Here is a 230,686-nt window from a genome sequence, read left to right as displayed (position 1 = left end):
GTTCACCGCAGTTGCCGCTCGTGCGCGTCCGAACGCCTCCGGCCAAGCGGAAAATTCCGAGTCAATGCCAACCACAAACTCATCGACGTCTGGCTCCTCGCGCTCTGCACCGCCTGCGGGGAGACGGCAAAGCTCACCGTCCTGGAGCGGATGACCGTTCGCACCATCCCACCTGAGCTGCTGGACCGGCTGCACGACAACGACCCTGGGCTGACCGCCGAGTTGCTCCAGGATCCGGACGTGCAGCGCATAAACCGCATCGCCCTCGACTGGAGTGGCGCCTGGCACCTCGACACCGGCGGATCGGACCACCCGGACGGCGAGACGATCGACGTCTCGGTCCGCTTCGCGGCGCGGATCCCGGTCCGACCAGTACGACTGATCGCGGAAGGTTGCGGTCTTTCCCGGGGCGAGGTCGAGAGACTGATCGTCCAGGGGAAGCTCGTTTCGGCGGTCCGGTTGAGCGGCAAGCTCTCCGGCGACTTCACCTTCACCCTCAAGCACTGACCGCTTTTCCCTACGACCAGGGCCTGTCCGGCATCTTCCGCCGGGCAGGCCCTGGGCGTTCCACCCGCGCATCGCCGACGGGACTGTGCCCGCCGACCGGACTGTGCTCGCCAACGGGACTGTGCTCGCCGACCGGACTGTGCCCGTCAACCGGACTTGCCCCGTCAACCGGCCGGGCTTGCCCGCCGACCGGACTTGCCCGCCAACCGGCCGGGCTTGCCCGCCGACCAGGCTCTGCCCGATATGCCCGCCTCGGGTTGCCGGCAAGCGGTTGATCGACTCGGTTTCCTTGAAGTCGCGGTGTCAGACCGCCTGCGACACCCCGATTTCAAGGAAGCCGAGTCGATCATGGCCTGGCGGCCGGTGCCGGGTCGGTCGGGAGCGCGCGTGTCGGGTCGACGGACGGTTCGTCCGGCTCAGGTGCCTGGGTCCTGCTCGGAGCGGGCGTCGTCCGGCACCCGGGCGTCGTCGGTCTGCGCATCGTCGGTCTGCGCGTCGTCCGACGGTTTGGCGTCGTCGCCCAGCCGACGCTCGGCCTCCCGGACCTCCTCGTCGAGCCTGGGGTTCTCCTCGCCGGGACCGTGCGACATGGCGACCTCCATTCGGGCGCGACCGGGGACCTTCGACACCCGCGACCGGGGACCTCCGAGCACCCACGATCGGGGACCTCCAAGTACCCGGCCTGACGGCGGGGACACCGGTACACCGACGCCACTGCGCAGCAAACCGATCGAGAAGATTTACCGGCCTCCGCGACTCCGGCGACCACGCCCCTCAGGAAACAGGCGGCCGCCTCGATCGGGAAGGTCGCAACGTGACCGGGTGCTGCACCTGCGGCGAACGTCGCGCAGGTCATGTCGCAGAAGCGGTGAAGATGTCGTTGGCAGGCGACCGCAGCCGAGTCGGCTGGGTGCCGAGCACCGGGCCGCTGGCTACCGAGCACCGGGCCGCTGAGTGCCGAGCGCCGGGCCGCTGGGTGCCGAGCACCGGGCCGGCCGGCGAGCGCGCCGGGCTGGAGCCCAGGAGCGTTGCCGGCCCGGCCCGGAGCCGGATCAGCGCTGCTTCAGCTCGCGCCAGGAAGGGTGGGTGCCGCGCCAGGCGTCGGCGAGGATGGCCGCCGAGGCCCGGCTGGGGCACTGCTGCACCCGCTCACGACCCGACGCCCCACCGATCTGGGCGCGGACCTCCCAACCCTGCCCGTCAGTACGGATATACACGTCCCGGCGCCCGCGCGGGGTCGTGTCTCCGTTCCACCAATGCTCCTCGACCTTCATTCGCCGACCGTATAGCAATTTTTGCGTCGAGGGTACGGCGCAGGCGGGTGGATACCAGGGCGATAGCCATAATTCAGGCGTACTTCGACCGATCTGGTGACAGGGAGGAACCGCGAGGACGGATCCTCCCCGCCCTGAGTGGCGGATCAGGCAGATCTGAGATATCGCTGAGTACACCGGTCAGGGTGCTTGCCGACCCGTCCTGCCCTTGGAGACGGGGTTGGCGAGCGGCCCTCGCTTGTGATGTGAACATCACAGCGAGTAACCGAGGGCGGTGCTCACCCCTGCGCGGTGAGCAGGTAGTCGTCGGCTTCCGGGCTCCAGCGCAGGTCGACCACTCCCCCGGTGGCCGCGGCCTTGCAGAACTGGAGGAAGCTGCGGTAGCCGAGCTTCTTCTCGCTGAAGTCGGGGCGGGCACGGCGAAGCTGGTTCTTCAACCCGGACAGCGCCACCGGGTTGCCGCTGCTGCCCAGCTCGGCCACCACACCACGAAGCAGCCCGAACGCCACCTCCCGGTCGCCGTGCTCGGGCAGCGAAACCTCGGGGTCACCCTTCGCGGGGCCCTCCGCCAGCTCGATCACGGTCTGCTCGGCGAGGTGCCGCAGCAGCTCCCCGAAGGTGCGGAAGCCGTAGTCGGACTCACTGAACGTCGGGTCCTTACGCAGCAGGGTGCGCTTGAGCCGGGAGGCGGTGACGTCGCCGTTGGCGCTGCCCTGCAGCCCAGCAACGGTCTGGGCGACCAGCACGGCGAGTGCGTCGACGTCCCGCCCGGGCTCCTCGCCGGCGGGTCGGCGGTCCACCTCGGGCTCGGGCTCGCGCTCCCGTTCGAGCTCCTGCTCCGGCTCGGGCGGTCGCTGCTCCACCCCGGCCGGCCGGCTGGAACGGCCCCGCCTGCTGCGGGTCGGCGGGATGTCCACACCCTCCAGCCGGTCGTAGTAGAGGAACTCGTCGCAGGCCGGCGGGAGCAGTGCCGACGTGGAGCCCTCGACCCCGACACCGATGACCCGCTTGTTCAGCTCGCGGAGCTTGTGCACCAAGGGAGTGAAGTCGCTGTCGCCACTGCAGATCACGAACGTCGAGATGTAGTCGCGCTCGAAGGCCAGCTCGATCGCGTCGACGGCCATCTTGATGTCCGCGGCGTTCTTACGGGACGCGCCCATCCGTTGCGGGATCTCGATCAGCTCGACGTGCGACCGGGTGAGCATCCGGCGGTCCTCGTCGAAGTACGACCAGTCGGCGTACGCACGGCGGACCACGACGCGGCCTCGTTCGGCCAGCGCGTCGGCGATGGGGCGGAAGTCGAAGTCCGCGCCGCCACGGTTGTCGCGTGCGCCCAACGCGAGGTTTTCGTAGTCGAGGAAAAGGGCGATCCGGTCTTCTTGATCCACGAGGGTCAGCCTACGCCCGGCGTGAGCTGGGCGGGGCAGGCGACGCGCGACACCTCAACTCGACGATCGTCCATTTCTTGCGGCTTTATAGCCCGTTATTTTCATTGCTCGATAGACGTCTTGCAGTGCGATGTGTGGTGCTGCATCATGACGATCAATGTCGGGCGTCGGGGGAACGCCGGGCGGACCTCCACCACCACCCACCCAGGAGGGTCACCGATGTTTCGCAGCCTCATGCCGGCGCGGGGACGCCCCGGCCAGCCCGGCGGCACCGCTGTCGCGCTCGCGGCCGGCCTCGCCGTACTGGTCGCCGGGCCCACAGTGGCCACCGCCAGTCCATCCGCGTCCGCCGGCGCCCAGCCGGTCGTCACCCGGGCTGCCCTCGACCCGGCGTTGGTCGCCGGGCGCGGCGCGGACGTCGACTTCATCGAGCAGGAGGCGGAGAACGCCCGTACCACCGGCGAGGTCATCGGCCCCGACCGGACCGCCTACACGCTGCCCGCGGAGGCCTCCGGCCGCCGGGCGGTCCGGCTCACCCCCGGGGAGTACGTGGAGTTCGTCCTGCCCAGCGCGGCCAACGGGATCACCGTGCGGTACAGCATCCCGGACGCGCCGCAGGGCGGCGGGATCACCGCGCCGTTGCGGGTCGCGGTCAACGGCAAGCACGTGCGCACCATGACGCTCACGTCGCAGTACTCGTGGCTCTACAACCAGTACCCGTTCACCAACGACCCCCAGGCCGGGCTGCTGCACCCGGACTGGTGGATCACCGAGTGCCAGTGCGTGCCGTCGGCCACCACGCCGGCCCCGAGCATCAGCAGGCCGTTCCGACCCGGCCAGTTCTACGACGAGCAGCGGCTCCTACTCGGGCGCACCTACCGGGCCGGCGACAAGATCCGGCTCACCGCGCCGCCCGGCAGCGCCGCCGCCTGGACCGTCATCGACCTGCTCGACTCCGAACTGGTCGCACCGCCGCACGTCCGGCTGCTCGCGGCGAACGTGCTGGCCTTCGGAGCCGACCCCACCGGTCGGCGGGACTCCGCCGACGCACTGGACCGGGCCATCGCCTTCGCCAGGCGCACCCACCTCAAGGTCTACATCCCGCCGGGCACCTACCAGGTAAACCGGCACATCATCGTCGACGACGTGACCATCGAGGGCGCCGGCAACTGGCACACCATCATCAAGGGCCGCGAGGTCGCCCTGCCGACGCCCGCACCGGACGGCTCGGTGCACACCGGCGTCGGGTTCTACGGCCGCGACGCCGCCGACGGCGGCAGCCGCAACGTCCACCTCTCCGGCTTCGCGATCGAGGGAGACGTCCGGGAGCGCATCGACACCGACCAGGTCAACGCGATCGGCGGCGCGATGAGCGACTCGACCATCGACGGGCTCTACCTGCACCACACCAAGGTGGGCGTGTGGTTCGACGGGCCGATGCGCAACGTCCGGGTCACCAACAACATCATCGTCGACCAGATCGCCGACGCGCTCAACTTCCACACTGGTGTCACCGACTCCGTCGTGGCCCACAACTTCGTCCGCAACACCGGCGACGACGGTTTGGCGATGTGGTCGGAGAAGACGGCGAACGCGCGCAACACGTTCGACCACAACACCGTGCAGTCACCGACGCTGGCCAACGGCATCGCCATCTACGGCGGCACGGACACCACCGTCTCGCACAACCTCGTCGCCGACCCGGTCCGCGAGGGCAGCGCCATCCACGCCGGTTCCCGCTTCGGCGCGGAGCCGTTCACCGGGCACCTGAGGTTCACCAACAACACCACCGCCCGCGCCGGCACGTACGAGCTGAACTGGAACATCGGGCTGGGCGCGATCTGGATCTTCGCCCTGGACCGGAGCATCGACGCGGACGTCCAGGTGACCGGTGACGCGTACCTCGACAGCACGTACAACGCGATCATGCTGGTCAGCGACTGGCCGGTGAAGGACCTCTACTCGATCACCAACGTGCGGTTCCGGGACGTCCGGGTCGACGGCACCGGCACCTCGGTGGTCAGCGCCCGTGCGGCGGGATCCGCCTCGTTCGCCAACGTGGACGCCCGCAACGTGGGCGCTGTCGGCGTCAACAACTGCGGTTCGTTCCACTTCACCCCGGCCGGTTCGGAGTTCACACTGACCGACCTCGGCGGCAACGACGGAGGTTGGCTCGCCCCGTGGCTGCTGCCCAACACCATCACCTGCGACGACCGGCCACCCGTGTCGCCGCCACCGCCTCCGGCGCAGTGGTGAACGCGGTGGGCGGTCCGACTCGTCGGGCCGCCCACCGCACGCTCATCGCGTCCTGGCGTACGCCAGCGGCACGCTCGTCGGCTGCCCGTTCCAGCTGCCGAGCAGGGTGGGGCCGGTGGCGTCGCCGGCACCCGGCCGACGGACGACGATCAGTTCGGCGGAGTCGGTGACGATGGTGGTGGTGTCCTCGTCGACCACCTGACGCACCGCGCCGACCGGCGTCACGTCGGCATCCCCGGCGCCGCTGACGGCGATCGTCACGGTCGGCTCGCGCACCTCACGCCGACCGTCCGCCTCGAAGTACTGCTCCGCCTGGCCACCGCCGGCGAGGATCGCGTGGGCGAGCGCGGCGACGTAGACCGGGTCCGCGCAGCCGTCGTACACCCAGCGCGTGCCGAGCACCGAGTGCTCGGTGGTGCCGACCAGCCAGTCGTCCGCACCGTCGAGCGGCGCGGCGCGGTAGGTGAGCGGGACCTGGTGGACCGGCCCGTCAGCGGTGCCGACCAGCATCGTCTCGATGCCGACCTCGTCGGCCGGGTCGTCGAAGCGGTACGCGCCCCGACTCACCACATCGGCGCCGGTCAGGCCGCCGGAAACACCGGCCAGCTCGCCGGAGACGTCGGTCGGCCCGGCGAACCAGGGTTGGCTGGGCAGCCAGGCCGCCAGCAGGTCGAGCTTCGTGGGGCGCAGCGTGGCCCGGTGCAGCAGTGCCATGAGCGCAGCCTAGGTCAGAGGCCGGCGCAGGGGTTGCCGTCCACCGTGCAGGTCTCCGGTTCCCGGGCCTTCGGCCGGTTGTCGCGTACGTCGAAGCGGAACGTCTGCGACCCACCGGCGGGCACGGCCGCCCCGGTGAAGGTGACCGACCGCCCGTTCTGTCGCCAGTCCGCGCCGTCGACGTCGTCCACGGTGCTGCCGTCGGCGAGGCTGACCACCACCACCCAGCCGTCCACCGCGGTGGCGGCCGGGTTGCCGAGCACCACCTCGCCCGTGTAGCCGAACAGCCGGCTGGAGTCGGTGTCGTAGCTGGCCGTCAGCGGCGGTGGGGGCGGCGGCGCCGACGTGAGGGTCGGCGAGGGCTTCGCCGACGGGCTCCGGCTCGCGCGGGCGGTCGGCGACCCGGCCGTTCGCGAGGGGCGTACCGAGGTCGTCGGCCGAGGCGTGGCGGCGACCTCGACGGGTGTCGCGGACGGCGACGGCGACGGGGCCGAGGGCGGCGCGGCGCGCTGCTCCGATCCGGCCGGAAGCGCCACCCACGCCGCCACCCCTCCGACGGCCACCACCCCGACCAGTGCGGCGGCCACCTGCCGGCCACGGCGACGGGCACGGGCGGGCCCACTGGACGCGCCGACCAGCGGCAGTTCCGCCGTCATCCCGCCGTCGCCGCGGCGCAGATCGACCTGCTGGAAGGCGAGCCAGTCGAGGATCGCCGGCAGCCGTACGGTCAGCGCCTGCCGGAGTTGCTGCTCGCGTGGTTCGTGCTGCTCGGCGGACCACGCGCCGTGCGTGGTGACCTCCCGCATCTCCAGCCGACAGCCCTGTTTGGTGGCCGTGACCGCGCAGGTCAGCTCGCTGAGCCGGCCGGCCTCGTCACAGGCCAGCACGAGGAGTTCCGGCTCCCGCCGCTCGGTCACCTCGACTTCGACGTTGGCCTCGAAGCCGGGCAACCCGGCTGTGTGCAGCAGCAGCCGGTCCGGTACGCCCTCCACCGTCTCGGCGTCGGCGAACCACCGGCCGAGCAGCTGCCGATCGGTCAGTGCGAGCCAGACCCGGTCGGGTGGGTGGGACAGGTCGACCTGCGCACCGATCTCGATCACGGCGAGACTCTAACGGGTCTGTGGCCGTCCCGCCCCGGCCCGCCAGGGCCGGTTGCCGGCGTCCTGGTCATCCCCAGCGGGTCGAGCGCTCGAGCACTGCGGCGAGCGCCGCCCGCACCCCGGCGCTCACCTCGGTGACCACCTCGGCCGCCGGCAGGTCCCGGGCCAGCGGGTGCGCCTGCCCGGCCCACAGGTTGGCGACCGACGCGTCCCCGTCGCGGCGGGCGGCGGCGAGCAGCGGACGTGTCAGGTGCAGCACCTGGGGGTAGCCGGTCGGCGCCGCCGCGTCGTGTTGGCGCAGGAAGTCGTTGGCCAGGCCGCGGGCCCGCTTGCCGGTGAACGACCGGGTCAACGCCGTCGGCGCGGCACCGGCCACCGCCGCCCGGTGCATCGGCGAGCTGCCCGCCTCCGGGCAGCGCAGGAACGCCGTGCCGAGTTGCGCGGCGGCGGCACCGGCAGCCAGCACGGCGGCCACCGCGGGGCCGTCGACGATGCCGCCCGCCGCCACCAGCGGCAGGTCGCAACAAGCGGCAACCAGCCGGAGCAACGGCAGCAGCGCGTAGTCGTCGTCGTCCGGCAGGCCGCCACGATGCCCACCGGCCTCGGTGCCCTGCACCACCACCGCGTCCACCCCCAGGTCCGCGGCGGCCGTCGCGGCGTCCGGGCGGGTGACCGTGGCCCACACCTCGGTGCCCCGCTCGCGCAGGGCGGCCACCGCCGCCCGATCGGGCAGCCCGAACACGAAGGACACGACCGGCACCGGGTCCGCGAGCAGCGCGGCCAGCTTCTCCGGGTACGCGTCGTCGCCGCCCACCGGTGCGCCCAGGCTCACCCCGCGCTCGGCGGCCAGCGGGGCGAGCCGTTGCGCGTACGCCTGGATGGCGGCCTCGTCGACGCCGCCGGGGTCGGGCAGGAAGAGGTTGACGCCGAACGGCCGGTCGGTGCGCGCACGGACCTCGGCGATGTCGGCGACCAGCCGGCCGGTGTCGATCATCCCGGCGGCCAGGAACCCCAGCCCGCCGGCCGCGGAGACGGCTGCGGCGAGCGCCGGCGTGGACGGGCCGCCCGCCATCGGGGCGGCGACGATCGGGTGGCGCAACGTGGACAGCACGGACATGGACCCATCCTGCCGCACCGGCCCGTTCGCCTACGGGCGTGCCGTGTGCCTCCACCACAGCACACCGGCCAGTGCCAGCAAGCCCAGCAGTGTCCCGCCGCCGGCCGCCAGCAGCCAGGGCCGGCCGCCCAGGCCGATGGTGTCCTCGGCGATCGGACGGACAGCGGTGGGCGACACCGGGCCGGCGGACCCCGTCGGGTGACCGGCGGTGACCGGCCCGTCGGTGGCCGGGTAGCGCAGGATCGTCGGGCGGGTCCCCGGCGGCTGGTCGGCGGATTCGGAGACGGTGAGCAACGACCCGCCGTCGCGACTGTAGGTGATCGACTCGCCCTGGGGTTCGTCCGGCAACGGGGTGATCCGCGGGGTGCCGGAGGTCAACGCCTTGACCACGTCGCCGTCGGGCACGTCGTACTCGAAGGCGTCGGCGTAGCTGCGCAGCACCACCCGTCGCCCGTCCGGCGCGTTCGCCGCGCCGGTGACCACACCCCGCCCGATGAACGAGAACGGGTTGCTGGTGTCGGTCATCGGCAGGGACACCTGGCCGGCCGGGGCCAGCGGTGTCGTCGCGCCCGGCCGCAGCGCGATGCTCGGCGCGTACAGGAAGACCGTGCCGCTGCCGCCCTTGGTCACGATCAGGGGCTGGCCGTCCGAGTCGAGCAGCAACGCCTCGGCGTCGTGCGGGCGGTCCGGGTACGCCATCCGGTGCAGCACCGGCTTGTCCTTCCCAGGCGCGAGCCGCCACACCGCGACAGTGGTGCGGGAGCGGTCGTTGTCGCCGATGTCGGCGACCCAGACGGTGCCGTCCCGGCCGATGGCCAGGTCCTCGGTGTCGCGGGGCTGGGACGGGTAGGACACCGTCCGGACCACAGCGCAGCGCTGGTCGAGGAAGAAGATCCGGCGGCGGGCCTCGTCGTCGGCGCCGTCGTTGACCACCACGTACCCGTCGTCGGTGGCGACCATCCCGGAGATCTCCTTGAGCCGGTCGTCGCGGATCTGGCACACCGGCGCACCGGCCCCCGCCGCGCCCGCCGCCCCTGGCGTGAGCAGCACGGCAGGTGTCACCACGCCGGTGAGCAGGGCCGCCAGCACCGCCCCGATACGGGCACGTCGCCCCCACCTCAACCGCCCGCGTACCCGCATCGCCCACCCTCCTCGTCGCGGCCGTGACCCGGCCACCCGCCCATCCTGGCCGATCCCGGCCACCGGCGGCGGTCATCGGGGGTACGCGCCCGCACCGCTGGTGGATGTAGTGTCGCGCGGCCGCGGCCGCGCGCCGTCACGGGCCGCCCAGGGCCGGTCCCACCGGGTACGGCGTGGGACCGGCCGGGCGTCCGCTACCGGGTGGACCAGCGCTGCGCGCCGGTGCCGTTGCACGTCAAGAGCTGCGTGGTCGTGCCGTTGGCCGTCCCGGCGGAGGTCACGCTCACGCACTTGCCGGCGGAGGTGAGCACGATCGTCCCGTCCGTGCGGAAGGTGAAGCGCTGCGCGGCGGTGCCGTTGCACGTCCAGATCTGCACCCGGGTGCCGTCGGCGCTGGCTCCGCCGTTCACGTCCAGGCACCGGTCGCCGTAGACCCGCAGTTCCCCGGCGGCGGTACGGGTCCAGCGCTGGTTGGTGTTGCCGTGGCAGTCCCAGATGATGGTGGGGGCACCAGCGGTGGTGCTGGCGCCGGAGACGTCCAGGCAACGCCCGGAGGCGGGATTCACCAGGCCGACCGGGGTGCCCACCGGCGGCCCGCCCGCCGGGACCAGACTGTCGGGCACCGAGCGCAGCGCGTCGTACCAGCGGGCGGCCATCTTGTCGTACCCGCCGGCGTTGGGGTGGACGCCGTCCGCGAGGTCCGCGGTGGCGAGCGCGGCGTGCATGTCGACCAGGTGCACCTTGCTGCCCTTCTGCGCCACGATGCCGGGGATCGCCGCGTTGTACGCCTGTACCCGGGCCTCCCGGTTCGGGTCGGACTCCGGCGTGATGGTGGCGACGAAGATGTCCGCACCCGGGGCCGTCGACCTGATCTTGTCGATGAGACCGGAGAGGCGGGCCGGCGCGTTGGCCACGTCGTAGTTCTGGTTCACGTCGTTCGTGCCGATGTGCAGCAGCACGGTACGCGGGTCGGTGGCCCGCAACCAGGTGACGATGTTCGCGTCGAGCTGGTCGATGCGCCAGCCCGAGTGACCCTCGTGGTCGTGGTCGCCGAGGCTGGCCGGCCCGTTGAAACCCGAGCCGACGAAGTCGACCGTGTAACCGCCACCGGCCAGGCGCTGCCACAGGTTGATCCGGTACCCGCCTGGCACGTTGTACCCGTCGGTGATCGAGTCACCGAGTGGCATCACGCGTACGCCGCCGTTCGACTCGGCCTGGGCGGGTGCGACCTGGGCCAGTGCCAGCACGGCACCGAGGACGAGCCCGAAGCCGCCGGCAACGGCCCGTCGTGCGTTCCATCGCATGGGTGTTCCTCTCCTCGCGGGTGGTCGGGGATTGATGCTTGACGATCGACTGGGTGCCCGGGACCGGGAACGGCACGGGCGCGAGCCGAACGCCGCACTGGCTGCGCCGAACGGTCCCGGAGACCGGTCCCGGCTGGCTGACGAGGCGTCCGCACCCAGGCGTGCCAGCGGCAGCGGCGGGTAGGCAGCAGCCCGGCGGCATGTCGACACCCGCCGGTCAGGAGGCTCCGATGAGCACGTACCGGGATGATCAGGGCGACACGTTTCCGCCCCCGGAGGCGGATGCCCAAGAGCAGCGGCAGAACGCCGTCGACTACGGGCCGCCGGACCGGGTGTCGGGTGACGTCGACCCGGAAGCGTCCGAGGCGGATCTGGCCGAGCAGGGCGCCCTCCCGGCGGGGTCGCTCGAGGAGGCGACGTCGCTGCCGGCCGACGCCAACCCGGCCGACGCCCTCGAACAACGCCAGGAAATCCCCACCCGCGACGAGGGCCGTCGCACCTGACCACGCACGCCGCCGGCCCGGCCATTCACGCCGGGCCAGGGTCGCCAACGCGTGTGATGCCTGTGAGTCATGCATATGACCCACAGGCATCACGCTCGTGCGGACGTCGCCGCCCGGACGCTCGGCTCAGCCGGCCACGCCCGACCAGCCGGCCTCAACCGGCGACGACCTGCCAGAGCAGGAAGGCGTTGAGCGCGACCACCAGTACGGCCACCAGGGACGCTGCGGCGGTGGTGAGCGGGTGGTTGACCAGGTTGCCCATCAGGTCGCGTCGGCGGGTGAAGGCGACCACGGGGATCAGCGCGAACGGGATGCCGAAGCTGAGGATGACCTGGGACAGCACGAGCGCCCGGGTGGGGTCGAGGCCGATGGCGAGCACGGCCAGAGCGGGCAGCAGGGTGACGAGCCGGCGGAGCAGCAGTGGGACCCGCCGCCGCAGGAAGCCCTGCATGATCACCTCCCCGGCGTAGGTGCCGACGCTCGTCGAGGCGAGCCCGGACACCAGCAGGGCGACGGCGAACCCGAACGCCGCGGCGGTGCCGATGGTCTGGCCGAGCCCGGCGTGCACTCCCTCCAGGCTGTCCGCGCCACCCGGGCCGCCGCCACGGAAGCTCGCGGCGGCGATCAGCAGCATGGCGAGGTTGACGGCGCCGGCCGCGCTCAGGGCGAGCAGCACGTCGGTGCGTTGGCCACGGAACAGGATCCGGCGCTCGGAGTCGTCGGCGGCGGGGATGCGGTCGCGGGTCAGCGCGGAGTGCACGTAGATGACGTGCGGCATGACGGTGGCACCGAGGATGCCGGCGGCCAGCAGCACGCTGTCGGTGCCCTGGAGCCGAGGCACCAGGCCGGCCATCGCGGAGCCGGGGTCGGAGCCGGAGGCGAGCAGGTTCGCGGCGAAGGCCAGGACGATCACACCGAGCAGTACGGCGATGGTGATCTCGAAGGCGCGGTACCCGCGTGAGCGCAGCGCGAGCACGGCGAACGCGGCCGTGCCGATGATGAGCCCGCCGGGCAGTAGTGGGATGCCGAAGAGCAGGTACAGGGCGACCGCGCCGCCGATCACCTCGGCCAGGTCGGTGGCCATGGCGACCAACTCGGCCTGCACCCACATCACCCGGTTCACCGGCCGGGGCAGCCGCTCCCGGCACAGCTCGGGCAGGCTGCGCCCGGTGGCCAGACCCAGCTTCGCGGTGAGTGTCTGCACCAGCATCGCCATCAGGTTGGCCACGACCACGACCCAGACCAACAGGTAGCCGTATCGGGCGCCAGCGGCGGAGTTGGTGGCGAAGTTGCCCGGGTCGACGTACGCCACGGCGGCGACGAACGCGGGGCCGAGCAGGATCAGCCGCCCGCGTACCCGCCCACGTGCGCGGGCCACCTGTAGTGGAGTCGCCCTCGACGTCGTCAGTTCGTTGGTGACCATCGCACACCTCCCCGTCCACACGGATTGCTGCCGCTCCTTTCCCGTCGGGCTGACCCGTCGGTGCCAACCTCTGGCCTGCCGGTGCCACCGCCGTCGGCACGCGGGGACGCTCTCTGTGACGCGCCGTGCCGGAGCGGACACGCCGCGTCAGCCTTGACAGCGCCCCGACCGCCGATGAAGCTGTCTGCTAGTCCTACTGTCGTAGGACAACAGGAAGGATCATCGCGAGTGATCGAGTTCGTGCTGGACAGCCGGTCGAAGGTGAACACCTACATGCAGCTCGTGCAGCAGGTGAAACAGGCTCTGCGGGTCGGCCTGCTGACGCCGGGCGACCAGTTGCCGAAGGTTCGGGACGTCGCGCAATCCCTGGCGATCAACCCGAACACGGTGCTGAAGGCGTACCGGGAATTGGAGATCGAGGGCCTGGTCGGCGGCCGACCCGGGGTGGGCACGTTCGTCCAGCGCACCCTGGCCGGCGCCTCCCTGCCCAACCAGGCCGAGCTACGCGACGACCTGGTCGCCTGGCTGGACCGGGCGCAGGCCGCCGGCCTCACGGCCGAGGACGTCATCGCCCTGGTGGAGACCACCCTGCGCGCCACCCTCGCCGACGACGCCCCGAGCAAGGAGCACGCATGAGCGGAACGAGAGGACAGAGAATGGACATGGTCTTGGAGGCCGACCGGCTGGGCAAGCGGTACGGCAGCACCTGGGCGTTGCGGGACTGCTCGCTGCACCTGCCGGCCGGTCGGATCGCCGCGTTGGTCGGCCCGAACGGCGCGGGCAAGAGCACACTGCTGCACCTGGCCGTCGGCCTGCTCAGGCCCGACGCGGGCGCGGTCCGGGTCTTCGGCAGATCCCCGTACGGCGACACGGAGGGCCTGGCCGACATCGGGTTCGTCGCCCAGGACACCCCGCTGTACCGGGACTTCACCGCAGCCGAACTGGTCATCGCCGGCGGCAAGCTGAACAAGCGGTGGGACGCCGCGTTGGCCCGCCAGCGGCTGGCGCAGCTCGGCATTCCACCGGATCGACCGGTCGGCAAGCTCTCCGGCGGCCAACGGGCACAGGTGGCGCTCGCCCTCGCGCTGGCCAAGCAGCCCCGGCTGCTGCTGCTCGACGAGCCGGTGGCCAGCCTCGACCCCCTGGCCCGGCGGGAGTTCCTCCAGTCGTTGATGGGCAGCGTGGCGGACTCCGGCACCACCGTCCTGCTCTCGTCGCACCTGCTGGCCGACCTGGAACGGGTCTGCGACTACCTGATCGTGCTCAACTCGGCCCAGGTGCAGCTCACCGGCACGGTCGACGACCTGGTCGCCGGGCACCGGCACCTGGTCGGCCCTCGGCACGACGGCGGCGTCATCGGGGGCGTCGCCGCCGTGGTCCGGGCCAGCCACACCGACCGGCAGTCCACGCTGCTGGTCCGCACCGACGGCCCGGTCACCGATCCGGCCTGGACGGTCCGCGAGGTCAGCCTGGAGGACGTCGTGCTGGCCTACCTGGCCGACGGCACCACGCAGACCAGTCACAGCGAGTGGGGAGTGGCAGCATGATCTGGCTGACCTGGCGGCAACACCGCAAGCAGGCGCTCTACACCCTGCTGGCGCTCGCGGCGCTCGCCGCTCTGCTGGTGCCGATCGGCCTGGCGATGCGGCACACCTTCGCCGACCTCGGGCTGACGGACTGCGCACGTCAGCTCGCGGACACCAACGTGGCGGCGGCGACCCGGGAGGCCTGCGACGCAGGCTTCCGACGCTTCGGCAACCAGTACGGCAGCCTCAACCTGGTGGCCGTGCTGTTGATCACCCTGCCGGCGCTGGTCGGCCTGTTCTGGGGCGCGCCGCTGGTCGCCCGCGAGGTGGAGCACGGCACGCACCGGTTCGTCTGGACCCAGGGCGTCGGCCGGACCCGCTGGGCTCTGGTGAAGTTCGGGCTGGTGAGCGCGGCCGTCCTGATCCTCGCGGCGGTCTACGGGCTGGGCATGTCGTGGTGGGTCGACCCGCTCACCCAGGCCGCGTACGAGGGCCGGTTCGGCATGATCGTCTTCGACCTGCAGGGCATCGTCCCGATCGGGTACACGCTGTTCGCCGTGGCGCTGGGCGTCTTCGCCGGCACCGTCTGGAAGCGGATGCTGCCCGCCATGGGCATCACCCTCGCCGGGTTCATCGGCGTACGGGCAGCGGTGGAGCTTCTGGCCCGACGGCACTACCAGCCGGCCCGCACCCAGACCTTCCCGATCGAGGGAGAGGGGCCACCGGAGATCAGCCGGGGAGACTGGATCCTCGCCCAGGGCGTCCGGAACCCCGACGGCACGATGATCGCGGAGGGCGGCCGGATCCAGTGCCCGCCGGGCGGTAGGGGGCCGGAGGGTCGGGTCTGCGGGGCGGAACTGGGACTTGAGCCGGGCGCGTACAACTGGCAGTTGTACCAGCCGGCGGACCGGTTCTGGCTGTTCCAGGGCATCGAGACGGGCATCTTCGTCGCCCTCGCCCTGCTCCTGCTCTATCTCGCGGTACGCCGGATCCGCCGGATCGCGTAGCTGGCGACGGGTGCTCGTCGGGGAGCGGGGGCCTCGGCGAGCACTCGTCGGCGCAGTCGGATTCCAGCCCGTCGCCAACGCGACTCAACGTGCCGTTGCACTCACCCACAGTGCTCCGATGTGGACTCCGGGCCCGGGTCGGTCGGGCCGCAGAGATGGGAGCGCACGCGTGAAGTCCAGAATCCTCCGTCGGGTCGCCGCGTCAGCCGTGGCGCTCGCCTGCGCAACGGTGGGCGCGGTGACGTTGCCGGCCGCCCCGGCGACGGCCAGCCCCATCCGCAACGCGACAGCCTGGTCGGTGCTGCTGTGCAAGTTCAGCGACAAGCCGGCGGAGCCACAACCACCGTCGCACTTCGCCAACTTCCTCACTGCGGCCGGGGTCGGCACCGGTGGGGTGGCGGACTACCTCGCCGACCAGTCCGGCGGGCGGGTGTCACTGGCCGGCTCGGTGGTGCGGGGCTGGTACACGATGCCGTACACGTTGGCGCAGTTCCAGTCGATCGACCGGTGGACCCGGATCCAGCGCTGCGTGGACACGGCGGCGAGCGCGGGCTACGCGGTGCCTGCCGGCAACCGGATCGCGGTCATGCTCAACGACTGGGTGGATTCCGGCGCGGCCGGCGGCCGGGTGCTGCTCGACCCGGGCGCCTGGAATGTCGGCTTCGCCGCGCACGAGATGCTGCACGGCTACAACCTGGACCACTCGTTCTCCAACGACACGACCTACCAGAACGCGCCGTGGTCCCAACCGGGCGAGTACGACGACCCGTGGGACGAGATGAGCGCCATGAACATCTACGCGTTCACCACCGCGAACTACGGCACGAGCGCCGTCGGGCTGAACGGGCCGCACCGCGACGAGCTGGGCTGGCTGCCGAAGAACCGGATTTTCACCATGGCCGCCGACGGCGTCGGCTCACGCACGCTCACCCTGGCCCCGCTGGAGGTGCCCGCCGCGAGCGGCCCGCAGCTGATCCGCATCCCGTTCGACCCGGCCGACCTGTTCCACTACTACACCATCGAGTTCCGCCGGAAGACCGGCTGGAGCGCCGCCATCCCCGCCGACACGGTGCTGCTGCACGAGGTCCGCAACGGCACTCCCACCCTGCTGCGCACCGGGCCCGGGGGCGGGCCGGCCCAGTCGCTCAACGCCAACGGAGTGCAGATCGGCGTGAACCGGCTCTCCGGCAACGCCGCTTCGGTCACCGTGACCACCGACGTGGTCAACCGCTGCCTCCAGGGGTACGTCTGGCGTGAGGCCCGCGCCGGCGACCTCGTCTGTGTCACCGGCGCGACCCGCAGCCAGGTGTGGGCGGACAACGCCGCCGCGGCGAGCCGCTGGGTGAACGGCCCGTACGGCCCGCACACCTGCGTCGCCGGCTACGTGTGGCGCGAGGCGTACGCCGGGGACGACGTCTGCGTCACCGGGACGCAGCGCAGCCAGGCCGCCGCGGACAACGCCGCCGCTGTGTCCCGGCGCAACCCGGCGCGCCTGGTGTCCGGCCCGAACACCTGCGTCAGCGGGTACGTCTGGCGCGACGCCGACCAGTCCGACTACGTCTGCGTCAGCGGCACGACCCGCTCCCAGGTGCTGGCGGACAACGCGGTCGCCACGAGCCGCTGGGTCAGCGGACCGTACGGCCCGCACACCTGCGTAGCCGGCTACGTGTGGCGCGAGGCGTTCATCGGCGACGACGTCTGCGTCACCGGGACGCAGCGCAGCCAGGCCGCTGCCGACAACGCCGCCGGCCCCGGCCGGGTGCTACGGCCGGCAGGCTGACGGGCCGCGCCCCCGGTGGGTCGACCACCGGGGGCGCACTCGTCGAGCGGATCAGCCGGCCAGTCGCCGGTAGCGGGCGACCGAGAGCGGCAGGAAGACCGCGACCAGGACGACCGGCCAGAGCACCGCCAGCCACGGGTAGTGCTGGGCCGCCCAGGAGTCACCACCCCAACCGGGGTTGCCGAACAGCTCACGGGTCGCGCCGACGGTCGCCGACAGCGGGTTCCAGGCGGCCACCGCACCGAGCCACGCGGTCATGGTGGACGGTGCGACGAACGCGTTGGAGAGGAAGCCGAGCGGAAACTCCAGGGTCTGCACGGCCACCACGGCCGTCTGCCCGCGGGTGACCAACCCGAGGAAGATGCCGACCCAGATCAGGGCGAAGCGCAGCAGCAGGATCAGTCCCACCGCCGCCAGCGTGGCACCGGCCCCGCCGTGCGCCCGCCACCCGATCGCGAGACCGGTCAACAGCAGGACCGCGAGGGTGACCAGGGCGAACAGCATGTCCGCCACGGCCCGGCCCACCAGCGGGGCCAGCGGTGAGACGGGCATCGACCGGAGCCGGTCGGTCACCCCGCGCTCCAGGTCCTCGGCGACGGCGATCGTGGTGAGGCTGATGCCGAACACCATGGTCATCACGTACATGCCGGGCATCAGGAACTCCCGGTAGCTGCCGCCGCCGGGCACCTGCAACGCGCCACCGAACAGGTAGGCGAACATCAGCACGATCAGGATGTTGAAGCCGAGCGAGGCGATCAGCGGGCCAGGATCACGTCGCCAGCGGGCCAGGCCGCGCCAGATCAGGGTGCCGCTGTCGGTCAGGAGAGCTGGCCGGCCGGGCGTCAGGTCCACCGCCGGGGCCGGCATGCTCGTCGCGCTCATGCCGCCACCTCCTCGGCGGTCCGGGTCCGGTGCCCGGTGAGGTGCAGGAACACGTCGTCCAGGGTGGGACGGCGCAGCGCGACGTCCGCCACCGGGACGTTCACGGCGTCGAGCGCCCGCAACACGTCGACGAGCGCGCCGGCCCGGTGACCGACCCGGACGCTCACCATCCGCCGGTCCACGTCGACCGTCGGCTCGCGGTCGGCCACCCCGCGCACCTGGGCGACGGCGGTGGCGAGGTCGGTCGGGGCCGCGACGACCACCTCGATCCGATCGCCGCCGAGCTGGGTCTTGAGGTCGTCCGGAGTCCCCTCGGCGATCACCCGGCCGGTCTCGACCACCGAGATCCGGTCGGCGAGTTGGTCGGCCTCGTCCAGGTGCTGGGTGGTGAGCAGCACTGTGGTGCCGGTGCGCACCAACTCCCGGACCGACTCCCACACCTCGTTGCGGCCACGCGGGTCTAGCCCGGTGGTGGGTTCGTCGAGGAAGAGGACCGCGGGAGCCAGGATCATGCCGGCGGCCAGGTCGAGCCGACGGCGCATGCCCCCCGAGTACGTGCTGACCGGCTGCTCGGCTGCGTCGGCGAGACCGAAGCGTTCCAGCAGCTCGCCCGCCCGCTGCCGGGCCCGGCGGCGACCCAGGTGGAACAGCCGGCCGAAGAGCACCAGGTTCTGCCGGCCGCTCAGCGCCTCGTCGAGCGCGGGATGCTGCCCCACCAGCCCGATGCGGTAGCGGACCTGGTCGGGCTGGCGGGTCACGTCGTACCCGGCGACCTCGGCGCGGCCCCCGTCCAGCCGGAGCAGGGTGGACAGGATCCGTACCGAAGTGGTCTTGCCGGCCCCGTTCGGGCCGAGCAGGCCGCACACCGTGCCCTGCCGCACCCGCAGGTCGAAGCCGTCCAGTGCGTAGCGGTCCCGATATCGCTTACGCAGCGCTTCGGCCACTATCGCGTCGTCTCTCGTCGTCACAGCGCTCCCCTCCCACAGGCGTCCAACAGCTGTTACCGTACAACATACGGTAAGGAATACGGGAACGCCGCCTCGATTAGGTTCGACAGATGACGATCTCCTTGGACGGTCGGCGGTTCCGGGCCGTGGCGGACGTGGTGGCCGGCGAGGTGGGCACGCAGACCGTGTTCGCGTACCACGAACGGGCCGGCGAGGTGTGGGCCGAGTACGCCGGCGGGTCCATCCGACGCGGCCACCTGGTCGGCACCCGTACGGGCGACCGACTGGACTTCCGGTACGTCCAGCTCAACACCGACGGTCAGACGTCCTCGGGGCACTGCGTCTCGGAGGTGTCGGTGCTGCCCGACGGCCGGGTCCGGCTGCACGAGACCTGGTCGTGGGAGTCCCGGCCGGGCAGCGGCAGCAGCGTGGTGGAGGAGGTGCCGGCTCCCTGACGGTTCACCGATGGGGCAGTGCGGCTACGCGGGCTCGGTGCTCGCGGCCTGGCCGACGACACCGACGTTGAGCGGGTCGGCCAGGAGCTTGTCGAACGCCAACTCGGCGGCGCCGATCAGGACGGCGTCGCGGCCGAGGGCCGCCGCGCGCAGCCGCAGGTGCTCGCGGGAGGCCGGCAGCGGCATGGTGTCCAGTCGCTCGCGTACCACCTCGGCACCCGCGCTGAAGATGTCGCGGAGAGTTCCACCGAACACCACGGCGTCCGGGTTGACCACGTTGACCAGGTTGGCCACACCGAAGCCGAGCCAGTCGGCGACCTGCTCGACCGCCTCCCGGGCGGTCCGGTCGCCTTCCGCGGCCGCACGCAGCACCTCGGCCACCGCCCCACGGTCACCTGGGTCCAGGCCCGCGTGCCGCAGCAACGCGGCTTCGGAGATCTCGGTCTCCCAGCAGCCGCGTGAGCCGCAGCCGCAGGGCAGACCGTTCGGGTTGACGACCATGTGGCCGACCTTGCCGCTGTGGCCACGGTGGCCGGCGATCAGTCGACCGCCGACGATGATGCCGGCACTGATGCCCAGGTCGCCGTGCAGGTAGATGACGTCGTCGATGCCCACCGCCACGCCCCGTACGTGCTCGGCCAGGCCGGCGATGTCGGCCAGGTCACCGGCCACGAAACCCGGGCCGGGGCGGAACTCCGCCGCCAGCGCGGTGCCGAGCGTCTCGTCCACGCCGGCGATCCGGATCCTGCCGTCCGGGTCTCGGGTGGTGTCGGTGACCGCGACCGCGCCGCCGACCAGCAGCGCGTCGGGGGCCACGGAGCGTTCCATGTCACGGACCAGGTCGGCGAGAGGCCCGACGGCGTCGATCGCCGACATGCCACCGGGTCGAGGGATCTCTCGCAGATCGAGGATCTGCCCACCGAGACCGACCCGGGCGGCGCGCAGCCGGTCGGCGTCGATGCTCAGGGCGTGTGCGTAGACCCGGTCGGAGCGGGGGCTGACGACCAGAGAAGGCCGGCCGGCGCGGCGGGCGGTGGTGGGTGCCTCCTCGGTGACCAGTCCGCTGGCCACCAGGTCGGCAGCGAGGGCGCCGATGGTGCTGCGATTGAGGCCGAGCCGACCGGTCAGCTCGGCCCGGGACGTCGGCCCGTGCAGGTGGACGTGGCGCAGCACGGCGCCGAGGTTCTGTCGCCGGATCTCCTCCTGGCTGGCGCCGGGAACGGACGGCAGCGGGGAGTCGGTGTTGCGGCCGACGCCGGCTGGCCTGGACCGGACGGGTGACGCCACGGTCAGACCTCCTTCCGGGTCGGTGCCGGGTGGTGCGGGGCTGTCAGGACGACGATGGGTCCCGGAAGAGGAGATCCGGGACCCATCGGCGTTGCTGCCTACCGTGCGGTGATTACTTGGTGAGCGGCGCGAGCTTCGGGTCGTTGGCGTACGCCTCAGCCGCGTTCGCCTTGGTGACGGCGACCGGCGGGAGCAGGTACGTGTCGACGACCTTGCTGCCGTTGTTGTAGGACTTGGTGTCGTTCACCTGCGGGGCGTTACCGGCCTGGAGAGCCTTGACCATGTTGACGGTCTCCTTCACCAGGTTGCGGGTGTCCTTGTTGATCGTCATGTACTGCTCGCCAGCGACGATCGACTTGACCGACTCAACCTCGGAGTCCTGACCGGTGACGACCGGGGTCGGCTTGCCAGCACCCTTGACCGAGGTCAGGATGGCGCGGGCCAGCGTGTCGTTCGGGGAGAGGACGCCGTCCAGCTCCTTGTTGCCGTAGGTCGAGGTGAGCAGCTGGTCCATGCGGGCCTGCGCACCCTCGGCCTTCCAGCCCTGGATGGCGGTCTGCTTCACGTCGGTCTGCTTCGAGGCGACGACCACGTTGCCCTTGTCGATCTCCGGCTTGAGCACGTCCATCGCGCCGTTGAAGAAGACACCGGCGTTGTTGTCGTCCGGCGAGCCGGAGAACAGCTCGATGTTGTACGGGCCGTTCGGCTTCTTGGCCTTCATGCCGTCCAGCAGGGCCTGGCCCTGGAGCTGGCCGACCTTGAAGTTGTCGAACGCGACGTAGTAGTCGAGGTCCGGCGTGTTGGTGATGAGCCGGTCGTACGCGATGACCTTGGCACCGGCTGCGTGGGCCGCTGCCACCTGGGTCGACAGCTGCGCGGCGTCGGTCGCGCCGATGACGATGACCTTGGCGCCCTTGGTGGTCATGGCGGTGATCTGGGCCTGCTGGTCGGCGACCGTGGTCGACGCGCCGGCGTACTGCACGTCAGCCTGGAAACCGGCCTCCTTGAGGCCACTGGTGAACAGGTCACCGGCGAGGACCCAGTTCTCCGAGGTCTTGGCCGGAAGGGCGACACCGATCAGCGAGTTCGCCGCGAAGCCCTTGGCGGCCTCGCCGCCGGAGTCGCTGTCGCCGTCACGGCCGGAGCCGCAGCCGGCGAGGGCCAGCATGGCGGCGGCGCTGATGGCGACCACCGACGTACCAAAGAATCTACGCATGTGAGGACTTGCCTTTCTAGATGGTGAGGCGGGTGGAGAGGTCGGTGGCCGTCAGCCGGACACCGCTGCCTTGGCGGGCTCGCGCTCCGCGTCCGGCGGTGAGGCGGGTGGGGCGGAGTCGTCGCGACGGAACGGCCGCATCAGACTCCCGATGATGGAGAACCGCCCCTGGCTCTTGTTGTAGACGTCGATCGCGACTGCCAGCAGCAGGACCAGGCCCTTGATGATCTGGACGCGGTCGGTGCCGACGCCCATCAGCTGCAGGCCGTTGTTGAGCACGGCCATGACGAGACCACCGACGATCGAGCCGCTGATGGTGCCGATACCACCGGAGACGGCCGCGCCCCCGATGAAGACGGCCGCGATGGCGTCCAGCTCCCAGCCGTTGCCGTCCTGCGGTCCGGAGGCCGCCGAACGGGCCACGAAGATCATGCCGGCCAGCGCGGCCAGGACGGACATGTTCATCATGACGAAGAAGTTGACCCGCTTGAGCTTCACACCGGACAGCTCGGCCGCCCGGGAGTTGCCGCCCACCGCGTAGATGTGCCGGCCGCCGGCTGTGTTGCGGGTGTAGAAGGAGTACGCGATCACCAGGACCAGCAGGATGATGCCGGAGATCGGGAAGCTGGTGCCGACGCGACCGCTGGCGAAGCGCAGCGCGGCGAAGGCGATCGCCCCGACCATGATGGCCATCCGCAGGATCGAGATCCACATGGGAGCCGGGTCGGCGTCCATCGCCCGCCGGGTCTTGCGGGCCTGGATCTCGCGCCACACCACCGCCACCGCCGCGGCCAGACCCAGCAGCAGCGTGGCGTTGTTGTAGCCGGTGTTCGGACCGAACTCGGGCAGGAAGCCGGAGCCGATCTCCCGGAAGCCTTCCGGCACCGGGATCGTGTTGGCGTTACCGATGAACTGGTTACCACCACGGAACAGCAGCATGCCGGCCAGGGTGACGATGAACGCCGGCACCCCGATGTAGGCCACCCAGAAGCCCTGCCAGGCGCCGATGAGCGCGCCGATGCCGAGGCCGAACAGGATGGCGACGGGCCAGGGCAGCGACCAGTCGGCCATCGACTTGGCCACCAGGATGCCCGCGAAGGCCGCGACGGAGCCGACCGACAGGTCGATGTGCCCGGCGACGATCACCATGAGCATGCCGATGGCCAGAATCAGAATGTACGAGTTCTGCTGGAACAGCGCGATCAGGTTGTCCGACCGCAGGGTGAGGCCATCGGTCAGGATCTGGAACAGGACGACGATCGCCACCAGGGTGAAGATCATTCCGAACTGGCGAGCGTTGGAGGTCGTGCCTCCGAACAGGTTCTTCTGAAGGTCCTTCAATCGGCTCATCGTGTGGCCATCTTCTTCGTCGAGGTCATCTGCTTCATGAGGTTTTCCGGGGTGGCGTCCGCCCGGGCGATCTCGCCCGTGATGGCACCTTCGAACACGGTGTAGATGCGGTCGCACAGCCCGATCAGCTCAGGCAGCTCCGAGGAGATGACGATGACGCCCTTCCCCTGGTCGGCGAGCCGCTGGATGATGCCGTAGATCTCGTACTTGGCACCCACGTCGATGCCGCGTGTCGGCTCGTCGAGGATCAGCAGGTCCGGGTCGGTGAACATCCACTTCGCCAGCACGACCTTCTGCTGGTTGCCGCCGGAGAGCTTGGAGACGCTCTCGTCGACCGTCGGGGCCTTGGTCCGCAGCTCCTTGCGGTACGACTCGGCCGCCTGGTATTCCTCGACCTCGCTCAGGACACCCCGGTGCGAGATCTTGGACAGCTTGGCGGCCACCGTCGACGACTTGATGTCGTCGAGCAGGTTGAGGCCGATCGCCTTGCGGTCCTCGCTGACGTACGCGAGCCCGTTGTCGATCGCGTCCGCGACCGACTTCAGGACGATCTCCTTGCCGTCCTTGATGATCGTGCCCGACTCGAACACCCCGTAGGAGCGGCCGAAGACACTCATCGCCAGTTCGGTACGGCCCGCGCCCATCAGACCGGCGAAGCCGACAATCTCGCCGCGGCGCACCACGAAGCTCTCGTTCTTGCAGACCTGCCGGTCGGCGGAGATCGGGTGCCGGACGTTCCAGTTGCGAACCTCGAAGAAGACCTCGCCGATCTTCGGCGTGTGGTCCGGGAACCGACTGCTCAGCTCTCGGCCGACCATGCCCCGCACGATCCGGTCCTCGTCGACCCCGTCCGCCTTGACGTCCAGGGTCTCCACGGTCCGACCGTCGCGCAGGATGGTGATCTGGTCCGCGATCGCCTCGATCTCGTTGAGCTTGTGCGAAATCATGATCGAGGTGATGCCGCGGGAGCGGAACCCGCGCAGCAGGTCCAGCAGGTGCTTGGAGTCGGCCTCGTTCAACGCCGCGGTGGGCTCGTCCAGGATGAGCAGCTTCACGTCCTTGGCGAACGCCTTGGCGATCTCCACGAGCTGCTGCTTGCCGACCCCGATGTCCTTGATCAGGGTGTCCGGGTCCTCTTGCAGACCGACCCGGGCCATCAGGTCCAGCGCCATCCGGTTCGCGGCCTTCCAGTCGATCGCGCCCCGCTTGCGCGGTTCGTTGCCGAGGAAGATGTTCTCGGCGATCGACATTCCGGGAATGAGCGCGAGCTCCTGGTGGATGATCACGATGCCGGCGTTCTCACTGGCCCGGATGTCGGAGAACTTGCTCTCCGACCCCTGGTAGATGATCTGGCCGTCGTAGGTGCCGTGCGGGTAGACCCCGCTGAGCACCTTCATCAGGGTGGACTTGCCTGCGCCGTTCTCGCCGCAGATGGCATGGATCTCGCCGGCGCGAACCACCAGGTTGACGTCGGAGAGGGCCTTGACTCCAGGGAACTCCTTGGTGATGGAGCGCATCTCAAGGAGGATGGGCACGTCGCTCATCGCTCGTACCACCTCGCCAACGTCATCGGTTGCCTCCGGAAGGTTGAACCTTCACTTGGTTTTGTTGTTGACGGCAACGTATTGCGGCCGGAGGGTCATCCGCAAGGCGAGGGCCTGTTGAAAATGTAACAATCCGGCAATATAGACGTCACACTGTCTTCGCCCGTCACAGCCGCCCCCGCAGTCCCTCCCGGCACCCTCGCGCGGCGGTGGCAACGTTGTCAAATGACAGCGACGTGGCGGTTGACGCCAAGCACCCTTGACAAGCCCCGCCACCAGGGGTGATCCGCAGCAACCAGACAGACGACGACGCACCTGCGCACCCGCCACCATCGAAAAATCTTGATCGGACCGCGACGCCGACGTCCTCTCCGGGACGCCGCGGCAACCCTCGACCAGCGGTGTGACCCACGCCTCTATGGACGACCCGGATCGACGACGGTCACCTCGACACGCCCGCCACCAGGAGAGGGATCCGCGCCTTAACGCCCATTAAGGCCGATTCGCGGCCGTCGGCCGCGATCCACCCGGTCAGCTCGGGCGCAGCACCGCCTTGATCACGCCGTTCTCTCGGCGGTCGAAGCTGCGATAGAGCTCGGGAGCGTCGTCAAGGGTGCCGTGGTGGGTGACGATCATGCTGGGCCGCGCTCGGCCCGCAACGACCAGGTCCCGCAGAAGGACGGTGTAGCGGCGGTCGTGGGTGCGACCGAACCGGACCGCCACTCCCTTGCTGAACAGCGCTCCCCACGGCGCGACCAGGTTCTCGTGGCCGTCCGCGCCAGGGCCGGGGTGTGGGTCCCGGTCCGGGTACACACCGGCGACCGCGATCGCGCCAGCGGCATTGACCAGTCGGGCCGCGTCGGCGATGACCTGGTTCGGACGCTCCTGCTCGGGGTGCTCCCGGTCGCGGGCCTGAAACCCGACCGCGTCGATGACCTTGTCCACCCCGCCCAGCTTCTCCTCGCCGAGTGGCAGCCCGGTCCGGGCCCGGTCGGCGCGGATCTGCTCGACCGGGTCGCCCCGGCGAAAGTCGATCGGCACGGCGCCCATCTCGCCGGCCTTGTCGAGCCGGGCGGCGACACCGTCGACGCAGTACACGACCCGGGCACCCCGGAGCAGCGCCGAGTACGCGCTCAGCAGACCGATGGTGCCGGCGCCGAACACGGCCACCGTGTCACCTGGCTCGACCCCGGCGAGGGTGGCCGCGGCGTGCCACCCGGTGACGAACGCGTCGGCGAGCAGCACGAAGTCGTCCTCGTAGGCATCCCCCGGCTCCCCGGGCACGGGTACGCAGTTGGCGTCGGCCCACGGCACGCGCAGCAGGTCGGCCTGTGCGCCCCGGTACGGACCCATCCCGGCGTAGCCGTACGCCGCGCCCGGCCCCTCGGCCCGGGCCCGCAGGCAGGCTGCCGAGAGCCCTCGCGCGCACATCACGCACGTCCCGCAGAACAGGTGCGTGGGGATCACCACCCGCATGCCAGGCCGGACGGTCTGCACCGCGGTGCCGACCTCCTGCACCACACCCAACGGTTCGTGGCCCAGCACCAGGCCAGGCTCGGCGCTGGTCCGCCCGTCGTACATGTGCAGGTCGGTGCCGCAGAGGGCGGCGGAAGTGATCCGCACGACCACGTCGGTCTCCGCCTCCAACGTCGCGTCGGGCACCTCCCGCACGGCGACGGTCCGGACGTCCGTGTAGACGACGGCTCTCATCCCGGCACTCCTGTTCGGCAGCGGAAAGCCGGTCTTCCCCCGACTGCGCCCTTCATGCCCTCAAGCGGCAACCGGGTTGGCGGCGGTGCTATCTTAGGGGTCCTAAGTTATTTCCTAACCACCCAAAGGAACGGTATGCCACGGCAGGGCCTGACCAGCGCGCGCGTCTCGGCCGCCGCGGCCGAGCTGGCGGACTCGGTCGGCCTGTCCCGGTTGACCGTCGCTGCCGTCGCCCGGCGTTTCGGCGTCTCGGACGCCGCCCTGTACGTGCACGTCCGCAGCCGGGAGGCGTTGATCGAGCAGGTCGCGATCCGCGCGGCGGCCGGATTCGCCGACGCACTCGCGATCGCCGTGGCTGGTCGGGCGGGCAACCAGGCCCTCGTCGGGTTCGCCGACGCCTGGCGCGCGTTCGCCGTCACGCACCCGGGGCAGTACGCAGCGACCCAGATCCCGTTGCCGGTCGAGGTCGGCACGAGTTCGACGGGGCACCTGCGCCTCGTCGAGCTGAGCTACGCGATGCTGCGCGGTTACGGGCTCGACGAGCCCGCCCTGACCGACGCGTTGCGATTCGTCCGCAGCACCCTGCACGGCTTCGTGAGTCTCGAGACCGTGGACGGCTTCGGGCATCCCCGCGCCGTCGACGCGTCCTGGCACTCGATCCTCGACGCGGTGCACACCACACTGAGCAACTGGCCGACCGGAACGCGGGAGCAGCAGTGACCAGCCACGATCACCATGTCGAGTCGGCCGACGGGACCCGCCTGGTGGTCCGGCGCCTGGGTGCCGGCGACCCCGTCGTCCTCGTGCACGGCTCGGGCGGCGGGCTGCACTCCTGGGCCACCGTCGCGGACGACCTGGCCGACGACCACGAGGTGTGGATGCCGGCCCGGCGCGGCTACGGGCCCAGCGACGTCCCGCCCGGCCCCAAGTCCTTCGCGGAGGAGACCGCCGACCTGACCGCCGTCGTCGCGGCGGCCCGCCAGCCCTCCGGCAAGCCGGTCCATCTCGTCGGAGCGTCCTACGGAGCGACACTGGCGTTGCACACCGCATCGGCCGATTCGCGCGACGTACGCTCGCTGGCCGTCTTCGAGCCCCCGCTCTTCGCGGCCGGAGCGGAGATCGCACCCCTGCTCGACGAGTACCGTACCGCCTTCGAGCGCGACGACGCCGGGGCGATGGCAGCGGCGTTGAACGGCGTGACACGGGTTCCGGCTGAGGTCGTCGCCGCCTTCGCCGCCGCGGCCGGCGACCGGACGCCCGACCCGGTCGAGGCGCGGCGGTCGGCGATCGGTTGGCTGCACGATCTCGAGGCCCTCGCCGGGGACAGCACGGACATCGTCCGGTGGTCCTCGATCACCGTGCCGACTCTCGTGCTGTCCGGCGCTGACACGTGGGAGCCGATGCCCACGACGACGCACACCCTCGCGGCCACGATTCCGGCGGCACGCCACGTCGTCTGGCCGGGCCAGTCACACTTCGCGACCATGACGGCACCAGCCCTGGTCGCCGACACCCTGCGGCAGTTCTTCGCCGAGATCTCGGCGGCCTAGCCGAAACCCCGGGTGGCCGAGACGGCGACAGTTCCGCCGGTCAGCCCATCGAGTGCACCCGGTCCGGCTCGATGGTCAGGATGATCCTGACCTGGTCGCGGCCACCGAACCACGGGTACGGCCCGCCGAGGTAACGCTGCGCCAACTGGTCGATGTGTTCGGCGGCGCCCTCGGTGCTGGTACGGACCACCCGCCCGCGAACCTCGTGGTAGCGGCTCGGCTTCTGTGGGTCCGAGATCGCCACCGCCACCCGGGGGTCGCGCCGGACGTTGCGCGTCTTCTGGTGGGTCTCCACCGAGCTGGCGGGGCCAGCACGGTCCACACCGGACGTAGCATCGGCGAGGCACGATATTCAGGCGGACCACCCACCGACCGGATCGGGCACTCGACATGACGACCGAGCAGACCACGTCTCCCCCGCGTACCGGCGTCGGCATCACGGCCACCGGCCTGGGCCGCACCGTCCCAGGCGGCCGCCGCGTCCTGGACGACATCTCGCTGACCATCCAGCCCGGCGAGGTCGTCGCCGTCATCGGCGTCAGCGGCGCCGGCAAGACCACCCTGTTGGAGACGCTCGCCCGGGTACGGCTGCCGGCGACGGGCACCGTGGCACACGACGGGGCCGACGCGGTCCACGCGATCGGCTTCGTGCCCCAGGACGACATCATCCACCGCGAGCTGCCATTGGCCCGCACCCTGCGGTACGCGGCCCGGCTCCGCCTCCCACCCGGGACCGGGCCGACCGAGATCAGCGACCGGGTCGCCGAGGTGCTCGCCGAGCTGCGGCTCGCCGAGCGGGCCGAGGTGCCGGTGGGCCGGCTCAGCGGCGGTGAGCGCAAGCGCGCCAGCATCGCCGTCGAGCTGCTCGACCGGCCCGGGGTGTTCTTCCTGGACGAACCCACCTCCGGGCTGGATCCGGCGATCGCCGTGGAGTTGCTCCGGGTGCTGCGCACCCTCGCCGACGCGGGGACCACCGTCGTGCTCACCACCCACCAGATCACCGACGTGGACCACTGCGACCGGGTCGTGGTGCTGACCCGCCAGGGCCGCCTGGCGTTCGCCGGCACACCTTCCGTCGCCCGGGAGTTCTTCGGCCTGCGGTCCCTCGCGGAGGTGCATCTGCGCCTCGATGAGGAACCCGATCCGGCCGCCTGGCCCGACCGTTTCGCCGCTCAGCGCGACGCCGGCCCGCCGGTCCCCGCGACCGACCACGGTGACGTCTCCGCGCCAGCTCCCCGGCGGGTCGGCCGGTTGCGTCAGTGGGCCGTCCTCACCACACGCAATGCGGAGATCGTCGTCCGCAACCGGCTGACCCTGGCGATCCTGCTCGGCTCGCCGCTGATGGTGCTCGGCATGTTCGCGCTGCTGTTCCGCCCGGGCGCGTTCGATCCGACCCGGCCGAGCCCGACGGTGACCGTGATGATCCTGTTCTGGATCGCGTTCGGCGGCTTCTTCTTCGGGCTGACCTACGGGCTGCTGCAGATCTGCACCGAGTTGCCGATCCTGCGTCGCGAGCGGCTGGCGGGCGTCCGGCTGGTGCCGTACCTGATGGGGAAGATCGCGGTGCTGCTGCCGCTGCTTGCCGTGGTGGACCTGGCCCTGCTCGGGGTCTTGCGCGGCATCGACCGGCTGCCACCGGTCGACGGCCCGGATTTCGCCGCCCTGTACGCGACCCTGCTGTTCTCCTCGGCGGCGGCGCTCGCCCTCGGCCTGCTGTGCTCCGCGGCCGTCTCCGACGCGGCCCAGGCGACCCTCATGCTGCCGATGCTCTGCTTCCCGCAGGTGCTGTTCGTCGGCGCGATCCTGCCGGTGCCCACCATGGCGACCGGCGGTCAGTGGCTCAGCTACGCGATGTCGAACCGGTGGGCGTTCGAGGCCCTGGGGCACACCGCCGGGGTGGAGCAGCTCTGGCGGGACGGTGGTTCCCCGCTCGGCCCGCCGCTGCTCGCCACGTACGGTGACAGCTTCTCCCGGCCGGTGTGGGTGAACTGGCTGGTGCTCGGTGGCTTCGTGCTGCTCTTCCTGTGCGCCACCTGGGCGGTGCTGGCACGACGGGACTCCCGTGGCACGACCTGAGCTGCCGCGCACCTCCCCGACCGCGTTGCCGGGATACGTCGCCACGGGGCGGATCGACGAGCTGCGCGCCACCGAGTACCGCCACCTGGACACCGACGGGCAGGTGTATCTCGACTACGCCGGGGCCGGGGTGGCGGCACAGGCCCAGGTACGCGCACACCACGATCGGTTGCTCGCCGGCCTGTACAGCAATCCACACTCGGAGAACCCCGCCAGCGCGGCGGCAGGTTCGCTGGTGGACTCTGCCCGAGGGGCGGTGCTCGACTTCTTCCACGCCGACCCGGCCGAGTACGCGGTCGTCTTCACCCCGAACGCCAGCGGCGCCTGCCGGCTGGTCGGCGAGGCCTACGACTTCGGACGGGCCTCGCCGCTGGTGCTGACCTGGGACAACCACAACTCGGTCAACGGCATCCGGGAGTACGCCCGGGCAGCCGGCGGGGCCGTGCGCTACGTACCGCTGAGCGGGCCGGAGCTGCGGGTCGCGGAATCGGATCTGACCACGGTGCTCGACGCCGGCCCGCGCGGGCTGGCCGGACGGTGGGGTCGTACGGGCCGCCGAGGGTTGTTCGCCTACCCGGCGCAGAGCAACTTCTCCGGCGTGCAGCACCCGCTGAGCTGGGTGGAGTTGGCCCACCAGCACGGGTACGACGTGCTGCTCGACGCCGCCGCCTTCGCGCCGACGAACCGGTTGGACCTCAGCGTCGTCCGGCCGGACTTCGTGTGTCTGAGCTGGTACAAGCTCTTCGGCTACCCCACCGGGGTCGGCGCGCTGCTGGCCCGGCGCGACGCGCTGGCCCGGCTGCGCCGGCCGTGGTTCGCCGGCGGCACGATCCGCGCGGTCAGCGTGCAGGGCGACTGGCACCGGTCGATGGATGACGAGTCGGCGTTCGAGGACGGCACGCTCAACTTCCTGAGCATCCCGGACGTGGAGTTCGGGTTGCGCTGGCTCGACTCGATCGGCGTCGATCTCGTGCACACCCGCGTCGGCCTGCTCACCGAATGGTTGCTGGAGCGGCTGGTCACCCTGCGGCACGACACCGGCGGGCCGCTGGTCCAGGTGTACGGGCCGACGACGGGTGCGGCCCGCGGCGCGACGGTGACCTTCAACCTCTGCCATCCGGACGGCACGCTGGTCGACGAGCGGTTGGTCGCACGGGAGGCCGCGGCGGCCGGCTTTTCCCTGCGTACCGGCTGTTTCTGCAACCCGGGCGCGGGTGAGGGCGCGTTCGGGATCAGGCGGGAGTCGCTGCGGCGGCGGTTGTTGGCGCGGGTCGACACGATCGACCAGTATCTCGCCGCGTTGCGGCTGCCGACGGGCGGCGCGGTCCGCGTCTCGTTCGGACTGGCCTCCACCGCGACCGACGCGGAGCGCTTCGTCGCCTTCGTCCAGTCGACCTACCTGAATCGTGAAGCCGGCATCGAGGCTGCTCTGCCGCCCCGGCTGCGGTGTTGACCTGACCGACGGCGCGCTAGCTGACCTGGGCCACGGGCGCCGGGCGGTGCTTGATCTCCTCCATGAACGGGAACTGGGCGGTGAGCTCGGCGATCGTCATCCCGGCCTGCCAGGCCGCCGCCACCTTGGCGACCTGCAACAGGTCCATGACGTCGCCGCGCGCGAGGACCTCGCCCGAGACCTGCAGATCGATCATGAAGTATCGGGCCTGCGATCCCAGCTTCACGCAGACCACGCCCTGCCCGGAGTGCAGCTCGGCGCAGGTGAACCGGCTCCGCCCCTGCTCGGGGGCGGTGACCCGGCCGAGATCGAGCCCATGACGGGCAGCGGTTTCGATGAGCGCGGGGGCCAGGCCACCCCGCTCGACCAGATCCGGGTAGAGGCGCACACCCAGCGCCGTCGACGCGTCGCTCATGACTGACTCCCACTTCCTTGTGACAGAGACCAGCAGCGCGCAGGTTACGGGGAGGTTTCCCGCACGCCTCGCCATCCTGTCCCGGGTGGACGCCTCACGGCAATAGGAAGGGTCGATTCGACCGCTATCGAGTAGTACTCGGCCGCGGCGACCTGCTTCGATGCGGCGACTGCCGTCCACCGTGCAGACATCGGTCGACCTCGTGTTCGTGTCGCCCACCGGCACTCCACCGCTCACTGCACAGCATCGGGCGGTAACGGACGGTTGGCATATTGGAAACAGTCTTGACAGAAGGACATGATATCGACATGCTTCAGTCTAGAGAGCGCTCTCCGCCCTCTCCGGTACGCAGCCTCCGCCACCCCCTCGCTGAGGAGCCTCCCGTGTTCACAGCCCGCCCCAGCCTCCGCTTCCGCCCTCTCGTACTCATGGCGGTCGCCCTCGTCGCGACCGCCGCGGCACTCGTCGTCCCGCCGCATCCCGACCGGGCCGAAGCCGCCATCGGCTCGATCAGCTGGCAGGACGAGTTCAACTCCCCCGCCGGCACGCCTGTCGACCAGAACAAGTGGCGGTTCGACATCGGCGGCAGCGGTTGGGGCAACAACGAGCGGCAGTACTACACGAACAGCACCAGCAACGCCGTCCACGACGGCCAGGGCAACCTCGTCATCACGGCCCGCCGGGACAACCCCGCCAACTACCAGTGCCACTACGGGCGCTGTGAGTACACGTCGGCCCGGCTCCTGTCGGCGGCCACCTTCACCCAGACGTACGGTCGGTTCGAGGCGCGGATCAAGATCCCGCGCGGTCAGGGCATCTGGCCCGCGTTCTGGATGCTCGGCACCGGCGGCGGCTGGCCCGACGCTGGCGAGATCGACATCATGGAGAACATCGGCCGGGAGCCCAACACCGTGTACGGCACGGTGCACGGACCCGGCTACTCGGGCGGCGGCGGCATCACCGGCAGCCGCACCATCGGGGCACCGCTCGCCGACGACTTCCACACCTACCGGGTCGACTGGGAGCCGAACGTGATCACCTGGTACCTGGACGGGGTGCAGTACCACCGGGTCGACCCCGCCCGGCTCGGCGGCAACCGTTGGGTGTTCGACCACCCCTTCTTCATGATCCTCAACGTGGCGGTCGGCGGTAACTGGCCCGGCTACCCGGACGGCTCCACGCAGTTCCCCCAGCAGATGCTCGTCGACTACGTCCGGGTGTCCAGCTACACCTCCGACGGTGGCGGCAACCCGACTCCCGGCACCAGCCGGATCCGCGGCGCGCAGAGCGGCCGCTGCATCGACATCCCCAGCGCCAACCCCGTCGACGGCGCGAAGCTCCAGATCTGGGACTGCAACACCACAGCCGCGCAGGCCTGGACCTTCGCCTCGGACGGGACCATCCGCGCGATGGGCAAATGCATGGACCCGGCCTGGGCCGGCACCGCCAACGGCACCGAGGTCAACCTCGTCACGTGCAACGGCAATCCCGCGCAGCGCTTCACCCTCAACGCGGCCGGCGACCTGGTCAACCTCAACGCCAACAAGTGCGTGGACGTGCGGGAAGCCAACCCCAACAACGGCGGCAAGCTGCACCTCTGGGACTGCCTCGGCGCCGCCAACCAGAAGTGGTCTCGCATCTGACGACACCAGCACCGACGAGTGGGCCGTCCGAGCACAGCATCGGGCGGCCCACCGCCGTGTGGGCCCCAGCCCGGGCGACTCCGGATTCAGCCGATGACGCGGCAGGTTGCCTCCTGCCCGCTATGTTCGGATTAATCCAGATGTTCGGCCGCTCGGGAGTGAACTCATGTCGCACCATCTCGACACCCCGCTCGCCGCCCAGGGCGGCCAGCTCTACATCGACGACCTGTACGTCTTCAACGGCAACCGCGCCACGGTGTTCGTGATGGACGTGAACAGCTCGGTGACCAAGGCTGACATCAAGCGCGGCTTCCACGCCGAGGGCCGTTACGAGATCAAGATCCACGTCAACGGCGCCGAGATGGAGGATCTGACCTACCGGTTCGCCTTCGGCGAGCTCGACGGTGACAACAGGCAGACCTTCCAGCTGTACGAGCTGACCGGGGCGGACGCCCGCGACGACGCCGCGATGGGCACTCCCATCGCGGAGGGGCGCACCGGCGAGGTGACGACCGGCGGCAACGTCCGGATCTGGGCCGGGCGGATCGCCGACCCGTTCTTCATCGATCTCGACGAACTCGCCACCATCAACGGCGCGGTGAAGAACGGGTCGATGGTGGACCGCTCAGCGTGGCGCGTCGACCAGGCCAAGAACAGCTTCGCCGGCACCACCGTGGAGTCGATCGTCCTTGAGGTCTCCCATGACGAGCCGCTGCTGCGCGACGGCACCGAGATCGGCGTGTGGTGTCGCACGCTGCTGGCCACCGATGCCGGTGGCTGGCGCCAGATCAACCGTGCCGGCCACCCCATGATGTGGCCGATCTTCTGGCCGCACGACACCGACTTCTCGGATCCCGCCAACTTCCGCCACCCCAGTCGCGACCTCACCGAGGACGGCGAGGAGATCGCCAACGCCGTCGCGGGTGTCGTCGCGGCGAACGGCACCGCACCGGACCCGCAGGCGTACGGCTGGAGCGTCGCGCGACAGCTCTACCCCGACATGCTCTCGTACAAGGTCGGCACGGCCGCCAACTTCGGCTTCGCGATCCGCAACGGGCGCACCATGGCCGACAACGCGCCCGAGGTGATGTTCTCCCTGGTCCTCAACACCGGCACCACCTCCGGGCTCACTCCGGAGGTCACCAAGGCGGCCCGTGCCGCCTCCTTCCCCTATGTGGTCCCGGCCTGAACGGTGCCCGAAGGGCCGCTCACGCCCCGGAACCACCCACTCTGGCCGTGATCCACTCGCCTTCATGGAAGTCGGGCTATCCGGGACGTCCCGATACCCCGCCTTCATTGAAACCGAGTCGATCACACAGATAGCCGGACAGCCGTGGTCGGCGACCGACGGGCCGTGAAAGCCCACTGACCTCCTCGGCGATGCCGAGGAGGTCAGTGGACGAAAAGCGAGCTGTGTCAGCCCTCGATGTCACGGGGGTCACGACTGCGGGGGTAGGTGTTCTTCTCCCCGATCGTGCCGTCCTGCTTCTTGATCACGTGCTCGACGCCACGGTCGGCGGCCATCTCGCGGCCCTGGGCCTGCGCGTCGGCCTTCACGTCATGCGTGCTGCTGGCCCGCTCGTTGCCCTCCGGCTTGTTCTTCCACTGCCCGTCCTCGTGGTAGGTCTCGACGTCACCCTTGGCCATGGCCGGCTCCCTCCCTGCGTCTGAACTGTCTCCCGAATCAGTGCCCCCAGGCACGCCGGGGCAAACTGCCGTCCTCAGGAGACGGCCGCGGGGCAGTTGTTGCTCGTCCTCCTGACCGTGTATTCGCGGTCGTCGGTGGTGATGGTCGACGGCTCCCCGTCGAAGTGGGTCTCCACCTTGTCCCAGCCGCGTCGCTGCTCGTAGTGCAGGTGCGGTGCTCCGGAGTTGCCGGTGCTGCCCAGCCGCCCGATCTGCTCACCCTGGGCGACCTTCTGACCGACCTCGACCAGCGGTGGTTCGAGCATGTGCAGGTACTGCGTCTCCCACTTGCCGCCGTGGTCGATCTTCACCCAGTAACCGCCGCCACGCCCCCGTGGGCCGTCGGGGTTGTCCGGGGTACGGCCACCGAGCGACCCGTTGATGCCCGCCACCGTGACCGTGCCGGCGTAGGACGCGAGCACCGGCCGCCCCCACGCCTCGCCCTCGGTGGGGAACAGGTCGACGTCGTAGTCGTCGTGGCCGGGGTAGGTGCCCAGTTGCCACGTCTCGCCGCAGCTGACCGGCATCTGGAAGAGCGGACGCGGACCCGCCGGTCGCAGCATCGGCACCACGACCAGGGCGATGCCGAGAACGGCCGCCACCGCGACGAGCGCGAGGAGAACCCGGACGGTGCGGTTTCGAGGGCGGCGGTGGGTGCGGGCTCTGTCGGGGCTGCCGGTCGTCACCGGCCCGAGCATGGCAGACGCAGGCAACGCTCCCGCTCCGGGCCGCCCGGCCCAGGGAGACATTGCAGTCGCATCGTGAACCAGGTACGGTCAGATGCAATGCAGTCGTATTGCAAAGAGAGTGGGTCCCATGCACGTGATCGCGTTGTCCGAGGCGACCACCCGGATGCTCGACCTGGTCGGGGGCAAGGCCGCCGGTTTGGGCGAGTTGATCCGGCGCGGTGAACGGGTCCCCGAGGGCTTCTGCGTCACCACCGAGGCCCACCGACTCGGCGTCATCCCCACGGCCGAGGTCGTCGCCGCGTACGAGCGGCTCGGGGCGGGCCCGGTGGCGGTGCGCTCCAGCGCCACCGCGGAGGACCTGCCCGACGCCAGCTTCGCCGGGCAGCAGGACACCGTCCTCAACGTCACGGGCACCGCCGAGCTGATCGCGGCCATCGAGACCTGCTGGGATTCGCTGCACAGCGACCGGGCGACCGCCTACCGCGACGCTCACCAGATCGATCATCCGACGGTGCGGATGGCCGTCGTCGTGCAACGCATGATCACGCCCACGGTTGCGGGGGTGCTGTTCACCGCGAACCCGCTGACCGGGCGTCGCGACGAGATGGCGGTCGACGCCGCTGCCGGCCTCGGGACGACAGTGGTGGACGGCGCGGCGACCGTCGACCACTACATCCTCGACGGCGCAGCGATTGTCGACCACCACGTCGACGGCGTCCCACGCGGCGACACGGGATGCCTGACCTCCGCCCACCTGGCCGAACTGCGGGCCACGGGCGAGCGGTTGCAGGCCCACTTCGGCTCCCCGCAGGACGTGGAGTGGGCGGTCGACGCCGACGGCGTGCTGTGGCTCCTGCAGTCCCGGCCGATCACCAGCCTGTTCCCCCTCCCACCACGGACCGGGGAGCCCCTCCCCCGGGTCTACCTGGAGTTCGGTCATGTCCAGGGCATGCTGCAACCGGTCACCCCGATGGGCATGTCGACACTGCGGACGCAGATCGCCGCGATGCTCGCCGCGCTCGGCGTGCGGGTCGACATCGTCGACATCGGTGGCCGGCTCTACGGCGACCTGAGCGACCTGGCGCGAGACAGGTCGTCCCGCAGGCGACTGGTGAAGCTCCTGGCGGTCGACTTCGGGCCACGCGCCCAGGCGGTGATGCAGCACGTACTGGCGGACCCCCGATTCGCGCCGACCGGCAGCCGCGCGAGGCGCGGCGGGGCGCAGGGTGCCGCGTCGCTACGGACGGCCGGCCGCGCGGTGGTGGGGATCCTGCGGGCTCTGGCCCGCCCGGAGGCAGCGCGGATCCGGATGGTCGAGGCGATCGAGCAGATGAGGGTACGGTCGGCCGCCCCCGCCGACCTGCGGACCGCCGCCGACCGGCTGCGCTTCGTGCAGGGGCAGGACTCCGGCGACAGCGCCGACGCCATCATGTGGCCGATCGTCGCGGGGATGCTCGCCGCCGCGCTGCCGACCGCGCTGCTCAAGGGCGTCGCCGGCCCGGACGAGATCCACACCGTGCTGGGCGGCATGCCGCACAACGTCACCATCGAGATGGACCTGGCCCTGTGGCGGCTCGCCCAGGGCGCGGGCGACCACCGTCAACTCCTCCTCGACACCCCGCCGGCCGAGCTGGCCGCGCGCCATCTGCGCGGAACGCTGCCCGACATCGGCATGACCACCTTCCTCGACGTCTACGGTCACCGTGGCGTCGCCGAAGTCGACCTCGGCGTGCCGCGCTGGGCGGAGGACCCCACGCCGGTGTTCGCCGCGGTCGCCAACTACCTGCGGGTGACCGATCCGCGGCAGGGCCCCGACCAGCGCTTCCAGCGGACCGCCGCCGCGGCGGAGGCGTCGCTGGCGGAGCTGGTCACGCGAGTCCGCCGTCGGCGCCCGGTGCGGGGCCGCATCGCCGGCTTCCTGCTGCGCCGGGCGCGGTCGTTGGCCGGTCTGCGCGAGGCCGGCAAGTTCGCCGGGCTGTACCCGTTGCGCGAGACGCGCCGCCAACTGCTGCTCATCGGCGCCGACCTGCACGGCTCGGGATTGCTGGACCAGCCCGACGACATCATGTTCCTGACCCTCGACGAGGTGCACTCCGCCGTACACCAGGGTGTGGATCTGCGCGGGACCGTGACCGCCCGACGGGCGGTGCACCGCCGGGAGTTGCGGCGTCGGACGGTGCCGGTGGCGCTGCTCTCCGACGGCACGGATGTGGAGACCGTCCTGCCGGCGGTGCCCGCCGACGACGGGACGCTCGCCGGCGTGGGCGCGTCGGCGGGGCGGGTGACCGGCCCGGCCCGGGTCGTCCACGATCCGGGCACCGCCCACATCGAGCCCGGCGACGTCCTGGTGGCCGCGACCACGGACCCCGGCTGGACCCCGCTGTTCCTCACCGCCGCGGCGCTGGTCACCGAGACCGGCGCGGTCATGGCGCACGGTCCGACGGTGGCCCGCGAGTACGGCATTCCGGCCGTCATCTGCGTGCCGGACGCCACCCGGACGATCTCCACGGGACAGCTCGTCACCGTGGACGGTGGCGCCGGGACCATCACGGTCCACTGACCGTCGGCCCCCTACCGAGAAGGACGACCATGACCGACACGAAGGCACCGACCAGGGCGCGGGTGGGCCCGCTGCTGCGCCGGGCGGCCGAGGCCGAGGCCGCGACCTGGCGCAGCCTGTACGTCTGGGCCCGGCGCCGCCCCCTGCCCCTGGGGCCCGGCGACGAGCCGTTCGGCTACCTCGGCGTGGTCAAGCCGATCCTGGGCATCTTCATCGGCCTGTCGGTCGTGGAGATCCCCATCTTCGATGTCGTCGTCACCCACGTGGTGCCGTGGCGGCCAGCCCGCTGGATCGTGCTCGGCCTCGGCATCTGGGGTCTGCTCTGGATGATCGGGCTGTTCGCCAGCATGACGATCCATCCGCACATCGTGGGCGACCGGGGTCTACGGGTGCGGCTCAGCTCGGGCATCGACATCTTCATCCCGTGGACCGACGTCGAGGCCCTGCGCAAGCGCTACCGCTCGCTGCCGTCGAGCAGGTCGGTGCAGGTCGAGCAGGAAGGCGACCGTCGAGTGGTGTCCGTCTCCGTCGGCAACCAGACCAGCATCGACGTCCTGCTGCGCCGGCCGCTGACCTTCGATCTGGCGAAGACCGGGTCCACACCGGTGGACGAGCTGCGACTGTACGCCGACGACCCGGACGGCCTCCTGCGCAGCGCGCGCGGCGCACCCGCGAGCACCACCGTCAGCCGGTGACCGCCGCAGCGCCGGCGGGGTGTCCGGGTCACCCACTGTGAAACGATCGAGGCCATGCCCAAGAAGGTCGATCACCAGGAGCGACGCACCCTCATCGCGGACGCGCTGATGCGGGTCGCTGCGGATCAGGGCCTGGAGGCCGTCAGCCTCCGTCACGTGGCTGCCGAGGCCGGCGTGTCCGCCGGCATGGTCCAGCACTACTTCCGGACCAAGGACGAGATGATGGCGTTCGCGATGGCGGTTGTCCGCGAGCGCGGCCAGATCCGGGTCACCGAGGCACTGGCGCGCCTGGGCGAGAACCCCGCCCCCCGGCTGCTGCTGCGCACGATGATCGCCGCGCTGCTACCGCTCGACGATCGGACCCGTGACGACGGGCGGGTGGCGCTGGCATTCCTCGCGTACACCGCGGTACGACCGGCGTCCGCGACCGGCCTGCGCGCCGACACCATGCAGCTGACCAGCTTCATCGCCAGCGTCCTGCCCACCGGAGACGCTGCCCAGGCGGCCGGCCTGCTGGCCCTGATGGAGGGGCTGGGCCTCTATCTGCTGGGCGGGCAGTACACCGCCGAGCAGGCGCTGGACGCGCTGGACGCCCAGCTGGACCTGCTCTTCGGCTCGTCGACGGCCGCCTGAGCGGTCGCCGTCGTAGGGTGCCCTCAGCAGCGCGGTACGTTCGGGATGTACCCGTCGTAGCCGGTCAGCACGAAGGCGTCGGAGACGTAGCGGTTGGTGCCGATCCGGTTCCAGACGGAGGTCGTGCCGTACGGGCCGGTGACCGTGCTGCCGACGGCCTGGCAGTAGACGGAGACGGTGGCGCCGTCGGCGACCGAGCCGACGACCGGGTAGCTGGCGCCGGGGCCGGAGCGCACGTTGAGGCTGGACGCCTCGGTGGTCACCGTGCCGGAGCCGATGCCGGTGATCCCGTTCACCAACTGCATGTAGTAGGTCCAGTTCCAGTTCGGGCCCGGGTCGGTGTGGGTGGCGCCGGGCACCTCACGGTGGGCGATGATGTGCGCCCGGTCCCTGGGTATGCCGTACTTCGTGGCGAGGCTACGGGTGAGCGCAGCCGAGGCGCGGTACATCGCGTCGGTGAACCAGGCGGGGTTGTCGACGAACCCCTCATGCTCGATGCCGATCGACTCGGTGTTGTAGGTCCAGTTGCCGGCGTGCCAGGCGATGTCCTTCTCCCGCACCGACTGGGTGACGGCCCCGTCGGAGGAGCGGAAGGTGTAGTGCGCGCTGGCCTGGGCGGCCGGGTTCTGGAACCAGCCGACAGCGCTGGCATACGAGCCCTGCGTCATGTGGATGACGACGCGGTTCACCGGGTGGCTGCCCGGTCGACTGGCCACCGTGTAGTTGCTCGTGCTGGCCGGCGCCCACGCCGCCGGCCCGTAGTCGGTGCTGAGGGTGCCGATCCCGCCGAGCACCGCGGCCCGCTCCAGGCCACCCCGCCGGGGCGCGACCGGTCGCCCGGCCACCGCCTCACCGCGCCCGGTGAACCCGGCACGCAGCAGGTCGTAGACGGTGTCCGCGTAGAGCCGCGCGACCGACGGCTCGCTGGCGCCGCCGTACCGGGCGACCGGTCCGAACCAACCGTTCACGTCGTCGCGCGCCGAGGCGGTGAGGCCCGCCTGATCGGCGTACGAGCGCAGGACGGCGGCCGCTCCGAGCACGTTCGCTGTGGGTTCGGTGCGCAGCGCGGCCGGACTGAGCCGGGTGAGCGCGGCAGCCTCGTCCAGGGTGCGCACTCCGGGGTTGCTCGCCAGGTGCATCAGCCCGTGGCCGCCCGCCGCGCTCGGTGTGCTGGCGTGCATCTCCAGCCGTGACTCGGCGTAGCCCAGCGCCACCAGGAGGTCGCGCGGAACGTCGTACCGGGCGGCGGCGGTGTCGAACGCGACGGACAGCGGGGCGGCCGTCACTGGCGTGCCACCGGGGTCGGCAACGGCCGGTGACGCGACCGCGACGACTCCGGTCAGGGCGGTGGTCAGGGCGAGCAGGAACCGGCCTCGGTGGAAGCTTCGAAAGGACATGAGCTCTCCTTGCGGTGACTGAGGTTGGCGGCCGGCGAGCCGCCAACCTCGGCGGTCGAACTCGTCAGCACCAGCCGTTGATCGGGCCGTTCACACCGGTCGACAGGTAGGCGTCGGACACCCAACTGCCGTCGCTCAACCGGTTCCAGAGCGCCGTGGTGCCGTACCGCCCGGTGTGGGAGGTGCCGTTGGCGGAGCAGGAGATGGTGACGGTGGCGCCGTCGGCGACCGAGCCGAGCGAGCCGTAGCCGGTGCCCGGCCCGGCACGTCGGGTGAGCACCCCACCGCCGTTCGCGTCGACCACTCCCTGGTTGAAGCCGAGCGCGCCGTAGTTGTAGAGGCCCGCCCCGGCGCCGGCCCAGGCCGACCCGTGCCGCGCGCCGCCCTGGTACGCGGCGGCGCCGTTCGCGAGGACCCACTTGCCGATGTCGTGGCCGGCGATCGGCACGTACGCGCTGTTCTGCCGGAGCCCGAAGTGGACGTGCCGGCCGTAGGCGGCGCCGCCGCAGGTCACATCGGTGCCGGTGTTGCCCAGGACGGTGCCCTGGCCGACACCCGCGCCGTTGACGGAGATGCTGTTCCACAGGTGGTAGTAGTCGGTCGAGTAGCCCCGGTCGTGGATGACGCGGATCCACCCCTGACACATCGTGTACGCCGCCCCGGCCCGGGCCGCGCGGACCACCTGGTCACCACCGGCCAGGTCGACCGAGCTGTACGGCGACTCGGTTCCGCCCCAGCCGTGCGGGCCACTGGTGAGCGTCCACGTCTGGCCAACGCCGAACGGCAGGGCCATTCCGGTCCGGTAGTCGCCGCCCGCGTACATCGGGGCCGGTGTCGTGGTGAGCACGTTCCTCTCCTGGCCCGTCATGAGGGGCGACTCGGCGGCCAGTTCGCCGAAGGCGGCCTCGCCGTCGAAGGCGATCCGCCAGCCGGTGGACCCGGACCGGGCGAGGAAGATCGACCCGGTCGGGTGGGCGTCCTCCTGTCGGGGCGCGAGCGCGACGGCGGTGCCGAACGCCCACCGTCCGCTGGTACGGCTGACGGTGACCCGGGTTTCCGGTCGCGCGTCAGCCGTGGACAGCTGGGCGGAACCGAGCAGCTTGGCGGTCACCGCGGCGGTGAGCGTGGGGGTGACGGCCGCGGCGGCGGCGCTGGGCGCCGCACCGATCAGGCTCGTGACCATCAACAGGGCCGCGGCTGTGCCGCCGACCAGTCGTCGACCGTGTCTCATCGTGGCCTCACTCTCGGGTGGGTTTCGGGCCGTCGGTTTCCGCCACGGGTGCCTCCTTCCGGATGACAACCGAGAGACAACCGTCGATATTGACGCTGATTGTTGTGTAGCAAATCGTCGAAGTCAACGCACCCATCGAAGGTTTTCTACATCCCTGGATTCCTGCCCGCTCCGGCCGGCGTCGGGCTGGGCAGCGCACCGGGCCCGGCGACGGCGATTGCGCGATCCCGTCGGGCGTGGCACTGTGCGGAACGCCGATACCGGAGGGGGCGAGCGCAGATGTTGACTCTTCAACGCGTGTCGGTCGGCTACGGCGACGCGCCGACCGTCCTCCGGGACGTGTCGGTGACCCTCCGACCGGGTCGGGTGCTGGCGTTGACCGGTTCGTCGGGCGCCGGCAAGACCACCCTGCTCAACGCGATGGCCGGGCTGCTGCCCCCACGAGACGGCACGGTGACAGTCGACGGGCAGCCGCTGCGCGACCGTGATCACGCGGTCGAGCACCGAATCGTCCTCGTCCCGCAGGACAACGGTCTGGCCCCGATCCTGACCGCGGCCGAGAACCTTCAGGTGGCACTGGTCGCCGGCGGTATGGCAGCGTCGGAGGCCCGCCAACAGACCGCAGCGCTGTTGGATCGGCTGGGCCTCTCCGGCCAGGCCGACCAGTTGGTCGAGGAGCTGTCCGGCGGCCAGCAGCAGCGCACGGCCATCGCTCGCGGTCTGGCGCTGCGCGGCGGCGTGCTGCTGGCCGACGAGGTGACCAGCGAACTCGACGCGGGCAATCGGCAGCGGGTACTGGACCTGCTGCACGACGAGGCGCGCCGGGGCGCGGCCGTCGTGTTCGCCACCCATGACCCGGAGGTGGCCGCCGCCTGCGAAGCGGAGCTGCACCTCGTCGAGGGTCGGGCGGAGATCGTCCGCGATTGACGGACGTGCGGTAACCGGCAGGTCACAGTCCACCCGCGGGGGGCGGTGAGAATCGGACTCCGCCGATACCCTCACCGTCAATGCTGACCATCATCTGGGCAGCGCTCGCGGCCCGCCGGGCGCAGGCCACAGCCGTGCTCCTGCTCGCGTTGCTCGCCAGTGCGGCCGCCGCTGCCGCACCGACGTACGTCGCCGCGGCCGGGCAGGCCTTGGCGCGCCACGAACTGTCCACCGCGCAGCCGAACGAGCTTCGGGTGCGACTCGCCGATCCCGTCGAAAGTCCGGGGATGCCCGGCGATCCCACCAGGACGGCGTTCGTCGGCAAGGTCCGGCAGTTGACGCCGGCCGGGTTCGACGTCGTCCTGGGCGCCCAGAGCGGCGGTGTCGCCGCCGGCCGTGCCGGCAGGGTGACCTCGAACCTGACCTATCGGGCGGGGGTCTGCGAACGCGTCACCGTGAGCGGCGCCTGTCCCCGGGCCACCTCGAGGGGTCAGCTAGCCGAGGTCATGGTCAGCACGCACACCGCGGCGCGGCTCGGTGTCGCCGTCGGGGACCAGTTCACGTTCGGCGTCGTGCCGGTGCGGGTGGCTGGCGTCTACCAACCGCTGGACGTGCAGGACCCGTTCTGGCTTGGCGAGGAGCTCATCCGGCCCCCTGCGGCGGACTCTCCCAGCACCTCGATCCCGGGCAGCGCCGAGGACGCCATCTTCAGTTCCGACTCCTCACCCCTCGCCGACGATGATGTGATCCTGTCCCGGTCGACAGCCGATCTCTACGCCACCGAGCGGTTGTTGGACAGCCGATCCGTACCGGACCTGCAGGCGGCGCTCGCGGTGCTCAAGCGCGACGGGGGCCGTGCGGGTTACGGGGCCGGCACCAGCCTGCCCGGTCTGTTGGATCGCGTCACGCTGCAACGCGGGCAACTGGCCGACGGCGTGGTGCTGGGCGCGGGGCTGCTCGTCCTGCTCTGCTGGCTGGTCCTCTTCGTCGCGGTCGGTTCGGCTGCCGACCAGCGGCGACCGGAGCAGGGCCTGCTCCTGCTCCGTGGCGTGCAGCGCCGACGACTGTGGGCACTGGCGATCGGCGAGCACGCCGTGCCCGTCCTGGTCGCGATTCCCCTCGGCTGCCTGGCCGGTCTGGGCGCTGCCACACTGCTCGCCGCGCGCACCCTTCCGGCGCACGCCGACGTCACGGTGGACGGGACCACGATCGGATTCGCCACCATCGGCGCCGTCGGCGCGCTCGCCGCGGTGCTGCTGGCCCAGGCTCGGATGATGTCCGCGCCGGTCGTCGACCTGCTACGCCGGGTGCCGGCACGGGTACGGGGGTGGCGGGCGACCATCGGCGACATCGTCGCGGTGTCCATCGCCGTGGCCGCGGTGGTGCAGTTGCGCTCCGGCGGATCGCCCAGTGGCCTGGCACTGCTCGCGCCGGTCGCCGGAGCACTCGCCGCAGGTGTGCTGCTGGCGCGGCTCGCGATGATCGCCGGCGCCACGGTGGGTGCAGCGTTGCTCGCGCGCGGCCGGACAGCCGTCGGCCTCGCCCTGGTGCAGGTGGCCCGGCAACCACGCTTCCGGCCCCTGATCGCCCTGCTCACCGTGGTCGTCGCCATGCTCGCCTTCACCGTCGCGACGAGTGCTGTCGCTTCGGCCGCCTACCGCGACCGCGCGGTCGTCGAGGTCGGCGCCTCCCGGGTCGTCACGGTCGACGCGACGTCGCGTGCACACCTGTTGACAGCCGTGCGGACGGTTGATCCCGAGGGCAGATTCGCGATGGCCGCCGTGGTGTCGGGTTCGCCCGCCGCGGCCGGCACACAGCTGTTGGCCGTGGACTCCGACCGACTGGCGACGGTGGCCGCGCCGCATCCGTCCTACGGCGTGCCCCTGGCGGACATCGCCCGGGACATCCACCCGCCAGCACCGGGGACACCTGTGCAACTGCGGGGTCGACAGCTCATCATGGCGCTCTCCGCCGACTTTGACGCCGAGGTCTTCGACGCGTATCGAGTCCGCCTCGCGATCACGATCTCCGGAAGGAACGGCACCCGGGTGGTCCTTGCTCGCGAGAACATCCAGCCCGGCCGGAAGGATTACGACCTCCAGGTGCCCGAGTGCGCGCAGGAATGTCGACTCGTCAAGATCGAAGTCGACGCTCCCGTGGTGGCCCGGCCACTCAAGGTCCAGTTCGAGGAGCTGCGCACGGCCGACGCCGAAGGCCAGGGCGAGGCGGTGGTGCTGACCGGCGCACAGCTCGCCGATCTGCAACGGTGGCGGCTGCTCGATACGGATGATACGTCCATCAGCGCTGCGAGCGGAACGAAAGCCGCGTTGGTCCTCAATGTCAACGAAGGCCGGCGGGCGAGGCCGGCCGGCGTCGCTGTGCTCGATTCGCCGTTCCCGCTGCCCATCTACCTGACCCGGTCGAAGGGAACGACCGTAGGCCGCTTTCATCCGTACGACGGTGTCGACGGGACACCGACCAACGGGTCGGTTCGAGGACTGGTCGACCGCCTGCCACGGCTCGGTGAATCCGGGCTCATCGTCGACCTGGAGTACGCGGACCGACTCGCCGTCGCCAGTCAGAACGGCAACGAGGAGGTCTGGTTGGCGCGGTCGGCTCCCCCAGACGTCCTCGACCGGCTTCGCGCACAGGGTCTGGTCGTGCGGGACGAGAAGACGATCACCCACGTACGAGAGGATTTCGATCGGCAGGGAGCGGCTTTGGCGCTGCGCTTCAACATGTTCGCCGCGCTGGCCGGGGTGCTGATCGGGGCGGCCGGCATGGTGGCGACTGCCTCCGCCGAGCAGCGCACCCGGGTGGCCATGCTGGTGGCACTCCGCCGGCAGGGGTTGCCACCACGCGCCGTGCGTGGCGGTTACGGGTGGCCGGTCGTGTTCGCGGTGGGGTCGGGTGCGCTCGTCACCCTGGTGATCTGGCTTCTCACCCGGGGCGGGCAGCGTCTGTTCAGTGACGGCCGCTCACCGGTCCCGATACCCGACTGGCCGGACGTCGGCCGGCTGCTGTTGTTCGCGGTGCCGACGGTCATCCTGTTCGCCCTCACGGCGGTCGTGCTCGGTCGGATCGTCGCCGCCTCGGTGCGCCGCCGGAGCGGTCGATGACCGCCGCGCGGCAGGACGAGCCGGTGACCGCCGCACAGTCGGCCGGGGGCGTCACCGTCACCTGCCACCGGCTGATCCACATCTACCCCACCGCCACCGGTGACGTCGTCGCGCTCTCCGGCGTGGACCTGACCATCGCGGCCGGCGAGATGTTGGCGCTGGTGGGTCCGTCCGGCTCTGGCAAGTCCACGTTGGTGGCGATCCTCGGTGGGCTCATGCAACCATCGGCCGGGCGGGTCTACGTGGGCGACCACGAGCTGTCCCGACTCTCCTCCAAGGGCCTGGCCGCCCTGCGCGGGGCCACTGTCGGCACGGTGCTCCAGGGTGCCGAACGCAACCTGCTGCCGTACCTGTCGCTGTCGCGCAACATCTGGCTGGCGCAGCGACCCGCGGCGCGCCTCGCCGGACGCCGGCTCGACCCACCGGAGGCGATCCTGGACCTCGTCGGCCTCGGCGGCGCCGGCGCGCGGCGGGTGGGCGACCTGACTCCGGGGCAGCGTCAGCGGGCCGCCCTGGCGCAGGGGCTCGCCGCCGGGCCCGGCCTGCTCCTGGTCGACGAGCCGACCAGTCAGCTCGACGTGGCCGGTCGAGACGAGGTGCTCGCGGCGCTGGCCACCGTCAACGCGGAGCGGGGCACCACAGTGGTCGTGGTGACCCACGACGGCGAGGTGGGCGCCCAACTCGGCCGAGCGGTCACCATCCGGGACGGCCGGGTCGGCGCCGAGGGGCGTAACGGCCGGGACTTCGCCGTGGTGGCCGGTGACGGCACGATCCAGTTGCCGCCCGAGACGTCGGCGGCCTTCCCGGCCGGGACGTTGTTCGAGGTCGACCACAACGATGAGTCGATCACTCTGCGCGCCGTGGCCACCCCGTCGTCCCTCGGCGGAGACGACGGGATGGCCAGCGCCAGCGGCGAGCCTGACCACGCCGTCTGAACGGGCCAAGTTGGCTCAGTTCACCGTCGTAGCGGCCCGCGCCTTCAGCCGGCGCAGCTCGTCGGCGGACATCAGCCAGGTGGAGTTCGTCGTGCCCAGGCCGAGGAGCACCTGGTCGAACGCGTTGCCGTCGTTGTCGTCGGTGTAGCAGACACTCACCTCACCCCAGGGCGACGCGGCGACGGCAAAATGCTCCTGGCGACCGGTCGTGGTCTGGCTCAACGCCTGGGCGGCCAGCCGGCCGGTGGACGTGCCGTCGGGGTTGAGGCCGCGCGCCCAGACATCCGGGTTGGCGCCCGACACCGTCCAGCCCACCACGACGTTGTCCTGGTCGTCGATTCCGACCCCGGGAGCGACGGCGCCGGCCCCGGTGGAGACCTCGACCTCGCCGTGCCGGGCGGTGCCGGCCGCGGTGAACGAACGCGCCCAGACACCCCGACCGCCGGTGTGGTCGGATTCCCATCCGACCGTGAAGTCACCGGCGAAGTTCGCCGCGACCGAGGCGCGCTGCTGCTGCCCTCCGCTCTGCGCGTTGGCCGTCCGCCGCGACAGCACCACCGCACCGTTGGCGCGGGCCAGCCGGGTCAGACCGATGTTGTACGAGCCGTTCGCGTCGGCGTCCTCGTCCCACACCACCAGCGCCTCGCCGGACGCCGACACCGCCACGTCGGGGCGGTGGTGCGTGCCAGTGGTCTGCGAGGCCGTCACCTCGTACCCCTTGGTGGTGGCCGCGGTGAAGCCGGCGGCCTTGACGGTGGCGGAAGCGGTGCCCTGCACGTCCTCCCAGACCACGGTGAAACCGACAGCGGCGGTGGTCGGCGCGCCGTCCGGGTCGACGGCGACCTTCGGCCAGATCTGCTGCCCGGCGTCGCTGGCGTTGGCCTGCCCCGAACCGAGCACCGCGCCGGTGGGCGACACCACCCGGTACTGGATGTTGTAGACGCCGTTGCCGTCGCCGTCGGCGGCCCAGACCACCACGGCGTTGCCCCGGTCGTCGAGCCCGACGTCGGGGCTGATGTGCCGCCAGGCGGCCCCACTGGTGCCGCCGGTGGAGAGCTTCAGCTCGTAGCCCGGCGTGCCATCGCGAAACAGCCGCAGGTAGATCTCGCTGTGGGTGTCGTCCTCGGGGGCGGTGCTGTCCCGGTCGTCCTCCCACGCCACCGCGACCTGACCGTTGCGGTTCATCGCGATGGCGGGCAGGTCCTGGTCGCCGGTGGCCACGCTGTTCGCGGTGGCCCAGGTGACCGCCTCGGCGGTCATGGCGGTCGGGGCCGGTACCACGTTCGGCACCAGCAGGGACGCGGTGAGCAGTGCGGTGATTGCGGTCATGATGACTCTCCCTCAACCGGCCTGGAGGCCGGGCTGGCCGTCGAGGATGACGAACGAGCCCACCGTGGACGCCGCGGCGCCGTGCTCGGTCACGGTGTTCAGCGCGCGGAAGTCCGCGCGGACCTGGCTGCGACTGATCGTGGTACGCACGTAGCCGCGCCGGTCCGAGTGGAACCTCAGGTGCGGGTTGGTCGCCGCGTTCGGGATGGTGGTGCTGCCGGTGCCGTTGCCGGCGGAGGTGATCGAGGTGCAGACCAGCTCGGTGCCGATGGTGGCGGACGACGGGTTGGCGTAGTCGGCCTTGAGGTCGTTCGCCCACGACTTGTGCACGTCCCCGGTGAGCACCAGCGGGTTGCGCACCCCGCGCTGCTGCCAGCCGGTCTGGATCCGACTGCGCGAGGCCCGGTAGCCGTCCCACGCGTCCATGCTCGCCGCCCCGGCCGCGTCGAACTGGCGGGCGAAGAAGACCTGCTGGCCGAGGATGTCCCAGGTGCCGTAGCGCTGGGCCAACCCGTCGAGCAGCCACGCCTCCTGGGTCGCCCCGGTCAGCGACCGCGAGGCCAGGTCGGCGTCGGCGCAGACCTTCCAGCCGTCACCGCACGCCTGGTCGTCGCGGAACTGCCGGGTGTCGAGCATGTGGAAGGTCGCGAGCTGTCCCCATCGGACGCGCCGGTACAGCGGGATGCTGTTGCCGTTCGCGGCGGAGGCCGGCCGCAGTGGCATGTTCTCGTAGTAGGCCCGGTACGCGGCGGTGCGTCGGGCGGTCCACTGCGCGGCGGTCAGCGTCGGGCTGCTGTCGTTGCGGACCATGTTGGCGTAGTTGTTTTCCACCTCGTGGTCGTCCGGCACCACCAGCCAGGGTGCCGCCGCGTGCGCCGCCTGCAGGTCGGGGTCGGACTTGTAGAGCGCGTACCGGCGGCGGTAGTCGGCGAGCGACACGATCTCCGCGCCGACGTGCTGCCGCACGGCGGAGGTGTTGACGCCACCCTCGTAGATGTAGTCCCCCAGGTGCAGGATGAGCCCGGGGTTGTCCTCGGCCATCCGCCGGTAGGCGGTGTAGTAGCCGGCCTCGTAGTGGGCGCAGGAGGCGAAGGCCATCACCAGGTCACGGCCGAAGCTGCCCGGTGCCGGGGCGGTCCGGGTGCGCCCGACCGGGGAGATCTGACCCTGGGCCCGAAACCGGTAATAGTAGTCGGAGTCGGCGGCAAGCCCGCCCGCGATCGCGTGCACCGAGTGGGCGTCGGCGTAGCGGGCGACCACCGACCCGGAGGCGACCAGCGAGGTGAACCGGTCGGTGGCGGACACCTGCCACTCGACTGTCACGTCGGCGTTGGCCATGCCGCCCTGCCCGTCGGCGTTGAGCGGAGACGGTGCCAGCCGGGTCCAGAGGACCACGCTGTCGGGCGCCGGATCACCGGACGCCACACCGAGCTTGAAGGGGTACGGCACCGCGGCGTGGGCACCCTGGCGGGGTGTCACCGCGACACCGGCGGCTACGAGTCCACTGAGGACGAAGATGCGACGGCTCAGCCTTGTCATGGTCAACAGCTTCGGGAACTTCGATGAACGGCGATGGCTTAGGCGCGGAATCGCGCGTGACGGAATGCTGTCCGCACCAAGGCGGTCAGGTGTCCTGACCACCCGAGCGCGGGGCTCGTGCCGTCAGGTGAGTGGGGACGGCGACTCGGCGTCGGGGATCACCAGCTTCGGTGCCCCTGACCCGTCGGCCGGGACGCTCCACACGTCCGGGCGGCCGTCGCTCTGCCGCAGCGTGTAGGCCAGCGTGGCACGGTCGAGCCAGGCCGCCTGGTCGTCGACGCTGGTCGTCTCGGCCGTCGCGGTGATCCGCCCCGACGCCAGGTCCAGGACCGACAGTCGCCAACCCTTCGTGGGGTCGGCGTCGACCGCCTCCTTGAACGCGAGCCGGGTGCCGTCCGGTGACAGCGACGGGCACTCGACGTTTTCCTTCAGCGTCTCGACCGTACGGGCGGCGAAGTCACCCCGGACGAGATACCTCCTGCCCCCGGTCGACATGGTCGCGTAGAAGCTGTTGTCGTCGGCGGTGAAGGTGACGCCCCAGTAGTTGACGTCCGGGTGGCGGTAGCGGCGGCCGTCCTTCGTGACGGCGAACTCCTCCAGCGAGGCCACCGTGGCACCACTCACGGTGTCGAGGATCCCGGTGCGGGTGGAGAAACCGCTGGAGGTGTACGAGTCGCCGCCGACGAACGTCGTCCAGGAGACCATCCGGCCGGAGGCCGAGACCCGGGCCCGGTTCGGCAGGCCCGGCACGCTGATCGCCCGCGTCTGGCGCAGCGCCGCGTCGAGCACGACCATCTGGTACGACCAGGCGGTCTCCGGCTTCAGGCAGACCCCGGTGCCGGCGGCGGCGTACACCCGGAGGCATTCCAGGCCGGAGACCGTACGCGACCCGGCGGGGTCGGCCGTCGCGACGGTGGACACGTACCGGTCGGTGATCGCCAACAGGCGCGGGCCGGGTGTCAGGGTGACCGCCTGGTCGCCGGCGGCGGGAGGTGGCGGCATGGCCGGTTCCGCTGCCATGGCCACATAGCCGGCCGCCACGCTGCCCAGCAGCACGGCCGAGGCGACCACCACGCCGATCTTGGCTCGGGTCGACATCGCGGTCATCGGGGCACCTTCCGGGTGATCAGGCGGGACGGGGAGGCCAGCAGGAGGAGCGTGCCGACCAGGACCCCGGCGACGGCGACGGCCGCCGCGCGGATCGCGTTCTCCGGTCCCCACGCCTGCCAGGCGAGACCGAACAGGACGGAGGAGACGAGGTACGCCAGGGCCTGCCCGGTCTGCACGAGCGCGATCCCGGTGGTCCGCAGTCGCGCCGGCAGCACCGGGCCGGCGAGCGCGATGAGCACGCCGTCGGTGGCCGCGTAGAACGCGCCGTACAGCGCCAGCGTCAGCGCGATCAGGGGCCAACCGTCGACGGGACCGGCCAGCAGCAGGTACGTCGCGCCGAGGGCGGTGTAGCCACCGATCACCACGGGCAGACGGCCGATCCGGTCGGCGAGTACGCCGAGCGGGGCGGCGAGCAGCAGGTAAGCCAGGCTGGTCCCCACCGCGAGCAGCGGAAACCAGCGCAGACCGAGGTCCTCCCGGCGTTGCAGCAACAGGTAGACGAACCCGTCGCCGATGGTGGCCAACCCGAGCATCGCCGCGGCCAGCACCAGCCGGCGGGCGGGTCCGCCGCGCAACAGCCCGAACGCCTCGCGCACGGAGACCGTCGGGTCGCTCGGCTGCTGCGTCGGCTCGCCGGCCGGACGCTCGCGGACGAAGAGCACGAGCACGACCACGGCCAGGGCCGCGATGCAGAAGCTGGTGACGAAGACCGCGTCGTAGGACTGCCCGACGACCAGCAGGACCGCGAACGCGGCGAGCGGCCCGAGGAACGCCCCGACGCTGTCCATCGCCCGGTGCACCCCGAACGCCCGACCCAGCGCCTCGGGTGGGCTGGAGAGCGTGATCAGCGCGTCGCGCGGCGCGCTGCGTACGCCCTTGCCGAGCCGGTCGACGGCGATGACGGCGCCGATCGCCGGTATCGACCGGCCGGCGAGCAGCAGACCGAGCTTCGCGAGCGCCGAGAGCGTGTAACCGATGCCGGCGATCAGCTTGCGCCGCCGGAACCGGTCGGCGGCGAAGCCGCCCACGACCCGCAGCAGGGCGGTGGCGCCGGTGTGGACGCCGTCGAGCACGCCGAAGGCCACCGGGCTGAGTTGCAGGCCCAGCACCAGATAGAGGGGCAGGACGGCGGCCACCATCTCGGCCGAGACGTCGGTGATGAGGCTGACCGTGCCGAGTGCGACGACGTTGCCGCTGACCAATGCGAACCGTCGGCGCCGTGGCCCGGGTCCGGGTTCCTCGGCGGCCGGCCGGGAGACGGTCGACAGGTACACGAGCATCTCCTCGGGTCGACGACTGACGGTCAGCCATGGTGGCGACCGGGCCGGAAGGGCCGCAAGGGACGGTGGGCGTCAAGCAGACATGTGACGGATGAACAGGTGACAAACATCGAGAGGTTTCATCGTTCGAACGTACTGTTCATCTGGCGGCAGTGCGTCGGTTCATCGGCCTTTCTACATTCCTTGCGCTCTCCACCCGCAGAAAGGGAGTCCTGGATGGACATTCGATTCGCCCGCCCACCGCTGACGCTGGGAACGGTCGCGGTGCTCGTCGTCGCCAGCGCCGCCGTCGTCCTCACCAGCTCGGTCGCGGCGTCGGCGGCGAGCGTGACGTTCACGCCGGTCGCTGACACCTACGTTCAGAGCGACACAGCCTCCACCAGCTACGGCACGTCCACGCAGATCGTGGTCGACAACTCGCCGGTGCGGCGCTCGTTCCTGCGCTTCACGGTGAGCGGCGTCAGCGGCACGGTGACCGGCGCCAAGCTGCGACTACGCACGATCAGTGGCAACAGCGGCAGCGACGCCGGTGGCACGTTCCGCCGCATGTCCAACACGACGTGGTCCGAGACCGGCACCACCTGGAACAACCAGCCGGCCATCGACGGGGCCACGCTCGGCACGGTCGGCGCGGTCAGCGGCAACACCTGGTACGAGGTCGACGTCACGGCGGCGGTCACCGGCAACGGCACGTACAGCTTCGGTGCGACCTCCTCCAGCGGCGACGGCGCCTACTACGACACCCGCGAGAGCGGGGCAGACGCCCCGCAGCTGGTGGTCACCACCGGGACCACGCCACCCCCGTCCGGGGACCCGGTGTTCGTCGGCGCCGGCGACATCGCCGACTCGGGCTCCGGCGACAGCGCCACCGCGACGCTGCTCGACAACATCCCGGGGACGGTCTTCACCACCGGCGACAACGTCTACGACAGCGGCACCGCGTCGCAGTTCAGCAGCTACTACGAGCCCACCTGGGGTCGGCACAAGACGCGCACCCGCCCGTCGCCGGGCAACCACGACTACAACACGTCGGGAGCCACCGGCTACTACAACTACTTCGGTACGTCCGCCGGCCCGAGCGGCCGCGGCTACTACTCGTTCGACCTCGGCAACTGGCACATCGTGTCGCTCAACTCGAACATCAGCATGTCGGCCGGCTCGACGCAGGAACAGTGGCTGCGCGCGGACCTGGCGGCCAGCAGCAAGCCGTGCACGCTCGCGTACTGGCACCACCCGCTGTTCACGTCCAGCTCCAACCACGCGCCGTCGACGTCGACGCGTCCGCTGTACCAGGCGCTCTACGACTACAACGCCGACGTCGTGGTGTGGGGGCACAACCACGTGTACGAACGGTTCGCCCCGATGAACCCCTCCGGTGGCGCGGACGCCAGCCGGGGTATGCGCAGCTTCGTCGCCGGGATGGGCGGTGCGAGCCACTACGGCTTCGGCACCATCCAGCCCAACAGCGAGGCGCGCAACAGCTCGGCGTGGGGTGTCCTGAAGTTCACCCTGCACTCCGGCAGCTACGACTGGCAGTTCGTGCCGGTGGCCGGGCAGACCTACAACGACAGCGGCACCGGCAACTGCCACTGACCGCGTGATCCCGCTGCGTCGTCCGCGGCGCAGCGGGATCCTCTCGCGCGCGGCCGCAGTGCCGCTAGCGGCGCTGCGGCGCTACCGGCACTGCAGCGCTGCGGTGTCGCTTCCTGGCGGGCCCTGGGGTGTGTCCGGCTCAGTGTAAAGCTGCCCCAGATATGGGGCGGCGCCGACCGGATCACCACCCGAGAGCGCCACGGGCACTGGCAACGGCCGCGAGCACCATGAGCCCCGGTGCAGGCAGGGCCAGCCGGGATTCACCGCAGCCGTCTCCGCAGGGCGGTCATATTCACCGCAGCCGTCTCCGCAGGGCGCGGTCAGATTCACCGCAGCCGTCTCCGCAGGGCGCGGTCAGATTCACCGCAGCCGTCTCCGCAGGGCGCGGTCCATATCTGGGGCAGCTCTACAGGACCACCGACAGGTGGGGCCGACCCTGCGGGCGGTTCAGGCATCGGCGCGGGAAGCCCTCAACCAGCGCGCCGGGCGCCGGCTCGGGGCCGAGGCGGGGCCGGTGTGTCTAACGACCACGTGTTGACGCGTGGCCCCTGCCCGCGAGGCGGGCAGGGGCCACGGTCGTGCTGTCGCGACGTCAGCGGGCCGTGCCGGCCCGGCGCTTGTTGTAGACGTCGAAGGCGACGGCGACGAGCAGGACGAGACCCTTCACCACCGACTGGGTCGACTGGTCGATACCCATCAGCTGCATGCCGTTGCTCATCACCGCCATGATCAGGCCACCGACCATCGCGCCCACGACGGTGCCGACACCACCGGTGACCGCCGCGCCGCCGATGAAGGCCGCGGCGATCGCGTCCAGCTCGAACATGTTGCCGGCGGCGGGCTGCGCGCCGTTCGACCGCGACGAGTAGATGACGCCGGCCACCGCGGCCAGGAAGCCCATGTTGACGAACATCCAGAAGTTGACGGTCCGGACCTTCACGCCGGACAGCGCCGCCGCCGACAGGTTGCCACCGATCGCGTAGACCTGGCGGCCGAAGACCGTACGCCGGGTGAGCAGGCCGTAGACCAGCACGAGGACCGCGAGGATGATCAGCACGATCGGCAGGCCACGGGCGTGCGCCAGCTGCCAGGCGAAGTACATGAGGACCGCGCCGACCACGACGACACGGGCGACGAACAGCGGGAACGACTCGACGGGCTGCTGGTAGCGCACGCGGGCCACGCGGGTGCGGAAGCCGCTCACCGCGTAGCCGGCCACCGCGACGGCGCCGATCAGCAGCGTGAAGGCGTCAAAACCGTTTCCGCCGAGCAGGCCGTTGAGGAAGCCCGCCGCGACCTGCTGGTATTCCGACGGGAACGGCGACAGCGAGATGTTGTCGAGCACCCGCAGGGTGAGGCCCCGGAACAGCAGCATGCCGGCCAGGGTCACGATGAAGGCCGGGATGCCGGCGTACGCAACCCAGAAGCCGTGCCAGGCACCGACCGCGACACCGACGGCGAGCGCGGCGAGGACGCCGACCCACCAGGGATAGCCCTGCTGGATCACCAGGACGGCGGACACCGCTCCGGTCAGCGCGACGACCGATCCGACCGACAGGTCGATGTGCCCGCCGATGATCAGGATGACCATCCCGATCGCCAGCACCAGGATGTACGAGTACTGGAGAACGATGTTCGTGATGTTGCCCGGGCTCAGCAGCACCCCGTCGGTCAGGATCGCGAAGAGCCCGACGATGACGACCAGCGCGACGTAGATCCCGCTCTGCCGCAGGTTGTTCAACACCAGCGCACGCAGGTCGCTCGTCCCACTGTGCAGGGCGGCGGCGGGCGTGCTGTCCGGGGGCGTCGGGCGCTCCGTCGAAGGGGTCTTGATGCTGGTCATCCGACGAGCTCCTTGTCCTTGGTCATCAGCTCCATGAGGCTCTCCTGAGTCGCCTCGGCCACCGGCATCTCACCGGTGATCCGGCCGGCGGCGAGGGTGTAGATGCGGTCGCACATCCCGAGCAGCTCCGGCAGCTCGGAGGAGATGACGATCACCGCCTTACCGGCGGCCACCAACCGATTGATGATCGTGTAGATCTCGAACTTCGCGCCGACGTCGATCCCTCGAGTGGGTTCGTCGAGGATCAGCACATCCGGGTCGGTGAACAGCCACTTCGACAGCACGACCTTCTGCTGGTTACCGCCGGAGAGCTTCCCGACCACCGCCATGACGCTGGTGGTCCTGATGTTCATCTCCTTGCGGCTCGCCTCAGCGACCTTGATCTCCTCGTTGCCGTTCACCCAGCCCAGCCGGGACAACCGGTCCAACGCGGCGGCGGAGACGTTACGGCGGACGTCGTCGATGAGGTTGAGGCCGTACCGCTTGCGGTCCTCGGTGACGTACGCGATGCCGTTGTCGATCGCCTCGGCGACGGTGCGCGCGTGCACCTCGCGCCCGCGCACGAACAGCCGGCCGCTGATGTCACGCCCGTACGAGCGACCGAACACGCTCATCGCCAGCTCGGTCCGCCCGGCGCCCATCAGGCCCGCGATGCCGACGACCTCGCCGGCGCGGACGGACAGGCCGACGCCCTCGACGACCTTCCGGTCCTGGACCGGGTGCCGCACCGTCCAGTCCTCGATCCGGAGGACCTCCTCGCCGGGGGACGACTCGCGGTCGGGGTAGAAGCTGTCCAGGTCGCGCCCCACCATGCCCCGGATGATGCGCTGCTGAGTCACCTCGTCGGACTTCATGTCCAGGGTCTCCACGGCGCGCCCGTCCCGGATGACGGTGGTCGAGTCGGCGATGGCGGTGATCTCGTTGAGCTTGTGCGAGATCATGATGCAGGTGATGCCCTGCTCCTTGAGGGCCCGCAACAGATCGAGCAGGTGCGCCGAGTCGATGTCGTTGAGTGCGGCCGTCGGCTCGTCCAGGATGAGCAGGCGCACCTTCTTCGACAGCGCCTTGGCGATCTCGACCAGCTGCTGCTTGCCGACACCGAGCTGGATGACCGGGGTGACCGGGTTCTCGTGCAGCCCGACGGACGCCAGCAGCTTCGCCGCTTCGGCGTTGGCGAAGTTCCAGTCGATGAGCCCGCTGCGGCCGCGCCGCTCGTTGCCGAGGAAGATGTTCTCCGCGATCGACAGGTACGGCACCAGGGCGAGCTCCTGGTGGATGATGACGATGCCGTTGGCCTCGCTGTCGCGAATGCCCCGGAACTGCATCGGTTTGCCGTCGAAGAGGATCTCACCGTCGTACGAACCGGACGGGTGGACGCCGGACAGCACCTTCATCAGGGTTGACTTGCCGGCGCCGTTCTCCCCGCAGATGGCGTGGATCTCCCCGCGACGCACCGCGAGGGTGACGTCCTCCAGCGCGGTCACGCCGGGGAAGGTCTTGGTGATGCGGCGCATCTCCAGGATGGTGTCGTCCATGGTCACTGTCCTCTGTCAGGTCGGACGCGGTACACCACAGCGTCGGGCCCGGCGATGATCGCCGGGCCCGACGGGTGGCTTACTTCTTGGCCTGACCGGCGGCGACCTCTTCCGCCGTCCAGTAGCCGGAGTCGATCAGAGTCGCCTTGATGTCGTCCTTGTAGACGGTCGCGATCGGCAGCAGGTACGCCGGGACGACCTTGACACCGTTGTTGTACGTCTTGGTGTCATTGGCCTGCGGCTGCTTCTTCTGCAGGAACGCCTCGGCGGCGTTGACGGCCTGGTCGGCGAGCAGGCGGGTGTCCTTGAAGACCGTGGAGCTCTGCACGCCGTCGTTGATCAGCTTGATCGAGGCGATCTCCGCGTCCTGACCGGTCACCACCGGGAGCTTCTTCGCGCCGCTGCCGTAGCCGGCGTTCTGCAGGGCGGTGATGATGCCGCGGGAGATGCCGTCGTACGGCGACAGCACCCCGTCGACCTTCGAGCCGTCGTTGTAGCTGGAGGTGAGGAGGTTCTCCATCCGCTTCTGCGCGGTCTCCTGCTGCCACCGCAGGATGGCGACCTGCTCGGGGGTGGTCTGCTTGGACTTGACGACCAGCGTGCCGTCATCGATGAACGGCTTCAGGGTGTCCATCGCGCCGCCGAAGAAGTACTGGGTGTTGTTGTCATCCAGCGACCCGGCGAAGAGCTCGACGTTCAGCGGCCCCTTGGCCGTGCCCTTCGAGCCGTCCTTGTTCAGCAGGCCGAGGCCGACGAGCAGTGCGGTGCCCTGGGCGACGCCGACCTTGTAGTTGTCGAAGCTGACGTAGAAGTCGACGTCCTTGCTGCCGCGGATCAGCCGGTCGTAGGAGATGACCGGGATCTTCGCGGCAGCGGCGGCCTGCAGCTGGCTGCTGAGCGCGGTGCCGTCGATCGCCGCGAGGATCAGGACATCCGCGCCGCGGGTGATCATCTGGTCGACCTGCTGCGACTGGGTGGGAATGTCGTCGCCGGCGTACTGGAGGTCGACCTTGTAGCCCTTGGCCTCAAGCTTCGACTTCACGGCGTTGCCGTCGGCGATCCACCGCTCCGAGGTCTGGGTCGGCATCGACACGCCGATGGTCAGGTCGCTGGGCTTGTCAGCCCCGCTGCTGCCGTTACTGCCCGCACCCTCGCCACTGCACGCCGCCAGGCTCAGCGCCAGTGCCGCGCTGCCCAGAGCAACCAGGAATTTCCTGCCCACGGGCTTCTCCTCTCTGGACTCCCCGCGACTGCCGGGGCCAACTGTCATCTTTCGGGTAGTGTTAGCGCTCACAAAGTTCACGTCAACACCCGGGCCGAAATACCGGTGTCACGGTCTCGTAACGGAGCATCCAGGCGAGCGTAGTCATGCGATCGATCGGCGGGAAGTGGTTGACGCGACGACTCACCGTCACCGGCGCGACGCCGCACAGACCGGTGCCCGCCGACGACGGCTGTCGTCAGCGGGCACCGGCACTTCCGAGGGATCAGGCGGGTTGCCACGACCTGGTCGGTGGATGGACCCGACCTGCTACCGCCGCGTCCACCGCTGGTTGGCTGCCCCGGTGCAGGTCCAGAGAAGCACCGTGGTGCCGTTGGCCGTGCCGTTGTTGTTGACGTCCAGGCAGAGCCCGGACTGCGCGCCACTGATCGTCCCGTTGGCGTTGATCGTCCACCGTTGGTTGGCTCCGCCGTTGCAGTCCCAGATCTGCGCCTTGGCGCCGGCGGTGGCGTTGAGGGGTGCGTCCAGGCACTTGCCGAGAGCCTGCAGGGTCTGACCGTTGAGGGTCCAGTTCTGGTTGGCGGCGCCGTTGCAGTCCCAGATCACCGGCTGGGTGCCGTTGGTGGTGTTGCTCTGCGGGACGTCCAGGCAGCGGCCGGAGGCGGCACTCACGAACGCGCCCGACGTGGTCGGCGGCGGAGTGGTCGTCCCGCCACCGCTGACCCGGAACACCACGGTGCCGTGCGCGGGGACGCTGGCACTGATCGTCCCGCTGCTGGAGCTGGTGCCACCGGTCCACGCGTCCACCAGCGTGAACGACGAGCCGGACTTGCCGACGGCCGCGGCCGTGGTGGAGATCGTCGTCGTCGAGCCGCCCTGGTTGAAAAGGGCGACGGCGACGTCACCGTTGGCGAGGGGCTTGGCCAGCACCCGACGGGTGCCGTCGAAGGACACCTGCGTCCCCTGCAACCCGAGCGAGTCCTGGTTGATCGCGATGAGGTTGGCGTTCTTGAGGATGGTCTGCGTCGCGGCGTTCATGTTCCGCACGTCGTTCCCGGCGATCAGCGGGGACGCCATGATCGCCCACATCGCGAAGTGGCTGCGCATCTCCGTGTCGTTCATGCCGCCCCGCCCGACCTCCATCATGTCCGGGTCGTTGAACCCACCCGGCCTCGCGTAGGACGCCAGCGGGACGGTCACGTTGATGATGTTCTGGATGCCCATCGGGTAGCCGTTGCTCTGACCGGTGTCCCACGCGTTGGTGATGTCCTCGGTGGTGCGCCACATGTTCGCCACGTCGCCCCAGTTGCGCTGCGGGCCGGTCTTGGCGTGGATGCTGTTCGGGTTGATGCTGTAGACGATCGGTCGGCCGGTGGCGGCCAGCGCGTCACGCATCTTGGCGAAGGTGGCCACCTGGTCGTTGATGCTGCCCTCCGGCGAGCACCAGTCGTACTTGAGGAAGTCGACGCCCCAGGCGGCGAACTGGCGCGCGTCCTGCACCTCGTGGCCCCGGCTGCCGGTCGCGCCGGGGTAGGAGCCGAAGTACTGCGCGCAGGTCTTGTCGACCGGCACCTGGTACAGGCCGAACTTCAGGTTCCGGGCGTGCAGGTAGTCGCCGAGCGCCTTCATGCCGCTGGGGAACCGGCCGGGGTCGCCCTGGATGTTGCCGGAGCTGTCCCGGTTGGGGTTGAACCAGCAGTCGTCGACCACGACGTAGTTGTAGCCCAGGTCCCGCATACCGCTGCTGACGATCGCATCCGCCGTCTGCCGGATCAGCGCCTCGTTGATGTTGCAGCCGAACGAGTTCCACGAATTCCAACCCATGGGGGGAGTACGCGCCACCCCGTTGTCCAGTGCCTGCGCCGCGGGGGCGCGCAGGCCGACCAGAGCGCCGGCGAGCAGCACTCCGGCCGCCAGTACGCTCCCCCAGCGACGACCTCGGGTGATGCGGTTCATCGAGCCTCCTTGTCGGTGGCGCCCGCCCCTGACTACGATCTTGGGTCGCTGGGCCTATTGCTGGACGCCAATATTGTTAGCGTTAACAGAGACGCCCATCATGTTACGGCGACATTTCACGAGGTTCAATACCTTGCCCTTGATGCATTGCCAAGCGTCGATAGAGTCGCGCTACGACAATCCAACAGCGTCCATCGAGGGGCGAGCGTCAGCGACGCGGTGGGGCGACGCTCTCGCGGGAGACCAGGGTCGGGGCGACGGTCTGCCGTAGCGCCCCGCCGGTGCCCGACTCGATCTGGCTCAGCAGCATCTGCAGGCTCGCCCGCGCCACTGCGTCGAAGTCCGGGCGAACGGTGGTCAGCGGTGGAATGAAGTACGCCGCCTCCGGCACGTCGTCGAAGCCGACGACGCTGATGTCGTCCGGCACCCGCTTGCCGAACTCGTGCAACGCCCGCAGCACGCCCAGGGCGAGATGGTCGTTGGCGGTGAAGACCGCGGTGACCTCCGGCATCCGCGCCAACATCTGCCCACACCGGTAACCCGAGGCCGCGGACCAGTCCCCCGGCATCAGCGGCGGCGGAACCAGCCCGGCGGCCAGCAGAGCCTCCCGCCAGCCGTCGATCCGACCGACGCTGTCGAACCAGTCGGACGGGCCCGAGACGTGCCAGACGGTGCGGTGCCCCGCGTCGAGCAGATGTTGCGTCGCCGCCCGGGCACCCGCCACCTGGTCGACCGTCACCAGTGGCACCGGTCGGCTCGGGTCACCGTCGACCGTGACCAGCGGGACATCCTTCGGCAGGCGTTCCAGCGCCTCACCGGCCGACTCGACCGGCGCGATGACCACGATGCCGGCGACGCGGTGCGACAGGTGCCGCTCGACGGCCGCCGAGATGGATCGGTGGTCCAGGTTGCGGACGCTGCCGACACTGACCGCGAAGCCCTCTGCGGCGGCGGTCTGCTCCAACGCCGCCAGCAGTGACGCGGGACCGTAGAGCGTCGTGTTCTGTGCGACCACGCCGATGACCTGCGATCGACCGGTCACCAGCGCGCGTGCCGCGCCGTTCGGACGGTAGCCGAGTTCGGCGATCGCCGCGCGCACCCGGAGCCGGGTCTGCTCACGGACGTTGGGGTGCCCGTTGAGCACCCGCGACACCGTCTGATGGGAGACACCGGCGAGACGAGCAACGTCCGTCATCGCGGGACCGTGGACGGCCATTTCGCTCCCCCCGCTACGTCTCCGGCCCGCAGCCCGTCGACGTCGACTGGAGCGGCCCGGCCCGATCCCCCTCGCTCAGTCACCACGCCGGTGCTGAATCCCAGGTGACCAGCGCTGGATCGCCGACAGTCTACGCCAGCCACCGCCCCGAACACGGGACGGCGGTAGGGGTCCGCGCAACGCACCGAGGCCGTGCAACGCATCCCCCACCTGGAGTACGCGGCCAAGCGGCGTACTCCGTCGTTGCCAGACGCCACGCCGGCCCGCCCTACGCTCCCTGGACAGAGCGTGGAGCAGGCCGGCGACGGCATCACGCGATGGCGCGGGCTCGACGGGCCGGCGGGCACGTGCGTGCCCACGCCACCGGATCAGACCGATCCTGTTGTGACTGGTGTCACGGCGTTGTCAGGTCGAATCGGCGCACGGTGACAGCGCCACCGAGTGCCTGGGTCGCGTGGTTGAAGATGGCGAACCGGTAGCCCATGAAGAACTGCCAGTTGTTCGCCAGGGTGAGCGCGTTGCCGAACGAGGTGAAGTTGACCCCGTCCGTGCTGTACGAGAAACGGGCCTGCCGGCCGGAGCCGGGTCTGATGTCGGCGTTGGCCCGCAACCAGATCCGGCCACCCGAGACGGCGGTGCTCGCCACCTCGCTGCCGGTGCTGGTGGTGTTCCAGCTGCCGTCCATCGTCAGGCCGTTCTGCATGACCAGACGTGTCGATCCGTTGTCCCGTCGGACCCCGATCCAGGCCGACGAGTTGCGCAGCACCGCCAGGCCGGTACGGTCACCGTCTCGCATCGTGGAGTAGTCCAACTCGATCGTCGCGGTCGAGGTGGGGCCCTGGATGCGGTGGGTCAGCGTGTTGCGCGCCTTGTACAGGTCGCCGGTGACGGTGGCGGTCTGCAGGTTCAGCCCGTTGTTCACCGCCCACTTGCTGTTGTCCGGGTTGTGGTTCCACTCCCACTGCGGGCCGAGCGTGGTGCCGGCGAACGTGTCGGTGCCGGTGAGCGGTTTGACCGCGCGCGGTGGCGCGGGCAGGTTCGGCTTCGGGTACGAGGTGCCCCAGGTGCCGTTGACCGTCTGCAGCACCGGCCAGCCGTCGCCGGTCCAGGTGATCGGCGCCATCGCCGGCATCCGACCACCGGGGTACGCGTCGACGAAGGACATGTAGTACCAGTCGCCGTTCTGGGTCTGGACCAGCCCACCCTGGTGCGGCACGCCGCCACCGGAGATCGGGCCGTGCAGGTTGAGCAGCACCTGACGCTGCTCGTACGGGCCGAACGGGCCGTTGGTCGACTTCAGCACGTACTGACCGTTGGCCGGGCGGGTGAGCCAGATGTAGTAGGCGCCGTTGCGCTTGTAGAACCGGGCGCCTTCCAGCGTGCCGATGCTCGACGGCGTGGTGTAGACCTGCTGGGCCCGAACCTGTGACTTCCCGTCGGCGGACAACTGCGCCACGCTGATGGTGCCGTTGCCGTACGCCACGTACATGGTGTCGTTGTCGTCGATCAGCATGCCGGCGTCGTAGTAGCAGTTCGGGATGGTGGTGTGCTTGCTCCACGCACCGTCGACTGCGGACGCGGTGTAGATGTGGGTCTGCGCGAAGTCGATGCACCCGGCCCAGTAGTACGTCCGGTTGCTCGGTCGGTAGTTCAGCGTCGACGCCCAGATCCCGTCGACGTACGCGTTACCGCCGCTCATGTCGTACTTCGAGCCGAAGTCCAGCCGGGGTACGGAGTGACCGGCGAACTCCCAGTTCACCAGGTCGTACGAGCGCAGCACCGGCGCTCCCGGCGAGTAGTGCATGGTCGACGCCGACATGTAGTAGGCGTTGTCGACCCGGATGATGTCGACGTCGGCGAAGTCCTGCCAGACGACGGGGTTCGTGTACGACGTGCCGGGGTTGCCGGGGTTGCCCCCGCCGACCTGGACGAGCTGCCACTGCTGGTTGTTGCCACCCCAGTCGTCGTACTGCACGACGTTGCCACCGTCAGCGGTCGACGCGCCCTGGATCTCCATCGCCTTGTTGCTGTTGCGGTTGATCAGCCGCACGTAACCGCCGTCCGAGTCGGCCAGGCGGAACTGCTGGTTGGTGCCGTTGCCGTCGGCCCACTGCACGATCGACGCGCCGTTCGCGGTCGAGAAGTTGTAGACATCGAGCACCTTGCCCGAGTGCCGCGACTTGAGCCGGTAGTAGCCACCACCGGAGTCGACGAACTGCCACTGCTGCCAGGCACCGTCGTTGCGCGCCCACTGGGTGATGCGCGCACCGTCGTTCGTCGCCTGGTTGTACACGTCCAGCGCCTTGCCGCTGTTGCGGTTCACCAGGACGTACCACGCGTTGGTGTCGACCGTCGCCGCCGACGCGGCGGTCGGCGCGACAGCCGCCAGAGCCCCGCCGACCACCACCGCGACCGCGGCGGCGGCGAGGCGCGAGAGCCAACGACGCCCCCGCGCTGACGATGCTCTCCAGGGAACCCGACCGATGGCAACCATGATCCTCCTTTGACGTTGCGAACCGAACGGCCTGGGCCGGCATCCACGGCACCGGGCGGTGCGCCGAACTGACCCGATCGCTGAATGTGATCGCTAACATCACTCACCGTGTTTCGCGGCGCTGATTTCCGCTCGCGGGTGAGGGACATGATCGCGGCCGGGCCAGCCACAGACATCGACCGTCTTAGTTATAGACTGTGAGCGATAACACGCCCTTAGTCAAGACGTAACCCAGTCGGCTCGCTGTCGTGCTAGCGCGCACCTGAACGGGTGGCCCGCCCCTGCCCGAGGGATGCAGGCAGGGACGGGCCACCCGTCGCGGAACGCGGCTCAGCCGCCCGGCTCAGAAGCCGCGCGCCAACCGGTAGTAGGCCTGGTTCCAGCGGATCTCGTCGGCGAAGCGGCGCGGCTGGGTGTCGGCGTCGATGACGACCAGCTCCGTGCGGCTCATCTCGGCCAGGTCATGCAACTCCTCCACCCCCACCGCCTGCGACAGAACGGTGTGGTGCGGCGCGCCCGCGGTGATCCACGACTCCGCCGACACCGGCAGGTCCGGCCGCGGACGCCACACCGCGCGGGCCACCGGCAGCCGGCGCAGCGGCTGCGGCGGAGTGACCACGTCGATCTCGTTGGCCACGAGTCGGAAGCGCTCCCCCATGTCGGCCAGACCGAGCACCACCGCCGGACCGGGCGCGGCGTCGAAGACCAGCCGGACCGGGTCCTCCCGCCCGCCGATGCTCAGCGGGTGGATCTCCACGTTCGGCACGCCGGACGCGATGGTCGGGCAGACCTCCAGCATGTGGGCGCCGAGCACCAACTCCTCGCCCGGGGTGAGGTCGTAGGTGTAGTCCTCCATGAACGACGTGCCGCCATCCACGCCCACCGACATCGCCTTGAGCGTCCGGACCAGCACCGAGGTCTTCCAGTCGCCCTCGCCACCGAAGCCGTAACCGTCGGCCATCAGCCGCTGCACGGCGATGCCGGGCAGCTGACGCAACCCGCCGAGGTCCTCGAAGTTCGTGGTGAACGCCCGGAACCCGCCCTCGTCCAGGAAGGCACGCATGCCCAGCTCCAGGCGGGCCGCGTACCGCAGGGAGTCGTGCCGCTCCCCCCCGGAGAGCAGGTCCGCGACGACACGGTACGTGTCCTCGTACTCCTTGACGAGGTCGTCCACCTGCGCGTCGGTGACCTCGCCGACCACCTCGACCAGGTCGTTGACGCCGTAGGTGTTGACCGACACCCCGAACCGCAGCTCCGCCTCGACCTTGTCGCCCTCGGTCACCGCCACGTCGCGCATGTTGTCGCCGAAGCGGGCCAGGCGCAGCGACCGCATCGCCGACCAGCCGAGCGCGGCGCGGGCCCACGCCCCGACCCGGGCACTCACCCGAGGGTCGCTGACGTGCCCGGCCACCGTCTTGCGGGCCACACCGAGACGGGTCTGGATGTACCCGAACTCGCGGTCGCCGTGCGCGGCCTGGTTCAGGTTCATGAAGTCCATGTCGATGTCGTTCCACGGCAACAGGACGTTGGCCTGCGTGTGCAGGTGCAGCAGCGGAGTCTGCAGCGCGTCCAGACCCGCGATCCACATCTTCGCCGGTGAGAAGGTGTGCATCCACGCGATGACCCCGATGGCGCCCTGCGCCGCGGCGTCCCGGCAGACCTGCAGGATCTCACTGCTGTTGGTCAGGACGGGCTTCCAGACCACGCGGGCGGGAATCTGCGGCGAGTCGTCGAGCGCGGCCGCGATCTGGCGGGACTGCTCGGCGACCTGCCGGAGCGTCTCCTCGCCGTACATGCCTTGGCTGCCGGTGAGGAACCAGATCTCGGGTGCGGTGTGTGGTGCCATGGGGTTGCCTTCCGCGAGAGGAACTGTCACTTGTAACGGATGCCGATGAGGCGCTGGAGAAGGATGAACGCGAAGAGCAGGCCGCCGATCACGATCTTGGTCCACCAGGAGTTGAGACTCCCGTCGAAGGTGATGAGGGTCTGGATCACGCCCAGCACCAGGACGCCGAGCACCGTGCCGAACACGTAACCCGAGCCGCCGGTGAGCACCGTGCCTCCGATGACGACGGCGGCGATGACGTCCAGCTCCATCCCGACGGCGATCAACGGCGCGCCGGAGAGGGTGTAGAAGGACAGCAGGATCCCACCGATCGCGGAGCACAGACCGCTGATGGTGTAGACGGCGATCCTGGTCCGCCCCACCGGCAGACCCATCAGCAGGGCCGACTGGGGGTTGCCGCCGATGGCGTACACGTTGCGTCCCAGCCGGGTGTAGGCCAGCACGTACGCGGCGACGGCGACCACGACGAAGGCGATCAGCACGCTGATCGAGACGAAGTTGCCCCGGGGATCGCCGATCCGTTCCTGCGACATCCTGGTCCAGAACCCGTCGGTGATCGGGATGGACGAGCCGGAGATGAACGTGCACATCCCCCGGGCGAAGAACATCCCCGCGAGCGTGACGATGAACGGCTGGATGTCGAAGAAATGGATGGCGCAGCCCATCAGCAGGCCGAGCGTCGGCCCGATGAGCAGGGCGATGACGAGCACCAGCGCCGCCGGCAGGCCCTCCTGGAGCAGCCAGGCCGACACCATCGCCGTCATCGCCACGACGGACCCGACCGACAGGTCGATGCCGCCGGTGAGGATCACGAAGGTCATCCCGATCGCGACCACGAGCAGGAAGCCGTTGTCGATGAAGACGTTGAAGATGACCTGCACGTTGGAGAACGCCTGGTACTGGGACACCCCGATGCCGTACATCACCAGCAGGAGGACGAGCGTGGCCAGGACCGGTATCTGCCGCCTCGGCAGCCGGAACCGGGCACGACCAGCGGTGAGCGATCCAGTGGTCATGCCGGTACCTGCTCCTTCGGCTTGTCGGCGATGGTGTTGGGCTTCGGCGCGCTGCGCCTGCGGCGGGCGAACCGGGCCCGGAAGGCCGGCGCCTGGATGAGGCAGACGGCGATGACGACGACCGCTTTGAACAGCAGCGAGGTCTGCGGTGAGATGTCCATGGCGTACACCGTGGTGGTGAGCGTCTGGATGATCAGCGCGCCGATGATCGTGCCGCTGAGGAAGAACCGGCCACCGGCGAGGGACGTACCGCCGATGACGACGGCGAGGATGGCGTCCAGCTCCACCCAGAGGCCGACCGCGTTGCCGTCGGCACTGGAGACGTTGGCCGTCATCATGAAACCGGCGATCGCGGCGCAGGCGGCGCTGAGCACGTACGCGAGGAAGATGACCCGGCCGGAGCGGATGCCGGCCAACCGGCTCGCCTCGGCGTTGCCACCCACCGACTCGACGATCATCCCGAGTGCGGTGCGTCGGGTGAACGCGGCGACGAGCAGTGCCGCGGCGAGTGCGATGAAGATGGCCAGCGGCAGGGTGAACAGGTGGCCCAGCCCGATCGCCCGGAACGGCTCGGAGTTGATGGTGATGATCTGACCCTGGGTGATCAGCTGGGCGAGGCCCCGGCCGGCCACCATCAGGATCAGGGTGGCGATGATCGGTTGGATCCCGATCACGGCCACCAGCACCCCGTTCCAGGCGCCGAGCACGAGCGCGACGCCCAACGCCATCGCGAGGGCCGTCAGCACCACGACAAGGCTGTTCTGGTCGGACTGCTTGCTGATGTACATGCAGGCGATCGCGCCACTGATCGCACACACCGACCCCACTGACAGGTCGATGCCGCCGGTCGAGATGACCAGGGTCATCCCCAGCGCGACGAGGATCAGCGGTGCGCTCAGCCGCAGGATGTCGATCGGCGAGCCGTACAGGTGCCCGTCCTTGAGCTCGATCGACAGGAACCCGGGCCGGTAGATCGTGTTCGCCGCGAGCATGACGACCAGCACGGCGGCGGGCCAGAACAACCGGTGACCGGTCACCGCCCGGTAGCGGCCCATGGTGGCGTTCATCGGTCTGCCTCCTCCCGGTGGGACCCACTGGCGATCGTCTGCATGATGCGGTCCGCGTCCAGGGTGTCATCGTTGGCGAGCTGCGCGACCATCTGCCGGTCCCGCATCACGGCCACCTTGTGGCTGAGGCGCAGCACCTCCTCCAGCTCCGCGGAGATGAACAGCACCGCCATGCCGCCGTCGGACAACTGGGTCACGAGCTTCTGGATCTCGGTCTTCGCGCCGATGTCGATGCCCCGGGTCGGTTCGTCGAGGATCAACAGTCGCGGCTCGGTGATCAGCCACCGGGCCAGGAGCACCTTCTGCTGGTTGCCACCCGAGAGGTTGCGCACCGGCACCTCAGGGTCCGCGGGCCGGATGCTGAGTGCCTTGATGTACTTGTCGACCAGCTCGTCCTGGCGGCGACGCGGGATGGGTCGCAGCCAGCCACGGGCGGCCTGCATGGCGAGGATCATGTTCTCGCGGACCGACAGGTCGGCGACGATGCCCTCGGCGCGACGGTTCTCCGAACAGAAGCCGACGCCGTGGTCGATGGCCTGGGCGGGGGTACGCAGGCTGCTCGCCGTGCCGTCCACCGCCACCTGGCCGCCGTCGCTCCGGTCGGCCCCGAACAACAGCCGCGCGACCTCGGTACGCCCGGAGCCGAGAAGGCCGGCCAGGCCCACCACTTCGCCGGCGTGGATGGTGAGGCTGAACGGCTCCACCGCACCGGCACGGCCGAAGTCCGACACCGCCACCAGGGGGGTGCCCTCCTCCAGGGCGGCCAGGTCCCGTCGGGAGTGCTCCTCGATGCCCTCCAGGACGTCGAGTTCCTTGCCGATCATCTTCTCGACCAGGGAGAGCTGGGGCAGCTCGGCGGTCAGGTACTCGCCGACGAGCCCACCGTTGCGCAGCACCGTGATGCGGTCGGCGATCTCGTAGACCTGGTCGAGGAAGTGGGTCACGAAGAGGATCGCGATGCCCTCGTCGCGCAGTTGCCGCATGATGCGGAACAGCTGCGCCACCTCGCCGGCGTCCAGGCTCGACGTCGGCTCGTCCAGGATCAGCACCCGAGCCTTGATGTCGATCGCGCGGGCGATGGCGACCATCTGCTGGATAGCCAGGGAGTACGAGCCGAGCGGCGCGCTGACGTCGAGGTCGAGGTCGAGGCGGGCCAGCAGGGCCCGGGCCCGGCGGCGAACCTCACCCCAGTGCACGGCGCCGAGGCGCCGGGGCTCGCGGCCGATGAAGATGTTCTCCGCCACCGAGAGGTTGGTGCAGAGGTTCACCTCCTGGAAGACCGTGCTCACCCCGGCGGCGGTCGCCTGCATCGGCCCGCTGAAGGAGACCGTCTCGCCGTCGAGGGTGATCGTGCCCTCGTCGGTGTCGTAGACGCCGGTCAGCACCTTGATGAGGGTCGACTTGCCGGCGCCGTTCTCGCCCATCAGGGCGTGCACCTCGCCGGGAAAGAGCCGGAAGTTGACGTCGTGGAGTGCGCGCACCCCGGGGAAGGACTTGCTGATCCCGGTCATCGTCAGGACCGGACGGCTATCCGTCATCCCATCAGACCTCTTCTGGGTCGTCGACACGGAAGGGCCGCCACCGCCCCGTGCGCCCGCCCGGTCGTCCCTGGGGATCGTCCGGGCGGGCGTGCTGCGAAGGTGGTCGCGGGCCATGCCCGGTCCGTTGCGGGTAGGGGACGACGCGGCGGGGCCGCCACGCGAACGCGGCGACCCCCAGCGTCGATCAGTACTTGCGGTTGGGCAGTGCTTCCTTGGCCTGCTCGGACGTGAAGGTGGTTTCCTCGGTCTCGATCCGAGCAGGCACCTCGTCGCCCGCGTGCACCTTCTTCGCCAGGTCCATCAGCTGTGGGCCGAGCAGCGGGCTGCACTCCGCGATGAAGTTGAACTTCCCGTCGGCGAGAGCCTGCATGCCGTCCTTGACAGCGTCGACAGTGATGATGGTGATGTCCTTGCCCGGCACCTTGCCGGCGGCGGTGATCGCCTCGAGCGCGCCGAGGCCCATGTCGTCGTTGTGCGCGAACAGCACGTCGATCTTCGGGTTGGCCTTGAGGAACTGCTCCATGACCTGCTTGCCGCCGGCCCGGGTGAAGTCGCCCGTCTGGGAGGCGATGACCTTCAGGTTCGGGTTGGCGGCGATCGCCTCGGCGAAGCCCTTCTTGCGGTCGTTGGCCGGCGCCGCGCCGGTGGTGCCCTGCAACTCGACGATGTTCACCGGGCCCGAGGCGGTCTTCTTCTGCTCGACCAGCCACTCACCGGCGAGCCGGCCCTCCTTGACGAAGTCCGAGCCGAGGAAGGTCTTGTACAGGCTCTTGTCGGCCGAGTCGACCGAGCGGTCGGTCAGGATGACCGGGATGCCGGCGTCCTTGGCCTCCTTGAGCACGGTGTCCCATCCAGACTCCACCACCGGCGAGAAGGCGATCACGTCGACCTTCTGCTGGATGTAGTTGCGGATCGCCTTGATCTGGTTTTCCTGCTTCTGCTGCGCGTCGTCGAACTTCAGCTCGATCCCCGCCGCGGCGGCGGCGTCCTTGATCGAGGTGGTGTTCGCGGTACGCCACCCGCTCTCCGCACCGACCTGGGAGAAGCCCAGGGTGATCTTGCCGTCGTCCTTGGCGCCACCGCCGGTGTCGCTGTTGCCGCAGGCCGCCACGCCGCCGACGAGCAGCACGCTGGCGAGGACCGCGACAGCGCGCCACGGAGCGGACTGCGTTCGCATCTTTCCCATCGAATCTCCTTGGCTGGATGTGGTGGGTAACCGCGGCAGCCGCCGGAGGTGCGCAGGAGCGGCGTACGCGGGTGGTGCGTGCTGGTGCGTCGTGGTGCAGACCGACGGGTCCCGGGCAGCCGTTGGACGGTCAGGAACCCGTTGGTGCGACTGGTTGTTGACCGTAGACGTTCTGGTAACGGTCATAAAGAGCATCGATGTCCGCCTGCGCCATCGGAACCGGCTGACCGAGGGTGTGGGCCAGGTGCGCGGTACGGGCCACGTCCTCGCACATGACCGCTGCCTTGACCGCCGCTTTCGCGTCGCGGCCGATGGTGAAGACGCCGTGGTTACGCATCAGCACTGCGGGCGAGCGGTGACCGGCCAGCGTGGCGACGATGCCCTTGCCGATGTCGTCACCGCCGATCAGAGCGAACGGGCCGATCGGGATCTCCCCGCCGAACTCGTCGGCCTGGGCGGTGAGGTGGCACGGGATCGCCTCGCCGCAGGCGGCCCAGGCGGTGGCGTACGAGCTGTGCGTGTGCACGACCCCACCGACCTCGGGCATGGCCCGGTAGACGTAGGCGTGCGCAGCGGTGTCGCTGGACGGGGCGAAGTCGCCCTCGACGAGAGAGCCGTCGAGGTCACACACCACCATGTTGTCCGCGGTGAGATCGTCGTAGCTGACGCCGCTCGGCTTGATCACCAGGAGGTCCTGGCCGGGAACCCGCGCGGAGACGTTGCCGGACGTCCAGGCGACCAGACCGTAGCGGGTCAGCTCGGAGTGCAGGCGTGCGACGGTCTCGCGCAGCTCGCGGATCTGTCGGGTCACCTCGGTGCTCATGCGACCACCTCCAACGCGGCCTCGGGTGCGGCCGCAGCGGTTCCGGCTGCCGCGTTGCGGATCGCCCGCAGGCGGAGCATGACGTCGTTGCCGCCGCGACCGAAGTGGTCGTGCAGCGTCCGGTACTCGGCGTAGAGGGCGTCGTAGGCCCGCGCCCGCTCGGGATCCGGTCGGTACACGGCCTCGTGCACCCGACCCATCGCCTGCGACGCCTCGTGGACCGAGGGAAACTCACCGGCGGCCACGGCGGCGTGGATCGCCGATCCCAGCGCCGGCCCCTGCGTCGAGGCGATGATGTTCAGTGGCCGCTTGGTCACGTCGGCGTAGATCTGCATCAGCAGGGCGTTGTTGGTGAGGCCGCCGGCGATCACGAGGTCGTTCACCGCGACTCCCGCCTCGACGAACGCCTCGATGATCATCCGAGTGCCGTACGCGGTGGACTCCAGCAGCGCCCGGTAGATGTCCTGCGGCCGGGTGGCCAGGGTCATTCCGACGATCATCCCGCTGAGGTCGTGGTTGACCAGCAGTGAACGGTTGCCGTTCCACCAGTCCAGGGCGATCAGGCCGTGCGCGCCGACCGGCTGGCTCGCGGCCAGCTCGGTGAGGCGTTCGTGCGAGTCGACGCCGGCCGGAGCCGCGTGCTCGACGAACCAGCCGAAGATGTCCCCGACACCGCTCTGCCCGGCCTCGTAACCCCACGCGCCGGGGCTGATGCCGCCGTCCACGACACCGCACATCCCGGCCACCTCGGCGACCTGGGCGCCGTTGACCACGTGACAGGTCGAGGTGCCCATGATGGCGACGAGCCGGCCGGGCTCCACGGCCTGCGCGGACGCCGCGGTGACGTGCGCGTCGACGTTGCCGACGGCGACCGCGATCCCCTCCGGCAGGCCGGTCCAGGCGGCGGCCCGCGCGGTGAGCGAGCCGGCCCGGGCACCCAGGGGCAGCAACGGACCGTCCAGCTTGGTCACGAAGTCGCCGAACCCGGGATTCAGCGCGGTCAGGAAGTCCTCACTGGGGTACTGACCGTCCTGAAGGATGCCCTTGTAACCAGCCGTGCAGACGTTGCGGGTCTCGGTGCCGCAGAGCTGCCAGACGATCCAGTCGGCCGCCTCGATGAAGCGCTCGGCGCGGTGGTAGACCTCGGGGTCCTCCTCCAGCATCTGGAGGCCCTTGGCGTACTGCCACTCGGCGGAGATCTTGCCGCCGTACCGGCCGATCCACGGCTCGGCCCGCTCGTGGGCCAGCGCGTTGATCCGGTCGGCGTGCGTCTGCGCCGCGTGGTGCTTCCACAGCTTGACCCAGGCGTGCGGCCGGTCGCGCAGCTCGGGATCCTCGCAGAGCGGGATGCCGTCGGCGGTCGTCGGCAGCACCGTGCAGGCGGTGAAGTCGATGCCGATGCCGACGATCGCGGCCGGATCCACCCCTGCGGCGGACACCGCCGCCGGGACGGCGTACCGCAGCACGTCGCGGTAGTCCTCCGGGTTCTGCAGGGCCCAGTCCGGGGGAAGCGGTCGCCCTCCCGGAAGCGCCGTGCTGATCACTGCGTCGCCGTACTCGTGCACTGCGGTCCCCAACTCGGCACCATCACCGACACGGACCACCAGAGCGCGCCCGGACAGGGTGCCGTAGTCGACACCGACGACATAGCGGTCGCCTGCTCCGTCCACACGGTTCATGTTCACCTCCACCGTTAACGGAGATAGTGTTAACGCTCACATCCAGCCCCGTCAAGACATCTACCCGCAACAGCTCCGTAACGGAACGCCGAAGGCGGGCTGACTCGGGAGGGTCAATAACGGACCGGCGCAAAAGGCGCGAATCCAGTGCTGAGCGCTCGGCCCGGACTCCGGAACGGTTTGCCCCGTGGACCGACCGACGCCCGGACGCCTCTCGGCGGGCAGGACGACAAGGTCCCACCCTCCGCCACCACGAGACGGCCGTCCGACGGCGACCGCGTGCCGCTCGCCGATGATGTTGGCGATAACATCATCGAGGCATCACCATCTCTTGATCAGATCTATAGAACCGCGGCCGACGGTCGCGCAGGCTCATGGGTGAGCGCCCCGACGGGTGACCGGTGCATCTCGCGGTCGGACACCCGGCGGGTGTTATCGATAACATTCGACGTTTCGATGGTGCCTGCGTCGGCCTCGTGCCCGCGGGTCGGACGGACGGCTCACGGCCGGCCTCCCGCGCCAGCGCCGTGGCGCGACGCACGCCCAGCGCCGTGGCGCGACGCACGCCCAGCGCCGTGGCGCGACGCGGGCGGTGGGGTGGCCGCGTCGTGCGGCCTGGTAGATCCACTCGCGTTCCTTGAAATCGGGGGGTCCGAGGCGCGGCGACAGGCCGAATTCATGAAATCCGAGTCGATCAAGCCCTCGCGACGCCGCCCGGCCGGCCCGCACCACCATCGGCCCGCACCACCGCCGGACCGCACCACCGCCAGCCCAGCACCGCCCCGGCCCGCACCATCGCCAGCCGAGCACCGCCCCGGCCCGCACCATCGCCAGCCGAGCACCGCCCCGGCCCGCACCATCGCCAGCCGAGCACCGCCCCGGCCCGCACCACCGCCAGCCCAGCACCACCATCGGCCCGCACCACCGCCGGACCGCACCACCGCCAGCCCAGCACCACCATCGGCCCGCACCACCGCCGGACCGCACCACCGCCAGCCCAGCACCACCATCGGCCCGTCCCGCGCGACGTGGACAGCCGGCGGCTCGGCCCAGTGGGCCGAGCCGCCGGCTGTCCGTCGCGATGGCGGGGACATCGAACGCCGGTCGGGATCAGGTGGCTCGACTGCGGTTGTAGAGGGTCTTGGCCCAGAGGAAGGACAGCCCGCTGATGACGACGCACCAGATCACCGCGATGATCCCGTTGGCGCCGATCCCGGTGCCGAGGAGCAGGCCGCGGAGGGTTTCCATGACGGGCGTGAAGGGCTGGTAGTCGGCGAACCACCGAACCGCGGTGGGCATGGAGTCGGTGGGGACGAACCCGCTGCCGAGGAACGGCAGGAGGATCAGCGGCATGGGCAGGTTGCTGGCCGTCTCGACACTGTCGCTGACCAGGCCGAGGGCGACCGACAGCCAGGTGAGCGCAAAGGTGATCATGGAGAGGACGCCGATGGCGGCGAGCCACTCGACCGGGTTGGCCGTGGGCCGGAACCCGACGAGCAGCGCCACACCGGTGACGGCCGCGAGGCTGAGCAGGGTCTGGACCAGGCTGCCCAGGACGTGTCCGGTGAGGACCGACGGTCGGAAGATCGCCATCGTTCGGAACCGGGCGATGATGCCCTCGGTCATGTCCATCGCGACCGAGATGGCGGTGCCCTGCGCCGCACTGGCCACGGTGATCAGCAGGATGCCCGGCGTGACGTAGTTGGCGTACTGGGAACGGTCGCCGGTCGGGCCGAGGCCGGCACCGAGCGTGCCACCGAAGACGTAGACGAAGAGCAGCAGGACGATGACCGGGACCCCGACGAGCAGCAGGGTCATCGACGGGTAGCGCCGCATGTGCAGGAGGTTGCGCCGCAGCATCGTGCTCGAGTCACGGACGGCGAGGGAGAGGGTGCTCATCGCGCTGGAGCCCTTTCGTGGTCGGGGCGGCCGGCGCGGGTGTCCGGCTGGCCGGTGAGGGTGAGGAAGACGTCGTCGAGATCGGGGGTGTGCACGGAGAGCCCGGCCACGGAGATGGAGGCGCGATCGAGTTCGTCGAGCAGGGACCGCAGCGTTCCGACCCCGCCGTCACTCGGCACCTGGAGGGTGAGCGCGGCGTCGTCACGGGTGGCGGCGGCGAACGCGCGGGCCGCCGAGTCGAGCCCTTCCTGATCGGCGAACTGCAGGACGACGTGGCCTCCCGGGATGAGCCGCTTGAGTTCGCGCGGTGTGCCCTCGGCGATCAGCCGGCCGTGGTCGAGGAAGGCGACGCGGTCGGCGAGCTGGTCGGCCTCCTCCAGGTACTGCGTGGTGAGCAGGATGGTGACGCCCTCGGCGACGAGGTTGCGGATGATCTGCCACATGGCCCGGCGGCTGCGCGGGTCGAGGCCGGTGGTCGGCTCGTCGAGGAAGATGACGCGGGGCTCACCGACCAGGGTCATCGCGAGGTCGAGCCGTCGGCGCATGCCGCCGGAGTACGTCGACACCGGTTTGCCCGCCGCCTCCACCAGGTCGAACTGGTCGAGCAGGTCGGCGATCCGTCGCCGCCCGGCCGCCTTGTCCAGGTGACACAGGTCGGCCATCAGGCTCAGGTTCTCCCGCCCGGTGAGCAGGTTGTCGACGGCGGAGAACTGGCCGGTGACACCGATCAGTTCGCGTACGGCGTTGGGCTCTCGGGCCAGGTCGTGGCCGAAGACGCGGGCGTGGCCGCCGTCGGCGTTGATCAGCGTGGAGAGAATCTGCACGGTGGTGGTCTTGCCGGCGCCGTTGGGGCCGAGCAACGCGAAGATCGTTCCCTCGGTGATCATGAGGTCGATGCCGTCCAGCACGACCTTGTCACCGTAGGACTTCCGCAGGTCGGTGGCGACGATTGCGGGTTTCGTGGAGCTGGTCATGGTCTCCTCTTTGCGGTCTGGGTGGCTGCGGATCAGGCGCGGCGGATCATGATGTCGCCGTAGGCGGTGTTCGCCCGGACCTCGACCGTCTCGTCGGTCTGCGTCGGGCTGTCGGTGGTTTCCAGGGCGTTGTGTACGCGGCCGTGCTTGGAGCTGACGTCGAGCCAGGCGGCGGTCCCCCGACGGATGCCGACCTCGATGGCCCCGTACGAGGTGTTCAGGTCGATCGATCCACGGGCGACCTCGCCCAGCCGGAGGTTGCCGTAGGCGGTGCGTGCCGTCACCGAGGCGGTCGACGTGTCGAGGGTGATGTCGCCGTAGGCGGTGTTGACCCGGACGTCGCCGCCGCTGCGGCCGATCCAGCAGTCGCCGGAGGAGTTCTTGATCTCGGCGGTGCCGTCGACCGCACCGATGCGCACCTTGCCGGACGAGGCCTTCACCCGGGCGGAACCGGCGACGCGCTCCACGGCGACCTCACCGTGGCTGCTGTCGATGTCCAGCGGGCCGGTCTCGTCGAGCCGGATCCCACTTCCGGTCTTGATCCGGCACTCGCCGAGCCGGCCCTCGCAGCGGAATGCCGCCCACGACGATTCGGCGTGCACCCGCGACCCGGTCGGCAACTCGATCAGGACGTCGACCGACGGCCCGGGGCCGAAGCCGTAGCGGCGCCAACTCTTCGACACCCTGATCAGCAGTTTTCCGGCGGCGTACTCGACGGTGCACTGTTCGGCGGTGCTCACGTCGGCCCTGCTCGACGGGTCGCGGGGCCGCACTGTCACCACCGTGTCGGTGCGGTCGGTCGCGCTGATCCAGACATCCCCGACGGGCAGCTCGATCTGGACGGAGATGGGCTCTGGCGTTTCGAAAACAGGCATGGTGGTCTCCCGAAAGGTGGTCGGTGAATGTCGCCGCTGGTCAGCGGCGCGAAAACAAAGGGGGTACGGGGAGTCAGCGGGCCCAGCCGGTGAAGTGCTGCCCGGAGCGCGGCTCCACCCGGCGGGGTGGACGACGTTCGGTGTCGCCCGCCCCGATGGCACCGGCGACAGCTCGCACCAGCCAGGCGTTGACCGAGAGCCCGGCTCGCCCGGCGGCCTCCTCGACGCTGGCCTTCAGGTGGTCGGGGAGCCGGAGGTTGATCCGTGAGGTGCCGCCGTCGTCGCCGTCCGGTGGGAGCACCGGGGCAGGAGGTGCCTGCGGCGCGGTGACCTCGCTCGGCTCGTCGGCCGGCGGGCTGGCCGGGGTGACCACGAAGTCAGGCTCGCGCCCGCGCAGCCGGACGTGCACCGAGCCCGGTGCCAGCTCGCGGGTGATCTCGTCGGCTGCGTCGGACAGCGCCTCCAGCAGGGTGAGTCGGGTAGCGGCTTCCAGTTGGGCGAAGAGCCGCTCGGCCAGCGCGCGGCCGTCCGCGTCGACGCCCTCCGCAGCCACGGCGAACTCGTCACGCAGGTTCTCGACGTATGACCTCAGCTCCATGGCACCATCATGGCACCACTTTGGCTCAACATGCAACACCCATGGCTCACCGTGATGCCATTCGCTCGGGCAGGGTGGGGTCAGAGACCACCGAACGAGCGTCTGACCAGGCGATTCGCGTTTTCCTGACTCAGTCCGGTGGCCACCAAAAGGTCGCTGACCGTCGTACGAACCTGCGCCACCACCACCGCACCGGAGAATCCGACGCCCTCCCGGTAGGCGTGACCGGCCGTCTCGACCGCCAGCAGTGCCTGCTTGCGCGCCCGGTCCGGCTGTTCACCCGCGGCGAACTGCCGCTTGAGCAGCCGAACGGCCTCGGCGAGATCGGCCACCGCCCTGGGCAGCGGCTCCGGGACCGGTTCGCGGTCCTCGATCAGCGTCACCGAGCGACGGATCAAGGTTCCGCTGTTACGCATCGCCCGGTCGATCGGCTCCGCCGCCTGCGCGTAACGGCCCACCGGCCCGCGTCGCTGGTGCCAGTGCACCGGTGACAGGGTGCTGGCCTCCCGGGCGCCCTGGGTCGCCTCGACGAACGCCTTCAGCGGGCCCTTGTTCTGCCGCAGCGCGCTGCGGGCGGTACGCGCGCGAGCGGCATCACGCTCGGCCAGCGCGTCGGCGGTGGCGTCGAGCTGGGCGACCAGGAGATCCAACGCCGGACGCGCGGCCCGGTTGAGCACCCGCAGCGGGTTCAACGGCAGCAGCACGGCGGTGACCAGCAGTGCCACCCCTCCCCCGACGAGCGCGTCCACGAACCGGGGAACCTCCAGGTCGCGGATCGACGGGCTGAGCGTGGCGATGAGCACCGCCGTCGCCCCGGCCTGGATCACCACCGCGGCACTGCCCGCGAGGAACAACGCGACGACGATCGCCAGCACGACGATCAGGGCGAGTTGCCACCATCCGGTGCCGATCACCAGGAGCAGCAGATCGCCGATCAGCACCCCGACGGTGACGCCGAGAATCAGCTCGACGGTACGACGTAGCCGTTGACCGACGGACGCGGCGATGGTCGAGACGGCGGAGATCGGCGCGAACACCGGCTGCGACACGTGCAGCAGCTCGTGCGCCACGAACCAGGACAGCGCCGCGGCCAGCCCGGCCTGCAGGGCGAGGCCGCCGACGGCGCGTACCCGACGGAACCGCTCCCGCACCGTGGCCAGCGCACGGTCCCGCAGCCGGGCCACGGTGTCCGCCAGGCCGCCGTGGGCGGTGTCCCCGGCACGTGCCGGAACGCCACCGTCTGCTCCGCGCCGACCGGCAGCGACCATGGCGGCACCTACCCCGCGGTGGTCGGATCAATCCTCTCCCCCGCCGATCGGTCGGCGCCCGCGAGCAGGCGCGCGACGGCCGGGCCGGCGGATAAGCTCCACGACCGTGACGTTCGCTCGGCTGATCGACGAGCACCGCGACGAGCTGACCGCCCACTGCTACCGGATGCTCGGTTCCTTCCACGACGCCGAGGACGCGGTGCAGGAGACGCTGACGCGGGCCTGGCAGAACCAGCACCGGTACGAGGATCGCGGCACTCTACGAGCCTGGCTCTACAGGATCGCCACCAACCGGTGCCTGAGCATGATCGAGAGTCGGGGTCGCCGCCGGGAGCTGCCGACCGACCTGACCCCGGGCGCCGCCGCCGTGGCCGAGACGGCCTGGCTCGGGCCGTACCCGGACCGGCGCTCCACGCCTCCCGAGCAGCGGGACCCGGCGCAGAGGGTGGTCGACAGCGAGCACCTGGAGCTCGCCTTCGTCGCGTCGCTGCAACACCTGCCCGGCCGACAGCGGGCCGTGCTGCTGCTGCGGGAGGTGCTCGGCTACCCCGCCGCCGAGGTGGCCGACCTGCTCGGCACCTCCACCGCAGCGGTCAACAGCGCCCTGCAACGCGCCCGACGGGTCGTGGACGCGCTGCGCCCGGCCGAGAGCCAGCAGGCGGAGCTGAGCAGCCTCGGCGACGACACCGTGCGCGAGCTGGCACGGCGGTACGTGACCGCGTGGGAGCGGGGCGACGTCGAGGCCATCCTGGCGATTCTCACCGACGACGCCCGGTACTCGATGCCGCCGCTGCCCCAGTGGTACGAGGGCCGCGACGCCATCCGCCAGTTCCTGCTGGACGGCCCGTTGGCGGTGCGGTGGCGGTTCGTCCCGACGTACGCGAACGGGCAACTCGCCTTCGGGACGTACCTCTGGAACGCGGAAGCGTCGCTCTTCACGGCGGCGGCGCTGGACGTCGTCGCGCTGCGCGGCGACCGAATCGCCGAGGTGGTGTCGTTCCTGACCCCGGAAACCCTGCCCATGTGCGGTCTGCCGGCCCAGCTGGACCAGGCTCCCGACCAGGACGAGGAGAGCCGGTCGGCACAGAGCGATGAGTTTGTCGCTCCGCGCGGGTTGTAGAGGTGAGAGCAACCCGACGCACGAGGGAGCACCATGGCCGACGACGAGACACAGATCCGCGAGCTGATCGAGCGGTGGGCGCAGGCGGTCCATGCCGGTGACCTGCCCGGCGTCCTCGCCCGCCACTCCGCGGACATCGTCATGTACGACGTACCCCCGCCGCACCAGGGGGTCCGGGGCATCGGGGCGTACGAGCGGACCTGGCCCGACTTCTTCCGGTGGCAGGCGTCCGGGGCTCTCTTCGAGCTGACCAGCCTCGACATCACCGCCGGCGACACCGTCGCCTACGCCAACGCGCTGCTGCGCTGCGGCACCCCCGAGGACCTCGCCAGGCGGCCCGAGCTTCTGCTGCGCCTGACTCTCGGGCTGCGCAAGGAGAACGGCTCGTGGGTCGTGGCGCACGAGCACCACTCGTTCGCCGACGACAGCGGCGCCGACGACCGCGAGACCTCCGAGCGGGAGGTGCGGTCACTGCACGAGCGCTGGTACGAGGCCACCGAGGCGAAGGACCTCGACGGGATCATGGAGCCCGTCGCCGCGACGGTCGTCTCGTACGAACACGAACTGCCGCTGGAGTACGTCGGCCGCGACGAGGTTCGCGAGGTCTGCGCCAACGGCCTCGACGTCAGCACCGGCACCGTCACCTGGACCGTTCCGGATCTGGCGGTCATCGCTCGCGACGACCTGGCCGTGTCGTGGGGCCTCAACCGGATGACCGCGCAGCAGCCGGACGGCGCCACGATCGTGAGCTGGTCGCGGGGCACCCGCGTCTTCCAGCGGGCCGGTCGGGGCTGGGAGATGATCCACCAGCACGTGTCGTTCCCCTTCGACCCGGACACCGGGCAGGCGAGGACGGACCTGACACCCGACCGGGAGCACTGAGTCCTCGCCAACGGTCACCGACCCGCTCCCGGGTAGCTCGTGCGGTTGAGGCCGTCCGGATCGGGTAGACGGGGCTGCCGAGCGCCTCGGGGGGTCGTCGCATGGATCAGCGCGGTTGAGCGGGTCGGACATCCCCCGCGATGTCGTGGAGCTGCGAGTGCACGGCGTCTCGGGCGCGAGCGCCGCACAGGTGCTCGACCTTCAGCAGACGGCGCAGGTCGCGGGTGACCGCAGCGGTGGCTTCTACCGGCCGCGGCCCCGGTGCGAGGACAGCACCGGGGCGCACGGGGTGACGCTGGAGGCGTACCGCTGGGGTGACCTGCCGTCCGGGACCGTGGCCCGCACCCTGGCGGTGGTCTTCCTGCTGCCCTTCATGCTGGTCAACGTCGCGATCTGGATGCGCCCGGCGAACCCTGGCTCCGAGGCGGTGGTCAAGTCGCTGTGCCGGCTGCTGGCGCTCACGCTCACCGTGCTGTACGTGCTCGCCATCGCCGGCGTCGCCCTGGATCTGGTCGGCTGGAAATGCCTCTCCTCGCCGCGCTGCCTGGCCGGGCGCAGCTGGTTGTCCTGGCTGAGCGGACGACCGGTCGGACTGCGACTTGCGGTGCTCGCGCTGGTCCCGGCCGCTGCGATCGGCCTGATCTGGCGGATCAGCAACCGCCCGGGCCGGACGTTCGAAGCATTTCGCGCACCCGATCGGGAGTTATCCGGGTCGCGGCTCGGCACCGTCGGTCAGTGGGACGCCGAGCCGCTGGTGGGCCGGCTGCGCTCCATCCACGTCGCCGCCGCGTTCGCGACGCTGGACCTCACAGTGCTCCTGGCCCGGGCCGCGAGCGGCGCCACGGCGATCACGATCACGCTGACGGTCGTCACCGGAGTGGTCCTGGTGTGCTGCGCGGTGCTGCTCTGCACGCCGCCGTTGATCGACCGGGCCGCCGACAACCAGCGGCTCGACCGGGTCACCCGTACGCTCCGGACCGTCGCCGTCGTCCTGACCGTCGTCGTCCTGGCTCACCTGGCGACCGGTCCACCGCAGTGGCACGGGGGGCACGGGCTGCCCGGCTACGAGACGCACCTGGCCGGGTTGTTCGTCGCACAGACGGCGCTGCTGGCCGCTCTGGGCGTGGTGCTGCTCTGCCGCCGGAATCGCGGCGCCACCCCCCTGTTCGGGCTGGGCGCCCTCGTGGTCGCGGCCACCGGGATCAGCCTGGCGGTGGCGTACTCAGCGGAGTTGGTCTACCGGGTGGCGGACTTCCTCGATCGCGACGTGCCGACCGGGGAGGGCATCGCCACCGGTCCGCCTCGGGCGTACACCTGGGCGATCTACGGCTTCTTTCGGGCGCTGCTGGCCACCCTGATCGTCGCCGGCCTCGTCATCGTGCTCTCCCGGCGCAGTCGGCGCCGAGCCGCGGCGGCGATCGTCGCCCACGACTACCCGGACGCCCCGGCCGAGGCCGGGCCGCGACTTCGGCAGGTCCGAGACGCGATCGCCCGGGCTCGCTTCACCGAGAAACTGGTGCCGCTGGCCGTGCTCTACGGCTGTCTCACCGGACTCGCCACGGCCACCACCACCGTCGGCCTGCTGGGGCAGTTCCCGCACGACGTCATCGAGCGGAACATCGGTCTGCCCGCGGACTCGGTCATCTTCGGCATCGCGTTCGGCAGCTGGGTGATCGCGGCGATCATCCTCGGCCTGCTCATCGGGGGCATCTTCGCCTACCGGACCGTCCCGTTCCGTCGGCACATCAGCGTCCTCTGGGACCTCGGCACCTTCTGGCCTCGGGCCGCCCACCCGTTCGCGCCGCCCTGCTATTCCGAGCGGGCTGTGCCGGAACTGGCCCGCCGCATCACGTACCTCGTCGAACGCGGCGACGCGGTGCTGCTCACCGGGCACAGCCACGGCTCGGTCCTGCTCGCCGCGACGGTGCTCCAGTTGCCGCCGCACGTCGGCAGTCGGGTCGCTCTGCTCACCCACGGGTCACCGCTGCGCCGCCTCTACGCGCGGCTCTTCCCCGCGTACGTCGACGACGCGGCGCTGCACGAGATCGGCCACCGGGTCGGTTGGCGGTGGGTGAACCTGTGGAGTGACGCCGACCCCATCGGCGGCTGGATCTTCTCCGCCCACCGGCCGCACGCGCCGGCCGGCGCCAGCGGCCCGGCCGCCGCCGTGGATCGCCGGTATCGCGACCCTCGCGACGTGGTGACGCCGCCCAGCGACAGCGTCCCCCCGCCCATTCAGGGACACTGGCCGGGCGAGTCCGACCAGCAGTTCACCGAGGTGGTCCGGGAGTTGGCGCAGCGTCTCGGACGAGCCGATCCGCCCGACACCCCGACCTAGCGTCAGCGACCGCCGGCCATTCGGGCACGCCAGTCGTCGAGACGCGTACCGGCGATCCGGGCGCCGTCGGCGGGAACGAGGGAGCGTTCGCCCAGCTTGGCGCCGAAGTAGCGGGCGTCGGGGTCGGCCACCACCGAACGAGGGTCCTGCCGGGCCGCGAGCATCGACCGGCCCAGTTCGTCGAGACGGAACTGCTCCGGGCCGGCGACCTCGACCACGGCGTTCGTCGGCGCGGCGACCACGGCCTCGGCCACCGCGGCCGCGACGTCGTCCGCGGCCATCGGCTGAATGAGCACCGGCGCGAGGTGCACGGTGTCACCGTCCGTGCCGGCGTCGATGATGCCCTGGAGGAACTCGAAGAACTGGGTGGCGTGCACGATCGAGTACGGGGTTCCGGACCCGACGATGAGCTTCTCCTGGGCGACCTTCGCCCGCATGTAGCCGCTGTCCGGGATCCGGTCACAACCGACGATGGAGAGCGCGACGTAGTGGCTTACCGCGGCGTCCGACGCGGCGGCGAGGAGCGTCCGGGTGGACGTCTCGAAGAACTCCAGCACGGCCTTGTCCTCGAACGACGGCGAGTTCGACACGTCCACGACCACGTCGGCGCCGGTGAGCACATCGGCGACTCCCTCGCCGGTCAGTGTGTTCACGCCGGTCTTCGGCGAAGCCGGCACCGCCTCGTGGCCCTGTCCGGCAAGGCCGTCCACGAGCTTGGAACCGATGAGGCCGCTGCCTCCGATGACGACGATCTTCATGGTCGTACCACGTCCTGTCTGCGCTGGGTCGGATCGTGCTGCCAACCAGTAAGACGGAAAGCGTGCGCCGATGCAGGACAATCGCGGGAGAACTGTCACCCGCTTCCCGGAGGTCGACGTGGCTACGGTGTCCCACCCGGTGTTCGCCCGGGTCTACGAGCGGCTCAGCGTCGCCATGGACCGTGCCGGCACGGCGGAGTTCCGACGGGACCTGGTCGCCGGTCTGTCCGGCCGGGTGATCGAGATCGGCGCCGGCAACGGGCGGATGTTCTCCCACTACCCGCCGGGGGTGGGCGAGGTCGTCGCGGTCGAGCCGGAACGCCGGCTACGGGCCGCTGCCGAGCGCGCGGCACCCACCGCGCCGGTTCCGATCACTGTCGTCGACGGCCTGGCCGAGAGCCTGCCCGCCCGCGACGGCGAGTTCGACGCGGCGGTGGTCGCGTTGGTGTTGTGCACCGTGCCCGATCAGGCGAACGCGCTGGCCGAGATCGGCCGGACGCTACGCCCCGGTGGCGAGTTGCGGTTCTTCGAGCACGTCGCCGCCGACGAGCCCAGCAGGCTGTACCGGACCCAGCGGCTGCTCGACGCGACACTGTGGCCGAAGCTGTTCGCCGGCTGCCACACCGGCCGGGACACCATCGCCGCGATCACGGACGCGGGGTTCGTGATCGAGGAGTTGCGCCGGTTCCATTTTCCGGCTGGCAGCAACAGCCCGTCCTCGCCCTGCGTACACGGGCGCGCGACCTGGCCGGCAGCCCCGCGCCAGCGATAGTGGAGGCGGCCGACCCGCTGCCCTGAGATCAGGCGGGACGAGGTCGGCGCGGCGCGGGTCGTCGTGCCAGTGGACCGGGACGCAAACGCGAGGCCGTCAAACGCGAACGTGAGCTCCGATCCTCTTTGCACGGACGACTGCGGCTGATTATTCCGTTTTGTGGGCATTCGCGCGGTCCGCGTGATGTGGTGGTCAACGCCGCTCGGCGGTGCCATATCGGCCGTATCACGCGCAGGACACGACTCACCAGACGCGTTCCTGCGAGTAGTACCCACGGAGGATGTTCTGTGACAGTGAAACCCAGACTCGGCCTACGGCGGCGGGTGGTGTTGCCGGCGCTCGCGGCCGGAGCCGCCGCGACAGTGGCGGCCAGCCTATTGCTCTTCAGCTCGACTGCCGCCAACGCGCAGGAAGCGCCGGTGAACCTCGGGACGGCGGCGGACTTCTCCGTTCTGGCCGGGGCCGAGCCCACCAACACCGGCCCCAGCTTCCTGGCGCAGAGCCTCGGGCGATTCCCAGGAAACACCGCGGCCGGCTTCGGAACGGCGACCATCGGCGGCGAGGTCCACCTCGGCGACGCGGTCGCTCTCCAGGCCCAGAGCGACCTGACCATCGCCTTCAACGACGCCGCCGGTCGGACCCCGTTCACCAACCTTCCCGCGGAACTCGGCGGCAACACGCTCAACGAGGGGGTCTATCGGATCGGGGCGGCCCAGCTCACCGGGCCGTTGACCCTCAACGGCCAGGGCGACCCGTCGGCGGTGTTCATCTTCCAGGTCGACTCCTCGTTGACGACGGCGTCGAACAGCAGCGTCGTGTTGATCAACGGCGCTTCGGCCTGCAACGTGTTCTGGAAGATCGGCAGTTCGGCGACGATCGGCACGGGGACGACCTTCGTCGGCACCATCATGGCTCAGGCGGCGATCACGATGGCCACGGGCGCGACCCTCCAGGGCCGCGCGCTGGCGCGTACCGCCAACGTCACCCTCGACACCAACGTCATCACCGCGCCGGTGTGTGCGGGACCGACCGGCCCGCCCGGGCCGACCGGCCCGCCCGGACCAACTGGCCCGCCCGGCCCGTCCGGCCCGCCCGGCAGCCCCGGCGCACCCGGTTCTCCTGGCGTGCCCGGCAGCCCCGGCGCACCCGGCAGCCCCGGCGCACCCGGCAGCCCCGGCGCACCCGGCAGCCCCGGCGCACCGGGAGCGCCTGGAGCACCCGGAGCACCTGGCAGCCCTGGAGCGCCCGGAGCACCCGGTAGCCCTGGAGCGCCCGGAGCACCCGGTAGCCCTGGAGCGCCCGGAGCACCCGGTAGCCCTGGAGCGCCCGGTAGCCCCGGAGCCCCGGGCAGCCCCGGAGCACCTGGCAGCCCTGGTGGCAAGGGCCCCATCCTGCCGGTGACCGGCGGCAGTGTGGTCCCGGCCATGACGGGCATCGGAAGTGTGATGGTCGTTCTGGGCGCGTTCGCGTTCTTCCTCGCGCGGCGCCGACGCCAGGAGTCCTGATCGGTGGTCCGGCCGGTGAACTGCCGGCCGGACCACTCCAGGCACTGTCATCCCGTTCGTCGTCGGCCCACTCCCGATCAGGGGTGGACCGACGACGGGTGTGGCAGAGAGAACTTCAGTCGGTGAACCCGAGTCGCAGCATGGCTTCGTCCTCGCGTTCGTGCGAGGGGTAGAGCAGGATCCGCGGCCGGTCGTCGCCGCGCACCGGTCAGCCCGAACTCGCGAGTACGTCAGGCAGAGTTCCGGTCGACACCCCGGCGTGGCAGGCCAGCCAGCCAGTCGTCCAGTTCCGCCGGGGAGCGCAGCAACACCACGGGCGGCGCGGACGGGTCGCTCTGCCAGGCCCGCATCCGCCGTCGCGCGCGACCGAACGCGGTGACGTGCCACAGCAGGATCGAGTCCGCGGACAGCACACTGCCCAACGACTCACGGTTGCCGTTGCAGATCTCCTCGCCCGTCACCACCCGGCGTACGGTGCGCCGCAGCAGCCGCCCGAACGAGCGCCACCGTGGATGGTCCAGGCCGACCACCAGGTCGGCACGGGCCAGCGGAACGTCCCGCCAGCCGTGGTACGCCCCGTCGATGATCCAGCGGTCCCGTCGGCAGATCTCCTCGATCCGGCTGCGCTGCTGTGCGACCGGCACCTCGACCCAGCCCGGCTGCCAGAGCAGGTCGTCCACCGGATACCAGGGCAGCCCGAGGTGGTCGGCCAGCCGCGCCGCGAGAGTGGACTTGCCGGAGCCGTACACGCCGTAGATCAGGATGCGACGCGGTGCGCTCATCGCGGCAGCGTACGACGCGAAGAAAAATCGTTTGTCGTACCCGGCGTGCTCGGCGAGAGTGGCGTCCATGACGTACTGACGGACTCCCTCCCCGCTCCACCCCCGGTGACACCTCCCGGCGGCGTGACGTCGTCCGTTTCCACCTTCTCAACGAGAAGTGAGTACCCCTTGTCCCAGCACCACCCCGCTAGGAATTCCACGCCCTCCCCCACCGCTGCCTCCGTCACGGTGTTCGCGTCGGCCGCGAGCTGGATCGAGTCCGGTGCGCTCGCGCAGTGCCAGCAGGTGGCCGCCCTCGACGGCATGGTCCACGTTGCCGCGATGCCGGACCTGCACCCGGGCAAGGGCGCCCCCATCGGTGCGGCCATGGCGTCGACAGTGCTCTACCCGTTCCTGGTCGGATCGGACATCGGCTGCGGCATCGCCGTGTTCCCCATCAAGCTCAAGCGAGCCGTACCGGAGCGGCTGGCCTCCCGATTCCCCGACCTCGACCGCGCCCTGGACCCGGAGCGGGACGCCGACGACCCGGCCTGGGAGCTCGTCCAGGGCGACGTCCCGGCCGGTCACCTCGATGGCCTCGGGACCGTCGGCCGAGGCAACCACTTCGTCGAGCTCGCCCGCGTCGGCGCCGTCCTCGACCCGGGTCACGCGAGTCGGCTCGGGCTCGACGCAGGCGATCTCGTGCTGGTCGTACACAGTGGTTCCCGCGGCCTGGGCGAGCAGATCCTGCGGACGCACACCGAGGCCCACGGCGCCGGTGCCGCCCCCGACCCCGCGGCCTACCTGGCGCGGCACGACGACGCTGTGCGCTGGGGTTCGCTCAACCGCCGGGTGCTGGCGGCCCGGGTCGCGTACGCGTTGGGGGCCGAGCCCACCGAACCGATCGTCGACCAGTGCCACAACCTGGTCGAAGTCCGCGACGGGGTGTACCTGCATCGCAAGGGGGCGGCGCCGGGTGACGGCCGGGACGTCCTCGTCGCCGGGACGCGGGGGACGGCGTCCTACCTGGTGGCCGCCCACGCCGGTCCGGAGGCCAACCACTCCGTGGCGCACGGCGCTGGCCGCAAGATGTCACGCGCCGACGCGCTGCGCCGGGGCCGCGCCAAGCACACGGTCGAGGAGCTGCGCCGCACACCCGTGGGCTCGCTGGTGGTGTGCGGCGACCGTCAACTGCTCTTCGAGGAGGCGCCCACCGCCTACAAGCGCATCGAGCAGGTGATCGCCGACCTCGTCGAGCACCAGCTGGCCACGCCGGTGGTCAGCACGATTCCCCTGGTCACCTACAAGACGCCCGACCTCGGGTCCACGGCGCGGTCCGACCGGCGGGGCCACCGCGGCAGGCGAGGCGGGTCGTGAGCACGCTTCTGCTGCTGTCCGCCGGACGCGGTCCGCGGGAATGCGCCTGGGCGCTGACCCAGCTCCTGCACCGCTTCAACGCCGACGGCAGCCGGCGGGGTCTGACCATCCGGCAGGTCCAGGCCGTGCCCGGTGACCGGGCCGGCACCTACCGGTCGGTGCTCATCGAGATCTCCGGCGCCGACGCGGAGGCGTTCGCCGGGTCGTGGACCGGGACACTCTGCTGGCAGGCCCCCAGCCCCTACCGGACGAGCGTCGGTCGGAAGAACTGGTACGTCACCGCCCAGCCGCCCCGCCTCGACGCCGCGCCGACGACGTTTTCGGAGGCGGATGTCGACATCGTCGCCTGTCGCACCGGCGGGCCCGGCGGTCAGCACCGCAACAAGGCCAGCACGGCGGTGCGGGCGACGCACCGTCCGTCGGGCATCGTCGTGGTGGTGGACGAGGAGCGGCAGTTCAGCCTCAACCGCCGGATCGCCCTGCAACTGCTGCGGCAACGCATCGATCAGGGCGACGAGAGGGCGCGGCGTGCCGTCACGACCGCGCGGTGGCGCATCCACGACGAACTGGTACGCGGCGACCCCGTGCGGGTGGAACGTCCGGAGCCGCAGCGTCCGGGCCGCCGAGGCTGACGAGCCGGGTCAGACCTCCAGCACCGCGTCCGCGAATGCCTGCGGCGCCTCCTGCGGCAGGTTGTGCCCGACACCGCCGCCGATGGTCCGGTGCTCGTACCGCCCGGAGAACCGCTTGCCGTAGACGCCGGGCTCCAGGTGCGGTGCGCCGTTGGCATCCCCCTCCAGGGAGATGCTGGGCACGGTGATCTTCGGTTTCGCGGCCAGGCGCTTCTCCACCTCGTCGTACTGCGGCTCGCCGGCGGCGAGGGCCAGTCGCCACCGGTAGTTGTGGATCACGATGTCGACGTGGTCGGGGTTGTCGAACGCCGCCGCGCTGCGGTCGAACGTCGCGTCGTCGAACGTCCACCGGGGGGACGCGGTGTGCCAGATCAGCTTGGCGAAGTCGCGCCGGTTCTTGTCGTACCCTTCCCGGCCGCGCTCCGTGGCGAAGTAGTACTGGTACCACCACGCCAGTTCCGCCTTCGGCGGCAACGGCACCTTGCCCGATTCCTGGCCGTCGATCAGGTAGCCGCTCACCGAGACCAGACCCCGGCAGCGCTCGGGCCACAGCGCGGCCACGACATCCGCCGTACGCGCACCCCAGTCGAACCCGGCCAGCTTCGCGCTGTCGATGTGCAGGGCGTCCATGAGGGCGATGAGGTCGAGCCCCATGGCCGCCGGTTCGCCGTTACGCATCGTGTCGTCGGAGAGGAACCGGGTGCTGCCATAGCCTCGCAGGTACGGCACGACGACCCGGTGGCCGGCGTTGGTGAGCAGCGGTACGACGTCGACGAAGCTGTGGATGTCGTACGGCCAGCCGTGCAGGAGGATCACCGCGGGCCCGTCCGGCGGCCCGGCGTCCACGTAGCCCACGTTCAGGACCCCGGCGTCGACCTGTTTCACCTCGGCGAACGACCCTGCACCGGCCACCGCGATCGACCTCTCCCCGCGTCCCGAACTGCTCCGACCTGCTGGCCCTGCCGAATGTAGGGGCCGGTCACGGACCTGATGGCGCTTTGCGGCAAGGAGCGCTGCACGAACGCGGAGCTGGGTAGGATGCCGGCCCGAAGTCAGCCGGAGGCATGCCACGAACGCCGAGCGCGGACCGGACGACGGTGGAGGTCGTGGGGCCGTCGGAGGATGACCGTAGGGTGATGGCATGGCTGAGCGACCTCTGACCCTGATGGCGGTGCACGCCCACCCCGACGACGAGGCGACGAGCACCGGTGGCGTGCTGGCCCGCTACGCCGATGAGGGCATCACGACGGTGCTGGTGACCTGCACCGACGGGCGGTGCGGCGACGGCCCCGGCGGGGTCAAGCCGGGCGACCCGGGGCACGATCCGGCCGCTGTCGTGGCAATGCGCCGGGCCGAGCTGGAGGCGAGCTGCGCGGTGCTGAAGGTGAGCCACCTGGAGACCCTCGGTTACGCCGACTCGGGGATGATGGGCTGGCCGACCAACGACCAGCCCGGGGCGTTCTGGACGACCCCGGTGGCGGAGGCTGCGGGCCGGCTCGCGGAGCTGATCCGGCTGCACCAACCGGACGTCATCGTCACGTACGACGAGAACGGTTTCTACGGCCACCCGGACCACATCCAGGCGCACCGGATCACCATGGCCGCCGTCGAGATGACCGACAGCCCGGCCAAGGTCTACTGGACGACAGTGCCGCGTACCGCGTTCGAGCAGTTCGGCCGGATCATGCAGGAGCTCGGCGTGGAGTGGTCCGAGCCGGACCCGGCGGCGGAGCCGATGCCGCAGCTCGGCCTGCCCGACGACGAGATCAGCACCTGGGTCGACACGAGCAGCTACGGCGGGCAGAAGTTCGACGCCCTGGCCACCCATGCCAGTCAGACCGAGAACATCTTCTTCCTGCAACTGGGTCGCGAACGGTTCACCGAGCTGATGGGTGTCGAGACGTTCGTGCGCGTCCGGGACCGGACCGGCGCGCCGACCCCCGAGGACGACCTCTTCGCCGGTCTGCGCTGACCGCGCCCCTCACACTCTCGTAACGCCACCAGGCATCGTCGGCCACCCGGCCGGCGATGCCTGGTTGCGTGGCAGTAGCACGCCACCGGTCTCCGGAAGTTTCGCGGAGCTGCCAAGCAATCCCCCGCAGCTCATATGACGAATTTCCGGAAGTTTTCAGCGTTGACGCCCGGACATAGACGGCCTTAACGTTTCGAGCAGGTTTCCGGTCACCGACCGGAACTATCAGCCCTTCGCCCGGACCAGGGCGCTCGATTCCGAACCCCGCTCCCCACCCGCCCACACCGGACCCGCACCTTCTTGATCGACATTTGTCGATCAAGGGTCTGGAAAGGAAGGCACATGAAGCTGAGACAGTGGACGACCGTCGCCGTGGTCGCCGTCGCGACCGTGGCGGCGTTGAACACGGTGCCGGCCACCGCGAGTCGGCCCTACGACCCCACGGCGCAGAGCCTCGGCGCCCTCGGCCTGCGCCACGGCCTCCACGTCGGCACCGCGGTCAACATGGATGCCCTCAACGACGCCGGTGACCCGCAGTACCGCGCGCTGGCCTCCTCCGAGTTCACCTCGGTCACCGCCGAGAACGTGATGAAGTGGGAGGTCCTGGAGCCCACCCGCGGCACCTACAACTGGGCGGCGGCCGACCAGCTCGTCGAGTTCGCCAAGCGCAACCGGCAGAGCGTGCGCGGCCACGTGCTGGTCTGGCACAACCAACTGCCCGCCTGGCTGACCGCCGGTGTCGCCGACGGCTCCATCAGCAAGCAGGAGCTGCGCGAGATTCTGCGCAAGCACATCACCACCGTCGTCAACCGTTACAAGGGCAAGATCTGGCAGTGGGACGTGGTCAACGAGGCCGTCAGCGACCCGTGGGACACCCCGTCGACCCTGCACTACAAGGGCTTCTGGGCGCAGAACCTCGGGCCCGGCTACATCGCCGACTCGTTCCGCTGGGCGCGGGCCGCCGACCCGAAGGCCCTGCTGTTCTACAACGACTACAACATCGAGGCGTTCGGCTCCGGCAACCCGGCGGACGACAAGACCCAGTTCGTCTACGACATGACCAAGGGGCTGCGCGCACAGGGTGTCCCGATCGACGGCGTCGGCTCCCAGGGCCACCTGGGCACGCAGTACGGCAACTTCGACACCCTTCAGGTGACCGCCGCGCTGAAGAAGTTCAGCGGGCTCGGCGTCGCCACCGCCTTCACCGAGGTCGACGTCCGCAGCCAGATGACGGCAGGCGTCCAGACCGGCAACTCGGAGGAGATCAACCCTCGGCTCCAGGCGTCCGCCGCCAACTTCAGCGTGCTGATGAAGGCGTGCCTCGCGGTGCGGAGCTGCCTGTCGTACACGGTCTGGGGTTTCAGCGACAGGTACTCCTGGGTGCCGGACTGGTTCGACGACCCGCCGGAGGGCCTGGCCACCATCTACGACGAGAACTACCAACCCAAGCGGGCGTACCAGGAACTGAAGTCGGACCTGATCATCGCTGGACCGCCGTACGTCCTGCCGCGCATCACGCCCAGGCCCCGCCGCTGACCGCGGGCCCGGCTGATCCGACGGCACGTATGCCGGCGTAGGGCCGTGTGGGGCGCGGCGGAGCCCCACACGGCCCGTACGTCACCACGGACGTCGAGGTTCGACTCACGTTCGGACGTACCGCGCGGCCATCCGGACGCCATCGGAGGACTGGTGCCGGTTCTACCGGCTTATTGATGGTGTTGGTGTCACTATGGCAGGCGTGGGAACTGCGAAAACTGCCATGCCTGCGATCTCGCCGCTCACCGGCGACCCGATCAAGCGGGCCGATGCCGAGCGGCTTGCGGGGGTGCTGAAGGCCTTCGCCGATCCGGCGCGCCTCCGGCTGCTCAGCCTGATCCAGTCCGCCCCGGAGGGTGAAGCGTCCGTCAGCGACCTCACCGCGGCGCTCAACCTCTCCCAGCCGACCGTGAGTCATCACCTGCGGATCCTCACCGAGGCGGGCCTACTCGAGCGGGACAAGCGCGGGGTCTGGGCGTACTACCGCCTGGTGCCCGCCGCGATCGCGCAGATCGCCGATCTGTTGACGCCGCCTCGAAAGCGGGCCACGAAGAAGGCCCGCTGACCCGGCGGCTGCCCCGTCACATCCGCTCCAGGGTGCGGATGCCGAGCAGGTGCAGCCCCTGCCGCAGGGTCCGTGCGGTCAGCTCGGCCAGCAGCAGCCGACTCTCCCGCAGCTCGTCCGGCGCGCGCAACACCGGGCAGCGCTCGTAGAACGCGTTGAACGCCGTCGCGAGCCGATGCAGGTAACCGGCGAGGTGGTGAAAGTCGAGACTCCGCTCCACCTCGGTGACCACCGCGCCGAAGCCGAGCAACTCGACCGTCAGCGCCCGCTCCGCCGGCTGCGCGAGCACGATGGGGGCGTCCCTCCGCGCCTCCGTGCCGGCCCGCCGGAACACCGCCCGGATACGGGCGTACGCGTACTGGAGGTAGGGCGCGGTATTGCCGTCCAGGGAGAGCATCCGCTCCCAGTCCAGCACGTAGTCCTTCCTCCGATCGGTGGACAGGTCGGCGTACTTGACGGCGCCGATACCGACGGCCCGCCCGATCTCGGCGGCGGCCTCGGCGTCCAGCTCCGGGTTCCTGCTCCGGGCCAGCTCGGTGGCGCGGGCGACCGCCTCCTCCAGCAGCCCGGCCAGCTTCACCGACTCGCCGGACCGGCTGCGCAGCATCCGCCCGTCGGCGCCGAGGATCGACCCGAAGCCCAGATGCTCGGCCCGGACCGGCGGGCACAGCCAACCGGCCGCCTGGGCGACGGCGAAAACCATCGCGAAGTGCTGCCGCTGAGGTAAGCCGACCACGTACAACAACCGGGTCGCGCCCAGCTCCCCGGTGCGCTGCCGCAGCGCGGCCAGGTCGGTGGCCGGATAGCCGTACCCACCGTCGCTCTTGCGCACGATCAGCGGCAACGCTTCGCCGTCACGGCCGGTGAACCCGGGCGGGAAGACGCAGTCGGCCCCGTCGCTGCAAACCAGCAGCCCCAACCGGTCCAGGTCGTCGACGATGCCCGGAAGCAGGTCGTTGTAGGCGCTCTCGCCCCGGAAATCGTCCTCGGACAACGTCACGTCGAGCAGGTCGTACACGGTCAGGAAGTACCGCTCGGACTGCTCCACCAGCAGCCGCCACAACCGCAGCGTCCGCTCGTCGCCGCCCTGCAACGCGACCACCCGCAGCCGCGACCGTTCCCGGAACGCCTCGTCGGCGTCGAACTTCACCCGCGCCGCCCGGTAGAAGTCGTCCAGGTCGCCCATCGACAACTCGTGTGCCGCTTCGGCTCCACCGAGGTCGGCGAGGTGCGCGATCAGCATGCCGAACGGTGTCCCCCAGTCGCCCAGGTGGTTGACCCGCACCACCCGGTGCCCGAGCCAGTCCAGCAGCCGCACCGCCGCGTCGCCGATGACGGTCGAGCGCAGATGCCCGACGTGCATCTCCTTCGCCACGTTCGGAGCCGAATAGTCGACCACCACGGTCTGCGGCGCCGCCGCCGGCGGCACGCCGAGCCGGGCGTCGCCCGCCAGCCCGGCGACCAGGTCGGCCAGTGTCCGGTCGGCGATGGTGAGGTTGAGGAAACCCGGCCCGGAGACCTCCGCCGATGCGCAGACGTCGTCGAGCACCGCATGCTCCAGCACCGCGACGGCCACGTCGCGCGGCGGGCGGCCGAGCCGCCGGGCCAGCGCCAGCGGCGCGTCGGACTGGAAGTCCGCGTGCGGTGACCGCCGCACGAGCGGGTCGACCGGGCCGCCGGCCACCGCCGCGAACGCCGGCGCCAGCCGGTCGGACAACAGCTTTTCAAGATCCATGAGTACGCCGATCTCACTCGTACCCGCGCCGTCACGCGAGTCGTTGAATGGGGAGATGCGGGCGGACCGAGGACGACCAGCGGATGACCGGCGGCTCGATCCGCCGGTCGCAGGAAACAGGTCAGCGCGGGCGGGCGACAGGTCGCCGGCGTCGCTGCGCACCGACCAGGACGTCACACGACGGTCCGGTGCGGTGGGCGCTCACGCTGGTCATGCGGGGCAGCCTAACGGCCCGACCGCAGTGGCGGCACCCCGTTTCCCGAGGCCCCGATCCGGCCTGCGCCCACTGTCGTTTTGGGCGACTCGTCGCAGGGAACTGCGTCTGAACAGACAAGGGGTGATTATGAGCCGACACGTGACACTGCCGACCTCCCGTACGCGAAGCCTGCTTGTGCTGGTCCCGCTGCTCGGCAGCATCGCACTCGCGGCTGCCTGCACCACTACTGAAGACTCGCCCGACTCGACCCCGTCGAGCGCGGCGCCGACGACAGTGGGGGCGGCAACGGACCCGAGCGACCCACCATCGTCGAGCGCGAGCGCTCCGGCGACCATCCCGACGTCAGCCTTCGTCGAGCTGCCCGCCGAACTGCGGAAGTCCCCCCGACGGACGACGCCCGTCGAGGAGGCCCTGCCGAAGCTGTGCGCCAACGAGTTCGGCACCGGAGGTCGGCAGGTCACCGCCAGCGCCGCGATGACCGTCACCTACAAGAAGGCCGGCGAATCGGAAGCCAACACGCCGCAGGGGATGATCCACCAGACCATCTTCACCTTCGAGGGCGACGGCGCCTCGGCGTACATGGCGCGTCTGCGCACCGCCGTGCAGGCGTGCCCCTCCTACGACCACTCCGGGATCCCCGGCACCGTCAAGAGCCAGGCCCTGCCCGGCGTCGGCGACGAGGCGCTGCTGCTGACCCGGACGTGGGCCGAGACGAGCCTGAACGGAGAGCGCACCGGCGGCAAGGCGTCCAGCCAGATCGCCGTGGCGCGCGTCGACAACGCGGTGACGGTCTTCAACGACCAGGGGTGGGAGGGCAGCAGCGGCAACCCCGCCATGGTGGACCAGGTCGTCCGCGACGGCGTACGCACCATCGACGCCTGGCAGCGGTAGATCAGGCGTCTCTGCCGGCCAGAGCGGATCGAGTCAACGGTTGAAGGCGACGTAGAGCCCCAAGCCGAAGTTCACGACCAGGATGATCGCGCCGATGACGGCGAACCAGCGCTGCCATGCCGTCCACCGGACCGTCCGCTGGGATGTGACGATGCCCGCCTCCTCGACCCGGACCGCGGCGATCCTCTCCCGCTCGGCGTCGTCCCGGCGATCCGAGGTGACGGTGGCACTGAACAGGGCGACATTGGCCCGTAACTCCTCAGCGAGGGCGTGCAGCGCCCGAGTCATCGAGTCGATCGAACCGTTGATCTGCCGCAGGTGCTCATCGTGCCCCTGCAGACGCTGCTCGATGCGTCCCGCGCCGAGACCCCGGTTGTAGGCAGCCGTGTTCTCGGTGTTCTCCGGGCCCGTCACGACGGTCTCGCCGGTCGCAGTGGTGGGGGGCTGAACTCGAACACTGACGTGACCATTGCGTCACCCCGATCGGTGGATGCTTCAGTCGTATCACTCGGAGTCCACGAACGCCACTGCTCGAATCTGACAAAACCGCAGGTCAAGGCCACTTTTTGGCCAGCAGCCGCTGGTCACGGGAGACAACTGCGGCGGTACGACGGGCGGCGTGCGTACATCCCACGTGGTAGGCCCATCGACATCGTCGGCATGACGACTCACGGGCACGCCGGTCCATACGCTGCGGCGGTAACCGTCGTGGGACCGAAGGGAAACGTGATGTCGATCCGTCGCCTGCTTGCCGCCGCCGCTGCCGCCGCTACCGGGGCAATCGCCCTGGCCGCGCCGGCAGCCGCGCACGCCTCCGTCCAGCCGACCGCCGCCACCACCATGACCATGAGCTCCGGGCGACTCGGCGCCAGCGCGGCCGTACTGCTGGGGTTGGTCGGCGCGGTCATCGGTGGGCTGGCCCTGGCCCGCCCCGCCAGTCGCCTCGGCACCGGCTCCGGGCTGCTCGGCGCCGTCCTGGCCCTGGCGACAGGCCTGCTCGGTCTGGCGCTCGGAGCGCTGGTGGTGGCCACCTCCGACAGCGGCATCGGCACCGGCAACGGGCGGGGCGGGGCCTACCTGGCCCTGGCGGTCGGCCTGGTCGGCGTGGTCCTCGGTGGGCTGGCGCTGGTCCGCGCCCGCCGCACCGGCCGGCTGGCCGCCTGAGGCCGGGTCAGGATCGGGTGAGCCAGCCGGGAACGGTCAGGCCCGACTCGTAGGCGAGGATCACCAGCTGGGCTCTGTCCCGCACCTGGGCCTTGGTCATGATCCGGCTGACATGCGTCTTGGCGGTGGCCGGGCTCAGCACCAGTCGCGCGGCGATCTCGTCGTTGGACAGGCCCGCGGCGACCAGTGTCAGCACCTCACGCTCCCGCTCGGTGAGCACGCTCAGTCGCGGCCCGGGGTCCGGATGTCGGACCCGGGCCGCGAACTCGGCGATCAGTCGACGGGTGATCGCCGGCGCGATCAGCGCGTCACCGCGGGCGACCACCCGCACCGCGTGGATCAGCTCCGCCGGCTCGGTGTCCTTGACCAGGAAGCCGCTCGCGCCGGCCCGCAACGCACCGTAGACGTACTCGTCCAGGTCGAACGTGGTCAGGATGATGACGCGGGCATCGGTGCTCGTGACGATCTGCCCGGTGGCGGCGAGGCCGTCCAGCACGGGCATCCGGATGTCGATGAGGACGACGTCCGGCCGCAGCCGCACGGCGAGCCGCACCGCCTCGGCCCCGTCGGCGGCCTCACCGACGACCTCGATGCCGTCCTCACCGTCCAGGATGGAGCGGAAGCCGGCGCGGACCAGGGTCTGGTCGTCGACGAGCAGCAGCCGGATCACGCCCGCTCCCCCGCCGGCGTCGGGTCGGGCCGCAGCGGCAGGCGGGCATGGACCCGAAAGCCGCCGTCCGGCCGCGTGCCCGTGGTCAGCGACCCGCCCAGCGCCCGGGCCCGTTCGCGCATGCCGAGGATCCCACTGCCGGGCGCGCCTGGCACGCCGGTGCCGTCGTCCTCCACTTCCACCAGCACGTCGGCGCGGTCGGGCCGGACGCGGACCACCGCGGCGGTGGCGCCCGCGTGCCGGGCCACGTTGGTGAGTGCCTCCTGGACGATCCGGTAGACCGCCAGGTCGACCTCCGGCGGCAGCGCCGGGATCTCCGCGAACTCGGTGCGGATCTCCAGCTCGGAACGCCGTGCCGTGGTGATCAGGTCGTCGAGGCGGTTGAGGCCCGGCGCGGGCACGATCGGCGCCTCGCTCTCCTGCCGCAGCACGCCCAGCGTCGCCCGCAACTCACGCAGTGTCTCCTTGCTGGTTTCCTTGATCGCGGTGAGCGCCTGCTCGGACCGGGCGGGGTCCGGTCGGTGCAACGCGGCACTGGCCTGCACGTTGATCAGAGAGAGATGGTGGCCGAGCACGTCGTGCACCTCGCGGGCGATGCGCAACCGCTCCTCGGTGGCCCGTCGCCGGGCCTCCTCCTCCAGCCTCTGCTCGGCGGCAACCGCCCGGGCCTGCGCCTCGGCAAGGTAGGCCCGGCGGTTTCGGGTCACCCCGACGATGACCGCGACGAGCCAGCCGGCGTGCAGCAGCGTCGCCCCGTTCCTGGTGTCCGGGGAACGGTTGGCGCTGTCGGCGACGGCGAAGGCGATCACCGAGGCGAGGCCGAGCCCGATGGCGACCCGGAGATGTCCCTCGTCGACAACGGTGTAGAGGGCCACGACGAACACCAACATGATCGGGCCGGGCTTGTGCAACAACGCCCCGTACGCGCCGACAGCGACCAACGCCACCACGCCCACCGGCACCGGGTGGCGGCGGCGGACGTACAGCGCACCGGAGGAAGCCAGCACCGCCAGCAGCGCCGCCGACTCGGCTGCGGTGTCGATGCCGCGCGACTGCACCACCAGGCCGACGAGGGCCACCAGCCCGACGCCGAGCACCAGGCCCGCGTCCGCCGCCCGGCCACGCCACCGCGACCCTGACATGGGCCGAAGCCTAACCTCCGGCGCACAGGCGGGAGTACGCCCGAACCGTCGGACTCTGTCAAAGGCGATCATGTTGGCCGCCGACGTACACGATCACCGACGCCACAGTGCTCGCGCAGCTCGCCCGATGAGAGATCAGCCCTTGCCAACGACGTCGAGGCGCGCTCGCAGCGCTGCGGCGATCTCGCCCGCCGCGATGATCTGATCTGGTGTGAGGGCGTCCACGAAGAGCTCACGGATGGCGCGCAGGTGGGGAAAGGTGGCCCCGGCGAACGCCTCGGCTCCGACCTTGGTGAGCAGCACCTCGGCTCCCCGGGGCACGGTGGCGCACTCCTGGCGCCGGATCAGGCCCCGTCGCTCCATCCGCCCCAGGTGGTGGGAGAGCCGGCTCCGCTCCCAGCCGATGTGGGACGCGAGTTCGGAGGACCGCATCGACTGGCCCTGCGCCTCGCTGAGAGCGAGCAGCACGGCGTAGTCCCCCGTCGACAACGCGGAGTCGCCCTGTAGGCGGGACTCCAGACGCGAACTCAGCGCCGCCGTCGTCTCGATGAAGTCCCGCCAGGTGCGTAGCTCCTCGGCGGTCGGGAGCTGGCGTCCTGCCCGCCGGCCGGGTGTGGTGTCCGTCATGTCATTCTCCCGGGAATTGACGTGTCAATCGCCAAGTTAGCATCATTGACACGTCAACCGGCAGGAGGAGACGATGGCAGCAACAGGCTTCGAGCTGGGGCTCAACTCGTTCGGGGAGGTGGCCACCGACGGCGGCCGCGTCCTGAGCGACGCCGAGACCGTCCGGCTCCTCGTCAACGAGGCACGACTCGCCGAGTTGGTCGGGCTCGACGTGTTCAGCGTCGGCGAGCACTACCGGGAGGGCCACAACGACTCGGCGACACCCGTCCTGCTCGCGGCGGCTGCGACGGCCACCGAGAGGATTCGCCTCGGCACCTCGGTCACGGTGCTCAGCACGAACGACCCGGTACGCCTGTACCACGAGTTCGCGACCCTCGACGCAGTGTCGAACGGGCGCGCCCAGATGGTTCTCGGACGGGCGTCGGCTACCGAGTCGTTCCCGCTGTTCGGCTACGACCTGACCGACTACGAGCGGTTGTTCGAGGAGAAGCTGGACCTCTTCCTGCGGCTTCAACGGGACGAACCGGTCACCTGGTCCGGCACTGTGCGAAGTGCCCTGGTCGAACAGCGCCTGCACCCACGGATGCAGCCGGGCGGCATCCCGACGTGGATCGGCGTCGGGGGAAGCCCGAACTCGGTGATCCGCGCCGCCCGGCACGGACTCCCACTGATGCTCGCGATCATCGGCGGGCGACCCCAGCGGTTCGCCGGCCACGTCGAGCTCTACACCAAGGCGCTCGAACAGTTCGGGCATACCCCGCAGCCAATCGGGCAGCACTCTCTCGGCCTTGTCGCAGACACCGACGAGGAGGCGGTGGAGACGTGGTGGCGATACTGGCAGCCGGTGGTGGCCGCGCTGGCCGAGGAACGCGGCTTCTACAAACCCGACCGCGCGCGCTACGAGGCCGAAATCGACCACGGGGCGCTCTTCGTCGGGTCACCCGAGACGGTGGCGCAGAAGATCGCCACGGTCGCCCGCGACCTGCGGCTGAGCCGCTTCGACCTGAAGTACGACATCATGCACCTGCCCCGCGAGGCACGCGCGCGCACCATCGAACTGCTGGGCAGTGAGGTCGCGCCGCGGGTCCGGGAGCTGCTGGCGAAGGAGCCCACCCATGTCTGATCTGTTGTTCGGCCTCGACACGTTCGGCGACGTACCGGAGGACGACTCCGGCAAGCTCGTCTCCCACGCCGCCGCGATCCGGCAGGTCGTCGACGAGGCGGTGCTCGCCGACCAGCTCGGCGTCGACGTCATCGCCCTGGGCGAGCACCACCGGCCGGAGTACTCGGTGTCGACGCCGGAGACGGTGCTGGCCGGTATCGCCACCCGTACGTCACGGATCCGGCTGGCCTCCGGCGTGACGGTGCTGAGTTCCGACGACCCGGTCCGCGTGTTCCAGCGCTTCGCCACCGTCGACGCGCTGTCCCACGGCCGGGCCGAGGTGATCCTCGGTCGCGGCTCGTTCACGGAGTCGTTCCCCCTCTTCGGCTACGACCTGCGCGACTACGACACGCTGTTCGAGGAGAAGATCGAGCTGTTCGTGAAGTTGCTGGACGAGAAGCCGGTCACCTGGAGCGGCACCCTGCGTGCACCCCTGGAGAACGCCGACGTCTTCCCCAAGACGGAGTCGGGTCACCTGAGCACCTGGGTCGGCGTCGGTGGCTCGCCGCAGTCGGTCGTCCGCACCGCCCAGTACGGCCTTCCGCTCATGCTCGCCATCATCGGTGGCGCGCCCGAGCGCTTCGCGCCCTACATCGACCTGTACCGCCGGGCGGCCGATCAGCTCGGCACGACGGCGCACCCGGTCGGAATGCACTCGCCGGGCTTCATCGCCGACACCGACGAGGAGGCCAAGGAAGTCTACTGGCCGCACTACCGCGTGATGCGCAACCGCATCGGCGCGCTGCGGGGCTGGCCACCGATCCGCCGCCAGGAGTTCGACTCCGAGGTGGACAACGGCTCGCTCTACATCGGCTCCCCGGAGACCGTGGCCCGCCGGATGGCCCGCGCGATCCGCAGCCTCGGCGTCGGCCGGTTCGACCTCATCTACTCGGCCGGAGCGCAACCGGTGAGCGCCCGGATGCGGGCCGTGGAACTGTACGGCTCCAAGGTGATCCCCATGGTCCGCGACATCCTGGCGAGCTGACCAGCGGCGCACGCACTTCGTACCGAAAGGACGACATGAACGACAACGACCGGAGCCGGCCGGTGACCCTCGGCATCCTCGGGGCCGGCAAGGTGGGCACGGTGCTCGCCCGTCTCGCCGTCGCCGCCGGCTACCGGGTGCTGGTCGCCGGCTCCGGCGACCCCGCGAAGATCGCCCTCACCGTCGAGGTGCTCGCGCCGGGGGCGGTAGCCACCACCGCGGGTGACGCGGCAGCCGACGCCGACATCGTCATCCTCGCCCTCCCGCTGGGCAAGTACCGCAGCGTTCCCGTCGACGCACTGCGCGGCAAGCTCGTCGTCGATGCCATGAACTACTGGTGGGAGATCGACGGCATCCGCGCGGACCTCACCGATCCGCACACCTCGTCGAGCGAGATCGTCCAGGCCTTCCTGTCCGACTCACGCGTCGTCAAGGCCTTCAACCACATGGGCTACCACGACCTTGAGGATGAGGCGCGACCGGCGGGAACGACCGGCCGCAAGGCCATCGCGGTCGCCGGCGACGACACCGCCGCCGTCACGGCGGTCGCGACCCTGGTGGACGCGCTCGGCTTCGATCCGGTCGTCGCGGGCCCGCTGGCCGAGGGGGTACGGCTCGAACCGGGCAGCGAGATGTTCGGCGCGAACGTCAGCGCCGACGAGGTACGCGCCATGCTCGACCGCTTTCCCGACTCGGAGCGTGGACGAACCATCGCCGCGGCCCGAGAGGCGTCGTAGTCGACAGTGGCGTCGCCCGTCAGACATCGCGCGCCCCGTATCGGACATTGGTCGACGCCTGACCGGCGACCAGCGGTCAACGGCCCTCAGCGCTGGTCGCGCGCGAAGGCCGCCCGTGGGTCGAGGCCCTGACCCGCCGCGTACTCCTCGTCGAAGGCGGCGCGGCCGAGCGCCTCGATCGCGGTGGTGCGCATCCTGGCGAGGTCCGCCGCGTCGTCCGGGTCCGGCACCTGGCCGAGCGCCGTGAACGCGGCGTCCGCGACACCGATCATCAGCGCCGCCCGCGCATGATCGCCCTCGGCCGTCGCGAGCGCCGCGCCCGCGACGCAGACGTACGGCACGAAGTCTGCCCAGTCGTTGGCGAACACCCGCTCGCGGTTCTCGGCGAACAGCGTCCTCGCCGTATCGAGATTGCCCAGCCCCAGCTCACAGAACGCGAGGTTGTGGAACTCGGAGTTGACCATCATCGGCCGGCCCAGCGACTCGTTGAGCGCGATGCTCTCCCGGTACAGGTCCCGAGCCCGCAGCAGGTCGCCGGACATGCGCGCCACGCCGGCCAGCACGTGCCTCGGCCGTTCCTCCAGGCTGCGGTCGCCGGAGCGCAGCGCCACCTCCAGAGCTTCCCGGGCCCGCGCTTCGCCGCCCGCCAGGTCGCCGCCGCGGATCGCCACCCGGGCCAGGCTGTAGCGGGCCTCCACCTCACCCGCCGGGTCACCGGCCGCCTGGGCCCGCTCGATCTCGGTCTCACTCATCCGCACCACGGCGTCGGTCTCACCACGCCGAAAGGCCGAACGCACGCTCTCACTGAAGGTCACGAAGCCTCTCCCCACCCATGTGTCCGAATCACCGCCCCGACGGGCGGCAGCCGCACCCGTCAGCGCGCCTGGAAAGCGGTCCAGGTCTCCAGGAGCGCGAAGCCCATCGACTCGTACAGCGGCCGGCCCATCGCGCTGCTGTGCAGGTAGGCGGCGTCCGCGCCAGCGGCGATGCCGTCGCGCAGAACCGTCTCGGTGAGCACCCGCCCCAGGCCACGACCCCGGGCGGACGGTACGACGGCGATGTTGAACACGCCCACCACGCCTGAGGTCAGCATCCCGAGCCCCGTGCCGGCGGGGCGGCCGGACTCCTCGGCCAGATAGCCGGTGATGGCGTCGGCGTCGAGCACCGCACCGCCCATCAGCGAGCCGAAGGCACCTGCGGGTGCCTCGAAGCTCTGGGCGAGCGCCTCGGTGTAGAGATCACTTTCAGTGGCGTCGACCTGGCGCACCAGCCCCCGCTGCGCCGTGCCGCCGCGCAACACGATGTCGTCGGTGGCGCAGGCCAGAAACGGCATCTCGCTGCGTTCGAGCAGCCCGTGCCGGGCCGCGAGATCGGCGACCTCGTCGCTCGCCTCACCACGCACCATGATCGACCATTGCGCGGCCTGCCTGCCGACCTCGGTCGCCATCTCATCGAGCGATCCGAGATCCGGCTTGGTCGTCGTGTCGTAGGCCGCGTTGAGCGTCGCGATGCCAGCGTGGGTCACGGCAGCGCGGGCGGTGCCCCGCTCGGCGTACCAGCCCTTCGGAGTCACCCGGCAGAGGATCTCGATGGCGTCGAAGTACGCCGCCGCCATCCGATCCGCGGTGGTGTTCACGGCTGTCCCCCTGCGTCGTACGTGAAGAGAACGACCGTTCCCCCGTGCCGGCAAGCTAACCGCTGCTCACGCTGGCGAGCAAATCCGGGCGTGCGGGAGAACCGATCAGGAATCGAGAAGCCCGACGGGTGTCACCCGGCCTAGCCTTTCCCCAGGTCACCGGCAGCACGCCTGACCTGAACGACGAGAGGGAGCCTGAGTATGTCCGCGAAGACCTCCACGACCACCTCCGACGGCTTCAGCGCCGACGAGCGGGCCGCGATGAAGGAGCGCGCCGCCGAGCTGCGCGCCGAGGGCAAGAAGGGTGCCAAGAAGGCCGACGGGCTGCAGGCGATCCTCGACCGGATCGCGCAGATGGAGCCGGACGATCGCGCGCTCGCCGAGCGCGTGCACGTGACGGTGACCGCCGCCGCCCCGGACCTGACGCCCAAGACCTGGTACGGGATGCCCGCCTACGCGAACGCGGACGGCAAGATCGTCGTGTTCTTCCAGGACTCCGGCAAGTTCAACTACCGGTACTCGACCCTGGGCTTCCAGGACGCGGCCAACCTCGACGACGGAGACCTGTGGCCGGTGGCGTACGCGCTGCAGAAGTGGAGCCCTGCGGTGGAGAAGAAGGTCACCGAGCTGGTGAAGGCAGCGGTCTCCTGACCTACGCCCCGCTGCGTCCGTCCATCGGCACGAGCGGCGTCCGGCCCTCGCTGGCCGGACGGCGGTGACGTGGACGATGATCGAGGGCCGGAGGCTGAGGGAGGCAGGCAGTGCGAACGATGTGGCACAGGCCGACAGCGGTGGGACGGGTCGCCCGGTGACGGGCCGGGCCGGTGAGGTGTTCGACACCACTCGGGCGGTGTCCGACATCGAGACGTTGCTCGCCGCGGATCTGCCCACCGGCGGCGCGACGGTCAGCGAGGGTGACCCGGCCACCGGGGAGTGGACCGGCACCCGGGGCGCGGGTTTCCGGATCATCCCGCTGTGGGAGAGCGAAGCCCTCACGGGCGTGTACGGCGCCGACTGGAACCAGGCCGAGGATGCCGCCGAGGCGAACCTGGCTCTCGTCCTCCGGGAGTCGGACCATCGGTGGGGCCCGCACCGGAAGGTCTCCATGCGCGTGCCGCTGTTTCGGCACCAGGCCCGCGCACCCCTGCCGGCACTGTTCCAGGCGCTGGCCGACCTGGACTGCTTCGGCGACCTGACGGTCTGGGGGCCGACGGCGACCGGAGGCCGATGGATCGCGGTCTCGGTCAACCAGTGTGACGGCGACGCCCCAATGATCATGACTGCGGTCGTCAGTCACGCCCCGATCATCGAACTGTCGGAGTGACGGATGTCCACCACAGACGATGCGCTGGCCATCGAGGCGGCGGAGGCCGGAGCCGCGGTGGTCCGTTCGCAGTACGGATCCTCGCTGACGCGCTTCGCGAAGATCGGCACCGACTTCGCCACCACCGCCGACATCGAGGCGGAGAAGGCCATCCTCGACATCCTGCGGGCGGCGCGTCCGGACGACGGCCTGCTGGGCGAGGAGAGCGGACGCACGGGCACCGGTGGAAACGGACGTACCTGGCTGGTCGACCCGTTGTGCGGCACGCTGAACTACAGCGCGCGGACCATGCTGGTCTCGGTCAACGTCGCTCTACGCACCGGCACACACCTCGCCGTGGCCGCCTCCGCGGACCCGTTCAGCGACGAGGTGTTCTGGACCGACGGCGTCGGCGCGTACGTCCGGGGTGCTGGCACCGACCGTCGACTCGCGCCGTCGGCCGAGTCGACGCTGGTCGACGTCAATCTTGATCCACCGTTCCCCCACCGGGACGTGTTCCAGGCCGCCCGGATGCTCGCCGACGAGGGGTTCATCGCACAGTTCCGCCCACGTGTGGTCTCCAGCACCCTGGCCGTGGCCTGGGTGGCTGCCGGTCGCCGCGCCGCCTACGTGACGGACGGCCGCGACCTGCGCCAGAGCGTCCACTTCGCGGCCGGCATCGCCCTCTGCCAGGCGGCCGGATGTGTGGTCACCGGGATCGACGGCCGGCCGCTGCACGCCGGCGGCGAGGGCCTCGTCGTCGCCGCGGACGAGCAGACACATGCCGCCCTGCTGGCTCTCATCCGCAAACAGGGCACCGGAAGGGAGTAAGGCCTGCTTGACATGAACCGCGGTTCAGGTTCTAGCGTCGCGTGGTGGATCACGTTGGTGGTCGGAAGGCGGATGAGTTGTTTCGCCGGACGTCCGTCACCCCCAGCACTGCTGTCGGAGGAAATCTGATGTACCTGCCACGCCCTCTGCGCCCGCGCACCGTCGCGAGCGCACACTGCGACCTGCCCTGCGGCGTCTACGACCCGGCGCAGGCCCGCATCGAGGCCGAGTCGATCAAGGCGATCTCCGAGAAGTACCAGGCCAGCGACGACCCCGAGTTCCGCACCCGATCGCTGCTCATCAAGGAACAGCGGGCCGAGCTGGTCAAGCACCACCTCTGGGTCCTGTGGACCGACTACTTCAAGGCACCGCACTTCGAGAAGTACCCCGAGCTGCACGGCCTCTTCAACGAGGCCACCAAGCTGGCCGGCGCCGGTGGCGCGAAGGGCGCCGCTGACCCGGCGGTCGCGGACCGGCTCCTCGGAAAGATCGAGGAGATCTCGAAGATCTTCTGGGAGACCAAGCAGAGCTGAACCGACCGGGACCGGGTGGCGCAGGCCACCCGGTCCGGCGTACCGCCTTTCAGGAGGACCGCATGACGTCGCGCACCGACCTCGTCGAAGAGTTGATGAGCCGCTTTCCGCAGGTGCCACGAGAGGCGGTCATCAAGGAGGATCTGCTGCGCGGCGGGCTCGCCTTCGACGACGCGGCGCTGACCGACAACGAGAACGGCACGGTCAAGCCGAAGTCGTACTTCATCTTCTCCTTCGATCACCGGACGCTGCCGGAGTTGGGTACGGCCGCGCTGCGTCGGCCGCCCGAGGAGATCGTGCTCACCGGCGGTCCGTACGAGCTACGTCGTACCGTCGTCTCCGTCCGCATCAATCCCAGCTCGCCGTACCGGGTCGGGACCGACGGCGACGGTCGACTGCGGCTGTTCCTGGACGGACGGCCGATCGCCGATGTCGGGCTGCCGCCCATGCCGGCCTACTACCGCCACACGCTCGCCAACGGCAAGTCGGTGATGGAGGTCGCCCCGACGATCCAGTGGGGCTATCTCATCTACCTGACCGCGTTCCGGGTCTGTCAGTACTTCGGTGCCAAGGAGGAGTGCCAGTACTGCGACATCAACCACAACTGGCGGCAGCACAAACAGGCGGGTCGGCCCTACACCGGTGTCAAGCCCGTGGACGAGGTGCTGGAGGCCCTGGAGATCATCGACCGGCACGACACCGACCGCGCCTCGCAGGCGTACACGTTGACCGGCGGGAGCATCACCTCGCAGGTCGACGGACTGGCTGAGGCGGACTTCTACGGCCGGTACGCGCAGGCGATCGAGGAGCGGTTTCCCGGGCGGTGGATCGGCAAGGTCGTCGCCCAGGCGCTGCCCCGAGCCGACGTGCAGCGCTTCCACGACTACGGGATCCGCATCTACCACCCCAACTACGAGGTGTGGGACAAGCGGCTGTTCGAGTTGTACTGCCCGGGCAAGGAGCGCTATGTCGGCCGGGAGGAGTGGCACCGCCGCATCCTCGACTCCGCCGAGGTCTTCGGCGCGGGCAACGTGATCCCGAACTTCGTGGCGGGCATCGAGATGGCGGCCCCCCACGGCTTCGCGAGCGTGAGCGAGGCGATCGACTCCACCGCCACCGGGCTCGAATACTTCATGTCGCGTGGGATCACGCCGAGGTTCACCACCTGGTGCCCGGAGCCCACCACGCCGCTCGGCCGAGCCAACCCCGAAGGCGCACCGCTCGAATATCACGTCCGCCTGCTGGAGGTCTACCGGGCGACGATGGACGCCAACGGTCTGTCCAGCCCACCCGGATACGGCCCGGCCGGACCCGGCCGGGCCGTATTCTCGGTCAGTTCCTTCATGGACACCCTGCCGGCCACGCCCTCGTGACGGGTGCCCGTGGCACGGTCACGCCGCGGCGACTGCCCGAGCGGCCGGGAACCGTACGCCGGTGAGGTCTTCCGAGACGGCCCAGAGGCGTTGCTGCACTGTCACGTCGTAGGACTCGGGGCTGGACGTGACCAGCCTCGGGTGGCCGCGCACCTCGCCCAGGCCGTCGGGGCCGTAGTACTGCCCGCCGAGGACGGACGGGTCGGTGGCGGCCCGCAGGGTGGGCAGCGCGCCCGCTGTCGCGGGCTGCGTGATCACCGGGGCGAGCCAGGTGACCGGCCGGCGGACGACCGCCGGGGTGTTGCGGGTCAGTTCGGTGTTGGAGACGCCGGGGTGTGCGGCCACCGCGACGGTGGTGCCGTGCGCGGCGAGACGACGCTGCAACTCGTAGGTGAACATCAGGTTGGCGAGCTTCGACTGGCCGTAGGCGGCAGCCCGGCCGTAGGAACGTTCCCACTGCAGGTCGGCGAAGTGGATGGCCGCGCGGATGCGGTGGCCGGTGCTGCTGACCGTGACCACCCGGGAGCCGGGCACGGGCAGCAGCAGGTCGAGCAGCAGGCCGGTGAGGGCGAAGTGGCCCAGGTGGTTGGTGCCGAACTGCATCTCGAAGCCGTCGCGGGTGGTCTGCTTCGGGGTGTACATCACGCCGGCGTTGTTGATGAGCAGGTCGATCCTCGGGTGGGCGGCGCGCAGGCCGTCCGCGGCGGCGCGCACCGACTCCAACGAGGTCAGATCCAGCTCCCGTACGGAGACGTCGCCGTTGATCCGGGCAGCGGCAAGCTTGCCCTTCTGGGTGTCGCGCACGGCCAGCACGACTGACGCCCCGCGCTCGGCGAGCCGCCGGGCGGTCTCGAAGCCGAGGCCGGTGTTGGCGCCGGTGACCACGGCCACCCGGCCGTCCTGGCGCGGAATCTGCTGCTCGGTCCACTTCATCTTGGGCTCCCCAATGTACCGCCGGTAACTTATGTCTGAACGGTAATGTACCGCCGGTACGATGTCAAGAGACCGCCGGTACCTAAGCTAGGGTTGACGGCATGACGTTCCAGCGGGCGCGCAGCGAGGAGCAGCGTGAGATCCGGCGCCGGGCGATCCTGGAGACGACCTCGGCGATGCTCGACGAGATGCCGGTCGCCGAGGTGACCCTGAACGAGCTGAGCCGGCGGGTCGGCCTGGCCAAGACGGCGGTGCTGCGCTATTTCGAGTCCCGCGAGGCGGTGCTGCTCGACCTGATGGACCACCGGACGACGACCTGGCTGGCCGAGCTGGACCAGGAGTTGGCACGCGGTGTCGACCTGGACCGGTCCGCGTTGGAACGGGCCGAGCAGGTGGCCGACGTGCTCAGCCGGTCGCTCGCCGCCCAGACCGTTCTCTGTGATCTCTTCGGCGCGCAGGGCGGGGTGCTTGAGCACAACGTGTCGGTCGAGGTGGTACGCCGACACAAGCGGGCGTCGCTGGGCAACCTCGCGGTGATGGCCGACCTGGTCCGGCGGCACCTGCCCGAGGTCGGCGACCGCGCCGAACTGTTCTGCCTGAACGTCCTGCTCGTGGGTGGCGCGCTGTCCGCCTACACCTCGCCGCCGCCGAGCCTGCTCGCCGTCTACGAGTCCGAGCCGGCGCTCGCGGTCCACCAGGTCGACCTGCGGACAGCCCTGCGGGTCGCGATCATCACGTCGCTCGTGGGCATGCTGCCGCGCTCCTGAGTCCGGAGCACAGCAGCATGCCCACGCCCTAGTACTCCTACGTCACTTGATCTGCCGGCTGGCTTACTCGGCTAGCTCATGAAGAAGATCATGGCCGCGAGGCTTGCCCCCATGGCCAGGTACTCCCAACGGAGCAGGTCCGTGATCCGTCGATTGCGCAGCCGGACGAGTGCGGCCGCCATCCAGCAGAGGTCAGCCGCCGTGGCGGCGCGTAGCAACACGAGCGTCGCGTCATGGCCGGTGACGATGCCGTGGTCCATCCGGGGCCCGGCGGCCATGTGGTGGGTAGCCATCGACCCGCCGTGTTGATGCATCAGCACGGCGAGCGCCATGAGCACGGCCCCGGCCGTACGGTGCCAGTCCACCTCCGGGCCGCGCTCGGTCGGACCGCTGGTGACGAGTGCCACCGCGAAGGCGAGGAGCAGCAGCGCGCCCGCGTACTGCACAACCGGTGCGGCGTCGAGGGTCACCGCGACCATGACAGCCACCATCGCACCCGCGAGCATCCGGGCCCTGCGGGACGCGCCCGCCCGCGGCACGACGCAGCAGCAGGCCGACACCACGGCCGACCCGAGCATGATCATCTCGAGCGTCAGGACGTCACCGCCGGCGTGACGCCGGGGCGTGACCATTGGGCGGTGGGGCGGCCGTTGAGACGCCACGGGTGACCACTGACCCGCGGCCAACCTTGGGGTGAGTTTTCCCAGTTCTCTTGCCGGCCGTACACGGTGAGGTCCAAGGCGTGGTAGCTGGTCGTCAACGCCTCCACGCCCCGCCCGGTGGTCCAGTAGGTTTCGTAGACCTGGTCGCCGTCGCGCAGGTAGCAGGCGATGAACCCGAATTCGCGACCGTCGGCTAGAGCCGGGTCGGAGTCTTTCGCCGAATACCAGGGGAACGGGTAGCCCATGAACTCCGCGAACGGCGCACTTTCGTCGTAGGGGCCCTGGCAGAACACGGCGTAGGTGACGTCCCGGGCATGCAGGTAGTCCAGCATCTGCATGTGACAGGTCGAGAAGGTGCACCCCTCACACTGATCCCCGTACGGTTTGTCGTCGTGCCACATGTGGAAGTAGGCGATGAGCATCCGGCGGCCCTCGAAAACCTCCGCCAGCGGGGTGTCCCCGCCGGGGCCCCGGACCGTCACCGTCGGCATCAAGGTCATCGGCAGCTGACGACGAGCGGCTGCGATCGCGTCTCCTTCGCGGGTATGGGCCTTCTCCCGGACCAGCAGTTCGTTGCGCTCGCGCAGCCAGGTCTCCCGGTCGACGACCGGGGGCGTGGCTGCGCTGGACGCGGGGGTTGCCGTCATGGCTGTCTCCTTCGTGTGGGGATTGGTCACAGGTACAGACGACCGAGTCGGCGATCGTCATCGGTGACCGATGACGGATGGGGCCCGCGGTCGTCAGTACGGTTGTGAGGACCACTCAGCCCCGGGGAGATCACATGTCCGACTCGCCTGACAAGCAGGCGGTCTGGCTGCAGCGCGCCTTCGACGAGCACCAGCGCGAGCTACACGTGCACTGCTACCGCCTCGCAGGGAACGTCACCGACGCGGACGACCTGGTGCAGGAGACCTTCCTGCGGGCCTGGCGGGCTCGCGACCGCTTCGAGGGTCGGGCGTCGGCGCGCACCTGGTTCTACCGGATCGCCACGAACGTCTTCCTCGACAGCCGCAAGGCGGCCGGTCACCGGACGGTTCAGTATGGTGACCCGCTGGAGTGGTCCACCGAGCTCGGTCCCTATCCAGACGCCCTGTTGGCCGACGATCCGCAGACCGGTCTCGCCGCCCGGGAGACCGTCGAGCTGGCCCTGATCGCAGCGCTCATGTACCTGCCGCCGCGGCAGCGGGCGGCCTTCGTGCTGCGCGACGTCTACGGCTGGACGCCGCAGGAGATCGCCGGCGCGCTCGACACCGCCGTAGCGGCCGTCAACAGCCTCCTCCAGCGGGCCCGCCACACCCTCCGGCGGCGCGCTCCGTCGGACCCACAGGACTGGCGCCGCCCGCAGCTCACCAGCGAGGACGAAGAGATCCTGCGCCGCTACGCCAACGCGAAGGACCCGGAGACGGTCCGGGCACTGCTCGCCGAGGACGTACGGATCACGATGCCGCCCGAGCCGCCGGTCGTCGGGATCGACGCGGCCGCGGAGTTCCTCGGCCGACCGCTCGACTGGCGTACCTTCCCCACCTCGGCCAACGGGCGCCCGGCACTGATCAACTATCTCCGCCGGCCCGGCAGCCCGCACTACGAGGCGCTGGTCGTCGACGTACTCCGGATCGAGAACGGGAAGATCGTAGAGAGCAACGCCTTCATCGGTGCCCGTCACGTCGCCGCCTTCAGCATGCCCGCCACGCTCGAGCCCTAGACGAGTAAGTTTCAAGCTAAGTGGCCGAGCCTGCGCTGGTAGTGGGATCGCCGGGCTCGGGCTTGGGATGTTCGTCGCCAGGTGGACCAATGCAGGGTGTGCGCTGGGGGTAGTGGCAGGGCGAGGACGAAGGCGTTGAGGAGTCGGCGGATCTCGGCGACGGTCAACGCGATGATCTCCGGGTCGGGGTCGGGCTGCTGCGCGGTGGTGGCGGCGAGGATGGTCAGGACGGCCAGGGCGAGCATGGCCAGGGTGATGAACCGGTGCCAGCCGGTCCAGCCGCGGACCTGGTAGTGGTCAAGGCCGACCTGGCCTTTGCCGGTTTGGAACAACTCCTCGATGCTCCAGCGGGATCCGGCGACGGTCACGAGGGTGTGCAGCGGCACCAGGCGAGGTGACCAGCACAGGTAGAAGGCCAGCTCGCCGGTGGTTCGGTTGCGGCGGATGAGCAGCCACCGGTGCTCACCGGCGCTGGTGGCGGTGGTGACCCAGGCCCACGGATAGTCGCGGGGACCTTTCGCTCCCGATCCGCAGCTGTGCTGCTGCCACTCGGCGGTGGGTATCCGGTCGGCGAGGTCGTCGACGCGGATCGAAGTGCGGCCGTCGTTGACGTGCACGCGTCGGTCGCAGCCGACGGCCAGGACGTAGCCGATCCGGCGGCGTTCCAGGTCAGCGCGCAGGCCGGGGTGGGCGCCGTAAACCTCGTCGCCAGTCACCCACCCGACCGGGACACCGGCGTCCAGCGCAGCGGCGATCATCTGCCGTGCCAGGGCAGGCTTCGTAGCGAACCCGACGTCGTCCGGGACGCCGGCGGCGGTGAGACGGTCGGGGCGATCGCACCAGGATGTCTCGGGTAGGTAGAGCCGGCGATCGATCATCGCCCGCCCCGCCGGTGACACGTAGGCCAGGAACACCCCGACCTGGCTGTTCTCGACACGCCCGGCGGTGCCCGTCTACTGCCGCTGCACCCCGACCGAGCACACGCCCTTCTTCAGGAAGCCGGTCTCGTCGACGACAAGCACCGCGTCGGGGTGGCCGAGCTGCTCGATCAGCCAATCACGCACGTCATCGCGGACGGCGTCGGCGTCCCACACCGCCGTACGCAGCAGCCGCTGCATCGCCTGCGGATCGTCGTGACCCGCCCGTTCGGCCAACGACCAGCAGGTCTTACGTTCCACGTCCGACAGCAGCCCTTCCACGAACTGCCCGGCGGTCCGACGGGGCTCCGCCCGCACGAACCGGTCCGCGACACGTGTCACCGCCTCGTCCAGGATGACCCGCCACCCGGTCGGGTCTACGCTGCGGCACACGGCCACCGCACGATCTTCGGTTGTCCTCACAAACCATCGATGATCAACGCGGTGGCCGTCCTATGCCGGCGCCACGCCCAACGCCGAAGCCAAATGACGTTGGAGTACTAGCTGGCGTACGTCTCGAACTCGCCGACCCGGGGCGTACCGCTGGAGCTGTTGATCTTGAAGGTGATCTTGCTCAACGACGTAGCGGAGAAGCTGATGGAGCCCGCCCCGCTGCCGGAGGCCAGGACGGCGCCGGTGTCGTGGTTGACCAACTGCCAGGACCCGATGGAGCCCTGGGTTCCCGACGGCTCACGGATGATCACTCGGGAAACCCGTGTGGCCGAGCCCCACTTGATCGAGATGGAGCCGGTCGAGCCGGCCGGTGACCAGTAGCTGCTGATGTTGCCGTCGCGCACGTTGCCGTAGCTCGTCCCGCTGGCCTTGCTGGAGCCGTCGGCACTGGCACCCAGGCTGAGATTGGTCCCACTGGGCGGAGGCGTGGTCGGCGGCGGCGTGCTCGGCGGCGGCGTGGTGGGTGGGGGCGTGGTCGGCGGAGGTGTGGTCGGCGGCGGGGTCTGCGGCGAGCAACTGCCGTTCGACACCCTCAGACCCGTGTTGGCGCCCACCGTCTGCCGAACGATGTCCGGCACGCAGCTCGCGCCGTCGAGGCTGTACGGGTACGGGATGCTGACCGTGGTGGTGGACGTCAGGTTGGGGCCGGCGGGGTAGTTCTCGCTGCCGGTGCCGGACCAGGTCACGTTGTCGAGGATGTTGCCGCTGACCTGCCAGAAGCCGCGCTCGTTGGTGTAGAAGGTGCCGAGGACGTCCTTCGAGTCACGGAAGTAGTTGTTCTCCACCTTGGCCTTGGCGCCGGCCCGGGAGTTGATGCCCGACTCGTGCAGGCTCACGTAGTGGTTGTTGTAGATGTGGGCCGTGCCACCGCGCAGCAACGGCGTACGGGAGTCGATGTTCTCGTACAGGTTGTGGTGGTACGTGATGAAGCCGTTCGAGAGGTCGCTCTCGCTGGAGCCGACGAGGCCGCCGCGACCGGAGTTGCGCAGGATGCTGTAGGACAGGGTCACGTACTGCGTGTTGTCCTTCATGTCGAAGAGGCCGTCGTACCCCTCGGACTCCCCTCCCGACGCCTCCAGGGTGACGTGGTCGACCCAGACGTTGCGGACCGTGCTCTCCATGCCGATGGCGTCTCCACCGTTGGAGGTGGGCGAGCCGGACTTCTTGACGTTCCGGATGGTCACGTTCTGGATGATGATGTTGCTGGAATCGCGGATGTGGATGCCGAGCTGGTCGAAGACGGCTCCGCTGCCGACCCCGATGATGGTGACGTTGCTGATCTGCTTGAGCTCGATCACGCCCGCCGCGGTGTTGCAGCTCGAACCGGACACCTTGGTGGTGTTGCCGTGGTTGATGGTCCCGGTGACCTCGATGGTGATCGGGGTGCTGCTGCTGGCCCGGCCGCACAGTGCCGCATGGATCGCCGTGCCGGTGGTGGCCCGCACCGTCTGCCCGCCCGCGCCGCCGGTGGTCCCGCCGTTCTGGGTGGCGTAGCCGGTGGCGCTGCCGACCGCCGCCGACGCCTGAGGGGTCGGCATGGCAACCACGACCGCGATCCCCACGGCTGCCGTGGCCAGCGCTGCCGGTAGTCGTACCGAAACTGCTCGTCTCATCTCGCCTCACTTCGCATTCGTCTGGTCTTTTCCGACGCAACGCGACGGTCGTCGCGACCGGCCGGCACCTCGCGTCTGAGAAATTGGCGGTAGTCAATCGCCTGACTGTCCTCGACATCCCCTTGCCCCTGGTGAATGCGGCGGGCGTCGCGCAATCGACACCCACTGCTGGCATCGCTCTAAATGCGATCACCCGGGCTCATGAATGAAACATCGATGCAACGCAATCGTAGGAAAGCGGTTTCCCTCAAGGCAAGGGTTAGCGCTTGCAGGTTTGTTGCAGTGCCTGACGCGAGGCGGGAGTTGCGACGGCGACGACACACCAGCGCCGACCGCGGTGGACCTTCGAGCCGTCCCCGGGACCACCCGGTCAGACCCCGGCGATCATGAAGTTGTTGCCCCGACACGCCGCTGTCGATGGCAATAACTTCATGATCGACGAGGTCCCACTGGGCCGGTTGTCTCAGGCGGGCTGACCGTGGTCGAGGAGCCGTAACCGGGCAGGTCCGGGCGGGGCGCCTTCGCCCCGGCCCGGACCTGTCGGCGCACGCCGCTGTCTCAGCTGCGCAGCTGCCACTGCTGGTTGGTGCCGCCGTTGCAGGACCAGAGGATCAACTTCGTACCGTTCGCCGTTCCGGCGCCGTTCGCGTCGAGGCACAGGCCGGACTGCACGCCGGTGATCGTGCCGTTGGCGTTGACGTTCCACTGCTGGTTGGCCTGGCCGTTGCAGTCCCAGATCACCACTGTGGTGCCGTTGGTGGTCCCCTGGCCGGAGGCGTCCAGGCACTTGGTGCCGTAGACCATGAGCTGTCGGCTGGCGGTATGGGTCCACCGCTGGTTGGTGGCGGAGCTGATGCAGTCCCAGATCTGGGCCTGCGTGCCGTTGGTCGTGCTGGAGTTGCCGATCTCGGCGCACCGGCCCGACTGGACGCCCACGATCTGCACGTTCTGTGGGTTGGTGCCGCCGCCGCTCTGCACGCCCGCCGCGTTGATCACCGTCTGCGCGCCCGACGGCCAACTGCCTCCTGTGACCGTGACGTTGCCGTTGACCACGTTGCCGCGGTCGCCGTTGGTCACGTTCGTGGAGTTGTTCGTCGACCAGTTGTTGGTGACGGTGAAGTTGCCCATGTTCTCCGCGTACCAGTAGTTGGCGGTGGCCCAGGTGCCGGTGGAGGAGAACACGTTGTTGCGGGCGGTGTAGTAGCGGGAACCCTCGTCGAAGTAGAGCCCGAACCAGCCGTTGGTCCGCAGGCAGTAGTTCTCGTTGATGGTGCCGCCCGGGTTCGCCGACAGCGTGTAGATGCACCCGCCGTCGGTCATCTGCTGCATGACGTCGTGCACGTAGTTGCCGATGACCTGGTTGTTGGCCGCGGTGGTCGCCGTGGTGTAGCGCGGCTGGTAGTTGTACAGGCCCCGGTTCGCGTAGTGCTGGCTACCGCCGGCGTCGTTGGCGCCCCAGCCGTAGCCGACCGACAGACCGGTGTACGGCATGTTGTAGACCTCGTTGTGCGAGATCAGCGACGTGTTCACGTAGGTGGCCAGTATCGAGACGACCCCCCGGTACTCCAGGCCGAGATCGTGCACCCGGTTGTTGCTCACGGTGATGTTGCGGTTGAGCATCCGCTGGTCGCCGGGGTGGTGCGCGTCGGCGCGTACGCCGCCGACCACGATGCCGCCGGCGGAGTTCCGGGCGATCTCGGATCGGGTGACGGTGATGTTGCTGGCGCCCAGGCCGACACCGCTGGCGTGGGCGTTGGCGTCGTTACCGATGCCGATGGCCGTCTGGCCGAGGTTGACGAACTGCGAGTCGCTGAAGGTGATGGTGTTGGCGGCCGACACCTGTACGGCGGCGGGCATCTGATTCCAGTTCGGCCGGGTGGCCTCGAACTGGGGGCAGCCGGCCTGGCAGGAGGTCAGCGCATCGGACGGACGCGCCCAGGTGCCGGTGAGGTGCGCGCCGGTCTGCTGGTCGGCGAAGCCGTTGCTGCTGCTGGGGCCGAGCCAACTGGTGCCAGTGAAGGTGATGCCGTTGAACGAGATGTGGTGCGCGGGCGCGTCGTAGGTGCCGCCGACGTTGACCAGGGACTGGAGCTGCGGCAACTCCACGCTGACGGAGCTCATGTTCTGCCCGGCGAGCGGGATGTAGTTGAGCTGGCCGTTGCCCGGGTTGAGATACCACTCCCCCGGTGAGTCCAGGAACTCGTACGCGTTGGTCAGATAGAACGGACCGGCGCGGTGCGGGCTGGAGAGGGTGTCGAACCCGAAGGTGTTGTTGTTCCACGCGGGTTGCTGCATCGTGAGGAAGTTGCCGCTGATGCTCTGCACCGGCGAGTACCGGTCGGTGAACGAGCCGATGCTCTCCACCTCGACCCGGTTCTGGTTGCCGAGGTTGTTGAGGTAGCTCAGCGCGCTGTTGCTGAACCGCATGCCGGCCGTGGTGAAGGTGAAGTCGGAGCGGTTCACGGCGGTGCGCGCCCGGGTGGCGACTGCCCCGTTGACGTAGAGCTGGCGGGAGTCCAGCCCGGCGCCGACGTTGGCACGCCAGATGTTCCTGCCGGAGTCGACCTGCGTCCAACCGGTGACGGCCCGGGCACCGGTGATCGTCGGACGGGCGGAGGGCGCCGCCCGCCAGATCACCTGGTAGCCGTTGTTGCCGGAGTCGGCCGCGGTCAGGCGCATCGGTGAGGTGAGCCGGTAGGTGCCGTTGGCCAGCTCCACGACGATGTCACCGGACATGGAGCTGTTCTGCGACCGCACCGCAGCCTGGGCGGCGGTCAGCGAGCACGGTTGGCTGGCGGAGCAGCTGGTGCCGCTGCCGGTGGGCGACGCGTAGAGCGTGGTGGTGGCGGCGACGGCCGGGGTGGCCGCGAATGTCACGGCGGCCACTGCGGTCACCGCCGTCACGGCGGCGCCGGCCAACAGCCGGCGCAGAGGAGGGAAAGAGGACACGGGACGGTGCTCCTGACGTGCGGAGGGCATGGGGAAGGGACGCCTCGACGGGCGGGAGGCGTGGCGGTCGGGCGGGCGGCTACCCGAGGGTCTCCCGGAGATAGCGCAGGCCGTCCGTGGCGAGGCGGTCCTGTGAGGGTGCCAACGGGCGCCAGATCGCCGCGGCGGTGGCGATGGTCTCGTTCTCCGCCGTGAACGACTCGATGCAGATCGCGCCCTGGTAGCCGGTGTCCCGCAGGACCGTGAAGAAACGGGGCCAGTCGAAGTGGTCGGCACCGGGAGCGCCCCGGTTGGTGCCGCTGACCTGGACGTGCTTGATGTGCGGGCCGGCGACCGCGAGGGCCGCGTAGGGGTCGGCCTCCTCGATGTTCATGTGATAGGTGTCGATCATGATGCCGACGCTCGGCGGTAGGCCGTCGATCAGCTCGACCGTCTGCTCGATCGTGTTGACGACGCTCGTCTCGTAGCGGTTCAACGCCTCGACGCCGATGCTCACGCCGCACTCGCCCGCCAGCTCGGCCACCGGCGCCAGGGCCCGCCGGAAGTCCTTGTAGCAGGCGGCGCGAGCCGTCGCCGACATCCGCCAGGTGCGGCCGACCGAGGCGTACACCGGGCCGCCGACGCATCCAGCGCCGACGGCCGCGGCGCTCGCCACGCACCCCATGAGGTACGCCACCGTCGACTCCACGACGGCCGGTGCGGCGTCCACCAGGTCCCGCCCCGGCGGGGTGACCGCGCAGACCCCGGCGGCGACGAGGCCGTGCGCCGCCAGCAGGTCCCGGGTACGGACCGGGTCCCAGTCACCGGGCTGCTCGATCGGCAACTCGACAGCGTCGAAGCCGAACGCGGCGATCCGTGGGATCAGCTCGGCCAGGGCCTCGTCGTCGACCGGCGAGGCCCACACCCAGGGGTTGACACCGATGGCGTACACCCGAACCTACTTCCAGCGCTGCGGGTAACCGGGCAGGTCGGTGCAGCCGCACATCGCGTAGTGCAGCGGCGGCATGCCCGGATCGAGGTACCGGTCCAGGTTGTCCTGGGTGACGGTCGGCTGCGGCAGCTTCCACGGGTTGGAGACCTGCTCGCCGTCGAGAATCCGCAGTGCGGCGATGATCGGCGTACGCCACTGGTAGGTCGGGTAGGTCGGCGCGATCGCGGTGAGGTTCTTGTCCTTCCAGATCTTCAGGAAGTCGAGCTGGTCCTCACCGTTCATCGGCGGGACGGGCTTGCCCGCGTCCTGGAACGCCTCGACCGCCGCGACGGCCACCGCTCCGGCGTCCATCCACACACCGTCGATCGTGCCGTAACGCTGGATGTAGTCGTCCACGATCTTCTTGGTCTTGGCCGGGTCGCCGTCGGTGAACTCGACACCCACGACGTCGACCTTCGCCTTGTCGAACGCCACCTTCGCCGCCGACCACCGGGTTTCCAGGACGTCGACACCAGGCAGGATCCGCAGGGCGAGGACCTTGCCGCCGGGCTTCATCTTCTGACTGACGAACTCGGCGCCCACATGACCGAACCCGTAACCGCCGATGGGGTTGATGAAGGTCACCGGGCACTTCGTGTTGACGCCACGGTCGAAGACGATGACCGGCAGACCCGCCTGGCAGGCCGCCTCGACGGCCGGGGTCAGCGTGGCGGTGGTGTTCGGCGAGACGATGAGCGCGTCGCAGCCCTTGCCGAGCAGGTCGTTGATGTCCGCGATCTGCTTCTGGTCCTTGCCTTCGGCGTCGACGTGCACGAACTCCTTGATGCGGCTCTTCTGTGCCTCGACCTCGGCCTGCATGGTCTTGAACCCGACCTGCCGCCACGGGTTGTTCAACGCCGCGTTCGAGAAGCAGATCTTGTGCGGGCCCGCCTTCTTGAACTTGGCGGTGTCCACCATCGTCGGGTTGAGCACCTGCTCCCACGGCTTGTCCGCCGGGCCCGTGGCGGCGGCGTCGAGCAGCGCGAGCTCCGCGTCGTAATCGGCCTGCACGAAGAACTTCGACTGGTCCCCGGTGCCCGAACCGGCGGCAGGGGCACTGCCCGAGGGGCCGGCGGCCGGCTCGTCGGTGGAACAGGCGGTGACGGACAGCAGCGTGACAGCGGCCAGCGCCGCCATGAAACGTCGCACTATGGTTCCCCTTTATCTCGACGAAGAACGAGTTGCGGAGACCGCCACGGCGAGCAGGATGATCCCGCCCTGGACGGTCGACCTGAGGGCGCCGGAGACGCCGTAGAAATTCATGAGGGCGAAGAGCAGTTCGAGGGTCAGCGCCCCGAGCATCGCGCCGACGACCGCGCCGCGACCCCCGCCCAGAGCGACGCCACCGAGGACGACCGCGGTGATGGCACCGAACTCCAGGCCCGCTCCGGCCTGGAACGAGACGCCGCTGTAGCCGCCCAGCAGGATCGCCGCCACGGCCGCCGCGAGCCCGCTGAGGATGAAGGCGATGGTCCGGGTACGCCAGACGCGTACGCCGCTCAACTCGGCGGTGCGCGGATTGTCGCCGACGGCGACCAGCGTCCGGCCGAAGTCGGACCGCATCAGCAGCACGGCCACCACCGCCAGGACCAACAGGACCAGCAGCGCGTACGGCATTCGGCCGAGCACCGGCACGTCCTCGAAGGCGCGCCGGCCGAACCGCCGGAACTCCTCGGAGAGCCCACCCTTCGGGGCACCGTCGGACCACAGGTAGACCGCCCCGACCAGGATCAGGAACATGCCGAGGGTGGTGATGAACGACGGCACCCGCAGCCGTGTGGTGATGAGGCCGTTGACCAGCCCGACGAGTGCTCCGAAGGCGAGCAGGAGCAGCACCACCGGCCAGGTACGCGCCGGGTCTCCGTCGATCAGCCGGGCGGCGACGACCACCTGCGCGGTGACCAGGGAACCGACGGAGAGGTCGAACTCACCGCAGACGATCACGAAGTACTGACCGGCGGCGAGCAGGATGATCGGCGCCGAACGACCGAGGAAGGACATCAGCGACGGCGGGGACAGGAAGTCGGGCTGCCGGATGCCGACGAGCACCAGCAGCACCGCGAGAATCGCGAGGATCGGCAGGACGCCACCGGGGCGCACCCGCGGCAGACGCAGCGGCAGCGAACGGGGCTGGACGGTCTGCATGGTCAGGCCGCCTTTCGCATGGCCCTGCGGGCGTAGACGGCGACCGCGGCGATGATGATGACGCCCCGGATCACCTGCTTGAAGAAGGCATCCACCTCGAGCTGGTTGAAGATGGCGTCGATGCTGGCGAGCAGCAGCACCCCACCGACGGTGCCGATGACACCGCCGCGCCCACCGGCGAGGGCGGTCCCGCCGATCACCACGGCGGCGATCGACTCCAGGTCGTAGAGACCCTCGGTGCCCACCCGGGGAGCGCCCGAACCGAGCCGACTGGCCAGGTAGATGCCGGCGAGCCCGGCACACATCGAGCAGAGCACGTGGGCGGTGACGAGGATCCGGTCGTTGCGGACACCCGAGAGCCGGGCCACCTCCGGGTCGCCGCCGACGGCGACCAGGTGATGGCCGAAGCGGGTCCGCGAGAGCGCGAACCAGGCCGCCGCGGTCACGGCGATCAGCAACAGGAACGACAGTGGCACCGGGCCGACGCGCTGGTAGCCGAGAGACTGCACGAGCGTGGGCGAGGTCGTGCCGGCCGGGCCGTCGTAGCCGTTGTCCAGGTAACCCTTGAGCAGCAGACCGACGCCGAGGGTCGCGATGAACGCGTTGACCCGGAACTTGGTGACGAGGAGCCCGTTGAGCAACCCGACACCAGCGCTGACGGCGAGCGCCAGGCCGATCGCCGGCACCAACGCGCCGTCGCTGCCGTTCATCGTCTCGGCCGCGACGAGAGTGCTGAGGCTGATCACGTACGCCACCGACAGGTCGAGCGAGCCGCCCAGGATGACCAGGGTCTGTCCGACGGCGACGAGCCCGAGGCCGGCGGCGACGTGCAGCAGACTCACCGTCGTGGACTGGTTGAAGAGCTGACCGCCGTCGACGAGGACGACCAGCCAGCCGATCGCGAGGGTGAGGGTCAGGGCCACGAAGACGCCCGGTACGGGACGGCGGGCCGGAAGGAGCGACAGGGCGCTCATGCAGCGGCCTCCCGCGCGGTCCCGACCGCCAACGCGACGACGTCCTCCTCGGACGCGCCGGCGGGCAACTCGCCCACAATGCGGCCGTCGCGCAGGACGACGATCCGGTCACTCATCCCCAGCAGCTCCGGCAGGTCGGACGAGATCATCAGCACGGCAGCGCCGTCGCGGGCGAGACGACGGACGAGATCGTGGATGGCGGACTTCGCGCCCACGTCGATACCCCGGGTCGGCTCGTCGAAGAGCAGGATCCGCGGGTTGAGCGCGAGCCATCGGGCCAGCACGACCTTCTGCTGGTTGCCCCCGGACAGAAAGCGGATCTCCTGGTCGTCGCCGGCGCCTCGGACCTCCACGGCGGCGAGCAGCTCGCGGGCGCGAACGGTGCGGGCGGCGTGGCCGGAGCGAATCGCGAACACGGCACGGCTGGCGAGCAGCGTGTTGTCGAGGACCGACTGTCGGGGGACGATCCCCTCGCCCTTGCGGTCCTCGGTGACGTAGGCGATGCCGGCCCGCATCGCGGTGCGTGGCGAGCGCAGCCGGAGCGGCCTGCCGTCGAGCGTGACCTCGCCGGTCGTGAACGGCGACACCCCGAAGAGCGCGCGGGCGAGCGCCGAACGCCCGGAGCCCTGCAGGCCGCCGACGCCGAGCACCTCGCCGGCACGCAACTCGAGGTTGACGCCGCGCAGCTTCCGGTTTCCCGCGTCGCGGACGGTGACCCGCACCGGGCCCAGGTCGTCGGGGCTGGCCCGGTCGGGGTAGTAGCTGGAGAGCTCCCGGCCGACCATGTGCCGCACCAACTGGTCGCCCGTGGTGTCCGCGGTGTCCACTGTGGTTACCCGGCGACCGTCCTTCAGGACGGTGATCCGACTGGACAGGTCGAAGACCTCGGCGAGCCGGTGCGAGACGTACAGCAGCCCGATGCCCCTCTCCTGGAGTCGGCGCACCAACCCGTAGAGCAGCTCGACCTCGTGGTCCGCCAGCGAGGCGGTCGGCTCGTCCATGATGAGCAGCCGCGCGTCCAGGGCCAGTGCCTTGGCGATCTCGACGACCTGCTGCTGCGCGACGCCGAGCTGCCCCACCCGGGCGTCCGCCGGCAACGTGGTCTCCCCGATCGAGGCGAGCAGTCGCGTGGTGCGGTCGAGCATCGCCCGGCGGTCGACCAACCCGCGGCGGACCGGCTCGTGGCCGAGGTAGACGTTCTCGGCGACGGTGCGCTCCGGGAGCAGGTTGAACTCCTGGTGGATGATGCCGACGCCGGCCCGTTGCGCGTCGCGCGGACCACGGAACACCCGGGGTTCCCCGGCGAACTCGACAGTGCCCTCGTCCGGCGAGTACCCGCCCGAGACGATCTTCATGAGGGTCGACTTCCCTGCGCCGTTCTCACCGACGACGGCATGGACCTCGCCTGGCGCGACATCGAAGTCGACATCGCCGAGAACGCGTACTCCGAGGAAGGACTTGCCGATACCCCGAAGGGTGAGCAGCGGCACCGGCCGCGAGTCTGACATCCCGAGTGCCCTCACAGACAGTAGTTATCGACAGCGTTCAATGCCACACTACGGTGACTTTGAAGCGCTGGACATCAAACTTTCGTAGGAACGGAGGCGGCTTACGTTCGCGCGTTGCAAACATTCTCTTGACATCGGCGAAACATCACACGTATGAAGATAGATGTTTGGATGCGGCTCCGCAATCCTCGATCTAGGCCGACTGCCAGGCCGGTCCTTGATCGACAGTGGCGCCGCAACCAGGGAGCCGCTCAGGGCCGTCGTCCACCGGGCAGGACATCGGATGTTACCCTCGTTGATTGACACACATCGATCTCTAGCTCATCCTGACCTCGCGGGCCACGGGACGACAACCACGGCCACCATCACGCTGTGTGACGTCCTGCCGGTCTGACTGCCGTTTCGGCGAACGGCACGAGGACAGCCCAGCGCGCGCTCGTGCCCGCCCAGGCGTCCAGGCACAACCTGACGCACCGTAGGGCCCGTGATCGCAATCCCCACGACCGCCCAACCTAGGAGACGGCATGCGTCGCAATACATTGATCATCGCGGTGATCGCCGGCCTGTTACTGTCGCTCGGACTCGCCCCACCCGCATCGGCGGCCCCGGCCTTCCGCGCCCTGCTGTTCACCAAGACCGCCGGCTACCGGCACGACTCGATCCCCGCCGGGATCGCCATGTTCCAGCAGCAGGCGGCGGCGAACAACTTCGAGCTGGTGGCGACCGAGGACTCCAGCGTCTTCACCGCCAGCAACCTGGCGACCTTCGACGTCATCATCATGTTCCAGACCTCCGGCATGGTCTGGACCTCGGCGGCGCAGCGCCAGGCGGTGGAGGGCTACCTCGCCAGCGGCAAGGGCATCGTCGGCGTCCACAACGCCACCGACATGGGCATCGAGTCGGAGTACCCGTGGTGGGACCAGACCATCAACGGCGGCGCCCACATGCCCGAACACTCCCCCGGCGTGCTGCCCGGCACCGCCATCGTCGCGGACAAGCAGCACCCGTCGACGGCCGGTCTGCCGGATCGCTGGAACCGCAGCGAGGAGTGGTACAACTTCGACACCAACCCGCGCGGCAACGTGCACGTCCTGGTGACCGCCGACGAGCGCACGTACAACCCGGGGTCCCGGGCGATGGGCCCGGACCACCCGATCTCCTGGTGCCGCAACGCCGGTGGTGGACGGGTGTGGGCCACCGCGATGGGCCACGCGATCGACTCCTACAGCGAGACGAACTTCCGCAACCACGTCCTCGGTGGCGTCCGGTGGGCCGCCGGCAACGTCGCCGGCGACTGCGGCGGCACCGTCTGGGGCAACTTCGAGAAGCGCACCCTCGACGACAACACCGTCGACCCGATGGCGATGGCAGTGGCCCCCGACGGGCGGGTGCTCTACGCCCAACGCGGCGGGCAACTGAAGATCTTCAAGCCCTCCACCAACAGCACGGTCACCGCCGGCACGCTGAGCGTCTACACCGGCGGCGAGGACGGTCTCACCGGCATGGCGCTGGACCCCAACTTCGCCACCAACGGGTACGTGTACCTGTACCACTCGCCGGCGAGCAGCACGACCGACGTCAACCGCGTCTCCCGCTACACGCTCTCCGGCGACACGTTGAACATGTCCAGCGGTGTGACGATCATCGACATCCCGGCGTACCGTGACCGGACGTTCCCGGAGCCCGGCCACACTGGCGGGTACATCGAGTTCGGCCCGGACGGCAACCTCTACATCGGCACCGGCGACGACACGCCGCCGAACCTCGACCCCAACTGGCAGGGTTACGCCCCGCTGGACTGGCGGTCGGGCAAGTCCAACCTCGACGCCGCCAGGACCGCCGGCAACACCAACGACCTGCGCGGCAAGCTGCTGCGCATCCGGCCCGGAGCCAGCGGCAGCTACACCATCCCGTCGGGCAACCTGTACCCCCAGGGCACCGCGCAGACCAAGCCGGAAATCTACGCGATGGGCTTCCGCAACCCGTTCCGCTTCTCGATCGACGCGGCCACCGGCTGGGTCTACCTGGCCGACTACGGGCCGGACCGCAACCCGCCCACCACCAACCGCGGCCCCGAGGGCCTGGTCGAGCTCAACGTGATCAAGACGCCCGGCAACTACGGGTGGCCGTTCTGCCACGGCGACAACCAGCCCTACGCGCCGTTCAACCCGGACACCGGCGTCGTCGGCTCGAAGTTCAACTGCTCCGCACCGGTCAACAACTCCCCCAACAACACCGGCCTGACCAGCCTGAAGCCGGTCGTCGCACCCAACATGTGGTACGGCTACGGCACCTCGCCGACCTTCCCGGAGCTCGGCTCCGGCGGCTCCGCGCCGATGGGCGGGCCGGTCTACCGGTACGACCCCGCGAACCCGTCCGCGACGAAGTTCCCGCCCTACTACGACGGCGTCCACTTCTTCTACGAGTGGTCGCGCAGCTACATCAAGGAGGTGCACTTCGACTCCGCCTCGGCGGTGACCCGCACCAACCCGTTCCTGCCCACGGCCCGGTTCAACAAGCCGATGGACATGGAATTCGGCAAGGACGGCTCGCTCTACCTGCTGGAGTGGGGCACCAACTTCGGTGGCGGCAACAGCGACTCCGGGCTCTACCGGGTCGACTACATCCAGGGCGGCCGGTCGCCGATCGCCAAGGCCACCGGCACACCCACCAGTGGCACCGCCCCGCTCACCGTCCAGTTCAGCAGCGCGGGCACGGCCGACCCGGACCCCGGCAACACGCTGAGCTACCAGTGGACGTTCGGCGACGGCACAAGCTCCACGGCCGCGAACCCGTCGAAGGTGTACACCGCCAACGGCAACTACACCGCGCAGTTGAAGGTCACCGACAACACCGGTAAGACGGGCTTCGCCAACGTCCAGATCACCGTCGGCAACAGCGCCCCGGTGGTCACCATCACCACACCATCCAACGGCGGCATGCTCACCTTCGGTGACAAGGTGTCGTACCAGATCAACGTGACCGACCCGGACGGCGGCACTGTCGACTGCTCGAAGGTGGTCCTCAACCCCGCGCTCGGTCACGACGACCACGCGCACGAGACCACCGAGTATCCGGGCTGCTCGGGCACCATCTCCACCGACCTGCTCGGTGGTCACCCGGACGGCGCCAACCTGTTCTACGTGCTGAACGCGCGCTACACCGACAGCGGTGGTGCGGGGGGCGCGGCCCCGCTCACCGGCACCGCGCAGGCGATCCTGCAACCGAAGCACAAGCAGTCCGAGTACTTCAGCAGCCAGTCCGGCATCCGGGTCGTCGACCAGGCGGCGGCGGAGAGCACCAAGCGCGTCGGTGACATCTCCAACAACGACTGGATCGCGTTCAGCCCGATGAGTCTGTCGGGCATCTCGACAGTCAGCTACCGGCTGTCGTCGCCATCCGGTGGAGGCTCGATCGAGCTGCGCGCCGGCTCACCCACCGGCACGCTGCTGGCCACGACTCCGGTGCCCAGCACCGGTGGTTGGGACAACTACCAGTCCACGACACCCGTGAGCGTTGCCGCGCTCAGCGGGACCCAGACGCTCTACATGGTGTTCAAGGGCAGCGGCAACAACTGGTTCGACCTCGACTCGCACACCTTCGGGGGCGCCGGCGTCGGCGTACCCGGAACCGGCGGTGGCCTGGCGGGGAAGACCTGGACGGTCACGGCCCAGCACAGCGGCAAGCTGATGGACGTCAGCGGTGTCTCCACCGCCGACGGCGCCCAGATCACCCAGTGGGCGGCCACCGGGGGCAACAACCAGAAGTGGCAGGCCGTCGACGCCGGTAGCGGTGCCGTCTACCTCAAGGCCGTGCACAGCGGCAAGTGCGTCGAGGTGATCGGCAGCTCCACCGCGGCGGGTGCCTTCCTCCAGCAGGCCACCTGCAACAACGGCAACCAGCAGAAGTTCACCGCGACCGCGACGGGAACCTCCGGGGTCTACACGGTGCGCAGCGTGCTGAGCGGGCTCTGCGTGGACGTCAACGGCGCCGCCACCACCGACGGCGCCCGACTGTTGCAGTGGACCTGCCACAGTGCTGCCAACCAGCAGTGGCGGTTCACCGCGGTGTGACCCGCGGCTGTCGCCGTAGCGAATGATGTCCCGGTCGGGACCGGTATCCGATGAGCGGAGCCGGTCCCGGCCGGGACATCGTCGTCAGGCGGGAAAGCAGAGCGTCACCCTAGGGCGCCGTGGCGAGCAGCCCAGCTGCCGTCAGCGCGTCCCAGAGTTTCTCCGCCACGACGGCCTCCGAGCGTCGCACCGCCTCGGCGACCTGGGAGGTGTTGCGCACACCGACCACCGTCGACACCACGGCCGGATGCCGGCGGACGAAGGCCAGTGCCGCCTGCGGCAGGGTCACCCCGTACGTCTCGCAGACCCTCGCGATCCGCCGCGCCCGATCGATCAGCTCTGCCGGGGCCTGCTGGTAGTTGTAGACGGCGTCAGCCGGCGGCCGGTCCCGCGACAGCAGCCCCGAGTTGTAGACGCCCGCGATGACCACGCCCACCCCGCGACTCTCGGCGGCAGGCAGCAGGTCATCGGCCGCGCCCTGCTCCAGCAGGGTGTACCGCCCGGCACACATCATCACGTCGACGTCGGCTTCCCGCACGAACCGGGCCAGCATCTCCGACTGGTTCATGCCGGCGCCGATGGCACCCACCACACCCTGGTCACGCAGGTCGACCAGGGTCGGCACGGCTTCCCTGACGGCCCACTCCCAGTGGTCATCCGGGTCGTGCAGGTAGACGATGTCGATCCGGTCCAGCCCGGTCCGGTCCAGGCTGGCCTCGATCGAGCGAAGGACGCCGTCGCGGCTGAAGTCCCACACCCGCCGGTGGCTCGCGGGAACATCGAACCCGTCGGAGTCCCGCAGGTGGGCGTCCTGCGGCGACGGCACCAGGAGTCGCCCGACCTTCGTCGACACGACGTACTCGTCGCGCGGGCGGTGCCGCAACGCGGCACCGAGCCGGCGCTCGGACAGACCGAGCCCGTAGTGCGGGGCGGTGTCGTAGTACCGGACGCCCGCCTCCCACGCGGTGTCGACCGCCGACGCGAACTCCTCGTCCGTCGTGGCCCGGTAGAGGTTGCCACCCTGGGCCGCGCCGAAGCCCAGCTCGGTGAGACGCACCTCCGGGCGACGCGGCAGTGCTCGCACCCTCACGACGCCTCCAACCGATAGACGCGACGTGCCGTGTCTCCCCAGAGCAGCGCCTGGTCGGTCCCGTCGTGGTCGCCCAGCAACTCCGCCAGCGCCTCGACCCATCGCGGGTACGAGCTGGCGAGCAGGCAGACCGGCCAGTCCGAGCCGTACATCAGTCGGTCCGGTCCGAACGTGTCGAGCGCGCCCTCGACGGCCGGTCGGAGGTCCTCCGTCGTCCAGGGCGACCGCTCCACTTCCGTCACCAGTCCGGAGAGCTTCGCCGTCGTGTTGGGCGAGGCCGCCAACGCCCGCAGACCGCGAGCCCACTCGGTCATCTCCGGACGGCCCAACGCGGGCTTGCCCAGATGGTCGAGCACGAAGCGCACCTCCGGCAGGTCGTGCGCCAGGCGTGCGGCCATGGGCAGCTGGTGTTGGCGCACCAGCAGGTCGAAGACCAGGCCGGCCGCGCCGACCGCCGCGACCCCCCGGCGGACGTCCGGACGGTCCAGGTACGCCGGGTCGGTCTCGCTCTGCACGAGGTGGCGGATGCCGACGAGGCGTTCCCCGCCCGGGGCGGCCAGCAGGCGTCCGAGGCGCTCGGCGATGTCATCGGCGGTCAGGTCCACCCAGCCCACGACCCCACGGACGAGGGTGTCCCCGGCCGCGACGGCCAGCAGGTCCATCGTCTCCGCCTCCGAGGCGATGGACTGCACCACCACGGTCGCGGTCACCCCGGCGGCCCGGGCCACCGGCGCGAGGTCGGCGGGTTCGAAGTCGGCGTCGATGGCCGCCATGGTCACCGGGTCGATCCACGGCTGCGGGTGCCGTGCGCGGACCCAGAGGTGATGGTGCGCGTCGACGATCCCGGCCCGTCCGGGCGCCTCTGCGCCCGTCATCGACCCAGCCAGCCACCGTCGACGGGCAGGACGATTCCGTTGACGTAGTCGGACGCCGCCGACGCCAGGAACACCGCGGCGCCACCGAGATCGTCGGCGCGGCCCCACCGACCCGCCGGGATCCGGGTGAGGATCGCCGGGGCACGGTCGGGGTCGTCGCGCAGCGCCTGGGTGTTGTCGGTGGCGATGTAGCCGGGGGCGATGGCGTTGACGTTCACCCCGTGGACCGCCCACTCGTTCGCCAGTGCCTTGGTCAGACCGGCCACACCCGACTTCGACGCGGCGTAGCCGGGGACGGTGATTCCGCCCTGGAAACTCAGCAGGGACGCCGTGAAGATGATCTTCCCTCGGCCCCGCTCGACCATCGTCCGGCCGATCTCCCGGCTCAGGACGAACTGGCTGCTGAGGTTCACCTCGATCACGTGGTCCCACATCTCGTCCGGGTGCTCCGCGGCCGGAGTACGGGCGATCGTGCCGCCGTTGTTCACCAGGATGTCGACCGGGCCGAGAGCGGTGATGTCCCGGGCCAGCCGGTGCACGGCCGCGCGGTCACCGAGATCGGCCCGCAGCGCGGTGAACCCGCGGCCCGCAGCCCGCACCCGGCGTTCCACCTCGCTGCCGTTCGCTTCGAGCTGGGCGGAGACCCCGACGATGTCGGCACCGGCGAGGGCCAGGGCCTCGGCCATGGCGAGGCCGATGCCGCGCCGTGCCCCGGTCACGACGGCGGTCCGTCCGGACAGGTCGAACAGGCCAGTCACCGGGTGCCCTCCCGCAGGTCGAGCAGCACCTTCATGACGCCGCCACCTTCCAGGGCCGTGAAGGCGTCGGCGGCCGCCTGGACCGGTTCGACGCGGGAGATGAGCTGTCGCGCCGGGATCGCGCCCGAGGCGACCAACCGGATCGCCTCCACCATGTCGTCGCGTTGGTACAGCCGGGCACCCAGGAGTTCCAGCTCGCGCCAGAAGAACCGGTGCAGGTTCACCTCGCGAGGCTTGGGGTGAATCGCCACCATCACCAGCCGACCCCGGGTGGTGAGGACGTCGACCGCCGTGGTGACGCCGGCCGCGGAGCCGGACACCTCGAAGGCGATGTCGGCGCCCGCGCCGTCGGTGCGGTCGTTGACAAGTGCCACGACATCGGTCGATCCCGGGTCGACGGCCTCGATCCCGATCCCGCCCGCCACCTCGCGGCGGAACGGGTCCGGCTCGACGAGGAGCACCCGTGCGCCGCGGCTCTGCGCGACGGTGGCGATGAGGACACCTACCGGCCCACCGCCGACCACGACTACCTGGTCGTCGGCGGTCACGTTCCCCCGCCGGACGTCGTGCACGGCGACCGCGACCGGCTCGACGAGCGCCGCGTGGTCGAGCGGCAACTCCTCGGGCAGCGGCAGGGCCAGCTCCACCGGCACGTTCCAGGAGGACTGCATGGCGCCCGGTGAGTCGATGCCGAGGAAGTTCATGGCGTGGCAGACGTGGGAGTTGCCGCGCTGGCAGGCGGCGCACTGTCCGCACGGCCGGGTTGGCATCACGGTGACTGCCTGGCCGACGCTCCAGCCGTCGACGTCCTCGCCGAGGGCCGCGATCCGCCCGGACATCTCGTGGCCGATGATCGCGGAGTCACCGACCCGGGCGTCCATGTCCCCGTGGTAGATGTGCAGGTCCGTGCCGCAGATTCCGGTGTAGGCCACCTCGATCCGCACCTCGCCGCGACCGGGTGGCACCGGTTCGCGTTCTTCGATTCCGAGGTGGCGCGCCCCCCGGTAGACGACTGCCTTCATCAATCCTCCGTCTCGACGGTCGGTACGTCGGTCGTGCCGACCGGCATGGTCGTGGGCGCACCGCCGTGACGGTGCACCCACGCTCCCCTTGGTGTGGTGGTCAGCTCAGTGCCGTGGGTGTCACGTCGTTGTGCGAGTTCAGCGACACGACGGGCACCTGGCGGCCGGGGACGATGCCGTCGACCCCGGCCAGCAGGCGACGGCCGGCCCGCTCGGGCCGGACGTTGGGGCTGTCGGCCGTCTGCGGCTGCGGGCGGCGGTTGGCGGCCCGGATCAGCTCCTCGTCGACCCGGACACCCAGCCCGGGTGAGTCGCCGAGGACGAAGGCACCGTCCTCGACGTGCAGGTCGATGGAGACCCCGACCGGTCGGTGAAGGTCCTGCAGCTCGCTGGTCAGATGGTTCGGCACCGATGTCGCGGCGTGCAGCAGCCCGATCGGGCTGTTGCCGATCGGGCTGACCGGCAGGTCGTGGGCGTGTGCCAGGGCGGACGCCCGCAGGAAGTGGGTGACGCCCCAGACGGCGGCCATCTGGACGACGTCGACCGCGCCGGCGGCGATCAGCGGGCGATACTGTTCGAGCCCGGTGAGGTTCTCCCCGGTGGCGACCGACGCGCACACTCCTCTGCTCACCGCAGCATGGCCCTCGGCGTCCCAGCGTCGGACGGGCTCCTCGATCCAGATGAGGTCCAGGCTGCGTTCGAGTTCGCAGACGTGCCGAACGGCCTGCTTGCGGGTCCATGCCTCGTTCACGTCGAGCATCAGACCCGGCCGCCGGCCGTGGCCGGCCTCGGTCAGGACGTCCCGGACCAGGCAGAGCCGGTGCCTGTCGCGCTCGATGTCGAGACCACCCTTGAGCTTGGCGGCCCGCAGGCCGTGGCTGGCGTAGACCTCGTACTCGGAGACGAGCTCGTCGTCGGTCAGCCCGATGTCCAGGCCGGACGCGTAGGCCGGAACACGCCGGTCACGTCCGCCCAGCAGCCGCCACAACGGCTCACCGGCGGCCTGCGCCTTGATGTCCCAGAGTGCGGTGTCGAGAGCGCCGATTGTGCCGAACACCGGGCCCGCGTGGCCCGCCTTGAAGGTGTGCCGCAACATGCGGTCGTAGAGGGTCGTCACCGCGCGCGGGTCCTCGCCCTCGATGGCGGCGAAGACCCGCTCGATCTCGACGTGCGGCCCGAGGCCGACCCCTGAGATGCCCTCGTCGGTGTCGACGACGACGATCGAGACCGGGACCACCCCGTCGGCGAAGACGCCGTTGGCATCGCCGACCGGCCGCCCCCATTCCTGGACCGTGGTGAGCGTCCGATAACCCGTGATGCGCATGTCAACCCTTCGTGGAACCGGCGGCTACACCGTCGGCAATTTGGCGCTGGAGGAACAGGTAGACCAACAGGACGGGTATCGCGGCGATCAGCACCCCGGAGGCGAAGGTGGGGATGTTGTCGGAGTACTGCCCGCGCAGCGAGGTCACCCCGATCATCAGCGTCCGGTGTTCGGCCGACGGCATCATCACCAGTGCCATGAGGACGTCGTTCCAGCAGAACAGGGCGTTGAGGATGCCGACCGACAGCAGCGCCGGGGTGCCCAGGGGCAGCATGATCCGGCGGTACACGCCGTACACGGTGTTGCCGTCGATCCGGGCCGCGTCGACGATCTCCGGCGGGATGCCCTTGTAGTAACTCGTCATCAGGAAGACGGTGAAGGGCAGGAACTGGGCCACGTAGACGAGGACCAGACCGGGGTACGTGTCGATGAGCGCCGTGTCGGCCATGATCCGGGCGAGCGGCACCATGATCACCTGGAACGGGATGAAGAGCCCCGCGAGGCAGCCCAGGAACAACGCCGACGAGCCACGGAACCGCAGCTGGCTCAGGGCGAAGCCGGCCATCGACCCGAGCAGCAGCAGCAGGAGCACCGACACCGTCACCACGACCAGCGAGTTGACGAAGTAGCGGCCCATGCCGACGCTGTTCCACGCCGTGCTGATGTTCTCCCAACGCAGAGCGTCGGTCAGGGAGAACCGGTCGAGGATGTAGTCACGGCGCGTCTTCATCGCGACGTTGGCGGTGAACAGCAGGGGGTAGATCGTCGCCAGGGCGAGCAACGACATGGGGATGGCGATCAGCCACCAGCCCAGGCGGAGGCGAGACATCAATCCTCCTTTCCGGATCGTTCGAGCAGCTTGATCTGCAACAGCCCCACCACGAGCATGATCATGAAGAGGATCGTCGACGCGGCCGACGCGAGAGCGGGACGGTTCATCTGGCCCTGCTGCTTCCAGATGTAGAACTCCGGCAGGTAGGTCGACCCCTCCGGCCCGCCGCTGGTCATGACGTAGAGCAGCCCGAACATCGAGGTCAGCATCCCGATCATCGTGGTCACGAAGACGAACTGGATGGTGCGCGAGAGGCTCGGGACGATCACGTGCCAGACCACCTGGCGCAGCGACGCCCCGTCCACCCGGGCGGCGTCGAGCAGCGCGGCGTCAAGAGTGGCGAAACCGGCGAGGAACACCACCAGGGCCATGCCGAAGGTGGCCCAGATGTGCACGCCGACCACCACGAACATCGCGATGCCCGGGTCACCGAGCCAGTCGATCGGATCGACACCGACCGAGGAGAGGACGGCGTTGACGGGGCCGTCGAAGGCGAGCAGCAGGTTGAAGATCGCTCCGACGATGACCGGTGAGAGCACAGCGGGAAAGAAGTAGACGCTGCGGTAGAAGCGGTGACCGGGCACCCGGAGGTAGATGAACGTCGCGAGCAGACCGGGGATCGCCACCGCCACGGGCAGCAGCAGCACCAGCAGCCCGACGTTTTTCAGCGCGGTCTGGAACAGCGGGTCGGCGAAGAGCTCGCGATAGTTGCCGAAACCGACAGCCGTCCCGTTCTGCGCACCGTCGCCGGTGAAGGAGAAGTTGACGCCGAGGATCAGCGGGTAGAGCCGCAGCGCCACGATGATCAGGACGGCCGGAGCGACCAGGATGTAGGGGGCGAACCGCTCGGCCCCCGCGCCGCCACGGGTACGACGGGGACGGGTGCCACCGCGGTGCGCGGCGGAGGTTGCCGCCGGGCCGCCGGTCCGCCCGGCCGAAGCCAGGCGGACCGACGGTTGCGTGTTTCCGATCGACACGAGGTCAGCCCGCCTGGTCGGAAGCGGCCAATTGCTTCACCACCTCGTCGACGGTGATCGAACCGCTGAGCAGCTGCTGGGACAGGCGCCCCATCAGGTCGATCGTCTTCGAGGAGAGCGCGACGTGCAGAGCGGGCTTGCCGGTCTTCAGCTCGCTCACGATCGTGGAGGCGGCCGGACCGGCCTGCGACACGTCGATCGTGATGTCGGCGGCGATGGCGCCCGCGTCGGCGTAGAACGCCTTCAACGCCTCGGCCGAGGTCAGGGAGCGCACCAGGTCGGCGGCCACCTTCGGGTCCTTCGTCCACTTGGCAACGGCGTAGCCGATGCCACCGTCGTACGGCAGGCTCGGCGTGGTGCCGGCGGTGACGATCGGGGGCTTCATGACGCCGAGCTTCTCCGGGGTGAGGAACTCGTTGAAGGACTTCCAGTGCCCGACGTCCGACATGAGGCCCATGACGTGGGCGGCCTTGCCGGACTGGAAGGCCGCGAAGGAGTCGTTGAACATGGCGGTCGAGTTCGCCCCGTCCGTGTTCATCTTCTTGTCGCCGGTCTCCTTCCAGAGCTCGAAGACCCGCTTCACGTTAGGCGAGGTCCAGTCGCGCTTGCCGGTGATCCAGGCGTCGTACTCCGCCGTGGTCAGGGTGACCGACCCCATGCTGGAAAGCCAGAACTGGATGCCGACGCCCTCCTTGTTGCCGAGGGCGAAGCACTTGGAACCGGCCTTGGCGACGGCGGCGCAGTCCGCGACGAACCTGTCCCAGGTGGTGGCCGGGCTGGCCGGGTCGAGGCCGGCCTTGCGGTAGATGTCCTTGTTGTAGTAGATCGGGTAGCCCTGCAGCGTCACCGGGCCGCCGTAGACCTTGCCGTCCTTGGTGAAGGCGTCCCAACCGGCCAGCCGCTGCTTGTCCTCGGCCACGTAGTCGGTGAGCGGCACCAGCGCGTCCACCCGGTCACGGATCTGGCCGCCGCCGTTGAACATCATGACGTCCGGGCCCTTACCGGACTGGATCGCCGCACCCAGCAACGTGTAGTACTGGTCGAAGGGCTGCGCGACAAACTCGACCTCGACGTCCGCGTGCTTCTTCTTGAAGTCAGCCTTCGCCTTGTCCAGATACGACTTGGCGAACGGCTCGCCGGACTTCCAGTCCCACACCACCAACTTGCCCTCGGAGCTCTTGGACGAGCCCGAGTCGCTAGCACTTCCACAGCCGGTCAAGGCCAGTCCAACAACGAAGACGGCCGACCATATTGCGCGCTGTCTCATGAGTTGTCACCTCTGAAAGTGGGGTGGCCGACGGGGCTGCCGTCTGCCATCGTTGATCGGAAAGTAACTCGTATGACGTATCACGTCAATACTCGGCCTTAGACTGGTGCGGACGTCGTGCCACGGCGGGTCATTCGGAGGGGACATGACGCCAGCTCAGGAGACAGCCCTGAACAATCCGGCAACCCCAGGATGGGTCCGTCGACCGACAAACCTCGCCCGAGCGGTCACCGCCGAACTCGTGCAGCGCATCGTCCGCGGAGTACACCCGTCGGGAACGTCCCTGCCTCCCGAGCCGATCCTCTGCGAGACCTTCTCGGTGAGCCGGACCGTCGTCCGGGAAGCAGTCAAGATCCTTCAGGAGAAGGGGTTGGTGCAGGTCCGCCAGGGTGCCGGCACCATGGTCACCCCACCGTCACACTGGGACATGCTCGACGAGCTCGTCCTCGCGGCCACCATCGCCGAGGACGACAGCCTCGCCATTCTCGACGACCTCGTCGTCACCCGGCGGGTGCTGGAGTCCGACATGGCGAACGTCGCCGCCCGCCTCGCCGACGACGAGACCGTCGACCGGCTGCGCGCCATGGTGGACCGGATGGACGAACTCGTCGACGACCACGTCACGTACCACGACCATGATCGGGCCTTCCACGACACGATCATGCAGGCATCCGGGAACCGCATCGCCCGCGGCGTCGTGCGGGCACTGGAGAGCCAGGTCATCAACACCGCGCGCTACATGGGCCGCACCGAACGCTCGCTGTGCGTGGCATCCAACAAGGGCCACCGACGCATCTACGAGCGCATCGCCGCCCACGACTCCGAGGGCGCCGCCGAGGCGATGTTCACCCACATCACCGAGGCCTGGCTGGTCCGCCGCAGCGGCTCGGGCAAGCCGGTACGTCTTCAGCGCTGAAGGGCGGCAGCTCCGACGCTGAGGGCGGTGGCGCCTGCTCCCGCGATCTCGGAGCAGGCGCCACCGCCGGTGTCAGCGCCGGCCTCGCCAGCGACCGGGATCAGGAGAACTGTGCGAAGAACCTCCAGATCTCACCCTTGGTCCAGGTCGTGATGCCGCTCTCGGCGTAGGTGCCGTCCACCGGACCGGGCATGTGACCGTTGTCGTACGCCGCCCACTGCACCGGGTAACCCGACCGGCAGCCCGAGTAGGTGGTCGTGATGTGGGTGCGGCTGCCCGCGCCCGGCTCGGGCGGGTTCTGCGCGGTGCACCCGTTGTTGCGGACGAACGTGTCCCGCAACGACCGCCCCTGGGAGATGCTCAGGACGTTGTCCGAGATGCCGTGCAACCCGAAGTACGCGATGGGCTGCGTGCCGCCGCTGCAACCGCTGATCTGCCCGCCGGAGATGACCGCGACGGCCCGGAAGACGGTGGGCCGTGCGCAGGCGATGGCGTAGCTCATGCCGCCGCCCCAGCTGAAGCCGAGGGCGAAGCGCTGCCTCGGGTTGACGCAGAGGCTGCTCTCGATCCGGGTGATCATGTCATCGACGAAGGTGATGTCCTCACCGCCGGCATTGCCCCAGCCGTTGCCGAACCCCTGGGGCGCGACCAGGATCGCGCTGTTGTTCGACTGCTCCTGCTGCCCGTAGTAGGACCACGGGGTCCCGCTGGTGCCGCCGGAGGAGATCTCCTGCATGGTGCCGCCTCGCCAGTGGAATGCGAAGATCAGCCGGTACGGATTGCTGTTGTTGTAGTTGGCGGGCACCCGCAGGATGAAGGTGCGGCTCTTGCCGTTGGTCTGGATCGTGTGCGTGCCACTGGAGAGCGTCGGCGCCTTGCCGCACCCGCTGCCGCCCGTCGGCGGCGGGTTGCCACTGTCCGTGGGGACGAGTTGCCACTGCTGGTTGGCGCCACCCCAGTCGGCGTACTGCACGATGTTGCCACCGTCGGCTGTGGAAGCTCCCTGCACCTCGACGGCCTTGCCGCTGTGCCGGCTGATCAGCCGCACGTGGCCGCCGTCGGAGTCGGCCAGTCGGAACTGCTGGTTGGTCCCGTTGAGGTCGGACCACTGCACTATCGCTCCGCCGTCAGCGGTCGAGAAGTTGCTGACGTCGAGGACCTTGCCCGAGTGCCGGGACTTCAGCCGGTAGAAGCCTCCCCCGGAGTCCACGAACTGCCACTGCTGGTTCGCGCCGTTGTTCCGGGTCCACTGGCTGATCCGTGCGCCGTCGTTGGTGGCCGAGCCGTACAGGTCCAACGCCTTGCCGCTGTTGCGGTTGACCAGGACGTACCAGGCGTTGGTGTCCACGGTCGCCGCAGCAGCGGGGGCGGCGTCGACCGCGACGAGCGCGCTGGCCGCCATGACCGCGGCCGCCGCTGCGGCCAAGCCTGACCGCCAGCGACGTCTCCGTGGAGAGGCGGGACGAGCCTCACCGATGGCCTTCATGGTCCACTCCTTCGATCGGGGTCACCCACGAGCAGAACGCACGCGGGCGCCCTGGCGTGCGTGCCGGCGTCTGGTGGTGGCGTCAGCACGTCTGGGGGGATGTGTGCGGGCGAGATGCGGCCACCGGCGCGAGCCCGCGCCTGCGGCACCTCTACGAGGAGGATTTCGGCGGCCCGCTCGGAGAGGGCGGACCGCCGAACCCTGTCATCTATGACGTGGCGGTCACTATCCGATGCGGACCAGCTGCCACTGCTGGTTGCTGCCACCCCAGTCGGCGTACTGGACGATGTTCCCGCCGTCGGCGGTGGACGCGCCCTGCACCTCGACGGCCTTGCCGCTGTTGCGGTTGATCACACGCACGTAGCCATCGGATGACTGGGCGAGCCGGAACTGCTGGTTGGTGCCGTTGCCGTCGCTCCACTGCACGATCGCCGCGCCGTCAGCGGTGGAGAAGTTGTAGACGTCGAGCACCTTGCTGGAGTTCCGCGACTTCAGCCGGTAGTAGCCGCCGCCCGAGTCAACGAACTGCCACTGCTGGTTCACGCCGTTGTTGCGCGTCCACTGGCTGATTCGCGCCCCGTCAGTGGTCGCGTTGGCGTACACGTCCAGGGCCTTTCCGCTGTTCCGATTCAACAGGACGTACCAGGCGCTGGTGTCCACCCCGGAGCCCGGCGGAGGCGTGGTGGGCGGGGTCGAGCCGGAGTTGAGCGCGTCCAGGACGGCCGTGTACGCGGCCTTCTTGTTGCCGTTGCAGTCGAAGAGCAGGGCGTTGTCCGATCCCCGCCACGAGTCGCAGTCGCGTACGCCCCAGGTGGTGATGCCGGTGCAGCGCGAGACAGCCAGGCAGGCGCGGGTGACCGAGGCGAAGATGTTGGCCTGGTTGCCGCCGGTCATCACGTCCAGTTCGGTGATCTGCACGTCCACGCCGAGATCGGCGAAACGCTGCAGATTCGCCTGGTAGTCACCGGCCAGCGAGGTCCCCAGGTGCGACTGGAACCCCACGCAGTCGATCGGCACACCACGGGACTTGAAGTCACGCACCATGTTGTAGATGCCTGTCGACTTCGCGTTGATCCCATCGGTGTTGTAGTCGTTGTAACACAACTTCGCACCCGGATCCGCCGCCCGCGCCGCCCGGAACGCCGCCTCGATCCAGTCGTTGCCCGTGCGCTGCAGGTTCGAGTCCCGCCGCGCACCGGAACCACCATCGGCGAACGCCTCGTTCACCACGTCCCACGAGTGGATCTTCCCCCGGAAGTACGTGGCGACCTGGGTGACGTGGTTGATCGCCGCGTTGCGCAACGCGCTACCCGACATGCCCTGCGCCCAGCCCGGCTGCTGCTGGTGCCACAACAGGGCGTGACCCCGCACGCTCATGCCGTTGGCCTGCGCGTGACTGACCAGACGATCACCGCCGCTGTAACTGAACCGGCCCTGCTGCGGCTCGGTGGCGTCCCACTTCATCTCGTTCTCGGCCACGACACTGTTGAACTCACGGTTCAAAATCGTCGTGTACGCGCTGGTGGACAGCTTGCCCGTCGCGACGGCGGCACCGAAGTAGCGGCCCTTCTCGGCGGCCGCCGCCTTCAACGTCGTGCCGGCGCCGGCTGCGGGAGTCAGCGCGACGGTCATACCGGTGGCGAGGGCGACGGCGAGGGTCGCCGCCGCCAGCAACGTTCTCCGTGATTTCATGTCGTTCCTTCTCAGTGGTTGCATCGGTGGTGGTGATGTGCCACTTCAGTCAGGACGGTCCCTGGTGCCGGCGCACGTGGTTGGGGAAGGCGTTCGCCGGCACTGCCGGGAGCCCTGAGGTGACGTCCGCCTGCCCGGGGGGACGCCGCGATCCGAGAAACGACCCGCAGGGCTCGCCCGGTGAGCCCAACGGAACGATTGTCCTCTATATCGAGAGTGAGCGATAACATGTCGTTCGTCAAGACGAAACGAGCCCGTTCACGCCGTCGCGCCGGAACACCTCGCCTCGCCACCACCTACCGCCTGCGAGGATCGTCGTCATTCGCCGCGCGACCTGCCGGAACGGCCGCGCCGCAGCGCCGCCGAAAGACGCCTGAGGGTGGCCCTGTTATCGCTCACAGCTAACGAGTGAGACCGGGCCGGTCGGCGGCGGAGCATCGGCGGGCGACGACCCACCCGCCAGGCAGGTCCGACCCACGCCAGGAGGACGCTCCTGCGGGTCGCCCTCAGTCCTGGAGGCGAAGGAAGTCGGTGATCAGGGTAGCGAGCTCCTGCGGGCGCTCGGCGACCATCGCGTGGCTGGCGCCGGCGAGATGCCACACCCGCAGAGACGGGTTGTCCACAGCGGCGAGCCGTTCGGCGGTGACCTTGCGATACGCCTCGTACAAGCTGTGGAACGGCTGCTGTTCGGGCAGGTCCTCGGTGGCGAGGACGAGCAGCAGCGGGCAGCGGGCGTCGCGGTAGGCGGGCATCAGGTCGAGGGAGTCCATGGCTTCCCGGAGCTGCCGGGTGAGGTCCGGGCCGGGCCGCAGCCGGCTGCCGCCGTCGTCGCCGGGCACGAGGTTGCGCTCGAAGGCCGCAACCCAACCGTCGGGTGCGGCGCCGTAGCGCTCGGCCATGGTCCGCTGCCCTGCAACCATGGCGGCCACCTGTTCGGCGGTCAGCGGCTCGGCCAGCATCGCGGCCATGCCGTCGAAGACGGTCCGCAGCTTGGCCAGCCCCGCCTCAGCCTGCTCCGGATCCAGCCCAGCGAGCTGGTCCGGACGGTTGAGCGGCGGATTGCCGTCGAAGCTGACGGCACCGGGGCACTCCGGGTGACGCTGCGCCCAGAGGGTGGCGAGCATACCGCCGAGGGAGACGCCGACCACCGCCGGGGAGGCGAGGCCGAGGTGGTCGGCGACGGCGACCAGGTCGGCCAGTACGTCGTCCCAGCGCCACAGGCCGTCTCCGGACCGCCCGTGACCGCGCAGATCGACGGTGACCACCCGGTGGGTCGGACGCAGGTGCTCGGCGAGGGTGGTCATCTGGGCGAGGTTGCCACCGGCGCCGTGGAGGAGCAGCAGCGGCTGTCCGGATCCGCCGAAGTCGCGGATCGCGATGGGCACGGTACCGGAGTCGACAATGGTCTCAGCCACGTCGGGTTCCTTCCCTGAGCAGTCGGTCTCGTACGGAAGCGCAGCGCACGCCGCCTTCGGGGTGGCGGGCGAGCTTGTCACGGGAGACCAGGTCGTGGACGCCCTGGCGGGTGATGCCGAGCATGGCGCCGGCCACCGCGTACGACACGGATTCTGCGGTCGGGTGGCCGACCCGTCGAGCGACGGCCTGGCCGAGAGGACTGCGCCACCAGTCAATGGGTGGGTCGAACGGCCCGTCCCCCGGGTAGAGGGTGGAGATTGCGCGCATGACCGCGCCGACGGCGGCCCGGTCGTCGCCGCTGACGATCGTGGTGGCCCAGGATCGGGCCCGCTCCCGGATGACGGCGCGCAGCGGGCCGATGGCGTCGTGGCCGTCGACCAGGATTTCGAGGGGGTCGAGCAGCCGGATGTCGATCAACCGGATGAGATGCTCGGTCAGTTCCTCGTGGGTGGGTGCCATGCCGCCTCCTCCGCTACTTGACGCCCATCGTCAAGCACTTGACGTCGAGTGTCAAGCCCGATGGGCGTGAGCACGGTGGGCGGTACGGCCGACCGGCGCCCGCTCTCGTCAGCCGGCAGCCCCGCCGTACCCCCGCTCGGGCAGGCTCGCCTCGATGCGTACCCCGGCAGCCATGTCGGCTGTGGTGTGCGCCCGAATGCCGGGCTGCGCGGTGTCGGTGAACCGGGCGACGACCGCCCGGACGTGCCGCTCTGCGGGCGCTGCGAGGCCGTCGTAAACGGCCGCGAACAACTCCTGCGCCGGCCGCCGGAGCCACCCCTGCGGGAGGATTTCCACCGGCAACTGCGGATCGAGTACGGGAAACCGTCGGAACGTGTCCATCACCTCGGTACGCGCCCGCACCGCGGCAGCTCCGTCGACCGCACCGGACGCCACCGGTGGCAACAGCGGCGTCCAGCGCCGGAGGAACTCCTCGTAGCTGCGATTGATCGCCTCGATGTCCCAGGCCTCGATCGGGGCACGGTGACCGGCCGAGTCGAGCGGGACCTGCCGTCCGCGAAACACCGTGACGGCACCGTGGGTGAGCTGGTCGAGCTGGGCCCGAGCGGGAGCGGTCAGTTCGCGGGGCGAAATCCACAACCCGTCGTACAACGGCGCGTATCCGAGCCAGCGGAGCTGGGCGCGCAGGGCCCGCCGCTGCGTGCTCAGATCCTGGGGCAGCGAGAAGGCGACGATCGTCCAGCACCCGTCCCACCGTGCCGCGGCGGCGGTGGAGGTGATGATCCAGTGGCCGCCGGCGGAGAGGTTGGCGGCGGCCGCCCGGCTGAGCCGGTAGGAACTGCGCCGCCCCAGCCGACTGCCCTCCAGGACGCCGCGGCGGGCCAGCCGGCTGATCGCGGTACGCGCGCCGGCCGTGGTCACGCCGGCCTCGGCGAGCAGCTCCACGATGGCGGCGGACGGGAGGGCGGCCCTGGTCCGCAGTGTGTAGTCCGCCAGCAGGGTCACCGCGACGCCCTGGGGTGAGTTGCCCACCTGCCGCCGGGGCAGTCGGAGTGACTGGTCTCCGTCGTCCGGATATATCTCGTCGATATCGAACGGGCTTGCCACAAGCGCTCCGTGCTCTTCAGGGACGGTGTGACGACTGTAGACGGACTGCCGCCGAGCCGGGCCGCGGAGGCCACCATCGATAGAGGTACCTCGATTGACACTTGTCGGTCCCCGGGGAACACTAATTGCCACACGATGCCGTCCGGAGCCGGGCAGGGCGAGTCACCGACAGCGGGCATCGCGCGATCACCCGCGGCAGTCGGGCGCACTCGCCAGCGGACCGCGCAGCCAATCCCAGCCTGCACAGGCAACCGAAGGAGTCGTTCGTTGAGAACCAGAAGGAAACTGCTGCTCGCCCTCGCCATGCCACTGGTGGCCGCCGGCCTGGTGGTCCCCGCGATCCGACCCGCGTACGCGGCGTCGCTGACCGAGGTGACCAGCTTCGGCGACAACCCGGGCCGGATGCGCATGCACGTCTACGTGCCGGACAACCGCCCGGCCAGGCCGGCCACCGTGGTGGCCATGCACGGCTGCGGCGGGTCGGGCCCCGGCTTCTACTCCGGCAGCGAGTTCGCCAGCCTCGCCGACCGGTACGGGTTTATCGTGATCTACCCGTCCGCGACCCAGCAGGCCGGCTTCGGCAACTGCTTCGACGTCTGGTCGGACGCCGCCAAACGCCGCGGCGGTGGCAGCGACCCGGTGTCGATCGTCTCGATGGTCCGGCACGTCCAACAGCAGTACGCCGCCGACCCGGACCGGGTCTACGCCACCGGCAGCTCCTCCGGCGGCATGATGACCAACCACATGCTCGCCCTCTATCCCGACCTGTTCAAGGCCGGCGCGGCGTTCATGGGAGTGCCGTACAACTGCTTCGCCAACGCGGCGGACTTCCCACCCACCAGCAGCCAGTGCACCGGCGGTGCCATGAACCGGACCCCGCAGCAGTGGGGTGACGCGGTGCGCCAGGCGTACCCCGGCTATTCCGGCCCCCGCCCGCGCGTGCAGCTGTGGCACGGCACCAACGACACCCTCGTGCCGTACTCGCTGTTGCAGGAGACGATCGAGCAGTGGACCAACGTGTTCGGGCTGAGCCAGACACCGACCTCCACCGACACTCCCCAGGCCAACTGGAACCGGCGGAGGTACGCCGACACCAGCGGCACCGTCCAGGTCGAGGCATACAGCATCCAGGGCGCCGGGCACAGCCTGCCCTCCGGCGGCATGGCCGCGTCCGCCATCCAGTTCTTCGGCCTGACCAACCCGACGACGCCGCCCCCGACCACCCCGCCGCCGACCACCCCGCCCCCGACGACGCCGCCGCCGACCACCCCGCCCCCGACCACTCCGCCGCCTGCTCCCGGCGCCTGCGGTGTGACCGTCGCCATCAACGCCTGGAACACCGGCCTGACCGAGAACATCACCGTCACCAACACCGGCACCACCGCCATCAACGGCTGGTCCCTGGTCTTCACCCTGCCCTCCGGGCAGACCATCACCTCCGGCTGGAACGCCTCCTACTCCCCGAACTCCGGGCAGGTGACAGCCAGGAACGTCGCCTACAACGCCGGCATCCCCGCCAACGGGTCGGTGACGATCGGCTTCCAGGCCACGCACTCCGGTAACACCGCCAAGCCGAGCGCGGTCACCCTCAACGGCGCGTCCTGCGCGGTCGCCTGACACCAGGCCGACGCCCGACGAGACCGTGCGCCGGTCACCACTCAGGTGGTGGCCGGCGCACGGGTCGTTCCGGCATCGTCAGCGGTAACCGGCGGTCACCACGTTGGCCTGCACCGCGTTCTCGGTGCCGTCGGACGGATAGCCGGCGACCAGCCCGAGGGGATCTACGCGGTCGCCGATGGCACTCACTACAACCAGTGGTGCTGCTTCGACTACGGCAACGCCCAGACGAACAACCTGGCCGACGAGCGCGCCATCATGGAGACCGCCTACTTCGGTGCCAAGCAGTGGGGCGGCGGCACCACCCAGCAGTGGTCCACCCGTAGCTGACCACGCGCACCATCAGGTTGGTCGTGCCGGCTCCGCGAGGTCTGCGGAGCCGGCACGACCAACGCCCCGTTCGAGCCTCAGCGCGTGCTGCCCGGCGTGGATGCGGCACCGCGCGCCTGGCTGGCCCCACCTGAGCGCTTGAGCATGAAGGCCCCACCAGCAATGAAGACGACGGCGAGGATGATCCCGACGAGATTGCCCTGGGACAGACTGGAGAAGATCGCCAGAATGCCGATGATGACTGCCACTCCGCCGAGAAATCGCAGGAAGTAGCCGCCGACGGACTTGACCCGTTCATTCGTCATGGTCTTTCTGTGCCCGGCGTGCCGGTCCGACAAACAGGCCCGGGCAGCCAACGCCCAGGGCGGACGCACCCGCTCCGGTGCGCCGTATAGTGCCGGGGTGGACAGGGACAAGGTCCGGCAGGCGTACGCGTCCGTCGCGGAGCTGTACATCGGGCTGTTCGGCAGCCGCGAGCAGGTGAATCCGGCCGACCTCTCGTTCATCGGACGGCATCTGGGGCCTCGGGCGGGCAGGGTGCTCGATCTGGGGTGCGGCCCCGGCCATCTCACCGGTTACCTGCGTTCGCTGGGCGTCGACGCGGCGGGGATCGACCTGGTGCCCGAGTTCCTCGCCCACGCTCGGGCAGCCCACCCGGACGTCGAGTTCGAGCTCGGGTCGCTGGAGAACCTCGACGTCGCCAGCGGCTCCCTCGACGGCATCCTGGCCTGGTACTCGACGATCCATCTGCCGCCGCAGGAGCTGGACGCCGTCCTCAACGAATTCCGGCGAGCGATCGCCCCGGCCGGAACTGTGGTACTGGGCGTGTTCGTCGCCGACGAGGTCGGCGCCTTCGACCACAAGGTCGTGACCGCCTACCGCTGGCCCCTGGACGAGGTCTCCGAGCGCCTCAACCGGGCCGGCTTCAAGGAGGTCGAGCGCTTGGAGCGCCCCCGGGAAGGTGACCAGCGACCGCATGCCGCCATCGCGGCGATCGCGGTGTGACGGGTGAGCCCTTCGTGCTCAGCCGTGCAGGCGCGGGGAGGCCCCTGCGCCACGCCATCTCATCGAGGTGCCGCAGCAGGCGATGCGCCGGAGTTGTGGTCCGTCGGCCTGACGCAGAACTCGTTGCCGTCCGGGTCTGCCAGCACGATGGTCGGCGCGCCCCACGGATGGGGCAGCTCTACAGGCACCGAGCGACACATCCGAGCGACTGCGCCGTCCTGAGCGACATCGAGTCGAGTGGCGCCTAGCGAGACCAGCTCGGCGACCGTCGCCTGCTGGTCGCCATCGGCCGGGACCAGTTCGAAGCGCTGCCGGTTCGGCTCGGTTTCCGGGGCCACCGGCGAGCCCGCCCATGCGATCTTGGTGCCGCCGCGTGGTGACTGGATCGCGGTCTCCTCGTCCTGGTCCCACACCAGCGGCCAGCCCAGCACGTTGCTCCAGAACAGGCCGACGTCTCGGGAGCCGTCGCAGGTGAGTTCACCGAGGAAGCCGCATCCGGCGAGGTAGGCGTTGCCAGGTTCGATCACGCAGAACGCGTAGCCCGCGGGATCGACCAGGACGACGGTGCCTGCGGTTCGCGCCGAGCTGACCAGCCCGGCCCGGAACGAACCGAAGAGCAAGCTGGGCGTCGTCGCCCGGCAGGAGCGCGCCGACGGCGTCCTCGAAGACCTCCCGGCCGAGCAGAGCCGACCAGAACTGGGCCGCACGAGCCGGGGTCGTCCGCCTCGACGGTCACTGCCAGCAGTCGCGAACGCATCACCAGACCTAGACACCGCCCCGGCAGGGCGACAAAGGCATCAACGCCTCTGGTGCGCGTACCGGAGGAGGGTTTGCTCTCCTCCGCGCAGCACCGCGCCGCGACAACGCACACGGCGGGCAGGCGGCAGTTTGTGACTGCCGGCCACCGGCCGCGACGACGCCCACCCCTCACGTCAGTTGGTGATCACCGGCCAGGCGTAGGCGAGCAGGGCGCACGCCGCACCCAGAAGCGCGAGCGAGACGCCCCGGGTGGGCAGGGGCAGGGCGGCGAGCACGATGAGAATGACGGCGACGATGTAGAGAAATGCCTGGATCGACATGGGACTCTCCTCGATCATGGGGATTGATGGCGGCTGACTGTAACCCCCGGAGAGCCACCGCGCTCAGTCGTATCATTTCGGCCGTGACCTCTGCGCTCGGGAACCTCTCTGCCCAGCAGCGGGCGTTGGTGGACCGGTGGCTGCCGAACGCGACCGTCGAGAGGGACCACAGCTGGGGCCTGACGACGACCACCGTCGTCGAGGTGACCCACGCCGGGAAACGATTCATCGTCAAGGCCGCCGGCGCTGACGACCACCACATCCAGCGGGAACTCCATGCCCACCTCACCTGGTTGCGCCCCTGGACCAGCAGGGGACGCGCGCCGACCCTGGTGCACGGCAGCGCGGACGCGAAGGTCCTCGTCACCCGGTACCTGCCCGGTGAGCTGGTGCTCGGCAGCACGCACGCCGACGACCCCGCCATCTTTCGGCAGGCGGGCGAGTTGCTGGCCTTGTTGCACGCGCAGAGTGTCGTCGTGGACGACGACTACGAGAGGCGCGAAAACGAGAAATCACTGGCGTGGCTCCGCCAACCACACCGGATCGCCGCGGCCACCGCGGAGCGCCTACGAGCCGAGATCGAGACCTGGGCAACCCCGCCCGCGACCCTGGTGCCCACCCATGGGGACTGGCAGCCCCGAAACTGGCTCGTCCACCACGACGTCGTGGGCATCATCGACTTCGGCCGTGCGGCCATGCGTCCCGCGTCCACGGATTTCGCCCGGCTCGCCGTGCAGGACTTCAACCGCAACCCGGACCTCGAAACGGCGTTCCTCGACGGGTACGGGCCCGATCCGCGCGATGCGGGAGCGTGGCACCGCGACCGGGTCCGTGCGGCGATAGCCACGGCCGTCTGGGCCCACCGGGTGGGCGACGAACCGTTCGAAGCACAGGGCCATCGAATGATCGCGGAGGCGCTCTCGTCCTCCCGAGCATGACGACAACCCTTGCTGTCCCTGCCGCACCAGCGGTGATCGGGCAGCATGGTCGTCATGAGTTCGGTTGTCATGCTCCGGCGCTACCCGCTCAAGAGCGCTCAAGGCGAGGCCCTCACCGCCGTCGCGGTCGAGCCCACCGGCCTGCGCGGCGATCGGACGTGGGCCTGCATCGACCGTCTGGACGGGACGGTGGGCAGCGCGAAACATCCACGGCGATGGGGTCGCCTGTGCGATGTCGCCGCCACGACACACGTCGTCGGCGCGGAGACGACGGTGACGCTGGACGTCGACGGCACGTCGCTGCGAGCCGGCAGCGCTGCGGCAGATGCCGCACTGAGCAGGCACCTGGGCCGCCCGGTGCGGCTGAGTCGGGAGCTGCCGCCTGACGCGCGGCTGCACCGGACGCTGCCCGACGAGGTCGGCATGGTGCCGGACTGGATGAGCGGCACCCGGCCCGGTCAGGAGACCATCACGACGATCGCGGGCGCCGAACGGGTCGGCCGGTTCGTCGACTTCGGCGCCGTTCACATCGTGACCACCGGTGCGCTGGATCTGCTGGGCGAGCGCATCGGAGGCGCCAGTGTGGCCGCGGCGCGCTTTCGACCGAACCTGGTCATCGACGCACCCGGTGACCCGGAACCGGGGCAGGAGCTACGTCTGGGCGACGTCGTGCTCCGCGTTGCCCTGCCCACCCCGAGGTGCGTCATTCCCGGGCTGCCCCAGGCCGGCCTGCCGGCGGACCGCTCGGTGCTGAGCGCCCTGGCTCGGCACTACCGCATCCCGGTCGCCGGGCTCGGGCATGCGGCCTGCTTCGGGACGTACGCGGATGTTGTCCAACCAGGCCGGCTCAACCTGGGGCAGCGCGTCCGCTAGGCCCCCGTTCGAGCCGTGGACGGCCGGTGGCCTCCGTGGGACGCGAGCAGCGCCTCTGCCACGATCTCGGCGTCGGCCTCTGCGACGTCGGCCGGATACTCCGGCAGCAGGTCGTCCCAGACGGGCAGCCACGACCCGAACAACTGGGCCTGCCCTTCCGGCCGGGCGAAGAACCAGATGTGCAGGTGGGCGCCACCATCGCCGATGCGATACAGGTGTGCCCGCGAGATGTGCGGCAGCGCCTGCATGTGGCGAACGATGCGGGTGCCCAACAGCCCCAGTTCGGCGGCCAGCTCGTCCGGCAGGTCCGCCATGTCGTAGTGGTCGCGTGGATGCAGCATGAGCACCAGCGGGACGCCCACGCCCGAGATCTGGACCAGCCGCCAGTGGTCGTTCCACCAGATGCCCTTGTCCCGGTCGCGGCACGCGTCACAGTCCGACGGATCCTCACCGTGGCGCGCGGGCTCCGGGAGCACCGGCGGGCGCAGGGGCGTTACGCGCAACCCGTCCGGCTCGAACGGACTGATCTCCCAGGCCGTCATCCGTGCCAACGGCAGCCGACGCTCGCTGTCCGCGGCGGCGATCGCGTGGTCGTAGAACTCGTCCGGTCGCAAAGCCATGCGGCGAAGACTAGCCCGGGAGAATCGGCGTGATCAACAGCGTCTCGGGACGGTCACGACGCGCGCCACCCTCCACCGTTACGCCCGACGGTCGTGTGCTTCCGCCAAGGACCTGATGTGCGCTGCCCGCTGCCTCAGCAGACGTCGCAGATACGGCGCGACCAGCGCCCGCGCGGCCACCGCTCCCAGCGGCCCCCAGGGTGCGCTCATCGTCACGCGGTCGGTCATCCGCGTCCCACCGCCGTCGAGACCTTCGAAGAGGTGCTCGTGACGGAAAGCGCTGAAGGGACCCCGTGTCTGCTCGTCAACGAAACGGTGGGGCCGTTCGTGGACGGTGATCCGGCTGGTCATGCACCAGCGCAGACCCAGATGGCGAGCGCGGAAGGTGACCTCGTCTCCGAGCGTGAGTCGACGACGTCCGGTGCTGGTGGTGGCCGTCTCCTGGCTGCCGCGCAGGGACGCGGCGTGCACGTCCACATCGAGTTCCAGGTCGAACACCACGTCCGGGGCAGCGTTGATGACAGACACGATCTCGATCAGCGCCGGCACGTCAGCAGCCTAGAGCAGCCTGGTGAGCGCCCCCGCCCGGCTGCTCATGCCGCCCGGCCGGCGGCATGAGCACGCACACGTGCGTCACCTATCCCTGGAAGAGGGAGCGGTACCGGTCGAGGTACAGGGGCCACCCGGCTTCGTCCTCGACGCCGTCCCGAACCGATTCCCAGCCAGGCCCGTGCCGGTCGAGATGCCGGTGCTCCAACTCGACCCTCGTCTGACTCGGAGTCTCGACCACGAAGGTGACCTCAACCTCGCTGGTCCGGCCCAAGTCGGTTTCGAGCTGCCAGGTCGGTCCGATATCCCAACTGAAGACGACCCGCGTCGGCGGCTCGAAGGCGAGAATGCGCGCCCACCGGCATTCGCTGCCGTCGACGCCCCGGTCGTAGATGTGCCCGCCGACCCTGGGCTCGAACACGGTTTCCGCGATCGGGGCCTCAAGCAGGTTGTGCTCGCGGGGCTTGAAGTCACCGAACCGCTCGGTGAACACGGTGAAGGCCTGCTCGATCGGTGCGTTGACGACGATCTGTCGGCGGACCACCGACGTAGCTGCTTGCGTCATGAGCTCTCCTCGGTCTCTTCAACGGCATCCTGATAGCCCTCCAGCGCCCGGCGCCAGAACGTGTCGAGCTGGTCCCGCAGAGCGGCCAGGCCAACCGGGCTGAGCCGGTAGACGCGGCGGGTCCCCACGGCCTGGTCGACGACCAGGCCGGCGCTCTTGAGCACCTTGAGGTGCTGCGACACGGCCGGCCGGCTGATCGGCAGCTCGTCTGCCAGCTCCCCCACGGCGCGGGGCCCCTCGGCGAGGCGTTGAACGATGGCGAGCCTGCTGGGATCGCCCAGCGCTTCCCAACCCGGATGCGTTCGGTAAGTCGCCACGAACGTAAGCTACGACTTACGATTGCCGTGGTCAAGGGGAACCGCTGAACGATCACCCGTCGCCGCCTTCGCGACCCGCTACGGCGTCCCGACCGAGCCGGGCAACGTCCATTCAGGGCTGGGCGCAAACCGGCCTTAAGGATCGGAACGGTCTGCGACGATGTGAACGCCACAAAGGGCATGGCTTGGCAGTGCGTGGCGGCAGGACCAAAGTTCTGCTGCACCCCGACGGTCGACACGGGAAGCACTCGCTTCTCAGGGGTGACCTGGCCTACTTCGCAGCCGGCGTTGGTGACGATGGACGGCGACGAGCCCGGCCAGCGGTGAGGAGCACCGATGACCCGCAGTGAAAGGCACCGCCCACAGATCGTCGTCGGGCTGGTGGCGACCCCGCCGGATTACCCGGCCCGGGTGGCCGCGCGGCTCACCACCGAACTGGCCAGCGGGCTTGCCGAGCGGGTGAACGCGGACGTGCGCTGGACTGTCCGGGAAGGCTGGGGCGAGGTGGCGCCGCGCCGCGACGGCGGCGTTGAGGCGCTGCTCGACGATCTTGCCCAACGGCGTGCCGACGATCAGTGGGACGTCGCGATCTGCCTGACCGACCTACCGCTGCACGCCGAGCGGGTGCCGCTGGTCGCGCAGACCTCCGCGCGGCGCCGAGCCGCGGTGGTGTCCCTGCCCGCGCTGGGACTGCACCAGCTACGAGCAGCCCGCGCGGCCGTTCCAGATCTGGTGAGCCGGCTGCTGAGCGATGCTTCAGACCACCGGGTGCCGCGGGCCGGCTGGGCACCGACCGAGATGGCAAGCAGGGTTCCCGTCATCCACCGGATGATCGGCGAGGCCGACGCCGGGGAACGAAGCTACGTCGCCTCGCGGTTCATCGGCCGGGTGCGGCTGTTGACCGGCATGGTCCGAGCCAACCGCCCGGGGCGAGCCCTGCTGGGCCTGTCCAAGCTGCTGGTCGGCGCGTTCGGCACGGCCGCGTTCGCGCTCACCACGGACACCATCTGGCAGATGGGCGATGCCCTCGGAGGACTCCGGCTAGCCATGATCATGTTACTCGGGCTGTCGGCGTTGGTGGCCTGGCTGATCGTCGCGCACGACCTGTGGGAGAAACCAACCCGCGAGACACCGGGTGAGCTGTCACGGCTGTTCAACCTGGGTACGATCCTCACCCTCACTCTGGCCACGGCGCTGTCCTACGTGGTGTTGTTCGTGGGGACGGTGCTCGTCGGGGCACTGCTGATCGACACATCCGTGCTGGAACAGACCTTGCAGCGGCCAGTCAACGTCACCGACTATCTGAGGCTCGCCTGGATCACCAGCTCGCTGGCCACCGTCGGCGGCGCGATCGGCTCCGGGCTGGAGAACGAGGAAACGGTCCGGGCTGCCGCTTACGGCTACCATCCCGAACCGGATGGCTGGCGGGACGAGCAGGACGGGCAACCCCGCAGGAGGTAGGTGGGCGCGTGCTCCATCAAGCGACGCAGAACTCGTTGCCCTCGGGGTCGAGCATGACGACGTGCCCGAGGACATCGCCGTACCACTCCTCGCGGACCACCGTCGCGCCGGCGGCAACCAGATCGGGCACCTTCTGTCGAATCAACAGGGCGCGCACGGCCATGTCACCGGCGCCCGGTCCGGCGACCCGAATATCGATGTGCATGCGATTCTTGGCAGACTTACTCTCGGGCACCTTGAGAAACGCAATGGCGGGACCCTGGCCGTCCGGGTCGACGATGGACGCGTTGTCGGGCTCGTCAAAACCGGGTTCCTTGACATAGCCGAGGACCGACGCCCAGAAAGCAGCGATCCGCTGGGGATCGTCGGCATCAACTCCCAAGGTCCAAAGAGTGGCCATCGCGCCAACGTACCCTGTTGCTCGCAGCAGGCACGGCCAGCGCAGTCCGACCAGTCGGAACGAACCTAGCGGGTGGTGGCGCGGGCGGCGGTGTCGATGAGGTCTGCGACCGGGCCGGGCTGAGAGACCGCCACGGCGTGGGACGCCTCGATCTCGACCGTCGTGGAGCCGGCCCGCTTGGCCAGGAAGCGCTGCAGGTCCGGGGGAACCCCCATGTCCTGGGTGGTGATCAGGGTCCAGGATGGGATCGTCTTCCAGGCGGCCCTGGTCACGCTCTCCGTCTGGGCGGCCTCGGTGGGCGGCCGCTGCGTCACTGCCATCAGCTCAGCGGTGTCGGGGTCGACGTCGGCGGCGAACACCGCAGGGAACTTCTCCTGATAGATGTACTGCTCCATGGACGTGCCACCCTCGTCGAGGGGGTACGGCACCATCTTGACGGAAGTGAGGAGCGCGCTTCCCGGGAACTTGGTGACCAAGTCGGCCACGCTCTCGCCGACGTCCGGGCTCACGCTGGCGACGTACACCAGAGCCTTGACGTTGGAGGCACCATCCGCAGCCTCGGTCATCACTGATCCGCCGTATGAGTGAGCGGCCATCACGACCGGGCCGGACACGCTGTCTACGACAGATCGAACGTATGCAGCGTCCTTCTGCACACCGCGGAGCGGGTTCGCGACAGCGATAACCGGATAACCTCGACTCTTGAGGTGAGCGATCACCCCATTCCAGCTCGACGAGTCCGCGAATGCGCCGTGAACGAGCACGATGGTGGGCATCCCTGCGTCCTGGGCGGACATGTCAGAAGCAGCGTTCATCGCGGCATTCCTTTCGAGAGAATCCGCCATCCGCCGGACGCGTTGGCGCAGACCGGACGGCGAGGACGTTTCGACAGGGCGATTCGCTGAGGGCCGCCGTACCGGCCCCCAATGTCGGCTGTGGGAACGGTGCAGCACCCAGTATCCAAGGCCCCTCAGACCTCTGTCAGCGAGATCTGGAATGCCAGCTGCACAACTCGACGACGCCCGGGCGAGCGCTTGGTTGCACCGTCACCGGCCATATGTCTCCAGCAGCCGTAGCCAAACCTCGCTGACGGTCGGGTAAGCCGGAACCGCGTGCCACAGCCGGTCCAGCGGAACCTCGCCGACGACGGCGATCGTCGCGGCATGGATCAGTTCCGCGACATCCGGGCCGGCGAGGGTGAAGCCGACGATCACCTTTCGATCCTCGTCGACGACCATCCGGGCGTGCCCCTTGTAGCCATCGGCGTGCAGGGAAGATCCGGCGACGGAGCCCAGGTCGTAATCCACCACCCGGATCCGGCGTCCGGCCGCCGTGGCCGCAGCCGCGGTCAGCCCGACCGACGCGACCTCCGGGTCGGTGAAGATCACCTGCGGCACCGCACGCTCATCAGCCGTCACCGCGTGGCGGCCCCACTGGCCGTCCTCGATTTTCTCACCCCTCGCCCGGGCCACGATCACGTCGCCCGCCGCGCGCGCCTGGTACTTGCCCTGATGGGTCAGCAGCACCCGCCGGTTCACATCACCGGCGGCGTACAACCATCCCCCGCCGCCGACGACGCGCAGCGTGTCGTCGACCCGCAGCCAGGCACCCGGCGCCAGCCCAACGCGCTCCAGTCCGATGTCCTGGGTGTTCGGGGTACGACCAACTGCCACCAGCACCTCGTCGGCGTCAACCAGTTGGCCGTCGGCGGTCGTGACGTGGACGGTGCCGCCGGCGTCGCGGCTGACGGAAACGGCTTCCGCGCCGAGGCGCACCGACACGCCAGCCTCGCGCAGCGACTCCGCGACCAACTCCCCCGCGAACGGCTCTGCCGACGGCAGCACACCGTCACGGGCCAGCACCGTCACCGAAGATCCCAGAGCGGCGAAGGCGGTCGCCATCTCGGCCGCCACCACACCACCACCGATGATCGCGAGCCGGCGGGGCACCGAGGCTGCCGAGGCGGCATCGCGACTGGACCACGGCGCCGCCTCCCGCAGACCTGGGATATCCGGCAGCAGAGCGCTACTTCCGGTCGCGACGACCACCGCGTGCCGCGCGGTCAGCGTGACGGTGACGCCGTCGACCCCGGTCACCGGGACGACCCGGGCCGAACGGATTCGCCCCTGCCCGCGGTGCAGCGCGATCCCCGCCGACTCAAGCCAGGACACCTGCCCGTCGTCCTTCCAGTGCGACGCGAAGGAGTCCCGGCGCCCGAGCACCGCCGCAACGTCCAGGGTCCCCGTCACCGCCTCCCGCGCACCCGGCAGTTGGCGAGCCGCCCGCAACGCGGACGCGCTACGCAGCAACGCCTTTGTCGGCATACAGGCCCAGTACGAGCACTCCCCACCGACCAACTCCCGCTCGACGATGGCGGCGGTCAGGCCGCCCTGCACGACCCGGTCGGCGACGTTCTCCCCGACCGGACCGGCACCGATCACGATGACGTCGTATTCGATGGCGGTCATGTCAGTTGCCGCCCTTGACGGCACGGCCGAGGCGGATGGCTGCGATGAGGAAGAAGATGGCGCCCGGGATGGCGTAGCCGGCCGCGTTGGTCAGCGACGGGTCAGCCGCGGACGCACTGGCGATGAAGGACCCACCAGCCAGAACCGAGATACCGCCACTGATGATCATCGGCCACTGGCCGCCCATCTTCCGACGAGTGACACCCACGATCAGCTGGACCAGTCCGGCCACGATCGCCCAGGCGCCCCACACCCGCAGGACGGCGGGGATGCCGGACGCGCTGGCGACGCCCACGCCGACGGCGGTGATCAGGCTGACCGCGATGTTCACGTACAGGAGGGTCGGCGAGGCGGCGGTCCGCGCCGAACGAAGGTCGTAGATGGCGGCGCCCACGTCGAACAGCGGGTAGAGCACGAAAAGTGCCACCGTGAGCGGGCCGATCTCCTTGGCGGTGGCGATCGTCACGAGTGCCCACACGATGGCGAACGCGAAGCGGGTGAAATACAGCCGTCGCAACGCGGAAGCGGGCTGGGAGATACCGGGGGAGGCAATGGCGGTCACGGTGACCCTTTCGGCGGAGGCTTGACGAGAACGAACGTTCTGTCGTGGCCCAAGCATGACAAGCCCCGGCGCGACTGTCAAGACAGACCGTTCTACCCACCACGCGGTGCCAGGACCGCCACCGCAGATCTTTCACCGCGCGTGGCGTCAGACCGAACGTTCTATCGCTAAGATGGTTGGATGCTCCGCACCGAACCCGGCACCCGGCCTTCTGAGGCGCGACTCCGGCTCCTCACCACGGCAACCAGGATCTTCTACGCCGAGGGCATCCACGCCGTAGGCGTTGACCGGATCATTGCTGAGGCGAAAGTGACCCGGGCCACCTTCTACCGGCACTTCCCCAGCAAGGACGACCTCATTCTGGCGTACCTGCAGGAGATCCACCGCATGGAGCGCGGCACGGTCGAGGCGGCCATCGCCGCCGACTCCTCGCCGGTCGACCGCCTCCTGGCCGTTGCTGGCTCCATCGCTGGAAACATCCAGTCCCCCGGGTTCCGCGGATGCGCCTTCCTGAACGCGGCGGCCGAGTATCCCGACACCGACCATCCGGTGCACCAGGAGATCATCGCTCACCGGCAATGGTTCCTGGAGACGCTCACCACGCTGATGGCGCAGGTCCACGAGGAAACGGCGGCTGCCGCCGCACGCCACTTCGTCATGCTCCGCGACGGCGCCATGGCAGCCGGATGCCTTTTCGACCCCGCGTTGGTGTCCGAGACCTTCCTCAGCGGGATCGAAGGACTGCTCCGGATCAACACCGAGCGCCAGCCAGCCGAGTCCACCCCCTAGCAGGGCCGCGCGGTCATGCCTCGGAGTCACGCTCGCCGGATGCCTCTCGCCCGATCGGCGAGGCGGAACCCTCCAGCGGTCGTCCCCGGCTCCGCAAGCCGTCGAGTAGCGCGACAAGGGCCAGCACTGCGGCCACCACGCACAACCCGACCATCGGTGCCCAGCGGGCCAATGCCGGCGTGAACAGCAGCAGGGCCAGCAAGCCGGTCACCCGGGAAGGCGAGACCCGGCCAAAGATCTCGTACTCCAGCCGCATACGGGCGACAAGGAAGAGCATCGGACCGCTCACCACGAACAGAAGCCAACTGGGCCGCGGCGGCCCGAACGGATTGTCGATCACCAGCTCGTAGCCGACCGAGGTGACGAGCACGCTGAACACGATCAGCAGATGCGTCCGTTCCGACCTCGCGCCCAGCCTGCCGGGCATGGCCGACCGATCCAACGCCTCGGCCAGCAGCAGACCAGCGCGGTGGAAGTAGATCCGCCAGAGCAGCGCGCTGATGGCGAACGCGACCGCGAAGGCGGCTGCCCGCACCGCGGAGTAGTCCGTACCGCTGAAGACCACGCCGATGACCAGGATCGACTCACCGAGTGCGATGAGAAACATCTGCTGGTAACGGTCGGCGAGATGCGTCCCAGCGATCCGCCAAGCGCCCACCTCCGAGGCCCCGAGCCACGGCAGCGGCCAGCCCAGGGTCCAGGCGAGGTAGTCGACAGCGAGGGCGGCAGCCCACAGCGGCAGGCGAAGTCGATCCGGCCCCAACGCGCCGGCCAGCCACAGCGGCGCGCTCGCCGAAGCCCACACCGCGAGCCGAAACGGCACCAGTCGTCGCGGGTGGCCACGCAGCGCGGCCGCGATCACCAGCGGCCGCACCACCATCACCATCAGGTACGCGACCGCGAACGGCAGCGCCCGCTCCTCCATGGCCCGGGGCAACGCCACCGCCATGACCAGGCCGGCGAACATGGTGCCGACCACGACGGCCTGGATGATCGGTTGCTCTGGTTCGTAGCGACTGGTGATCCAGGCAGTGTGCGACCAGATCAACCAGAGGGCCAAGAAGAGCAGCAGCGTACGACCGAACCCCTCGACGAGGGCCCAGCCGGTGTCATCGCTCAGGCCGGCGAATCGTTGCGAGACCCGGGTGAGGGCCACAACGAAGGCCAGATCGAAGAAGAGCTCCAGGAAGGTCGCGCGGCCCGAACTCGTCGGAGGGCGAAGCAGTTCGGCGCCGCGTTCCGCCGCCATCGTCCGCCCCCGTCCTCCCCTTGTCGCACCAACGATCCGGTCGACAGAAGAGTTGCGTCAGCTCGGGACGACGATCGTCGAACTTCTCGACACCGGCTCGCCGGGTGTTCATCGGGTTCAGCCGAGGAATCGGTGATGCGGGTGGCTAGCGGGACATGAACCCGTCGAGGGCTCAACCGCTCGGTGGCACTTCCGGCGCCACTCCCAGAAGGCGATGTCGTGGTCCACGAACGTCCTGGCTGATGAGGCCGGCGGCTAGGTGCGTCGCAGCGACGTACTGACCGATGGCGTGAGCATGGCCCGCAACCTCAATCTATGGCTCACCTCGGATGGCCCGGCGGTAACCGTCGAGCGCCTGCCCGGAACGGCGGCGTTCCACCCAGCGGGAGTGTCGGCCCGCCTGTTCACCCTCGCCCACCGGCAGGTCGGCCGGTATCGAGCCAACATTCCGGATCCGATTCACCCAGCGCGCGTGCGGCGATTAGCGGCGGGCGGGCGTGCTGACATCCAGACGTAGCCTGGTCACCCGGATCAGGCGGTCGGTTGCCGCTGTTTGACGAGGTGGACGCTGCCATCCGGGGTGACGTCAGCGTAGGTGAGGGCGTAGCCGGCGCGTTCGTACATCTTGATGTTGCGCGTGCTGCGGTGGCCAGTGAAAAGCTCGTAGTGCGCCGTTCCCTCGGGGGCCTGCTGTTCGGCGTACGAGAGAAGCCAGGAACCGATGCCGTTTCCGGCCTGGTCGGGAGCCACCATGAGGCGACCGATCAGCCACCCACGGCCGCGTGTCTGGGCTCGGACCGCTGCGACGAGGCGTCCGTGTCGACGTACGCACCACAGCTGCCATGTCGACGTCGATTCGCGCAGTTCGTCGAGGGTTTCCCGCAGCGGCGACAGGTCGAGCGTGTCGTTCGCGAGGGCCTCCTGCACCCAGCAGCACCGCTGGAGGACAAGCAGCTCGGCCAGGTCGTCAGGCTGGGCGATGGTCAGCCGTAGTCCTTCGACCGGCCCGGGCAGGCTGGTGACGTCACTGTCCGGTTCGGTGCGCAGGGGCCGCATCGCCGAGGCCACCCGGGTCAGCTCAAGCAGCATCCTGCGAGCCGTGTCGTCGAGTCCCGCGGACCGGAGGACCTGCCCGTCCTGGGTGCTGTCGGCGATGCGGAGGGCGACGGTGGCGCCGATGGGCATCATCTTCAAGGTGGTGACGACCTGCTTCGTCATCTGCACCGACCGGGTGCCGGCCGAGGTGTTGCCGTAGCTGACGAATCCCACCGGCTTCCACGCCCACTCGTGGTACAGGAAGTCCAGAGCGTTCTTCAACACCGCTGGCATGCCGTAGTTGTACTCGGGTGTCACCACCACGAATGCGTCAGCTGCGGCAACCCGCCGGCTCCATGCACGAGTGTGCTCGTGGACGTAGATGCCGCTGGAGGGATGCTCGGGCTCGTCGAGCAGCGGCAGCCCGATGTCGGCCAGGTCCGCGATGTCGAGAGTGGTCCCGCCCGCCGCGGCTGTCGGAAGGGTTGCCTGGACGAACCAGTCGGCGATCGCTGGTCCCAGCCGTCCGGGGCGGGTGCTTGCGACGATGACCAGGACGTTCAGTCGGGCAGTCTGTGCGTTTGATGACATGTCATCGACCTTAACCGAGTTTTCGATGACGTGTCAACGAGGTGTAGTGTGACCACGTGGACACCGCCTGGTTGAGCGAGGATGAGGAACACGCCTGGCGCGCTTTCCGGCGCCTGCTGACAACGCTGCCGGCACGGCTCAACCGGGACCTGGCCCGCGACTCAGGACTGTCACCGGCTGACTACGAGGTGCTGAGCACCCTGTCGGAGAAGCCGAACCGTCGGTGGGAGCTCAAGGACCTCGCCCACAAAATGGAGTGGTCGCGCAGCCGACTGTCCCACCACGCGGCCCGTATGCAGGCCCGCGGACTGATCGACAAGGAGCCCGACCCACAGGACGCGCGGGGCTGCATCCTGCACCTGACCGACGACGGCTTCAAGGTGCTGGATGAAGCCGCCCCGCACCACGTCGTTTCCGTACGCGCCCGCTTCCTCGATCATCTAAGTCCCGACGAGCTCGCATTGCTGCGCAAGCTCTCGACCCGGATCGCCGACCTGCCTGACTGACGGCCGCACGGACTCGTTAGTCGGTGGCGATCTGCTCGACGGATTGCGCGGCGATGGCGAGCAGTGCGGGATCCCCGGAGCGGGTGTACGTGTCACTTACGGCATCAACGAACTTGATCGCGTGCGCGTCTCCGGTGTCTGTTGCGCGGCGCATGACCTCATCGAGGCTCAGGTCGGTGCCAGCGGGCGGGGCGCGCCGCGCCTCGGCAGGGGCGTAAGCCGCGGTAACGGCAGCTGTTGCCGCCCAGGCGGCGGCAAGGCTCGGCGCCCAGAGCGTTTGCGGTAGAGCCGGCAAGGCACGCAGGACCGCGTTCGGCGCGGTGGCGGCGTGGACGAGCATGACAGGGCTCGCGTACCCATGGGTGCCGTGCCGGACCACCGCGGCGTCGACGATGCCCGCGAGCCGTGTTGGAACGTCGTCACTGTCGTTTCCGGGCACCGCACCGGCTACTGAAGGCCACTGGGTCAGGTCGGCCAGTTGAGCGAGGCGGGCTCGGATGCCGGACCGCTGGTCGGGTACCCGGGGTACCGCGTCGAGCGCGGAGCGGGCGTCGGTTGTCGGGTATGGCCCGGCGCCGGGTCGTGCGAGGGGCTGCCACCGGGCGGCCCAGTAGGCCAGCCCCTGACCGAGTTCGGCGACGCGCGGCTGGGTCTCCTCGTCTAGCAAGGCCCGCATGGCGTGCCCGACCCGGATGACGCCGTGAGTCGCGCCGGCGGCTATGCCAGGCAGCAGGCGCGGCCACCACCGGACCAGCACCTCCCGCCAAGGTTCGCCGGCCAACTCGCGGTCGAAATAGTTCAGCCAGTCTCCGGTACGAACCGGGTCGCCGAGCGGGTCACGCCACTCATCACCTGGGATGGGTCGAATACCCCGTGGCCGCTCTTCCAGCCTGTCCGCGTAGCCGTCAATCCATCGGTGCACTGCCTGCTCGTGGCCGCGGTGGACCAGGGCCTCGACCGCCATGGGGGCGTGGTTGGACAGCCAACCGTTGCGCTCCGGGCCAGTGTGGCGCACCCGTTCGTATGCCTCGTCGAGGATGGAACTCGTCATGCAGTGAAGTCTTCAAACTGAAGTCCGGTTGAAGTCAAGCGATAGTTGACCGGGGTGGCGAGGTCGAGTCCCGCTGTTCGCCGCACCCCGCCACTCAGCAGAGAAGAGACCAATGCGTAACGACTGGACCACCCTGCCGGAGAGTGTCACGGCACGCATCGCCGAACGGGTCGACGGAGCCTTCGATGTCGTCCCGGCTTCCAGCGGCAACCATGCTGAGATCGCCTCAACAGTCACCGGACCAGCCGGACATATCTTCGTCAAGGCAGCCTCCGGCGAGTTCAGTGTTCGGTCTCTGCGCTACGAACTGGCGGCAACCCGGACCATCGACCGGCACCCGCCCGCAGTCCTGTGGCAGTTCGAATCCGATGGCTGGCTGGTGGTGGGGACCGAGCACCTTGCCGGTCCCCACCCCGACCTGTCCCCCGGCAGCCCGGACCTGGATCTGTTCCTAGCCACGCTGAAAGCACTTCAAGAGACGGCGGCGCCCGGCGAGAGCTGGTTCACTCCAGCAGCCCGTCTCGGGTTCACGCACCCCGCGATGGACGGCGAAACACTCATCCATTCCGACCTCAACCCGGCCAACCTGATCGTGACGCCGCTCGGCCTACGAATCGTCGACTGGGCGTGGGCAACCAAGGCCGCCGCATGGGTCGAACTCGCGTTGCTCGTCCCCTGGCTGATCGGCAGCGGCCACAGCGCCGAACAGGCAGAACAATGGCTCACCCAGCTTCCCGCATGGACCGCGACTGACCGTCAGGTCCTGGACGACTTCGCGTCAAGGAATGCAACGAAGTGGGACGCCAAGTCCCGGCAGAGCAGCGAGGCCTGGGTGCACGACCTCGCAACGTGGACCTGCGAGTGGGCGGACCACCGGACCGTCGGCCACCAGTCAGCGGATCAGCCATGACCCGGGGGCACCCTCTCGTGACGCGGGTACCGGCTCCTGACCTGCACGCACGAACGGTGGGCGATGCTGGTATCGAACCAGCGACCGCTTCGGTGCGAACTCTCGGCAAGGAGGTCGGATCGGACTTGATGCGAGGTCAGACAGCCTGCTGACGCACTTCTTGGCTTGGTTCGGCTGGCACGGGTGCTGCACTTCGCTGCTGAACTGCTGGCGTCAGACGAGGCGCTGGATCCGCACCTTCGGGTGCACGTTTCTGAGGTGTCCTTGCTTGTGTTGGCGGACCTGTTCGTCCCAGACCTCCTGGTCGTAGTCCGCGTCCGGCGGGATCCACCTGTGAGAGCCGTCGCTGTAGTGGAACTTCTCGTCACCGGGCCGCAGGATGCTCACCGAAGCCAGCCGAGGAAGCGTCTGTGCAGCGCACCCGCCGGCACCCAGGTCAGGTCCTCGGAGGCCCGCACCAGCTGGGCACCTAGGTAGAGAGCCAGAGAGATCGGAGCGTCGTCAAACTCGGCGCGTAGCTCGCGCTGCCGCGTGCGGCAGGGCCAGGGCGCATCGCAGCCGCCACAGCTCCAGATCGGCAGCACCGGGCCGTGCGTGGTCATGCGCGGCCTCCGAGCAGCGCTGCCGTCATCGACCGCGCCTGCCGGCTGGTCGCCCAGTTCACCTGCCAGCACGGGTACGGCGTGAGCCGCGACCACCACGCCCGGCAACCGGTGCAAAGGCCGTCGTTAGCGAGCAGGTGTACGACCAGGATTTGCCGCTCAGCCTCGTTGCTCACTGTTCCTCCTCGGCGGGCCAGTGCCCCCGTTTGATCGGGATGCGCTGTCGGCTGCGACAGGGCAGCTCCGCCCCACAGCGGCAGATCCAGCTCCACTTCCGCCACGACCAGGCCGGGCGGTGTCGCCGTGCCAGGGTCATCGCGACGGCGATCAGGTACTGGTCGTAGGTCACTCGTCGCCATGGTGGTGTCCTGTCCCGCATCGCTGGCTCCCTCCACCGGGCAGCACTCCACGGCCGACCCCGAAACGACGGGGCCGGATCTGGAACGTTCGGTAACTGCGACGCTACGATCACGACGGCGGCGGATGGACTCACCCGTAGTACGAGTGAGCAGGCCAGATGAGCTGCCGCAGCATTGGTTTCACGGCGGAACGTCGACCACGGGTCAACGTAGGGATGACGCATGAGAGGTCCCGGACGATCAGCACCGCATCGCGGCGAGGTGACCGGCTACCTGTTCAAGCTGATCCGGGAGTCCATCCCGCTCACCCAGGAGCAGCTCGCCGTCGCCCTGGACGTCGATCGCGTGACCGTGCAGAGCTGGGAATCCGGGCGCCGGCCATTCACCGCGGTACCGCTCGGGCAGGCGATCGCCGTCCGACGCCGGCTCGGACGGCTCGGTGCAAACACACTCCTGCTCGCAGCACTTGACGACGCTGCCGAGGCGGATCTCATCCTCGCCGCCGTCCTCAACGAACATGTGGGCCGCTGCGACATCGCCGAACAGCCGCTGGGCTGGTCCGTACTCACCCACCGTCTGACCGACTTGATCCTCTGGGCCGTCCTCGGGCAGACACCGACCTTCGCCAGAGGCCTACCCATCGCCCATCCCCGGCGGGGTCCAGTCGCGTCCGGGCCGACCCTGCCCGTCGACGAGCAACGTGCGTTCTTCGCTCACCTTCACGTGCTCGCCGATCGCGCCGCAGCCGGACGGCATCGGAACGTGCTGCTGCACCGGCAAGCCTGCTTCCTTGCCGGCATGGACCCCACCAAGGCAGCAGCAGGTTGGCTCACCCAGAGCACCGCCCGAGCACGCCGCACGACCACCTTTCGCACCTGGTCACCGCTGTGGCCCGACGCCCGCTCCGTCGTCACATCCCTCGCTAACCAGGGCGACCCGGAACCGTTACGAGACTTCATCGCTCGCGCACATCCCGATGATGCCTGCGAGCGAGCGGCTCTCAACTACTCGGCCTACTGGGTGGGCGAGATCCCGTACCGCCACCGCGACGACTCCTTCATGCCCGAAGCGCTCGCTGAATGGCATGGCTCAGTCCTTCTTCGACACCTGGTCCATCGCCTCGAACCAGGGCATCCCTTCGTCGACCTCAACATCCACAACGTCTGGGCTCTGCTGGCCGCACGACGCGGTCTCGCTCTCGACAACCCCGCCGCGACTCGGGCGCTCCTCGACCGCAGTGTCCCGCTCCTGGACAGTGACCGGATCTCCGCCCAGTCGCGGCAGGAACTAACCTCTATCGTCTACAGCCTGCGGGCGGACGGACTCACCGGCACAGGGACGGGCAGATGACCGACGATCACGACGCCGCCGGAGCGATGAACTTCATCTTCGAAGCTGGCGTCCTCAAACGCGCCGCCCGGACCGGATGGTGGTTCGCCGGCGTCAAGCAACCCGAGTCCATCGCCGAGCACTCCTTCCGAACGGCGCTCATCGGAATGATGCTCGCCGCCATGGAGGGCGCGGACCCGGCCCGGGTGTCGATGCTGTGCGTCCTGCACGACACCCAGGAAACCCGGATCACCGACATCCCGCACATCGCCAAGCGCTATCTCACCGCCGTACCCAACACTGCCGTCACCGCCGACCAGGTCGCCGCCTGTCCACCGGCCGTTGCCCAAGCCATCACCGCCGCCGTCGCCGAATACGAAGCTCGCGAAACACTAGAAGCTGTCGTCGCTCGTGACGCTGACAAGCTGGAATGCCTCGTCCAAGCCGTCGAGTACCGCCACCAAGGCGTCGACAACGTGCAGCGCTGGATCGACAGCTCACGAGCCGCTCTGAAGACCGCCAGCGCCCACCGCCTTGCCGACGCCGCCCTCAGCGGACAACCTCTGGCCTGGCTCGCTCCCCCGCCGCAGGAGTAAGCGTTCAACACTTGGCGTTTGATTGATCAACGGTGAGGGCGCAGTCGATCAAGCGGACGACTTGGAGGGTGCATAGCCCCAGCTTGGGAAAGTGAACGATCTGCACTCTCGGTTCTCGCGACAGGTCCCTGACCGGGCAGGGGTTGCTACCCGGCGTCGCAGGAAATCCGGTCAGCAGTCCCCGTACTGACCTTGCTGACTCGGCACGCAGGCAGCCCTCCGCGTCCAGGGTTGTAACGCTCGATCCAGTCTGCTCCTTCGGATGTCATCCGTGATTTGCGTCGGTGCCCTGCTGACGGAGGCGGACCCGGTGGAAGCCACGTCGGACAGCCACGACAACCGCCAGCACCCCGCTGGTGATCACACTGATGATGGCCAGACCGAACGCCGCCAAGCTGCCGAGAGCCGTGCCGCGCGCACCGTAGAACCGTGGTGGATCGCCGATCGAGAGGGTCGGTGCTGGGCCGACCCCGGATGTCCTGCAGCTCACTTCGTATCTACCGGCCGGGCCGGCGGACAGCGTGAGAAGGCCGCGCCACCGTTCGTTGTCGACGTTGAGTTCGACATTCTCGGAAAGCAGGTGGACCTCATGAGACTCAAGAACCTCCTGACCATCCACCGGTGACTTATCACATTTGATGTCCGGGACGCTCTGGCCGGTCTCCTTGACCCACACCATCTTCTCGTCTGCCGGCGACAGGTGCACCGTGACCACCTGATTTGGTGTAAGGCGCTGTCCCAGGTCACCCCCGGAGCGGAGAACGAACAGCATCACGCCGGCCGCTGCCAACACGCCGCCGACGGCGACCAGTGCCGCGATGGTGAACCAGATGCGGCGCGGCCGTAGTCCCACTGGAGTGATGACCGGAGAGAGAGTCATGGCGACATGATGCAAGGTGATCATGCGCAACACCAGTACACGAGTGGCTAGGACCGGGCCATGCATGTCGTCGAAAGTGGTCAGTCTTCTGACCCAGCGCGGGCCGAATCGAATCCACGACTTCTGCGTCCCGAAGGAACGATCAGGCGGGCCCGACCAGCGACGGCAGGCAGTCGGACGTGCCGAACGATTAGTCACCGGTCTCCTGCACGCATCGGGCACGCGACAGAGGCCCTTGCCCAGCTGATCTAATCTCGCGTCATGACGCGTGCACGCCGCCAGGGGCCATTGGCGCTCGTGGGCTGGACGCTCTGGCTCGCAGCGGGCGTCGGGCTGTTGCTCCGCTGGAATGGCGTAGGAGTTTGGCTGCTTACGGGCGCAGCCCTGCTCGCTCAACAGTGGTCACGTAGTTTCAGCCGTCCTGAGGTGGGCCCGGCCCAGAAGGAGCCACAATCGGCAGAGAAGGCACTCGGCTGATGGCGTCAGTGATCAGGCTTTAACCGTGGTTACCCGTCGCCGACCGCGACATCGGGCACGTAACGGGCACGCTCCCGCGCCAGGCTGCTGGCCTCGTCCCGCCCCGTTGCTGTCGACAGCAACGGGGCCACCACCGCTTAACGCTGGTCGGCCGTCGGCGCTTGCTGCCCGTTGAACTCCCGAAGGAGCCGGCAGAGGTTCGAATTGGCCCGCTTGTGGTCGTCATCGCTGACAACGCGGTCCCCGGTGGCACCGTCGCCGAAGGTCTCCATCAAACGACGGGCCGCCAACGTGTTGCCGCTACCACCTACCGTCGCACTGTGGCAGCTTGGATTGGTCTATTGGGCGCTCTCGCCGGCGCCGGTATGGCGTTGTTGGGCCAGTACCTACTCCGCCGTTCGGACACCAGGGAACGGGCCAGAGCGGCGCTTCTCGATCATTGTGCCGCGGTGGTGGCGCTCTCCGAAGACTATCGAAACCGCGTATGGGAAGAACGCCACCTTGATGCCGCCGGCGCGGTTGCAGCTTGGGATCTCCACCAGTATCGCCTAGCTGAAGCCCGTCTGCGGATCCTCTGCCCCGATCGACGCCTTGCCGCCGCTGTCGTTGCGTTGGATGCTGCTGGAAAGCAGCTGGGCAGGGCGTGGCGATTGCCAGGCCGGAAGGATGATCTTGTCGATGCGGCCTGGAGAGCACACCGCGAATCGGTGGACCGCTTCATCCAAGCCGCAGGGAAGGCCATCGGCCGATGATCGCCAGGATCAATAGTTTGAACGGCCCCCGAGCACTCGCCCGAGCGGCTGGCTCGTCGGTGGTCACCGGCTCGGTGCAGTGAGGGGCAGCAGGGAGCTTCAACTTTCTGGCAGGCTGCGGTGGTGGCCATTAGCTCGGGCAAGGTTGTGCGCATCACCGCAGCAGTGCTCGTCGTGACGCTAACTGGTGCCTGCGGAACAGGTCGCCGAGACGCCGTAGCCGAATCTCCACAAGAGGCGACATCGTCCGCGTCAGCGGGACCGCAGCATGGGAACCGAGCCTCGTCACCGGATGGATCCGTCGTGCTGCCTTGGGTCGCAGCGATCGTCGCTCGCGACGACACCTCGATCACCGTGGCCACCGGCATAGACAGTGCAATCTGCGGAGAGCCCACGCGTTCCCCCGAGGCGACGATCACCCATCAGGACGAGACCCAGGTGGTTATTTCGGTGACCACGAGAATCGTGCGAGCAGAAGAGGACGAATGCGCCATCACCGGTTACGCTGCGCCCGCTTTCGTATCGCTGCAAGAACCCCTCGGTGACAGAGTTCTGCGCGACGCCGCCGCCGCCCTGCCGCATCCGACCTACTACGAGCGAGATGTGCCGGACCTCCTTGCAGACAAGCGGTGGGATCCTTCCGGAGGACACCTGAGGACCGACGAACGCTGGCTTCAGAGCTTCCGGGATCCTCGCGGCACGATGCTGCTCCTCGACGCGCAGCCCACAACTAGGGTGCACCGGTCGGCCACTATCGCCACGTTCCCAATCCGCTCACAGCAAGGCATCATCACTCGCTACGGCGCAGCAGGCTCTTGGACGGTCTGGTGGGAGGTCGGGCGGGTCGCCTACTCACTGTCGCTCATACCGCCCGAGAGTCATGGCTTCACGCTGAAACAGTTCAAGCAACAACTCGCCGGGCTTACGTGGAGTTGATCGTGCCACGCTGACAACACCAGGCAGGCATCCTCTCCGCCTAACGCCGTCGAACCTGTGCCATCCCGATGCTCCTCTGGACGACAAGTGGAGCAAGTTGCACCAGCAGGCCAAGGCCGGGCCGGTCGCGACCAGCGTTCCCAGGGTCGGCAGCTTCCTCACCTACTGGCTGAACGAGATCATCGAGCCGTACCGCGCGCCCCTGACCTACGCCACCTACAAGACGTTCGTTCGAAGGACAAGCGGCGCTGCTGTGCGGTCGGCCGCTGCTGCCAGGCCGTCCCGTCGACGCGCACGGTCGGGGACATCCGGGCCGCGTTGCGGGCCGCCCTCACCCACGCCCAGGCCGAGGACCTCATCACCAAGAACCCGGCCGTTGCGGTCACCCTGGCCATCGTCCGTCGTCGACGAGGCAAGTCGTGGTCGAGCGACGAGGCGCGCAGTTCCTCGAATCGGCCCGCGCAGACGAGGACCCTCTCTACGCCGCCTACGCCCTGGTCCTCGTGACCGGCCTACGCAAGGGCGAGGCCCTGGGACTGACGTGGGAGGACGTCGACCTCGACGCTGGAGAGCTGACAATCGGCCGCCAGTTGCAACGCCTGCGCGGGCAACTTCTGCACCGAGACACCAAGACCCAGGCTTCCGACGCCACACTCCCCCTTCCCGACATCTGCCTGACGGCACTCAAGCTGCGGAGCGATCAACGCAACGAGACAGAAGCAGCCGCCGGCAACGCTTGGCACGAGAACGACCTGGTATTCACCACGCGCTATGGCACACCGATCGAGCCGCGCAATCTCCAGCGCTCCTGGCAAGCCCGGTGCGACAGAGCAAAGGTCCGCCCGATCACCGTCCACGACGCACGCCGCGCCTGCGCCACGTTGCTGGCCGACCTGGACGTCCACCCCCGAGTCGCCATGCAGGTGCTCCGGCATGCCCGCTTCTCGGTGACGATGGAGATCTACACCCAGGTCTCGTCGAAGGCGACCCGCGACGCACTCAGCGGCTCGGCGATTCTCTCGGCTGCTGACACACCAGTCGGCCAGGCCGGGCAGCGGTGACGCTGGTGCTCCTTCAGCTCTCGCTAGCGTTGACGCCTGGCAGGTCGAGGTAGGCCAGCAACCGCAGAACACCGGCGAGGTGTTGCAGGTCGTGCCAGAGCGCCGGCACGTGGTCTGCCGGGCGGCGCAGCAGTGCATGTAGCTCTGCCACGTCGTCACTACACTGCCCGACGTCGATTCCTAATTCCGGAACGTCTCTCAGGTCGAACGCGGTCCCCAGGTCGACGTTCCAGTAGAGGTCGACATCGACACGGGACAGATCGATCTCCGTGCCGAACCGCTCCTCCACCATGTCCAGCAGCACGCCGCACACCCGGCGAAGGTCTTGGACCTTCAGCACGTCCGTCACGTTCACCGCCCTCCCGGCAGCGCCACACACAGACCCAACGACCCCGGTTGCTGTACTCAGCTGCTGTACAGGCAGCAAAAAGGCCACCCCCAATGAATGGGAATGACCTTTGACCTGCGTGAACTGAGAGTGGGCGATGCTGGTATCGAACCAGCGACCGCTTGGGTGTGAAACAGGACGCCGGGCCCGCTCTGACCTGCCTGAACGTGTAGTCACAGGTAGGGGTGGGTGCATTTGAGCGCCGTTCAACGCCGTTGGATGCAGTTCAAGCCGTTCAGGGCGCCCCGCTGCTCCCAGTCCGCTCCACCTATCCGGGCCTGGCACCGCTCCCTTGCAAGTCACAGGCAGCACCAGCAGTACAGATCCTCGCCCGCGTCCCGCGCGCGCTTAAGCAAGGGCGGCAGCATCTGCCTGCGGACGGTGACAGCAGAAGCCGCGTAAACGGGCGTACCGTCGGAGCATCTTCCGGCCTGGTCACACACGGTCGAAATGGTAGACAGAACGGCGGCGCGAAGGGGTCAGCTGATGGCCAGTGGAGACGAGGATTCGGACTCGCGTCGAGACAGCGGTGGGTTCCTGCGCTGCGTGGAGCTGACCGATGACGACGCGGACCGGTCCGCCTATCCGTTTACGCTGCCCGTCGTCGCCGGCCTACGGGCGGCCGGCCAAGTGGAGCTGGATCCGGCGGTGACGTTCCTGGCCGGAGGCAACGGCACCGGCAAGTCAACTTTGATCGAGGCGATCGCGGTAGCGGCGGGGTTCAACCCCGAGGGCGGATCCGCCAACTTTCGGTTCAGCACGCGGGCCACCGAGTCGTCTCTTGGTGAACACCTACGACTGGTACGCGGCACCCGGAAGCCGCGCACCGGGTTCTTCCTGCGGGCCGAGTCGTTCTACAACGTGGCCACCGAGATCGACCGCCTTGGTGTCGTCGACGGCTACGGTGGCACCAGCCTGCACGAACGATCCCATGGCGAGTCGTTCCTCGACCTGGCCACCCACCGGTTCAAGCCTCAGGGCCTGTATCTGCTCGACGAACCGGAAGCCGCCCTGTCCGTGCATGGCTGCCTGGCGTTGCTTGCTCGCATTCGCGACCTCACTCAGGCTGGTGCACAGTTCGTCATCGCCACCCACTCCCCCATCCTGCTGGCCGTCCCGCACGCCAGGATCCTGCAGATCGAACCCGACGGCGTTATCCGTCACGTCGACTACGACGACGCTCAGCCGGTAGTCCTGACCCGCTCGTTTCTGGCCGACCCGCAGCGTTACCTGCACCACCTGTTCCGCGATGGCAACTGAACCCGGGCGAGACAAAGAGCCTGGTGGGTTGGTCGGCCTCCGGTCGCCCGGTCCCGTGTCCGCGCCTTCCGTGATGGCCATGAACTGGGATTATGGTCGAGTAATGGCGATCGGTGCTCTCTTTCGTGGTCGCTCGCGGGCGATGGCCAGGCGTCCGGTCGCGAATTCGCCGAAGTCGCTGTCACGCCGTCTGCCCGGCGAGTGAGCCGAGCAACGCAGTGTCAGCTGGAATCAGGGCCGAGGCGTCGCATCAGCACCGCGTACCCGCGCCCCGAGCCGACGAAGCCGAGCTTGCGGTAGAGCGCGAGAGCTGCCGGATTGGTGTCACTCACCCGGAGGCGAACCTGGTGAAAGCCTGCGGAACGAGCCCTGCGGAGGGCGTGTGTGATCATGGCGGTGGCGACGCCACGGCGGCGCCAGGAAACTCGGCTGCCCAGACAGTGCAGCACTGCGGTGGGTCTCTCCGTGTCGTCGGCGAGCGCAAAAAGGAAGCCGGCCACCGGGTTCTCGGCCCCGTCCGCCTCCACGAGCACCAGGCAGGACAGGTCGGGCAGGAATCGGGGGTGCGCGATGGCGTGCGCTGGCCAGGTGCGCTGGTCTGGTCGGATCGCGGACGGGCTGTCGGCGTATGCCTCGTTATGGGCCAGCCGCGCCAGCTCCTCGTAGCGCTCGTCGACAGGGCTCGACACCAGGCCAGGCGGCAGCACTTCTGTGGGCAGCGACTCCGGCAGCGCCAGGACCAAGTCCCGCTCGTGCCGGACCAACTCGAAGCCGTGCCGGGCCAGCAGCTCGCGTCCGACGCGATCGTTCTCGGCGCACCGCGTGCCGAGGACGGCCGCCTGCGCGGATCCGCGGGCCTGCCGCACCTGCTCGGCCTGTCCGAGGAGCCAGTGGTACAGCTCCGCACGGACGTCGCTCGCGGTGTCGGGACGGACGACATTGGCCAGCCGGATCCGGAGGACATGATCGACCTCGCCCATCTCCGCGACCTCCCCGTACGCGGCGACGTCCCCGTCCTCATCGCGGCCGACCCGGGTACCCGACCCGAGTTCCGGCCCGAGAGTCGCCAGCCGTGTCGTGACGTCGTCGGCGTGCTGCTCGAGGCCGACGGGCGCAACCGCCTCGACTCGCCGGAACAGGGCTGCCAGCGACACCGCATCGGCCAGCGTGGCGGGTTTCCAAGGCGGGATCTTCATCGACAGTCATCTTATCGGGCCGACGCCTCGCGCGGGGGGCCGGTCGCGCAGCATCGGGTTGGCAGGGTGGCGGCTGGACAAAGATCAGGCATGTCCACAGTCAAGAGAGGAACGGCTGGATGGTCCGGTCGCCGGCTTCCAGTCCCTGGCGGCTCAGCATCTCCCTGGTCAAAGCGCCCCGACGGGCGGTGTTCAGTCGAGCGGTCGGTTGTATTCGTGGAAGCCGACGACCTTGCCGTTCCGGACCCTAACGTGAATGCGGTGCCGGGCCGCGTATGGCTCATTGAAGAAGACACCCCGAGCCCATTCCTCGAAGACGACGCGATCCTCGGCGACGGTCTTGGAGATCACCTCGACCATGTCGAGCCGGCTAGCACCAGGTGCGAACACGCTGAAGAACCCGACCAGTTTCTCGCCCTCGGCCCCGGTGAAGCGGGCCGGTCTGCGGGGCCAGGAGGATCACGTCCACCTCATCGTCAAACAGGTCGAAGAAGCACTCTACGAACTGCACCTGCGCCGAAGACCACGCGCTAGCCGTCAACCATCCGGTCGGTGAACTGCTCGCGGACGCAGGTCGGCTACCCGCCTCGCTGCGTTCGGATCGCCGCGCTCAGGGACGCCTGGTTACGGGCAGCGGGCCAGCGCTGCGGACGATGTCGCGGTAGACGGCGAGGGCGGGCTTGGGTCGGTAGGTGTCGGTGACGATGCCCAATGTCCCGGTGGGTTCCGTGGAGCTGCTGTCGGCGTCCCTGAGGCTGAACAGTTCGTAGTGGGTAATGTTCATTGGCTCCTGTTCGGTGAGGATGACGCCGAGCATGTCCGACAGTGAGTCGCACTGTGCCTGCTCGGTGCGCGGTGACCCGCTCGGGGTGCCGTTCTCCACGATGTGGATGGGAATGCTGGGCGGGATGTGCGCGCGGGGCAACGACGCGCCCCGCAAGTGGCGCAGGGCGTGTGTGGTGAGGGATGCGGTGTCTCCCGGGTTGCCCCGCGGGGCGACGGGCGAGAAGGCGTCGGGGTACAGGCCCAGACCGACGTAGTCCACGTAAGCCGCGAAGTCCTGGTACGGGACCGAGGAGAGATACGACCAGAATTGGTCGTCGCCGCCCAACCATTCCGGTGGTTCGGCGACGGAGAAGCCGATCTGCACGTGCTGGAGACCCTGCCGGTCCAGTGCGGCGCGTGCGTGCGGAATGCCGAGGGTAAGGGCTTCGAGGACGCCGGGTGCGCTTCCGTCGATGAGCGGGATGGGGAAGTTCGGCTCAAGCGTCACCTGGAGGTACCGCGTCAGGTGACCGTAACGGTCGATGACGGTGTCGAGGAAGGCCAGCCATCCGGAGAGGTCGGCGGCCCGGGGGATGTAGCTGACCACGAGGTCCAGCTCGCGGTTTCCCTCGACGTACCACTCGTCGGGCATCGTGAGGTGCGCGAGTTCGTGTTCGGCGCCGAGCGAGGTGACGAGGTCCGGCGGTGCCATGTCACCGAGGAAGTGTACGTACTCGCGGATGACGAAGGGGCGACCGTCCGGAAGGTCGTCGACGAGGTGGCGGATCGCGGCGACATCGGGTGGGTGGGAGCAGATCGTGCCGGCCCGTCCGCCCGGATAGATACCGAACTTCACGCTTCTGCACTCCCGTATTGGTCGGTTTGCTGGGTTGGCCAGCCGATCTCGCGCGCACAGATCCGCCGCACCAGGGTCCTGATCCAGGTGGCTTCGGTGGCGACGATGGTGCGCCAGTAGGCGACCTCGAGCATGTGCACTTCGAGTACGTCACCGTCGGGCAGCCCCGAGAGGGCAGCCAGTTCGTGGTCGAGCCGGTCGGCGCGACCGTCCAGGATGCACGCCGCCTGGTCGATCGGGAGAATTCCGACGTAGGCGACCGCCATGACGAAGTCCACGGATGCGGCTTGGGTGTCGCGCACCCCAGCCTCGACCTTGTGGCGGAAGTCGGCGAGACCTGCGGCAGTCAACTCGTAGGTCGTACGTGGCGGCCGGTTTCCCACTCGCTCGGGCAGCCGGGGGGAGACCATGCCTGCCTTCTCGAGCGCCTTCAGCAGGGACGTGACCGTGCTGCGGGTGACCGATAGGTGTCCGTATCGCTCGCGTAGGCGTGTCGTGATGTCGTAGCCATGCGCCGGCTGCTCGACGAGGAGTCCGAGGATCGGCAACACCAGGCTGTTCCGTGACGCGTCCAAGGGCACCCAGGCAATTTATAGACGTATACGTCTAACCGCAAGACCGTGCCGCGCGCCCGAGACAACGGCCATGCTGCGCATCGCCAACGCACCACCCCGGCTCGATGCCCGGATATCGACATAAACGGACATCACCGGAGCGGGCAGCCCGCCGCACCACGGCTGACATCTTCGGGTCCGCCGTGACCGACCGGTCCGACACTCGCCCCGGCGTTAACCAGCAAAACCGAGGGTTTCCATCCGGCCGCTGCGGGCGGCCCCGATGAGCACGGACCCCGGAACCGGCCCACTTCCGCATTCGGCTCAGCTCTGTCGGCCAAGGCCCGCGCGAAAGCTGTCCTGTCACCGGCCTTCTGCTTCGACCAGGTGCTGATTGGGAGGCGTGGTTCATCGCTCGTCACTTTCAGCCTCGTCGCTGATCTGCCGAACTTCCGCAGCTGCCCAGCTCGTGGGCGCAGACGGCCGGGCTCAATTTCGGGTCACTCCTGCGGCGCGATCAGCCGGTCGTCGGTGGCGTCGCGGACGCACGAGTCGGCGGCGTCGAGGATGACATCGGCCGGGGCGACGACGTCGGCCAGCGGCGCGGACAGGCCGTCCACCAGGCGGAAGTGCTCGGGCGCGGCACCGGCGCAGATGGCTCGTGCCGATGCAGCGGCGCGAGTCCACGCCGATCCGCCAGACGGTACTCACCAGGCCACCGGCATTCCGAGCAGGCCCCGCACCAACATAAGTACTCGTTGCCGTCCGGGAGCCTGCGCCGCTACCTGAGGTCGCCCCGGCCGCCGATGGTGACTGGTGGCCGGGGCGTCGGTGCGGGGTTTGTCAGGCGGGGGGGCCGATGAAGTAGCCGAGCTGGTCCATGATGGTGTGGGTTTGGCCTGAGCTGTTGTTGTAGATGTCGACGCCGGTGCCGACACCGACCATGGTGGCGTTCGCGGCGGTTTCGCGGGCGACGAAGTTGACGTTCGAGGCTGTTGGCCGCTGTTGGCCGCCGGGGTGCGCGATGAGCACGCCGGCGGTGGTGGGAGCGGTTACGGTCAGGTTGGCCACTACCGCGGTGGGCGTGGGGCAGGCGGGGTTGCAGACCTCTGCCACGACGACGGCGGGCTGGATGCGGAAGGTTTCCCATGCTCGTAAGGGGCTGTTCACGGTTCCTCGTCCGGTGCCGTCGCGGGTGTCCAGCACCCGCACCGGGTCGAGTGGTACGAAGGTGTGCGTGGCGGACGGGCTGAACCAGCCGGCGAGGTCGGCCACGACGTGGGTGGTGCCGGAGCTGGCGTTGCGGATGTTCACCCGGCCGTTGACGACAGGCACGGTGACGAGGTTGGGGATGGTCTGCCCGGCGACGTAGTTGAGGTTCGAGGCGGTGGGCACGCTAGCGCCGTAAGGAAAGAGGGTGAGGAAGCCGTTGGCTGTCGGGCCAGTCGCGGTCACGTTGAGCACGGCGGCGGTCGCGTCGGCTGGCAGTTTGCTGGAGAGGTCGAGGGTGCGGGTGGCGTTGGCGGCAAGGGGTCCGGACGTGCCCTGGCGGGTGTCGAGGACCCGGGTCGGTGAGGTGGAGGCGTAGCCGGAGCCGGACGTGGTGTAGACGCCCTGAAGGTCCGCCACCAGGTGCACCTGCCCGAGGCCACGGTGGGTGAAGGCGATGTGGCCGCTCTTTATCGGCACGGTGACTTGGTTGGCCACCGTCTCCCCGGGAACGAAATTCACGGTGGAGACATTCGGCACGGCGAGCCAGGGATAGACGATGAGAAATCCAGGCTCGGTCGGCTGAGTGACCGACACGTTGAGCACCACCGCGGTGATGTCCGCGACGGGCACTCCGCCGAGGCTGGTGATCGGCATGATGATGCTGCCGTCCTGCCCCACCGGCTGCTTCGAGGTGGTGCCAAGGCCGGTCCGGGTATCGAGAATCCTTGTCGGGGTCACCGGCATGAACCGCGCTCCGACGACGGTGCAGGTATGCGAGCTGTAGCTGTCGCCCCCTCGGAGGTCACGCTGACTGCCGGTGATCGTTACGCAGATCTGACCGCCTCGGCGGAAGGTGCGCTCCACGGAGTTGGAATCGGTGACGTGCCAGTAGCGGTTCTCGGACAAGTCGCTGCCGTAGAACATGTAGGCGTACTTCGCACGTTGCTGCTCGACGGGCCAGGATGAGCGAATGCCGGCCCCGGCCACCACGTCGAGCGGGCCTGCGCCGGCCTTGCGGCGCAGGTACTGCGGGTCGGTCTCCCGTGGGCCCTGGGCTTCCACGGCGCCTCGGTCCCGGTATCCGCTGCCGGTGCCCGTGTTCGCGATCGCGGGGTCGTCGGCGTACGAGTTGTCGAGCAGGTCGGTGTCCAGCGTTCCCCGGGCGTCTGCGGCAGCCGAGTCGCGAGCCGGTGACGTCGACCCGAGCCCGTACCACTCGGACCAGTTCATCCGGGTCAGCAGCAGCCGCGGGTCGGCGTGCAGGTCGTGGGTGCCTTGCCCGGTCGCCGCGGTGAAGGACGTGAGGGAGTCGTGTGCCTGCCCGGACCAGGTGTAGATCGGTGCGCCGCTGACCGGGTCGACGAGGTTGTAGTCGGCGGTGGTGTCGCTGGCGGAGCCGTTGTCGACGCGGATGGCGCTGGCCTGTGCCAGGTTCGTGCACGCTTGACGCGACTTCGATGTCTGCACGATGTTGTTGCGCAGCAAGGCGCCGGTGGAGCCGGCGGTCAGGTCGATCCCGGTACGGCAGTCGGTGACGACCGTGTTGCCGGTGATGGTGAGCCCGGGCGAGGCGGTGGTGCGCAGTCCGGAGTCGATGAGCTGGTTGCCGGTCACCGTGACGTTCGTCGTGCCCGGGTCAAGGTCGACAGCCGGCCCCGAGGTGTTCTGGATGAGGCCCCGGCTGATCGTCACGCCGTCGGAGACGCCGCTGACCTCAACCCCGGTGGGCGCAGACAGACCACTGTGGATGGTGATCTTGTTCAGCGTGACCCGGCTGGAGTCGACCACGACGATGGCGTCGGAACGCTCAGCGCCGTACACGTCGAAGCCTTCGATTACGACGTCGTGCACACCCGAGACCGTCATGACCGCGCCGCTGACGGCGCCCGTCTGGTACGCGCCGACCCGGACCGCCTCTTGGCCGACGTAGACGGCGCGGAACGTGATCGGCGCTGACTCGGTTCCGGACCGGTTGAACGACACGTTTTCCTGGTAGACCCCCGGCTGCACCAGCACCGTCTGGCCCGGCCCCGCTACCGCCGACGCGGCCTGGATGGTGCAGAACGGTGTCTCCGGACTGCCGTTCTGCACACCCGTCGGCGAACAGTACGTCTTACTGACGTACAACTCGGAGGCCTCGACCGCCGCCGCCGCAGTCGCCAGCGCCGCCGGACCAACCAGGCTGGCTGTGGCGAACAACGGCACGACCGCGAGCCCGGCAAGCACACGTCTTCTCATCACACAGCCCCCGCAACCGTTGATCATGTTTACGCCGCGGCAGCCTATCCTGATCGCCCGACGAACACGGGCCGCCGAACGGGTTAATAGTCACGTCGCCTGGTGCACGAACGGCCCTGGCAGCCTTCCCCACGCTCTGCGTGCCGTGCTCGACGCAACTTGCGCGGCCTGCTTGCCGACGTCGCGTTGCTCGTCCCATGGCTGATCGGCAGCGGCCACAGCGCCGAACAGGCAGAACAGTGGCTAACCCAGCTTCCCGCATGGACGGCGACTGGACGTCGGGTCCTGGACGACTTCGCGTCAAAGACTGCAACGAAGTGGGCCGCCAAGTCCAGGCAGAGCACCGAGTTCTGGGTGCACGACCTCGCAATGTGGACCGGCGAATGGGCCAACTATCGGGCCCACGTCGCCAGTCAACCGTGAGCCACAGATCGAGGGCACCCTCTCGTAATGTGGGCGCCGGTAGCGGTAGGACTCCGCAACCAGCCAGCAGACCCGCTCGGGACCGCAAATCAGGTCACTCAGCCGGGCAGGTCCATGGAGGCCCGAACCGAGAACCAGCCGCGCCGCTCCCAATCTGCTCCCAATGTAAGCTGCACATGCCGCAAAGCCCGTTACCGACTGATTCGGTAACGGGCTTCTGACCTGTGCAAACTAAGGGTGGGCGATGCTGGTATCGAACCAGCGACCTCTTCGGTGTGAACGAAGCGCTCTCCCACTGAGCTAATCGCCCTCAGCGCCACTGACTCTACCCGATCGTGGAACCGGACCGGAAATCCGGGGTCAGTGCGTCGCGAGGTAGTGCATCGCCGCGGCCACCACGTCGATGCCGAGGCTGTACTTGAGGGACAGCCAGACCACTGTGCCCACGAAGACGAGGCCGACGGAGCCGAGCACGATTCGCACCGCCAGTGACTGGCGGGTCACCCACTGTGTCCATCCGTGGACGTGTCGGCGGGTGAAGCCGAGCAGCCGACGCGCCCAGTGGAATTCGACGGCCCAGATGCCCAGCCCGGCGATCACCAGCAGCCAGCCTGGACCGGGCAGGGGAATGAGAGCGATGCCGATGGTCACCACGAGCGCCCCGGCGATCGCGATGAAGATCTTGAGTGCGATCCGGCCGGTGGGATTGGCCCGGATGAGATCGAGGGTCACCGTGATCCGCTCCCGCCAGCGGGGGCGGCGTGGTGGGTCCTGCACGGCGGTGCCGCCACCGCCGCGACCGGAGCCGCCGAGCGGTCGATTCGCGTTCCCGTTGGCAGGGGGACCGACGGTCGACCGGTCCGCGCCTCGGCCGTTCGGATGATCGGCATCGGACGCCGGCCGACCGGCCCGTTCGGGCTGCTCCATCGGCACTGCGTACCCCCGCTTTTCGGCTGCTCGGACCGCGACGTTCGGCGGGCCGGGCGCCGCCGACGGATCCATTGGGGATCTCTTCGTCACCATTTCACCCCCCAGTGTCGCTCGGGCCCGTCACTGCAACGGCCGACTGGACGTTACCGGAGTAAGTCGACGACTGAACCACCCGATGCCGGGCGGGATCACGCACTGGGCAGAACCGGAAATTCTACGCGAATTCTCGTATTCACGCGGCCTTTCCGTCCCCCTTCCCACCACTGGGTGAAGTCAGCGTATGGCGGAGCGTAGCCAGGAGTAGCACCTGAGTATGGGAAAAGCGGGACACGCGCGTTCCGCAGCGGTGCCGGGGGGAGAACGTCCATGAGTGTCATCCGACCGACGACCGTAGAGGTCGAGACGTCGCTAAGGCTCGTCGCACCTGACGCCACCGCCTTGCCGGTGCGTGCCAGTCTGCGTTACGACCCTGCTGACCCGTATGCGGTCCATGTCCTGTTCCACGCCGAATCTGCCGGCGGCGAGGCGGTGAGCTGGTCCTTTGCCCGCGAACTGCTGGTCACCGGCCTGGACGAGCCAGCCGGCATCGGGGATGTGCGGGTCTGGCCCTGGGCCACACCGCGCGGTGACTTCGTCGCGCTGGCCCTCTCGTCACCGGACGGCAACGCCCTCTTCGAGGTGCCGCGCAGCGTCCTGGTGCGTTTCCTTCGACGGACGTACGTCGTCGTCCCGCGCGGCCGTGAGGCCGAGCACCTGGACGTCGACACGGCGGTGAACCGGCTGCTCGCCGGTCGCTGAGCACCGCCCGAACGGGCAACACCGGCCACACCGGGGCCGCGCGGATCTGCCGAGTCCGCGCGGCCCCGGCACACCCTGGGAGGTACGCGGGCAGCCCGACCTGGGTCAGCCGGTGCTCAGCCGTGCGTGGTGATGCCGCCGTCGACGGGGATGACCGCGCCGGTGAGGTACGCGCCGGCGCGCGACGACAGGTAGATGGCGGTGCCGGCCATGTCCTCGGGGCGACCGATGCGGCCCAGCGGCACCTGCTGCTCGATGGCGGCCCGGCTCGCCGGGTCGTCCAGTGCGAACGCCATCATCTTGCTCTCGAACGGGCCGGGCGCGATCGCGTTGACGGTGATCTGCTCGCTGGCCAGTTGGTGGGCCAGGCTGCGGGTGAGCATGTGCACGGCCGCCTTGGTGGCCGAGTACGCGTACACCTCCATCCACGGCACCCGGATGCCGTCGATCGACCCGATGTTGATCACGCGGGCCGGGTCGTCGGCGCTGGCGGCGGCGCGTAGCGCCGGCAGCAGCGCGGTGGTGAGCCGGAAGACGGCCTTGACGTTGACCGCCCAGAGCTTGTCGAACGCGGCCTCCGGGTAGCCCTCCAGCGGCGCGCCCCAGGTGGCGCCGGCGTTGTTGACCAGCACGTCGAGGCGACCGACGCGCTCGCGCACGGCGGCGGCCAGCGCCTCGGCGCCGCTGTCGTCGCCCAGGTCGGCGGGGATGGCCTCGCAGCGACCCTCGGCGGAGAGTTCCTTGGCGACCGCCGCACAGACGTCCGCCTTGCGGGACGAAATGATCACATGGGCGCCGGCCCGGACGAACCCCTGGGCGATCATCAGACCGATCCCCCGCGAACCGCCGGTGACCAGGACCGTCTTGCCTTCGACCGAGAACAGCTGCGTCATGCCCATCCCATCGCGAGTCGGCGGAGGCCGCCGGCCGGGCGGGCGGCCGGCGGTGCGCCGGGCGGACCGCGGACCGGACGGCGCTACCGCCGGGTAACGTAGCCCGGCCACGAGGATCGCGACAAGCCCGCATCGACGCGCGGGTTTCGCTGCACGCGTCGATCGGGATGCGATGACCTGCGGTTCGGGCTACCGTCGCAGGCGATGGTCTCCACCGGTCCCTCCCCCGCGCCACCGATCGGAACGGCGTCACCCGTCCCCGACGAGATAGCCACGTTCGCGTTGGCCGACCTCTCCCCCGACCCGCGCTGGCGTCGGCCCGTGATCGTCGAGCGGGAGCTGCTGATCCTCACGACGCGTGGGCACGGCGACGCCGAACTCGACTTTCACCCGTTGCCCTGTCGGCCCGGCACGCTGCTGCGGGTCCGCGCCGGCCAGGTGCTGCGCTGCTCCGGTCCGCAGTTCGACGCCACAGTGGTCGCCTGGGACCCGGAGGCGCTGCGCGGCTTCGACGTCGACCTGGACACGCCGGTGACCTGGCGGCAGTTGGCCGGCGAGGACGAGGACGCGGTGATCACCGAGGTGAGCCAACTGGTGGTGGACTGCCAGCGGCATCCCGACACCGTCGCCGCTCGCGCGCTGCTCCGCCACCAACTGGCCGTGCTGCTGCTGCGGCTGGCCCTGGGCAGTGCCGACCGGTCGACGCCCCGCCCCGAGGACGAGACGTTCCACCGGTTCTGCCGGGAGGTGGAGCACGGCTACCCGCACACCCGGCGGGTGGAGGATTACGCCGCCGAGCTCCGCTGCTCGGTGCGGACCCTGACCCGGGCCTGCCTGGCCGTCACCGGTCGCAGCGCCAAGCAGGTCATCGACGAGCGGGTCGCGTTGCAGGCCGGCCGACTCCTCGCCGCGACCGACCAGCCGATCGCCCAGATCGGCCGGCACCTCGGCTTCTCCGAGCCCACGAACTTCGGTCGCTTCTTCACCCGGGAGGTCGGCGTCAGCCCCGGAGCGTTCCGGGCCGCGCGGGACCAACCGGCCGCCCGGGTGATCCGGCCTCGGCCGCCGACCGAGCCGACGGGCGCCCACGGCGGCGGTTTCCGCGTCGGCGGGTCGGCCAACGGTTCTCACACCACGCGACCCGGGTCGCCCACCACACCGACCAACGGCACCGGGCGGGCATGATGACAGGGTGCAGATCTCCGCGCGCGGCGACTACGCGGTACGGGCAGCGCTGAGCCTCGCCACCGCGTACCCTTCGCTGCTGTCCACCCAGGCCATCGCCGCCGAACAGGACATGCCCCGCAAGTTCCTGGAGGCGGTCCTGGCGGATCTGCGCCGGGCTGGCATCGTGCGCGCCCAGCGCGGTGCCGAGGGCGGCTACACGCTGGCCCGACCGCCGCGCGAGGTGACCGTCGGCGCGGTGCTGCGGGCCGTCGAGGGCCCGCTCGCCGGCGTACGCGGGCTGCGCCCCGAGGAGACCCGGTACGAGGGTTCGGCGGAGAACCTGCCCGGCCTGTGGGTGGCGGTGCGCGCCGCCGTGCGGCGGGTCGTCGACGAGGTGAGCCTCGCCGAGATCGTCAGCGGTCGGCTGCCCGCCCACGTCCGCAAGCTCACCGCGTTGCCCGACGCCTGGGAGCCACGCTGAGGACAGGGCCGCCGGCCGGCGGCCCTGTCCTCAGCGCCTCACCGCCTCACCGCCTCAGCGGCCGAAGAGCTTGTGCAGCCAGGCGAGCTGTTCGAGCTGGTGGTGCGCCTCGCCACCTTCGTGGTCGTTGAACTCGTACACGCGCACCTCCTTGTCGCCGCCGTAGCGGTGGTAGGCGGCGAAGCAGGTCGAGGGCGGGCAGGTCGCGTCCATCATCGCGATGGAGAACAGCGCGGGCGCGGTCGCGCCGGGTGCGAGCACGGCGGCGTCGACGTACGACAACGTACGGAACACCTGGCTGCTCTGCCCCCGGTAAAGCGCGAGATACTCGGCGACCTCGCCGTAGGGGCCCTGACCGGCGACCTGGACAGCGCGCGGGAAGTCACACAGGAAGGGCACGTCGGGCATGGCCGCCGCCACGCCCGGGGACAGCGCGGCAACCGCCAGCGAGAGGCCACCTCCCTGGCTGATGCCGGTGACGACGACCCGGTCGGGGTCGACGGCGGGATGCTCCCGGGCAGCCTGGGCGAACCGGACCGCGTCGGTGATCAGTCTGCGGTAGTAGAAGTCCTCCGGGCTGGTGACCCCCCGGGTGAGGAAACCGGGAACGGTGCCCGCCGGATAGCGGTGCGGGTCGGCGGTGTCGCCGGGCGCGGCACTCCAGCCCTGACCCCGGCTGTCCATGATGAGGTGCGCGAAGCCCGCCGAGGCCCAGAACAGTTTCTCGTGCGGCAGGCCACGACCACGGCCGTACCCGAGATACTCGACCACGCAGGGCAACGGCCCGGTGGCATTCGTCGGCAGGTGCAGCCAGCCGTGCACCTGCTCGCCGCCGTAGCCGGCGACGGTGACCGACCAGGTGCGGATCTGGGTGAGACCGGTGTCGACGGGCTCGTACGTCGCCTCCACCGGTGCGTCGACGCGAAGTGTCCGCTCCCAGAAGGCGTCCAGGTCCTCCGGAACGACCAGATCGGGTCGGTACGCCCAGCACTCGGCGAGGGTGAGATCGCTCAAAGCCACAGCTTGGCCTCCGTGACAGCAGGATTGTCAGTTGTCCGTGGGTGGTGAACCTTCGGCCGCGACGCGGGACCGCGGCACGCCGGCTCGTGCTCCGAGCGCTACCGGGCGTCCGCCATCGCCGACGCGAACCAGCCGGTGATGGTGCTGGGGTGGGTGATCGCCGTGCCCACCACCACCGCCCACGCCCCGGCCCGCAGCGCCTGCGCCGCCTGGGCCGGGGTGTGGATCCGACCCTCCGCGATCACCGGCACGTCGATCGCGGTGGCGAGCTGAGAAACCAGGTCCAGGTCCGGGCCGGGCTGCTTGCTCGTGTACGCGGTGTAGCCGGAAAGGGTGGTGCCGACCAGATCGGCGCCCGCCGCCGCGGCGGCGATCCCCTCGCCGAGCGTGGAGCAGTCGGCCATCACCAGAGCCCCGGTCAATTCGTGGACGGCGGCGATGGTGTCACCGAGGGTTCGGCCGTCCGGCCGTGGCCGCGCGGTGCCGTCGAGCGCGACGACGTGCGCGCCCGCCCGTGCCACGGCCAGCGCGTGCTCCAGCGTGGGGGTGATGAAGACGTCGTCGTCGCCGTCCTTCCACAGCCCGATCAGTGGGAGGTCGACCGCCTCCCGGATGGCCGCGATGTCCGCCACACCCTGGGCGCGGATGCCGGCGGCCCCGCCCTTGGCGGCGGCGAGAGCGACCCGGCGCATCGTGTCCGGGGTGCGCATCGGCTCACCGGGGTACGCCTGGCAGGAGACGACGAGGCGGTGGCGGAGATGCGCGATCAGCTTGTTCATGCGGTGCCCTCCCAGGCGAGTGAGGCGGCGCCGAGCAGCGGGGCGTCCGATCCGAGGGTCGAGGCCAGCACGGGCACGTCGACCAGGCTGGGCAACGTCTCCCGCCGCACGGCGTCCCGAAGTGCCTGCCACCAGAGGTCACCGAGGCCGGCGACCCCGCCGCCGATGACGACGGCAGCGGGATCGAGCATGTTGACCAGTCCGCCGACAGCCGAGCCGACGGCAGCCCCGCCGAGCAGGACCACCTCCCGGGCCGTCGCGTCGCCGTCCGCTGCGCGCGCGGCCACCGACCGCAGGTCGTCGACCGGCTCGCCGGTGCGCCGCGCGTACTCCTGGGCGAGGCCGGGCCCGGAGGCGATCGCCTCCAGGTGCCCCTGACCTCCGCAGGTGCAGGGCAGCTGCCCGGCGTACGGCGACGGTTGGTGGCCGGCGTGGCCGGCCGCGGAGTGGGCGCCGGCCAGCACGGTGCCGTCGACGACGAACGAGGCACCGATGCCGGTGCCGACCGCGAGAAAGAGCGTCGTCTGGTGGCCGGCGGCCACCCCGTGGCGCGTCTCGCCGAGGGCGTGCGCGTGCACATCGTTGATCACCGTGACGGGCAGGTCCAGCAGCTCGCGCAGTCGTCGTCGCAGATCCGTGCCGGCCCAACCGGCCAGGGCGTCGGTGGCCGAGAGCACCAGGCCGGTCCGGTGGTCGATCACTCCGGCACTTCCGACTCCGACGGCACGGACGCGTGTCCCCGTCGCCCTCGCCCGCAACCGATCGACGAGATCGGCCGCGGTGTCGAGGATGGCGGTCGCCCCGGCCCGACCAGGGGTGGGGGCGGTGGCCCGGTGGATGACCTCGCCCTGCCTCGTGACGAGGGCGGCAGCCGTCTTGGTGCCCCCGATGTCGAGCGCGGCTACCGCCTCGTCGACGACCGGGGGCTTGCGTACCTTGGACATGGCTAGAGCAGCCCCGCCAGCTCCAGCTGGGCACGAACCCGCGCCGTCTCGTCGGCGTCGAGCGGTCGCATCGGCAGCGACACGGTGTTGCTGTCGATGACACCGAGCAGGGCCAGGGCGGTCTTGAACGCGCCCACGCCCCGGGTCGCCCCCGCCGCCGTCGCCGGGTCGGCCGCGTCGACGATCCGGAACAGCCGGGTCAGCCGGTCCTGCTCCGCGCGGGCGGTGTCCCAGTCGCCGTTCACGCAGGCCCGGTGCAGTCGCACATAGCCCGCCGGGTCCACGTTGGCCAGGCCGGGAACCGAGCCGGAGGCGCCAGCGAGCATCATCGCGTCGACCACCACCTCGTGCCCGGTCAACAGGCTGAAACCGGCGTCCGGCGCGCGTTCCGCGATCGCCAGCACCAGCTGGCGGAAGGCGACGTCGTCGCCGCTGGAGTCCTTGACGCCCGCGAGGATGCCCTCCGCCGCCAGCTGGCTCAGCAGACCCGGGGAGAGCTTGGTGTGCACGCAGACGGGAATGTCGTACGCCAGCAGGGGCAGCTCGACCGACGCGGCGAGCGACCGGAAGTGACGCTCGACCTCGTGCGGGCCGACGATGGCGTAGAAGGGTGCCGTGGCGACCAGGCCGTCGACGCCCAGGCGCGTCGACACGTCGGCCCGGTCGAGGACCCGGCGCGTGGTCGGCTCGATGCAGCCGGCGATGACCGGTACGGCGCCTGCGACGGTCTTCACGACGACCTCGAGAGCCTGGTCCCGCTGGCTGTCGGTGAGGAAGACGGTCTCGCCGGAGCTGCCGAGGGCGAAGATGCCGTCGACGCCTGCGCCGAGCGTCCGCTCGATGAGCCGCTCCAGGGAGGCGACGTCGACCGCACCCTCCTCGGTCAAAGGGGTGACGACCGGCGGCACGACTCCGGCGAACCGCGGGGCAGGGGTGGTCACGCTGTCTCCTCGAGATGTAGGGGGGTGGTGCGGCCGGTCGCTGCTCTGGCGAGCTCGACCAGCTCCGTGTTGCTGGATCCAGCGGGTACGGGGTGGTAGCACCGGAACTCGTGGGAGCCGTCACCGCCGGCGCCCGACTGGACCGGCGGCATCTCGATGGCGCAGCCGTCGGTCGCCTTCCAGCACCGGGTGCGGAACGGGCACCCGGTCGGCGGCTTGGTGGCGAGCGGGACGGGGCCGACGAGCGGGATGGGATCCAGGGGCGAGAGCAGACCCGGCGTGGCGGAGAAGAGCGCCCGCGTGTACGGGTGCTGCGCGACCTCGGGAAGCCCGGCGGCGGGTGTCTGCTCCACGATCCGGCCCAGGTACATGGTGACCACGCGGTCACTGATGCGCTTGACCGTCTGGATGTCGTGCGAGACGAAGACCATGGCCAGGTTCAGCCGCTCCTTGAGGTCCAGGAGCAGGTTGAGGATCTGCGCCCGCACCGACACGTCGAGGGCGCTGGTGGGCTCGTCGGCGATGACCAGGCCCGGCTCCAGGGCCAGGGCACGCGCGATGGACACCCGCTGGCGTTGACCACCGGAGAGCTGGCTCGGCAGGACGTCGGCGACCGACCGGGGCAGCCCCACCAGGGCCATCAGCTCGTTGACCCGCTCCTCACGCTCCTTGCGGGTGCCACGGCGGTGCACGTCGAGCGGATCGCGCAGGATGTCGCGGACCGGCATGCGCCGGTTCAGCGACGTGGCCGGATCCTGGAAGATCATGCCGACGCCGGCACCGATGTGCTGCCGTCGTTCCGACGCGTTCATCGACCAGACTTCCTTGCCGGCGAAGGCGACAGTGCCGCTCGTCGGCCGCTGGAGGCCCACCAGCACCTTGGCCATCGTGGACTTGCCGCAGCCGGACTCACCGACGACCCCGATGGTCTCGCCGGTACGCACGGTCAGGTCCGCGCCGGTGAGGGCGTACACCCGCTCGCGGCCGAACAGGCCGCCACCGCGGGTGCGGTGAACCACGTGCACGTCGCGTAGCTCGACGATCGAGTCGTGCGGGGCTGTCGCGCTCATCGGGCCAGCTCCTCTTCCCTGACGGTGACGGCCGGGTGGTGACAGGCGTACCGGTGGTCGGCGGCGCCCTCCAGGCGGGGCGTCTCCGTCCGGCAGACCTCGGTCGCCATGGGGCAGCGATCGGCGAACCGGCATCCCGCCGGGAAGTCGGCCGGCGACGGCACCACACCACGGATCTGAGTGAGCCGCTCCGCACCGGCCTCAAGGGAGAGGACGGAGCCGAGAAGACCCCGGGCGTAATGGTGTGCCGGTGCCCCGACCACGTCGGCGGTGACGCCGCTCTCGACGATCTGCCCGCCGTACATCACCACGACGCGGTCCGCGACGTCGCTGACCAGCGCAAGGTCGTGGCTGACCAGGATCAACGCGAAGCCCAGCTGGCCACGCAGCCGCAGCAGCAGCTCCATGACCTGCGCCTGGACCGTGACGTCGAGCGCGGTGGTCGGCTCGTCGGCGATGATCAGGCGCGGGTCCCGGGACAGCGCCATGGCGATCACCACGCGCTGCCGCTGCCCGCCGGAGAGCTCATGCGGGTACGCGGACAGGGTGCGCCGCGCGTCCAGGCCCACCAGTTCCATCAGCTCCTCGGCCGACCGGGTGCCGCCTCGGCTGATCATCTGGGCGAGCTGGGGGCCGACGCGCAGTGAGGGGTTCAACGCCGAGAGGGCGTCCTGGTAGACCATCGCGATCTCGCGGCCCATCAGGGCACGACGTCGTTTGGTGCTCATCGTCAGCAGGTCGCTGCCCGCGAAGCGGACCTCGCCCCGGACCCGGGCTCCCTGCGGCAGCAGGCCCATCACGGCGAGCGAGGTCAGGGACTTGCCCGAGCCGGACTCTCCCACCAGGCCCATCACCTCGCCGGGGCGGACGTCGAAGGTCAGGTCGTCGACGATGTCGACACCCCGGTGGCGCCCCTCGAACCCAATGGACAGGTTCCGGACCTCCAGGACGGGCTCACCCTGCGGGAGCGGACGGGCCCGCTCGCGCAGCCGCTGCGCCGCCTCGGGCAGGCCGGGCAGCTGCACCACCTCACCGGAGCCGGGCTGCGCCTCCTCCTGCGCGTCGCCGACCTTCGTCGCGGTGGCACGCCGCGCCGCCGGGGCGGCCCAGGCGTCGGACATCCCCTCGGAGAGCACGTTCAGGGCGAGCACGGTCAGCAGGATCAGCAGGCCGGGGAAGAACGTGGCCCACCAGCCACCGATCTGCACCATCTCCTTGCCGAAGGCGATCACCGAACCCCACGAGGAGGCCGCCTCCTGGGGCGCGAGCCCGCCACCGATGAAGGAGAGGGACGCCTCGAACACGATCGCGTCGGCCACCATGACGGTGACGAAGACGAGGATCGGGGCGGCGCAGTTGCGCAGGATGTGGCGCCAGAGGATGTGCGGTCGTCGGGCGCCGATGATCCGTTCGGCCGCGACGTAGTCCTCCCGGTACTGCGAGAGCACGTTGGCGCGCACGATACGCGCGATCGATGGGACGAAGACGAAGCCGATCGCGACCACGAGGACCACGAGGCTGTTCTTGCCGAAGGAGATGATCAGCAGCGCGGAGAGCACGATGGCGGGGAATGCCATGACGACGTCGAGGCACCGCATCACGATCTCGTCGACGGCGGGCCGGCTGGTTCCCGCCAGCGCGCCGAGAATCGCGCCGACCACCAGGGCGATGCCGGCGCTGCCGAAGCCCACGATCAACGAGCGTCGGGTGCCGGCGACCAGCCGCGAGAACACGTCGCGTCCGAGCTTGTCCAGGCCGAACCAGTAGTCGCCGTTCGGGCCGGTCAGCGCGGGACCGAGCCCGGCCTGCGCGGGGTCGTGCCGCAGGAGCAGCGGCGCGAAGATGCCCACCACGACGATGAGCAGGACGAAGCTCAGTGCGATCCGGGCGGTGACGCTGAGCCGTTTGAAGGCGATGCCGGGAGCCGACAGCCGGGCGGTGAGTGTTCGACGCATCAGTGGGCTCCGCGCAGTCGAGGGTTGGCGAAGAGGTAGAGGATGTCGACCACCAGGTTCACGAAGACGAAGCAGATGGCGATCGTCAGCACGGTTCCCTGCGCGAGGGCGGTGTCGTTCTGCTGCACCGCGCTCATGATCTGGGTGCCCATGCCGGGCAGCGAGAAGATGGCCTCGATGACGACAGTGCCGCCCAGCAGGTAGCCGATCCGCAGGCCCAGCACGGTGAGCGGGTTGACGAGCGCGTTGCGCAGCACGTTGCGTCCGATCACCACGCGGGGCGGCAGCCCGGCGCCGATGGCGGTGCGCACGTAGTCCTTGTCGAGTTCCTCGACCATCGACGTCCGCACGATTCTGGCCAGTGAGCAGCCGACCGGGACGGCGAGAGCTAGCGCCGGCATGGCGAGCGACTGGAGCCAGAGCGAGAACGAGTCACCGGGGTTGACGTACCCGCCGGTTGGGAAGACGGGGCGGCGGACCGAGAACTCCTGGATGAGCAGGAGGGCCAGCCAGAACGACGGCATGGCGATACCGGCCATCGAGACGAAGCGGATGACCTGGTCGGGCCAGCGGTCCCGGTACAACGCCGCGGTGATGCCGAGGGCCAACGCGATGATCAGCGCGCCGACGATACCGAGGGCCGTCAGCTGGATGGTCAGCGGCAGCGCGGTGGCGATCTTGTCGGCGACCGGGACGGACGGCGGGAAGGTCATGCCCAGATCGCCCCGCAGCAGGTCGCCCAGGAAGTGCAGGTACCGCAGGGGCAGCGGGTCGTCGAGGCCGTTGGCGGCCTTGAACGCGGCCACCTGTGCGGCCGTCGCCTGGTCGCCGAGGACGGACAACGCAGGATCGATCGGGGAGAACTGCATGATCACGAAGACGAAGATCGTGATGCCCAGCACCAGGGGTATCAGGGTCAGGAGTCGTCGCGTGACCAGGCTCAGAACGCTCAGCATGGTGTCTTTCTTTCGTCGAGGGCCGCCGGGACGTCCCGCCCAGCCCGAGGGACAGGGGCTGGGCGGGACGCTAGGGGCCGGGGTCCGGGCCCCCGAAGCGGGCTCAGCCCTTTCGGCTGGTGCCCAAGAAGTACAGGCCTGTGGTCGCCGCGCCCGAGAAGTCGCTGAGCTTCGCGGGGTCGTACGCGGTGACGACCTTGGTGTGCAGGATCGGGTACAGGGGGACCTCGTCGGCCACCTTGTCCAGAGCCTGCTTCCACAGGGCCTTGCGGGCCGCCTCGTCGGAGGTCTGCGCGGCCTTGTCGAGCAGGTCGGCCATGGCCTTACGGTCGGTGGCGTTCCACCGGTAGCGCAGGCCCGGCCAGGTCTCGCCGTAGAAGAACCAGCGCATCAGCAGGTCGGTGTCGACGCCGAAGACGCTGGGGTCGCCGGTGGCCATCAGGACCCGGAAGGTGTCCTTCGGAACGATGTCACCGTAGATGGCCGAGGACGGCACGGTGTTGAGGGTGGCGGTGACGCCGATCTTCTTCCACTGCTCGATGACCAGCGGGGCGACATCCTTCACGGCGGAGTTGTCCGTGGTGTCGAGCTGGAACTTCAGGTTCGAGACGCCGGCCTCCTGGAGCAGGCTCTTGGCCTTTTCCAGGTTGTAGTCGTAGACGGTGGCGGCCTTCTGGTAGTCCTTGTTGCCCTCGTCCAGGTAGCTCGTCGCCGCGGTGCCGTAACCGTTGAGCGCGGTCTTGATGACCTCGTCCTTGTTGATCGCGTAGTGCAGGGCCTGGCGCACCCGCTTGTCGTTGAACGGCGCCGCGGACGAGTTGAACATGAGGAAGACCTGGTTGAAGGCCTGCTTCACGTCAACCGTGTACTTGTCCTTGAGCGAGTCGACGTTCAGGTAGGGCACCGACTCGATGGCCTGGACCCGGCCGCCCTGCAGGTCCGACACCCGCGCGGAGGCCTCGGAGGTCGTGTTCCAGGTCATCGTCTCGACCTTGGCCGGACGGGGCCCGCTGTAGTTCGGGTTCTTGCTGAGCTTGATACCCGACTCCTTGGACGCGCTGTCCATCTTGAAGGGGCCGGAGCCGATCGGTGCGGTGTCGAAGGCCTTCGACGCGTTCGCGTCCGCGGTCTTCGCCTTCGGCAGGATCTTGATGACCGAGATCCGCTCGGAGAACAGGGCGAACGGGTACTTCAGCTTGAACTCGGCGGTCGTCGCGTCCTTGGCGGTCACCGAGTCGATGAACGACACGAAGCCCTGCATCAGCGGCGGGGCCTTGGGGTCCGCCGGCTTGAGGACCCGGGTGAAGGACCAGGCGACGTCCTCGGCGGTGACCGGGGTGCCGTCGGAGAACTTCGCGCCGTCACGCACTGCCACGGTGTAGGTGAGCCCGTCGGCGCTGGCCACCGGCTCTTCCTTCGCGAGAGCACGGTAGGGTTCCCGCGTGACCGGGTCTAGATCGATCAGACCCTCGAAGATGTGCTGGTTGACCGCGGTCGCCACCGCCGACGAGGCGTTCCCCGGGTCGAAGCCGCTGGAGAGGGTGAACGCCAGGGTGGTCTCGATCGAGGTCTTCCCCCCGCCCCCCTCGACGGCGTTGGTCGAGGCCGGCCCGCCGCTGCACGCGACCAGTCCGAGAGCGAGGGTTGCCGCAGTGGACGCGACGGCCAGCGAGCGGAGCCGACGCGGGGGGACGCGCCAACTCCCCGATGGCTTAACGGTGGTGCTCACGTAGCTGCCTCCATAGGCTCTTCATGCGCTCGCGTGACGCTCGCGCTGAGGGATTCGAAGATAATGGGGTCTGACGTCTGACATCTGATGCCGATAGGGTGAGCGTGTCAGATTCGTGAGGGAAGGGCAAGTGCCAGATGACGACCATTGACGCCACTCCGCTACGCGGTGCGGAGCGCCCAGGTCCCCGCCGGCAGGAAGTCGCTACCAAGATCAAGGAGTACATCCTGCGGAATCGCCTCAAGCCGGGAGACATCCTCCCCACCGAGGCGGAGCTGTGCGACGCGGTGGGCGCCAGCCGGTCCAGCGTGCGTGAGGCCGTCAAGATCCTCTCTGCCCTCGACATCGTCGAGGTGCGGCACGGTCACGGCACGTTCGTCGGCCGCATGTCCCTCGCCGCCCTCGTGGAGGGCCTGACCTTCCGCGGTCTCCTGAGTGGCGAGGAAGATCACCACGTGCTGAGGCAGGTCGTCGATGTCCGCCAGACCCTGGAGCAGGGGCTCGCAGCCCAGGTCATCGCCGTCCTCGACGGCGAGCACCGGGTGGCCCTCTCCGCGCTCGTCGACGATATGGAGAGCCTGGCGGCCCAGGGGAAGGACTTCCTCGACGTCGACCGGGCCTTCCACGTGAAGTTGCTGGAGCCCCTCGGCAACGACCTGATCCTCCAACTGACCGAGGCGTTCTGGCAGGTCCAGGCCATCGTCGCTCCCACGCTGCGCACCGAGCCGGAGGACCGGGTGATCACCGCCCACCGACACCGCGCAATCGTGGACGCGATCGCGGCCGGCAACGTGGCCGGCCTGCAAGCCGCCATCGCCGACCACTACGCGCCCATCCGGGCGAGCATCGCCCGCGTCGTGCGGGCCTGAATCGACACCGCCATCGCCGTACGACTCGCAATCCGGTCAGCGGCCATGGTCGGTCACAGTGCCCGGCGGAGCCACTCCTCGACGCCAGCGATGTGGACGGTCGCCCAGGAACGCGCGAGATCGGCGTGGCCGATCGTGATCGCGTCGACAATCGCCTGATGCTGCTCCCGGGTCCGGGTGATGACACCCTGTTGGGTGACACCGCGCCAGATGCGGGCCCGGGTGGTGGGCCCGGAGAGCCCGTCGAGCAGCGAGCACAGCACCGTGTTTCCGGAGCCGACGGCGATCAGGCGGTGGAACTGCAGGTCGTTGGCGACCAGGGCCTCCACGTCGTGGGTGTCGCCGAGGCTGTCGAGCACGGCCTGGAGGCCGGCGATGTCCTCGGCGGCCATCCGCTGCGCGGCCAGCGCCGTGGCGGCCGGCTCGAGGATGCGCCGGACCTCAAGGAACTCCAGCACCGTGTCGTCGCGGTGGAAGTCCACGACGAAATTGAGCATGTCGAGCAGCAACTGTGGGGCAAGGCTGGTGACGTAGGTCCCGTCACCCTGGCGGACATCCAGGATGCGGATGATGGACAGGGCCTTCACCGCTTCACGCAGAGAGTTGCGGGACAGACCGAGCCGCCGCGCCAGGTCCGCTTCCTTCGGCAGTCGATCGCCGGGGCCGAGCTCGCCCGACGTGATCATCATCTTGATCTTGCCGATCGCCTCGTCGGTGAGAGCCATCGCCGCCTCCGCACATGTTCGGGGTAGGGCCCGCTCCCATGATCGCCGGCTCAGACCACCAGCCGGTAGACCCGCGCGGCGGTGCCTCCGAAGATCGCGTGTGAGGCCGCCTCGGACAGCGCCGGCAACACCTGGTGCAGCGCGGCCCGCACCCGGCCGTAGCTGCCCGCGAGCAGGCACAGTGGCCAGTCGGAACCGAACATCAAACGATCCGGCCCGAAACGGTCGACCGCCTCGCGGACGAACGGTCGCAGGTCGTCGGCCCGCCACGAGACCCAGTCGGCCTCCGTCACCAGGCCGGACATCTTGGCCGTGACGTTGGGCTGCTCGGCCAGCGCCGCGAACGGCCCGCGCCACCGGGCCAGTCCGGTCGCACCCGCCCGGATCTCCGGCTTGCCGAGATGATCGAGGACGAAGCGGAGGTGCGGCAGCGCCGCAGCGGCCCGCGCCGCGGCGGGCAGCTGGTCCACCCGGACCAGCAGGTCGAAGGCCAGCCCGGCTGCCGCAACGACACGGAGGCCGCGGCGCACGTCCGGACGGTCCAGATGATCCGGGTCCGGCTCGGCCTGGATCTGGGCGCGGACACCGACCACCCGATCACCGCCGGAGCGGCGGAGGTGCCTGGCGATGCGGGCCTCCAACCCCGGGCCGGCCAGGTCGGCCCACAGCACCACACCGGCGATCTGCGGCGCCTCGGTCGCCCACCGGAGCAGGTCCTCCGACTCCGCCTCGTCGCATCGCCCACTCTCCACGAGGATGGAGCGATCGACCTCGGCGGCGCGCAGTTGCGCCTGCCACTGGGCCACTGTGAACGGACGCCGGACCGACCGCATCCGGTCGTCGTCGAGCCGGGCGCAGGCGGGCGGGTTCCCCCAGAGGTGATGGTGCGCGTCGACCGTCAGCACGCAGGCCCTACCACGGCTGACGCCGCGGGGCTGGCCATGTCCGCACCGCGATGCCGTGATCGCAGAAGCTTCACCACACCACCCCGCACACATCGGATGTTTCCGGGTTTGAGGAGCTCGGACATCTGATGTCTAACAGCTGTCGATGGATCAGGCAATAGCCGAAATGGGCTGGCGACCCACCATCCGGGTCGCGATCTTCATTGCAGGCAACCTCACCAGGGTTTCCAGTTCGGTCCATTGACAAAAATATACATCCCACGTTAACTCCCATGGCATAGAGGAGGCCCTATGCCTGTCATCGGCCGTACCCAGACGATCCTGCGCGCCGCAGCAGCGGCCCTTCTCGTGGCCGCGGCCCTGACAGCCGCGTCCACGAACTCCACACCGGCCGAAGCAGCCGCCGACCCCGGGCTGGCGCTCTGGTACGACGAGCCCGCCGCCAACTGGGAGAGCAACGCACTGCCGCTGGGCAACGGTGCGCTCGGCGCCATGGTCTTCGGTGGCATCCAGACCGAACGCCTGCAACTCAACGAGAAGACACTGTGGACGGGTGGACCCGGCACCAGCGGTTACAACCACGGCAACTGGACGTCACCACGGCCCGGAGCCCTGACAGGCGTGCAGGCTCAGATCGACCGGGACACACGGATGGCACCTGGCGCGGTCGCCACGGCACTCGGTCAGCCGGCGACCGGATTCGGCTCGTACCAGAACCTCGCCGACATGTACCTCGACATGTCCGGCACCCCGGCCACCGTGAGCGACTATCGGCGCGAGCTGGATCTCGCCGAGGCCACCGCTCGCGTCGGGTACTCCTATGGCGGGGTGTCCTACCAGCGCGAGTACTTCGCCAGCCACCCCCGCAACGTGATCGTCACCCGGCTGTCGGCCAGCCAGGCCGGAAAGGTCTCCTTCGTCCTGCGTACCGTGTCGGCCCAGCCTGGCAGCACCGTCACGGTGGCGAACGGCCGGATCACCGTGCGGGGCGCGCTGCCCGGCAACGGGCTGACCCACGAGACCCAGTACCGGGTGGTGACCACCGGTGGCACCCGGACCGACGGCACCGACCGGATCACCGTCGCCGGCGCCGACTCGGCGTTCATCGTGCTGTCCGCCGCGACGTCGTACGCCGACACCTACCCCACCTATCGCGGCGCCGACCCCCACACGCAGGTCACCCAGGCGGTCGACGGCGCGGCGGCCTCGACGGTGGCGGCGCTGCGCGCGGCCCACCTCGCCGACTACAAGAGTCTCTTCGACCGCGTCCGGCTCAACGTGGGCGGACAGATGCCGAACGTTCCCACCGACGAGCTGCGGTCGGCCTACACCGGCGCCGCCGGACGGGCCCAGGACCGCGCGCTGGAGTCGCTGTACTTCTCCTTCGGCCGGTACCTGCTCATCTCGTCGTCGCGGGGCGGGTCCCTGCCGGCCAATCTCCAGGGCATCTGGAACAACTCCAACAGCCCGCCCTGGCAGGCCGACTACCACACCAACATCAACGTCCAGATGAACTACTGGCCGGCGGAGACCACGAACCTGGCTGAGACCGCCACGCCGCTGTTCGACTTCATCGACGCCCTGCGCGCACCGGGCCGGGTCACCGCGCAGAACATCTACGGTACGAACGGCTGGGTCACGCACCTCAGCACCAACCCGTACGGCTTCACCGGCGTCCAGGACTGGGCCACCGCCTTCTGGTTCCCGGAGGCCGCGGCCTGGCTGTGCCAGCACCTCTACGAGCACTACCGCTTCACCCGTGACACCGCGTTCCTCCGCGACCAGGCGTACCCGGCGATGAAGGAGGCCGCGGAGTTCTGGCGGGCCAACCTGCACGTCGATCCGCGCGACGGCAGGTTGGTCGTCTCGCCCAGCTACTCACCCGAGCAGGGTGACTTCTCGGCCGGCGCATCGATGAGCGAGCAGATCGTGTGGGACCTGCTCACCAACACCATCGAGGCGAGCACCACGCTCGGCGTCGACGCCACCCTGCGCGGGCAGTGGCAGACCACCCTGAACAAGCTCGACCCCGGCCTGCGGGTCGGCTCCTGGGGTCAGTTGCAGGAGTGGAAGGCGGACTGGGACAGCCCGACCAACGACCACCGGCACGTCTCGCACCTGTACGCCCTGCACCCGGGTCGGCAGATATCCCCGTCGACCACCCCCGCCCTCGCCAACGCCGCCCGCGTTTCCCTCACGGCGCGCGGCGACGGCGGCACCGGCTGGAGCAAGGCCTGGAAGATCAACTTCTGGGCCCGGCTGCTCGACGGCGACCACGCCCACAAGATGCTCAGCGAGCAGCTCAAGAGCAGCACCCTCGCCAACCTGTTCGACACCCACCCGCCGTTCCAGATCGACGGCAACTTCGGGGCCACCGCCGGAATGGCGGAGATGCTGCTGCAGAGCCAGAACGGCGTCGTCGACGTGCTGCCCGCCGTGCCGGCGGCCTGGCCCACCGGCACGGTCAGCGGTCTGCGGGCACGCGGCAACGTCACTGTGGACACCGAGTGGCGCAACCGGCTGGCCACTCGGATCACGCTGACCGCCGGCAGCGGCGGCTCCCTCACCGTACGGAATCCGATGCTGGCCACCGCGTCGCTGGTGGACCTGACCACGAACCAGGCCGTGCCGGTGAACCGCACCGGTGACCGGGTCACGTTCACTGCCGTGGCCGGGCACCGCTACCAGGCCGTCTCCACGGCCGCGACCGGCACGATCGCCGGAGTGGCGAGCGGGCGCTGCGTCGACGTACCGGGGGCGGCCACCGCCGACGGCACCGCCCTGATCCTCTGGGACTGCTCCGGCGCGGCCAACCAGGTCTGGACCCGTGAGGCGGACAACACCATCCGCAACCGCGGCAAATGCCTCGCCCCCGCCAGCACCACCAACGGCGCCGCCGCGACCATCACCACCTGCGGCACCGCCACCAACCAACGCTGGACCTACGACACCACCACCAGAACCCTGCGCAACCAGGCCACCGGCACCTGCCTCGACGCCAACGGCGGCGGCACCACCAACAACACCAGACTCATCCTCTGGCCCTGCGCCACCGCCACCAACCAGCAGTGGCTGGTGTGACGCCGGCCCTCACCGCCGGCTGGCCGTACCCGTAGGTCACCCCATCTCTGCACCGCCCCTCCCTGACCCGTTCCCGGAGAGGACACCCCCATGAACCGCACCCTGCGCCGCCGTGCGCGCGCAAGCGGAGCCACCCTGGCCGCCCTGGCCCTGCTCGCCACCTGCCTGGTTCAGCTGACCCCACCGGCGGCACCGGCCACCGCGGCTCCGGGGGACGGCACGATCACGGGAGTGGCCAGCGGACGCTGTGTCGACGTGCCCGGCGCCGCCACCACCGACGGCACCGCCCTGATCCTCTGGGACTGCACCGGAGCGACCAACCAGATCTGGACCCGCCAGGCCGACAACACCATCCGCAACCGCGGCAAATGCCTCGCCCCCGCCAGCACCACCAACGGCGCCGCCGCGACCATCACCACCTGCGGCACCGCCACCAACCAACGCTGGACCTACGACACCACCACCAGAACCCTGCGCAACCAGGCCACCGGCACCTGCCTCGACGCCAACGGCGGCGGCACCACCAACAACACCGCAGTCATCCTCTGGCCCTGCGGCACAGCCACCAACCAGCAGTGGCGCGTCGCGGCGGCTGACTACCAACCGCTGCTCGACGTCGGCTTCAGCGGCACGTTCACCTCCGCCTCCGGCTACACCCCCTCGACCGGGGAGCTGGTCGACGGGCAGCTCACCCGGCTGGGCGGCGGTGAGGTGATCAGCGGTACGACCGTCACGCTCACCGGCGGCGGCACCGGCATCGGGTTCACCCCACGGATCCCGGTGACCAGTGCGAAGTACGTCAACAAGAGCCTGCTGGCCGAGGCGGTGGTACGCCGACAGAGCGGCGCCACGATCACCTTCGACACGCTGCTCAGCCTCGCCGGCGGGGGCTACTACCGCTACGCCAGCGGCTCGCAGACCACTACCGAGTTCGGCATGTACGGGCCGGATGCGCCGTACCACGACACCCGGCAGAGCGGGCCGAACCTGCCCGACACGCAGGACACCCACGTGGCGTTGGCCTACGAGTACGTGAGTGACAGCGCGGCACGGCTCGTCGCGTACGTCAACGGCTGCCAGGTGGGCACCGCAGTCACCACACCGGTGGCTGCGGCCAACGCGTCGCAGGGCCTGCTGGCCTTCGGCAACGACGCCGGCGCTCGCAACCGCGGCTGGCACGGCACGCTGGACGCCATCGCCCTCGCGTCGATGACCGGCGCCGCCGGCCCGGCCGACTTCCAACTCGACGCGCCGGTCTGCGGTGGCACCCCGCCGCCCCCCGGCTGCGCGGGCGACCCCGGCAGCAGCGGCCCGGTCACGCCGGCCACCGTCATCACCGTCGACCGGTGCGACACCCTCGACCGGATCCGGCAGAAGGCAGCCCAGGTCACGCCGTCAGCCGCCCAACTGGCCTGGCAACAACGCGAGCTGACGGCGTTCCTGCACTACGGCATGAACACCTTCACCGACGTCGAATGGGGCAGCGGGAACGAGGACCCGGCCCAATTCAACCCGACGGTGGTCAACCCGACACAGTGGATCGACGTGCTCAAGCGCAACGGGTTCAAGCAGGTCATCCTCACCGTCAAGCACCACGACGGGTTCCTGCTCTACCCGTCGCGATACAGCACCCACTCGGTACGCAGCAGCCCCTGGTGGGGCCGGACCAGCCAGAACGACATCCTGCGCGCCACCGTCGACGCCGCCCGCTCGGCAGGTCTCGCCGTTGGCTTCTACCTCTCCCCCGCCGACGGCGCGGAGATCCCCGGCCGGCGTGGCGGCGACCGGTTCGGCAACGGCAGCGCCAAGCGGAACGTCACCATCCCGACGCTCGTCGCCGGGGACACCCGGGCCCCGACGCAGACGTACACGTATCAGGCCGACGACTACAACGCCTACTTCCTCAACCAGCTCTACGAGCTGCTCACCGAGTACGGGCCGATGGCCGAGGTGTGGTTCGACGGCGCCAACCCGTACACCGCGTACCCGCAGCCGTACCAGGTCGGTGACTGGTACCGGTTGATCCGGGCCCTGCAACCAGGCGCCACGATCGCGATCAACGGCCCGGACGTGCGCTGGGTCGGCTCCGAGTCCGGGGCGTTCCGGGCCGACGAGTGGAGCGCGCTGCCGTTCAAGGGCACCGATCCCGGCGCGTTGAACCGCGACGACGACATGCTCACCGGCGCCGCGTCGAGCGACCTGGGTTCCAGCGCGCTGATCGGGCGCAACCTGGGGACGGTCACGTACCTGTCGTGGTATCCGGCCGAGGCGGACGTGTCGATCCGGCCCGGCTGGTTCTGGCACGCCGGCCAGAACGGCTCGGTCAAGCAGCCGGCGGCGCTGATGCAGCTCTACGAGAACGCGGTAGGTCGCAACGCCAATCTGCTGCTCAACGTCCCGCCGAACCGGGCCGGCGTGATCGACGCGCCGGACGTCACCGCCCTCGACGGGTTCGGCACCGCCCAACGCTCGCGGTACGGCCGGGAGCTGTTCGCCAAGACGGGCGCGACCGGCACCCACGCCGCCCTCACCGACGCGGCCCTGGGCACGTACTGGTCGCCCTCGGGTGGTGCCACCACCGGCGCTGTCGAACTGACCGCCTGCCGGGCCCGCACGTTCGACCGGCTCGTGTTGCAGGAGTCGGTCGGCAACGGCCAGCGCATCGAGGCGTTCGCCGTGGACGCCTGGATCAACGGCGGCTGGCAACAGGTCGCCGCCGCCGGAACGGTCGGCTACAAGCGGATCGTGCCGCTGTCCGCCGCCGTGAACAGCGACCGGCTGCGGCTGCGGGTCACCGCCGCGCGCGGTGTCCCGCAGGTCGCGACTCTCACCGCGTACGCCACCGACAGCACCGCCAACCCGGCGTCCTGCTGATTTTCCCAGCCCTTTGAGAGGAGCGAATCATGCGTCTTCGACGTATCAGCGTCACCGGCGCGGTGGGGGTACTCGCCGCCGCACTGTTGACCGTGCCAGTCACGCCGGCCTCGGCCGTACCGGGTGATCTGCAGGTGATCCCGGCGCTGAAGCAGTGGACGGCGGGCACCGGCAGTTACACCTTCGGTGCCGCGACCCGGATCGTGGTCGATCCCGCGTACACCGCCCAGCTCAACGACGACGCGGCCACCTTCGCCGCGGATCTGCGGGACCTGACCGGCCGCACCGTCCCGGTCACCACGGGAACGGCCGCGACCGGCGACATCCGGCTGACCCTGGGCGGCAGCCAACCCGCCGAGGGCTACACGATGACGGTCGGGTCGAGCATCGCCATCCAGGGCTCGACCGACGCCGGTGCCTTCTACGGCACCCGGACGGTGCTGCAACTGCTCAAGCAGTCCAGCACGGTGCCGGCCGGCACGACCACCGACGCCCCGACCAAGTCCGAACGCGGCATGATGGTCGACGTCGGTCGCAAGTACTTCACCGTCGACTGGCTCCGCCGGCACGTCAAGGAGCTGGCCTACCTGAAGATGAACCGGTTGCACCTGCACCTGTCCGACACGTTCGGCTTCCGGCTGGAGAGCACCACCCACCCGGAGGTGGTGTCGGAGCAGCACTACACCAAACAGCAGATCCGCGACCTCATCGCCCTGGCGGCCCAGTACCACATCGAGGTCATTCCCGAGATCGACATGCCCGGCCACATGAATGCCGTCCTGGCCAACCATCCGGACCTGCAGCTCGCCGACACCGCAGGCAACCGCAACCCCTACTACCTCGACCTGTCCAAGCCGGGTGCCTACACCCTGGCCCGGGACCTCATCACCGAGTTCCTGCCGCTGTTCCCCGGCCGGTACTGGCACATCGGCGCGGACGAGTACGTCGGCAACTACGCCGCGTACCCGCAGCTGCTGACCTACGCCCGCGCGACCTACGGGCCGAACGCCACAGCGAAGGACACCTACTACGGCTTCATCAACTGGGCCAACGACATCGTCCGCGCCGGCGGCAAGACCACCCGCATGTGGAACGACGGCATCGGCACCGACGGCACCATCCGGCCGGCGTCCAACATCCACGTCGAGGTCTGGTACAACTACGGCATCACCCCGCAGGCCCTGCTGGACCGTGGGCACACCATCTCCAACCAGGCGTGGGACCCCACCTACTACGTCCCCGCCATCGCCAAGCCGAACGTGACGTGGGCGTACGAGACCTGGACCCCGGACCGGTTCCAGGGCAACACCACCGTCGGCGACACGTCCCGCAACCTCGGCACGGTGCTGCACATCTGGTGTGACTACCCGGACGCCGAGACCGAGGACCAGATCGCGGCGGGCATCCGGACCATCCTGCGGGTGATCGCCCAGCAGACCTGGGGTTCACCGAAGCCGGCCGCCACGTACACCGCCTTCGGCGCGATCATCGACCGGATCGGCCGGGCTCCCGGCGGCCCGGCGGCGACCGCCGGCAACCTGGCGACCAACCGCCCGGTGACCGCGTCGTCGACCGAGACGGCCAGCTTCCCGGCCTCGGCGGCGGTGGACGGCGACATCAGCACCCGCTGGTCCTCGGCCTACACCGACCCGAGCTGGATCCAGGTCGACCTCGGCAGCAGCCAGGAACTCTCCCGCGTGGCACTGCGCTGGGAGGCCGCCTACGCCCGGGCGTACCAGATCCAGACCTCCACCAACGGCACCACCTGGACCACCGCGGCGACCGTCACCGCCGGCGACGGCGGCACCGACGAGCACCTCCTCAACACCACCGCACGCTACGTGCGCATGCAGGGCACCCAACGCGCCACCACCTTCGGCTACTCCCTCTGGGAGTTCGAGGTCTACGGCCCGAAGAAGGGCGTCATCACCGGCACCGCCAGTGGCCGCTGCCTCGACATCCCCGGCAGCAACACCACCGACGGCACCGCGGTCAACCTCTGGGACTGCAACAGCGGCGGCAACCAGACGTGGACCCACCGCAACGACGGCACCCTCACCGCCCTCGGCAAGTGCCTGGAGCCGGCGAACGGAAGCCTCACCGACGGCACCGCAATCGTGATCCGCACCTGTTCCACCGCCACGTACCAGCGCTGGACCTACGACGCGGCCACCGGCAGCTACCGCACCGGTGGCAAGTGCCTCGACGCCAACGGCGGCGGGACCGCCAACGGCACCCGCCTCATCCTCTGGCCCTGCACCAACGGCGCCAACCAGCGCTGGAGCACCCCCACCGCCTGAACCACAGATGGAGGCACGATGCAGCACGCCATGCCCCTGCCATCCTTATCGACAGCACGGCCACGGCGGCTCGTCGTGCCCACCATCGTCCTGACTCTGGTCGCTGGTGCCGTCGCAACGGTCGGGGGCCATCCGGCCCCGGCCGGCGCGGCGGTCCCGGCGGACCCGACCTACACCGACGCCGCCGGACTGGTCTTCCCCGGTGTCCAGCCGGGCGCGGCGACGGCGTCGCTCTCCGGCGGCAGCTTCACAGTGGCCAACGCCGCGCTGTCGACCACCTGGAGCGTGCAGGGCAGCACGGTGTCGCTGACCCGGTTCGACAACCGGGCGGCGAACACCACAGTGCCGATGAGCCTGCGCGGGCTCTTCACCCTCACCCTGGCCGACGGCAGCACCATCACGACGGCGAACACGAGCGTCTCCGCCGGTCCGGTGGTCAGCGACCTGCCGGCGAACGCCGGGTCGGCACGGCTCGCGGAACGCTTCGCCGGCAAGGCGGTCACCACCACCTTCCGGTACGGCGGCGGCGCGCGGACCCTCGACGTGCAGTGGCAGGTACGGCTGCGCGGCGGCGCCAACTCCGTGCAGCACAGCTTCACGGTGCGCTCGGTGGCCGGCACGTTCGACGTCACGTCGCTGCGCCTGGTGGAACTCAACCTGACGGACGCACGGGTGCGCGGCAACGACGACGGCAGCCCGGTGGTGCACGGCACGGCCGGCGGTGAGACGGTGTTCGTCGGCATCGAGAACCCGATGGCGAAGGCCACAGTGAACGGGTCCACCGTCGATATCGCGGTGCCCCGTGCCGGGGACCTCACCGCCGGCGCGTCGTGGGTCTACACCGCCTCCACCGGCGTCTCACCCGCCGGGCAGCTGCGCCGCTCGTTCCAGTACTACCTGCAACGCGAACGGGCGCACGACCGCCGGACGTTCCTGCACTACCAGAGCTGGCTGGACCTCAAGCCACCCGGCGAGGTCATCAACAGCGCCGAGCTGACCCGGGCCATCAACCTGTTCGGCACCCAGCTGCGCAACCGCGGCGCCACCATCGACAGCTTCTGGGTAGACGACGGCTGGGACTATCTACGGACGCCCCCGGTCGACGAGACGAACCTGAACGTCTGGTCGTTCGACCCGACCCAGTTCCCCACCGGTTTCGCACCGCAGAAGGCCGCGGCCGCGCAGTACGGCGCATCGATGTCGGTGTGGATGTCACCGTTCGGCGGGTACGGCACCAGCGCCGCCACCCGCCAGGCCATCAACGCGAGCAAGCCGGCCGACCAGCGGCTGGAAACCCACAGCGGCGGTCAGTTCAAGCTCGGCGGCGCCCGCTACTACGACCGGTTCCGGTCGGTCGCCTTCAACATGATGGACAACCAGGGGGTACGCGGCTTCAAGCTCGACGGCATCGGCGGCGGGCTCTACCAGTCCGGCCCGAACGCGAACTACATCGCGGACTACGAGGCACTGCTCGGGCTGACCGGCGACCTACGGGCGCACCAGAAGGACGTGTTCGTCAACGCCACCGTCGGCACCTGGGGATCGCCGTACTGGCTGTGGTACACCGACTCGATCTGGCGCGACGGGCACGACGCGGGCCTGGTCGGCGCCGGCAGCGCCCAGCAGCGCTACGTCAACTACCGCGACTCGGAGACGTTCCGCAACAACACCATGCAGAACCCGCTGTTCCCGATCCCGAGCCTGATGAACCACGGGGTCATCTTCTCCGACCGCACACCACAGTTCACCGCCGACTACGACCTCACCAAACCGAGCGTCCAGGCGGAGGTGTCGCAGGACATCCGCGCCTACTTCGCGCTCGGCCTGAGCCTGCAGGAGCTGTACGTGCGCAACACGCTCGTCGACGCCAGCAGGCCTGGCGCGGCCTGGTTCTGGGACACCGTGGCGGCGAACGCGAAGTGGGCCCGCGCCAACCAGGGACTGCTCAGTGACGTGCACTGGGTCGGCGGTGACCCGGCGGCGGGCGCCGCATACGGCACGGCCGCCTGGAACTCCTCGGCCGGGGCGTCCAAAGGCATGCTGATGCTGCGTAACCCGTCGGCGTCCGCGCAGAGCTTCACTGTCAACCCGCAGACGGTCTTCGAGCTGCCCGGCGGGACACACCAGCGGTACAGGTTCACCGAGCGCGACGGGCGCCGATCCGGCTTCGTGTCGGGTCCCGCCGCACCGGTGAGCATCACGCTGGCACCGTTCGAGGTGGCCGTCTTCCAGGCCACGCCGACGGATGAGGCGATCGGCGGCGGAGACAGCCCACAGCTGTCGCGCGCCCGCTGGACCGCGACGGCGGACAGCGTCGAGACGGTCGGCGAGAACGGCGCCGCCGCCAACGCCATCGACGGCAATCCCGCCACCATCTGGCACACCCGCTACGTCGGCGGTGTCGCCGCCATGCCGCACCAGATCACCATCGACCTCGGCAGCACCTTCCGCATCGACAAGCTCGACTACCTGCCCCGCCAGGACGGTGGCACCAACGGCACCATCGCCGACTACCAGATCCAGACCAGCACCGACGGCACCACCTGGACCCAGATCGCCGCCGGCACCTTCGGCTCCGGCAGCACCCTGAAGTCGGCGGTCTTCGCGCCCACCACGGCCCGGCACGTACGCCTGCGCACCACCCGCGCCGCCAACGGCGCCGGGTACGCCTCCGCCGCCGAGATCAACCTGTACGGCTCGACGGCCTGACCGGTCGCTCTGCCGTTCCGGGGCGACGCTGGTGTGCCCCGGAACGGCAGGGTCGACGGCAGTCCGCCCTACCGGGCGAGAACATGGGCGAGGACCGCCACGCCGCCCGTCACGACCAGCGCGCTGCCGGCGGCCAGCAGTACGGCACCCTCCGGCTGACCCAGGTGGGTGGGCAGTCGGACGGTCCGATACCGACGGCGCGCCAGCACGGCCACCGCGGCGGCGAGCGGAGTGCATGCCAGCACGATCCCCGCCGCGATCGGATGACGGGGCACCAACTCCCGGCCGACGACCAGCAGCACGGTGGCCGTCGCCAGCGCGGTGCGCAGCCACGCGAGCAGGGTGCGTTCGGCCTGTGCTCCCCGGTCGGCGAGCCGCGGTGGCTCCGTCACATCAGCACCACGACATCAGATCAGCACCGACATCAGATCAGCACCACGACGAGGATGGTCAGGCCGGCCACGACCACCCCCACCGCCGACACGACCGCGACGGGGGTGGACGGCAACGGCAGCTGGAGCCGCAGCGCCCGTTCGTTGCGGCTCCAGCGGGGGAACGCCTCGACGGCCACCCCGACGGCGAGCACCGCCAGCACGGCCGCCGCCCACTGCGAGCCTTCCGCGCCGAAGGCCTTGACCGCCGCGGCGGCCACCATGAGACCCAGCGCGGTCCGCAGCCACGCGAGGAAGGTGCGCTCGTTGGCGAGGGTGAACCGGGGGTCGGGCTCCGTGCCCACCCCGTAGACGCGGCGTGGCCAGCGGCGGTCGGGGCGGCCCCGGTCGGCCGGCGCGGGAGGTGCCTCGTCCGTCACCCGCTGACCGGCGCCGGGGGCTGCCACGGGACGTCGCCACACTCCCGCTGGACGCGGGCGAGTTCCTCGACGAGCGCGGCCCTGATCCGCCCGTACGCCGGGTCGTCGTAGACGCTGCGCATCTCCCACGGGTCGGCGCGCAGGTCGAACAGCTCCCACTCCGGCTCCTGCGCCGTGGCGGAGGTGCCGGGCAGACCCAGCCCGTCGGCGTAGTAGTAGACCAGTTTGTGGTCGTGGGTGCGTACGCCGTAGTGCGCCCACACGTGGTGCTCGTCGTCGTCGTGTTCCCAGTAGCGGTAGTACACCGACTGCCGCCAGTCGTCGACGTCCTCGCCGCGCAGCAGTGGTCGCAGTGAGCGTCCCTGCATGCGGGAGTCGGCCGGCACGTCGGCGTAGTCGAGGAACGTCTGGGCGAAGTCGACGTTCATGGCGAGCGCGCTGGTGGTGGAGCCGGCCGGGATCTCCGCCGGGTAGCGGATCAGGAACGGCATCCGCAGCGACTCCTCGTACATGAACCGCTTGTCGTACCAGCCGTGGTCACCGAGGAAGAAGCCCTGGTCGGACGTGTAGACGACGATGGTGTCGTCGGTCAGCCCGTGCTCGTCGAGATAGTCGAGCAGGCGGCCGACGTTGTCGTCGACGCTGGCGACGCAGCGCAGATAGTCCTTGATGTAGCGCTGGTAGGTCCAGAGGGCGGCCTCGTCGGGGTCGAGGTGTGGTGGCAGCATCTCCTTGATGTCGTCGGCGGTCAGGTCCCGGTCCACCCGCATCCGGGCGGCCCGGGCGGCGGCGGCGTGCCCCGAGTGGTCGTCGTCGAACGAGCCCGGCACGGCCACGTCGTCGACGTACATGTCGCGGTGCTTGTCGTCGGGTTCCCAGTTGCGGTGTGGCGCCTTGTGGTGCACCAGCAGGCAGAAGGGTCGTTGCGGGTCGCGCTGGTCGAGCCAGTCGACGGCCAGGTCGGTGATGATGTTCGTGCAGTAGCCCGGACGGACCTGCTCGGTGCCGTCCATACCGATGAAGACGGGATCGCGGTACCGACCCTGGCCGGGCACGACCTCCCAGTAGTCGAACCCCCGGGGATCGTGCTCCGGGCCGTGCCCGAGGTGCCACTTACCGACCAGGGCCGTCTGGTAGCCCGCGCGGCGCAGCAGCTCCGGGAAGACGAGCTGCCGGTTGTCGAACTCGGTCGACAACGTCTGCACGCCGTTGACGTGGTTGTAGGTGCCGGTGAGGATGGTGGCCCGGCTGGGCGCGCACAGCGAGTTGGTGCAGAAGCAGTTTTCCAGGAGAGCACCGCCGGCCGCGATGCGGTCGATGTGTGGCGTCTCATTGATCTTGCTTCCGTAGGCGCCCACCGCGTGCGCGGCGTGGTCGTCGGCCATGATGAAGACGATGTTGGGCCGCACGTGCTGATCCTTTCTCACGCGACCCGCCTCAGGACGCGTACGCGGCGGCGTCGTAGTAGGTGCTCGGGTCGACAGCGTTCGGCAGCTTCCCCAGGTCCTTGAAGAGCCCGTTGAGGCCGGTGAGCCAACCCGCGACGGTGCCGTCGGTGGACTTGGCGGCGAGCTCGACGGACGGCAGGAAGCGGGCGTTGGCGGCTTCGGCGCGCAGTTGGTCGATCGGGGCCGACTTGAGGAACTTCGCGGTGACCTCGACAGCGCGGTCCAGGTTGGCCGCCCGCTCGTCGTTGGCGGCACGCAGCACCGCGAGCACCTTCTTCACCAGCTCCGGCTTGCCGGTCACCACGTCGTTGCGGCCCACGTAGGCGGACGGGAAGCTGATGGCCGGGTAGAAGTCGTCGTTCTTGGCCAGCTCGGTCAGCTTCGGCACCCGCTTGCTGATGGTGCCGATGAGCGGGTACCAGATGCCGGCCGCGTCGATCTGGCCCGACCCGAACGCGGTGACGACAGTGCTCGGGTCCATCGCGACCTTCTGGACGTCGTCGATGGAGAGGCCGGCGCTCCGCAGGGCCAGCCGCACGATCATGTCGCCAGAGGTGCCTTCCGGCACGCCGACCTTCTTGCCCTTGAGCGCGGCCATGGAGGTGATGCCCGGCTGGGCGATGACCCGGTCGGCGAAACCGAGCGAGTTGATGGCGACGACCCGGGCCTTGCCGGAGGCCGGCAGCCACATCGCGCCCGGGCCCAGGTAGCCGAAGTCGAGGTCGCCGGCGCCGAGCGCCTGCACCTGCAGGGGGCCGTTGGTGAAGACCTTCAGGTCCGGCTTGAGACCGTGTTCGGCCCACAGTTTCCTGTCGTCGGCGATCGCCATGAGGCTCGCGCCGGTGAAGTCGGCGATGTAGCCCAGCTTCACCGGCTCGCTGCCGGAGCCGCCGGATCCGGACTGGTCGTCGTCGCCGCAGGCGGCGAGGGCCGCGGCGGTGCCGAGGCCGGCGATGCCGGTCAGCAGGGATCGACGGGAGAGAGGGCTCATTGCGATGCACCTTCCTGAGGGGTCTGGTGGTAGACGGCGCGCCAGACCCGATTGCGGATCCGGGAGAATTCCGGTGACAGGCGAACGGCTTCGGTGCGCGGGTACGGCAGGTCGACGTCGATGACCTCGTGCACCCGGCCGGGCCGGGCAGCCATGACGACGACCCGGTTGGCGAGGTAGACGGCCTCGTCGACGTCGTGGGTGATGAACATGACGGTGCGTCGCTCGGAGCCCCACGTGGCCAGCAGCTGATCCTGCATCTGCACCCGCGTGAGGGCGTCCAGGGCGCCGAAGGGTTCGTCCATCAGCAGGACGCCGGGGTCGACGGCGTACGCGCGGGCGATGGCGCACCGCTGCCGCATACCGCCGGACAGCATCCGGGGCAGCGCGTCGGCGAAGTCGGTGAGGCCCACCAGGTCGATGAAGTGCTGCGCCCGTCGCCGCCGCTCAGCCCGCCCGACCTTGGCGATCTGGAGACCGAACTCGACGTTCTGGCGCACGGTCAGCCAGGGGAACAGCGCGTACTGCTGGAAGATGACGCCGCGTTCCGGGCCGGGCCCACGCACCGGTCGCGAGTCGACGAGCACCTCACCGCCGGTGGGTTCGACCAGGCCGGCCGCGATGTTCAGCAGTGTCGACTTGCCGCAGCCGGACGGGCCGACCACCGTGACGAACTCGCAGTCGGCGATGTCCAGGTCGACGTTCCGCAGCGCGTGGAACGGTTTGCCGCCCACCTCGAACGTGCGGCTGGTGGAGCGGAAAGAGATCTTCTCGGTCATCGACGTTCCTGCCATCCGGTGAGGCGCTTCTCCGCGGTGAGCAGGAGCCGGTCCATGATCAGGCCGAGCACACCGATGGTGATCAGGCCGACGAAGATGCTCGGCAGGTCGTAGTAGATCTGCGCCTGCTGCATGCGGTAGCCGAGGCCCTCCTGCGCGGCGATCAGCTCGGCGGCCACCAGGGTCGCCCACGCCGCGCCGAGGCCGACGCGCATGCCGACCAGGATGAACGGAGTGGACGCGGGGACGATGACCCGGCGGAACACCACGGCGTCGTTGGCGCCGAGCACCCGGGCTGCGTTGATCATGGTGCGTTCGACGCTCACCACGCCCTGGAACGTCGACACGACGCAGGACAGGAACGCGGCCAGGAAGATGACGAAGATCTTCGGCGTCTCCCCGATGCCCATGAGCAGGATGGCCAACGGGATGACGGCCAGGGGCGGGATCGTGCGGAAGAACTGCACGTAGGGCTCGATCAGGCCACGTGCCGTCCGGTACCACCCCATCAGGAAGCCGACCGGGATCGCGAGGGCGGTGCCGAGCGCGAATCCGATGAGCACCCGGCGCAGGCTGGCGAGGCTGTCGTCGAGCAGGGTGCCGTCCATGGCGAGTTCACCGGCGCGGACGGCGACCGCCTGCGGCCCGGGAAGGCCCGACACCCCGACCCGGGCGAGCACGGTCCAGATGCCGATGCCGAGCACGACGGCGATCACGTTCCACGCCAGCAGCGGTACGGCGCGGCGTGGTGGCGACGCCGCGCGGGTGGTCTCCGACCCGCGGGTCCGGGGCGGTTGAACGTCTATCGGCACGGTGGCCCTCCGTAGCCCAGGTCGGATTGAAGCGCGCCTTCCGGGTGGGCGGCGCGCAAGGTAAGGGAATCTTTGGTGACCGGACTAATCATGTCAACCCTTCGGACTAAAATTGCCGAGCTGGCGGCACTGCCTCGATTCATAAGACATCCGATGTCCGGTGACCAGCAACCCTAGGGTGACGGCGCTGCCGTGACAACGCCCGCCCACCCCGCCGCGGGCACCGGATATTGTGCGACGCATTGACTAAATTGACGACTCTCGTCAGACTGCGGCGTACCGAGCCACCCCAGCCGCCCGGCGCTCCGGGCGACGGCCCAAGGAGTCCCATGTCGATTCCACGCTCCCGCCACAGCACCGGATCGAGACGCCGGCGCCTCGCCGCCCTCGTCGCCCTGCTGATCGCCGCGACGCTCGTCGCGCCGGTCACCTCCGGCACGCCGGCCGCGGCTGCCGCCGCGCCGGTGAACCTGGCCCGGACCGGCACCGCCACCGCGTCGAGCGTCGAGCTCGACCGGGCCGACTTCGTCGCCGCCCACGTCAACGACGGCGACCGCAACACCCGGTGGTCGTCGAAGTACCAGGACGCCAACTGGGTGCAGGTACGGCTGGCGACCCCTGCCACTGTCGACCACGTCGTGCTCGCCTGGCCCAACGCGTGCGCCCGTGACTTCACCCTGCAGACCTCGACCAACGGCACCACCTGGACGGACGTCGCCCGCGTCCAACGCGACACCTGCCCCCGGACGGACGTCATCGCGGTGAACTCGGCGCAGCCCGTGTCCCACGTGCGCATGCAGGGGCACCAGCGGTGGGCGGGTTACGGCTACTCCATCTCCGAATTCGAGATCTGGAACGAGACGGCGCCCGCACCCGCGCCCTCGCTGGGCCTGCTGCCCAGGCCGGTGTCGGTGACGGAGAACGGCGGCACGCCGTACACGCTGAACCGGAACACGCCCATCGTCGCGGTCGGGGCACCGGCGGCCGCGCCCGCGACCTACCTCGCCGGCCTGCTACGCCCGGCCACCGGGTACGGCCTGCCGGTGGTCACCCAGAGCACCGCGCCCGCGCCCATCGTCGTCGAGGTCGGCGCCGGCAAGGGCCCCGCCGGGCAGGCCGCCGAGGGGTACCGGCTCGTCGTCACCACCGCGAAGGTCCAGATCAGCGCCGACACGGCGAACGGCGCACTCAACGGGGTGCAGACGCTGCGGCAACTCCTCCCCCAGTGGGTGGAGTCCGACACCGTCGTCGACGCCACGTGGACCGTGCCGGCGGTGACGATCTCCGACTACCCACGCTTCGCCCACCGCGGGATGATGCTCGACGTCGCTCGCAGCTTCTACCCGATGAGCGAGATCAAGGCGTACATCGACGGCGCCGCCCAATACAAGATCAATCGCCTGCACCTGCACCTGACCGACGACCAGGGCTGGCGGATCGCCCTCGACAACCCGGCGAGCAACCCGGCGGGCATCGACTACGGCCTGCTCACCACGGTCAGTGGCCGTACCGCCATGACCTACAACGACAGCGGCCAGCTGATGGGCACCGAGCTCGGTGTCACCGGCTTCTACACCAAGGCCGACTACGCCGAGATCGTGCGCTACGCCGGCGTGAACGGCATGACGGTCATCCCGGAGATCGACATGCCGGGGCACACCAACGCGGCGCTGCACGCCATCCCCCAGCTGAACACGACCGGCGCCCAGCCGAAACCGGCCGCCGGACAGCGGACCGCCCCGGCCAACGGCACCGGCAATGTCGGCTACTCGACGTTCGACTCGGCCAGCACGACGACGTACGAGTTCGTCACGCAGGTCCTGACCCAGATCGCCGCCATGACGCCGGGGCCGTACCTGCACATCGGCGGCGACGAGGCCCACGTCACCAGCCACGCGAACTACACCACGATGGTGAACGCCTTCACCTCGACTGTCGCCTCGCTCGGGAAGACGGTGGTCGGCTGGAACGAGTACGCCGGCACGACGCTGCCACAGAACAGGGCCGTCGTACAGTACTGGAACGGCGACCGCACCGCGGTGGCCAACGCGGTGACCGGCCGCGGCGCCCAGGTCGTCCTCTCCCCCGCCCCCCACACGTACCTGCCGCAGAAGCAGGACTCCCGTCAGCCGCTCGGCGGCACCTGGGCGTGCGGCGGACCGTGCGGGCTGGACCGGCACTACAACTGGGACCCCGGCACCTTCATCCCGAACATCGCCGAGACCAGCGTGCTCGGGGTCGAATCGGCGCTCTGGGGCGAGTTCATCCGTCGCATCGGCCAGGCGCAGTACTACAGCTTTCCGCGCCTCGTCGCCACCGCCGAGGTCGGTTGGACGCCGCAGGCGCAGCGCAGCTACGCCGACTTCACCACCCGTCTGTCGGTGGCCGGGGGGCGGTTGACGGTCCAGGGCGTCAACTTCTTCCCCACCGCGGACGTGGCGTGGCGCAAGCAGGCGATCGGACGTCCGGCCACCGCGGTCGTCGGCGCACCGGCCGGCGCCACCTGGACGGTCACCGCCCCCGGACTCCGCACCGCCGACCTGACCGCCACGGTCACCTGGAGCGACGGGCGGGTGGAGGCGCTCACACCGACCGCCACGCGGGACCCGAGCATCCCCGCGATGCAGATCAACAGCGCGTTCACCGTGGTGTCCCGACGCACGTTCGGCGCACCGGGGACGTACACCGGGACGCTGTCGGCGCGCTCGGCCGGGGCCTCCCCCGTCGAGGCGGCGCTGACCGTCACGGTCCGAGCACCCTGACCACCGGCCGGCGCCGTCACCTCGCACTGGTGGCGGCGTCGGCCACCGCGCCCGTACGCTGCCGCAACGACATGGGAAACGAGGCATCGGTCATGATGGTCCGGTGATCGAACGCCCGGATGCCATGCAGCGTGTGCGGCTGGCACACACCGAGGTCCTGCTGGCTCAGCTCCGCAGCGCCGGCCCGCTCAGCCGGGCCGAGCTCATCCGACTGACCGGGCTGTCGCGCACCACGCTGTTCGACATCATCGGCGACCTCATCGCCCGCGGTGTGGTCGTCGAGCGCGAGCCTGCGCTGTCCGGCCACCGGGGCCGGGGACGGCCGTCCACGACCGTCAGCCTCAACCCGTCCGCCGGCCGGATCGTCGGCATCGACCTCGGCCGCACGACGATCACCGTCATCGTCGCCACCCTGGGCCACGACATCCTGGCCCGGGGCAGCCGCGCCATCCCGCTGACGGCGGGGCCGGCCCGACGAGCCAACGCCGCGATCAAGCTGATCGACGACCTCGTGCAGGAGCACGACATCGACCTGCGGGCTCTGGAGGCGATCGGCCTCGGCCTGCCGGGCCTGGTGGCCGGGCGGAGCCGTTCGGCCGGCGGCAGCGGCAGCAGCCCCTCGGTGGCTGCGAAGCAGATCAGCACCCGAATTCAGGACCGGTACGGCGTCGCCGTCGTCACCGACAACAACTCCCGACTGGCCGCGCTGGCCGAAGGCACCTGGGGGGCGACCCGTGACGTACGGGACGCCATCTACGTCCGGTGGAGTGACGGTGTGGGTGGCGGGCTCATCGTCGACGGCCGGCTCGCCCGAGGAGCGCACGGCGCGGCTGGCGAGATCGGTCACGTCAGCGTCGAGCCCGACGGCGACCCCTGTCCGTGCGGTGGCCGTGGCTGCCTTGAGCTGCTGATCCGCCCGTCGGCGCTGATCGAGCAGTGCGCCCGGCGCGGCGTCACCGTCGCGGACCCGGCCGATCTGGTCGCGCGGGCACTCGCCGGCGAGCCGATCGTCTCCGATGTGGTGCGGCACGCCGCGACGCTGCTCGGCCGAGTCCTGTCGGGAATGGTGGTGCAGTTGGACCCGGGCAAGGTGGCCATCGGTGGCACCCTCGCCCATGCCGGTGAAGCGGTGCTCGAACCGGTCCGGACGGCCATCGGTCAGCTGGCGATCCCCGGACACACCCGCCGCCTGGGCGTCGTGACGGCCCAGTTCGGCGACGAGGGCGGTGCCCTAGGCGCCGTCGCGGCCGCCCTGCGGCTCAACATGTCCGAGCCCCTGCCAGCGCTCCCCACGGCGTAGGAGCAGAGCACCGCCCGGCAGCGGCGGCTGGCTACGGCGTCGCGGGGAGGAGCGTGAGCAGTCGTTCGACAGCCCTGGTCACCGCGTCCCGTCCCGCCCCGAGGTAGCGGCGCGGGTCCCGGGACTCCGGCAGGGCCGCACGGACCGCGTCGGTGAACGCCACGTTGAGGGCCGTACCGACGTTGATCTTCACCATGCCATGACCGACCGCGGCGCGGATCTGCTCCAGCGGCACCCCGGAGGAACCGTGCAGGACCAGGGGCACGGGTACGGCTTCGCGGATCGCGGCCACCAGGTCGAGATCCAACGAGGCGGTGCGGTCGGCCATCGCGTGCGAACTGCCCACCGCGACGGCGAGAGCGTCGACGCCGGTCTCGGCCACGTACCGGGCGGCCTCGGACGGGTCGGTGCGGACGCCGGCGGTGTGGGCGCTCGCCGGAGCGTCCGGCTTACCGCCGACGTAGCCGAGTTCGGCCTCCACCCACAGCTGGCGATCATGCGCCCACTCGGTCGCCTTGCGGGTGGTCGCCACGTTGGCGGCGTACGCCAGCGCGGACGCGTCGACCATCACGGAGCTGAAGCCCGAGTCGGGAGCCTGCTCCAGCAGACTGATGTCGTCGACGTGGTCCAGGTGCAGCGACAGGGTCGCGCTGGACCTCCAGGCGACCTCGGCCGTCGCCGCAGCGATAGCCGACAGGCCCGAGTGGTAGCGCGCCGCGTTCTGGCTGATCTGCAGGATCGCGGGCCGGCCGGCGATCTCCGCCGCCGCGGAGATCGCCTGGGCGTACTCGATCGTGATCACGTTGAAGGCGAGCACGCCGGTGCCGGCGGCTCGGGCCGCCGCCACCAGGTCGGCGGTGGGCACGAGAGTCATCAGAGGTCCTCAGGCAACCGGCGCGGTCAGGACGACGGACCGGGTGAGCAGCCGGGGCTGGTCCGGGTGCAGTCCGCGACGGTTCGCGAGCTCGACCGCGAGCCGCTGCGCGGTGGTGAGATGCGCCATGGCGTCGACGTCCTCATGCACGACGATCGCGCCCGTAGCGGCCAGATCGTCGCGGAGGCCGGGCACCACCGGCCCGAAGATCCAGACCACGGACCGGTGGTCCACCACGCTGATCGGGCCGTGCCGGAACTCCATCGCCGGGTACGACTCGGCCCACATCTGTGCGGCCTCCCGCAGCTTGAGGGCCGCCTCGTGCGCCAGGCCGACGGTCCAGCCGGTGCCGAGGAAGGTGAACTGGCTCCGGTCGACAATCGCCGGATCGAGCGGGGTGCCCAGCTGGGCCCGCGCCTGATCGATCGCCTCGGTCAGGTCCTCACCGAGGCCGGCGCGCCAGACGGCGAGCGCGGTCGTGGCGAAGCGGGTCTGCACCACCGACTGCTCGTCGGCGAAGTCGAGGACGACGCAGTCGGTCGCGAGCCGGTTCACCGGACGGTCGGCGTCGGTCGTGAGCACTGTCGACCGGCTGCCGGCCGGCAACTGCTCGAGGAGCCGGATCACCTCGGTGGTGGTGCCGGAACGGGTGATGGCGACGACGCGGTCGTAGCGCCGCCCGGCGGGGAACTCCGAGGCGGCGAAGGCGTCGGTCTCCCCCTGGCCCGCCGACTCGCGCAGCGTCGCGAAACTCTGCGCCATGAAGTACGACGTGCCGCAGCCGACGACGGCAACGCGCTCACCCGGTTGGGGCAGCGCCCGCGCCACGCCCGGCTGGGCGACCAGGTCCGCGGCGCGACGCCACGTCTCGGGCTGGGAGGCTATCTCGGAGGCGACGTGTGACACGGTTCCTGCTCTCTGTCGAGTTGTTCCACAGTGGTTTGGGCCAGCAGCCGGGCCGCCAGGTCGTCGTCGTACTCGCCGGCCCACGGGCACGCCACGGCAGCCGCCGAGACGGCCGCACCTCGGGCGAGGACGTCCCGCCAGGGCGCGCGGGTGAGGAGCCCGTACGCGAGCACGGCCGCGAGGGCATCACCGGCGCCGGTCGGGTTGCCGGACACCCGTTCCGGCGCGCGGGCGCTGTAGGCAGTCCCGCCGGTGACCGCGACGAACCCGTCGGCACCACGGGAGACGACGCCGGCGTCGGCCCCGAGCCGGACCAGTTGGTGCGCGACCTCCACGGCGTCGTCGCGGGTGCGTACCGGGCGGCCGAGCAGGTCCGCCGCCTCGTGGGCGTTCGGTTTCGCCAACGCCGGTCCAGCGGCCAACGCATGCCGCAACGCGGGGCCGTCGGCGTCCACGATGGTCTCGGCTCCGGCGGCTCGCGCGATGGTGACGAGTTCGGCGTACGCGGTCTCGGGTACGCCCGGCGGCCGGCTGCCGGACAGCACCACCACCCGTGCGGCCCGCACCCGCTCAGCGAACGCGTCCCGGAACGCCGCCCACTGCGCCTCGGTGACGTGCGGGCCGGGTTCGTTGAGGACGGTCGCCGTGCCCTGCGCGAGGACGGTCACCGTCCGACGGGTCTCCGCGCCGAGGCGGGTGAACTGCGCCGGTACGCCGACCGCCACCAGTTCCGCCTCGATGTGCTCGCCGGAGGCACCGCCGAGCAGACCCAGGACCACTGTCTCGGCGCCCAGTTGACGCAGCACCCGGGCGACGTTCAGGCCCTTGCCCCCGGCACGGGCGACCACGCCGGTGACCCGGTGCGACGTGTCCGGGACCAGTTGGGGAACGGTGTAGGTGATGTCCAGGGCCGGATTGAGCGCCACCGAGATGATCAGGTCGCCCCGACCCCGACCCCGGACCTGCGGCGGGTCTTCGATCGTCATCTGGCCGCCTCCTCCGGCAGATGCCGGCTACACGAGCACGCATGATCTTTCGTGATATACGAGCGCCCATATCAATCAGGATGTTGCAGACCCTAGGATCTGAGCCTACTGCCGTCAAGGTCCCTCAACCCGCCTGGAGCTGGCGTACGCCGTTGGGCCACCCCATAGCCACGAGGATCAGCGAGGAGTGGTGAGGCAGCGGAGTCGGTTGGTGAGCTGCCGCGGGTGCACCCCCAGAGCTTGCAGAAAGTTGCACGCGGCGCCTGCTGACCTGTCCCACGTGCGGCGACCACGCGGGCGACCCACCCGGCGTCGAGGAGCCCTTGACGAGTGTCGATAAGGCTCGTAAGTTCGTCCGACATCTGACGTAAGACAATTCTCTCTTCCCGCTATCCGAAGGACAACCATGACTACAGGAATCTCCCGCCGCGCGGTCGCTGTGGCGGGCGCCGCCGGTGCCCTCGCCGCCGTCACGCCGTCCGGCCGGGCCGACGCCGCGATCGGTTCGACGTCCCTCCCGGTCCTCGGTGTCACCGACGACTGGAACGCCGTCCTCGCCCGCACGCCCCAGGTGCAGCTCACACCCGGTGCCACGTACACCCTTGCCGCTCCTGTCGCCCTGCCCGATCGCTGCGTCATCGTCGGCAACGGCGCGACGGTCACCGTCGCCAACGACCAGACCGGCGCCCTGTCCATCGCGGGTCGCAGCAGTGTCACCATCAGTGGAGTCCACTTTCTCGGGCGCCAGGCGAGCCCGGTCGACTCAGCACCGCAGTTCGCGCACGTCGGCATACGGATCAGCCGCAGCACCGGCGTCCGGATCCTGGACTGCGACTTCACGAACTGGCGCGGCGCCGGCCTAGCGGTCACCGGGTCGACGGCGGACGACTACTTCGGCTACCGGCTCAAGGTGAGCGGCAACGCCTTCCACCGCTGCTACTTCGGTGTCTCTCTGGCGGACCGCAGCGAATACTCGCAGTTGACCGCGAACAGCTTCACGTCGTGCCGACTCGCGATCTGGAACTCGTCCGGGAACTGGACGATCAACGGAAACGTCGTCGTCGGTTGCTACGGCGCCTACTACTCGTTCGCCCAGACCAGCCCGTACGGCGCTCTCACCAGCGACAACTGGGGGCACGGCAGCGTGACCGGCAACACCTTCAACCACTGCAACGGCGGTGTGCCCGTGCGATGGAGCACCTCGTTGGCCTTTCCGATCGGCGGGGCTGACCGCAATCCCGGCGCCGGCGTCGTCGTCGATGGCGTCCTGCCGCCCACGTTCACCGGCAACACCCTCTGGTACAGCGACATCCGCGCCACGAACCTGCTGGGCACCCGCTGGATGCTGTCCGGCTGCACCCTGTCCAATCTCGCTGTCAGTTGTACGGGCGCCGTCCCGGTGCACCTGGTGGGCACGCAGGCCAACAGCGGCAATCTGCCCCTGTTGCAGGGCAACGTCAAGGATCTTCTGCCGCTCTGAGCGTCACCCGACCGGAGGTAGGCGACAGTGTTCCCATCCCGCAAACAGCGTCTTCTTCTCGTACTCGCCGTCCTGCTGGCCGGCGCGGGGCTCCAGGTTCCGTCGGCGGCGCACGCGGCCAACCCGGCGCCGCAGGTCGCGCCGAGCGTCCGGGAGTGGACCGGCGGCACCGGCGTCTACACGCTGACCGCGACCTCCCGGATCCTGGTGGACCCCGCCCACACCGCCCAGTTGTCGGCGGCAGCGACCGCGTTGCGCGTCGACCTCGGCGCGATCAGCGGTGTCGACGTACCTGTCATCTCGTCGGCGGCGCCCGCGACCGGCGACATCCTGCTCACCCTCACCACGACGGACGCCGGCATCGGCGACCAGGGATACCTGCTGACCGCCGGCCCGACCGTCGTGGTGAGAGGAAACGCGGCGGCCGGCGTGTACTACGGCACCCAGACCCTCCTGCAGATGATCAAGCAGAGCGCGACGGCGACCACCGTGCCGGCGGGAACGATCCGGGACTTCCCGCAGTACCGGGAGCGCGGGTTGATGCTCGACGTCGGCCGGCACTTCTACGAGATGGACTATCTCGAGAACCTGCTGCGCCGCATGGCGTGGCTGCGCCTGAACACGCTGCGCATGCACTTCACCGAATGGAACGGCTTCCGGCTCCGCAGCGACCGGTACCCCGGTCTGGCGTCTGCCCAGTCCTACAGCAAGGCCGACCTGCGCCGGATGCAGGATGTCGCCAAGCGGTACCACATCACCATCGTTCCCGAGATCGACCTGCCCGGGCACGCCACCACGATGACGACGTACGACCCGACGATGCGGTTCACCTGCCCGTCGATGGACTACGCGCCCTGGCCCGGCGGATCGAACGGCGGTTGGACGCTCAACCTGACCAAGGACTCCGCCCGGACGTTCGCCATGAACCTGCTGTCGGAGTTCGTGCCGCTCTTCGACGGCCCCTACTTCCACATCGGTGGCGACGAGTACCAGAACGACACCGCCAAGAACAGCTGCCCCGAGCTGGTCAGCTACGCACAGGCACGCGGCTTCCCCTACACCGGCGACGTCTTCACCGAGTTCATGAACCTGATGAACGACAAGGTGCGGTCGTACGGCAAGACAGCCCAGCTCTGGAACTGGTGGGAGACGAACGGCCAGCAGACCAGCATCAAGCCGTCGACCAGCATCGTCCTCACGCCGTACACCGGGTCGCTGAACTACTTCTACAACCTGGGCTACACGGTCGTCGGCGTTCCGGAGAGCACCCTGTACGTGACTCCCGGCCTGAACCTCTACGTCAACGCGAAGAACGTGTACGAGAGCTGGACTCCCGACACGAACGCGAAGGTGAACGGCTACAAGATCGCGCGCTGGTCGGATGCGGTGGAACACCAGACGGACGAGTGGTTCGACCAGTACGCGAAGCGGCCGACGGAGGTCCTCGCCGAGCGTCTGTGGGGTGGCCCGCGGTCGAGCACCGTGGAGGCGTTCTTCACCCGGGTGGACGCAATCGGGGACGCCCCGGGCGTGCCGAGCGTGGTCCAGGTCAACGACAACACCACGGGAACCGGCGACAACCAGTTCAGCTACTCGGGCACCTGGCAGTACGGGACCAACGGCGCCCGACAGTTCCAGGGCGACGACCACTACAGCAGCACGCTTGACAGCGCGTACCAGGTCCGGTTCACCGGCAACAAGATCAAGCTCTTCGCTGCCAGGGCGGCGAATCACGGGCGGGCCGGCGTCTCGATCGACGGGGGCCCGGAGACGGTGGTCGACCTGTACTCCCCCACGCGGGTGGACCAGGCGATGGTCTTCACCAGTGGGCTGCTCGCGCAGGGCTCGCACGTCCTGCGGGTGCGGGTGTTGAACAGCAGGAACGCCAGTTCGTCCGGCACCGCGGTCACGGCGGACAAGGTCGAGGTGTCCCGGGCGGCGACCCCGGCCGCCACGTTCGACCCGTCGACCGAGTACCGGGTCGTCAACCGCAACAGCACCAAGGTGCTTGAGGTGCCGGTCGGCAGCGGGGACGGCGGTGGCGCCATCCAGTGGTCGAGCAACGGTGCGGCACACCAACGGTGGACTCTCGTTGAGGCCGGCGGCGGCTACCACCGCATCGTCAACCGCAGCAGCGGCAAGGTGCTGGACGTCTCCGGCTCGTCCACCGCCGACGGCGCGAGCGTCGTCCAGTGGACGAGCCACGGCGGCGCGAACCAGCTGTGGAGCGTCATTCCGGTCGGCACGCATTACAAGATCATCAACAGGAATTCCGGCAGGGCGCTCACCGTAGCGAATGCCGCGACCAACGACGGTGCCGCCGTCGTCCAGTCGACCTACCGCGGAGGTACCGAACAGCAATGGACCATCACCCGTTGAAACTGCGGCACCCGGCGGCACGGGCGGGCACCGCCGCGACCGTCGCCCTGCTGCTCCTGCTCAGCCTGCTGGTGCCGGCCTCCGCCGGGCACGCCGCGGCCACTGCGACCCTGGACTATCCGGTCAACCAGGCGTTCAACGGCAGCAGCACCTTCCTCGACAAGTCGGCCGACGTGTCCGGCGTGGCGAACCTGACCCAGGGGGCGATCGCCGTCCGGTTCCGGTCCACGAGCACCGCCGTCGCGAAGAGCTTCTTCAGCGCGTCGCACACCGCCGACGACTCCAGCAACCTGTCCTTCTCCCTCAACGGCGGCTCCGTGTACTTCGAGAACCGGGAGAACGGGGCGTACGCCACCCAGGTGACGTCCACCGGCGGCCCCTACAACGACGGCGTCTGGCACACCGCCATCCTGACCGTCGGGTCCGAGGGCACTCGCCTCTACGTCGACGGGACGGTGCGGGCCACGCACCCCTCCACCCGGTTCTTCGCGAACGTCCGAGACCTCAACGGGATGTGGATCGGCCGCAACGTCGACGCCCAGGGATCCCAGTGGCACTACAGCGGTGACCTGGACTACGTGCGCGTGTACGGCACCGCCCTCTCGGCGGGTGAGATCAGTGATCTCAGCATGCGCATCGACTACACGATCCCGTTCCTCGACCTCAAGGACGACACGCGCCGTCAGGTGCTCACCGACCGCCAGGCCGGGCAGTACCTCGGGCACCCCGACACCGTCCTGCTCGACGACGGACGCACGATGTTCGCCGTCTACCCCATGGGCCACGGCACCGGTCAGATCATCCTGAAGCGCAGCGACGACGGTGGCCGCACCTGGACAGGCCGGCTCCCCACGCCGGCGAGCTGGGCCACCAGCAAGGAGACACCCACCCTCTACAAGGTGGTGAAGCCGAACGGTACGACCCGGTTGCTGCTGGTCAGCGGCCTTCCGGCGAGCCCGGGCGGGTTCAAGACCGCGTACTCCGACGACAGCGGCCGGTCCTGGTCGGAGTTCACCCACCACTTCGCCGACGCCGGTTTCAGCGGCTTCGTGGCCCACGCCACCCTGGTCCGCCTCAAGAAGGCCGACGGCTCCTGGGACTTCCGGTACATGGGCATCTTCCACGACGGCGGATACAACAACTGGAAGACCTACCTGACTTTCGACGCCAGCGGCAACGCCGTCTGGAGCACGCCGACCCGGCTGCTCGCCGCGCACAACACCATCGAGAAGTACGCCGGCCTCTGCGAAATCGAGATCATCCGCTCGCCGAACGGTCGTCAGCTCGCGCTGCTCGCCCGAGCGCAGAACAAGCGCACCAACGCCATGGTCGCGTTCTCCAACGACGAGGGGAACACCTGGACCGAGCCGCGTGAGATGCAGGGCGCCCTGATGGGCGAGCGCCACGCGGCGACGTACGACCCGGCCACCGGTCGACTCGTCATCACCTTCCGGGACATCATCCGCAACAGCGTGAGCAACACCGGGGCGTGGGTGGCCGGCGACTGGGTGGCCTGGGTCGGCACGTACGACGACCTGGTCAACTCCCGCGAGGGGCAGTACCGGGTGCGGTTGCTGGAGGACTTCACGCCCTCGGTGAAGAGCGGCGACACCGGCTACGCGGGCAACGTGGTGCTGCCCGACGGCACGTTCGTGCTCACGTCGTACGGATACTTCGACCCGGCCGACACGAGCTACCCGTACATCATGACCGTCCGGTTCAGCCTCAAGGAACTCGACGCCCTGAACGGCTCGTTCGACCCGAACGCGAGCTACACACTCACGAATCGAGCCAGCGGGAAGGTCATGGAGGTCGCGGTCGCCGCACCGGGTGACGGCGGCGACGCCGTCCAGTGGGCCGACAACGGTGGTCTGCACCAGAAGTGGTCGATCGTTCCCGTCGGCGACGGGTACCACCGCATCGTCAACCGCCGCAGTGGCCGCGCCCTCGACGTGGCCAGCAACTCGACCGCGGACGGCGCCGACGTCATCCAGTGGACGTACACGGGTGGGGCCAACCAGCAGTGGCGCATCACGCGGGTCGGCACCTACTTCACCATCACGAACCGCAACAGTGGTCGAGCGCTCGATCTCGACGGAACGATCACCGACAACGGGGCGGACGTCGTCCAGCGCACCGCCACCGGCGCGACCCGCCAACAGTGGTCCTTGTCCTGACCCCGTTTTCGGCCCCGGTTCTGGCCGTGGCCCGTCGGACAGGGCGGCAACCCTGTCCGACGGGCCGCGCGAGGATCAGCTCCCCGACGCCACCGGGGTTCCGGTGATCGCCAGGTCGGCCATCGTCGTCCAGGGACCCCTGGCGCCGGCCTCGCTCAGTGCCCGTAGGCGCACGTACCGGCCGCTGCGGGCGGCGCTGAACGGCACCACCTTCTGCGTCGACGAGTCGGCGAAGGTCCCCGACGCCACCGCCGTGCCCCAGTTGCTGGGGCTGTCCGAGACGTACACCTCGTAGCGGCCGATCCGGCCGTTCACTCCGCCGTCCTGTCGGGGCAGATACCGCAGCCCATCGACCTGGTACGTGGCGCCCAGATCGATCTGGATCTCGTGCGGCAGGGGCGCGGCGGTGGACGACCAGGCGGTGTGCCAGGAGGTGGCCGGGTTGCCGTCGAACGCGTTGGTGGCCGCGCCGTTCTCCGCGCTGGTCTCCTCGCTGTCGGCGTACACGAGCCGCCAGTCGTCCTGCGGAATCGGCGGCGGCGTCGTGCTGGTGCCGGCGACCGGCAGCACGGCACCGTCGATCCGGGTCTGGAACGCGGTGCTCCGCGACCCGGCCTTGATCCGCAGAACTCCGTCCGCGTAGAACCAACCGCTGCTCGCCGAGTCGTACGCGGCGCGCGTGGCGAGCGACGGCAGCGTCTGGCCAGCGACCGTGACCGCGCGGGGAGCGGCCGCCAGGTGCGCGGTGAACTCGTAGGAGCGCGACGACGGCTTACCGGTGTACGTGCCGGTGGAGGCGCCCACGTCCACTGTGACAGTCCCGGTGCCGGACGTCGGTGCCGCCATCCGGACCTGCTGGGTGGCGTAGGCCCCGCCCTGGTAGGCGCGAGTGATGCCGTCGTCCTCGTAGAGAGTGAAGCTCGACGTGCCGCGCGGGTACAGGTCGTAGGTGAGTGTGGAGACCGGCTTCTCGCCGGTGTAATTCATCTGCGGCCACATCGGCACGATGGAACCGCCCTTGACGAACAGGGGCAGCCGGTCGAGCGGTGCGGCGTACCCGTTGAGGGTCAGTGGCCCCTGGTACACCCGCCCGGTCCAGTAGTCGGTCCAGGTGCCGGCCGGCAGATAGATGCCGTCGCGCAACTCGGTGTCGGAGACCACCGGCGCCACGAGGAAGGCGTCGCCGGCCATGAACTCCCCGGACGTGGCGTTGCCGCGAGCCACCGGGTCGTTGGGATACTCCAGCACCAGCGCTCGGGTCGCCGGCACACCGGTCACGCTGGCCACGCGGCTCATCGTGTAGTGATACGGCATCAGCCGCATCTTGAGCTGGAGGTACCGGCGGTTGATCGACAGGTACGGCTCGGCGTAACGCCAGGGCTGCTTGTCCTGGTAGCCGGCCGCCGGGTTGGTCACGCCCCAACCGGACATCGTCATGAACGCCGGGGTGAACGACTTCCACTGAAGGTCCCGCACGTAGGTGTTCGGGCTGCCCCCGAAGATCCCGTCGACGTCGCCGGTGGCGTAGTTGAAGCCGGACAGCCCGGCGCCCGCGACCGCCGGCACGGTCCACCGCATGTCGTCCCACCGGCCGTACGTGTCACCGGTCCAGACCACGGCGTTGCGCTGGGTGCCGGCCCAACCGTCGACGCTCCACACGTAGCGGCGCGCGTCGGAGTTGCGCTCGATGCCGTCCACCGCCTGCTGAACACCACGGAAGGCGTTCTGGTAGCCGCCGCCGACCCAGGCGACGTCGGTCTTCACGCCGCGGCTGCCGGCGGTGCCGACCTCGTAGTCGATCGACGACAGGCCGGTGGAGGTCCACAGGCCGGTCTGGAAACCGAGCGCCTTGGCTCCGGCGACGGTTGCGGGCAGGTCGTTGTAGCCGCAGCCGTACCCGTCGTTGGGCAGGAACCAACCGGACGGCATGTCCTTGGCCCGGGCCTCCCGTGCGTACGACAGCACGTCGGGGGTCCGCTGGTGCCCGGCCCGGTTGTGGTCGCCCTGGTAGGCGGGGTTGGATGCGTTGAAGCAGTCGGCGTTGCCGAGTTCGAGGCCCCACATCGGGCTCAGGAAAGGCTTGCCGGTCACGTCGGTGTACGCGCCGAGCACGCCCTTGAGCGAGTCACCCACGAAGTAGTAGGCGTCGAAGCGTTCCTCGTTGTGGGTGGTGGTCACCGGCGCGGTGAAGCCGTACGAGCCGGGCGCCCACGTGTTGCGCAGGACCCCGTAGCCGTTGGTGGACATGTAGAAGGGCGCCGGACTGGCGTTGGTGTTCTCCCGCCACTGGTTGTCCACGGCGACCGGGACCGTCTTGTCGCGCAACGCCCACTCCCCCAGGCGCAGGCCGGTGCCGTAGAACTGCTCGTCCGCGGCGCGGGCCAGCCGTTGCGTGGTGCGGCCCGAGCCCCAGTCGAGCGGTTGTGACTCCCGCCAGATCAGCGTCCCGTCCGGGCGCTGGACCTGCATCGTCAGGGGGCTCTTGTTGATCCGGATGACCACCGCCGAGGTGGCGATGCGGAAGGAGGTGCCCTCGTCGGTCATCGTGCTGGCGACACTGCCGAAGTCGGTCCGTACGGTGATCTCGTTCGCCGCCGGTTCGGTGAAGGTGCCGTTGGGTGCCACCCAGACGCGGAAGATGTCCGCGCGGGCCAGGGTGAGCCGGATGCGGGCGGCCGTGCTGGTGGCGATGGTGTACGTGTTCCCGGCCCGGGTGAGGCCGGTGGCGCTTCCCGGTGTAGCGGCACGGGCGGGTACGGCTTGCAGCATCGCGGCGAGCAGGATGAGGGCCACGACGGCGGCCCGGACGGCGGTTCGGGGGCGGGACGCGGGCAGCGATGACCAGATCATCGTTTTCTCCCGGTGTGGTGAGGGACGATGCGGCTCCAGACATTCACATGGGCCGATAAGCAGGAATGCTGCACCCACTTGACTCAAGATGCAAGAAATCGGCGGCGATTTCGCATCGAGTTCCATCTTTGCCGTCGGGACCGTTCCCGCCGGCGACGCTCGTCAGACCTGGACCACCTTCACCCCGGCCTGCTCGACGAGGCTCACCTGCTCCGGATCCGCCGCCCTGTCGGTGATCAGGGTGTCGATGTTGCCCAACGGACAGATCCGGTTGAAGCTCCGGCGGCCCAGCTTCGAGGCGTCCGCCACCACGATCGTCCGCGCGGCGCTGGTCACCATGACGTGGTTGACCGCCGCCTCGCCGTCGTTGTGCGCGCTGGCGCCGTGCTGGTGGTCGATCGCGTCCACACCGAGGACGACCACGTCCAACGCCACGGACGCGAGCATCGTCTCAGCGATTCGGCCGACCAGCTCGTACGACTGCGGGCGGGCCGTCCCACCGGTGAGCACCACCCGGATGTGCGGCCGCACGATGAGTTCGTGGGCGATGTTCAGCGCGTTGGTCACCACCGTGTTCGCCGTCATCTGCCCGTTCGGGTCGGTGCGCAGCGCGAGAGCCCGGCCCACCTCGGTCGTCGTGGTGCCCCCGTTGAGCCCCACCGTGCTCCCCGGCGGAATCAGTGCGACGGCGGCCGCGGCGATGCGCTGCTTCTCCGATGCCTGCCGGACCGCCTTGTAGCGCAGCGGCAGGTCGTAGGACACGTTCGTGACGACCACGCCGCCCCGGGTACGTGTCACCAACTGCTGGGTGGCGAGCTCGTCGAAGTCACGTCGGACGGTCGCCGTGCTCACGCCCAGCTCGCGGGCGGTGGACTCGATGTCGAGCTGACCCTCGACCGCGACCATCTCCAGGAGCCGGTGCCACCGCTCGCGCTGGTTCACGTCTCACTCCGGTCGCTCGGCCCGCCCATGCGCCCATCCTTGCATCCCAGATGCAATGTCCCGCACCGCACCACGGCGGAGCGGGCCCGGGAGCGCGGGGTGGACATCACGCGTCGGTGAGCCCGTGCCGGTGAGGGCCGGTAGGTGACCTCTGCGGCCGCCGCGCCGCAGCCGGTCGCCTGCCCGGCCCTCACCGTCCCGGCCGAACCGCTGGTCAGGCCGGTGTCATCTCGCCCGGGGCATCAGCTTGGGGTGAGCCGCCAGTGCTGGGAGGCGCTGCCGGTGTCGCTCTGCTGCACGATGGCGGCACCGTTGGTGGTCGCCCCGCCGGCCACGGCGAGGACCTTGCCGGTCTGCACGTTGACGAGTTTCACGAAGTCGCCGGAGGCGGTGACGACCCGCCACTGCTGGTTGCCGCCGCCGGTCGCGGTCCACTGGATGACCCGCGCCCCCTCCGCTGTGGAGCTGGCCTCGACGTCCGCCAGCAGCCCCGAGTTGACGCTGGTCATCGTGGTGACGCCCCCCACCGCACCAGCCATCAACCACGCCTGGTTGGTCCCGCCGTTGGGGGTCCACTGGATCAACTGCACGCCGGTGACCCGGGACAGGTCCGGCACGTCGAGGGCCTTGCCGCTGGCCCGGTTGACCACCGTGTGGCGGACGGCGCCCGACTGGCCGCTCAGGGTGGCCTCGAAGGAGATCGGCTGCGCCTGCACCTGATGCAGGTCGAAGACGACGATCTCGTTGGCCCCGACCCGCAGCCACGGCGCCGGGCAGTAGAGCCGCTGCTGTGGCCCCACCTTCCAGTAGCGGCCGAGGTTACGGCCATTGACCCAGACCACGCCCTTGGTCCACCGGGACATGTCGAGGTACGTGTCGCCGGTCTGGGTGAGATTCACTGTGGCTTTGAAGAAGATGCCGGGCCGGGAGCTGTTGCTGATCACTGGACGGAGGCCGGCCACGAACGCCTCGTCGACGGGCAGCAGGTGGGTCTGCCAGTTGGTCAACGTGCCGGTCAGGGTGCCCGCGTCGACAAGCGACACCCGTTCCGTGATGCCCTTGCGGTCGACCAGGGCCTGGCCGAAGTTGTTCCGGCCCATGCCCTCCACCAGGATGTCGAGCGTGGGACTGCCACTGGCCGAGGTCTTCAACGCCAGCGGCGCGTCCTGCACTGTCACCCCGAGCGGCGTCGTGTAGGCCGCCGGGAGGTTACTTCGGGACAGACCGCCCTGGTAGACGCCGTCGAGGAACACCGTCGCGTAGTCGCGCGCCGACCTGATGTCCAGCGTCGCCCGGGTGTAGCCGGGCAGGACCCGGCGGTACAGCATGAAGCCGGAGTTCTGGCCGTACATCTCCATCGGTTGGGGGTTCGTCTGCGTCGACAGCGCGGCGGGCAGGTTGTCCCACAACGAGGCGTACGGCGTCGGCAGCACCGCCTGACCGCCGGTACGCACGATGGTGGGGTTCGGCGCGGGCACGGCCGGCAGCGTCACCCCGAGGGCCGTGCCGATGATCTCGCGATAGGTGGGGTACAGCCGAGACGGGGCGCCCTGCTCGTTGATCGGCGCGCCGTAGTCGTAGCTGGTGATGTCCGCCTGGTAGCCGGACCCGTTGTCGGCGGCGTTCGCGCCCGCGGAGTACCCGAAGTTCGTCCCGCCGTGGATCATGTAGAGGTTGAACGACAGCCTGCCGGCCATCAGGCCCCGCAACTGGGTGGAGATGTCGGTGTTCGACCCGGCGAAGCCACCGTCGCTCCAGTGCGTCAACCAGCCCGTGTAGAGCTCGCCGGACATGGCCGGGACGGTCGGGAAGGACTGACGGGCCGCGGCGATGGCCGCCGCGTCACCACCGCTGAGCGCGATCGCACCGCCGGTCACGACCGTTCGGTTGCCCTGCACCTGGCCGAGCCCGTCCTCGGTGTAGAACGGTCCCGTGATCCCGGCGGCCAGCCACAGTTGTCGCAGTTCCTCGAGATAGACGGCGTCGCTGCCGTACGACCCGTACTCGTTCTCGATCTGGACCATCAGGATCGGCCCACCGTTGGCCACCATGAGCGGCCTGACCTGCGCGGCGAGCGCGTTGACGTAGCGCGTGACGGCCGCCATGTAGTTGGGGTCGGAGGCGGTGCGGACCCGCAACCTGATGTTCGGATTGCGCAGCAGGTACGGCGGCAGACCACCGAGGTCCCACTCGGCGCAGACGTAGGGGCCGGGACGCAGCAGCACGTACATGCCCTCGGCCTGGCACAGCCGGATGAAGCCGGCGATGTCCCGCCGGTCGGTGGTGAAGTCGAAGACGCCGGGCCGTTCCTCGATGTGGTTCCACATCACGTAGATGGCGATCGTGTTCATGCCCATCGCCTTGGCCATCTGGATCCGATGGCGCCAGTACTGCACAGGGATGCGGGACGGGTGCATCTCCCCGCTGCGGATCTGGAACGGCTGACCGTTGAGCAGGAAGTTGCTGCCATCGGCGGAGAACCCGAAGACCTGTGCCGCGGCGGCCGCAGCACCGGCCGGGCCGCCCGACGCCAGCATCGCCGCGAACGGACTGAGCACACCCAGGGTGAGGAGTTGGCGCCGTTGCATGGTCTCTCCTTCGGACAGGCATCGTCGCCACGCAGGCGGCGGCCGAGGGGCGGGACGGGCCGGATCGCCAGCGTGTCGACAATTATCGATGTAGACCGAGCCTGCCAGACGCTGCAACATGATGTAAATATCTACGCTGTTTTTGCATCTTCGATCATCTACGCCGGCAATTGATCGCACATGGCAGCTACCACGGCTCCCCGAGCGTCGATCTATTGACGACCCGCCCGGCGCCCCTTAGCGTCTTGGACGTCAGATATCCGACGTCTTATGGCTAACTTCGCCGTTCCTCACCCCCGTCCCCGGAAGGACATCCCCCGTGTCTCCTGTCCGAGCACTACCGCGCCGAGTGATAGCGGTCGTGGCCGCCGTCCTCGGCGTGGCCGCGATCCTGCCCGCCACGCCAGCTCACGCCGCCCCCGCCGGTGTGAGCGCGACGGCCAGCGCCGACTGCACGACCGGCCGGCTCAACCTGCGGCTCACCAACGGCAGCACCACCGCGCAGACCTTCACCGTCACCTGGCCGGGCCGCACCAACTCCCCCTGGACCCGGACGGTCGCCGCCGGCACCAGCAGCAACGAGCTGTACTGGACCCTCCCCGCCGGCACGGCGTACACGCTGCGGACGACCACCCCGACCGGGTTGGACGACACCTCCGCCGGCATCTTCCACTGCGGCACCGGCATGTCGGCGGTCGCCAGCTACGACTGCACCGCCGGGCGACTCCAGCTCGCGTTGGAGAACCGCACCACCACCGCCCGGGACTTCACCGTGGCCTGGGCCGGGCGCACCGGATCCCCGTGGACCCGCAGCGTCGCCGCTGGCGGCAACTTCCTGCACTACTGGACCCTCGGCGCGGGCACCGCGTACACCCTGCGGGTCACCGCTTCCGGTTTCGACACCACAGTGCGCGGCACCACCGGGTGCGGCCTGGCCGCCGGCACCCCGCAGATGAACAGCACCGCGGTGCTGACCACGCAGAGCGTCATCCGCAACATCAACGGTCCCAACGGCCGCTACGACGGCACCTCCGCCTCGGTCCGCATCCCGGGCATGGCCGTCACCAACAACGGCACGGTCATCGCCGTCGCCGACGCCCGGATCAACGGCCAGTACGACCTGGGTGGCGGCACCAACAACATCCAGATCGCCATGACCCGCAGCACCGACGGGGGCCGCACCTTCGACCAGCCCCGCGTCATCCACGCGCCCGCCACCACCAGTGAGGGAGCGGGC

200 protein-coding genes, 1 tRNA gene and 2 pseudogenes (2 of these 203 running past the window's edge) are annotated in these 230,686 nt (G+C 69.7%); 75 read left to right on the top strand and 128 right to left on the bottom strand.

Annotation, left to right across the window (positions count from 1 at the left end):
- Positions 1–507, top strand: the 3' portion of a protein-coding gene (locus HNR22_RS28790; RefSeq protein WP_179783006.1) for a DUF1062 domain-containing protein. The gene continues 42 nt to the left of window position 1, outside the view; 507 of the gene's 549 nt are visible here — the last part of the coding sequence; its start codon lies off the left edge, out of view; it ends in the stop codon at positions 505–507.
- A 416-nt stretch (positions 508–923) separates the two neighbouring features.
- Here HNR22_RS28790 and HNR22_RS28785 read toward each other — a convergent pair whose 3' ends face one another.
- The 3 genes from HNR22_RS28785 to HNR22_RS28775 all read right to left on the bottom strand — a co-directional run bounded on the left by HNR22_RS28785 (position 924) and on the right by HNR22_RS28775 (position 3,169).
- Positions 924–1,097 carry a hypothetical protein gene (locus tag HNR22_RS28785; RefSeq protein ID WP_179783005.1) on the bottom strand — a complete coding sequence of 58 codons (174 nt, stop codon included), beginning with the start codon at positions 1,095–1,097 and terminating at the stop codon, positions 924–926.
- A gap of 462 nt (positions 1,098–1,559) precedes the next feature.
- The gene (locus HNR22_RS28780) at positions 1,560–1,781 is read right to left on the bottom strand and encodes a hypothetical protein (RefSeq protein WP_030335934.1); all 222 of its coding nucleotides are present in this window, start codon (positions 1,779–1,781) and stop codon (positions 1,560–1,562) included.
- A gap of 278 nt (positions 1,782–2,059) precedes the next feature.
- The gene (locus tag HNR22_RS28775; RefSeq protein WP_179783004.1) at positions 2,060–3,169 is read right to left on the bottom strand and encodes an NYN domain-containing protein; all 1,110 of its coding nucleotides are present in this window, start codon (positions 3,167–3,169) and stop codon (positions 2,060–2,062) included.
- A gap of 219 nt (positions 3,170–3,388) precedes the next feature.
- On the opposite strand from HNR22_RS28775, the gene HNR22_RS28770 reads away from it, so the two are divergent.
- Positions 3,389–5,425 carry a glycosyl hydrolase family 28-related protein gene (locus tag HNR22_RS28770; RefSeq protein WP_179783003.1) on the top strand — a complete coding sequence of 679 codons (2,037 nt, stop codon included), beginning with the start codon at positions 3,389–3,391 and terminating at the stop codon, positions 5,423–5,425.
- Between the two features lie 42 nt (positions 5,426–5,467).
- On the opposite strand, the gene HNR22_RS28765 is transcribed toward HNR22_RS28770, so the two are convergent.
- The 5 genes from HNR22_RS28765 to HNR22_RS28745 form a co-directional block, all read right to left on the bottom strand.
- Positions 5,468–6,139 (bottom strand): CG0192-related protein, encoded by a 672-nt coding sequence (locus HNR22_RS28765; RefSeq protein WP_179783002.1) that lies wholly within the window; start codon positions 6,137–6,139, stop codon positions 5,468–5,470.
- A gap of 14 nt (positions 6,140–6,153) precedes the next feature.
- A complete protein-coding gene (locus tag HNR22_RS28760; RefSeq protein ID WP_179783001.1) occupies positions 6,154–7,239 on the bottom strand; it encodes a cellulose binding domain-containing protein in 1,086 nt (361 codons plus the stop codon).
- A gap of 67 nt (positions 7,240–7,306) precedes the next feature.
- Positions 7,307–8,356, bottom strand: coding sequence for a nitronate monooxygenase (locus HNR22_RS28755; RefSeq protein WP_179783000.1), 1,050 nt, complete (start codon positions 8,354–8,356; stop codon positions 7,307–7,309).
- Positions 8,357–8,386: 30 nt separating this feature from the next.
- Positions 8,387–9,496, bottom strand: coding sequence for a YncE family protein (locus HNR22_RS28750; RefSeq protein WP_246381015.1), 1,110 nt, complete (start codon positions 9,494–9,496; stop codon positions 8,387–8,389).
- 194 nt (positions 9,497–9,690) lie between these two features.
- Entirely contained in the window at positions 9,691–10,800 is a 1,110-nt protein-coding gene (locus HNR22_RS28745; RefSeq protein ID WP_179782999.1) for a ricin-type beta-trefoil lectin domain protein, read from the bottom strand.
- Positions 10,801–11,030: 230 nt separating this feature from the next.
- Between HNR22_RS28745 and HNR22_RS28740 the strand changes: the two genes are divergently transcribed.
- A complete protein-coding gene (locus tag HNR22_RS28740; RefSeq protein WP_179782998.1) occupies positions 11,031–11,303 on the top strand; it encodes a hypothetical protein in 273 nt (90 codons plus the stop codon).
- 154 nt (positions 11,304–11,457) lie between these two features.
- Here HNR22_RS28740 and HNR22_RS28735 read toward each other — a convergent pair whose 3' ends face one another.
- Positions 11,458–12,726, bottom strand: coding sequence for an Nramp family divalent metal transporter (locus tag HNR22_RS28735; RefSeq protein WP_179782997.1), 1,269 nt, complete (start codon positions 12,724–12,726; stop codon positions 11,458–11,460).
- Between the two features lie 228 nt (positions 12,727–12,954).
- On the opposite strand from HNR22_RS28735, the gene HNR22_RS28730 reads away from it, so the two are divergent.
- From HNR22_RS28730 to HNR22_RS28715, 4 genes are all read left to right on the top strand, one after another.
- The gene (locus tag HNR22_RS28730) at positions 12,955–13,362 is read left to right on the top strand and encodes a GntR family transcriptional regulator (RefSeq protein ID WP_179782996.1); all 408 of its coding nucleotides are present in this window, start codon (positions 12,955–12,957) and stop codon (positions 13,360–13,362) included.
- A gap of 20 nt (positions 13,363–13,382) precedes the next feature.
- Entirely contained in the window at positions 13,383–14,273 is an 891-nt protein-coding gene (locus HNR22_RS28725) for an ABC transporter ATP-binding protein (RefSeq protein ID WP_088947159.1), read from the top strand.
- Positions 14,270–15,259 carry an ABC transporter permease gene (locus tag HNR22_RS28720; protein WP_179782995.1) on the top strand — a complete coding sequence of 330 codons (990 nt, stop codon included), beginning with the start codon at positions 14,270–14,272 and terminating at the stop codon, positions 15,257–15,259. Before HNR22_RS28725 ends, HNR22_RS28720 begins: the two co-directional genes overlap by 4 nt.
- 169 nt (positions 15,260–15,428) lie before the next feature.
- Positions 15,429–17,039 carry a metallopeptidase domain-containing protein gene (locus HNR22_RS28715; RefSeq protein WP_179782994.1) on the top strand — a complete coding sequence of 537 codons (1,611 nt, stop codon included), beginning with the start codon at positions 15,429–15,431 and terminating at the stop codon, positions 17,037–17,039.
- A gap of 51 nt (positions 17,040–17,090) precedes the next feature.
- On the opposite strand, the gene HNR22_RS28710 is transcribed toward HNR22_RS28715, so the two are convergent.
- Together HNR22_RS28710 and HNR22_RS28705 are read right to left on the bottom strand one after the other, a co-directional pair.
- Positions 17,091–17,921 (bottom strand): ABC transporter permease, encoded by an 831-nt coding sequence (locus HNR22_RS28710; protein WP_179782993.1) that lies wholly within the window; start codon positions 17,919–17,921, stop codon positions 17,091–17,093.
- Positions 17,918–18,889, bottom strand: a complete 972-nt coding sequence (locus HNR22_RS28705; protein WP_179782992.1) for an ATP-binding cassette domain-containing protein — start codon at positions 18,887–18,889, stop codon at positions 17,918–17,920. The genes HNR22_RS28710 and HNR22_RS28705 overlap by 4 nt, the downstream gene beginning before the upstream one ends.
- Positions 18,890–18,978: 89 nt before the next feature.
- Between HNR22_RS28705 and HNR22_RS28700 the strand changes: the two genes are divergently transcribed.
- The gene (locus HNR22_RS28700) at positions 18,979–19,323 is read left to right on the top strand and encodes an avidin-fold protein (RefSeq protein ID WP_179782991.1); all 345 of its coding nucleotides are present in this window, start codon (positions 18,979–18,981) and stop codon (positions 19,321–19,323) included.
- Between the two features lie 24 nt (positions 19,324–19,347).
- Here the strand turns inward: HNR22_RS28700 and HNR22_RS28695 are convergent, their stop codons facing one another.
- From HNR22_RS28695 to HNR22_RS28675, 5 genes are all read right to left on the bottom strand, one after another.
- Positions 19,348–20,553: an ROK family transcriptional regulator gene (locus tag HNR22_RS28695; RefSeq protein WP_218908481.1), complete on the bottom strand. Its 1,206-nt coding sequence runs from the start codon at positions 20,551–20,553 to the stop codon at positions 19,348–19,350.
- 169 nt (positions 20,554–20,722) lie between these two features.
- The gene (locus tag HNR22_RS28690; protein WP_179782989.1) at positions 20,723–21,826 is read right to left on the bottom strand and encodes a substrate-binding domain-containing protein; all 1,104 of its coding nucleotides are present in this window, start codon (positions 21,824–21,826) and stop codon (positions 20,723–20,725) included.
- Between the two features lie 51 nt (positions 21,827–21,877).
- Positions 21,878–23,176 carry a multiple monosaccharide ABC transporter permease gene (gene mmsB / locus HNR22_RS28685; protein WP_088947152.1) on the bottom strand — a complete coding sequence of 433 codons (1,299 nt, stop codon included), beginning with the start codon at positions 23,174–23,176 and terminating at the stop codon, positions 21,878–21,880.
- Complete coding sequence (mmsA, locus tag HNR22_RS28680) at positions 23,173–24,720, bottom strand: multiple monosaccharide ABC transporter ATP-binding protein (protein WP_179782988.1); 1,548 nt, start codon at positions 24,718–24,720, stop codon at positions 23,173–23,175. The genes mmsB (HNR22_RS28685) and mmsA (HNR22_RS28680) overlap by 4 nt, the downstream gene beginning before the upstream one ends.
- 531 nt (positions 24,721–25,251) lie before the next feature.
- Entirely contained in the window at positions 25,252–26,430 is a 1,179-nt protein-coding gene (locus HNR22_RS28675; RefSeq protein ID WP_179782987.1) for an alcohol dehydrogenase catalytic domain-containing protein, read from the bottom strand.
- Between the two features lie 135 nt (positions 26,431–26,565).
- Here HNR22_RS28675 and HNR22_RS28670 point away from each other — a divergent pair, with 135 nt between their 5' ends.
- Both HNR22_RS28670 and HNR22_RS28665 read left to right on the top strand, forming a co-directional pair.
- The gene (locus tag HNR22_RS28670; protein WP_179782986.1) at positions 26,566–27,150 is read left to right on the top strand and encodes a TetR/AcrR family transcriptional regulator; all 585 of its coding nucleotides are present in this window, start codon (positions 26,566–26,568) and stop codon (positions 27,148–27,150) included.
- Positions 27,147–27,980 carry an alpha/beta fold hydrolase gene (locus tag HNR22_RS28665; RefSeq protein WP_179782985.1) on the top strand — a complete coding sequence of 278 codons (834 nt, stop codon included), beginning with the start codon at positions 27,147–27,149 and terminating at the stop codon, positions 27,978–27,980. Before HNR22_RS28670 ends, HNR22_RS28665 begins: the two co-directional genes overlap by 4 nt.
- 40 nt (positions 27,981–28,020) lie before the next feature.
- On the opposite strand, the gene HNR22_RS28660 is transcribed toward HNR22_RS28665, so the two are convergent.
- Positions 28,021–28,302: a pyridoxamine 5'-phosphate oxidase family protein gene (locus tag HNR22_RS28660; RefSeq protein ID WP_179782984.1), complete on the bottom strand. Its 282-nt coding sequence runs from the start codon at positions 28,300–28,302 to the stop codon at positions 28,021–28,023.
- Between the two features lie 68 nt (positions 28,303–28,370).
- On the opposite strand from HNR22_RS28660, the gene HNR22_RS28655 reads away from it, so the two are divergent.
- Together HNR22_RS28655 and HNR22_RS28650 are read left to right on the top strand one after the other, a co-directional pair.
- Entirely contained in the window at positions 28,371–30,056 is a 1,686-nt protein-coding gene (locus HNR22_RS28655; RefSeq protein ID WP_179782983.1) for an ABC transporter ATP-binding protein/permease, read from the top strand.
- Positions 30,043–31,509 carry an aminotransferase class V-fold PLP-dependent enzyme gene (locus HNR22_RS28650; RefSeq protein ID WP_179782982.1) on the top strand — a complete coding sequence of 489 codons (1,467 nt, stop codon included), beginning with the start codon at positions 30,043–30,045 and terminating at the stop codon, positions 31,507–31,509. The genes HNR22_RS28655 and HNR22_RS28650 overlap by 14 nt, the downstream gene beginning before the upstream one ends.
- 16 nt (positions 31,510–31,525) lie before the next feature.
- On the opposite strand, the gene HNR22_RS28645 is transcribed toward HNR22_RS28650, so the two are convergent.
- On the bottom strand, positions 31,526–31,924 hold the full coding sequence (locus HNR22_RS28645; protein ID WP_179782981.1) for a hypothetical protein: 399 nt from the start codon (positions 31,922–31,924) through the stop codon (positions 31,526–31,528).
- Positions 31,925–32,307: 383 nt separating this feature from the next.
- On the opposite strand from HNR22_RS28645, the gene HNR22_RS28640 reads away from it, so the two are divergent.
- Together HNR22_RS28640 and HNR22_RS28635 are read left to right on the top strand one after the other, a co-directional pair.
- Positions 32,308–33,567 (top strand): family 16 glycosylhydrolase, encoded by a 1,260-nt coding sequence (locus HNR22_RS28640; protein WP_343060002.1) that lies wholly within the window; start codon positions 32,308–32,310, stop codon positions 33,565–33,567.
- 166 nt (positions 33,568–33,733) lie between these two features.
- Complete coding sequence (locus HNR22_RS28635; protein ID WP_179782980.1) at positions 33,734–34,756, top strand: DUF4331 family protein; 1,023 nt, start codon at positions 33,734–33,736, stop codon at positions 34,754–34,756.
- A 227-nt stretch (positions 34,757–34,983) separates the two neighbouring features.
- On the opposite strand, the gene HNR22_RS28630 is transcribed toward HNR22_RS28635, so the two are convergent.
- Together HNR22_RS28630 and HNR22_RS28625 are read right to left on the bottom strand one after the other, a co-directional pair.
- Positions 34,984–35,214, bottom strand: a complete 231-nt coding sequence (locus HNR22_RS28630) for a DUF2188 domain-containing protein (RefSeq protein ID WP_179782979.1) — start codon at positions 35,212–35,214, stop codon at positions 34,984–34,986.
- 74 nt (positions 35,215–35,288) lie between these two features.
- Entirely contained in the window at positions 35,289–35,951 is a 663-nt protein-coding gene (locus tag HNR22_RS28625; RefSeq protein WP_179783758.1) for a M23 family metallopeptidase, read from the bottom strand.
- Between the two features lie 118 nt (positions 35,952–36,069).
- Here HNR22_RS28625 and HNR22_RS28620 point away from each other — a divergent pair, with 118 nt between their 5' ends.
- From HNR22_RS28620 to HNR22_RS28610, 3 genes are read left to right on the top strand one after another with little or no spacing between them, the layout of a single operon-like run.
- Positions 36,070–38,502 (top strand): PEP/pyruvate-binding domain-containing protein, encoded by a 2,433-nt coding sequence (locus HNR22_RS28620; RefSeq protein WP_179782978.1) that lies wholly within the window; start codon positions 36,070–36,072, stop codon positions 38,500–38,502.
- A gap of 29 nt (positions 38,503–38,531) precedes the next feature.
- Positions 38,532–39,197 (top strand): hypothetical protein, encoded by a 666-nt coding sequence (locus tag HNR22_RS28615; protein ID WP_179782977.1) that lies wholly within the window; start codon positions 38,532–38,534, stop codon positions 39,195–39,197.
- Positions 39,198–39,251: 54 nt separating this feature from the next.
- Positions 39,252–39,830 carry a TetR/AcrR family transcriptional regulator gene (locus HNR22_RS28610; protein WP_179782976.1) on the top strand — a complete coding sequence of 193 codons (579 nt, stop codon included), beginning with the start codon at positions 39,252–39,254 and terminating at the stop codon, positions 39,828–39,830.
- A gap of 23 nt (positions 39,831–39,853) precedes the next feature.
- Here HNR22_RS28610 and HNR22_RS31555 read toward each other — a convergent pair whose 3' ends face one another.
- On the bottom strand, positions 39,854–41,227 hold the full coding sequence (locus tag HNR22_RS31555) for an N-acetylmuramoyl-L-alanine amidase (RefSeq protein WP_179782975.1): 1,374 nt from the start codon (positions 41,225–41,227) through the stop codon (positions 39,854–39,856).
- Between the two features lie 64 nt (positions 41,228–41,291).
- Positions 41,292–42,458, bottom strand: coding sequence for a peptidase M23 (locus tag HNR22_RS28600; RefSeq protein ID WP_246381014.1), 1,167 nt, complete (start codon positions 42,456–42,458; stop codon positions 41,292–41,294).
- Between the two features lie 279 nt (positions 42,459–42,737).
- Here HNR22_RS28600 and HNR22_RS28595 point away from each other — a divergent pair, with 279 nt between their 5' ends.
- The 3 genes from HNR22_RS28595 (at position 42,738) to HNR22_RS28585 (ending at position 47,439) form a co-directional block, all read left to right on the top strand.
- Entirely contained in the window at positions 42,738–43,385 is a 648-nt protein-coding gene (locus HNR22_RS28595; protein ID WP_179782974.1) for an ABC transporter ATP-binding protein, read from the top strand.
- 80 nt (positions 43,386–43,465) lie between these two features.
- Positions 43,466–46,504: an FtsX-like permease family protein gene (locus HNR22_RS28590; protein WP_179782973.1), complete on the top strand. Its 3,039-nt coding sequence runs from the start codon at positions 43,466–43,468 to the stop codon at positions 46,502–46,504.
- Positions 46,501–47,439 carry an ABC transporter ATP-binding protein gene (locus tag HNR22_RS28585; protein ID WP_179782972.1) on the top strand — a complete coding sequence of 313 codons (939 nt, stop codon included), beginning with the start codon at positions 46,501–46,503 and terminating at the stop codon, positions 47,437–47,439. The genes HNR22_RS28590 and HNR22_RS28585 overlap by 4 nt, the downstream gene beginning before the upstream one ends.
- Before the next feature lie 15 nt (positions 47,440–47,454).
- Here HNR22_RS28585 and HNR22_RS28580 read toward each other — a convergent pair whose 3' ends face one another.
- The 4 genes from HNR22_RS28580 to HNR22_RS28565 all read right to left on the bottom strand — a co-directional run bounded on the left by HNR22_RS28580 (position 47,455) and on the right by HNR22_RS28565 (position 52,697).
- A complete protein-coding gene (locus HNR22_RS28580) occupies positions 47,455–48,768 on the bottom strand; it encodes a hypothetical protein (protein WP_179782971.1) in 1,314 nt (437 codons plus the stop codon).
- 12 nt (positions 48,769–48,780) lie between these two features.
- Positions 48,781–50,307, bottom strand: a complete 1,527-nt coding sequence (locus tag HNR22_RS28575) for an alkaline phosphatase D family protein (RefSeq protein ID WP_179782970.1) — start codon at positions 50,305–50,307, stop codon at positions 48,781–48,783.
- A gap of 123 nt (positions 50,308–50,430) precedes the next feature.
- Positions 50,431–51,414, bottom strand: coding sequence for a TolB family protein (locus tag HNR22_RS28570; protein WP_218906771.1), 984 nt, complete (start codon positions 51,412–51,414; stop codon positions 50,431–50,433).
- The gene (locus HNR22_RS28565) at positions 51,411–52,697 is read right to left on the bottom strand and encodes an MFS transporter (RefSeq protein WP_179782969.1); all 1,287 of its coding nucleotides are present in this window, start codon (positions 52,695–52,697) and stop codon (positions 51,411–51,413) included. The genes HNR22_RS28570 and HNR22_RS28565 overlap by 4 nt, the downstream gene beginning before the upstream one ends.
- A gap of 216 nt (positions 52,698–52,913) precedes the next feature.
- Here HNR22_RS28565 and HNR22_RS28560 point away from each other — a divergent pair, with 216 nt between their 5' ends.
- Complete coding sequence (locus HNR22_RS28560) at positions 52,914–54,290, top strand: CBM96 family carbohydrate-binding protein (RefSeq protein WP_179782968.1); 1,377 nt, start codon at positions 52,914–52,916, stop codon at positions 54,288–54,290.
- 592 nt (positions 54,291–54,882) lie between these two features.
- On the opposite strand, the gene mmsB (HNR22_RS28555) is transcribed toward HNR22_RS28560, so the two are convergent.
- From mmsB (HNR22_RS28555) to HNR22_RS28465, 19 genes are all read right to left on the bottom strand, one after another.
- On the bottom strand, positions 54,883–56,133 hold the full coding sequence (mmsB, locus tag HNR22_RS28555) for a multiple monosaccharide ABC transporter permease (protein WP_179782967.1): 1,251 nt from the start codon (positions 56,131–56,133) through the stop codon (positions 54,883–54,885).
- On the bottom strand, positions 56,130–57,668 hold the full coding sequence (gene mmsA, locus HNR22_RS28550) for a multiple monosaccharide ABC transporter ATP-binding protein (protein WP_179782966.1): 1,539 nt from the start codon (positions 57,666–57,668) through the stop codon (positions 56,130–56,132). Before mmsA (HNR22_RS28550) ends, mmsB (HNR22_RS28555) begins: the two co-directional genes overlap by 4 nt.
- A gap of 79 nt (positions 57,669–57,747) precedes the next feature.
- Entirely contained in the window at positions 57,748–58,890 is a 1,143-nt protein-coding gene (chvE, locus tag HNR22_RS28545; protein ID WP_179782965.1) for a multiple monosaccharide ABC transporter substrate-binding protein, read from the bottom strand.
- A gap of 309 nt (positions 58,891–59,199) precedes the next feature.
- Positions 59,200–60,846, bottom strand: coding sequence for a glycoside hydrolase family 27 protein (locus HNR22_RS28540; protein WP_179782964.1), 1,647 nt, complete (start codon positions 60,844–60,846; stop codon positions 59,200–59,202).
- 208 nt (positions 60,847–61,054) lie between these two features.
- Positions 61,055–62,041: a LacI family DNA-binding transcriptional regulator gene (locus HNR22_RS28535; RefSeq protein WP_218906769.1), complete on the bottom strand. Its 987-nt coding sequence runs from the start codon at positions 62,039–62,041 to the stop codon at positions 61,055–61,057.
- 415 nt (positions 62,042–62,456) lie between these two features.
- Complete coding sequence (locus HNR22_RS28530; RefSeq protein WP_179782962.1) at positions 62,457–64,556, bottom strand: family 43 glycosylhydrolase; 2,100 nt, start codon at positions 64,554–64,556, stop codon at positions 62,457–62,459.
- 343 nt (positions 64,557–64,899) lie between these two features.
- The gene (araA, locus tag HNR22_RS28525; RefSeq protein WP_179782961.1) at positions 64,900–66,402 is read right to left on the bottom strand and encodes an L-arabinose isomerase; all 1,503 of its coding nucleotides are present in this window, start codon (positions 66,400–66,402) and stop codon (positions 64,900–64,902) included.
- Positions 66,403–66,428: 26 nt separating this feature from the next.
- A complete protein-coding gene (gene yjfF, locus HNR22_RS28520; protein ID WP_088947120.1) occupies positions 66,429–67,418 on the bottom strand; it encodes a galactofuranose ABC transporter, permease protein YjfF in 990 nt (329 codons plus the stop codon).
- Positions 67,415–68,485 (bottom strand): ABC transporter permease, encoded by a 1,071-nt coding sequence (locus tag HNR22_RS28515; protein WP_179782960.1) that lies wholly within the window; start codon positions 68,483–68,485, stop codon positions 67,415–67,417. The genes yjfF and HNR22_RS28515 overlap by 4 nt, the downstream gene beginning before the upstream one ends.
- The gene (locus HNR22_RS28510) at positions 68,482–70,023 is read right to left on the bottom strand and encodes a sugar ABC transporter ATP-binding protein (RefSeq protein WP_179782959.1); all 1,542 of its coding nucleotides are present in this window, start codon (positions 70,021–70,023) and stop codon (positions 68,482–68,484) included. The genes HNR22_RS28515 and HNR22_RS28510 overlap by 4 nt, the downstream gene beginning before the upstream one ends.
- A 187-nt stretch (positions 70,024–70,210) precedes the next feature.
- Positions 70,211–71,212: an ABC transporter substrate-binding protein gene (locus HNR22_RS28505; RefSeq protein ID WP_425488081.1), complete on the bottom strand. Its 1,002-nt coding sequence runs from the start codon at positions 71,210–71,212 to the stop codon at positions 70,211–70,213.
- Positions 71,213–71,342: 130 nt separating this feature from the next.
- Positions 71,343–72,035 (bottom strand): L-ribulose-5-phosphate 4-epimerase, encoded by a 693-nt coding sequence (locus HNR22_RS28500; protein WP_179782958.1) that lies wholly within the window; start codon positions 72,033–72,035, stop codon positions 71,343–71,345.
- The gene (araB, locus tag HNR22_RS28495) at positions 72,032–73,714 is read right to left on the bottom strand and encodes a ribulokinase (RefSeq protein ID WP_179782957.1); all 1,683 of its coding nucleotides are present in this window, start codon (positions 73,712–73,714) and stop codon (positions 72,032–72,034) included. Before araB ends, HNR22_RS28500 begins: the two co-directional genes overlap by 4 nt.
- Positions 73,715–74,408: 694 nt before the next feature.
- A complete protein-coding gene (locus tag HNR22_RS28490; protein WP_179782956.1) occupies positions 74,409–74,675 on the bottom strand; it encodes a hypothetical protein in 267 nt (88 codons plus the stop codon).
- Between the two features lie 149 nt (positions 74,676–74,824).
- Positions 74,825–75,613 carry an ABC transporter permease gene (locus tag HNR22_RS28485; RefSeq protein ID WP_179782955.1) on the bottom strand — a complete coding sequence of 263 codons (789 nt, stop codon included), beginning with the start codon at positions 75,611–75,613 and terminating at the stop codon, positions 74,825–74,827.
- Positions 75,610–76,587: an ATP-binding cassette domain-containing protein gene (locus HNR22_RS28480; protein ID WP_179782954.1), complete on the bottom strand. Its 978-nt coding sequence runs from the start codon at positions 76,585–76,587 to the stop codon at positions 75,610–75,612. The genes HNR22_RS28485 and HNR22_RS28480 overlap by 4 nt, the downstream gene beginning before the upstream one ends.
- A 32-nt stretch (positions 76,588–76,619) precedes the next feature.
- Positions 76,620–77,462 carry a DUF4097 family beta strand repeat-containing protein gene (locus HNR22_RS28475; protein ID WP_179782953.1) on the bottom strand — a complete coding sequence of 281 codons (843 nt, stop codon included), beginning with the start codon at positions 77,460–77,462 and terminating at the stop codon, positions 76,620–76,622.
- Between the two features lie 73 nt (positions 77,463–77,535).
- On the bottom strand, positions 77,536–78,060 hold the full coding sequence (locus HNR22_RS28470; protein ID WP_179782952.1) for a hypothetical protein: 525 nt from the start codon (positions 78,058–78,060) through the stop codon (positions 77,536–77,538).
- Between the two features lie 80 nt (positions 78,061–78,140).
- Entirely contained in the window at positions 78,141–79,328 is a 1,188-nt protein-coding gene (locus HNR22_RS28465; protein ID WP_179782951.1) for an FUSC family protein, read from the bottom strand.
- A gap of 106 nt (positions 79,329–79,434) precedes the next feature.
- Here HNR22_RS28465 and HNR22_RS28460 point away from each other — a divergent pair, with 106 nt between their 5' ends.
- The 3 genes from HNR22_RS28460 (at position 79,435) to HNR22_RS28450 (ending at position 83,668) form a co-directional block, all read left to right on the top strand.
- On the top strand, positions 79,435–80,448 hold the full coding sequence (locus tag HNR22_RS28460) for a sigma-70 family RNA polymerase sigma factor (protein WP_343060000.1): 1,014 nt from the start codon (positions 79,435–79,437) through the stop codon (positions 80,446–80,448).
- 33 nt (positions 80,449–80,481) lie between these two features.
- Positions 80,482–81,330: a YybH family protein gene (locus tag HNR22_RS28455; RefSeq protein ID WP_179782949.1), complete on the top strand. Its 849-nt coding sequence runs from the start codon at positions 80,482–80,484 to the stop codon at positions 81,328–81,330.
- 115 nt (positions 81,331–81,445) lie between these two features.
- Complete coding sequence (locus HNR22_RS28450) at positions 81,446–83,668, top strand: hypothetical protein (protein ID WP_179782948.1); 2,223 nt, start codon at positions 81,446–81,448, stop codon at positions 83,666–83,668.
- 2 nt (positions 83,669–83,670) lie between these two features.
- Here the strand turns inward: HNR22_RS28450 and HNR22_RS28445 are convergent, their stop codons facing one another.
- A complete protein-coding gene (locus tag HNR22_RS28445; RefSeq protein ID WP_179782947.1) occupies positions 83,671–84,426 on the bottom strand; it encodes an SDR family oxidoreductase in 756 nt (251 codons plus the stop codon).
- 70 nt (positions 84,427–84,496) lie between these two features.
- On the opposite strand from HNR22_RS28445, the gene HNR22_RS28440 reads away from it, so the two are divergent.
- Together HNR22_RS28440 and HNR22_RS28435 are read left to right on the top strand one after the other, a co-directional pair.
- A complete protein-coding gene (locus HNR22_RS28440) occupies positions 84,497–85,198 on the top strand; it encodes a class I SAM-dependent methyltransferase (RefSeq protein ID WP_179782946.1) in 702 nt (233 codons plus the stop codon).
- A 287-nt stretch (positions 85,199–85,485) separates the two neighbouring features.
- Positions 85,486–86,703 (top strand): ice-binding family protein, encoded by a 1,218-nt coding sequence (locus HNR22_RS28435; protein ID WP_179782945.1) that lies wholly within the window; start codon positions 85,486–85,488, stop codon positions 86,701–86,703.
- 230 nt (positions 86,704–86,933) lie between these two features.
- Here HNR22_RS28435 and HNR22_RS28430 read toward each other — a convergent pair whose 3' ends face one another.
- Positions 86,934–87,485, bottom strand: coding sequence for a P-loop NTPase family protein (locus HNR22_RS28430; RefSeq protein WP_179782944.1), 552 nt, complete (start codon positions 87,483–87,485; stop codon positions 86,934–86,936).
- Between the two features lie 168 nt (positions 87,486–87,653).
- Between HNR22_RS28430 and HNR22_RS28425 the strand changes: the two genes are divergently transcribed.
- Together HNR22_RS28425 and prfH are read left to right on the top strand one after the other, a co-directional pair.
- Positions 87,654–88,841, top strand: coding sequence for an RNA ligase RtcB family protein (locus tag HNR22_RS28425; protein ID WP_179782943.1), 1,188 nt, complete (start codon positions 87,654–87,656; stop codon positions 88,839–88,841).
- Positions 88,838–89,473, top strand: a complete 636-nt coding sequence (prfH, locus tag HNR22_RS28420; protein ID WP_179782942.1) for a peptide chain release factor H — start codon at positions 88,838–88,840, stop codon at positions 89,471–89,473. Before HNR22_RS28425 ends, prfH begins: the two co-directional genes overlap by 4 nt.
- A 9-nt stretch (positions 89,474–89,482) precedes the next feature.
- On the opposite strand, the gene HNR22_RS28415 is transcribed toward prfH, so the two are convergent.
- Positions 89,483–90,385, bottom strand: coding sequence for an alpha/beta fold hydrolase (locus tag HNR22_RS28415; RefSeq protein WP_343059999.1), 903 nt, complete (start codon positions 90,383–90,385; stop codon positions 89,483–89,485).
- Positions 90,386–90,614: 229 nt separating this feature from the next.
- On the opposite strand from HNR22_RS28415, the gene HNR22_RS28410 reads away from it, so the two are divergent.
- The 3 genes from HNR22_RS28410 to HNR22_RS28400 all read left to right on the top strand — a co-directional run bounded on the left by HNR22_RS28410 (position 90,615) and on the right by HNR22_RS28400 (position 93,546).
- Positions 90,615–91,445, top strand: a complete 831-nt coding sequence (locus tag HNR22_RS28410; RefSeq protein ID WP_179782941.1) for a PIG-L family deacetylase — start codon at positions 90,615–90,617, stop codon at positions 91,443–91,445.
- 342 nt (positions 91,446–91,787) lie between these two features.
- A complete protein-coding gene (locus HNR22_RS28405; protein ID WP_179782940.1) occupies positions 91,788–92,981 on the top strand; it encodes an endo-1,4-beta-xylanase in 1,194 nt (397 codons plus the stop codon).
- Positions 92,982–93,204: 223 nt separating this feature from the next.
- Positions 93,205–93,546 (top strand): ArsR/SmtB family transcription factor, encoded by a 342-nt coding sequence (locus tag HNR22_RS28400; protein ID WP_088947102.1) that lies wholly within the window; start codon positions 93,205–93,207, stop codon positions 93,544–93,546.
- Positions 93,547–93,562: 16 nt separating this feature from the next.
- Here HNR22_RS28400 and argS read toward each other — a convergent pair whose 3' ends face one another.
- Entirely contained in the window at positions 93,563–95,281 is a 1,719-nt protein-coding gene (gene argS / locus HNR22_RS28395) for an arginine--tRNA ligase (protein ID WP_179782939.1), read from the bottom strand.
- 343 nt (positions 95,282–95,624) lie between these two features.
- On the opposite strand from argS, the gene HNR22_RS28390 reads away from it, so the two are divergent.
- Entirely contained in the window at positions 95,625–96,389 is a 765-nt protein-coding gene (locus HNR22_RS28390; RefSeq protein ID WP_179782938.1) for a hypothetical protein, read from the top strand.
- Between the two features lie 33 nt (positions 96,390–96,422).
- Here HNR22_RS28390 and HNR22_RS28385 read toward each other — a convergent pair whose 3' ends face one another.
- Entirely contained in the window at positions 96,423–96,803 is a 381-nt protein-coding gene (locus HNR22_RS28385; RefSeq protein WP_179782937.1) for a hypothetical protein, read from the bottom strand.
- 315 nt (positions 96,804–97,118) lie between these two features.
- Here HNR22_RS28385 and HNR22_RS28380 point away from each other — a divergent pair, with 315 nt between their 5' ends.
- Positions 97,119–97,553, top strand: coding sequence for a DUF6223 family protein (locus tag HNR22_RS28380; protein ID WP_179782936.1), 435 nt, complete (start codon positions 97,119–97,121; stop codon positions 97,551–97,553).
- 7 nt (positions 97,554–97,560) lie between these two features.
- On the opposite strand, the gene HNR22_RS28375 is transcribed toward HNR22_RS28380, so the two are convergent.
- From HNR22_RS28375 to HNR22_RS28365, 3 genes are all read right to left on the bottom strand, one after another.
- Positions 97,561–98,223 (bottom strand): response regulator, encoded by a 663-nt coding sequence (locus HNR22_RS28375; RefSeq protein WP_179782935.1) that lies wholly within the window; start codon positions 98,221–98,223, stop codon positions 97,561–97,563.
- Positions 98,220–99,365, bottom strand: coding sequence for a sensor histidine kinase (locus tag HNR22_RS28370; RefSeq protein WP_179782934.1), 1,146 nt, complete (start codon positions 99,363–99,365; stop codon positions 98,220–98,222). Before HNR22_RS28370 ends, HNR22_RS28375 begins: the two co-directional genes overlap by 4 nt.
- 135 nt (positions 99,366–99,500) lie before the next feature.
- Positions 99,501–99,992, bottom strand: coding sequence for a MarR family winged helix-turn-helix transcriptional regulator (locus HNR22_RS28365; RefSeq protein ID WP_179782933.1), 492 nt, complete (start codon positions 99,990–99,992; stop codon positions 99,501–99,503).
- A 73-nt stretch (positions 99,993–100,065) separates the two neighbouring features.
- Between HNR22_RS28365 and HNR22_RS28360 the strand changes: the two genes are divergently transcribed.
- Genes HNR22_RS28360 through HNR22_RS28350 form a run of 3 tightly spaced genes read left to right on the top strand, consistent with a single transcriptional unit; the run spans position 100,066 to position 102,876 of the window.
- Entirely contained in the window at positions 100,066–101,115 is a 1,050-nt protein-coding gene (locus tag HNR22_RS28360; RefSeq protein ID WP_179782932.1) for an LLM class flavin-dependent oxidoreductase, read from the top strand.
- Positions 101,108–102,139 (top strand): LLM class flavin-dependent oxidoreductase, encoded by a 1,032-nt coding sequence (locus tag HNR22_RS28355; RefSeq protein WP_179782931.1) that lies wholly within the window; start codon positions 101,108–101,110, stop codon positions 102,137–102,139. The genes HNR22_RS28360 and HNR22_RS28355 overlap by 8 nt, the downstream gene beginning before the upstream one ends.
- A 35-nt stretch (positions 102,140–102,174) precedes the next feature.
- The gene (locus tag HNR22_RS28350; protein ID WP_179782930.1) at positions 102,175–102,876 is read left to right on the top strand and encodes an NADPH-dependent F420 reductase; all 702 of its coding nucleotides are present in this window, start codon (positions 102,175–102,177) and stop codon (positions 102,874–102,876) included.
- An 86-nt stretch (positions 102,877–102,962) separates the two neighbouring features.
- Here HNR22_RS28350 and HNR22_RS28345 read toward each other — a convergent pair whose 3' ends face one another.
- Both HNR22_RS28345 and HNR22_RS31945 read right to left on the bottom strand, forming a co-directional pair.
- On the bottom strand, positions 102,963–103,691 hold the full coding sequence (locus HNR22_RS28345; RefSeq protein ID WP_179782929.1) for a tetratricopeptide repeat protein: 729 nt from the start codon (positions 103,689–103,691) through the stop codon (positions 102,963–102,965).
- 59 nt (positions 103,692–103,750) lie between these two features.
- Positions 103,751–104,512, bottom strand: coding sequence for a GNAT family N-acetyltransferase (locus HNR22_RS31945; RefSeq protein ID WP_179782928.1), 762 nt, complete (start codon positions 104,510–104,512; stop codon positions 103,751–103,753).
- Between the two features lie 201 nt (positions 104,513–104,713).
- Here HNR22_RS31945 and HNR22_RS28335 point away from each other — a divergent pair, with 201 nt between their 5' ends.
- The 5 genes from HNR22_RS28335 (at position 104,714) to HNR22_RS28315 (ending at position 108,552) form a co-directional block, all read left to right on the top strand.
- Complete coding sequence (locus HNR22_RS28335) at positions 104,714–105,163, top strand: iron chaperone (RefSeq protein WP_179782927.1); 450 nt, start codon at positions 104,714–104,716, stop codon at positions 105,161–105,163.
- Positions 105,164–105,320: 157 nt separating this feature from the next.
- Positions 105,321–105,836, top strand: coding sequence for a hypothetical protein (locus HNR22_RS28330; protein WP_179782926.1), 516 nt, complete (start codon positions 105,321–105,323; stop codon positions 105,834–105,836).
- A gap of 3 nt (positions 105,837–105,839) precedes the next feature.
- Positions 105,840–106,646, top strand: a complete 807-nt coding sequence (locus tag HNR22_RS28325; protein WP_179782925.1) for an inositol monophosphatase family protein — start codon at positions 105,840–105,842, stop codon at positions 106,644–106,646.
- 128 nt (positions 106,647–106,774) lie between these two features.
- Positions 106,775–107,179 (top strand): superoxide dismutase, Ni, encoded by a 405-nt coding sequence (sodN, locus tag HNR22_RS28320; RefSeq protein WP_179782924.1) that lies wholly within the window; start codon positions 106,775–106,777, stop codon positions 107,177–107,179.
- Positions 107,180–107,241: 62 nt separating this feature from the next.
- Positions 107,242–108,552 (top strand): radical SAM protein, encoded by a 1,311-nt coding sequence (locus HNR22_RS28315; RefSeq protein ID WP_179782923.1) that lies wholly within the window; start codon positions 107,242–107,244, stop codon positions 108,550–108,552.
- Between the two features lie 18 nt (positions 108,553–108,570).
- Here HNR22_RS28315 and HNR22_RS28310 read toward each other — a convergent pair whose 3' ends face one another.
- Complete coding sequence (locus tag HNR22_RS28310; RefSeq protein WP_179782922.1) at positions 108,571–109,485, bottom strand: SDR family NAD(P)-dependent oxidoreductase; 915 nt, start codon at positions 109,483–109,485, stop codon at positions 108,571–108,573.
- A 101-nt stretch (positions 109,486–109,586) separates the two neighbouring features.
- On the opposite strand from HNR22_RS28310, the gene HNR22_RS28305 reads away from it, so the two are divergent.
- On the top strand, positions 109,587–110,252 hold the full coding sequence (locus tag HNR22_RS28305; protein WP_179782921.1) for a TetR/AcrR family transcriptional regulator: 666 nt from the start codon (positions 109,587–109,589) through the stop codon (positions 110,250–110,252).
- Positions 110,253–110,323: 71 nt separating this feature from the next.
- Here the strand turns inward: HNR22_RS28305 and HNR22_RS28300 are convergent, their stop codons facing one another.
- On the bottom strand, positions 110,324–110,731 hold the full coding sequence (locus HNR22_RS28300) for a hypothetical protein (RefSeq protein WP_179782920.1): 408 nt from the start codon (positions 110,729–110,731) through the stop codon (positions 110,324–110,326).
- Between HNR22_RS28300 and HNR22_RS28295 the strand changes: the two genes are divergently transcribed.
- Entirely contained in the window at positions 110,730–110,867 is a 138-nt protein-coding gene (locus HNR22_RS28295; protein WP_179782919.1) for a hypothetical protein, read from the top strand. The genes HNR22_RS28300 and HNR22_RS28295 overlap by 2 nt on opposite strands.
- On the opposite strand, the gene HNR22_RS28290 is transcribed toward HNR22_RS28295, so the two are convergent.
- Positions 110,845–111,561 carry a DUF899 family protein gene (locus HNR22_RS28290; RefSeq protein ID WP_179782918.1) on the bottom strand — a complete coding sequence of 239 codons (717 nt, stop codon included), beginning with the start codon at positions 111,559–111,561 and terminating at the stop codon, positions 110,845–110,847. The genes HNR22_RS28295 and HNR22_RS28290 overlap by 23 nt on opposite strands.
- A 134-nt stretch (positions 111,562–111,695) precedes the next feature.
- On the opposite strand from HNR22_RS28290, the gene HNR22_RS28285 reads away from it, so the two are divergent.
- Complete coding sequence (locus tag HNR22_RS28285) at positions 111,696–112,616, top strand: RNA polymerase subunit sigma-70 (RefSeq protein WP_179782917.1); 921 nt, start codon at positions 111,696–111,698, stop codon at positions 112,614–112,616.
- Positions 112,617–112,627: 11 nt separating this feature from the next.
- Here HNR22_RS28285 and HNR22_RS28280 read toward each other — a convergent pair.
- The 8 genes and pseudogenes from HNR22_RS28280 to HNR22_RS28245 all read right to left on the bottom strand — a co-directional run bounded on the left by HNR22_RS28280 (position 112,628) and on the right by HNR22_RS28245 (position 124,145).
- Positions 112,628–113,932: pseudogene (locus HNR22_RS28280) on the bottom strand (IS701 family transposase).
- 101 nt (positions 113,933–114,033) lie between these two features.
- Positions 114,034–115,599: a pectate lyase family protein gene (locus tag HNR22_RS28275; RefSeq protein ID WP_179782916.1), complete on the bottom strand. Its 1,566-nt coding sequence runs from the start codon at positions 115,597–115,599 to the stop codon at positions 114,034–114,036.
- Between the two features lie 558 nt (positions 115,600–116,157).
- Positions 116,158–118,548: a ricin-type beta-trefoil lectin domain protein gene (locus tag HNR22_RS28270; protein ID WP_343059997.1), complete on the bottom strand. Its 2,391-nt coding sequence runs from the start codon at positions 118,546–118,548 to the stop codon at positions 116,158–116,160.
- A gap of 79 nt (positions 118,549–118,627) precedes the next feature.
- Positions 118,628–119,479 carry a TIM barrel protein gene (locus HNR22_RS28265; protein ID WP_179782915.1) on the bottom strand — a complete coding sequence of 284 codons (852 nt, stop codon included), beginning with the start codon at positions 119,477–119,479 and terminating at the stop codon, positions 118,628–118,630.
- A 6-nt stretch (positions 119,480–119,485) separates the two neighbouring features.
- Entirely contained in the window at positions 119,486–120,667 is a 1,182-nt protein-coding gene (locus HNR22_RS28260) for a substrate-binding domain-containing protein (protein ID WP_343059996.1), read from the bottom strand.
- Between the two features lie 12 nt (positions 120,668–120,679).
- Positions 120,680–121,663, bottom strand: a complete 984-nt coding sequence (locus HNR22_RS28255) for an ABC transporter permease (protein WP_179782914.1) — start codon at positions 121,661–121,663, stop codon at positions 120,680–120,682.
- 2 nt (positions 121,664–121,665) lie between these two features.
- The gene (locus HNR22_RS28250) at positions 121,666–122,637 is read right to left on the bottom strand and encodes an ABC transporter permease (protein WP_088947080.1); all 972 of its coding nucleotides are present in this window, start codon (positions 122,635–122,637) and stop codon (positions 121,666–121,668) included.
- Positions 122,634–124,145, bottom strand: coding sequence for a sugar ABC transporter ATP-binding protein (locus tag HNR22_RS28245; RefSeq protein WP_179782913.1), 1,512 nt, complete (start codon positions 124,143–124,145; stop codon positions 122,634–122,636). The genes HNR22_RS28250 and HNR22_RS28245 overlap by 4 nt, the downstream gene beginning before the upstream one ends.
- A 524-nt stretch (positions 124,146–124,669) precedes the next feature.
- Between HNR22_RS28245 and HNR22_RS28240 the strand changes: the two genes are divergently transcribed.
- A complete protein-coding gene (locus HNR22_RS28240; RefSeq protein ID WP_179782912.1) occupies positions 124,670–128,218 on the top strand; it encodes a ThuA domain-containing protein in 3,549 nt (1,182 codons plus the stop codon).
- Positions 128,219–128,327: 109 nt separating this feature from the next.
- Here the strand turns inward: HNR22_RS28240 and HNR22_RS28235 are convergent, their stop codons facing one another.
- The 8 genes from HNR22_RS28235 to HNR22_RS28200 form a co-directional block, all read right to left on the bottom strand.
- The gene (locus tag HNR22_RS28235; protein WP_343059995.1) at positions 128,328–129,308 is read right to left on the bottom strand and encodes an aldo/keto reductase; all 981 of its coding nucleotides are present in this window, start codon (positions 129,306–129,308) and stop codon (positions 128,328–128,330) included.
- Complete coding sequence (locus HNR22_RS28230) at positions 129,305–130,183, bottom strand: amidohydrolase family protein (protein ID WP_179782910.1); 879 nt, start codon at positions 130,181–130,183, stop codon at positions 129,305–129,307. Before HNR22_RS28230 ends, HNR22_RS28235 begins: the two co-directional genes overlap by 4 nt.
- A complete protein-coding gene (locus HNR22_RS28225; RefSeq protein ID WP_179782909.1) occupies positions 130,180–130,941 on the bottom strand; it encodes an SDR family NAD(P)-dependent oxidoreductase in 762 nt (253 codons plus the stop codon). Before HNR22_RS28225 ends, HNR22_RS28230 begins: the two co-directional genes overlap by 4 nt.
- A complete protein-coding gene (locus HNR22_RS28220) occupies positions 130,938–131,963 on the bottom strand; it encodes a zinc-dependent alcohol dehydrogenase (protein ID WP_179782908.1) in 1,026 nt (341 codons plus the stop codon). The genes HNR22_RS28225 and HNR22_RS28220 overlap by 4 nt, the downstream gene beginning before the upstream one ends.
- A gap of 100 nt (positions 131,964–132,063) precedes the next feature.
- Positions 132,064–133,287 carry a mandelate racemase/muconate lactonizing enzyme family protein gene (locus tag HNR22_RS28215; RefSeq protein ID WP_179782907.1) on the bottom strand — a complete coding sequence of 408 codons (1,224 nt, stop codon included), beginning with the start codon at positions 133,285–133,287 and terminating at the stop codon, positions 132,064–132,066.
- Position 133,288: 1 nt separating this feature from the next.
- Positions 133,289–134,116 carry a carbohydrate ABC transporter permease gene (locus tag HNR22_RS28210; RefSeq protein WP_179782906.1) on the bottom strand — a complete coding sequence of 276 codons (828 nt, stop codon included), beginning with the start codon at positions 134,114–134,116 and terminating at the stop codon, positions 133,289–133,291.
- Entirely contained in the window at positions 134,116–135,096 is a 981-nt protein-coding gene (locus tag HNR22_RS28205; protein ID WP_179782905.1) for an ABC transporter permease subunit, read from the bottom strand. Before HNR22_RS28205 ends, HNR22_RS28210 begins: the two co-directional genes overlap by 1 nt.
- A gap of 4 nt (positions 135,097–135,100) precedes the next feature.
- A complete protein-coding gene (locus HNR22_RS28200; RefSeq protein ID WP_343059994.1) occupies positions 135,101–136,255 on the bottom strand; it encodes an ABC transporter substrate-binding protein in 1,155 nt (384 codons plus the stop codon).
- A 253-nt stretch (positions 136,256–136,508) separates the two neighbouring features.
- On the opposite strand from HNR22_RS28200, the gene HNR22_RS28195 reads away from it, so the two are divergent.
- A complete protein-coding gene (locus tag HNR22_RS28195; protein WP_179782903.1) occupies positions 136,509–137,279 on the top strand; it encodes a FadR/GntR family transcriptional regulator in 771 nt (256 codons plus the stop codon).
- Positions 137,280–137,379: 100 nt separating this feature from the next.
- On the opposite strand, the gene HNR22_RS28190 is transcribed toward HNR22_RS28195, so the two are convergent.
- The 5 genes from HNR22_RS28190 to HNR22_RS28170 all read right to left on the bottom strand — a co-directional run bounded on the left by HNR22_RS28190 (position 137,380) and on the right by HNR22_RS28170 (position 143,439).
- Positions 137,380–138,765 carry an RICIN domain-containing protein gene (locus HNR22_RS28190; protein ID WP_179782902.1) on the bottom strand — a complete coding sequence of 462 codons (1,386 nt, stop codon included), beginning with the start codon at positions 138,763–138,765 and terminating at the stop codon, positions 137,380–137,382.
- Positions 138,766–138,990: 225 nt separating this feature from the next.
- Positions 138,991–140,457, bottom strand: a complete 1,467-nt coding sequence (locus HNR22_RS28185) for an endo-1,4-beta-xylanase (RefSeq protein WP_179782901.1) — start codon at positions 140,455–140,457, stop codon at positions 138,991–138,993.
- A gap of 506 nt (positions 140,458–140,963) precedes the next feature.
- Positions 140,964–141,872 carry an alpha/beta fold hydrolase gene (locus tag HNR22_RS28180; RefSeq protein WP_179782900.1) on the bottom strand — a complete coding sequence of 303 codons (909 nt, stop codon included), beginning with the start codon at positions 141,870–141,872 and terminating at the stop codon, positions 140,964–140,966.
- Positions 141,865–142,332: a hypothetical protein gene (locus HNR22_RS28175; RefSeq protein WP_179782899.1), complete on the bottom strand. Its 468-nt coding sequence runs from the start codon at positions 142,330–142,332 to the stop codon at positions 141,865–141,867. The genes HNR22_RS28180 and HNR22_RS28175 overlap by 8 nt, the downstream gene beginning before the upstream one ends.
- A gap of 108 nt (positions 142,333–142,440) precedes the next feature.
- Entirely contained in the window at positions 142,441–143,439 is a 999-nt protein-coding gene (locus HNR22_RS28170) for a PaaX family transcriptional regulator C-terminal domain-containing protein (RefSeq protein ID WP_179782898.1), read from the bottom strand.
- A 267-nt stretch (positions 143,440–143,706) separates the two neighbouring features.
- On the opposite strand from HNR22_RS28170, the gene HNR22_RS28165 reads away from it, so the two are divergent.
- Entirely contained in the window at positions 143,707–145,056 is a 1,350-nt protein-coding gene (locus HNR22_RS28165; RefSeq protein ID WP_179782897.1) for an extracellular catalytic domain type 1 short-chain-length polyhydroxyalkanoate depolymerase, read from the top strand.
- 48 nt (positions 145,057–145,104) lie between these two features.
- Complete coding sequence (locus tag HNR22_RS28160) at positions 145,105–145,386, top strand: arabinofuranosidase catalytic domain-containing protein (protein WP_343059992.1); 282 nt, start codon at positions 145,105–145,107, stop codon at positions 145,384–145,386.
- A 77-nt stretch (positions 145,387–145,463) separates the two neighbouring features.
- Here the strand turns inward: HNR22_RS28160 and HNR22_RS28155 are convergent, their stop codons facing one another.
- The gene (locus tag HNR22_RS28155) at positions 145,464–145,691 is read right to left on the bottom strand and encodes a DUF1129 domain-containing protein (RefSeq protein WP_179782896.1); all 228 of its coding nucleotides are present in this window, start codon (positions 145,689–145,691) and stop codon (positions 145,464–145,466) included.
- Between the two features lie 97 nt (positions 145,692–145,788).
- Between HNR22_RS28155 and HNR22_RS28150 the strand changes: the two genes are divergently transcribed.
- On the top strand, positions 145,789–146,391 hold the full coding sequence (locus HNR22_RS28150; protein ID WP_179782895.1) for a methyltransferase domain-containing protein: 603 nt from the start codon (positions 145,789–145,791) through the stop codon (positions 146,389–146,391).
- 59 nt (positions 146,392–146,450) lie between these two features.
- Here HNR22_RS28150 and HNR22_RS28145 read toward each other — a convergent pair whose 3' ends face one another.
- Positions 146,451–147,011 (bottom strand): VOC family protein, encoded by a 561-nt coding sequence (locus tag HNR22_RS28145; protein ID WP_246381012.1) that lies wholly within the window; start codon positions 147,009–147,011, stop codon positions 146,451–146,453.
- Between the two features lie 312 nt (positions 147,012–147,323).
- Positions 147,324–147,470, bottom strand: coding sequence for a hypothetical protein (locus HNR22_RS28140; protein ID WP_172861983.1), 147 nt, complete (start codon positions 147,468–147,470; stop codon positions 147,324–147,326).
- 83 nt (positions 147,471–147,553) lie between these two features.
- Between HNR22_RS28140 and HNR22_RS28135 the strand changes: the two genes are divergently transcribed.
- Both HNR22_RS28135 and HNR22_RS28130 read left to right on the top strand, forming a co-directional pair.
- Positions 147,554–148,408 (top strand): phosphotransferase, encoded by an 855-nt coding sequence (locus HNR22_RS28135; protein WP_218906763.1) that lies wholly within the window; start codon positions 147,554–147,556, stop codon positions 148,406–148,408.
- A gap of 54 nt (positions 148,409–148,462) precedes the next feature.
- Entirely contained in the window at positions 148,463–149,281 is an 819-nt protein-coding gene (locus tag HNR22_RS28130; protein ID WP_179782893.1) for an MOSC domain-containing protein, read from the top strand.
- On the opposite strand, the gene HNR22_RS28125 is transcribed toward HNR22_RS28130, so the two are convergent.
- The 4 genes from HNR22_RS28125 to HNR22_RS28110 all read right to left on the bottom strand — a co-directional run bounded on the left by HNR22_RS28125 (position 149,278) and on the right by HNR22_RS28110 (position 151,332).
- The gene (locus tag HNR22_RS28125; protein ID WP_179782892.1) at positions 149,278–149,901 is read right to left on the bottom strand and encodes an HIT family protein; all 624 of its coding nucleotides are present in this window, start codon (positions 149,899–149,901) and stop codon (positions 149,278–149,280) included. The genes HNR22_RS28130 and HNR22_RS28125 overlap by 4 nt on opposite strands.
- Positions 149,902–149,979: 78 nt before the next feature.
- Entirely contained in the window at positions 149,980–150,450 is a 471-nt protein-coding gene (locus tag HNR22_RS28120; RefSeq protein WP_179782891.1) for an SRPBCC family protein, read from the bottom strand.
- An 88-nt stretch (positions 150,451–150,538) separates the two neighbouring features.
- Complete coding sequence (locus HNR22_RS28115; RefSeq protein ID WP_179782890.1) at positions 150,539–151,015, bottom strand: SRPBCC family protein; 477 nt, start codon at positions 151,013–151,015, stop codon at positions 150,539–150,541.
- Complete coding sequence (locus HNR22_RS28110) at positions 151,012–151,332, bottom strand: metalloregulator ArsR/SmtB family transcription factor (RefSeq protein ID WP_179782889.1); 321 nt, start codon at positions 151,330–151,332, stop codon at positions 151,012–151,014. Before HNR22_RS28110 ends, HNR22_RS28115 begins: the two co-directional genes overlap by 4 nt.
- Positions 151,333–151,668: 336 nt before the next feature.
- Between HNR22_RS28110 and HNR22_RS28105 the strand changes: the two genes are divergently transcribed.
- Positions 151,669–152,793, top strand: a complete 1,125-nt coding sequence (locus tag HNR22_RS28105) for a hypothetical protein (protein ID WP_179782888.1) — start codon at positions 151,669–151,671, stop codon at positions 152,791–152,793.
- A gap of 16 nt (positions 152,794–152,809) precedes the next feature.
- Here the strand turns inward: HNR22_RS28105 and HNR22_RS28100 are convergent, their stop codons facing one another.
- The 4 genes from HNR22_RS28100 to HNR22_RS28085 form a co-directional block, all read right to left on the bottom strand.
- On the bottom strand, positions 152,810–153,193 hold the full coding sequence (locus HNR22_RS28100) for a VOC family protein (RefSeq protein WP_179782887.1): 384 nt from the start codon (positions 153,191–153,193) through the stop codon (positions 152,810–152,812).
- A gap of 65 nt (positions 153,194–153,258) precedes the next feature.
- On the bottom strand, positions 153,259–153,969 hold the full coding sequence (locus tag HNR22_RS28095; RefSeq protein WP_218906761.1) for an alpha/beta fold hydrolase: 711 nt from the start codon (positions 153,967–153,969) through the stop codon (positions 153,259–153,261).
- A gap of 270 nt (positions 153,970–154,239) precedes the next feature.
- Positions 154,240–155,661 (bottom strand): dihydrolipoyl dehydrogenase family protein, encoded by a 1,422-nt coding sequence (locus HNR22_RS28090; RefSeq protein ID WP_179782886.1) that lies wholly within the window; start codon positions 155,659–155,661, stop codon positions 154,240–154,242.
- A 1-nt stretch (position 155,662) separates the two neighbouring features.
- A complete protein-coding gene (locus HNR22_RS28085) occupies positions 155,663–156,223 on the bottom strand; it encodes a hypothetical protein (protein ID WP_179782885.1) in 561 nt (186 codons plus the stop codon).
- 180 nt (positions 156,224–156,403) lie between these two features.
- Between HNR22_RS28085 and HNR22_RS28080 the strand changes: the two genes are divergently transcribed.
- Positions 156,404–157,012 carry a TetR/AcrR family transcriptional regulator gene (locus HNR22_RS28080; RefSeq protein WP_179782884.1) on the top strand — a complete coding sequence of 203 codons (609 nt, stop codon included), beginning with the start codon at positions 156,404–156,406 and terminating at the stop codon, positions 157,010–157,012.
- A gap of 13 nt (positions 157,013–157,025) precedes the next feature.
- Here the strand turns inward: HNR22_RS28080 and HNR22_RS28075 are convergent, their stop codons facing one another.
- Both HNR22_RS28075 and HNR22_RS28070 read right to left on the bottom strand, forming a co-directional pair.
- On the bottom strand, positions 157,026–158,261 hold the full coding sequence (locus tag HNR22_RS28075) for a low temperature requirement protein A (RefSeq protein WP_179782883.1): 1,236 nt from the start codon (positions 158,259–158,261) through the stop codon (positions 157,026–157,028).
- Between the two features lie 531 nt (positions 158,262–158,792).
- Entirely contained in the window at positions 158,793–159,887 is a 1,095-nt protein-coding gene (locus tag HNR22_RS28070) for a bifunctional NAD(P)H-dependent oxidoreductase/GNAT family N-acetyltransferase (protein ID WP_179782882.1), read from the bottom strand.
- Positions 159,888–159,943: 56 nt separating this feature from the next.
- Here HNR22_RS28070 and HNR22_RS28065 point away from each other — a divergent pair, with 56 nt between their 5' ends.
- Positions 159,944–160,393: a MarR family transcriptional regulator gene (locus tag HNR22_RS28065; protein WP_179782881.1), complete on the top strand. Its 450-nt coding sequence runs from the start codon at positions 159,944–159,946 to the stop codon at positions 160,391–160,393.
- Between the two features lie 16 nt (positions 160,394–160,409).
- On the opposite strand, the gene HNR22_RS28060 is transcribed toward HNR22_RS28065, so the two are convergent.
- Complete coding sequence (locus HNR22_RS28060) at positions 160,410–161,444, bottom strand: questin oxidase family protein (RefSeq protein ID WP_179782880.1); 1,035 nt, start codon at positions 161,442–161,444, stop codon at positions 160,410–160,412.
- A 112-nt stretch (positions 161,445–161,556) separates the two neighbouring features.
- Between HNR22_RS28060 and HNR22_RS28055 the strand changes: the two genes are divergently transcribed.
- A complete protein-coding gene (locus tag HNR22_RS28055; RefSeq protein ID WP_179782879.1) occupies positions 161,557–162,354 on the top strand; it encodes an aminoglycoside phosphotransferase in 798 nt (265 codons plus the stop codon).
- Positions 162,355–162,567: 213 nt separating this feature from the next.
- Here HNR22_RS28055 and HNR22_RS28050 read toward each other — a convergent pair whose 3' ends face one another.
- The 3 genes from HNR22_RS28050 to HNR22_RS28040 form a co-directional block, all read right to left on the bottom strand.
- Positions 162,568–162,741, bottom strand: coding sequence for a hypothetical protein (locus HNR22_RS28050; protein WP_179782878.1), 174 nt, complete (start codon positions 162,739–162,741; stop codon positions 162,568–162,570).
- Positions 162,738–162,956, bottom strand: a complete 219-nt coding sequence (locus HNR22_RS28045; RefSeq protein WP_088946984.1) for a hypothetical protein — start codon at positions 162,954–162,956, stop codon at positions 162,738–162,740. Before HNR22_RS28045 ends, HNR22_RS28050 begins: the two co-directional genes overlap by 4 nt.
- A gap of 172 nt (positions 162,957–163,128) precedes the next feature.
- The gene (locus HNR22_RS28040) at positions 163,129–163,305 is read right to left on the bottom strand and encodes a hypothetical protein (RefSeq protein ID WP_246382819.1); all 177 of its coding nucleotides are present in this window, start codon (positions 163,303–163,305) and stop codon (positions 163,129–163,131) included.
- A 232-nt stretch (positions 163,306–163,537) separates the two neighbouring features.
- Here HNR22_RS28040 and HNR22_RS28035 point away from each other — a divergent pair, with 232 nt between their 5' ends.
- On the top strand, positions 163,538–164,665 hold the full coding sequence (locus HNR22_RS28035) for a helix-turn-helix domain-containing protein (protein WP_179782876.1): 1,128 nt from the start codon (positions 163,538–163,540) through the stop codon (positions 164,663–164,665).
- Positions 164,662–165,240, top strand: coding sequence for an HD domain-containing protein (locus HNR22_RS28030; protein WP_179782875.1), 579 nt, complete (start codon positions 164,662–164,664; stop codon positions 165,238–165,240). Before HNR22_RS28035 ends, HNR22_RS28030 begins: the two co-directional genes overlap by 4 nt.
- Positions 165,241–165,505: 265 nt before the next feature.
- Here the strand turns inward: HNR22_RS28030 and HNR22_RS28025 are convergent, their stop codons facing one another.
- Positions 165,506–166,120 carry a hypothetical protein gene (locus HNR22_RS28025; protein ID WP_179782874.1) on the bottom strand — a complete coding sequence of 205 codons (615 nt, stop codon included), beginning with the start codon at positions 166,118–166,120 and terminating at the stop codon, positions 165,506–165,508.
- A 797-nt stretch (positions 166,121–166,917) separates the two neighbouring features.
- Here HNR22_RS28025 and HNR22_RS28020 point away from each other — a divergent pair.
- The 3 genes and pseudogenes from HNR22_RS28020 to HNR22_RS31940 all read left to right on the top strand — a co-directional run.
- A complete protein-coding gene (locus HNR22_RS28020) occupies positions 166,918–167,349 on the top strand; it encodes a hypothetical protein (RefSeq protein ID WP_179782873.1) in 432 nt (143 codons plus the stop codon).
- 303 nt (positions 167,350–167,652) lie between these two features.
- A complete protein-coding gene (locus HNR22_RS28015) occupies positions 167,653–168,285 on the top strand; it encodes a hypothetical protein (protein ID WP_179782872.1) in 633 nt (210 codons plus the stop codon).
- Positions 168,286–168,367: 82 nt separating this feature from the next.
- A pseudogene (locus HNR22_RS31940) lies at positions 168,368–169,315 on the top strand (tyrosine-type recombinase/integrase); the annotation flags it as partial.
- A 44-nt stretch (positions 169,316–169,359) separates the two neighbouring features.
- Here HNR22_RS31940 and HNR22_RS28005 read toward each other — a convergent pair.
- Positions 169,360–169,695 carry a hypothetical protein gene (locus HNR22_RS28005; RefSeq protein WP_179782871.1) on the bottom strand — a complete coding sequence of 112 codons (336 nt, stop codon included), beginning with the start codon at positions 169,693–169,695 and terminating at the stop codon, positions 169,360–169,362.
- Positions 169,696–170,280: 585 nt separating this feature from the next.
- On the opposite strand from HNR22_RS28005, the gene HNR22_RS28000 reads away from it, so the two are divergent.
- Entirely contained in the window at positions 170,281–170,994 is a 714-nt protein-coding gene (locus HNR22_RS28000) for an AAA family ATPase (protein ID WP_343059991.1), read from the top strand.
- A 221-nt stretch (positions 170,995–171,215) separates the two neighbouring features.
- Here HNR22_RS28000 and HNR22_RS27995 read toward each other — a convergent pair whose 3' ends face one another.
- From HNR22_RS27995 to HNR22_RS27960, 7 genes are all read right to left on the bottom strand, one after another.
- On the bottom strand, positions 171,216–172,190 hold the full coding sequence (locus tag HNR22_RS27995) for a GNAT family N-acetyltransferase (protein ID WP_179782869.1): 975 nt from the start codon (positions 172,188–172,190) through the stop codon (positions 171,216–171,218).
- Positions 172,191–172,382: 192 nt separating this feature from the next.
- Positions 172,383–172,550 (bottom strand): hypothetical protein, encoded by a 168-nt coding sequence (locus HNR22_RS27990; RefSeq protein WP_179782868.1) that lies wholly within the window; start codon positions 172,548–172,550, stop codon positions 172,383–172,385.
- 250 nt (positions 172,551–172,800) lie between these two features.
- Positions 172,801–173,811 (bottom strand): hypothetical protein, encoded by a 1,011-nt coding sequence (locus HNR22_RS27985; protein WP_179782867.1) that lies wholly within the window; start codon positions 173,809–173,811, stop codon positions 172,801–172,803.
- Complete coding sequence (locus HNR22_RS27980) at positions 173,808–174,392, bottom strand: helix-turn-helix transcriptional regulator (protein ID WP_179782866.1); 585 nt, start codon at positions 174,390–174,392, stop codon at positions 173,808–173,810. The genes HNR22_RS27985 and HNR22_RS27980 overlap by 4 nt, the downstream gene beginning before the upstream one ends.
- 816 nt (positions 174,393–175,208) lie before the next feature.
- Positions 175,209–177,815 carry a right-handed parallel beta-helix repeat-containing protein gene (locus HNR22_RS27970; protein ID WP_179782865.1) on the bottom strand — a complete coding sequence of 869 codons (2,607 nt, stop codon included), beginning with the start codon at positions 177,813–177,815 and terminating at the stop codon, positions 175,209–175,211.
- A gap of 661 nt (positions 177,816–178,476) precedes the next feature.
- Positions 178,477–178,548: transfer RNA gene (locus tag HNR22_RS27965), tRNA-Val, on the bottom strand.
- A 50-nt stretch (positions 178,549–178,598) separates the two neighbouring features.
- Positions 178,599–179,240, bottom strand: coding sequence for a TIGR02611 family protein (locus tag HNR22_RS27960; protein WP_246381011.1), 642 nt, complete (start codon positions 179,238–179,240; stop codon positions 178,599–178,601).
- Positions 179,241–179,534: 294 nt separating this feature from the next.
- Between HNR22_RS27960 and HNR22_RS27955 the strand changes: the two genes are divergently transcribed.
- Positions 179,535–179,966: an SsgA family sporulation/cell division regulator gene (locus HNR22_RS27955; protein ID WP_007457244.1), complete on the top strand. Its 432-nt coding sequence runs from the start codon at positions 179,535–179,537 to the stop codon at positions 179,964–179,966.
- Positions 179,967–180,082: 116 nt separating this feature from the next.
- Here the strand turns inward: HNR22_RS27955 and HNR22_RS27950 are convergent, their stop codons facing one another.
- The gene (locus HNR22_RS27950; protein ID WP_179782863.1) at positions 180,083–180,859 is read right to left on the bottom strand and encodes a glucose 1-dehydrogenase; all 777 of its coding nucleotides are present in this window, start codon (positions 180,857–180,859) and stop codon (positions 180,083–180,085) included.
- 204 nt (positions 180,860–181,063) lie between these two features.
- On the opposite strand from HNR22_RS27950, the gene HNR22_RS27945 reads away from it, so the two are divergent.
- Both HNR22_RS27945 and HNR22_RS27940 read left to right on the top strand, forming a co-directional pair.
- Positions 181,064–182,044, top strand: a complete 981-nt coding sequence (locus HNR22_RS27945; protein ID WP_179782862.1) for a helix-turn-helix transcriptional regulator — start codon at positions 181,064–181,066, stop codon at positions 182,042–182,044.
- A gap of 7 nt (positions 182,045–182,051) precedes the next feature.
- Positions 182,052–182,507: an RrF2 family transcriptional regulator gene (locus HNR22_RS27940; RefSeq protein WP_030333674.1), complete on the top strand. Its 456-nt coding sequence runs from the start codon at positions 182,052–182,054 to the stop codon at positions 182,505–182,507.
- A gap of 54 nt (positions 182,508–182,561) precedes the next feature.
- Here the strand turns inward: HNR22_RS27940 and HNR22_RS27935 are convergent, their stop codons facing one another.
- The 8 genes from HNR22_RS27935 to HNR22_RS27900 form a co-directional block, all read right to left on the bottom strand.
- On the bottom strand, positions 182,562–183,527 hold the full coding sequence (locus HNR22_RS27935) for an acetylxylan esterase (protein ID WP_179782861.1): 966 nt from the start codon (positions 183,525–183,527) through the stop codon (positions 182,562–182,564).
- A gap of 98 nt (positions 183,528–183,625) precedes the next feature.
- A complete protein-coding gene (locus HNR22_RS27930) occupies positions 183,626–184,306 on the bottom strand; it encodes an N-acetylmannosamine-6-phosphate 2-epimerase (RefSeq protein ID WP_179782860.1) in 681 nt (226 codons plus the stop codon).
- Entirely contained in the window at positions 184,303–185,250 is a 948-nt protein-coding gene (locus tag HNR22_RS27925) for an ROK family protein (RefSeq protein ID WP_179782859.1), read from the bottom strand. The genes HNR22_RS27930 and HNR22_RS27925 overlap by 4 nt, the downstream gene beginning before the upstream one ends.
- A gap of 2 nt (positions 185,251–185,252) precedes the next feature.
- Positions 185,253–186,191 (bottom strand): dihydrodipicolinate synthase family protein, encoded by a 939-nt coding sequence (locus tag HNR22_RS27920; RefSeq protein ID WP_179782858.1) that lies wholly within the window; start codon positions 186,189–186,191, stop codon positions 185,253–185,255.
- Positions 186,188–187,261: an oligopeptide/dipeptide ABC transporter ATP-binding protein gene (locus HNR22_RS27915; RefSeq protein ID WP_179782857.1), complete on the bottom strand. Its 1,074-nt coding sequence runs from the start codon at positions 187,259–187,261 to the stop codon at positions 186,188–186,190. The genes HNR22_RS27920 and HNR22_RS27915 overlap by 4 nt, the downstream gene beginning before the upstream one ends.
- Positions 187,258–189,216, bottom strand: coding sequence for a dipeptide/oligopeptide/nickel ABC transporter permease/ATP-binding protein (locus HNR22_RS27910; RefSeq protein ID WP_179782856.1), 1,959 nt, complete (start codon positions 189,214–189,216; stop codon positions 187,258–187,260). Before HNR22_RS27910 ends, HNR22_RS27915 begins: the two co-directional genes overlap by 4 nt.
- Entirely contained in the window at positions 189,216–190,172 is a 957-nt protein-coding gene (locus HNR22_RS27905; RefSeq protein WP_179782855.1) for an ABC transporter permease, read from the bottom strand. Before HNR22_RS27905 ends, HNR22_RS27910 begins: the two co-directional genes overlap by 1 nt.
- Positions 190,173–190,275: 103 nt before the next feature.
- The gene (locus HNR22_RS27900) at positions 190,276–191,901 is read right to left on the bottom strand and encodes an ABC transporter substrate-binding protein (protein ID WP_179782854.1); all 1,626 of its coding nucleotides are present in this window, start codon (positions 191,899–191,901) and stop codon (positions 190,276–190,278) included.
- A gap of 137 nt (positions 191,902–192,038) precedes the next feature.
- Here HNR22_RS27900 and HNR22_RS27895 point away from each other — a divergent pair, with 137 nt between their 5' ends.
- Positions 192,039–192,770: a FadR/GntR family transcriptional regulator gene (locus HNR22_RS27895; protein ID WP_179782853.1), complete on the top strand. Its 732-nt coding sequence runs from the start codon at positions 192,039–192,041 to the stop codon at positions 192,768–192,770.
- Positions 192,771–192,823: 53 nt separating this feature from the next.
- Here HNR22_RS27895 and HNR22_RS27890 read toward each other — a convergent pair whose 3' ends face one another.
- A complete protein-coding gene (locus tag HNR22_RS27890; RefSeq protein WP_179782852.1) occupies positions 192,824–193,495 on the bottom strand; it encodes a FadR/GntR family transcriptional regulator in 672 nt (223 codons plus the stop codon).
- Positions 193,496–193,545: 50 nt separating this feature from the next.
- The gene (locus HNR22_RS27885; RefSeq protein WP_343059990.1) at positions 193,546–194,400 is read right to left on the bottom strand and encodes an amidohydrolase family protein; all 855 of its coding nucleotides are present in this window, start codon (positions 194,398–194,400) and stop codon (positions 193,546–193,548) included.
- Positions 194,401–194,691: 291 nt separating this feature from the next.
- On the opposite strand from HNR22_RS27885, the gene HNR22_RS27880 reads away from it, so the two are divergent.
- The 4 genes from HNR22_RS27880 to HNR22_RS31935 all read left to right on the top strand — a co-directional run bounded on the left by HNR22_RS27880 (position 194,692) and on the right by HNR22_RS31935 (position 205,364).
- Complete coding sequence (locus HNR22_RS27880; RefSeq protein ID WP_179782850.1) at positions 194,692–197,481, top strand: glycosyl hydrolase family 95 catalytic domain-containing protein; 2,790 nt, start codon at positions 194,692–194,694, stop codon at positions 197,479–197,481.
- A gap of 90 nt (positions 197,482–197,571) precedes the next feature.
- A complete protein-coding gene (locus HNR22_RS27875) occupies positions 197,572–200,355 on the top strand; it encodes an alpha-L-fucosidase (RefSeq protein ID WP_179782849.1) in 2,784 nt (927 codons plus the stop codon).
- Positions 200,356–200,384: 29 nt separating this feature from the next.
- Complete coding sequence (locus HNR22_RS27870) at positions 200,385–202,655, top strand: family 20 glycosylhydrolase (protein WP_179782848.1); 2,271 nt, start codon at positions 200,385–200,387, stop codon at positions 202,653–202,655.
- Between the two features lie 75 nt (positions 202,656–202,730).
- Positions 202,731–205,364 carry a discoidin domain-containing protein gene (locus HNR22_RS31935; protein ID WP_179782847.1) on the top strand — a complete coding sequence of 878 codons (2,634 nt, stop codon included), beginning with the start codon at positions 202,731–202,733 and terminating at the stop codon, positions 205,362–205,364.
- 68 nt (positions 205,365–205,432) lie between these two features.
- On the opposite strand, the gene HNR22_RS27860 is transcribed toward HNR22_RS31935, so the two are convergent.
- From HNR22_RS27860 to HNR22_RS31530, 6 genes are read right to left on the bottom strand one after another with little or no spacing between them, the layout of a single operon-like run.
- On the bottom strand, positions 205,433–205,756 hold the full coding sequence (locus HNR22_RS27860; RefSeq protein ID WP_179782846.1) for a DUF202 domain-containing protein: 324 nt from the start codon (positions 205,754–205,756) through the stop codon (positions 205,433–205,435).
- Between the two features lie 32 nt (positions 205,757–205,788).
- On the bottom strand, positions 205,789–206,202 hold the full coding sequence (locus HNR22_RS31535; RefSeq protein WP_218906753.1) for a YidH family protein: 414 nt from the start codon (positions 206,200–206,202) through the stop codon (positions 205,789–205,791).
- Positions 206,172–207,584 carry a sulfatase family protein gene (locus HNR22_RS27850; protein WP_218906751.1) on the bottom strand — a complete coding sequence of 471 codons (1,413 nt, stop codon included), beginning with the start codon at positions 207,582–207,584 and terminating at the stop codon, positions 206,172–206,174. Before HNR22_RS27850 ends, HNR22_RS31535 begins: the two co-directional genes overlap by 31 nt.
- Before the next feature lie 28 nt (positions 207,585–207,612).
- The gene (locus HNR22_RS27845) at positions 207,613–208,614 is read right to left on the bottom strand and encodes an aliphatic sulfonate ABC transporter substrate-binding protein (protein ID WP_179782845.1); all 1,002 of its coding nucleotides are present in this window, start codon (positions 208,612–208,614) and stop codon (positions 207,613–207,615) included.
- On the bottom strand, positions 208,611–209,393 hold the full coding sequence (locus tag HNR22_RS27840; RefSeq protein WP_179782844.1) for an ABC transporter ATP-binding protein: 783 nt from the start codon (positions 209,391–209,393) through the stop codon (positions 208,611–208,613). Before HNR22_RS27840 ends, HNR22_RS27845 begins: the two co-directional genes overlap by 4 nt.
- A complete protein-coding gene (locus tag HNR22_RS31530) occupies positions 209,390–210,205 on the bottom strand; it encodes an ABC transporter permease subunit (RefSeq protein ID WP_218906749.1) in 816 nt (271 codons plus the stop codon). Before HNR22_RS31530 ends, HNR22_RS27840 begins: the two co-directional genes overlap by 4 nt.
- A gap of 329 nt (positions 210,206–210,534) precedes the next feature.
- On the opposite strand from HNR22_RS31530, the gene HNR22_RS27830 reads away from it, so the two are divergent.
- Together HNR22_RS27830 and HNR22_RS27825 are read left to right on the top strand one after the other, a co-directional pair.
- Positions 210,535–212,967: a family 20 glycosylhydrolase gene (locus tag HNR22_RS27830; RefSeq protein ID WP_179782843.1), complete on the top strand. Its 2,433-nt coding sequence runs from the start codon at positions 210,535–210,537 to the stop codon at positions 212,965–212,967.
- Between the two features lie 103 nt (positions 212,968–213,070).
- Entirely contained in the window at positions 213,071–214,267 is a 1,197-nt protein-coding gene (locus HNR22_RS27825; RefSeq protein WP_218906747.1) for an ROK family protein, read from the top strand.
- A gap of 31 nt (positions 214,268–214,298) precedes the next feature.
- Here HNR22_RS27825 and HNR22_RS27820 read toward each other — a convergent pair whose 3' ends face one another.
- From HNR22_RS27820 to HNR22_RS27810, 3 genes are read right to left on the bottom strand one after another with little or no spacing between them, the layout of a single operon-like run.
- Positions 214,299–215,141, bottom strand: a complete 843-nt coding sequence (locus HNR22_RS27820) for a class II fructose-bisphosphate aldolase (RefSeq protein ID WP_179782842.1) — start codon at positions 215,139–215,141, stop codon at positions 214,299–214,301.
- Between the two features lie 9 nt (positions 215,142–215,150).
- Positions 215,151–216,047 (bottom strand): SIS domain-containing protein, encoded by an 897-nt coding sequence (locus HNR22_RS27815; protein ID WP_179782841.1) that lies wholly within the window; start codon positions 216,045–216,047, stop codon positions 215,151–215,153.
- A complete protein-coding gene (locus HNR22_RS27810; protein ID WP_246381010.1) occupies positions 216,023–217,033 on the bottom strand; it encodes a 1-phosphofructokinase family hexose kinase in 1,011 nt (336 codons plus the stop codon). Before HNR22_RS27810 ends, HNR22_RS27815 begins: the two co-directional genes overlap by 25 nt.
- Before the next feature lie 406 nt (positions 217,034–217,439).
- Between HNR22_RS27810 and HNR22_RS27805 the strand changes: the two genes are divergently transcribed.
- The 3 genes from HNR22_RS27805 to HNR22_RS27795 are packed head-to-tail and all read left to right on the top strand — an operon-like array spanning position 217,440 to position 223,069.
- Entirely contained in the window at positions 217,440–218,513 is a 1,074-nt protein-coding gene (locus HNR22_RS27805) for a right-handed parallel beta-helix repeat-containing protein (RefSeq protein ID WP_179782840.1), read from the top strand.
- A gap of 27 nt (positions 218,514–218,540) precedes the next feature.
- The gene (locus tag HNR22_RS27800) at positions 218,541–220,892 is read left to right on the top strand and encodes a family 20 glycosylhydrolase (RefSeq protein WP_179782839.1); all 2,352 of its coding nucleotides are present in this window, start codon (positions 218,541–218,543) and stop codon (positions 220,890–220,892) included.
- On the top strand, positions 220,874–223,069 hold the full coding sequence (locus HNR22_RS27795) for an RICIN domain-containing protein (RefSeq protein WP_179782838.1): 2,196 nt from the start codon (positions 220,874–220,876) through the stop codon (positions 223,067–223,069). The genes HNR22_RS27800 and HNR22_RS27795 overlap by 19 nt, the downstream gene beginning before the upstream one ends.
- Before the next feature lie 75 nt (positions 223,070–223,144).
- Here the strand turns inward: HNR22_RS27795 and HNR22_RS27790 are convergent, their stop codons facing one another.
- From HNR22_RS27790 to HNR22_RS27780, 3 genes are all read right to left on the bottom strand, one after another.
- Positions 223,145–225,919: a discoidin domain-containing protein gene (locus HNR22_RS27790; protein ID WP_246381009.1), complete on the bottom strand. Its 2,775-nt coding sequence runs from the start codon at positions 225,917–225,919 to the stop codon at positions 223,145–223,147.
- Between the two features lie 162 nt (positions 225,920–226,081).
- A complete protein-coding gene (locus HNR22_RS27785; RefSeq protein WP_179782837.1) occupies positions 226,082–226,861 on the bottom strand; it encodes a DeoR family transcriptional regulator in 780 nt (259 codons plus the stop codon).
- A 242-nt stretch (positions 226,862–227,103) separates the two neighbouring features.
- Positions 227,104–229,449, bottom strand: coding sequence for a beta-galactosidase (locus HNR22_RS27780; RefSeq protein WP_179782836.1), 2,346 nt, complete (start codon positions 229,447–229,449; stop codon positions 227,104–227,106).
- A gap of 361 nt (positions 229,450–229,810) precedes the next feature.
- On the opposite strand from HNR22_RS27780, the gene HNR22_RS27775 reads away from it, so the two are divergent.
- Positions 229,811–230,686: the 5' portion of an exo-alpha-sialidase gene (locus tag HNR22_RS27775; RefSeq protein ID WP_179782835.1), read on the top strand. It continues 837 nt past the right edge of the window; only the first 876 of its 1,713 coding nucleotides appear in the window; the start codon lies at positions 229,811–229,813; its stop codon lies beyond the right edge, outside the window.

This window comes from Micromonospora jinlongensis (genome assembly GCF_013410645.1).
Taxonomy (GTDB): domain Bacteria; phylum Actinomycetota; class Actinomycetes; order Mycobacteriales; family Micromonosporaceae; genus Micromonospora; species Micromonospora zamorensis.
The sequence above is the reverse complement of the archived record's forward strand: the minus strand, read 5'-3'. Positions and strand labels throughout refer to the sequence as shown.

What these genes read in the sequence shown, in the direction of transcription:
- HNR22_RS28785 (WP_179783005.1), bottom strand. Translation starts at nt 1,097, where the DNA reads ATGTCGCACGGTCCCGGCGAGGAGAACCCCAGGCTCGACGAGGAGGTC.
- HNR22_RS28780 (WP_030335934.1), bottom strand. Translation starts at nt 1,781, where the DNA reads ATGAAGGTCGAGGAGCATTGGTGGAACGGAGACACGACCCCGCGCGGG.
- HNR22_RS28770 (WP_179783003.1), top strand. Translation starts at nt 3,389, where the DNA reads ATGTTTCGCAGCCTCATGCCGGCGCGGGGACGCCCCGGCCAGCCCGGC.
- HNR22_RS28765 (WP_179783002.1), bottom strand. Translation starts at nt 6,139, where the DNA reads ATGGCACTGCTGCACCGGGCCACGCTGCGCCCCACGAAGCTCGACCTG.
- HNR22_RS28755 (WP_179783000.1), bottom strand. Translation starts at nt 8,356, where the DNA reads ATGTCCGTGCTGTCCACGTTGCGCCACCCGATCGTCGCCGCCCCGATG.
- HNR22_RS28750 (WP_246381015.1), bottom strand. Translation starts at nt 9,496, where the DNA reads ATGCGGGTACGCGGGCGGTTGAGGTGGGGGCGACGTGCCCGTATCGGG.
- HNR22_RS28745 (WP_179782999.1), bottom strand. Translation starts at nt 10,800, where the DNA reads ATGCGATGGAACGCACGACGGGCCGTTGCCGGCGGCTTCGGGCTCGTC.
- HNR22_RS28740 (WP_179782998.1), top strand. Translation starts at nt 11,031, where the DNA reads ATGAGCACGTACCGGGATGATCAGGGCGACACGTTTCCGCCCCCGGAG.
- HNR22_RS28735 (WP_179782997.1), bottom strand. Translation starts at nt 12,726, where the DNA reads ATGGTCACCAACGAACTGACGACGTCGAGGGCGACTCCACTACAGGTG.
- HNR22_RS28725 (WP_088947159.1), top strand. Translation starts at nt 13,383, where the DNA reads ATGGACATGGTCTTGGAGGCCGACCGGCTGGGCAAGCGGTACGGCAGC.
- HNR22_RS28720 (WP_179782995.1), top strand. Translation starts at nt 14,270, where the DNA reads ATGATCTGGCTGACCTGGCGGCAACACCGCAAGCAGGCGCTCTACACC.
- HNR22_RS28710 (WP_179782993.1), bottom strand. Translation starts at nt 17,921, where the DNA reads ATGAGCGCGACGAGCATGCCGGCCCCGGCGGTGGACCTGACGCCCGGC.
- HNR22_RS28700 (WP_179782991.1), top strand. Translation starts at nt 18,979, where the DNA reads ATGACGATCTCCTTGGACGGTCGGCGGTTCCGGGCCGTGGCGGACGTG.
- HNR22_RS28690 (WP_179782989.1), bottom strand. Translation starts at nt 21,826, where the DNA reads ATGCGTAGATTCTTTGGTACGTCGGTGGTCGCCATCAGCGCCGCCGCC.
- mmsB (WP_088947152.1), bottom strand. Translation starts at nt 23,176, where the DNA reads ATGAGCCGATTGAAGGACCTTCAGAAGAACCTGTTCGGAGGCACGACC.
- mmsA (WP_179782988.1), bottom strand. Translation starts at nt 24,720, where the DNA reads ATGAGCGACGTGCCCATCCTCCTTGAGATGCGCTCCATCACCAAGGAG.
- HNR22_RS28675 (WP_179782987.1), bottom strand. Translation starts at nt 26,430, where the DNA reads ATGAGAGCCGTCGTCTACACGGACGTCCGGACCGTCGCCGTGCGGGAG.
- HNR22_RS28670 (WP_179782986.1), top strand. Translation starts at nt 26,566, where the DNA reads ATGCCACGGCAGGGCCTGACCAGCGCGCGCGTCTCGGCCGCCGCGGCC.
- HNR22_RS28655 (WP_179782983.1), top strand. Translation starts at nt 28,371, where the DNA reads ATGACGACCGAGCAGACCACGTCTCCCCCGCGTACCGGCGTCGGCATC.
- HNR22_RS28645 (WP_179782981.1), bottom strand. Translation starts at nt 31,924, where the DNA reads ATGAGCGACGCGTCGACGGCGCTGGGTGTGCGCCTCTACCCGGATCTG.
- HNR22_RS28635 (WP_179782980.1), top strand. Translation starts at nt 33,734, where the DNA reads ATGTCGCACCATCTCGACACCCCGCTCGCCGCCCAGGGCGGCCAGCTC.
- HNR22_RS28630 (WP_179782979.1), bottom strand. Translation starts at nt 35,214, where the DNA reads ATGGCCAAGGGTGACGTCGAGACCTACCACGAGGACGGGCAGTGGAAG.
- HNR22_RS28625 (WP_179783758.1), bottom strand. Translation starts at nt 35,951, where the DNA reads ATGCTCGGGCCGGTGACGACCGGCAGCCCCGACAGAGCCCGCACCCAC.
- HNR22_RS28620 (WP_179782978.1), top strand. Translation starts at nt 36,070, where the DNA reads ATGCACGTGATCGCGTTGTCCGAGGCGACCACCCGGATGCTCGACCTG.
- HNR22_RS28615 (WP_179782977.1), top strand. Translation starts at nt 38,532, where the DNA reads ATGACCGACACGAAGGCACCGACCAGGGCGCGGGTGGGCCCGCTGCTG.
- HNR22_RS28610 (WP_179782976.1), top strand. Translation starts at nt 39,252, where the DNA reads ATGCCCAAGAAGGTCGATCACCAGGAGCGACGCACCCTCATCGCGGAC.
- HNR22_RS31555 (WP_179782975.1), bottom strand. Translation starts at nt 41,227, where the DNA reads ATGTCCTTTCGAAGCTTCCACCGAGGCCGGTTCCTGCTCGCCCTGACC.
- HNR22_RS28600 (WP_246381014.1), bottom strand. Translation starts at nt 42,458, where the DNA reads ATGAGACACGGTCGACGACTGGTCGGCGGCACAGCCGCGGCCCTGTTG.
- HNR22_RS28595 (WP_179782974.1), top strand. Translation starts at nt 42,738, where the DNA reads ATGTTGACTCTTCAACGCGTGTCGGTCGGCTACGGCGACGCGCCGACC.
- HNR22_RS28590 (WP_179782973.1), top strand. Translation starts at nt 43,466, where the DNA reads ATGCTGACCATCATCTGGGCAGCGCTCGCGGCCCGCCGGGCGCAGGCC.
- HNR22_RS28585 (WP_179782972.1), top strand. Translation starts at nt 46,501, where the DNA reads ATGACCGCCGCGCGGCAGGACGAGCCGGTGACCGCCGCACAGTCGGCC.
- HNR22_RS28580 (WP_179782971.1), bottom strand. Translation starts at nt 48,768, where the DNA reads ATGACCGCAATCACCGCACTGCTCACCGCGTCCCTGCTGGTGCCGAAC.
- HNR22_RS28575 (WP_179782970.1), bottom strand. Translation starts at nt 50,307, where the DNA reads ATGACAAGGCTGAGCCGTCGCATCTTCGTCCTCAGTGGACTCGTAGCC.
- HNR22_RS28570 (WP_218906771.1), bottom strand. Translation starts at nt 51,414, where the DNA reads ATGACCGCGATGTCGACCCGAGCCAAGATCGGCGTGGTGGTCGCCTCG.
- HNR22_RS28565 (WP_179782969.1), bottom strand. Translation starts at nt 52,697, where the DNA reads ATGCTCGTGTACCTGTCGACCGTCTCCCGGCCGGCCGCCGAGGAACCC.
- HNR22_RS28560 (WP_179782968.1), top strand. Translation starts at nt 52,914, where the DNA reads ATGGACATTCGATTCGCCCGCCCACCGCTGACGCTGGGAACGGTCGCG.
- mmsB (WP_179782967.1), bottom strand. Translation starts at nt 56,133, where the DNA reads ATGACCAGCATCAAGACCCCTTCGACGGAGCGCCCGACGCCCCCGGAC.
- mmsA (WP_179782966.1), bottom strand. Translation starts at nt 57,668, where the DNA reads ATGGACGACACCATCCTGGAGATGCGCCGCATCACCAAGACCTTCCCC.
- HNR22_RS28540 (WP_179782964.1), bottom strand. Translation starts at nt 60,846, where the DNA reads ATGAACCGCATCACCCGAGGTCGTCGCTGGGGGAGCGTACTGGCGGCC.
- HNR22_RS28535 (WP_218906769.1), bottom strand. Translation starts at nt 62,041, where the DNA reads ATGACGGACGTTGCTCGTCTCGCCGGTGTCTCCCATCAGACGGTGTCG.
- HNR22_RS28530 (WP_179782962.1), bottom strand. Translation starts at nt 64,556, where the DNA reads ATGGTTGCCATCGGTCGGGTTCCCTGGAGAGCATCGTCAGCGCGGGGG.
- araA (WP_179782961.1), bottom strand. Translation starts at nt 66,402, where the DNA reads ATGGCACCACACACCGCACCCGAGATCTGGTTCCTCACCGGCAGCCAA.
- yjfF (WP_088947120.1), bottom strand. Translation starts at nt 67,418, where the DNA reads ATGACCACTGGATCGCTCACCGCTGGTCGTGCCCGGTTCCGGCTGCCG.
- HNR22_RS28515 (WP_179782960.1), bottom strand. Translation starts at nt 68,485, where the DNA reads ATGAACGCCACCATGGGCCGCTACCGGGCGGTGACCGGTCACCGGTTG.
- HNR22_RS28510 (WP_179782959.1), bottom strand. Translation starts at nt 70,023, where the DNA reads ATGACGGATAGCCGTCCGGTCCTGACGATGACCGGGATCAGCAAGTCC.
- HNR22_RS28505 (WP_425488081.1), bottom strand. Translation starts at nt 71,212, where the DNA reads ATGGGAAAGATGCGAACGCAGTCCGCTCCGTGGCGCGCTGTCGCGGTC.
- HNR22_RS28500 (WP_179782958.1), bottom strand. Translation starts at nt 72,035, where the DNA reads ATGAGCACCGAGGTGACCCGACAGATCCGCGAGCTGCGCGAGACCGTC.
- araB (WP_179782957.1), bottom strand. Translation starts at nt 73,714, where the DNA reads ATGAACCGTGTGGACGGAGCAGGCGACCGCTATGTCGTCGGTGTCGAC.
- HNR22_RS28490 (WP_179782956.1), bottom strand. Translation starts at nt 74,675, where the DNA reads ATGGTGGTGCTGGGCTGGCGGTGGTGCGGTCCGGCGGTGGTGCGGGCC.
- HNR22_RS28485 (WP_179782955.1), bottom strand. Translation starts at nt 75,613, where the DNA reads ATGAGCACCCTCTCCCTCGCCGTCCGTGACTCGAGCACGATGCTGCGG.
- HNR22_RS28480 (WP_179782954.1), bottom strand. Translation starts at nt 76,587, where the DNA reads ATGACCAGCTCCACGAAACCCGCAATCGTCGCCACCGACCTGCGGAAG.
- HNR22_RS28475 (WP_179782953.1), bottom strand. Translation starts at nt 77,462, where the DNA reads ATGCCTGTTTTCGAAACGCCAGAGCCCATCTCCGTCCAGATCGAGCTG.
- HNR22_RS28470 (WP_179782952.1), bottom strand. Translation starts at nt 78,060, where the DNA reads ATGGAGCTGAGGTCATACGTCGAGAACCTGCGTGACGAGTTCGCCGTG.
- HNR22_RS28465 (WP_179782951.1), bottom strand. Translation starts at nt 79,328, where the DNA reads ATGGTCGCTGCCGGTCGGCGCGGAGCAGACGGTGGCGTTCCGGCACGT.
- HNR22_RS28455 (WP_179782949.1), top strand. Translation starts at nt 80,482, where the DNA reads ATGGCCGACGACGAGACACAGATCCGCGAGCTGATCGAGCGGTGGGCG.
- HNR22_RS28445 (WP_179782947.1), bottom strand. Translation starts at nt 84,426, where the DNA reads ATGAAGATCGTCGTCATCGGAGGCAGCGGCCTCATCGGTTCCAAGCTC.
- HNR22_RS28440 (WP_179782946.1), top strand. Translation starts at nt 84,497, where the DNA reads ATGCAGGACAATCGCGGGAGAACTGTCACCCGCTTCCCGGAGGTCGAC.
- HNR22_RS28430 (WP_179782944.1), bottom strand. Translation starts at nt 87,485, where the DNA reads ATGAGCGCACCGCGTCGCATCCTGATCTACGGCGTGTACGGCTCCGGC.
- HNR22_RS28410 (WP_179782941.1), top strand. Translation starts at nt 90,615, where the DNA reads ATGGCTGAGCGACCTCTGACCCTGATGGCGGTGCACGCCCACCCCGAC.
- HNR22_RS28405 (WP_179782940.1), top strand. Translation starts at nt 91,788, where the DNA reads ATGAAGCTGAGACAGTGGACGACCGTCGCCGTGGTCGCCGTCGCGACC.
- HNR22_RS28400 (WP_088947102.1), top strand. Translation starts at nt 93,205, where the DNA reads ATGCCTGCGATCTCGCCGCTCACCGGCGACCCGATCAAGCGGGCCGAT.
- argS (WP_179782939.1), bottom strand. Translation starts at nt 95,281, where the DNA reads ATGGATCTTGAAAAGCTGTTGTCCGACCGGCTGGCGCCGGCGTTCGCG.
- HNR22_RS28390 (WP_179782938.1), top strand. Translation starts at nt 95,625, where the DNA reads ATGAGCCGACACGTGACACTGCCGACCTCCCGTACGCGAAGCCTGCTT.
- HNR22_RS28380 (WP_179782936.1), top strand. Translation starts at nt 97,119, where the DNA reads ATGTCGATCCGTCGCCTGCTTGCCGCCGCCGCTGCCGCCGCTACCGGG.
- HNR22_RS28370 (WP_179782934.1), bottom strand. Translation starts at nt 99,365, where the DNA reads ATGTCAGGGTCGCGGTGGCGTGGCCGGGCGGCGGACGCGGGCCTGGTG.
- HNR22_RS28365 (WP_179782933.1), bottom strand. Translation starts at nt 99,992, where the DNA reads ATGACGGACACCACACCCGGCCGGCGGGCAGGACGCCAGCTCCCGACC.
- HNR22_RS28360 (WP_179782932.1), top strand. Translation starts at nt 100,066, where the DNA reads ATGGCAGCAACAGGCTTCGAGCTGGGGCTCAACTCGTTCGGGGAGGTG.
- HNR22_RS28355 (WP_179782931.1), top strand. Translation starts at nt 101,108, where the DNA reads ATGTCTGATCTGTTGTTCGGCCTCGACACGTTCGGCGACGTACCGGAG.
- HNR22_RS28350 (WP_179782930.1), top strand. Translation starts at nt 102,175, where the DNA reads ATGAACGACAACGACCGGAGCCGGCCGGTGACCCTCGGCATCCTCGGG.
- HNR22_RS28335 (WP_179782927.1), top strand. Translation starts at nt 104,714, where the DNA reads ATGTCCGCGAAGACCTCCACGACCACCTCCGACGGCTTCAGCGCCGAC.
- HNR22_RS28325 (WP_179782925.1), top strand. Translation starts at nt 105,840, where the DNA reads ATGTCCACCACAGACGATGCGCTGGCCATCGAGGCGGCGGAGGCCGGA.
- sodN (WP_179782924.1), top strand. Translation starts at nt 106,775, where the DNA reads ATGTACCTGCCACGCCCTCTGCGCCCGCGCACCGTCGCGAGCGCACAC.
- HNR22_RS28315 (WP_179782923.1), top strand. Translation starts at nt 107,242, where the DNA reads ATGACGTCGCGCACCGACCTCGTCGAAGAGTTGATGAGCCGCTTTCCG.
- HNR22_RS28310 (WP_179782922.1), bottom strand. Translation starts at nt 109,485, where the DNA reads ATGAAGTGGACCGAGCAGCAGATTCCGCGCCAGGACGGCCGGGTGGCC.
- HNR22_RS28305 (WP_179782921.1), top strand. Translation starts at nt 109,587, where the DNA reads ATGACGTTCCAGCGGGCGCGCAGCGAGGAGCAGCGTGAGATCCGGCGC.
- HNR22_RS28295 (WP_179782919.1), top strand. Translation starts at nt 110,730, where the DNA reads ATGACAGCCACCATCGCACCCGCGAGCATCCGGGCCCTGCGGGACGCG.
- HNR22_RS28300 (WP_179782920.1), bottom strand. Translation starts at nt 110,731, where the DNA reads ATGGTCGCGGTGACCCTCGACGCCGCACCGGTTGTGCAGTACGCGGGC.
- HNR22_RS28290 (WP_179782918.1), bottom strand. Translation starts at nt 111,561, where the DNA reads ATGACGGCAACCCCCGCGTCCAGCGCAGCCACGCCCCCGGTCGTCGAC.
- HNR22_RS28285 (WP_179782917.1), top strand. Translation starts at nt 111,696, where the DNA reads ATGTCCGACTCGCCTGACAAGCAGGCGGTCTGGCTGCAGCGCGCCTTC.
- HNR22_RS28275 (WP_179782916.1), bottom strand. Translation starts at nt 115,599, where the DNA reads ATGAGACGAGCAGTTTCGGTACGACTACCGGCAGCGCTGGCCACGGCA.
- HNR22_RS28255 (WP_179782914.1), bottom strand. Translation starts at nt 121,663, where the DNA reads ATGCAGACCGTCCAGCCCCGTTCGCTGCCGCTGCGTCTGCCGCGGGTG.
- HNR22_RS28250 (WP_088947080.1), bottom strand. Translation starts at nt 122,637, where the DNA reads ATGAGCGCCCTGTCGCTCCTTCCGGCCCGCCGTCCCGTACCGGGCGTC.
- HNR22_RS28245 (WP_179782913.1), bottom strand. Translation starts at nt 124,145, where the DNA reads ATGTCAGACTCGCGGCCGGTGCCGCTGCTCACCCTTCGGGGTATCGGC.
- HNR22_RS28240 (WP_179782912.1), top strand. Translation starts at nt 124,670, where the DNA reads ATGCGTCGCAATACATTGATCATCGCGGTGATCGCCGGCCTGTTACTG.
- HNR22_RS28230 (WP_179782910.1), bottom strand. Translation starts at nt 130,183, where the DNA reads ATGACGGGCGCAGAGGCGCCCGGACGGGCCGGGATCGTCGACGCGCAC.
- HNR22_RS28220 (WP_179782908.1), bottom strand. Translation starts at nt 131,963, where the DNA reads ATGAAGGCAGTCGTCTACCGGGGGGCGCGCCACCTCGGAATCGAAGAA.
- HNR22_RS28215 (WP_179782907.1), bottom strand. Translation starts at nt 133,287, where the DNA reads ATGCGCATCACGGGTTATCGGACGCTCACCACGGTCCAGGAATGGGGG.
- HNR22_RS28210 (WP_179782906.1), bottom strand. Translation starts at nt 134,116, where the DNA reads ATGTCTCGCCTCCGCCTGGGCTGGTGGCTGATCGCCATCCCCATGTCG.
- HNR22_RS28195 (WP_179782903.1), top strand. Translation starts at nt 136,509, where the DNA reads ATGACGCCAGCTCAGGAGACAGCCCTGAACAATCCGGCAACCCCAGGA.
- HNR22_RS28190 (WP_179782902.1), bottom strand. Translation starts at nt 138,765, where the DNA reads ATGAAGGCCATCGGTGAGGCTCGTCCCGCCTCTCCACGGAGACGTCGC.
- HNR22_RS28185 (WP_179782901.1), bottom strand. Translation starts at nt 140,457, where the DNA reads ATGAAATCACGGAGAACGTTGCTGGCGGCGGCGACCCTCGCCGTCGCC.
- HNR22_RS28175 (WP_179782899.1), bottom strand. Translation starts at nt 142,332, where the DNA reads ATGGCACCCACCCACGAGGAACTGACCGAGCATCTCATCCGGTTGATC.
- HNR22_RS28155 (WP_179782896.1), bottom strand. Translation starts at nt 145,691, where the DNA reads ATGACGAATGAACGGGTCAAGTCCGTCGGCGGCTACTTCCTGCGATTT.
- HNR22_RS28140 (WP_172861983.1), bottom strand. Translation starts at nt 147,470, where the DNA reads ATGTCGATCCAGGCATTTCTCTACATCGTCGCCGTCATTCTCATCGTG.
- HNR22_RS28130 (WP_179782893.1), top strand. Translation starts at nt 148,463, where the DNA reads ATGAGTTCGGTTGTCATGCTCCGGCGCTACCCGCTCAAGAGCGCTCAA.
- HNR22_RS28125 (WP_179782892.1), bottom strand. Translation starts at nt 149,901, where the DNA reads ATGGCTTTGCGACCGGACGAGTTCTACGACCACGCGATCGCCGCCGCG.
- HNR22_RS28115 (WP_179782890.1), bottom strand. Translation starts at nt 151,015, where the DNA reads ATGACGCAAGCAGCTACGTCGGTGGTCCGCCGACAGATCGTCGTCAAC.
- HNR22_RS28105 (WP_179782888.1), top strand. Translation starts at nt 151,669, where the DNA reads ATGACCCGCAGTGAAAGGCACCGCCCACAGATCGTCGTCGGGCTGGTG.
- HNR22_RS28100 (WP_179782887.1), bottom strand. Translation starts at nt 153,193, where the DNA reads ATGGCCACTCTTTGGACCTTGGGAGTTGATGCCGACGATCCCCAGCGG.
- HNR22_RS28095 (WP_218906761.1), bottom strand. Translation starts at nt 153,969, where the DNA reads ATGCCCACCATCGTGCTCGTTCACGGCGCATTCGCGGACTCGTCGAGC.
- HNR22_RS28090 (WP_179782886.1), bottom strand. Translation starts at nt 155,661, where the DNA reads ATGACCGCCATCGAATACGACGTCATCGTGATCGGTGCCGGTCCGGTC.
- HNR22_RS28080 (WP_179782884.1), top strand. Translation starts at nt 156,404, where the DNA reads ATGCTCCGCACCGAACCCGGCACCCGGCCTTCTGAGGCGCGACTCCGG.
- HNR22_RS28075 (WP_179782883.1), bottom strand. Translation starts at nt 158,261, where the DNA reads ATGGCGGCGGAACGCGGCGCCGAACTGCTTCGCCCTCCGACGAGTTCG.
- HNR22_RS28070 (WP_179782882.1), bottom strand. Translation starts at nt 159,887, where the DNA reads ATGTCATCAAACGCACAGACTGCCCGACTGAACGTCCTGGTCATCGTC.
- HNR22_RS28060 (WP_179782880.1), bottom strand. Translation starts at nt 161,444, where the DNA reads ATGACGAGTTCCATCCTCGACGAGGCATACGAACGGGTGCGCCACACT.
- HNR22_RS28055 (WP_179782879.1), top strand. Translation starts at nt 161,557, where the DNA reads ATGCGTAACGACTGGACCACCCTGCCGGAGAGTGTCACGGCACGCATC.
- HNR22_RS28045 (WP_088946984.1), bottom strand. Translation starts at nt 162,956, where the DNA reads ATGACCACGCACGGCCCGGTGCTGCCGATCTGGAGCTGTGGCGGCTGC.
- HNR22_RS28035 (WP_179782876.1), top strand. Translation starts at nt 163,538, where the DNA reads ATGAGAGGTCCCGGACGATCAGCACCGCATCGCGGCGAGGTGACCGGC.
- HNR22_RS28030 (WP_179782875.1), top strand. Translation starts at nt 164,662, where the DNA reads ATGACCGACGATCACGACGCCGCCGGAGCGATGAACTTCATCTTCGAA.
- HNR22_RS28025 (WP_179782874.1), bottom strand. Translation starts at nt 166,120, where the DNA reads ATGACTCTCTCTCCGGTCATCACTCCAGTGGGACTACGGCCGCGCCGC.
- HNR22_RS27995 (WP_179782869.1), bottom strand. Translation starts at nt 172,190, where the DNA reads ATGAAGATCCCGCCTTGGAAACCCGCCACGCTGGCCGATGCGGTGTCG.
- HNR22_RS27990 (WP_179782868.1), bottom strand. Translation starts at nt 172,550, where the DNA reads ATGGTCGAGGTGATCTCCAAGACCGTCGCCGAGGATCGCGTCGTCTTC.
- HNR22_RS27970 (WP_179782865.1), bottom strand. Translation starts at nt 177,815, where the DNA reads ATGAGAAGACGTGTGCTTGCCGGGCTCGCGGTCGTGCCGTTGTTCGCC.
- HNR22_RS27960 (WP_246381011.1), bottom strand. Translation starts at nt 179,240, where the DNA reads ATGGATCCGTCGGCGGCGCCCGGCCCGCCGAACGTCGCGGTCCGAGCA.
- HNR22_RS27955 (WP_007457244.1), top strand. Translation starts at nt 179,535, where the DNA reads ATGAGTGTCATCCGACCGACGACCGTAGAGGTCGAGACGTCGCTAAGG.
- HNR22_RS27950 (WP_179782863.1), bottom strand. Translation starts at nt 180,859, where the DNA reads ATGACGCAGCTGTTCTCGGTCGAAGGCAAGACGGTCCTGGTCACCGGC.
- HNR22_RS27945 (WP_179782862.1), top strand. Translation starts at nt 181,064, where the DNA reads ATGGTCTCCACCGGTCCCTCCCCCGCGCCACCGATCGGAACGGCGTCA.
- HNR22_RS27930 (WP_179782860.1), bottom strand. Translation starts at nt 184,306, where the DNA reads ATGAACAAGCTGATCGCGCATCTCCGCCACCGCCTCGTCGTCTCCTGC.
- HNR22_RS27925 (WP_179782859.1), bottom strand. Translation starts at nt 185,250, where the DNA reads ATGTCCAAGGTACGCAAGCCCCCGGTCGTCGACGAGGCGGTAGCCGCG.
- HNR22_RS27915 (WP_179782857.1), bottom strand. Translation starts at nt 187,261, where the DNA reads ATGAGCGCGACAGCCCCGCACGACTCGATCGTCGAGCTACGCGACGTG.
- HNR22_RS27910 (WP_179782856.1), bottom strand. Translation starts at nt 189,216, where the DNA reads ATGCGTCGAACACTCACCGCCCGGCTGTCGGCTCCCGGCATCGCCTTC.
- HNR22_RS27905 (WP_179782855.1), bottom strand. Translation starts at nt 190,172, where the DNA reads ATGCTGAGCGTTCTGAGCCTGGTCACGCGACGACTCCTGACCCTGATA.
- HNR22_RS27895 (WP_179782853.1), top strand. Translation starts at nt 192,039, where the DNA reads ATGACGACCATTGACGCCACTCCGCTACGCGGTGCGGAGCGCCCAGGT.
- HNR22_RS27890 (WP_179782852.1), bottom strand. Translation starts at nt 193,495, where the DNA reads ATGGCTCTCACCGACGAGGCGATCGGCAAGATCAAGATGATGATCACG.
- HNR22_RS27880 (WP_179782850.1), top strand. Translation starts at nt 194,692, where the DNA reads ATGCCTGTCATCGGCCGTACCCAGACGATCCTGCGCGCCGCAGCAGCG.
- HNR22_RS27875 (WP_179782849.1), top strand. Translation starts at nt 197,572, where the DNA reads ATGAACCGCACCCTGCGCCGCCGTGCGCGCGCAAGCGGAGCCACCCTG.
- HNR22_RS27870 (WP_179782848.1), top strand. Translation starts at nt 200,385, where the DNA reads ATGCGTCTTCGACGTATCAGCGTCACCGGCGCGGTGGGGGTACTCGCC.
- HNR22_RS27845 (WP_179782845.1), bottom strand. Translation starts at nt 208,614, where the DNA reads ATGAGCCCTCTCTCCCGTCGATCCCTGCTGACCGGCATCGCCGGCCTC.
- HNR22_RS27840 (WP_179782844.1), bottom strand. Translation starts at nt 209,393, where the DNA reads ATGACCGAGAAGATCTCTTTCCGCTCCACCAGCCGCACGTTCGAGGTG.
- HNR22_RS27830 (WP_179782843.1), top strand. Translation starts at nt 210,535, where the DNA reads ATGTCGATTCCACGCTCCCGCCACAGCACCGGATCGAGACGCCGGCGC.
- HNR22_RS27820 (WP_179782842.1), bottom strand. Translation starts at nt 215,141, where the DNA reads ATGACTCTCGTGCCCACCGCCGACCTGGTGGCGGCGGCCCGAGCCGCC.
- HNR22_RS27810 (WP_246381010.1), bottom strand. Translation starts at nt 217,033, where the DNA reads ATGACGATCGAAGACCCGCCGCAGGTCCGGGGTCGGGGTCGGGGCGAC.
- HNR22_RS27805 (WP_179782840.1), top strand. Translation starts at nt 217,440, where the DNA reads ATGACTACAGGAATCTCCCGCCGCGCGGTCGCTGTGGCGGGCGCCGCC.
- HNR22_RS27795 (WP_179782838.1), top strand. Translation starts at nt 220,874, where the DNA reads ATGGACCATCACCCGTTGAAACTGCGGCACCCGGCGGCACGGGCGGGC.
- HNR22_RS27790 (WP_246381009.1), bottom strand. Translation starts at nt 225,919, where the DNA reads ATGATCTGGTCATCGCTGCCCGCGTCCCGCCCCCGAACCGCCGTCCGG.
- HNR22_RS27780 (WP_179782836.1), bottom strand. Translation starts at nt 229,449, where the DNA reads ATGCAACGGCGCCAACTCCTCACCCTGGGTGTGCTCAGTCCGTTCGCG.